The following is a 203,609-nucleotide window of genomic DNA, read 5'->3' as shown; positions in this document are numbered from 1 at the left end:
ACACGGTAGAAATTTATGATATTACCAATCCTACAGCACCTGTACGTGTAGGAGAGTTTAATGGAAACTTACTTGTGCCTGTCGGATTGGCTATTTTTACGTACGAAGGCGGAAATGATAGACAACCACACAAAGGACAGTTTAATGGAGTTTTTGCATTAATCGTTGTGTTGTTTATTCTGTTAATTATTGTTGGCACAATTTTTAGAGTTGATGATAAAAAATCTTATTAAGACAAAGAATGCGTTAATTGAATAAGCATAGAAGGATCTTCAATAAGAAGATCCTTCTTCATTATTGATCAACCAACCGCAACACCAACAGTGCAACAACAATCCAAAAATGACACCAATCCTATGCTTTACAACTTCAAAACGCACTGAAACAAATGAATGCAATCATGCAAGTGATTGCAGATCAAAAAGAAGAGATTGCAGAACTGCGGTAATATATTGCGGATGTAGAATGGGTACCTACTATGAATATATATATACATTTTAAAAACAATCTTATTATCGAAAAATAAGAAAAAACCTATGAATCTTCTCTTTAATTTGTCCAAACAAAGTCAAAAAGTAAAAATACTATTTAGAGCCAAAAGAGAAAGGGAATTGTTGTAAACTGTGCATACAGGGATTGATAACTATTTGGTTAACATTTGGTGAAATTCGGTGTCTAATATATACTAATCGGGCGCAATTGTTGAATAAGCATCTCTTTTCTTATGCATTTAATGATGCTTTACTACAATAAGTGACGAGAATCTTTCTAATTAAACAAACTAGAAGTACGATTCCTAAAATGAATCGATTTTTTCTTATGGGACAACAAAAGGCGGGGACTTATGGCATATCATTTTGGATTGAAGGTACTTGAGGGCAAACGAGGATTGAGGTTAACACGAGAAAAGTATGCAATTGTTAATAATAAAAGTTCAATCAGAGTTCGTTCTTCTAGGGATATCTATGCTGATGAAGAAGGTAAGATATACACCGAACAATGGTGTGAAAAACAACTTAAGGACAGTTTAGAGAATTTTGATTTAAATATAGAATATTTCTCTTTATTAAATCACAGCGAATTTAGTACAGAAATAGGGGCGTTTCTTGAACGTAATAGTCAATTCACTGAGGTGTATGACCTTAATTTATATGATGGAAAAGCTGGTTATTACGTAATGGTACTTGATGAATATTCACAAGTGTACATTGGTACAACGAAGGATATTAAAAAACGTATTAAACAGCGTTGGTCGAATAGCAAACCTTTTGATCGCCTTCTATTTCCAATGGCTAATGTTGATTCCTCGATACTTTCAATTGATAGTTTTCGTGCTCTTGATACTACCAGGATTTATGCTTATGAAACAAACAAAACGTTTAGTAGTGAGGATAACTTCATAAATCAATTTTCAGCTAAATTCATATGTAATAGGATAGCCGGCGGGAAAATTACTGGTGGTTTACTACAGGCAATAACAATGATGAAAAAGCGAAATTTAAAAAGATAAATATTTGTTCGTAACAATAGAACTGTTTCAAAGATTTCAATTTTAACAATCGGGCGTGATTGTTGAATGAGCGTTTCTTTTCTTATTCTATTAATTGGTGCTTTAACGAAAGAATGACTATTGCTGTTTGCTATAATCAAGCAGCAATAAAGTTTATTATTACACGGAGGCGAGAAAGATAAATAGGAATCAAAAATTAGCAATTGTATTTATATTGCTAGGTACTTCTTTTATAGCAGGTGGTCTCGCATTAAATGAAATTATTGAACATTCGCTTGTTTATGGGGGATTATCTGGATTAGTCTGCCAAATGATTGCTTTAGTATTTACTATTAAATGGTACAAAGATTATAAAGTTAATTAAACTAACCAGCTAATAGAAGCTTTCCTTTTTCACTATATAGTGCGATAGTCCAAGAAGGATTATCGCTTTTTAGGTAGAAGTTATTGTATTAACGGGCAGGTTAGCTCAATAGCAGTGAGTTGATAGGGCGGAAGTTAAGTGGCCGTTGAGGACTTTGATAACGTATGGAGGATGTGCAATTAAAGCAGCAAAATTATTTGTCATTCTAGTTCTGACCGAAAATCGATGTTTAGCGAACCAGAGAAGGTAATTTAATATATCACATAGAATACAATACTTAAGGATGGTGATTGAAGATGAATTTAGAGGAGCATTTTATGCCTTTCATTAAAGCTTTAGAATCTGGAATAAAAGAGAAAAACTGGATTCTGTCGGTGATGTGTGCTTGTACGTTACCTGATATTTGTACATCCTTAGAAGGTAAAAGAGGTAATGCAAATTATATAAAATGGTTTAATAATTATGTTAAAGAGTATCAACCTAGGCTAAGTCGTCGAAAGGGATTTATTGCTAAAACCTTAGAAGAATGGATAAATAGACCACCTTTAAAACCAGAAGATATTGAGCTGCATACACACGTCTTTTTTTCAGGAGTAAACGCATACGCTTTACGATGTGCTTTTCTGCACAATGGTAATGGAAATTTATCATCACAAGTTGTTCAAAGTGGTACAGATAAGTACGAAAAATATAAAGATCAAATTTTAAATATAGAAAATGTCGAGTTTAAAAATGACCCTAATCTCATTTTTAATCAAGTAGGTAAAACTGCATATATAAATCCCGAAAAATATTGCCTAGCTGTCATAACAGGTGTTATCAATTGGATTGAAACATAAAAAAATTTAAAGATAGTGACAGACCTAACGACCAACGATTATATTCAATCGTTCAAGAGAATGCTTCTAAAATGCTTATGTTTGAATAATTATGTGTTTTCGTCCATTTTTCAGTGAGATTTTTGCTAAAGACACAGAGAAGAATTTTCCGAAGAAGATATTGTGTTCGATCTTTTTTTAAAAATGTACTTAAACAAACGGGTGCTTTAATGGAATAAGCCAATCTAAAAAAGTCGAATTCTTTAGCAATACGGGCATTCGACTATTTTAGATTGAAATTCCTTAGTGTACAAACAAAATTTCAATAAATGTTGGTGGTAATACCAAAATGCAAAATATCGATTAAAATAGGTGCAAGATAGCGTCTAAAGTAACACCCTGTGTTCCTGTGTAGCTTTAATCATCTTTTTGTACGGATTAGCTCTACGAATTGGACAGGAAATATCATATTTTTTCATTATTCTTTTAATCCTTTTCAAGTTGTAGATGATATTATATTGACCTTCTAATGTCATTTTAATTTGTCTAGCACCCTTTTTACGCCCTTTGAAATGGAAGGCTTTTAAGATGATTTCTTTTACAATCTCATCTTCTGCATCTCGTTTCTCTCATTGTTTCTTTGATTGTAATGAGAAGTAATTATAATATCCAGAGCGCGAAACTCCAGCTATTTTACATAAATAGCTGACTATATTTTTAAGTTGATATTTTTCGATTACAGAGTGAATAAGTAGGAACTTTTGTTCAGCTGATACTGTTACTTCTTCATCCTCCTTTCGGCAAAGTCTATCTTTTTTAACAATTCGTTCTCTGCTTTCAATAAGTTATTTACAGCTTCCAGCCGTGCATATTTGTTTTCTAATGAAAGTTCCTTATCGCTTGGTCTACCAGAGTTTCCTTTTCTAGTATCTCTTAGCCCAACTACTCCGTTGTCTCTATATGCAGCACGCCATCTCTTCCCTGATGACTTAACACGAACCATCCCAATAATTTCAATTTCAAAACCATTCTCTTCAAATATTTCTCTTGGTGATTTCCCCTTTTCGTTTTCAACGATAAAAATACGCTTGAAATCCCCAGTGTAGGTGATCCCCTTAGGACTGACAGACTTCACGTGTAGGTTTTTTGATAGTATTTTAATTTCTCTCTCTGTAAATATCTTTTTACTCATTTGAACTTTCCTCATTCCCCATATTTTCTTTATTATATAGAAAAAGTACCCTATAGGTAGACTTTTTTTAAATGTCTACTCTATAGGGTACAGTTTAATAAAAGGGAGCTTTCTTTTTTATGTAATGATAACTGCATCTCTATTGATGTGGTTTCTTTAATCTTGTTTTGAACGGAAATAATAGAAGATGTACAGAGATCAAGACAACAGAGATAGCGATCAGCCATTCAATAGATATGTCTATAAAAACACCTATTAAAATAACAATAGGTAGAATCATTAATGCCTTATTACCACTTTTTTCCTTGGGCATAAAATAATTTTCCTTCCCACAGTGGGGACAAATCATCGATAATCGAAAGTTATTTTTTAACGTTTCCGTATAGCTCCATTTTTCTTTGCAATATGCACATGCTGGTGTTTCCATCTAATTATCTCCCTTAGTTGCTGTTACCTAATTCAATGGAGCGACATCGAGCATCATTGATACAGGATATAATGGTTTCCTGAAATTCATGCCTTTTTAAAACTTCGATCCCCGCCTCCGTTGTTCCTCCTGGACTAGTAATATTTTCCCGCAGTACTTCTGGTGTTTTTCCAGATTTTTGCAACATAATTCCTGCTCCAATGACCATTTGCGCTAGTAGTTCTGAAGCAGTCTCTGCATCCAAACCAGCTTCTAAGGCTGCTCTTTCCATCGATTCAACTAAATAATAGATAAAGGCAGGTCCGCTACCCGATATTGCTGTAACGGTATGCATATCTTTTTCCTCGATCATTTTTGTTAACCCTACGGTTCGAAACAATTGATCTGTTACTTGAATATGCTCATTGGTCACATACTTTCCTGGAGAAATTGCTGTTGCAGAATGGCCTATTAAGGCTGAAGTGTTAGGCATAACACGCATAACTGGAATATCAATCCCTATCGCACGTTCAATTTTCTCTGTAGACAAACCTGCAATAACAGATATCACTAATTGGTTATTATTTAAATACGTTTTAATGGACTGTATCGAATCTATAGCATCGTTCGGTTTCATAGCTAATACAATAATATCCGCCTCTTTAGCAAGCTCATTCTTATCCGTACTGCATTGTACTTGATAACCTTTCTGCATATACTCCAGACGCGCCGTATTACTTTTGTTGGTTACATAAATATTTTCTTTTGCAATTAGTTCAGATTTGATAATACCCGAAATAATCGCCTCCGCAAGGGATCCCGCTCCTAGAAATGTTATTCTTTTATTCATATACTTCCTCCTCGAAAATAGAAAAAAACTAATGTCACATCCTTGTAAAAGGACGGAATCAGTTTCCGCGGTACCACCTAAATTGGCTATTTGCCCATCTCTAATTATTAACACACTTTCCTGTGGTTAGTTTATTGCTAACGACCCTATGGTATGTTCCTATATGCTGTTTCAGGGGGATTTTTCAGCCGGCGGATCCCTTGACAAACCTTGTATTATTGGCCCAATTACGGTCATATATATTCATTTAATTGATTGTACTATAAGCGTTCAGTTATCTTTTGTCAAGAAATTATATAAATGTAAAATCATTTGTTATACTGAAAGATATGCTGCATGATGGAAAGGAAATAGAATAATGAAACCAGAGGAAATTCAGGCATTGAAGCTAGTCCGCAATGAACTAACCCGTTTTATGGTCACCTATAAATTTGGATTGGATGAGATGAATACGAAGTTAAATATATTAAAAGAGGAATTTCAGTATATTCATAAATATAATCCAATTGAGCATTTGAAATCACGTATTAAATCTCCTGAAAGCATTCTAAAAAAAATGGCTAGAAAGAATTTGGAAGTTTCCATGGATTCCATTAAGCATAATATTAAAGATATAGTTGGAATACGCGTTGTTTGTTCATTCATTTCCGATATCTACACAATAAGCGATATGATACAAAAGCAAAAGGACATAAAAGTAATCGAATTAAAGGATTATATAGAAAATCCAAAACCAAATGGTTATAAAAGTTTGCATCTTATTTTGTCGATTCCGGTATTCTTGTCTGACCGGGAGGAGGAAGTATTTGTAGAAATTCAAATACGAACCATAGCAATGGATTTTTGGGCAAGCCTCGAGCATAAAATTTATTATAAATACAATGGGGAAGTACCTGATAATTTAACAATGGAAATAACGGAAGCAGCAACAGTAGCCAATGAACTGGATCTCAAAATGGAAAAACTGAATAAAGAGGTAAATAATATTAAAACAGATAATGGCATAGATGATGAAGACATTTTTTACCTGCAAGTTAACGAGGAAAAGGTTCATCTACCTACCAACTTCTTAAAGTCATTTTTAAATGAAGGAAATAAATAATTATCGATGTGTCTCCATGTACGGTCTCGATTGGGAATATCGTGAAAAGTGAAAGTCATTTGAACAAAATACTATCGTCCGGAGTGGCTGACTATGTTCATAATTTATCGCCACCAAATCTTTCTACTTTCATACCTAACAAAAAAACCGCTGCAGAACAGCGGTTTTTATATATCTATTTAAGTTTACGATTTAAAAATGGAGGAGGTAGAGGGATTCGAACCCCCGCGCGGTTTGACCCGCCTGTTGGTTTTCAAGACCAATCCCTTCAGCCGGACTTGGGTATACCTCCGTATGACGACAAAAATTAATATAACATGTTGCATCGTCGGTTGTCAATTATTTTTCGACTTTTTTACTGTTTTATAATCTGCAAAAAAAATAAGATGGAGGAGACAAGAGTGCCTCCGCCATCTTATTTTTTACTTAATAACTTCTTTTCCGCCCATATAGCCATGAAGCACTTCCGGGACAATAACCGTGCCATCTTCCTGCTGATAGTTCTCCAAAATTGCTGCAACTGTACGTCCAATTGCAAGACCTGAACCATTTAATGTATGCACATACTCCGGTTTTCCATTTGCATCTCTGCGGAAGCGGATTCCCGCTCTACGCGCCTGGAAATCCTCAAAATTGGAGCAAGAAGAGATTTCCCGATAAGTTTGCTGACTTGGAATCCAGACTTCGATATCGTATTTTTTCGCCGCGGTAAAACCTAAATCGCCGGTACACATGCTCATAACACGATATGGAAGATTTAACAGCTGTAATACTTTTTCTGCATTTCCTGTTAAAGTTTCCAAAGCCTCATAGGATTCTTCAGGTTTTACAAATTTTACAAGTTCCACTTTATTAAATTGATGCTGTCGAATTAATCCTCTTGTGTCTCGCCCAGCAGAACCAGCTTCAGAACGGAAACTTGCACTATATGCCACATATTTCTTCGGTAATTCTCCCGTGTTTAAAATTTCATCTCGATGGTAGTTTGTTACTGGGACCTCCGCTGTTGGAACCATAAAGTAATCCCAATCTTCTAGTTTAAATGCATCTGCTTCGAATTTAGGGAGCTGGCCCGTTCCCGTCATGCTTGTTCGATTAACAATGCTTGGTGGCAGCATCTCCACATACCCATGTTCTTCTGCATGCAAATCCATCATAAAGTTTAATAATGCACGTTCAAGTCTTGCTCCCAATCCTTTATAAAATACAAAGCGGCTTCCGGTTACTTTTCCAGCACGCTCAAAATCCAATATATCCAGGTTTGTTGCAATATCCCAATGCGGTTGGGTTTCAAAATTAAATTCCGGTAGGTTCCCCCATTTGCGTGCTTCAATATTGTCATCTTCGTCTTCACCAATTGGCACACTTTCATGAGGAATATTAGGTATGGACAGCATAATACGCTGCAGTTCTTCTTCAATTTCTCTCAATTCTTTATCAAGTATGGCTATTTTATCCCCAACTAATCGCATTTCCTTGATTGCAGGTTCTGCATCCTTTTTCTCTTTCTTTAGAACAGAAATTTGCTTGGTTGCCTCGTTACGTTGGGCTTTCAACGTTTCCGTTTCCGCAATCAATTCACGGCGTCTTTCATCCAACTCACCGAATTTAGCTAAATCGGTTAGATCCTCACCACGATGTGCAAGCTTCTTTTGTACTTCTTTAAAATTATTTCTTAAATACTTCATATCCAACATAAAAATTCCTCCTTTATAGCTATAAAAAATCAAAAAACTCCCGTCCCTAAAAATAGGGACGAGAGTATAATTCCCGCGTTGCCACCCTTGTTGAAGATGTAATATCTTCCGGCTCAAAGTTGTTAACGGTACTCTACCGAGTCTACTTACTTGGATAAAATCTTTTCCGTAAACCAGTTCAAGGATGGATTCACAGGACTCTGACACCGATTTCCACCTACCATCGGCTCTCTAGGGAAAGAAGTTCTGTTACTGCTTCCTATCAATACATTTAATTTTAATTATTGTTATCATAATCAATTTTTCAAGAAGATGCAAGTTTTCTAAGAGAAACTTAACTATCTATGCATCAATTAGCTAAAAAGCCCTTTAATCCAATCCACAGCTGATGTGAACAGATTTGCAAAGAAATCACCAATGGCACCTAATGTAAGCATAAACCAGTTTGACTTTTCGACTGCTTCATTCGTTACTAACTCTATCTGATTTGAAGAGTCAGAGAAAATATATCCATAGTCTTTATCGCCATTATATACGAGCTCGGCAGTACCAATAACATCCCCTTTTTCAACCGGGGCAATCAATTCACCAGCTTCATTTAGTTTATCTTCATCTAAATGGTATTGTAAGCTGTATAATTCTGCTTCATCTGCTTTAACCGGAACATTAATAGCTTTACTTAAGGAAACATTCACTGCATCTTCTTTTCCTTTTGCTACAGGAATTGTTTCATCTCCCTCAAGCTGATAACCTGCTGGGAAAAGTTCTTGTTCACTAAATTGGCTAAAACCATAATCAAGTAGCTTGGCTGTTTCTACAAAACGTTCTGCTTCACTTTCGGTTTTCATTACAACCGTAATGAAGCGTCGATTATCTACCATGGCAGTACTAGTAAAGCTATAGCCTGCAAGTGTTGTAAAACCTGTTTTTAGGCCATCTACTCCCTCATAAAAGAATTGCTGCAGGTTAACTCCTTCATGTGGAAGCATGTAATTCCAGTTATCAATTACTTCTCCATCAAATTCGATTTGTGGAATTTTAGAAATTTCCAAAGCCTCTGGATAATCATTAACAAGATAATATGCAAGTAAAGCTGATGATCTTGCTGAAAGTAAATTGGTAGCATTTGGATCCGTACCCTCAGGATAATTTTCACCTAAATCTGCATTATCCAGTCCAGTGGAATTAACAAACTCATATTCCTCAAGACCCATTTCCTCGCCTTTTTCATTCATTAGTTTAACAAATTCACCTTCTGAACCTGCGATTAGTTCAGCTAATGCAATTGTTGTAGCATTATCAGAATTAATCGCCATTGCTTCATATAATTCTTGTACCGTATAATCCTGTTGTTGTTTTAAACCAACACCAGAGAAGGAATTATTTGCAGATATACTATATGCATAATCACTAATCTGCGTTGTCGTATCCCAACTGATTTGCCCATTTTCGACAGCTTCCCACACAAGATATTCTGTCATCATCTTTGTCATACTAGCCGGTGGAAGTAAGATATCAGGGTTTTTAGCATAGAGAACTTTTCCTGTTTTCGCATCGACAAGTATTGCTGATTCAGCATTTAATTCAACTTCTTCTGCTGCTGTAGTTATTGGATATGTAATATATGACGCCATTATTACGAATGCTGTAAGTACCAATGATAAAACTTTTTTTATGTTGTAGTTCAACTTTCCGTACCTCCAAGAAGCTGTATCGCTTTATAGTTTATTTTTGTATTCTGTTTGGCTCATTAATATGCACCTTTTTTATTTTACCACAGAAAAAATTAAAAAAATAGATGAGGAAAGTCCCTCATCTATTTTTTTATTGAATAATTCGATGTATGTTCACTATTGAATGGAGTAATTCGGTGCTTCTTTCGTTATTTGGACATCATGTGGGTGACTTTCACGAAGTCCAGCTCCTGTAATTCGTATGAATCGTGACTCATTACGTAAAGCGTCAATTGTTTTTGATCCACAATAACCCATACCCGAACGTAATCCTCCCACGAGCTGGTGGAAGGTATCAGAAAGCGCGCCTTTATATGCAACACGTCCTTCAATTCCCTCTGGAACAAGTTTTTTATTATCGGAATCGCTTTGGAAATAACGATCTTTAGAACCAGATTTCATTGCACCAACAGATCCCATTCCACGATACACTTTATATTTTCTTCCCTGATAGATTTCCGTTTCTCCAGGACTTTCCGTTGTACCGGCAAACATACTCCCAATCATGACAGCATGAGCTCCTGCAGCTAATGCTTTTACAATATCACCAGAGTATTTAATACCTCCATCAGCAATGACTGGAACGCCATATTCTGATGCTGCTAATGCACAGTCATAAACTGCTGTAATTTGCGGTACCCCAACCCCAGATACAACACGGGTTGTACAAATAGATCCAGGGCCAATTCCGACTTTCACAACGGATGCTCCAGCTTCAATTAACGCCTTTGTACCCTCCGCCGTAGCGACATTACCTGCAATTATATCCAAATCAGGATATGCTTCACGAAAGGCCTTCAGTTGAGTGAGTACACCCTTTGAATGTCCGTGAGCCGTATCAATAACAATAGCATCGACACCTGCTGCAACTAATTTCTCAATTCGATGCATTGCATCACCGGTAATACCAACGGCTGCTGCTACAAGTAGTCGTCCTTGATCATCTTTCGCAGAATTTGGAAACTCAATTACCTTCTCAATATCTTTAATCGTAATGAGTCCTTTTAAGATATTATTTTCATCAACGAGTGGCAATTTTTCTATCTTGTATTGCTGCAAAAGTTTTTCAGCTTCTTCCAATGTGGTGCCAACTGGGGATGTTACGAGATTATCACTTGTCATTACTTCTGAAATAGAGATGGAATAATCCTGAATGAAACGAAGGTCACGATTCGTTAGAATACCTACAAGTTTTTGTTCTTCAATATTGTTAACAATTGGTACTCCTGAAATTCGGAATTTACCCATGAGATGCTCAGCATCATATACTTGATGCTCTGGGGTAAGGAAGAATGGATTCGTTATAACGCCACTTTCTGAGCGTTTTACACGATCCACCTGCTCAGCCTGTTCTTCAATCGTCATGTTTTTATGAATAACTCCAAAACCGCCTTGACGTGCCATTGCAATAGCCATTTTAGCTTCTGTAACAGTATCCATACCCGCACTGATAAAAGGTGATTTCAACTTTAATGTTGATGATAATTGGGTACTAAGATTTACCGAATTAGGTAACACCTCTGATTCGGCTGGCATTAGTAGAACATCATCAAAAGTTAACCCTTCCTTTGCAAACTTATCTTCTCTCATTTTAATTCCTCCTTTTAAGGTTATGTATTTACCATGCAGTCACGGATAGTATGACCGCAAACAGTTAATTTCATTGATTGGAAGTCACTACCGTTTCATGCCTATTCTGTGAAATAATATGGAAATTCCACTTATGCATGAAGTTAGACGTTATCGTTCACACTATATACGTATATCTATTTTTATTTACATTACTCTAAACCTACTGCTTTTTCAACCCAGTTTTAGTGGAATTCAAAAAGAAACTTGATTCAAAATATTAAAACAGTTATGAGGTTAGGGAACAAATGAATACATCTGATTTCTATACATACCTAAATGCACAGCAAACAGCTCAGCAATATTTGTATTCTTGTTATAAGGGAATGGAAGATGCAGAGTCCAAAAGCTATCAGAATTGCAATACATTTATGTATTATTTAGACCATGGACTCCGTTTCTATGAAAATGGAAAGAATGCTGATCAAGTGGTGCAGCCCGTTCTTTATTTTTACGGAATGGTTCACCTGTTGAAGGCATGCCTCTTGACGGAACGTCCGGATTACCCTGAGTCTACATCATTACTTGCACACGGCGTCACAACAAGAAAGCGCAAGAAAAAACAGTATACCTTTATGGATGATGAAGTCAAAATTCAGCAACAAGGTTTATTTCCTTATTTTTCCGAGCATCTTTTTTCCATGAAGAAATTTCCCTTTGAGAAAATCAATATGGAAATGCTTTTCAGTACATTACCGGAAATGAATGATTTTTTCTTGCTTCAAAATAAGAATAAAATGACTGAAATTGGTTTTTCAGAATCACGATTATTGCAGTTTCCAATCCAATTATTGGATAACTATCATTTAACAGATAAGGCATTTATTCGACGTTTAGAAGGTTTTCTGCCAACGATCAAGGAGATAAAGATAGATAATTCGAGCATCTCCATTCATTTAGGAGAATCATTTTCTTCGTTCCATGGTCCTTTTTATGTTCATATGCATAATAAAAAAATTTATTTTCCCTCAGATAGGAATCATTTTCTTCCCATTTCTGAAGTCATTACCCATTATTTGATTTTATTCAATCTTAGTATGTTGTGCCGTTATGAAGCCGAATGGTGGGGGGATCTATTATTATCAAGACCTGATATTGATTATCCATTTATACAACATTTTTTAAAGACCCATTCGGAAAAGGTTCCCGATTTGATTGGAAAGAAACTATTCGAAAAATACAACGGTCAAAAATTGCATTAATATAAAAAAAGGGAGCTATAAATTTTAGCCCCCTGTGATTTCCTCGATATAAAGTTCAGGTGTCTGTTCCAGTGCGATAATTTCCTCATTATCGTCCATTCGAATCATTGGCCGGGTAGGTTTATCTGGATGGATATATACAATTTCTCCGCTTTGTTGATTGGATAAGGTAACTTTTGAACCTAATGATAAATGATAGAAACTCCCTAGGAAGAATTTTACTACCTCTGCATCAAATTTTAAATACTGATCTTTCTGAATTTCTTCGATTACTTTAAATGGGGACTGTTTTTTTTGATAAAGTCTCTCACTCGTCATCGCATGGTACATATCAGCAACAGCTATAATTTTAGCGTATTGATGGATTTTTTCTTTTGTTATTCCAAGCGGGTAGCCATTACCATCAACGCGTTCATGGTGCTGCAAAACTGCCAATTTCACGCCTATCGTAATGGTCGGAAGGTTCTCCACCATTCGATAGGAGTATGTCGGGTGATTTTTAATGTCATTAATCTCCATGGATGTTAAAGGATCCGCATTTAAAATAAGATCCGAATCAATCCGCACCATTCCGCAATCGCATAATAATCCTGCCAATCCTATCTGCAGCCATTCTCCTTTGGAATAACCCATCTCTTTACCTAAAAATGCAGAAATAAGTGAAATTGCTACGCTATGATGATAAATATAATCATGCTTTTCCACATATTTATGTAGGGAATATATTTGTTCTGATTTAATATCTTCCAACCGTTCCAATAGCGGAATGATAATCTTTCGAACAGATGGAATATCGATTGGCATACTGTTTTTCCAATTTTTATATTGATTCTTATAAGATGCTGTAGCTGTTAGATAATGATCCACAAATGGGATTTCATCCATACCCACTTGATCCGGTTTTCGAACATCTTTTTCTTTTTCTTTGTTATGTATTTGTTTCGGTTCAAATTTATTCCCATCAGAAAGTTTTGTTGATACTTCAACGGATTCAACGAGAAACTTATTAAGAATGGTTATATGTTTTTCTGTCAAAACAGTGTTTTTTAAAACGATTGGCCGATTGGATTTCCCTTTTACCTCATCAAGCAGTATACAGCCTGGGACCAATTGTGATGGCTCCACTCGCATATGATTTCCCCCGTTGTAAATAAGATGAAGAAGATGACTTCGGAAAAGGTTACTGATTATCCGAAGCCATCTTCTAAGCTTTATCCCATCATGCGGGCATTATTGCCCCGTAAAAGTATTTTTTATTAATCTTCATCTGTTGTGTTATCTTCCGTATTCTCCGTCTTCTACTGTGTCTTCAGAGTCTTGAATAACTTCTTCATCTACTTTCTCTTCTACCGGTTGATCCTCAATTTCTTCTTCAACCTCTACTTTTTCTACTTTAGCGACGGTAGCAACTTCTTCACCATCCTGAAGTCGAATCAGATGGACACCTTTTGTATTACGACCAGTAGTGGAAATCTCTGATACCTGAATACGAATCAGTACTCCAGCTATAGTAATCATCATAAGATCTTCATCACCGGTAACGGCTTTTACAGCAACAACATCGCCAGTTTTTTCATCGAGTTTACAAGTGAAAACACCTTTTCCTCCACGATTTATACGGCGGTACTCAGATTCATTCGTTTGTTTTCCAAATCCCTTATTGGTAACATGAAGGATTTTCGAATCAGGTTCTATAATCTCCATGGAAACTACGATATCGTCACCTCTTAGTGAAATACCTTTAACACCAGCGGCAGTTCTTCCCATTGCACGCATCTGCGTTTCTTCAAATCGGATCAAATAGCCATTTTTCGTTGCAAGCATCATATCTTTTGTTCCATCGGTTAATCGAACAGAAATCAGCTCATCATCTTCCCGAAGGCCAACAGCAATTAATCCACCTTTACGAATATTAGCGAATTTGTCTAACGATGTCCGTTTTGCAATCCCATGTCTTGTTGTAAAGAATAAGAAGGATTCTGCATCATAATTACTTACAGAGATAACAGCATTGACCCATTCGCCTTTTTCTATTTGAAGCAAATTAATAATCGGAATTCCTTTTGCAGTACGACTATACTCTGGAACTTCATATCCTTTTGCCTTGTATACTTTACCTTTATTCGTAAAGAATAGCACCGTATCATGCGTAGATGTGGAAACGAGATGTTCTACGAAGTCATCTTCGTTTGTTCCCATACCTTGAATTCCACGACCGCCACGTTTTTGTGTGCGGTAGGTCGAAGCAGGCAGTCGCTTGATATAACCCTGATGTGTTAGCGTTATAACGATGTTCTCTACAGGGATTAAATCTTCATCCTCAAAGAATCCTGCGCCCCCAGCAACTATCTCAGTCCGACGTTTGTCATTAAAACGTTCTTTGATCTCACTGAGTTCTTCTCGAATAATTTCAAGAACTTTCTCTTCATTTGCCAAAATAGCCTTTAATTCAGCAATAAGCGTCATTAATTCACTGTATTCATTTTCTATTTTTTCGCGTTCTAAGCCTGTCAAACGTTGCAAACGCATATCTAAGATAGCTTGTGCTTGTTTTTCAGAAAGTTCAAAGCGCTCAATCAATCCTTCTCTTGCAATATCGGCTGTTTTTGAATTACGGATCAGCGAAATTACCTCATCCAAATGATCTAAGGCTATACGTAGGCCTTCTAAAATATGCGCACGTGCTTCTGCCTTTTTTAATTCAAAGGCTGTTCGTCGTCTGATCACTACTTTTTGATGATCTAAATAATGCACTAAACATTGTTTAATGGTTAGAACCTTTGGCTCACCATTGACAAGTGCTAGAGTATTAACACCAAATGTAGTCTGTAACGAGGTGAATTTATATAGATTATTCAGAATGACATTGGCATTTGCATCGCGGCGAATTTCCATGACAACACGCATTCCATCACGGGAAGATTCATCCCGTAAATCTGTGATTCCCTCAATTCTTTTGTCACGAACAAGCTCCGCTATTTTCTCAACCAGTCTAGCTTTGTTTACTTGGTAAGGCAATTCGGTAACAAGAATGGTCGACTTTCCATTTGCATGTTCCTCAATATCTACTTTCGCACGCATCGTAATGGAACCTTTTCCTGTTTCATATGCTTTACGGATACCACTTCTGCCGATGATGATTCCTGCTGTTGGAAAATCTGGTCCGGGAATATAATCTTCCATCAGTTCTTCAATTGTTATTTCTGGGTCTTTACTTATAGCTAAAACAGCATCAATTGTTTCACCTAAGTTATGAGGAGGGATATTGGTAGCCATCCCAACTGCAATCCCTGACGTTCCATTTACAAGTAAGTTAGGGAATCTAGCAGGGAATACAACTGGCTCGCGTTCAGAACCATCATAGTTATCCCTAAAATCAACGGTGTCTTTATTCAGATCACGTACTACTTCCATCGCAATTTTTGACATTCTAGCTTCTGTATAACGCATAGCTGCCGCTTGATCCCCATCAACAGATCCAAAGTTTCCGTGACCGTCTACAAGCATTTTCCGATAGCTAAAGTCTTGCGCCATACGAACCATTGTTTCATAAACAGCTGTATCACCATGTGGATGGTACTTACCAATAACTTCTCCAACGATACGGGCTGATTTTTTATGTGCCTTATCTGAGTGCATACCCAAATCATTCATAGCATACAAAATTCGACGATGTACTGGTTTCATTCCGTCGCGTACATCAGGCAAAGCCCTTGAGACAATAACACTCATTGAATAATCTAGAAAAGATGTACGCATTTCATTACTTATATTAACTTCCTGAACGTTTCGACGTTTTTCCTCCGCCATTTTAACTACCTCCCATTAGAAAAACACTTCCTATGCTTTCCTAGTAAGTAGTAAGAGATTTTAGAAAGGATTGTAACCTAGTAGCAAACGAGCTATTGTTATTTTTGATCCAAACATAGATTTCTTACCACTGACACTTTTTTCTTGCCTTCGCTATTCATTAGCACTAATAGATAGATGTGGATGCAACTAGGCATCCTTTTCTTACTATACAATCGTTTTGTTTTTCTTTAAATATCTAAATTTTTCACGTACTTTGCGTTTGCTTCAATATAGTTTCTCCTAGGTTCAACCTTATCGCCCATTAACATATCAAAGACCTGATCTGCTTCAATCGCATCCGCCAAGTCTACTTGCAGCAATGTACGCATTTCAGGGTCCATTGTAGTTTCCCATAGTTGATCCGCATCCATTTCACCAAGACCTTTATATCGTTGGATAGCTGGTTTAGGAGTTGCTGGGATCTCTTGTAAAATTTTGGTTAATTGATTGTCATTGTAGACATACTGTACTGATTTACCCTGCTTCACTTGATATAATGGTGGTTGAGCAATGTAAATATAGCCATATTCAATTAAAGGACGCATGTAACGGAAGAAAAATGTCAAAAGTAACGTACGAATATGTGCACCATCAACATCCGCATCTGTCATAATAACTACTTTATGATAACGGGCTTTTGCTATATCAAAATCTTCTCCAATGCCTGTACCAAGTGCTGTAATCATGGAACGAATTTCTGTATTAGATAATATTCGATCAAGGCGAGCTTTCTCTACATTTAAAATTTTCCCACGTAAAGGAAGAATTGCTTGAAAATGACGGTCTCTTCCCGATTTTGCAGAACCACCTGCAGAATTACCCTCAACAATATATAATTCACTAATGGAAGCATCTTTTGATGAGCAATCAGCTAATTTTCCGGGCAAGCTCGAAATTTCCAATGCACTTTTTCTTCGTGTTAATTCACGCGCTTTTTTTGCTGCAGACCGTGCACGTGAAGCCATCAGTCCCTTTTCAACAATTATTTTTGCAGTAGATGGGTTTTCATATAAAAATTTGGAAAATCGCTCACTGAAAACGGAATCTGTAATCGCCCGAACTTCACTATTTCCCAATTTTGTCTTTGTCTGGCCTTCAAATTGAGGATTTGGATGTTTAACAGATACAATCGCGACCAAACCTTCGCGTACATCTTCACCTGAAAGATTCGGATCATTATCCTTAAACAGACTCTTTTTCCGTGCATAATCATTAATCACACGTGTCAAACCACTTCGGAATCCAACTTCATGTGCTCCACCTTCATAGGTGTGAATATTATTCGCAAAGGAATAAAGACTGCTTGCAAATCCATCGTTATATTGAATAGCGACTTCAATAGCTATTCCTTGTTCTTCTCCCTCTGCATAAAAAGGCTCATGTAATACTTCTTTATTTTTGTTTATATACTCTACATAAGAGCTTACGCCACCTTCATAAAAATAAGTGATTGGCTCTTTATCAGAACGTTTATCTTCAATCGTTAATGTTAAACCTTTGTTCAAAAACGCTAATTCACGAATACGTTGCTCTAATGTATCAAAATTGTATTCAATTGTTTCTGTGAAAATTTCCTGGTCTGGTGTAAAGTGCGTAACCGTACCAGTAATATCTGTTTCACCTACAACTTCTATTTCTCCAAGCGGGGCACCTTTAGCGAAGCCTAGAAAGTAAACTTTGTTATCACGGTGGACATAAACCTCTAAATTGCTTGATAGTGCATTTACAACGGAGGCACCTACACCATGCAATCCACCGGAAACTTTATAGCCACCGCCACCAAACTTAGCACCAGCATGCAGAACCGTCATAATGACTTCAAGTGCTGGGCGACCGGTTTTTTTCTGAGTATCAACTGGAATTCCACGACCATTATCTTTAACAGTTATACTATTATCTTTTTCGATAATGATTTGAATATGATCACAATATCCTGCCAGTGCTTCATCAATACTATTATCGACAATTTCCCATACGAGATGGTGTAGTCCTTTTTCACTTGTTGAGCCAATATACATTCCTGGTCTTTTACGAACGGCTTCCAAGCCTTCCAATACCTGAATCTGATCGGCATCATATGCTTGATTTTCTGTTACCTTATCTTCCATCGACATATTCTCACACTCATTTCTATTGAAGTACGCTTGTCTTAATTGCTGCTGATTTCTTCAGAGTAGTCATCCAGTTTATTAATTGTTGAAATAATACTCGATCTCTTCTTTAGTGTGGAGACGGATAATGTGCTGTAGTAAATATAATCTTTTGTTATCATAACCGCTTTCGCATCTTTCTTCGGACCGATAACTTTCTTCTCCCGTTTGGATGCAGTCATCATTTCATCGATTATGACGGAGGAAGATATTAAGTTACAATCAATGATTGCAATAATCTCTTCCGACTGAATCACATTTCCATTTCCAATATGAATAAACATCATGTCAACTCCTATGTCAGGGTTTACCTGTCGACTTTTCCATCTGAAATCCGGAACAGTTCTGCTTGTTTTAATGTCTCATGATTAATTCCATCAACACTTGTGGTCGAAACAAATGTCTGAACACGGCCTTGAATCGTATTCAGTAAATGCGATTGTCTGAAGTCATCCAACTCACTTAGAACATCATCCAAAAGCAGAATTGGATATTCACCTACTTCTTGGTAAATGAGTTCAATTTCAGCCAATTTTACCGATAATGCTGTTGTCCGCTGCTGGCCCTGAGAACCATAAGTCTGAACATCTTTGCCATTTACATAGAAAAGAAGATCGTCTCTGTGGGGACCAATTAAGGTAGTTCCACGTTCAATTTCTTTTTGTTTAAGTTCATGAAACTTTTCAATATATATATTTCCTATTTTTTCCTTATTTGCTTCTTCTGATACTTCGATTGTGGCACTATAGCGAATTTCGAGACTTTCAAGTTCTCTGCTGATGCCATGATGAATAGGCCGAGCCCATTTTCGTAACAACTCCAAGAAAACAAACCGTCTTTCCAATAAAGTTGCGGCATGTTCAATTAACTGTTCAGTCAGCACGTCTAGCATAGTAAGATCGGGATTATCTTTTCGCTGCATTTGCTTTAATAAATGGTTTCGCTGTTTCAGTATTTTTTGATATTGTCCCAAGTGATAGATGTATCGCGGCTGAATTTGACCGAGCTCCATATCAATAAAACGTCTTCTGATCTGAGGTGGCCCTTTTACGAGAGTTAAATCTTCGGGCGCGAACATGACGACATTGATAGCGCCTATATAATCACTCAGACGCCTTTGTTCAAGTCGGTTTAGTTTGGCTTTTTTACCTTTTGAAGAAACAATGATTTCAAGTGGAATGGACTGCGTTCGTTTTGTTATTCTACCTTCTATTTTAGCATAATCTTTTTCCCATTGGATAAGCTCTTTTTCACGAGGGGTACGATGGGACTTCGTAAAGGCCAATACATAAATAGCTTCCATCAGGTTCGTTTTCCCTTGGGCGTTAGCACCTATGATTACATTCACTTTATCATCAAAAGAGATATCCAAAGTTTCATAATTACGGTAATTTTTTAATTGAAGTTGTTCTATGTGCATGCAAACTAATCCTCTTTAATTACGATATACGAACCTGTGCCTTCAACTTCAACCACATCTTTTGGGTATAGTTTACGGCCTCGTCGGTGTTCCAATTCACCATTAACCAATACTCCTACATCCGTGAGGAAGGATTTTACCATTCCACCGGATTCCAGTATATTAAGTAATTTAATAAATTGGCCTAACGTAATATACTCAGTATTTATTTCGATTTGTTCATGCAATATTATCACCAAATTCTGTATTATTTTATAGCAACGTATCTTTAAATGTCCTATAACCTATTTTACTAAAGTTTTAAGTGAAAGGGAAGGTAAGACCCTCAATTCAGATAAAAACGCGTAAATTAGCCTTATTTTTGATTTACAAGAAAAAAAGCTCTGTAAAAGAGCTTTTTTTCTAAGTGCCATATTATCTTATAACTTAATATGTTCTTACCGGAAGAATCAATTGTAATATCGAATCATCGTTTAATGGGCGAATTACGAAAGGTCGCATTGCTCCTGTAAATTCAATTGTCACATCATCGTATTCAATTGCTTTTAGAGCATCAATCATGTATTTGGAGCTGAAAGATATTTTCAGTTCTTCTCCTTCAATGAGTTCAACAGATATTTCTTCTACTACAGTTCCAACTTCAGGAGAATTACTAGAGATTTCAATAACAGAATCACCTTGTGTAAAGAGCCTTACCACATTATTGCGTTCTTCTTTGGCAAGAAGGGAGGCACGATCAATTGTGCTGAGCAGTTCTTTTGTCTTCACCTGGAGTTTTGTTTTACTTTGCTCAGGGATAAGACGTGACGTTTCCGGATAGTTCCCATCAAGCAGACGAGAAAGGAAATTTAAATGTTTTGTGCGGAATAAAATTTGGTTGTTTGTAACACTAATTTCCACTGTTTCTTCTGAATCATCAAGAATCTTATATAGTTCATTTAAACTTTTTCCTGGAACAACGACTTGTTGAAATTCAATATTCGCATCTGTTACAGGGATTTCCCTTTTAGCTAAACGATGACTGTCTGTTGCAGTAAACGATAATACGTTATTTGCTAATTTCAAATTAACTCCCGTTAGAATGGGCCTTGTTTCCATCGTTGAAACAGCAAATACCGTTTGTTTAATCATACTTTTTAATAATTCAATTGACATTTCAAAGCTGTTTTCAGTTTCTAGTTTTGGTAAATGTGGATATTCTTCTGCATCTTGACCATTTAAGTTAAATTCAGCTTTTCCGGATCTAATGGTTACTTTCAGATTGGCATCTACTTCAATTTCCACTGTTTTTTCTGGTAATTTACGTACAATATCAGGAAAATACTTTGCCTGTAAGATAATTGTTCCCTCTTCAATTTGCTCTACATGAACGACACCGTCTTCTTCGGCTGGTATGTATGACTCGATAGAAATATCGGAATCACTTCCTGTTAATGTTATGCCATGTTGTTTTGCCTCAATTTTCATTCCTGTCAGAATTGGAATTACGGTTCTGGATGAGATTGCTTTCATAACATCCTGTACACCTGCAATTAGTTGATCACGCTGAATTATAAATTTCATCAAAATATCCTCCTAATGGAAGTTCTTTTATTTATTATTGTATATAAAAAAATAGTAGTAATAGTACTAGAGCCTGTGAATATGTGGATAAGTGAATAATTACCATAATGGTTATAGTTTTCCACATGTGCATAACTTGTTTGTATGTTTGAACAGTTATTAACAGTATTCACATGTGGACAGTTCTTATAAAAAATCGGATTGCTAGCAAATGGGATAACCGTTTCTTGAACTTAATAAATCGATTTTAATTTTTCCTTAATATCCTCAATATCGCGATTAAAATCGGAATCCTGCTCCAATAACCTGGATATTTTCTCATGTGCATGGATAACCGTTGTATGATCTCTACCACCAAACTCTTCACCAATTTTAGGTAAAGAAAAGTCAGTTAGCTCTCTGGATAAATACATGGCTATTTGTCTCGGGTATGCAATTGATTTTGTCCGTTTCTTTGCTGAAAAGTCTTCCAGACGTATGTTATATCTTTCTCCTATAATTTCCTTAATACCCTGAATGGTAATGATCTTAGGTTTGCTGCTTGGGATTATATCCTTTAGAGCGTCAGCCGCCAGTGATGCATCAATATCCTGATTAACAAGTGAAGAATAAGCAACTACCCGAATTAGAGCACCTTCTAGTTCTCGAATATTCGTGTTAATTTGGTTGGCAATATAAAGCATGACTTCATTTGGAATATCAAGACCTTCAGCTTTTGCCTTTTTATTTAAAATAGCAATTCTTGTTTCCAAATCAGGTGGTGTGATATCGGTAATCAGTCCCCATTCAAATCGTGAACGCAGACGATCCTCCAATGTAGGGATTTCCTTTGGTGGACGATCACTGGAGATGATAATTTGTTTGCTTTCTTCGTGCAGCGCATTAAATGTATGGAAAAATTCCTCCTGGGTTGATTCTTTTCCAGCAATAAATTGAATATCATCGATTAGTAGGACATCAATCGTTCGATATTTGTTCCTAAAGTTATTTGATTTATTTTCCATAATGGCGTTGATAAATTCATTCGTGAACTTTTCAGAAGTAATATAAACGACTTTTGCATTTGGATTATGATCACGTACATAGTGTCCGATAGCATGCATTAAATGGGTTTTCCCAAGTCCAACGCCACCGTAAATAAAAAGCGGATTATAAGCCTTGGCAGGTGCTTCAGCTACAGCCAATGATGCAGCATGAGCGAATCGATTTCCTGCTCCAATTACAAAAGTATCAAATGTGTATTTGGAATTTAGCATTGATTTTGGTGTATCCGTGCTATTCATACTTGGTTTCGGTTTAGGCACTGGTTTTAGATCTTCTACTTCTATCGTTGAATCTGGAATAATAAATTTTGTATCCAATTTAGTACCAGTTACTTCATCAAGAATTTCAGAAATGAGTTCAGTATATTGATTTTCCAGCCAGTCTCTAGCAAATTCGTTTGGAGCGGAAATGATCAATGTATCTTTTTCAAGGGATTCTGCCTTCGTATTTTTTAACCAAGTATCAAAGCTGGGTTTGCTGATTCTCTCTTCTATTTTTTCTAATGTAGCAACCCAAAGTTCTTCGATGTTTTCCAAAATCGATGTCACTCCTTTCAAAATAATCTACAAAATAATAAAGCATAAAAAATAAAAAATAAAAACATTTAATACATAAGTCTGCCACGTCCTCCGGCGTTCAAGCGTAGTTGACTTCTTATAAACTCTAGATGATAAGTCAACATCGGTAAATGAAAAGGGATGACAGAAAAAGCCTCTCTCAATCTAAAGTAGATGGAAAGGCATATCATAATAGATCCTTCTATTTGATAGGGAATATAAAATTAAAGTTTTTTTTGCAGAAAATACTTGTGGATAGATAAAGGTGATAGATATAGGACTTGCAATTGTTACAAACGTTATCCACAACCCTGTTGAAAAAGTTATTAGGATGTGTGTGAACAAGTATCCACATCTTATCCACAGATTGTGCATAACTTTAAAAGTCGAATCTAGTTTCCACAGGTGAAAACATAAATATAATATCAAATTAAAGGTAATAAAGCAATGGTTTTAAGATAGTTATCCACATATTCTACTGCTTGTGTATTTAATCTATCCACACTACTATATTTTGTGATTAACTTGCAACCATCTATTGTGGATAGAAATATAAAGCATTTTTTTAATTAACTAGGTCTGTGGATAATTTATATTGAATAGGATGTTGACAAATGGTAGTAATATTTCGTATAATATCAAGGACTGTCTACTGGATTAGTTATTATTTAAATTTAGATACCGAAAAAGGGTTCCCTTGGGGAGGTGCAAGATACATGAAAAGAACATTTCAACCAAATAATCGTAAACGCAAAAAAGTACATGGCTTTCGCGCGCGCATGAGTACTAAAAACGGACGTAATCTTTTAGCTCGCCGTCGTCGTAAAGGAAGAAAAGTATTATCTGCATAGGCCACTGAAATATCAGTGGTTTTTTTCTGCTTTTTTAGTGGAATTGGAAAGAATAAAAGCAGCGATTCATGCTGCTTTTTACATAAAAACTTACAGGCTTGCAGGTGTAAGGCTGTAAGTAAAGGTGATAGAGATGAAAAAACAATTTCGTATTAAAAAGAATGAAGAGTTTCAATCCACATTTAAATATGGAAAGACCTTTGCCAACCGACAGCTTGTTATCTATTATTTGAAGAAAGAAGATCAGGAGCATTTTCGTGTAGGCCTTTCTGTCGGCAAAAAAATTGGGAACGCTGTAACTAGAAACAGAATTAAACGCTATCTGCGTCAGGCTTTTCAGGAACTGGGAGTTTCTATTCGCTATCCTCTAGACATTGTTATCATTGCAAGGAATCCTACGAAGGATATGGGCTATGAAGACATTAAAAAAAGTTTGACGCATCTGTTGTATAAAGAAAAATTATTAAAGAAATGAAAGAAAAATAAGTTTAGGATAGAATCTTGTACTTGTTTAGGATAAAATAACATATAGAATTGATGTTGGTTTTGTTAAGGAGGAAATAAATTGCGTAAAAAGTATTTATTGCTTATAACCATGATTGGTTTAGTAGCAATTCTTTCCGGTTGTATGGAAGTAGATCAGCCAATCACACCGGAAAGTGAAGGAATCTGGAATACAATCTTTGTTTATCCGCTATCATGGTTAATTATAAAAATAGCTGAATACTTTAATAATAGTTACGGGCTATCCATTATTATTGTGACGATTCTTGCTCGATTAATATTAATGCCATTGAATATTAAACAAATAAAAAGTTCAAAATCAATGCAGGATATTCAACCGAAACTTAAGGAAATTCAGAATAAACACAGTTCAAAAGATGCGAATACACAGCAGAAGCTGCAACAGGAAACAATGGAATTATTCAAAAAAAATGGTGTAAATCCGCTTGCAGGCTGTTTGCCAATATTTGTTCAGATGCCGATATTGATAGCGATGTACCATGCGATTATGCGTACAAATGAAATTAATTCCTACAGTTTCCTTTGGTTTGAACTAGGCTCACCGGACCCATACTTTATTTTACCGATATTGACTGCTACATTTACATTCCTGCAGCAGAAATTGATGATGTCAACGAATACTTCAATGAAAAATAATCCACAAATGGCAATTCAGATGCAGGTTATGTTATATGTAATGCCGATTATGATTGGTGTATTTGCCTTATTCTTCCCGGCTGCATTGGCATTATATTGGGTAACTGGGAACATCTTTATGGTTGTTCAGACACTTCTCATTAATAAACCAATGATGACGAACAAGTAATGGAGGAGACAAATAGTGAAAGAAATAACTGCTAGCGGACAAACAGTTGAAGAAGCGGTTCAATCAGCATTAGAGCAGTTAAACACCACGAAGGACCAAGTAGAGATCGATGTGATAGATGAAGGGAAAAAGGGTTTCTTTGGTATATTTGGTTCAAAACGCGCCATTGTCAAAGTCACACTTGCCAAAAACCCTGTTAAAGAAGCAGAAAAATTTATCAAAGAAGTAACAAGCAATATGAATCTAACTGTAGAACTCACGACTACTGTAAAGGGAAATCATGTTACTTATGAATTAGACGGCGAAAATATTGCAATCATCATAGGTAAACGTGGACAAACCCTTAATGCGCTGCAATATTTAGTTCATTTGGCTATTAATAAAGACAGTAAGGATTACTATACGGTCACTTTGGATGCTGAAGGCTACCGAAACCGTAGAAAAGAAACCCTTGAATCACTGGCTCTCAAAATGGCTGAGAAGGCAAAACGGATGAATAATAAAGTAGCTCTTGAGCCAATGCCGGCTTTTGAGCGTAAAATTATTCATAACGCACTTCAGAAAAAAGGGGATATTTCCACTTATTCTGATGGTGTAGAGCCTCATAGGCATATTGTAATAAAGCCATAAATCATAAAATAAAGAGACCCTGGATTTTTTTCAGGGTCTTTTTTTGATTAAATAACGCCAATTTGCACATAATATTAATATTAAATCCTTTTATGAATCATTTCTTGAATTTACAGCATACTAATTATATTCAATTAGAATTTCAAAAAGGAGTAAAAAACGTGCGAAATTTTTCTGGAAAGATATTTAGTGGAGAATTGGATCAATTACAAGATTCATTTTATCTAACCCAGGTTAAGAACCTCCAAACAGCATCAAATTTATCAGAGAGTAAATTAATGCAGCTTAATCAATATTTAAGCAATCAAGGTGAATCCTGTATGATTACAATTAATGATCAAATGCCAATTCTTTTGCAGGAAAAAGAAGTAGAAGAATTACTTGTTGATCTTGCAAGTATAATGGATGCTTTGAAGACCTCGTAAGGGAAGGAGAATGTGCTAAATGGATAAGAAAATAAATGAAAAAGCTAAGACTGTTGCTGACAAAACATATCAGTACTCCGACTACTATAGTAATGACCAGCTCTCCAAAGGTGTGGCTGTATCCCACGAACAGGTTTCTGATACGTATATGGAAGGAACCATTGACCGATTAGAAGGAAAAAATGGTCGTGATGATCATGCAGAAAGCGAAGAAATTCCAAGAAAGTAGTAAGAGACAATAAAAAATTATTGAAAAAAAGCGTAGTTATCTACGCTTTTTGTGTCTTTAAATATAAAAAAATAATTATTAACATGTGGATAATTATTTTTGTGTAAGAAAACACATTTTTTGTGTGGATAACTTTATTTTTATTGTAAATTATGTTATTCTATATTGTTAGTGACATTAAAAATATAAAACATATTTATTTATATAGATAGAGTAAGAAGAATGTTGGAGGTGACGGAGATGGAGACAGATACAATTACTGCAATATCAACCCCGATTGGTGAGGGTGCAATAGCCATTGTGAGGTTGAGTGGCCCGAAGGCAATTTCAATAACAACAGAGATCTTTAAAGGCAAAAACTTAACGGAAGTTGATTCGCATACGATTCATTACGGAAAGATTATAGAGCCACAGACAAATGAAATTGCTGAGGAAGTAATGGTTTCTGTAATGCGTGCACCAAAAACATTTACCCGTGAAGATGTTGTTGAAATAAATTGTCATGGTGGAATGGTTGCTGTTAATAGAGTACTGGAAATTATTTTAGCAAAAGGAGCACGACTGGCTGAACCAGGAGAATTTACAAAACGCGCATTTCTCCATGGTCGTATTGACTTATCCCAGGCGGAAGCTGTAATGGATTTAATTCGGGCTAAAACAGATAAAGCGATGTCTGTTGCACTTAAACAGATGGATGGGCGTTTATCGGGTTTAATCCGGCTACTGAGACAAGAATTATTGGAAACAGTTGCACATGTGGAAGTTAATATCGATTACCCTGAATATGATGATGTAGAAGAAATGACCCATGATATGATGCGTGTGAAAACGAAAGAAGTTCATGCTGAAATCGAACAGCTGCTAGGTGTTGCTAAACAAGGGAAAATTTTACGTGAAGGTCTTGCTACGGCAATTATAGGCAGACCAAATGTAGGAAAATCTTCATTAATGAATACACTTGTACAAGAAAATAAAGCAATTGTTACTGAAATTCCTGGTACGACCCGTGATATTATAGAAGAATATGTTAATGTCAGAGGGGTACCTTTACGATTAGTTGATACAGCTGGAATTCGTGAGACAGAAGATATAGTTGAACGAATTGGTGTGGAGCGCTCCAGAAAAGTATTGAAGGAGTCAGATCTAATTCTATTTGTTTTAAATTATAATGATGAAATTATTGATGAAGACTTGAAGTTATTCGAGGCGGTCAGTGGACTGGAATACATTCTTATTATAAATAAGACAGATCTGGATCAAAAGCTTGATATGGATAAAGTAAAAGAACTAGCAGGAAATAGACCAATTATTACCACTTCTTTAATAGAAGAAGAAGGGGTAGATGAACTGGAAAAGGCAATTGCTGAAACATTTTTTGCTGGAGATATTGATACAGGTGATATGACATATGTTTCCAATATAAGGCATATCCAACTGCTTAAGCAGGCGAAACAAGCGCTTGTGGAAGCTATGGAAGGTATTGAAATTGGCATGCCTATGGATATCGTTCAAATAGATGTTACTCGATCATGGGAATTTTTAGGGGAAATTATTGGAGATACTGCGAGTGACAGTTTAATTGATCAGTTATTTTCGCAGTTCTGTTTAGGTAAATAAATTAACAAAATTTGAAAGGATGAAATAAGATGACATACGATGCAGGTAAGTATGATGTAATCGTTATTGGTGCCGGTCATGCCGGAGTAGAAGCTAGTTATGCAGCTGCACGCATGGGCGCAAAAACATTAATGCTGACGTTGAATTTAGATATGATAGCCTTTATGCCGTGTAACCCATCAATTGGTGGGCCTGCAAAAGGAATTGTTGTACGTGAAATCGATGCCCTTGGTGGAATAATGGGCAAAGTGATAGATAAAAGCTATATTCAAATGAGAATGTTAAATACAGGGAAAGGCCCAGCTGTACAAGCATTACGTGCACAGGCTGACAAACCTATTTATATGAAAGAAATGAAAAGGTTAGTAGAAAATGAAGAGAATTTGACAGTTCGTCAAGGGATGGTTGATGAATTAATCGTTGAAGATGGCGTTTGTAAAGGGGTTATTACGGAATCAAAAACGGCTTACTATGCGGATGCGGTTATCGTAACAACTGGTACATTTATGCGTGGAAAAGTATTGATGGGTCATTTGGAATATGAAAGTGGACCAAATAACCAACGCGTTTCTGTTAATCTCTCTAAAAACCTGGAAGACTTAGGTTTTGATATAACGCGATTTAAAACAGGGACACCCCCACGTGTAAATAGTCATACCGTTGACTATTCAAAAACAGAGATTCAGCCTGGAGATGAAAATCCAAAGTATTTTTCCCATGATACAACTGATCAAATGGTAGAACAGCTTCCGTGTTGGCTAACCTATACAAATGAATTTACCCACGAGGTTATTAATAATAATCTAGGGCTTTCTGCGATGTATTCTGGTGCAAAACGTGGAGCGGGTGCACGTTATTGTCCATCCATTGAGGATAAAATTGTTCGTTTTAATGATAAGCCGCGCCATCAAATATTCCTTGAACCAGAGGGTAGGGATACGGAAGAAGTGTATGTACAAGGTTTGTCAACATCACTTCCTGAACATGTTCAGCATGAATTGCTTAAAACAATTCCAGGTCTTGAAAATGCTCAAATCATGCGCCCGGGTTACGCAATTGAATATGATGTTATCGTGCCGACCCAACTTTGGCCAACGTTAGAAACGAAAATAGTCCCTGGTTTGTATACAGCCGGGCAAATCAACGGAACTTCAGGATATGAGGAAGCTGCAGGCCAAGGCTTGATGGCAGGGATTAATGCTGCTGCTAAAATTCTTGGAAAAGATCCGGTCGTTTTAGACCGAGCGCAAGCATATATCGGTGTTATGATTGATGACCTTGTAACAAAAGGTACAAATGACCCGTATCGTTTGTTGACCTCACGTGCAGAATATAGATTGCTATTGCGTCATGACAATGCCGATATGCGACTTACTGAATTAGGGCATGCTCTTGGAATTGTTTCAGATGACCGTTATAATAAATTTGTTGAGAAAAAGCGTTTTGTTGAAGAAGAGAAAAAACGTCTGAGCAAAATTACAATTAAGCCAACAGATGAAGTTAATGAAATCATGGTAGAAGCCGGTGCTTCACCCTTAACAGAAGCGGTTAAAGCATATGATTTATTGAAACGCCCTGAGCTTAGTTATGAAATGATCGATCGGATGATTGAAAGTAATTCTGAAATTAATAATGAGGTAAAAGAACAAGTAGGAATTCAAATTAAGTACGAAGGTTATATTAAAAAGGCAAGAGAACAAGTAGAACGTATGCTAAAAATGGAAGATAAAAAGGTACCAATAGATATCGATTACGATGATATTCATGGGCTAGCAACGGAAGCGGTGGAAAAACTCAAAAAAGTTCGCCCACTGTCAGTAGGGCAAGCTTCCAGAATTTCAGGAGTCAACCCAGCAGACGTATCTATATTACTTGTTTATATTCAACAAGGAAGTATTGCTCGTATCGCAAACTAATTAAATGGATAAGACTTGAAAATAGCGGCGTATTAACATAATACGCTGCTATCTTTCAATTACTAAGAAGGAGATATCCTAATGAATCCAGAACAATTTGTAACCGCATTAAAAGAACAAGGAATTGAATTAAATAATTTCCAACAACAGCAATTCTCTATATATTTTAGAACATTGGTTGAAGGGAACGAAAAAATTAATTTAACTGCAATTACTGCTGAAGAAGAAGTTTATTTAAAGCACTTTTTTGACTGTATCACAGCATCCTTTTATTATGATATGAATAAGGAACTTCAAATTTGTGATGTCGGAGCAGGTGCAGGATTTCCAAGTATTCCATTAAAAATATGTTTTCCTCAATTGAAGGTAACGATTGTTGATTCACTTCAAAAAAGAATTGGTTTCCTTAATCATTTAGCAGCCGAGCTTAAATTGTCAGATGTGGCTTTCTATCATGATCGGGCAGAAAATTTTGGAAAAAACAGTCAATTCCGGGAGACGTATGATGTTGTAACAGCAAGGGCAGTAGCTCGAATGTCTGTACTTAGTGAATTATGCTTGCCACTAGTAAAGAAAGATGGCGTTTTTATAGCAATGAAAGGTTCCCAGGCTAAGAATGAACTTCAAGATGGAAAAAATGCAATTGAATTGATGGGTGGAGAAACAGCTGCGTTCCACACCTTTAAACTTCCTCAAGAAGAAAGTGAGCGTTCTATTGTTATTATAAATAAAAAGAGAAAAACTCCAAAGAAATATCCAAGAAAAGCAGGTCTGCCAAATAAAGAACCCATAGAATGATTCCTTATTTTTATGCTTGAACTAAATAAATAGTAAAAGCATTAAACTATTCTTTACTTTTTCATGGTCAGATATGGTAAAATAGGTTTATTAATAATGCATTCTACCGCACAGCAGCAATGCTGTGGCGTTTTTTCTTAATTACAGATTATTATGCTATACTATTTTTATATTAATTTATTAAATTATTCAAATTGTTTCACGTGAAACAATTTTATACATAGATAGAAAACTAGTTTATACTGTTAAATTATGAAGGTGGTGTCAGGTAGTGGTACATCCTTTTAATCGGATATTTGGTATGGGGGATAAGGGGAGTCCTGAACCGGACGAAGTAGGTTATACTCCGGATGAAGTGATTCAACTTGAAATAGAGAACATTCAACCAAACCGTTTTCAGCCAAGGACTATTTTTAAAGAAGAAAAAATTAAGGAATTGGCTCAAACTATTAAAACACATGGTATGATTCAACCCATCGTCGTTAGGAAAATAGACGAGGGAAAATTTGAAATTATCGCTGGTGAGCGTAGATGGCGGGCTGTTCAATTTTTGGGTTGGGATAAGATATCATCAATAATACGAGACATGACAGATTCAGAAACTGCTTCTATTGCATTAATTGAAAACCTTCAACGTGAAGAGCTTACGGTTATTGAAGAAGCACATGCCTATGCGAAGCTCCTTGAATTGCATTCACTGACACAGGAAGCTTTAGCTCAACGACTGGGGAAAAACCAGTCAACAATTGCTAATAAGCTCAGGTTGTTAAAGCTTCCGGATGAAGTACAGTCAGCTTTATTGAATAAAATAATAACAGAACGGCATGCACGAGCTTTAATTAAATTAAAGGACAAGGAAAAACAATTAATGGTCCTACAAGCGATTATAGATAACGATCTTAATGTAAAACAAACAGAAGAACGTATAGCTAAAATTAATGATCCGAAAGAACCGAAGAGAAAACGCCCCCAATTAAAAGGTGTTAATAAAGATATTCGCATAGCAATGAATACGATTCGTCAGTCGTTAAGTATGGTATCGGATACAGGAGTAGATGTAGAATCCGATGAAAAAGAGCATGATGATTATTATCAAATCACAATAAAAATACCAAAAAAGAAATAATCTTATTATACTTTATTTATTCTATACCCATCTTATATCTTTCAAGATGGGTATTTCTGTGTAGTGGTTAATCATTATAAGATTAATTTACTATTTCTTTAAAATTGTAAAATTAATAGTCCTTTTGGTGAAAATAATGATAATATAGTATTTATATAGTTAGGTAGGTGTCAACATGGGGAAAATAATGTCCATCGCAAATCAAAAAGGTGGTGTAGGAAAGACAACTTCATCAGTAAACCTTAGTGCATGCCTTTCATCATTAGGAAATAAAGTATTGCTTGTTGATACGGATCCACAAGGAAATGCAACGAGTGGGGTAGGGATCAACAAAGCTGATGTCAGTAATTGTATCTATAATGTGCTCGTTGAAGATTTACCTGCTGAAGAGGTTGTAATTCCAACAAATGTAAGCAACTTAGATATAATACCTGCAACCATTCAGCTTGCTGGTGCTGAAATTGAGTTGGTTCCAATTATTTCAAGAGAGATACGATTGAAAAAGGCTCTAGAAAGCTTAAAAGAAGAGTATGATTATATAATTATAGATTGTCCTCCATCACTAGGGTTATTAACGATTAACGCACTTACTGCCTCAGATACGGTAATGATTCCTGTTCAGTGTGAATACTATGCATTGGAAGGACTTAGCCAATTATTAAATACCATACGTCTCGTTCAAAAGCATTTAAATAAACATCTTATGATAGAGGGTGTGCTGCTAACAATGCTCGATGCGAGAACGAATTTGGGAATTCAAGTCATTGAAGAAGTAAAGAAATATTTTCAGGATAAAGTCTATAAAACAATCATACCGAGAAATGTAAGGTTGGGAGAGGCACCAAGTCACGGTTTGCCGATCATTATTTATGATCCAAAGTCCAAAGGTGCCGAAGTTTATCTTGAATTAGCGAAGGAAGTGATGGTTAATGGCGAAAGGGTTAGGTAAAGGGTTAAACGCCTTTTTTCCTGAAATTGAAAAACAAGAAGATGCTTCCATTCAAGAAATTGCTATCACAGAATGTAGACCAAATCCATATCAACCTAGAAAAACATTTCATGCGGATGCAATTGAGGAATTAAAAGAATCAATTTTAGAATATGGTATCATTCAACCATTGATTGCACGGAAAAGTATCAAAGGGTATGAGATTGTTGTTGGTGAAAGACGATTTCGTGCTGCAAAAGAAGCGGGGCTGAAAACCATTCCTGTCATCGTAAAGGACTTATCCGATGAAAAAATGATGGAAATTGCACTGTTGGAAAACCTGCAGCGTGAAGATTTAACACCGATAGAAGAAGCACATGCCTATGCGAATTTAATGAGTGAGCTGAAGGTTACCCAAGAAGAATTATCAAAACGTTTGGGTAAAAGCAGATCTCATATTGCGAATATTGTTCGCTTACTTTCTCTCCCAAATCAGGTAGTTGCCTATATAAATAACGGAGAATTATCAATGGGGCACGGTCGTGCTTTACTTGGATTGAAAGATAAGGACAAAATAATGCCATTTGTTAATAAAATTCGGCAGGAAAAGCTAAATGTACGACAAGTTGAAAAGTTAATTATAGAATTAAATGAAAGACCTTCCAGAAAAACAGAAAAGCCTAAAAAAGATGTTTTTATTGAGGAAAGAGAAACTGCCTTGAGAGAACGATTAGGTACAGCCGTAAATATTCATAAAGGTAAACGCAAGGGAAAAATAGAAATTGAATTTTATAATGATGAAGATTTAAACCGGATCATTGAATTTTTGGATAAATAGACATCTATCACAAGGCTGACAAAGCAATCGTCAGTCTTTTAATTTATTTTATTAAAGGTTTATCTAGAAGATTGAGACAGCACTTACTTATCCCACCGAAGGGGAATTGTTGTTATTTCATAAAAGATATAAATTGCGAAGTAACTGCTGGTTTTCTATCAGTATGCAGAAACTTTGGCGAACGCTCTGGGAAATATACTTGCGGTTCGCGGGCGGCTGGTGAGCCTCTTCATGCTAACGCATTTCAGAGTCTCACCTATGCCTTTCCTCCCGCTGGAGTCTTCGTATATTTCCCAGAGCGATTCCGGACGGCAGCAATAGCACATGTCCATGGATATCAGCCACCAGTTACTTCGCAGTTTATCTCAACTACGAGGATTATAATGTAACAAAATACTATAAAAAATCTATAGAAAGAACCTTTTGTGAAAGTAATTTTCTAAATAAAGTAGGTAATTCGAGAAGCAGAATCTGAAGTCGGATGAAATGCTAAATTAATTGGTTCTGAATTTTTATCTCTTTCTAACGAATGTTCCACGTGGAACATTCGTTAGAAAGAGCATTACGAAAACATATGTTGGAGAGATAGCGATGATTTTATTTGGAACATTAATAAATGGACTATTAATAATAATAGGAAGTATTCTTGGGTTATTTTTCACCAAAATCCCTGAAAGATATAAAGAAACAGTGATGCAAGGTATAGGTCTGGCGGTAGTGCTAATAGGTCTGCAAATGGCATTTGTGACTGAACAGATTATTATTCTTCTCCTAAGCTTGTTATCGGGTGCAATTATTGGTGAACTCATTCGTTTGGAAGAGGGGTTAAATAGACTTGGTCAATGGATAGGTAGTAAATTTACATCATCAGGAAGTGAATTTAGTGTTGCGCAAGGGTTTATTACAGCAACATTAATATTTTGTATTGGTGCAATGGCCATTATCGGAGCTTTGGATAGCGGTATTAGAGGCGACCATGAAGTGTTGATAACCAAAGGTGTGATTGATGGTTTTGCTGCGCTTGTGTTAACAACTACTTTGGGTTTTGGAGTAATTCTATCGGTCATACCGGTCGTTCTTTATCAGGGTGCTATTGCCTTGTTGGCAACGCAAATCGAAAAATGGATACCAGAGTCATTTTTGAACGGAATGATTGTCGAATTGACTGCAGTAGGCGGATTACTTATTGTAGCAATTGGTTTAAATCTCCTAAAGATAACTCAAATAAGAATAGGTAATCTATTGCCTGCTATAGCAACTGTAGGATGTATTTATTATATTTATCAACTTATAATTCACTAAAAATAGATTGAAATAAAAGGAGACAGGTAAAAACACACACGTTTATTGTAATTAATAACGTGTGTGTTTTTTGTATGTAATCGTTCATACATTGCTGTTTTTAATTGGTTGCATACAAAGTCAGACGGTCCATTTATTGGGTTTCTGGTTCTTTGAAATAATAACAGTAGGGGATAAATGGTAGGTTAAACTCCGATCAACGCTATCCAAAACTTTAGATATTTCTCTAGCCATATCAATAACAATTGACAGTCTAGTATTTTGTAAAATAGAATGCTCCATAAATCCACTAATATTGACAACTCCAGTGATGCTTATATCTCCGATGGCAGGCAGGGATTTATTTAAAGCAGACCCTGGCTGTAATGAACCCTTTTCTGTAATAATATGCCCGATTGAAGCATTCCGTCCGAGACAAGCATCAATTGCGATAATAAAAGGGTTCCTATGGTTTTCTTTTATTCTATCAATTGCTTCATGTAAATTTATGGCATGTACCGGTTTACGTAGTGTTCCATAAATCTGCATATGTTTTGGCTTTGTTTCTTGAAAAAACGTACCGGCTAATGGACCTAATGCATCTCCTGTAGAACGGTCGGTTCCTATACAGAGAATTACATATTCACGAGGGATTTCCGGAAACCAGGATATAATCCTTTCGCTCATTAAAATGGAAAGCTCAGCGTCTGTATGTGGCATACGGAAATAATCAGCAGATTTGTCAAATCGATTGTTTAGATTCATAGCTTATCCTCCCGAAACATATTGGTATAGTATACGGATTTTTTTAACGAACTATACATACGAATATTAAAAATATTGGAGGAAGCAAAATGTGGGGAGCTGGCTTTAAATGGATGTTTTTAATAATTGGTACAACGATTGGTGCTGGGTATGCTTCGGGCAGGGAATTATGGCAATTTTTTGGACATGAAAGTGGACTTGCTATATTATTATTTACGGTATTATTTTCAATTTGTTGTTCGGTGATTATGAATATAAGCTATAGATTGAAATCACCCCATTACTTACCGGTGCTTCAGGAGATTGTAGGAAAAAGATTAACTGGTGCATTTGATGTTATGATTTTATTATATTTATTTACAACGACAGTAATCATGATTGCTGGTAGTGGTGCAACCGGTCAGGCGTTTAATTTCCCCTACTGGATGGGAATAGGTATTATTGTTGTAGCCTTGGTTTTATTGTTTAGTAAAGGAGTTAATGGGCTTTTAAGCATAAACCAATTCATCCTGCCGATTCTACTTGGAGGAATGCTGTATATTCTAATTATGTTCACCATCGATCAGGAATTGGCGTTGTTCTCACATTGGCATGAACAACGAAATTGGATGGCTGCCTTTCCATTTACAGCTTTAAATATTTTGCCGCTTGTAGCAGTTCTTGGAGCGATTGGGAATAAGGTTCAATCGAAAAAGGAAATAATGATTGCCTGCTTGGGAAGCGGCATTTGTCTCGGTAGCATCTCCTATATTTATAATAATAGTCTGATTCAAATTGCAGATGAAATCCTTTTGTATGAAATCCCTTTGTTTGCCATATTAAAGCATTACCCATTTGAGATACTGATTCTTATGTCGATTCTTTTGTGGTTTGCTATTTTTACAACAGCAGCTTCTGGGATGCTGGGAATTGTTACTAGATTACAGGAGTATTTTCAGAAACCATTACAGTCAATAGCTATTGGTACGTTAGTTTTAATGCTTCCACTAACAACATTTGGATTTTCAACATTAATTAGCATTATATACCCCATATATGGGATACTTAATTTGTATATATTAGCTAGATTATTATTGTATCCACTATGGAGTAAGTTGGACAAATGGAAGTAATTGAATTTTGGAGGATAGAAATGGAAATAATTAATGAACAATTATCAGTATTATGGACATATATAACAGGTCCGGAATTATGGACTATATTGATCTCAGCTTTCGTAAGAATTACCGTTATTATTATCATCGCGACAACTATCGTGAAGGTTACGAGGTCACTGGTCGATAAGACTTTTACAAACAGGACAAGGGGTCCCATTCGAATTTCACAACGTCGTGAAAAAACACTTAAAAAACTGATTAAAAATGTAGTTGCATATGTTGTCTACTTCATGGCAATCGTAATGATTTTAGGTGTATTTAACTTTGATGTAGGGCCGTTACTTGCAGGTGCCGGGGTGATAGGTTTGGCAATTGGTTTCGGTGCACAGAACCTGGTCAGGGATATCATATCTGGATTCTTTATCATTTTTGAAGATCAATTCTCAGTTGGAGATTATGTAGCTGTTTCCGGTGTGGAGGGAACAGTAGAGGAGATTGGACTTCGAACAACACAGGTCTTGAGCTGGACAGGTGAAATGCATATTTTACCTAATGGAAATGTTACACAAGTAACGAATTACTCCCTTCATAATGGGCTTGCAGTAGTTGATATTAATATCCCTTATGAGAGCAATGTTGCAGATGCAGAGAAAATTATTGACGAGGTAGCGATTACGCTGCCGGAAAAGTATGAATATATTGTTGGTGCGCCGGAGACAATCGGAGTGCAGAATTTGGATGTATCGCACTTTGCAATTCGTATCATTGCAGATACATTGCCTGGGTTCCAATGGGCAGGAGAAAGAGTTATTCGAAAAGAAATGCAGGACAAACTTTATAAATCTGGCATTGAAATACCAGCGCCACGGCTTGTTATGTATTCCAATGAAGATAAAGAAAAATTAATGAGGGAAAATAGAGAGCGCGGGCTTTAAATTTTAGTTATAATTATAGATAAAAAAGGAGAGCCCGAAATGGAAAAAGAATTTGGATTAAATGACGTTGTACAAATGAAAAAACCGCATCCATGTGGGGAAAATCGATGGAAAGTGATTCGTTTAGGCATGGATATCCGGATTAAGTGCCTTGGTTGTGGACATAGTGTAATGATTCCACGAAAAGAATTTGCAAAAAAGATGAAAAAGGTCATCGAAAAAGCAGAGGAATTAAATTAGAGTTTGTTGCAATTATAAAATACTTTTCAAGAATATACGTCTTTGATAAATAATTTAAAAATAGTTAAAATTGACTATATTGCTCTTGAAATAGTATTATAGAAGCATAAAGAGATATAAAAAATTAAAAGTAATAGGGTTCAACGCAAAAATAGGCATCCATCATATGCCTATTTTTGCTTTTTACTCGCTTGTCTTTTTACTTACTACTATCTATAATTGGAATAACGAACGCGTTCATTTGAATGGAATCCTTAAGGAGTGAAAGTTTAATGGCATTAACAGCAGGAATCGTCGGACTTCCGAATGTGGGGAAATCTACACTATTTAACGCAATTACACAAGCTGGAGCAGAAGCGGCAAACTACCCATTTGCAACGATCGATCCAAATGTGGGAATTGTAGAAGTACCTGACGAACGCTTAAATAAATTAACTGAATTAGTAAAACCAAAAAAAACGGTACCAACAGCTTTTGAATTCACTGATATCGCCGGTATCGTAAAAGGTGCGAGCAAAGGGGAGGGGTTAGGAAACCAATTTCTTTCACATATTCGCCAGGTGGATGCGATTTGTCAGGTAGTCCGATGTTTTGTGGATGAGAACATTACCCATGTATCGGGTAAGGTTGACCCAATTGATGATATTGAAATTATTAACTTGGAGTTGATCTTGGCAGATTTGGAAACCGTCAATAAACGTTTTCACCGTGTTGAAAAACTTGCAAGACAAAAAGATAAAGATGCAGTAGCTGAACACGATGTACTTGTGAAAATAAAAGACGGTTTAGAAGATGAAAAACCGGTACGGGCTATGGAATTTACCGAAGATCAGCAGAAGGTTGTAAGAGGTCTCCATTTGTTAACAAGCAAGCCGACGTTATATGTAGCAAATGTAAGTGAAGAAGAAATTACTGATCCTGATTCAAATGAAAATGTGCAAAAGGTTAAAGCATTTGCTGCAAAGGAAAATGCAGAAGTTATTGTTATTTGTGCAAAGATTGAAGAGGAAATATCTGAATTGGATCCAGAGGAGAAAGAAATGTTCCTGGAAGATTTAGGTATCACAGAATCAGGGCTCGATAAGTTGATTAAAGCTTCATATAGTCTATTGGGTCTGGCAACCTACTTTACTGCAGGTGTTCAGGAAGTGCGTGCGTGGACATTCCGCAAAGGGATTAAGGCTCCACAAGCAGCAGGAATTATCCATACCGATTTTGAAAAAGGCTTTATCCGGGCAGAAACAGTTTCCTATAATGATCTTGTTGAAGCAGAATCTATGGGACATGCACGCGAAAAAGGGAAAGTTCGCTTGGAAGGTAAAGAATATATTGTTAAGGATGGAGACGTCATTCATTTCCGATTTAATGTATAGAAAGTTATTTAAACACGGTAGCTAGGTGTGGGTTAAACAGTAAAAATTACCATAACGTATAATTAGGATCTCTCGAGTACTTGTCAAACGAAGTAAAATTTGGTATAATTCATCATTGTGAGTAATTAGATTATGATTATTCCTTGCTCTTACCTGAGATGAACAGATAATGTTTGTGACAGATAGGGGCCGCTAAGACCAAAAGGAGGTGTAACGGATGAGAAAATACGAAATTATGTATATCGTCCGCCCAGACATTGAAGAGGAAGCTCAAACAGCTTTAGTTGAGCGTTTTAACAAGATCCTAACAGATAATGGGGCGGAGATTGCAAAAGTAGATGAAAAAGGCAAGAAACGTCTTGCTTATGAAATCAATGACTATCGTGATGGATATTATATTATTATAAGCTTCAGCAGTGGTGATGAAGCAATAAACGAATTTGATCGCCTAGCTAAGTTCTCTGATGATATTATTCGTCATATTGTAATTCGAGATGAACAATAATAAGGAGTGGTTCTGATGTTAAATCGTGTCGTATTGGTAGGCAGGTTGACGAAGGATCCTGATTTACGTTATACACCTAATGGCGTTGCCGTGGCTAACTTTACTGTTGCAGTAAATAGACCTTTTTCAAATCAACAAGGAAACCGTGAAGCCGACTTCATTAACTGTGTTGTTTGGCGTAGACCGGCTGAAAACCTTGCAAATTATATGAAAAAAGGTAGTTTGATCGGTGTGGATGGACGTGTTCAGACACGTACATTTGAAGGACAGGATGGTAAAACTGTATTTGTAACTGAAATAGTTGCAGACAGTGTACAATTTTTAGAGTCAAAAGGTTCCTCTCCTCAGGGAGGACAGGACTCATCAGGATCCCAGCAAAACAGAAGTCAGAACCAATTTCAAAATAAAAACCAGAACCAGAACCAGAACCAGAACCAAAATCAAAATCAGAGTCAGAATCAAAATCAAGACGATCCATTTAAAAATAATGGAGAGCCTATCGATATATCAGACGATGATTTACCATTTTAGAATCTAAAAGGAGGGGTATCAATGGCAGCTCGTCGCGGACGCGCAAAGCGTCGTAAGGTGTGTTATTTCACTGCAAACGGAATCACACATATCGATTATAAAGATGTAGATTTGCTAAGACGTTTCATTTCTGAACGTGGAAAAATTCTTCCACGTCGTGTAACTGGAACATCTGCAAAATACCAACGTAAACTTACAATATCTATTAAACGTGCTCGTACTATGGCATTACTACCATATGTTTCTGAGTAATATAATTAAACCTCAAAATCTTGATTAGATTTTGAGGTTTTTCATTTAGGCTATTTGATTAATGTTAGTTGCTTTTTAATTCGCAGTGTTGAGATAAAATGCGAACTAGGATAGGTTACTTCGGCGACCGCTCTGGGGAAATATACTGCGCGCATCCTAAGGAGGCTGGCGAGCCCCTTCATATAAAAATAATAATATAGTATGGATTTACCTTCCCACCTAAACAACCAACGTAAGTCTTACATTCTTCTTTTCGGATAGATTGAAATCATTTTTATTAATAATCCAATCGTATATATAAAAGCAAATAAGAGATATGTATCGTTCACATCAATAATGAATGTGATAATAGTAAAGAGTAAGAACGGAATCGTGGTTGTGAATGCACTCATTTTCCAAAGGATGGGAAACCGTAATTTGCGTTGCATTAAATAAGCGATCCCTCTTCCGATATAAGCAACAAGAGAGAGGCTAACAATAGCAATAATGGTCAACGGAAGATAATAAAACATAAAAAAATAGATGAATTTAAAGATAAAGTTAAGTTCTGATCCAAATCCGGTAGTAGCATTTAACCTTTCAATAAATTCAGGAATACAGACGATAGCCAAAAGAATGAACATATAAATGATTGCAACATCCATTCCAACTCGATTCAATCGGAACATAGCTTCTTTCTTTGGTAATTTAATACTGTTAAGAAAAACTTGTAGGTAATTCATAATTTTCATCCTTATATATGTGTAATTATTAACATTATAATGCAAAATAAAGAGGAATGCGTCTCTCATTGTGGAAAATAGATCACATTTTTCAAATTGTGACAAATATTGACAGATAAGAAACCAACCATTCCATTTAGGGTGCGCCAGGCTTGAATTCTTATTGCCCGGGAAATAAGAATTCCTACATTATCCGACAAGCCTTTCTATAAAAATCATGTTATCATATTAGAATACGTATCAATCAATATATTTTTACTAGCATAGAGGTGCAATGAATGAATCAATCTAGAAAAATGACAGACGGAGCATTAATGTTGGCAATATTTATGGTGCTATTGTTAATTACCATTTTTGTTCCTGTATTATCGATAATTAGCATGTTCTTTCTACCAATTCCATTTGTATTTTTTGCTTCCAGATATGGCTTTAAGCCATCCTTGTTAATGTTTGCTGTAGCCATGTTGTTAACTACACTTTTTACAACATTCTTTTCTTTACCGTTAGCAGTATTAATGGGATTGGGAGGCCTGACAATAGGTAGTGCTATTTATAAAGGATTATCTCCATATGAAACATGGGCCAGAGGAACATTGGGTTTTGTTATTGGTCTATTATTCGTTTTTGTTTTCAGCCAAGTCCTATTTTCGGTTAACTGGGTCGAGGAATTTGAGATAATTGTAACTGACTCCTTTGAAATGAGTGCGTCGTTAATGGAACAATTCGGTGCCGCAGAACAAACAGAAGCAATGGGGGAACTGTTGGAGTTGCAAGTACAAGTTCTAATTGACCTGCTGCCTGTAGGTGTAGCTTTATCTGCTATATTGCTTGCATTTCTCTCTCAATGGATTAGTTATAAGTTTATTAACAGGATTGAAAGGAAACAGCACCGTTTTCCGCCATTTCGAAATTTAAGATTCCCAACATCAATAATATGGGTTTATTTCTTTGCTTTACTTCTTTCATTCTTTAATCTTGATCCTTCAGGTATATATTTTATGGCGGTACAGAATGTTATCGTACTTACTGGTCTATTAATGACATTGCAAGGATTTTCATTTATATTCTTTTATGCCCATCATAAGAAGATGTCAAAATTTATACCAATTTTTAGTATTGTTCTTACAATACTTTTCCCGACATTTTTGCTTTATTTCGTTCGAATCTTAGGTATAATTGATATAGGCTTTAGGCTAAGGGATCGCCTGAAAAACGGAAATAAATAGATAGGTGATTTGAGATATAGGAGCTGAACGCGATGCCGGACTTACAAAAGAAACCTACACTGAGTAGTCATTTGTGGGTAATTTATTTATTATCCCTTATTTTACTCGGTGTCACATGGTACTTTCAATGGATATTGGGTCTCATTATGACTGTCGTTTTGGCTGCTTCCTTTTATTATAGTATTAGGACAGAAAAAGCACTTCTTCATGAAGCAGAGCAATATATATCCATGATTTCCCACCGGATTAAAAAGGTTGGGGAAGAAGCATTATTGGAGATGCCATTTGGAATTATTCTTTATAATGAAGATTTTAATATTGAATGGGCTAATCCATATATGAATAAATTTAGCGATAATAATCATAACTCGCTTGTTGGTGATTCCCTTAACAAACTATCTGAAAATCTGATCCCAATGATTAAAGAGAATAAGGATAGCATTTGGTTTGAACTGAATGATTACAAGTTTCACACAGTTATCAGGAGAGACGAACGATTGCTTTATTTAATGGACCGAACGGATCAGCAAGAATTGCAGCAGCTTTATCATGATGAACAAACGATATTGGCAATTATTTTCTTGGATAATTATGAAGAGATCACCCAAAACATGGACGATACTGTGAAAAGTCAATTGAACTCTCAAGTAACCACGGTATTGAATAATTGGTCCAGCCATTATGGGTTGTTTTTAAAACGTACATCACAAGAAAGATTTTTAGCGGTTGGAACGAAGGAAATTCTCCAACAGCTGGAAAAGGTTAAATTCGATATTTTAGATGAAGTGCGAGAGATGATTGGAGCAGAGAATAATCCAGTGACCTTAAGTATTGGTGTTGGGGTGGGCAATATCAGTTTGCCTGAGCTAGGAGAACTCGCACAATCCAGTCTTGATTTGGCGTTAGGGCGCGGTGGTGACCAGGTTGCAATTAAAGAGGATCAGGGCAAAGTGCGTTTTTACGGAGGAAAAACAAATCCGATGGAAAAACGAACACGTGTCAGAGCACGTGTGATATCCCACGCATTAAAAGAATTGATAAAAGCGAGTGATAATGTCATTGTCATGGGACACAAGTCACCAGATATGGATTCTCTTGGTGCAGCCATAGGTGTGCTAAATATTGCAAAAATCAATAATATTAATGGGCATATTATTTTTGACCCAGATGATTTGGATACAGGTGTATACCGTTTAGTTGATGCAATCAAAGCGGATGAAGAATTATGGAGCTATTTTGTTGAACCTGACGAAGCAGAGGAAATGATAACAAGTAAAAGTTTACTAGTCATTGTAGATACGCATAAACCTTCTATGGTAGCTGTTGAAAGCCTGCTTAATAAGTCGGATTATAAGGTTGTTATTGACCATCACCGCAGAGGCGAGGAATTTATCGATAACCCTACATTGGTTTATATGGAGCCATATGCTTCTTCCACTGCGGAACTGGTAACAGAGCTACTGGAATATCAGCCAAAAGGAACCAAGTTGAAAATGCTTGAAGCGACTGCTTTACTGGCTGGTATAATTGTAGATACAAAAGGTTTTACATTACGAACAGGTTCCAGAACTTTTGATGCTGCTTCTTATTTACGTTCCAAGGGTGCTGATACAGTCTTGGTGCAGCAATTTATGAAGGAAGACTTGGAACTTTATATCAAACGCAGCAAAATAATTGAACGTGCCAACATTTACCGAGATCATATTGCAATAGCAAAAGCTGAATCAGGTACAGCATATAGCCCTGTATTGATTGCACAAACTGCAGATACGTTGCTTACGATGACGGGAATAATAGCATCATTTGTCATTTCTGAAAGAAGTGATGGAAGAATTGGTATTAGTGCCAGATCGCTTGGTGATATAAACGTACAGGTGATCATGGAGAAAATGAATGGTGGTGGCCATTTAACAAATGCTGCTACTCAAATAGAGGATACAACGATTAATGATTCAGAAGCATTTCTAATAGATATTTTGAATGAGTATTATGAAGGGAGAGAATCGGAATGAAAGTAATTTTTCTTAAAGATGTAAAAGGCAAAGCAAAAAAAGGTGAGGTAAAAAACGTACCCGACGGATATGCACGTAATTATTTGTTAAAAAATAAACTTGCAGAGGAAGCAACTGCAGGAAGTTTGAAAGCATTGGAAGCTCAAAAGCGCAAAAGTAGTCAAATGGAGCAACAGGAAAAAGAAGAAGCTATGAATCTTAAAGATACGTTAACAGAATTAACGATAGAACTGAAAGCAAAATCAGGAGAAAGTGGTCGCTTGTTCGGTTCCATTACAAGTAAACAAATTGGTGATGCGCTAAATAAACAACACGGATATAAGATTGATAAACGTAAAATTGAACTGGATCAGCCAATTCGGGCATTAGGCTATACAACTGTACCAGTGAAACTTCACCCTGAGGTTTCTGGTTCTGTAAAAGTACATGTAAGTGAACAGTAAACGTAAAGGATTAAAAAATAGTACCTTACTGAAATCGGCTTAATCGCCGATTTCTTCTGTCTGGACAGCTGGCTTGTGTAATTTGGTAAAAATAAAGAGGAAATAATTTTACCTCTTTTGAAAAAGGGGGAGAGAACGATGAGTCAAACGTGGAATGATCGTACACCGCCACATAATATAGAAGCGGAACAATCGGTAATTGGAGCAATATTTCTAGAGCCGCAAGCATTCTCGACAGCATCAGAATTACTCGTACCTGAAGATTTTTATCGTGCAAGTCATCAGAGGATCTTTGCTGCAATGATGAGTTTATCAGACAAAGGTGAGCCAATTGATGTTGTCACAGTTACTACCTTTTTAAATAATAAGAAACAGTTAGAAGAAGCGGGCGGTGTAACCTATCTATCACAGGTAGCCGAGAGTGTCCCAACCGCTGCAAACATTGAGTACTATAGCAAAATAGTTGAGGAAAAGGCGATACTCAGACGATTGATCCGGACTGCAACAGATATTGTTACTTCCACCTTTGAAAAGGAAGATGAAGTTGAAGATGTACTGAATGATGCAGAAAAGAATATTCTCGAAGTATCAGGCAGGAAAAATACGGGCTCTTTTAAAAATATTAAAGATATATTAATTGATGTTTATGACAATATTGAGCAGCTTCATCAACAAAGTGGTGATGTTACTGGGGTTCCAACCGGTTTCCATGATTTAGATCGGATTACGTCAGGTTTCCAGCCAAATGATTTAATCATTATTGCTGCACGTCCATCAGTGGGTAAAACAGCATTTGCCTTAAATGTTGCCCAAAACGTAGCAGTGAAGACGGAACAAAATGTAGCCATTTTCAGTCTTGAAATGGGTGCAGAGCAGCTTGTTCAGCGTATGCTTTGTGCTGAAGGGAATATAGATTCACAACGGCTTCGTAATGGACAATTAGAGGCAGACGACTGGGGAAAACTGACAATGGCAATGGGGTCATTATCCAATGCAGGAATCTATATTGATGATTCTCCCGGAATTCGTGTTAGTGAAATTCGGTCCAAATGCCGTCGTCTAAAACAGGAGCATGGGCTAGGTATGATTTTAATAGATTACTTGCAGCTTATACAAGGTAGTGGGAGTTCACGTGAAAACCGTCAGCAGGAAGTTTCAGAAATTTCACGATCTTTAAAAGCACTGGCAAGAGAGTTAAAAGTTCCGGTGATTGCATTATCTCAGCTTTCCCGTGGTGTGGAATCACGTCAGGATAAGCGACCGATGATGTCAGATATTCGTGAATCTGGAAGTATTGAGCAAGATGCAGATATTGTGGGATTTCTATATCGTGATGATTACTATGATAAGGAAACAGAGAAACAGAATATTATCGAGATTATTATCGCCAAGCAACGTAATGGGCCAACTGGAACGGTTGAGCTTGCATTTGTGAAAGAATATAATAAATTCGTTGATTTGGATCATCGTTATCAAGAGGGAGATGTTCCTCCTGCGATGATGCAGGCATAGCAATAAAATAAAAAGCAGCCATTGGCTGTTTTTTATTTTTGTCCTTTCACTAATGTTTAAAGATTATAGCTTCAATAATTACAATTCTTTACGAAGGAATGGGTAACCGCGGCCCCAATCTTCTAGAAAGCAGACCTATTTCCCAATTATTCATTCGTATTTTAAAGGAATGATGAGCAAATGTATGTTATTTCGATTTACGAAGGATACAAGCAAATTTGCCAGTAATTACCTACGAAAACAGCTATTTTTAAGGTTTGTAATAAGTATTTATTACGTTTAAACTTAATAAGTTGATGAAAAGCAGTGCGGAATTAAGAATTTATCCTAAATGAATCAAAATTAGATTCATTTTTTTCCCGTGTTTACAAGATGATATAATGGTAGTGCGACTATACGACCATACGATCGTTTTACATATTTCGTCAAAAAGAGGCAAAAATGAACTATAAGAGGTGAAAGATGTGCCAATAATTGAAACAAAGAATTTATCAAAAATTTTTGGTAAAAATTCAAAACAAACATTAAAACTGATGGATAAAGGATTATCTAAAGAAGACATTTTGAAGGAAACTGGTAATACAGTAGGTGTGAACCGTGCCAGTTTTACAGTGGAAGAAGGAGAAATCTTTGTCATCATGGGGCTGTCCGGTAGTGGGAAATCCACTTTAGTACGTTTGCTGAATCGCCTTATTGAACCAACAGAAGGAAGTATTTTAATTGATGGGGTAGATTTGGCGAAGATGGATAAAAAATCGTTGCGAAAAGCGCGTAGAGAAAAGATGAGTATGGTTTTTCAGCAATTTGCTCTATTTCCACATCGAACGATTATAGAAAATGCAGAGTATGGTTTGGAAATTCAAAACGTACCAAAAGAAGAACGCAAGAAAAAGGCTGAAGAGGCTTTGAATTTAGTTGGACTAGGTGACTATAAGCACCAGAAGCCAGGACAATTATCTGGTGGGATGCAACAGCGCGTTGGTTTAGCCCGTGCATTAGCCAACGACCCGAAAGTATTATTGATGGATGAAGCATTCTCTGCATTGGATCCACTGATTCGTAAAGAAATGCAGGACGAGCTGATTGATTTACAATCTTCTATGAAGAAGACCATTATCTTTATCACTCATGACTTAGATGAAGCGCTGCGTTTAGGCGATCATATTGCCTTGATGAAAGATGGGGTTGTTGTTCAGATTGGGACACCTGAAGAAATTTTAGTGCATCCAGCAGATGATTATGTGGAAAAATTTGTGGAGGATGTAGATAGATCCAAGATACTAACGGCACATCATATTATGAAACGACCAGAGACAGTAAATATAGAAAAACATGGCCCACGTGTTGCTCTCGAACGTATGCGCGAAGAGGGAATCTCAAGTATTTTGGTAATTGATGGTAAACGTGATTTAAAAGGCTATGTTACAGCAGAAGATGCTTCCGATGCACGTAAGAAAGAAAGTAGTAATTTACAGGATATTTTACGAACGGATATTCCTAAAGTTAATCCAGATACAACGATGCATGATATATTTGCCATTATTCATGACTCACAAACACCTGTTGCGGTCGTTGAAGATAACAAACTAAAAGGAATTATCGTTCGTGGAGCTGTAATTGCCGCTTTAGCTGGGGATGGCGAGGTGAATTTAGAAAATGCTTAATAACATGTTGGATTTTGTTCCCGTAATACCTATATCAGAAGCAACAGAGGCTGTGACAGATTGGTTAAAAGAAACGTTTGCATTTCTATTTGATCCAATTAAGGAACACTTTGGGAATCTTATGGAATTCGTTGCTGAGGGTGTATTAATGAACATCCCACCTATTATTTTTATTATCCTAGTTGCCCTTATTGCATTTTTTGTCACTGGTAAGAGATTTGGACTCGCTGCATTTTCTATTGTGGGGCTGTGGCTAATTTATAATCAAGGCCATTGGGAAGACTTGATGAATACAGTCACCCTCGTATTGCTTGCTAGTATGTTATCCGTCGTTATCGGGGTGCCAATTGGGATATTAATGTCGAAGAGCAAGGTAGCTAATACAATTTTCACACCAATATTAGATTTTATGCAAACCATGCCGGCATTTGTTTATTTAATCCCTGCCGTTGCATTTTTTGGAATTGGGATGGTACCAGGTGTTTTTGCATCACTTATTTTTGCAACACCCCCAACGGTACGTTTTACTAATTTAGGAATTAGACAAGTATCGAATGACTTGGTTGAGGCTGCTGATGCATTTGGTAGTACAGGTGCACAGAAACTATTTAAGGTAGAGCTGCCAATGGCGAAAGCTACCATTATGGCTGGGATTAACCAGACGGTAATGCTTGCATTATCCATGGTTGTTATCGCATCGATGATTGGCGCGCCAGGTCTAGGTAAAGAGGTTCTCTCTTCCTTACAACGTGCAAGCGTAGGACCAGGCTTTGTCGCAGGGATCGGAATTGTTATTCTAGCGATTATTATCGATCGAATTACACAAAATATCAATCGCAAGGAAGCTTAATTATTCGTTGGCTATCTTTTCATTAGAAAAGTTTCCATATAAAAATTTTAAGAAAAGGGAGTCGGTATTTTATGTTGAAATTTAACTGGAAACGTCTAGGATTAGTATCTGGACTTTCATTAGCATTGTTTGCAGCAGGTTGTGGCGCTGCAGAGGAAGAAGAAACAGATACTGGATCAACAGATACAAACGAAGATACAGAACAATCTTCATCCGTGGAAGGTCAGGAAATTGAATTGGCTTATGTGGAGTGGGATACAGAGGTTGCATCCACACATGTCATTGGTAAGGTTTTAGGAGACTTAGGTTTTGATGTTAAATTAACGGCACTTGATAATGCTGTTATGTGGGAAGCAGTTGCAGGTAGTGAGGCAGATGGTATGGTTGCGGCTTGGTTACCAGGAACGCATGCTGCACAGTTTGAAGAATACGGAGATCAAGTCGTTGATTTAGGTCCAAACTTAGAAGGCGCAGCTATTGGCTTAGTTGTTCCAAGCTATATGGATGTTGACTCCATTGCTGATTTAGAAGGACAAGCTGATCAAACCGTTACTGGTATTGAGCCAGGAGCAGGTGTGGTTGCGGCATCCGAACAAGCATTAGAAGATTATGAAAACCTTGAAGGCTGGGAAGTACAAACTTCTTCAAGTGGTGCCATGGCAACAGCATTAGGTGAAGCATATGAAAACGAAGAAGAAATCATTGTTACTGGTTGGTCTCCACACTGGAAATTCCAAGCATATGACTTGAAATACTTAGAGGATCCAGAGGGTACATTTGGTGAAGCAGAAACGATTAATACAATGGTTCGTGAAGGATTGGAAGAAGATATGCCAGAAGCATACCAAGTTCTGGATAACTTTAACTGGACTCCTGCAGACCTTGAATCTATCATGTTTAATATCAATGAAGGAACAGATATAGAGGAAGCTGCAGCAACATGGGTGGAAGAAAATTCCGATAAAGTAGCTGAATGGACAGAAGGAATTGAATAAATAAGTGATAAAAACAGACTGTGCATGCTTGCAGTCTGTTTTTTTATGGGCTGTTTTTAAAAAGTGGTACTGTGGTTGCTTACCGTTGTTATTGCCATTTTACCGTACAATACTATTTAAAATCTATTTAATGTTCGTATTTTAAATTGACTCCCCCTTTTATTATTGATAAACTTACAATTGGTTATAATAAAAGCATATGATTCACATAAATTTATTGGAGGTGTACTATGTCCTCAGTAGTAGTTGTAGGAACGCAATGGGGCGATGAAGGAAAAGGGAAGATTACTGACTTTCTATCGCAAAACGCAGAAGTAGTTGCAAGATATCAAGGTGGAAACAATGCAGGTCATACAATTAAATTTGATAATGTGACTTATAAATTGCATTTGATCCCATCCGGTATTTTCTTTAAAGAGAAGATATGTGTTTTAGGAAATGGCATGGTAATTGATCCGAAAGCTTTTGTTGAAGAAGTTGCCTATCTACATGAGCGTAACGTCTCGACAGATAACCTTCGCATCAGTAATCGCGCACATGTTATTTTGCCATATCATATACAGCTGGATATTCTTCAAGAAGAGGAAAAAGGCATTAATAAAATTGGTACAACGAAAAAAGGTATTGGTCCTGCTTATATGGATAAAGCAGCGCGTATGGGTATCCGTATTGCCGATCTAATGGATAAAGAAGCTTTCCGTGAAAAGCTTGAACAGAATTTGAATGAGAAAAATCGTTTGTTTGAAAAAGTATATGAAATTGATCCATTGAAAGTAGAAGATATCTTGGAAGAGTATTATGAATATGGCCAGCAAATGGCGCAATATGTGACAGATACTTCGGTTGTATTGAATGATGCACTTGACGCGGGTCGACGTGTTCTTTTTGAAGGCGCTCAAGGTGTTATGCTTGATATTGACCAAGGAACCTATCCGTTTGTTACTTCTTCCAACCCGATTGCCGGTGGTGTAACGATTGGATCTGGTGTAGGCCCGACAAAAATCAATCATGTTGTTGGAGTATCGAAAGCTTATACAACACGTGTAGGTGACGGCCCTTTCCCAACAGAACTACATGGTGAAATCGGTAATCAAATTCGTGAAGTAGGTCGTGAATATGGAACAACAACCGGAAGAGCTCGTCGTGTCGGTTGGTTTGATAGTGTCGTTGTACGTCATGCGCGTCGCGTGAGTGGAATTACAGATTTATCATTGAATTCCATTGATGTTTTAACAGGTATCGAAAACCTGAAAATTTGTATCGCATATCGTTACAAAGGAGAAATCATGAAGGAGTTTCCTGCCAGCTTGAAGGTATTAGCTGAGTGTGAGCCTGTTTATGAAGAAATGCCCGGTTGGACAGACGATATTACAGGTGTTAAAAGCCTTGATGAATTACCGTCCAATGCCCGGCATTATTTGGAGAGAGTGTCACAATTAACGGGGATTCCTTTATCGATTTTCTCTGTGGGTCCAGACCGTTCGCAAACAAATAATGTACGCAGTGTGTACAGTCAATAATCAGTTCGTGTATGAGGTTGTCTACGAAGACAGCCTCTATTTTTTTGTTTCCAGGCAAAATATGTAAAATAATGGGAGTAATGATACAGTTTCTTTACATTATTCGACATTCTCTTTTTAATCCTTTTTACCTATGGTAGATTAATAGAGTACTTAAAATCTATAAAAAAGAGAAAATTCATATTGATATTGATATACATCGTATCAAAGAATGTCGGAGGAAATACAGGAATGTTTAAGAGGAAAACAGAGAGTCTTACAAAAAAGAAAAGTAATCTATTAGGGAAACTGGCATTAACTGCATGTTTAGGACTTGGGTTTACCATGACAACCGCTTATGCCGATGACGCACTTGGAACGGTTTATCATGTGTATGTGGACGGGGAACATGTTGGGAAAATAGACAAAAAAGAAGTGGTTCAGCGTGTTATTGATATGAAGATTACCGAAGGCGAACAAAAATATGAAAATCTATCCTTAGCAGTAGGAGAAGATGTCTCTTATATTTCAGAGAAGGTGTTTAACCCCTCTTTTGATAACAATAAGGTACTAAATAGACTAAATGAAGAGCTAACTTTAAAAGCGAATGCTGTAGAGCTTAAAATTGCTGATCAGACAGTTGGATATTTCAGCAACAAAGATGCAGCCTATCCTATTTTAGAGGACTATATGAATGAATATGTGGATGTAGAGCTTCTTACAGATATAAAGCTCGAAAATGATACAGAAGAAGTAACAATTGAAGGTTTATTGAAAAGTGAAAACATGGAGCTCTCTGTTGGAGAAAGCGTGGTAACAGATGTTACTTTATCAGAAGTAGTTTCATTATCCACTCAAAAAGTATTGCCTGATGAGATTTTAAGTGGTGAGCAAGGTATTACCATGTTGGAAAAAGGAACACTTGAAGAACAAGTCCATACGATACAAGAAGGTGAAGTACTAGGTAAAATTGCCAGTGAATATGATTTAACCATAAATAAATTACTGGAAATAAACCCTTCCTTAGCTGAAGATTCCATCTTAAAGCCAGATCAAAAAATACATGTAATGGAATATGAACCGTTTGTCGATGTTATCATAACGGAAGAAAAGTTAGTTAAAGATACAATTGGTTATGAAACGGAAGTAATCGAATCTGATGAGATGTACAAAGGTGAAGAGAAAGTGAAGCAGGAAGGAAAAGATGGTATAAAAGAAGTTCTTTATTCCATCGAAAAAACAAATGGAAAACAGACTGATAAAAAGGCTTTGGATGAAACAGTAACCAAGGATCCAGTCAAAGAAGTAATTATCAAAGGGACAAAGATATTATCACCTACAGGTACAGGCGATATGGTTTGGCCAGCTGTTGGCGGATATATTTCCAGTCATCCAGGCGAACGCTGGGGGAAAACACATAAGGGAATTGATATTGCCCGTCCATCAAACCGCAATATTCTTGCAGCTGATAATGGAGTAGTTGAATCTGCTGGATTCAACAGTGGTGGATATGGTAATAAAGTTGTTATTAATCATAATAATGGAATGAAATCTATTTATGCTCATCTTTCTTCGATTGATGTTAAAGTTGGTCAGGTTTTAGAAAAGGGTAGCAAGATCGGTGTAATGGGCTCAACGGGAAATTCAACAGGAATCCACCTTCACTTTGAAGTCTATAAAAATGGAGCACTACAAAACCCAACGGAATATGTAAGCAAATAAGAAAAAGGCTGACTCTTTGAAGTCGGCCTTTTTTCATTCCTTGGTGTTCGACAAAGTTCGGGGAGTGACAGGCACTACAAGACAGATGAGCTGATTTGCGGTAGAATAGAGGGTAGTAATGGATGAAAAGGATGTGGCTAAAATGAGTCAAAAAATATTAGTAGTAGATGATGAACAGCCAATTGCAGATATATTAAAATTTAATTTAGAAAAAGAAGGATATCAGGTAATTATTGCAAATGATGGCGACACAGCGATTGAACTTGCAGAGAGTGAAAGACCTGATTTAATCCTATTAGATATCATGCTGCTAGGTAAGGATGGAAATGAAGTCCTTCGGGAAGTAAGAAAGACACAAACGATGCCTGTCATTATGCTTACAGCAAAAGATTCAGAGATTGACAAAGTGCTTGGTCTGGAGTTAGGTTCAGATGACTATGTGACAAAACCTTTCAGCAATCGTGAATTACTTGCCCGGGTGAAAGCTAATTTACGTAGACAACAGGTTCCAGAGGATACAGTTAAAACAACAAAGGATATTGTTATTGGCGATTTAACGGTTCATCCGGATGCATACGTCGTTTCAAGAAAAGGTGAGCAGATCGAATTGACACACCGCGAATTTGAACTACTGCACTATTTAGCACGTCATATTGGCCAGGTTATGACGAGGGAGCATTTACTCGAAACCGTCTGGGGCTACGATTACTTTGGAGATGTACGTACCGTTGATGTGACGGTTCGCAGACTTCGTGAAAAAATCGAGGAGAGCCCAAGTAACCCGGTGTGGATTGTCACAAGACGGGGTGTTGGATATTATTTACGTAATTCTGAGCAGGAGTAGTTGTTATGAATAAAGTTGGTTTTTTCCGTTCCATTCAATTAAAGTTTATTATCATCTATATCCTTTTATTACTTCTTGCCGTTCAAGTTATCGGATCTTTCTTTACACAAAAATTGGAGGAGAATCTCCTTAACAATTTTAAAGGTTCGATTAATGAGCGTGTGGAGCTGTTAAGCTATAACTTGGAGCAGGCTTTTGACAGGGAACGCAGTGAAGAGGGTGACGGGCCAACTTTAGAGGGCGAAATTCAACAAATTGTGCAAGATATCAATACAGATAATATAGCAACGACCGTGAATGTTATTAGTAATCAAAGTCGTATTATCGGAACAAATAAACTTAACCAACAGGAACAACTTGGAAGAAAAGTAACACAACCATTGGTGCAACAAGCGTTGTTTTTTGATTCGCCACAAAAAAAGGAGCTTTGGGACCCTGAAGCAGAAAGTCAGGTCTATGTACATGTAGAACCTTTAATTGACGCAGATGGTATTGCAGTTGGAGTTATCTATTTCCAATCCTCGTTGGAAGAGGTATATGATCAGGTAGAAGACATTAACCGTATATTTTTGCAAGGGTCAATTCTGGCAATTAGTATATCGGCAATTATTGGAATACTTGTAGCACGAACCATTACAAAGCCAATCATGGAGATGAGAGAACAAGCCCGGATAATGGCAAATGGAGATTTTACTCAAAAAGTTAATGTGTTTGGGAAAGATGAGATAGGCCAATTAGCGGAGACATTTAATGATCTGAACAGCCGGCTTAAGCATTCCTATGCTACCATCGAGGAGGAACGGAGAAAGCTCAGTTCGGTGTTATCAAATATGTCTGACGGGGTTATTGCAACTGATAATTCTGGCTCAATAACATTAATGAATGAAGCAGCAGGAAGGCTAATCGGGGAAAACCCAGAAGAAGTAATTGGGGACTACTTACTTGATGTACTTCAGTTGGAAGGGAAAATAATTGATTTAACGGAACTCCAGGATAGTGGTTCCATGATTATTGATTTCAGTGATGATTCCCCTTTCTTAGTGCGAGCTAATTTTTCTACGGTTTCAGATGATGAAGATGAAATAACCGGATTTATAACCGTTATTAGTGATGTTACAGAACAGGAAAAAGTAGAACAAGAACGTCGTGATTTCGTATCCAATGTTTCGCATGAATTGCGTACACCATTAACGACGATGAAAAGCTATATTGAAGCATTGACGGATGGGGCTTGGGAAGACAAGGAAATTGCGCCACGATTCCTTCATGTTGCACAGAATGAAACGGACAGAATGATTCGCATGGTTAATGATTTGCTCCAACTTTCCAAAATGGATTCCGATGAATTACCATTGCACAAGGAACGTGCAGATTTTGTAGGTTATTTCCATCAGGTGATTGATCGATTTGAAATGAATAGACCTGAACAAATAACCTTAATCAGAGAAATTCCAAAAGGACAATCCCTTGTCTGGATGGATAAAGATAAGATGACACAGGTTTTGGATAATATCATTTCTAATGCCATCAAGTACTCCCCAGAGGGCGGAGATATTCGCATGAAGCTAGATATAAAACGACATTACTTACTCGTAAGCGTCGAGGATCAAGGGATGGGGATTGCTTATGATAAACTTGAAAAAATCTTTGAACGATTTTACAGAGCTGATAGAGCAAGAACAAGAAAACTTGGCGGTACAGGATTAGGCCTTGCAATTACGAAAGAATTAGTGGAAGCACATCATGGGAAAATATGGGCTAAAAGTAAAGAAGGTAAAGGAACAACGATTCTCTTTACTCTACCGCTGATGAGTGAGAAGCGGAGGGATATCAGATGAAATTGGAAACAGCAAAATCCTTTATATTAATTATCCTTATAGGTACCAGTTTAATTCTTACATTTGGGATGTGGAATTATCAGCCTGATGTAGGAACGTTACGTGAAGAGTCGTTTGAAGAAGTTGAATTGGGTGGTACAAAAGAAGAGACGCGAAGAAGTCTGATTCAACCAAGTGAGATTATATTTAAATCAAATGAAAGTTTTTATGGTTTTTCAAGCTCACAAAATCGAGAGGGAATGTATGTGGATATGCAATCCTGGACCTTTGCTGATTTTACAACTCGGGTTGCGGATGAGAGAAATCCAGATAACGATGAAGTAGAAGTGATATTTCCAGATGCTATTCCAATGGAGTTATTCGGCAGTATGATGTCTTTTAAAGATGACGATATTTTATTCCCGGAATGGTCATTTGAAAGGTTATACATCACCTTTACAGATACGGCATCAATGGGTATTGAATTTGTTTCAATGAATGGTAATGAAAAAGCGACTGCAACGGTAAATAATCCAAATGATTATGAACAGATGTGGTCTCTCATGACCAATTTGGAAGCAGATATATTTCGTGAATATACTGTGATGGATACAGGGGAAAAGGATATTTACATTCCATCAGGTGAAATTGAATTAAATAAAGAAACAATGCGGTTTACGGGGATCAGTCCTTCTGATATGCGGGATATCCTATTTCCAAACCCATCTGTGGTTATGCAATCAACCACACCACAAAGTGGATTGACTTACTTTACTGACAGCCGGCAAATGCGAATTACTGACAATAATTTGGGAATGGAATATGTTAACCCTTTTACTGAGAATACAGACCCACCCCTTACTGTAGATAGTCTCTTGGAAAGAAGCATTGCAAACATTAATGATCATGGAGGTTGGACAGGTGATTTTCAATTAACCGAGTTGAATATCTATCAAAACCTAGTGAAGTACCGGTTGCATTATAATGGATACCCAACATTTAATAATGGATATCCGGACTTGTCTGTAATTGAACAAAAATGGAACAGTCAGCAATTGGAGGAATATCGTCGCCCACTCTTTCTGATAGATAGATCTTTTCAGCAATCCACTTTCGATTTGATACCAGCAGAAAATTTTATTGCTAATTTATTGAAACATCCAGATTATGATAGAGAAATGATTGAGGATATAAAGCTTGGTTATCGGTTAAGACTTAGTATTGAAAAAAATGCGATAGAATTGGAACCTGCTTGGTATATAAAATATAAAGGAACTTGGCAGGCGCCTGTATTTAACGAAACGATTCAAAAAGGAGGAGATTGAGGATGCAATGGGGTCATATAAAAACATTATTCATTCTCAGTTTTCTTGTGTTAAATATTTATTTACTCGTACAATTCATTGACAAACAAAGAGACTCTGCAGATATAGGTTTCTTGGATGGTGAAGAATTTGGTAGTTATGAAGAACAATTTGAATCAGAGAATATTAAAATTCCTGAATTAAACCAAGACGTGACCGAGGCCAATTATATAAATGTAAGTGAAAAAACATTTACCGATGAAGAAATGGATGAATTAAATAGTATAGTTGGTTTGGAAGCAACGTTGGTGGAGGATAATTTTGTACTCTCCCAATTTCAAGAACCAATAGCGTTACCAGCAAATCCAACCAATAGTAATATAACAAATTTTGTTGCACCTTATTTGTTATATCCAGAACAATTTACGTATTGGGTCTGGGATGAAGAATCAAATATTATTGTATTTTTCCAGCAAAAAGATGAAAAACCCATTTATTTTAATCAGAATGCGTTACTGATGTTTTATTTAAATGACAATGATGAGATTACGCATTACACCCAAACGATGCTTGGGGATGCAGAACAACAAGGGAACAAAGAAGAAAGTATCGCGCAATTACAGGCAATCGGGTCACTTTATGACCGTGGATCGCTTACACAAGATGAAGAAGTAACGGATATATCGTTGGGATTCCTCTCTCGTATTGAATCACAAGTATTTGCACCGACTTGGAAGATTACCATCAATAAAGAAAAGAATTACTTCGTGAACGCTATCGAAGGTCTTGTTTATTCAGAGGATGATTCGATCTTCATACAAAGAACAATGGAAGATTATATTGAAAAAATTAAATTTTTACCAGAAGAAAATGACATGAAAGCACCTACTTTAGCAGTTTTTAATCAAAAGCTTGATAGAGAAAATCGGAGTGAACCAGAATGACATTACGTTTTAGTGTTTTGGCATCAGGAAGTACAGGAAATGCCTTTTATATTGAATCAAATGAACAGAAAATCCTGGTGGATGCCGGGCTAAGTGGAAAACAAATGGATTATTTATTCAGTGAGGTTAATGTAGATCCGTCCACATTATCAGGGATTTTAGTAACCCATGAGCATAGTGACCATATTAAAGGATTAGGCATTATTGCAAGGAAGTATAATCTCCCAATCTATGCCAATGAAAAGACATGGAAAGCGATGGAGAAGTCATTAGGAAAACTCTCAGTAGATCAGAAATTCCATTTTGGAATGGAAGAAGTGAAGACATTTAAGGACATGGAAATAGAATCCTTCGGTGTTTCCCATGATGCTGCCGAGCCAATGTTCTATACATTTCGACATGAGGGGAAGAAAATAGCCCTCGTAACCGATCTTGGTTATGTCTCAGAGCGAATAAAAAAAACGGTAGAGGATGCAGATGCTTATATCTTCGAAGCGAATCACGATGTGGGAATGCTCCGTGTGGGGCGTTACCCATGGAGTGTAAAGCGCAGAATACTGGGTGATTCAGGTCATGTATCTAATGAGGATTGTGGTCTTGCATTGACAGATATTATAAGTAATCGTACGAAACGAATTTACCTTGCGCATTTGAGCCTCGATAATAATATGAAGGATCTTGCGCGGATGTCTGTTAAGAATGTTTTACAAGAAAGAGGCATCGATATTGAGTTGCATGATACCGATCCAAAAAGCCCTACTGCTTTATATGAAGTCGGATAATGTATTGCTGTTTAATATTTTTCAGTTTAAGGTAATACTATGATATATCATATAGCAAGGAGATCTTAAACATGGGATACTATGATCAGAATTACAGGCGACCACATAAACAAAGAGGAAGATGGTTGATACCTTTAATCATGGGAATTGTAATAGGTGGTTTATTGGTTTTCATTGTTATGCCGGAACTGTTTCGTACGGACCGGGATACAGCTTCTTTAGAAGATAACGGTACGGAGGAAGAGGCCAATACGAATGATGATGGGTCTATGAATCAAGTGGTAGAAGTTGATGTTACAACACAGCTAACGGAAATCATTGAAGAAGTAACGCCATCAGTTGTCGGGATTACAAATATTCAGCAGCGAAACGACTTTTGGGAACAACAGGATGGTTTTGAAGCGGGTACAGGTTCAGGTGTTATTTATAAAAATGAAAATGGAACTGCATTTGTTGTAACCAACCACCATGTAATAGAAGGAGCAGACACAGTAGAGGTGGTCTTATCCAATGATACCCATATCGAAGCAGAAATTGTGGGAAGTGATTTATTTTCAGATTTGGCAGTATTACGGATGGATGGATCTCAAGTAGACAAGATTATCGAAGTGGGCTCCTCAGCTAATATAAAAGTAGGTGAACCTGCAATTGCGATTGGTAATCCACTTGGACTTTATCTTTCCAGTACAGTAACCCAGGGAGTTATCAGTGGTACAGAAAGGACGATCCCACAGGATTTTAATCAGGATGGACGTTCTGATTGGCAGGCAGAAGTTATACAGACGGATGCAGCAATTAACCCGGGTAATAGTGGTGGTGCACTCATTAATATATACGGCCAGCTAGTTGGTATCAATTCCATGAAAATCAATCAGGAAGCAGTAGAAGGAATAGGGTTTGCCATCCCAATTGATTCCGCTATCCCAATCATTGAAGAACTGGAGGCAACAGGAGAGGTCATACGACCGTATTTAGGGGTCGAGATTTATTCACTTGATGAAGTTCCACACACGGAGTGGAGAAGCACATTAAATCTACCTTCAGAAGTAGAAGGTGGCGTCTATGTCTGGAATATTGAACCTTTGTCTCCAGCTGATACAGCTGGTATAGAGCGATTGGATGTTATTACCGAACTGGACGGAGAACAAGTAATGAATATGATTGATCTTAGAAAAATATTGTACCAGGAAAAGAATATCGGTGATGATGTAGAAATTACGTATTACCGGAATGGTGAAAAAAGTACTACAACGATAACGCTTGGAACACAATAAAGACAAGCTCCTATTATAGCGGGAGCTTGTTTAATGTTAAATTTCATATAATTATCCACAGATTTTAAAAGTTATGCACAAACGGTGGATAATTATTTATAGGAAATCAATATATGGTAAAGAAAAAATTGTCCATAACAAAATAGCTACGAACACTTGTGCATATGTGCATAACTTTGTGGATAACTATCATTATTCAAGGTTATTTAGGTGTTATGCACCCATTATCCACAGGAAAACAGCATATTTTGTGAATTAGTAAATTATAAAAAATACTGCCCGTGGATAATAAAACATAATCGTTATTAACTTAATTTATTTTATAGCCTTTAACTTGTTGCCAAATGAGTAGCAGTAGAATAAGCATGACAATATCCAAACGAGCATTCATTGCAAAGGTGAGTAAGCCATCTGTCCACAATACAGGTATTTTTGTGAAATAGAGGGCACCCAGCATAATAAAAATAAGTGGTGGAACAGCTAATTTCATATACATTCTCCCTACAATCAACATTCCGCAGGCAAGCTCCGTAATTGCCACTAAAAATAAAGTCAACTCTGGAAAGGGTAGACCAATACTCATGAAAGAACCTTTAAAATCTCCATTAATCAATTTCATAATACTAGAAACAATAAATACATAGCCAATGCAATAGCAAATCCATTTTGTTATGTGCATTCCCTTCAAATGATTACCTCCCTGATTTATCCTTCATATAACCTATGCCTACATGTGGACAATCTTTCTCATTCAGAAAAATTTATCTTAAAAAATTTGGTGGTTCATCTAATTGCCAACGTGCCTAATTATCTCTATAATTTTCTTTAGACTAAAATAAAGGAAGTGCGATATTGATTCGGAGATTTTTTTCTTATTATAAGCCGCATAAGCGGTTATTTATGATTGATTTTACTGCAGCATTGATTGTTGCATTGCTTGAACTTGCATTCCCACTCGCTGTTCAATGGTTTATAGATGGACTTCTCCCAGGAAAAGACTGGAATCTCATCGTAACGGTTGCAATATTGTTGTTATTTGTTTATGTACTGAGCACTTATCTACAGTATGTGGTTACCTATATTGGACATAAGCTTGGAGTCAACATAGAGACAGATATGCGTAAGGACCTATTTAACCATGTTCAAAAGCAATCGTTTCGGTTTTTTGATAATACAAAAACTGGTCATATTATGAGCCGCATTACAAATGACCTGTTCGATCTGGGAGAACTTGCACATCATGGTCCGGAGGATTTCTTTATTTCCATCATGACATTTATTGGAGCATTTTTAATTATGTTCACAATAAATCCGACATTAGCATTAATCATTTTAATTGCCGTCCCTATTCTTATTTTGCTAATCACGTTTGGCAATATCAGAATGAATAAATCGTGGAAGCATATGTATGAAAATATTGCCGGGGTAAATGCCCGTGTGGAAGATGCAGTATCAGGTGTAAGAGTTGTACAATCATTTACAAATGAATCATTTGAGATGGAACGATTCTCCACGGATAACAAGCGTTTTCGAAAGGCGAAGATAGGTGCGTATAAAGTGATGGCAGTAGTCCATTCTAATATTTATCTACTCATGCGCTTAATTACTTTACTCGTACTTGTAATCCGATCATGGCTTACTATTAATGGGCGAATGTCCCATGGTGAACTTGTAAGTTTTATATTATTTGTAAATGTATTGACGAATCCAATAAACAAGATTACTGCTCTCCTGGAAATGTATCCAAAGGGAATGGCAGGATTTAAGCGATTTACAGAATTAATGGATGTTAGTCCAGATATTCAAGACCGAAAAGATGCAGAGGACATGAAGAATGTATTGGGCGATATTACTTTTAACAATGTTACATTCGGTTATGAGACATCACACACCCCTGTTCTAAATGCGATTGATTTTGGTATTCATGCAGGTGAAACAGTGGCTTTTGTCGGACCATCGGGTGCTGGGAAAACGACGATATCTTCGTTGATTCCACGCTTTTATGATGTGGATGCTGGAAGTATCAAAATTGACGGAATTGATATTCGTGATATTAAGAAGGAGTCTCTTCGCCGTCATATCGGCGTCGTACAACAGGATGTATTCTTATTCACTGGAACGTTACGTGAAAATATTGCCTATGGTAAACGTAACGCTACAAATGAAGCGATTGAATTGGCAGCGCGCCAGGCCCACATGGAAGCGTTTATTAAAGAATTACCTGAAGGATATGACACCCAAGTAGGTGAACGTGGACTGAAATTATCAGGAGGGCAGAAGCAGCGTATTGCGATTGCACGTATGTTTTTAAAAAACCCTCCAATCCTTATTTTGGATGAAGCAACTTCTGCTCTCGATACGGAAACAGAGATGATTATTCAAGAAGCATTGAATGAACTTGCGAAAAATCGTACGACACTTGTTATTGCCCATCGTCTTGCAACCATTAAAAATGCAGATCGAATCATGGTTGTCACAAAGAATGGAATTGAAGAAGAAGGTAGTCATAAAGAATTACTTGAACGTGACGGTATCTTTGCTCAATTGCATAATGTGCAGATGAGTTAGTTAACTTGGAACATCTTTTAACGAGTGAATAAGAAAGCACCCATACCCAGTAAGGAGTCGAAAAGATGATTAATACAGTAAAGGTTAAAGATGTCGTAATTGGTGAGGGCATGCCAAAAATTTGTGTTCCTATCGTTGGTACAACCATTGAGGAATTAAAAGAGGAAGCAATCTTTCTCAAATCTGTGGAATTTGATATTTTAGAATGGCGTGTAGATTTTTTTGAAGCGGTAGAAGATATTGAAAAAGTAAAAGAAGCGCTTCACGAAGTTCGCCTTGTATTACCCGATACGCCACTTATATTCACATTCCGCAGTGCTAAAGAAGGTGGAGAAAGAGAAGTAAGCACCGCCTATTATGTGGAATTAAATCGTATCATTGCTGAAACAAGAGAAGTCGATATTATTGATGTCGAATTATTTAAAGATAAGAAAGATGTACAAAATTTAATTGAAACAGCACATCATCATCATATTTTTGTTATCATTTCCAATCATGATTTTCATAAAACGCCGGCAAAAAATGAAATTATCTCCAGATTGCAAAGGGCACAGGAACTGGGTGGAGACTTACCAAAGATTGCTGTTATGCCTACAAGCACAGTGGATGTTCTAACATTACTGGATGCAACAAGAATTATGATGGAGGAATATGCAGATCGTCCAATTATAACGATGTCCATGTCTGGTAAAGGTGTGATTAGTCGTATAGCCGGTGAAATATTTGGTTCAGCTTTAACTTTCGGTGCTGCTAAAAAGGCTTCTGCTCCTGGTCAAGTAGATGTTGTCGAATTACGCAACACTATGGAACTCTTACACCGCAATTTATAGGAAATATAAGGTAATTACTCTTTGTATTTATGATTTTTATATAAAAAAGCAAAGTTATCCCCAATTTCTGTTAGTAAACCTGTTGATATGTTAGAAAATTCAACAAAAACGGAATATTAATCCCTGAAAAATAGAAGATAGGCGTATTCGACAAGTTTCATGTAATTTGTCGATATTTCCCGGGAAATGATAAACCTTTCGAATTAGTTGAGGAGGTTTATCTTTTTTCGGTTGGCAGTAAAGAAAGTATATCCATATTTCTTTCTGCATAAGTGCAACTATGGCATCGCCAAAGGATTGGCGAATGCCAAGTTTTCTAAAATCCTAAGTAGTAATAGTTAATAATATCACCCTAATTTACACATCCTATAATAAAGGAGGACGTAGATATGAGGGGTACTTATTTATTTATCGGTATTGTGTTGATCCTTGCTACAATTTCCAGCATCTTTATACCAATTGGAGGAAGTGTAAATGTGCAAGCAGAAGAAGTTCCTTCCTATGCAAAATGGGGACGACTTGCTGTACAGGAAACGAAATCAAAATATCCGGATGCAAAAATTGTTGATTATTTGCACATTGGCAGAGAAGCAAATGGTAATACCACGGTAGAGAAATTCAAGTTGTGGTTGAATGAAGAAAGTAGAGAATTTGGAGTCTTTATTCATATCGAATTCGATACGGAAACAGATGAAGTTATAAATATTACTTTTGAAGAAACGAATCAGTAATTAATAATAGTTATTATTAAATAGTACTAAAACCTATACCACTCACCTGCCAACATGCCATATATGACATGGTCCACATAATGATCATACAACCACTCGGCATGTCTGATTTTCCCTTCTTCGGTAAAACCCAGACGTTCGGGTATGGACCTGCTTTTTTTGTTTTCATAGGCGGCCCGAATGTCCACACGGTTTAACTCTAACTTTGCAAAGGCATAGTCTGTTAATGCTCTGACAGCATTTGTCATAATACCGTGACCTTGATAATCTGGGGAGAGCCAGTATCCAATGTAACCAATTTTGTTTATCCAGTCTAAATGATTAAAACTAATAAGCCCAACTAATTTATTTTTAAAAAAAATTCCTGTAGTGAAACCAGTCCTTAATTCAGCAGATCTTAATGTATGATCAATAAAGGCAAGTGTATCTTCAGGATTGACGGTTGTATCTACCCATGGCAGCCATTCGCGAAGGTAATCACGCGCAGAATCTGTTAACTCAAATAGTTCATTGGCATCTTGCAGTTTTAACTGCTTCAGTACGATATTCTCATCCATCTCGTATATAAACATGAAGTATCCCACCCATTCCTGTTCTTTTTTTCATCTCGTGAAATAATCATACCATATAAATAGTCAGAAAAAATAATGCGATTTTGTCTTTTTATGACCTCTTTTGGAGGTGCACGAGCGATAATTACTTTACATTTTTAAATAGTTAAATTTCTATTTTGTCTCAATCTAGTTTATTATGAAGATAGGTTTGTATTACAATAAGAATACTAACGTGATGGCAGTGATTCAATACATAAAAGGAAGGGTCCTATATATGACCGAAGAGAATATTACCCGATTACAAATTAACAATAAGGAATACATTCTTATTGGAACAGCGCATGTTTCCAAATTTAGTGCAGAACAAGTAAAAAAAGTAATAGAGGCAGAGGAGCCTGATTCTGTCTGTATCGAACTTGATGAACAAAGGTACCAATCCATATCTGAAGGGAATAAATGGAAGGAAACCGATATCTTTGAAGTTATTAAGAATAAAAAAGCGACATTACTGCTAATGAATTTGGCAATCTCCTCTTTTCAAAAGAGAATGGCAAAGCAGTTTGGAATAAATGCAGGCCAGGAAATGATTCAGGGGATTGAGTCGGCCAAAGCAACGGGTGCTGAGTTGGTTTTGGCGGATAGAGATATTCAAATTACCTTTTCCCGGATATGGGGGAACATTGGTTTAAAAGGAAAGGCAATGCTGCTGATGCAAGTAATAGGCAGTATCTTCAGCAATGAGAAAATTTCCGAAGAAGAAATGGAAAAAATGAAAGAGCAGGATACCATTAATGCCATGCTTCAAGAGTTTACGGACAGTTTCCCTAAATTGAAAACGCCGCTTATTGATGAGCGGGATCAGTTTCTATCTCAGAAAATAAAGGACGCTCCTGGCGAAAAAGTTGTAGCAATTCTCGGAGCAGCACACGTCCCTGGGATAACAAAAGAAATTCATAAGGAACATGATTTAAAACGGCTTTCTGAACGCCCAGTCAAATCAAAAGCGCCAAAAATAATTGGATGGGCGATTCCAATTGCTATTCTCGCGATTATTGCATATACATTCTATATGAATCCTTCTGCAGGTCTTCAGCAGACTATCAGCTGGGCACTTTGGAACGGTTCGTTGTCGGCAATCGGAGCAATCATCGCATTGGCTCATCCACTGGCTATTCTAACTGCGTTTGTTGCAGCACCAATTACATCGTTAAATCCATTACTTGCTGCTGGTTGGTTTGCCGGATTTGTGCAAGCTTACGTCAAGAAACCGAATGTCGGGGACTTTGAAAGTTTATCGGATGATGTGCATACCGTTAAAGGGTTTTGGAGCAATAAGGTTACGCAAATCCTCCTTGTTGTGGTATTTGCAAACTTAGGAAGTTCGTTGGGGACATTAATCGGTGGTTTTGATGTTGTTCGTTTATTCATAGAGAATCTATCATAAATAAGAAAAACACTTTCAAATGGTGAAAGTGTTTTTCTATATTTTTTCTTATTCGGTTTCTCTCAGTTTGTTTAAATAAAGATCCAATTCTTGAGATATTTTTACAACCTTATCATGATTTAATTTGCTTTCAAAAGCATCATACATTTTGGACCTTAGTTGTTCAATATGTATTTCTAGTTCTTCCTTCGTATTCAAGTATGAGCACCACCTGCTTTCATTGATATTTATATATAGCCGAATAGGAAAATGTTAAAACATATAATTATAATAATCTGCAAGAAAAGGTAATAATAGAATGGGGTTAGCTAATGATAATCCCAATAGTTGCATAATACTTTTTTATTTGGAATAAATACGCTATGATTAACCTAACTACCCATTTTTGTGTACATATTAGAGGAGGAATTGACTCGTGATCATTGCGATCATTGTTTTATTATTTGTTTCATTTTTCTTTTCTGGAAGTGAAACAGCACTAACGGCAACAAATAAAATGAGGCTGCAATCAAAGGCCAACAACAACGACATAAAGGCTGGAAAGATTTTAGATTTAGTTTCGAAACCAGGTGAGTTTATTACTGCAATATTAATTGGTAATAACATTTCCAATATATTGCTGCCAACGCTCGTAACCATGTTGGCAATTGATTACGGTTGGAATGTAGCTGCTGCTTCTGCCGTCTTAACAGTGGCGATTATTATTTTCTCTGAAGTAATTCCAAAATCAGTTGCAGCAACATTTCCGGATCGAATTTCATTTCTGGTTTACCCGGTTATAAAGTTTGTCGTAGTTATTTTAAAACCTGTTACGATATTACTGAATGGACTGACAGGAATAATTACCAAAGCACTTTCCAAAGGGCAGCCTAATAATGCATCCATCTCTAAGGAAGATTTAAGAGCAATTGTTGATATTGCTGATTCAGAAGGGACATTTAGGGAGGAAGAATCCAACCGTATCAAAGGTGTTCTTGATTTTTATAATATGAATGTAAAGGACGTACTTAAAACACCACGTGTTGAAATCGTATCACTCCCAAGTACGGCAACTTATGAAGAGGTGAGAGACACTGTACTTCAAAACCCATTTACAAGGTATCCAATCTATGAAGACGATATTGACAATATTGTCGGCGTTTTTCATTCCAAATACCTGATTGCATGGACAGTTGAAGTTGGGAAATCGTTGAAGTATTACAGTGACACAGATCCATTGACAGTATATGAATTTCATTCCATTGAATATGTCTTTCGCAAAATGACGAAAGAGAAAAAGCATATGGCAATTGTTTTGGATGAATATGGCGGAACCGAGGGTATATTGTCACATGAAGATATTATTGAGGCAATGATTGGTTTGGAAATTGAAGACGAAATGGATGTCGACAGTGACGCTCTCGTCGAAAAACTGACGGATACCGAAATTATCTGTGATGGAAAAATTACACTTCACCGATTAAATTCTATATTCCAGACGGAAATTCCTGAAGAAGAGGACGTTCTTGCTGGTTATCTACTAAAAGAATTTAATGAGTTTCCGGAAGAGGAAGATGTTATTGAGAGGGAAAACCTTACATTTAAAATACTCGAAGTCGATGGAAGATCAATTAAGCAAGTACAAATAATCAAATAGAGCTTGTTAACTCCCCTCTGTTCTAGGATAGATGGGAGTTTTTACTATACTACATAAAGGGAGTGCAGGATGAAGATAACCATTGTTTCGGTAGGGAAACTAAAGGAAAACTATTTAAAACAGGGTATTCAGGAATATATGAAGCGATTGAATGCATATGCAAAGGTTGAAATCATTGAAGTAGCCGATGAGAAGGCTCCGGAAAATATGAGTGAAGCGGACATGCAGGAAGTTAAACGGAAAGAAGGAGAACGAATATTATCGCATATTAGCCAGGATACATATGTGCTTACATTGGAAATAAACGGGAAAATGTTAAGTTCAGAGCAGCTAGCTACTAAGATGGATGAACTGGCTACGTATGGTAAAAGTAAGCTTGCCTTTGTGATCGGTGGCTCTTTGGGGATCAGCGATGAGGTACAGAAACGTAGTGACTTAGCACTTTCATTTTCTAAAATGACATTCCCCCATCAAGTCATGCGATTAATTTTATTGGAACAGGTTTATCGGGCGTACCGGATTAACCGAAATGAGCCTTATCATAAATAAATAAGGTTTATGAAAGGAAAAAGGATGCCTTAACTTAGAAGGCATCCTTTTTGCACGAATCTTATTTTGTATAGTTATCGAAGTAACCTTGAATATAGATCATTGGTGTTCCTTTGTCTCCACTACCAGAAGTTAAATCAGATAATGATCCAATTAGGTCTGTTAATCTACGAGGTGTCGTACCTTGTGCTTCCATCGCACCAACTAAATCCTCGTTTTTATTTTTGATATATCCGGAAACAGCTTGTTTTAACTCTTCCCCACGAAGATGAGAGAAATTGTTATCTGCCAGGTATTTTAATTTTACTTCATTAGGTGTACCATCAAGTCCTGCTGTGTAAGCGGGTGATACAACTGGATCTGCAAGTTCCCAAATCTTTCCGACTGGATCTTTGAATGCACCATCACCATAAACCATGACTTCAACTGTTTTACCTGTTACTTCTTTGATTTTTGCTTGAATTGCATCAACGATTGGTTGACAGTTATTTGGAAATAATTTTACGCTGTCTTCAGTTGCTTTATTTGATCCAAGTAGACCATATTCTTCGTTAAAGCCACTGCCATTGATCGATTCTTTAAGGATATCATCAAGGCCATATACTTTATCAGCACCATTGTTTGTTAAAATACGTTTTGTTCTGAAACGTGAGTGGATATCACACGCTAACACATTCTTTGTGTAGTCTAAAATCGTTTTAGGATTGTTTGAGAAGATAACCTCACAGGTTGCACCTTCTGCTTCGACTAAACTTTTATAATACTCGATATAGTCAACACCTGTGAATGGGTGTGTGTTATAACCGAAATGATTACGGAACTCAGCTTCTGATAATACATCTGTCCATGGATTGATCCCTTTCACATCTAGTTCATCGATGTCTACAAGGTGATTCCCCACTTCATCAGCTGGATAGCTCAACATTAAGACGATCTTCTTTGCTCCTTTTGCTACGCCTCGTAAGCAGTTAGCAAAACGATTACGGCTAAGAATTGGGAAAATAACACCAATTGTCTCCTCACCAAACTTTGCTTTAACATCAGTCGCAATATCATCAATTGTCGCATAGTTCCCTTGTGCACGAGCGACAACGGATTCGGTGATTGTAACAATGTCCTGATCCTCGATCGAAAAACCTTCAATCTTTGCAGCTTGTAATACCGTATCTACTGCGATTTGTTCCATGTTATCTCCGTTATTAATGATTGGTCCGCGAAGTCCGCGTACTACTGTTCCAACTATTCTTTCCAATATGATCTCTCCTCTAATAAGAGTTGCTTTATATTATGTAAGCACTAATTTTGAACCCTATGTTACTATAACCTTTATAGAGATATAATTAAAATTAATAATAATAATATCGAATATAAGGAGAGCTTATATGATTGGGAAATTGGATGCATATCGTATTTTTAACGTCGTTAGCCAGAATAAAAGTTTTTCTAAAGCCGCACAAGAACTATTTATGACACAATCAGCTGTTAGTCAAGCTATTTCGAAGTTGGAGAAAGAATTAGAAATACCACTTTTCTATCGAACATCGAAGGGAGTAGTATTGACGAACGAAGGGAAATTATTAAATGAGCATATTAACTCTGCTTTGGGAATCATTAACGTAGCGGAAGATAAAATGTTAGAATTTAAAACATTAAAGACGGGACAATTACGTATAGGGGTTGGGGATACGATTTCTCGTTACTTCTTATTACCGTATTTGGAGAAATTTCATAAAGGATACCCTGGAATCAAATTGAATATATTAAATGGAACCACAACAGAAATCTGTGATTTTATTAAATCAGGAAAAGTCGATGTTGGGGTATGTAATTTACCAATCGAGGACGAACATCTTCAAGTTATTCCATGTAAGGAAATTCAAGATATTTTTGTCTGTGGAGAAAAATATAAAAATCTCACTACACAACCGGTTAGTTTAGAGTATTTAATGGGGATGCCACTCATATTTTTAGAAAGAAAATCAAATTCACGAATGTTTGTGGAGCATTTCTTTAAAAAGAGAGGTTTCCATGTTTCTCCGGTATTTGAACTAGGATCATTTGATTTAGTATTAGAATTTGCAAAAATAAATTTAGGCATTTCCTGTGTCATAAAAGAGTTTTCAAGGGATTATTTAGAAAGAGGAGATTTATACGAAATAAAGCTGGAAGAGGAAATCCCAAAAAGGAATATTGGTATATGCTATTTAAAAAGTGTTCCGTTATCACGTGCTGCCAAGAAGTTTGTAGCAAATATCCATACATCTGAAGTAGGACAACCTCCTTTAGATGTATGATCCGTGCGCTAGGGGTTTCATCTATTCATCCTCTAGTTGCATATAATAGGAATAAAAATGGCTAATGGATTAAACTGTCTTTGAAAGACTTCATGTTTATAAATATTGTGAAATAGTTTATAATTATTAAATAAGGATAGATTTATAGATTTATTCATATTTAAAATTTACTACACCGCTATAATTCATACAGAAAAGGTGTGTTGCTAATTGCGCTGGCTGTTGTTAATTCATGCTAGAGCGCTTACATCTTTTTTGCAAATAATGAGATGAGGAAGGGTATAATGAGTAGCAGACCGACAACAACAGACGTTATCTTAATTGGTGCCGGAGTTATGAGCGCAACTTTGGGATCATTATTGAAAGAGTTAGCACCAGAATGGGAAATCAAAGCATTTGAGAAACTCGCAAGTGCAGGAGAAGAAAGCTCAAACGAATGGAATAATGCGGGTACGGGCCATTCTGCACTGTGCGAGCTTAACTATACATCCGAAAAATCAGATGGCTCTATAGACATTAGCAAAGCTATAAAGATTAATGAACAGTTTCAGCTTTCCAGACAGTTTTGGTCTTATCTTGTAAATAGCAATCTGATTCGGAATCCGCAAGACTTTATCATGCCATTACCTCACATGAGTATGGTTCAAGGGGAAAAAAATATAGCGTTTTTAAAAAATCGTTTTAAAGCGTTATCAAACAATCCACTATTTCAAGGGATGGAATTTTCCGATGAACCTGAAAAGCTAAAAGATTGGTTTCCACTAATCATGGAGGGGCGTACATCGAATGAACCGATAGCTGCAACAAAAATCGATTCTGGAACAGACGTCAATTTTGGTGCTTTAACACGTATATTGTTTGACCACTTACAGAGTAAAGATGTCGAGGTAAACTACAAGCATAGTGTCGAGGATATTAAACGTATGGACGACGGTTTGTGGGAAGTAAAAGTACATGATATCGACAACGGTAAAATCGAATACCATACTGCAAAATTCGTCTTTATCGGCGGTGGGGGCGGAAGTCTGCATTTATTACAAAAAACCGGAATTCCGGAATCAAAACATATTGGAGGATTCCCGGTAAGCGGACAATTTATGGTATGTAGCAATCCGGAAGTTGTAGCACAGCATCATGCAAAAGTATACGGTAAAGCTAAGGTTGGTGCTCCACCAATGTCCGTTCCGCATCTTGATACACGATTTATCGATAATAAAAAATCGTTGCTATTTGGACCGTTTGCTGGGTTCTCACCAAAGTTTCTAAAAACCGGTTCATTGCTTGATTTGGTGACCTCTGTAAAATCAGATAACCTCTTGACCTTGTTGTCAGCAGGTGCAAAAGAGCTGCCGTTAACAAAATATTTAATCCAGCAAGTCATTTTATCAAATGAAAAGCGCATGGAAGAAATACGAGAGTTTATCCCAAATGCCAAAAGCGAAGATTGGGAGATCGTGACAGCGGGACAACGTGTGCAGGTGATCAAAGATACAGAGGCTGGCGGCAAGGGAACACTTCAATTTGGCACGGAAGTTGTTACTGGAGCTGAGGGCTCGATCGCTGCATTGCTAGGTGCTTCACCAGGTGCTTCTACTGCCGTTCACGTCATGCTTGAGATAATGGAAAGATGCTTTCCAGAACACCTGAATGAGTGGGAACCAAAAATAAAAGAAATGGTTCCTTCTTACGGTGTGTCCCTTTCAGAAAACCCAGAGATGTACCAAGAAATTCAGACTTTTATAGAGCAGACGCTTGGTCTAATCGAAAAAAAAGAACTGGCATTTAGTTAAAATCTGAATAGACAAGGCTGAAGGACCAGTTCCTCACTACTTTAAAGTAGTAAGGAACTGGTCCTGTTTATGTTAATTTTGGAAAGAGATTCATGGGAGAGTGGTTTTTCGATGACAATAACTTGTATAATGTAATAATATCCATGGCAACAATAAGAGAAAATACTTTGAAAAAGAGGCTAAATAATGAGCGCGAAACGTTTTGAGGATTATAAATTAAGTGATGAAATAATAAAAGCACTTACAGAATTGGAATATAAAAACCCTACAGAGGTTCAAAGTAAAGTCATTCCACTTGCGTTAGAAAAAAAAGACCTTGTTGTAAAATCACAAACAGGGAGTGGTAAGACGGCATCATTCGGGGTACCTATATGTGAATTGGTCGATTGGATGGAGAATAAACCACAGGCATTAATTCTCACACCAACGAGAGAACTGGCTATTCAAGTAAAAGAGGATTTCACAAACATAGGCAGATTTAAGCGTATAAAGGCAACAGCAGTCTATGGAAAACAACCCATTGCCATTCAAAAGACAGAATTAAAGCAGAAAACACATGTTGTTGTTGGAACCCCTGGTCGGGTCTCGGATCATATTGAAAGAGGTACGCTAGTATTAGATAAAATCAGCTATCTTATTATTGATGAAGCGGATGAAATGTTGAACATGGGTTTCATCGAACAAGTGGAATCTATTATAAAAGAGCTGCCTCAAAATCGAGTGACGATGCTATTCTCGGCTACACTTCCTGAAGCTGTGAAAAACTTAAGCCTTAAGTATATGAAAACACCTACAGATATTGAAATTAAAGCAACTGGGCTAACGACGGAAAAAATCGACCATTTTCTCTACGAAGTTCCTGAAAATGATAAATTAATGAGACTTACGGATATTACGGTTGTTGAAAGTCCGGATAGTTGTATCATCTTTTGTAGAACGAAGGAACGTGTCGATACTGTTTCAGAACAATTGAAGAAAAAAGGATATAGTTGCGATAAAATCCATGGTGGAATGGAACAGGATGATCGACTTGTTGTCATGAATGGCTTTAGAAAAGGCGAATTTCGTTACCTAGTCGCGACAGACGTAGCTGCCAGAGGAATCGATATTGATAATATCACGCATGTCATCAATTACGATATACCGTTAGAGAAAGATAGTTATGTACATCGTACGGGAAGAACAGGACGTGCAGGGCAAAAGGGAAAGGCGCTCACCTTTGTTACACCGTATGAAGATCGCTTTTTAAGAGAAATTGAAGACTATATCGGTTTTACAATTCGAAAAATCTCCCCGCCATCAAAAGAGGAAGTGAATAAAAACAGATCCGCCTTCCAGGAAAAGATGAAGATGCATCGGGAAGTTAAAAAGTCTAAAAGTGAGCAATTAAACAAACAAATTATGAAGTTATACTTTAATGGTGGGAAGAAAAAGAAACTCAGAGCGGTCGATTTCGTTGGAACCATTGCTAAAATTGAGGGTGTAGAAGCAGAGGACATTGGTATTATAACGATTAAGGATACGTCTACGTATGTTGAAATACTGAATGGCAAAGGGCCACTGGTTCTGAAAACAATGAAGGACACAAAAGTGAAAGGTAAGTTATTAAAAGTATTTGAGGCTAATAAGTAGATGGTTATCCCTTTTATTTTTGGTCATTGATAGGAATAAGTTGAAGTTGAAGTTGATCTGATCGTGAGTCTGATTATCTTGGCATTAACCTTTATGCTGATAAAAAACGAAACCCACCCCAATTAGCGTGCGCATAAAATCAAAGTAAAAAAGGGCCCGAAATGTAAAGGAGGCAGGATCAACCTGCCTCCTTTTCGATTTTCCAGTCTTAATTTCTAGCAAATTCACCGTCAACCTCGACTGTTTCAAAAATATTAATAAATGCCTTTCTATCATGTGAACGAACAACATTTTTAATATGCAATGTTTCATATCGTGTAACAACCATCATGATTATTTGTTTAGGCTCTTTCGTATAACCACCATAGCCTTCTGTAATCGTAATGCCACGGTAAATGGATTGAAGCAATTCTTCCCGAATCGCTTCCCCTTTTGTCGTTACAATCTGCATCGTTAATTTAATATGGTTCGTGTGGACTTTGTCGATCATTTTACCTGTCAAAAAGATCGATAATAGTGTATATAATGCGATGTCCCAGCTGAAAGTAGCACCAGAAATAAGGACAATAATTCCGTTCATTCCAGTGAGAAGCAGACCAACACTAATATTACTTTTACGGGAAATGAAAATCGCGATAATATCCAAACCACCTGAAGTACCGGAAAACTTCATAATGGTCCCTATTCCAATTCCACTTATTACCCCTCCGAAAATTGCCGATAACAGAATATTATCTGTTACATTCACTACTGGCAAGAGGTATAAGAAGATAGAGAGCGTGACAACACATACGAGTGTATTGATTGTAATTTCCTTTCCAAGCTTAAAGTAGCCAAAAACAAGGATAGGTAAATTAAAAATAAAGTTCAATAATCCAGTATCAAATGGAGTAAGTAATCCAACTAAAATGGCAATCCCACTAATTCCGCTGCTTAGAATTTCAAAAGGTACGAGAAAAAAGTTAAAAGAAAATGCAATGATTAGAGAGCCGATGATGACCATGCTGTTTTTCATTTATAGATAACCTCCTGAATAAATTATGTATACATCTTGGTGTAAGAGGAATTTTAAGGATATTATTTAAACATCTTATCCGAAAAAAACAATTATGTCAGCAATTATATTATTAAAAGAAAGTTCATAATCATCCCTAATACCTGTCATTAGTATTGACATTTTCATAGCAGCTGATGAATCAAACGCCAAATTAATCCACGTATGATATATTTTAACTAAACTAGTTAACATAAAAAGGGCGGATATTATGGATAAAACAGTTCAAACTCATTTTGATAATCTCAATTTAAAAGATAAAAACGAACAATATGAGGCCTTTAATCATATCATTAAGGCAATTGAGCATGAAGTAGACTGGGCATATGTGGTATGGGATGAATTAGTGGCAGGGCTGTCCTCAGCTGATAACCATAAGCGTTCACGATATGCACAGTTTCTAGCAGGACTTTCAAAAAGCGATCATGATAAGCGGATTATGGATGATTTTCCAGCCCTTTGGCAAGTGACCAAAGATGAGAAATTTGTTACGGCAAGACATGCCTTGCAATCGATTTGGAAAGTAGGTTTAGCTGGACCAGAACAAAAGGAGATGGTTATCCATCATTTGGCTGATCGATTTAAAAATTGTAAGGACGAAAAAAATTATACATTAATCAAATTTGATATTATTCAGGATTTGCGAAACTTATATGATGAAGTAAAAGATGAGCATATAAAAAAGCTGGCAGAGGAATTAATTGAGATGGAAGAGGATGCTAAGTATCAAAAGAAATATGCGAAAGTATGGAAGGATTATTAATTAGACGCTAAAATAAAGCCAACATTTTGCTATGAAAAGCAAATGCTGGCTTTCTTTATTATTTTATTCACTTAAATCTACATTATGGTATACCTGTTGAACATCTTCTAAATCCTCTAATGCATCGATCAGGTTTTCAAATTTTTCCTGATCATCTGCTGCAAGAGCGAGATCATTCTGTTCGAGCATCGTAAGTTCAGCCACTGTAAATTCTGTAATGCCAATCGACTTAAATGCTTCCTGTGTGGCATGGAATTGATCGGGTTCGGTATAAACAATAATGGTTCCGTCTTCTTCCATAATATCCCGTACTTCAACGTTTGCCTCCATGAGTAGTTCGAGCACTTCATCCTCTGTTTTGCCTTCAATCCCGAAGACAGCTGTATAGTCAAACATATAGGCAACAGATCCACTCACACCCATATTGCCGTCATTTTTACCAAATGCAGCGCGCACTTCAGATGCGGTGCGGTTAACATTATTTGTTAGTGTATCGACAATTACCATAGATCCACTTGGTCCGAATCCCTCATAACGATTCTCGTCATAACTTTCCTCCGAATTGCCTTTCGCTTTTTCAATGGCTCGATCAATAATATGTTTCGGAACACTGTAAGTCTTCGCTCGTTCAAGTACAACCCTTAAAGCTTCATTTGATTCTGGATTGGGTTCACCCTGTTTTGCCGCAACATAGATTTCACGCCCGAATTTAGCGTATATCCTGCTCGTATTTGCATCTTTGGAAGCTTTCTTTTCCTTAATATTATTCCATTTACGCCCCATTATGTTCACTCTCTTTCCATTGACTCTATGTAAAACTATAAAACTTTAGAAGTGGCATTGCTAGTTTTTTTTCTAAAAAAGACAATTAATTAGGGAATCAACTTTCGCATCAATAAAATAAGCTCAACCATTTAACTTGGTTAAACTTAGAGTGTCTCTTTTAATATCCCTGATAACCTAGATAAAAATAAGGCTGTTTTCTAAAGGCTATTTTCGTAATGTTTGGGACTACGGTTACTCGTCTCATTGAGAAGAATTGTTGCTATTTAATCACCAGATAAAATGTGAACTAGGATAAGTAACTTCGGCGACCGCTCTGGGGAAATATATTTATGGTCCAACAAGTGTGAAAGAAATGGAGGTTTCTTACTAAAGTCAATCCAGAATTCATGACACAGGATTGTTCTACTTGTGAGCTATTTTAAAGAATTAACAGAAGCCTTCACTAAGTGAAGGCTTCAAGAAAAGCGTATTTTTATTCTCCCTCTTCTTCCTCTACATCAGATTCCGCCGGATCTTCTTGTTCGGCAGGATCTTCAGTTACTGGTTCCTCAGGATTCTCTTCATCTTCAGCTCCACATCCGACTAATAGCCCTGTAGAAAGAATCGCAATCATCATTGCAAATGTTAACTTCTTCAGTTTCAATACAATCACCTCTCCTAACAAATTTGATTCTATTACAGTATAAAATACTTCTTTTAAATTACTATTAAGTTAATGTAATAATATTTAAACAAATCAGACTATTATTAATACCTTTATCCTAGTTATAAAACAGGATAAAAATTTTCTGTTTATTTCGAACTACTCATAAAGGTAAAAGTAATCATGATAAATGTCCCGATTCAATTTTTTTTACTATCTGAAAAAATTTTAACTTTCAAATAGATTTGAATTTAAATTAGGGTCATTAGCTTAAGCAGTGAAATGGTATAATGTAAATGGTGATAGAGATGGGGCTGTGTTCTAAGAAGTAAGGTAAAACGAAGTGAGGGAGAAGATACTTATTACAGCAGATAAAGAAACCCGAATCGTTGATGATATTATAAGCTATATTGTTAAAGGAAAGTTAAAACCTGGTGCTAAACTTCCTTCTGAAAACGAATTTGCTGAACAGTACCGCGTGCCGAGAATGACAGTAAGGAATGCACTAACGAAATTGGATGAACGAGGATATATCTATTCTAAACAAGGAAAAGGACGTTATTTAAAAGAAGAATCGACGCAAATTCAATTGCACTTAACCGGAAAAGTCAGCTTTACAGATAAAATGAAAAAGCAAGGTTACGATTTAATAACAAGGAATATCTACTGCGAAAAGCTTAGTTATGACGCTAACATCTATCAGATTTTAAATGCTGGTGAAGCAGATGCCGTCTTTAAAATTGGGAGATTGCGATATATTAATGGAGAGCCTATCGCAATCCATAATTCTTTTGTAAAAGAAGCCAATTTTCCAGCGATTAATGAAGACGGACCCCATATTGAATCGATGTTTGCCTATTATCGTAAGCTCGGCTACCATAATTTTTCGAGCAATAAGACGTTGTTAAGCATTACTTTCCCATCGTCCTATGAGCAACAACTGCTTTCATGTAAAAGTATGGTGCCTCTCATTGTTGTTGAGAGTGATTGTATGGATACGCAATCAAAAAAAGTGCTGGATCATACAAGAATATTATATAGAAGTGATAAGTTTAAATATGATATTACGATGGACTAGCTAATAAAAGGGTAAGGAACTCAACAGGTTCCTTACCCTTTTTTCGATTACCTATTATTAACTCAGTTTACAAATAATTTACCATATCTTAAAACACATATACTTGGCGACAAGTTACGATTGTATCGTGAAGGAGGGTGCATTGGATAATGAAAAGACGTAAAAGAACAGAGATTCTCATTCAAGGAGATTCAAAACTAGCTGAAAAATTTGCCGAATCGATTATACATAACTATGAATGTCAAGAAATTATTTCACCGCAATATGGTTTAACAATGGTCAAGATGCGTGAATCCGCAAAAAAATCGCTATTCTATATTGGGGAAGTCCTGGTAACAGAAGCTAAAGTGGAAATCAACCATTGTATTGGAATAGGGGTTGTGACAGGTATGCAGGATGAACTTGCCAAAAACTTAGCAATTATAGATGCAGCATATAAAGCTGATTTGCTGGAAATAGAAGAATGGGAACCGCAGCTAATGGAAGCGGAGCAGCAGATTATGAAAGCTAGAGCGAAGGACCAAGCGGAGATATTTGAAACGAAGGTCAATTTTGAAACGATGGATGTTTAAGCAAGTTGGAAAGGAGAGTTCATATGGCTATTGATCAAGTACACGATATGCAACAGGTTTTTCGCCAATTACTGCACAGTATGTCACGTCCAGGTACCATTTCATCCATTAAAGAAACGATGGAACGAGTGGACTACAATCTTACCTGTTATGATGCCACATTACTATGTACATTAACATTGCTTGATGCAGAAGTTACATTTCATATTCTTTCAAAAAATCATCACAATTTAATTGGGAAAATTTCAGAATATACGTTAGCAAGATATGCTCCAATAAATGAAGCTGACTTCGTTATTATTTTACAGGATGATACCAATGAGGAAATTATTAATGCGATGGAGCAATGTAAAACTGGAAACCTAATTAACCCACAACAATCCTCCACATGGATTATCGAAAGTTCCCGTTTATCAAATGACGGAGAACTTAAATTATCCGGTCCAGGGATTAAAAGCCATGCACAACTTGAGACTGATTTCTCAGCGGCTTTGTGGGGCGTGAGAAATAAGTGTACGAAGGAATATCCATTAGGGATAGATTTAATTTTTACCGATAACCGTGGACAAATTGTCTGTGTCCCCCGTACAACTACAGTAGAAATGACGGAGGTGGAATAATGGGTTACGTTGCTGTTAAAGGTGGAACAAAAGCAATTGACGCTTCTATTGAACGATTGAAGTACGAGCGTTTAAAGGGTCAGGAGCTGATGGAAGTCAATTCGATTCTGTCTAACATGAGGGGAATGGTTGATCAAGTGATGTCAGAGAGCAGTTTATATTCACCGTTCTTGGCAGCACTGGCAATTAAGCAAGCTGAGGGAAGTATGGAAGAGGCTGTATTTTTAATGCGTGCACACCGCTCCACATTACCGAGGCTCTATTATAGTCAAACCGTAGAATCGGAATCCATGTTAGTGGATCGCCGCATTTCTGCAAGTTTTAAAGATATTCCTGGTGGGCAACTGTTAGGCGCAACACGTGATTATACACATCGATTACTTGATTTTGATTTACTGGAGGAAAATGTGGTGGATTCCGAACAGTGGATACAGAATTATGAAAAACAATTGGAAAACATCGAAGCTGCCGATGACGTAACATACTTTCCTAAAGTGGTCGATTATTTGCGCGAAGAAGGGTTATTCGAAAAATATGAGCCGGATAATACACCACCGACCGATATTACAAAACAGAGTTTGCAGTTTCCGGCATCGCGCAGTACTAGATTACAAGTGATGACGCGTGGGCAAACGGGGACTGTTACTTCACTAGGATATGCTTCGCTTAGGGGATATGGGCAAGTACATCCAACTGTCGGGGAAGTGCGTGTCGGTTCTGTACCAGTTTACGTGGAGCACCCAAACGAACCGGAACAGGATGCTGATGATAGTTATTTTATTGGAGAGATTAAAGTGACCGAAGTGGAATCTTTCGTTCCGGTTACAGTGAAGAATGAAAACAATGAAGACGAACTGGAATTTGAGATTGGCTATGGCATTTGCTATGGACAAAATGAAACGAAGGCTATTGCCATGAGTATTTTGGATCAATGTCTGGAACATCAAGAATCGGATTTTCCAACACATGACGAGGAGTTTGTTTTATTACACATGGACTCTGTTGAATCAACTGGATTTATTTCACATTTGAAGTTACCTCATTATGTGACCTTCCAATCGAAATTGGACAGCATTCGTCAAGTAAAGAAGGAGGGGAAAAAAGATGGAAACTAAATCCCATTTTGCATTTTTTGATGAAGGTTCCAAAAAGGAAATACGTCGTGCAATCTTAAAAGCTGTTGCTATTCCGGGTTATCAAGTTCCATTCGCCTCTCGGGAAATGCCCATTGCCAGGGGGTGGGGAACAGGTGGATTACAACTTACACTTTCTATTATTGGAAAGAGTGATGTATTAAAGGTGATTGATCAAGGTGCAGACGAGTCGGTTAACGCAGTGAGCATTAAGAAGTTAGTCCATTCAACGACAGGTGTGGAGCTTGTAGATCGTACACAGGATGCATCAATTATTCAATCCAGACACCGTATCCCGGAAGTACCGTTAACAGAGAATCAAATTCTTGTTTTGCAAGTTCCGGAGCCAGAACCGCTTCGCAAGGTGGAAGCCAGGGAATATAGGACGAAAATCCTTCATTCAGAAGATGATTATAGTGGTGCGTGGCTAATGCTCTTTGAACAAATTATGAAGTACGGGAAAACAGCTACTGGAGCGGACCATCCTGCATATGTAAATAATCGTTATGTGATGGCACCAAGTCCAATTCCAAGATTTGATAATGAAAAAATGCATCAATCAGATGCGTTAATTTTACTGGGTGCTGGCAGGGAAAAGAAAATATATGCTGTACCACCTTATACAGATGTTAAGTCACTAGCTTTTGATGATTATCCATTTACAGTTGAGTCGTTTGCAGGGAAGCATTGTCAAATATGTGGTACGACAGATGTTTTTATGGATGAGTTAATCGATACGGATACAGGTGAAACGATATACCAATGTAATGATACAAGTTACTGCATGGAACGGTTAAATGAGAATGAGAAAGCCGGGGTGGAAAACAACTATGCATGAGGAACCAATATTACAAGTGAGAAATCTACATAAGCAATTTGGACCGGGATGCGGTCAATGCAGGAATAGGTTTGATAGGTATTTAGAGAAAAACTACTGTCCAAATTGTGGCACTGTCTATGCCTGCCAAGATCTTTCATTCGATTTATTTTCCGGAGAGATTCTTGGGATTGTTGGCGAAAGTGGCAGTGGAAAATCAACCATGATGCAATGCCTGTACTTTGACGAAGATGTAACATCTGGAGAAGCGTATATCCATGATGATGATGCTACGGTAGACCAGAATGTTTTTGAATTATCGTCTCAACAAAAACGTTTTATTCGAAATCATAATTATGGCATGGTATATCAAAATCCTGTCCAGGGGCTCAAGATGAATTTTTCCTCTGTTGGTAATATTGCCGAGAAGTTGATTGCGGCCGGAAGCCGTAATGTAGCTGACATGGAATCAACAAGTAAAATGTTGCTGGAAAGCGTGCATATCCCATTATTTCGTATGAAGGAAGCACCAAAGCATTTTTCTGGAGGGATGCAGCAGCGCGTTCAAATTGCAAAAGCATTATCGAATAACCCGCCAATACTTTTTCTGGATGAAGTGACTACAGGCCTGGATTTATCGATACAAGCGAATGTACTGGATTTAATTAAAAAGATTCAAAGAGAACTCGGAATTAGTATGATTGTTGTTTCCCATGATCTAGCCGTTATACGAATGCTTGCAGATCGTACTATCGTCATGTTAAACGGTCGGATTATTGAAGAAGGTTTAACAGACCAAATTTTAGAAGATCCACAACACGCCTACACGCAACAATTGGTTTATTCACTATTATAGGGGGATCACGCGGTGTATATCATTCATAATGGGAAAATTATAACGGAAGAAAAGATTCTTGAAGGAAGCGCAGTGGTAGTTGAGGGTGAAGTTATCCAGGCGATTATACCTGAGGAGACTATTTCCAGCTACCCGGGTGCTCAGAAGATTAATGCAAGGGGTGGGTATATTTCGCCAGGATTTATAGATATACACTCCGATTATATAGAAGGAATCGTGTCACCTAGACCGACAAGCATGATGGACGTTCATATAAGTTTAAGAGAAGCTGAAAAAATATTAATCAGTCATGGAATTACAACGATGTTCCACTCACTATCGTTTTACCGTGAAGATGTTTTTACACATAAACCCATGCGTTATCCTGAAAATGTTCAGCGATTGGTGGATGCGATTGATGAGACACATCATGAGCTGCATCTTATTCGTCATCGTTTACACGCTCGATTTGAGATTGACAACATAGATGAAATCGACCGTCTCGTTGATAATATCCAAAGCAACAAAGTGCATTTATTATCCTTTATGGATCACACGCCTGGCCAAGGACAGTATCGTGATCTTGAGGTATATCGTCAAACATTACAGGGGTATCGGGATTTGAATGATTCGGATGTTCAAACGATTATAGCAGAGCGCCAAAGCAGCACATTCATGACAATAGAAAAAATTAAAGAAGTAGCAGACATCGCCTTATCAAAAGGGATCTCCATCGCGTCACATGATGACGATGATATTAAGAAAATAGATTTGGTGAAATCCTTTGGGACAACGATTAGCGAGTTTCCAATTACATTAGAAGTTGCCAAGAAGGCGAAAGATATGGGATTACTTACGATTGCTGGAGCTCCTAATGTCCTTCTGGGAGGATCTCACTCAGGAAATTTGTCTGCAGCTGAAGCAATTGAACATGATTGTGTTGACATCCTTTGTAGTGATTATTATCCAGCAGCATTGTTACATGCAATATTTGAATTAACTGAAAAGCACGGGAATGATTTACATCGCATGTTTATGATGGTTACACTCAATCCAGCAAAGGCAGTGCGTATGGATGATGAGATAGGTTCCATTAAGCCAGGCAAAAAGGCGGACCTCCTTGTAATTGAAAGAATGGATGATGGGTATCCAATGCTCACAACAACTATGGTAAATGGGAATGTCATTACGACAACAAATTATCGCATTAAATAGATGGAGGTAAACCGAAATGATGCTGGAAGTAATTGATTTTGGCAAACGCTTTACAATTCACCACTTAGGTAAAACAATGCATGCCGTTGAACATATCGATTTTTCACTGGAAAAAGGAGAATTCATAGGTATTGTAGGGAAAAGTGGTAGCGGAAAATCGACCATATTGAAAAGCATATATCGAACGTATTTACCTGATACGGGTCGAATCTTCTATGATTCGGAACGCTTTGGGAAAATCGACTTGTCTGAAGTAACGGAGAGACAAATACTTTATTTACGTAAGTACGAAATTGGGTATGTATCACAGTTTCTGAATGTGATGCCAAGAACGACTTCTAGACAACTCGTTGAACAGGCATTGCTGGAAATGGGTGAATCCGAAGAGGTTGCAAGAATCGAAGCAGAGAAAGCATTAATGCACTTTGAACTTGACCCTGAATTATGGGATGCCTATCCGAATACATTTTCCGGTGGAGAAAAATTACGTTTGAATATTGCGATGGCAACGGTGAAAAAACCGAGGTTGTTATTGCTGGACGAACCAACAGCAAGTCTTGATCAGCAGTCAAAAGTGAAAGTACGTGAAATTATTGAGAAGTTAAAAGTGAACGGGACCACATTAGTTGGTATTTTCCATGATATTGAATTTATGGAAGGACTTTGTGACAAGGTTTATGATATGAAATCCAGACAGTTGGTTATGCAAGCGGGTGTTGCCTTTGAAAGCTGATTTACACGTTCATAGTAATTATTCGGATGGTTCAGATTCGGTTCAAGAGGTTATGCAGTTAGCATATGATAACGGTGTTACACATCTTAGCTTCGTCGATCATGATACGGTTGAAGGGTTACCGAAAAAGCTCTTGTTAGGAGAAAAATATGGAATAAAGGTTATTCCTGGAATAGAAATCTCCGCATACGATTTTAAAAGGAAGCGCAAGGTCCACGTCCTCGGATATAACTATGATCTGGACGCAGCGCATATTAAATCGGTTTGTCAACCATTACTTAAACGACGTCATATGCATTCACTTTGGCAAATCGAACAGATTAAAGTAGCTGGATATGAGCTGGATATAAAAAGTATTATAGAAACCGCAAACCTTAGTCAAACAGTATATAAGCAACATATTATGACTCATTTAACTAATTCACCTTATACATCAATAGAATACAAGCAACTTTATACGAAACTATTTAAAGGAGAAGGTATTGCTTCTGGTGATATTGAATACGTGGATGTTTTTGAAGCAGTACATGCCATTGTGAATGACGGTGGAATTGCTGTGGTGGCACATCCTGGCCAATTGGATTCCTATGACCTAATTCCAGAGCTTGTTGAAGCGGGTTTAGGAGGGATTGAACGAAATCATATGGATCATACAACGGAAGATCATCAGCGGGTCGAAGCTTTAGCACAGCATTATCATTTAGTAATGACTGGTGGAACAGATTATCATGGGTTGCTTGGAGCATCGATTGATATTGGGGAAATTATAAGTCCCTTCCACTTTTTATGTGAATAATGTAAATAATCTTAAATAACCGTTAAGACTCTGTAAATATACGTTTTTGGATAATACTTTATGTTTCAATAAGACTAGCTTGAGTGAATGAGGTGGATCGTTTTAACAGATTTCATCGTAGCTCATGTTAGGAATTAGACTTGATTTTAATACCAATTACGAGGGAAAAGGGGTAGGCGATTTTGAAAAAAAGATGGTTTTTATTTGCAATATTACTGGTATTTGTAATGGTGTTGGCAGCTTGTTCAAGTGGTAGTGCTGGAGCGGGAGAAGTAGAAGTTGACGATGTTATAGATGTTGTTTGGTACCCGAATGAATCTGGATCAGATATGAAATCGTCCCGCGATGCAATTGGAACGGTTATTGAAGAAGCTACAGGTAAGGAAGTAGAACATCATTTAACAACGGACTATGCAATTGCAATTGAAACGTTAATCAACAATAATGCTGACTTGGCATTCATGGGTGCACAGGGCTATATCGAAGCTAAAAACGGCAATGATGCAATCGTGCCATTAGCTGTACCATCTGGTGCATCGGGTACATTAGATGATGCAGTGTACCATAGCTGGTTAGGTGTAAACATAGACGAACAGGAAGATTATAAAGTGGATGGTGAATTTGCTCTTGATACGATTGCAGAAAAGCGTTTCTCATTTGTATCAAACAGTTCAACATCAGGATTTAAGGTTCCATCATCCAGTATTCTTGCACATTTCACAGAACAAGATGATTATGCTGAATTAGTGGAAGAAGATTTAATGGAAGGTGGAGCATTATTCTCTCAAGTGTTATTTGGTGGATCACACCAAGGTTCAGCGGTTAATTTATTAAATGGTAGTGCGGATGTTGCAGCATTTTGTGATGGGTGTGTCGAAAACTATGTAGAGGTTTCAGAAGGTGAAGAAAACACAGTCGGTGCTGTCTATAAAGTGAAAGACGATGCTGCAGAACCTTTTAATGCGGTAACAGGTAGTGAATTTACATTGATGAGTGTTACACCTGTATTAAATGCACCATTTGTGGCAAATATGGATGTTTTAGGACAAGAGGATTTTGATTCGTTAAAAGAAGTATTTACTTCAGACGAAGTTACAAATAATGAACAAATTTTTGTTCCGGAAGATTCTGGTAATCCAGGTTTATTCTTTAAATCAGATAAAGAAAAGTTTTTAGAAGTGGAGGATTCATGGTTTGATCCGATCCGTGAACTTTCAAATTAATAGATTCTCATTTTAATAACTGTAAAGTTCCAATGTAAGAGAGTATGCATGTACGGTTAGTGCATACTCTAATTTAATAATAAAAGGGAGCCAATTAACATGTCATTGTTACAAGTTGAAGGTCTCGGCAAATCTTATAACTCAGATACCAAGGTATTAAAAGATGTAAATTTTGAAGTGGAAGCTGGAGAGTTTGTATCCATCATAGGACCATCAGGGGCTGGAAAATCCACATTATTACGTTGTATTAATAGAATGGTTGAAATTAACGAAGGAAAGGTTCTTTTTGGTAATTTGGATGTAGGATCATTAAAGAAAAAAGAATTACGTAAATTACGTACTGACATCGGGATGATTTTTCAACATTACAATCTTGTACCACGTTTGACGGTTATTGAAAATGTGTTACATGGACGATTCGGATATAAAACGACAATGCAAGGAGTTTTAGGGAGATTTACAGAGGAAGAGAAGGAACATGCATTTTTCCTTCTTAGAAAACTGGGTATTGAAGATCATGCTTATAAACGTTGCGATCAGTTGAGTGGCGGGCAGCAACAACGTGTTGGAATATGCCGGGCTCTTATCCAGGATCCTAAACTAGTTCTTTGTGACGAGCCAATTGCTTCACTCGATCCTAATTCATCGAAAATCATCATGGATCATTTAAAATCTATTACTACTGAATTGGGAATTACCTGTTTGGTAAATCTGCATCAAGTTGAAGTAGCGCAGGATTATTCAGATCGAGTTATTGGTTTGAAAAAAGGTGAGATTGTCTTTGATGGACCAAGCAGGTTGCTTCATGGAGATCAAATCAACAACATTTATGGATCTGAAGTGAGAGAATTAATAACGGTATAAGGAGTAATCACAGTGAATGAAAAAAAGCTACGAAAAAGCAGAGGAATGACGACTGTCTTTCTAATTATTATTATTCTATTCATGTACTTTTCGGCAATGATAACAGACTTTAATTTCATTGAAGGACTTGCAACGATACCAACAGCATTCAGCTGGATATTTGCTAATTTATTTATTACGCAGGAGACATTGGAACGACTACCGACAATTCTTGAAAAACTGATCGAAACCATCTTCATGTCCATTGCAGCTACAACCCTGGCTGCAGTTGTTGCCCTTTTCTTAAGCTTAATGGGTTCAAAAACAACCAAAATAAGTAATGTATTAAGTGCAATTTCCCGATTTATAGCATCATTTTCGAGAAATATACCGGTTGTAGCATGGTCCTTGATTTTGCTCATATCTTTCGGACAAAATTCAGTCACAGGATTTTTAGCGTTATTTGTTGGAACGCTAGGATTTTTAACAAGGGCTTTTATCGAGTCAATTGATGAAGCGAGTCAAAGCGCTGTAGAAGCATTGAGAGCAACAGGCGCAACATATTTTCATATCGTAAATAAGGCGGTTGTTCCTCAAAGTTTACCACAAATGCTCAGTTGGATACTTTTTATGATTGAAACAAACATTAGAAGCGCAACATTAGTAGGTATTCTAACTGGTACTGGGATTGGATATACATTTGATCTATATTATAAGACCTTAAATTATAACGCTGTAGCACTTGTTACGTTTACGATTATTATCGCCGTAATCATCATCGACATGATATCAAACCGTATACGGAAGGTGATACTATAATGGAATTAACGAAGGCAAGCGAATCACTGTACATAAAAAGAACCAGAAATGGTCGGATTAATATTAAATCGGGAAATAAAATTGATCTTGTTACCAAGTGGACAATCCTTATTCTTTCAATATTAACGGTTATGGCATTTTTCGTTTTTGACTATACGGGACTGCAAGTGGGCCGTGCAATTACAGAAACAGCATATAACCTGAGAGTAATGTTTTTGGAACCGGCTTTAAGTCATTTTGGTTGGGGGGAAGCATTTTATCAAATTGGAATTACAATCGGCTTGGGATTTTTAGCAACAATTATTGGTGCGGTTATTGCATTGTTCTTATCATTTATGGCTGCAGAAAATCTATCCAAACCATGGTTATCAAAAACAATCCGAATGGTTGTTGCTTTAATCCGTGCTGTTCCTACCGTATTATGGGTCCTCATTTTTGCCATTGCATCAGGGCTGGGAAGTGAAGCAGCAATTCTAGGTATGCTATTTCACTCAGTCGCTTATTTAGTTAAAGCTTTTTCAGAGGCCTTTGAGGAAGTTGATCCTGGTATATTAGAAGCTTTACGTGCCACTGGCTCAAACTGGTGGCATACTGTAACCCATGGAGTGTTACCATCAACATTCACATATTTATTATCTTGGACGTTCTTACGCTTTGAAATTAACTTTGGTGTAGCCGTCGCAATGGGTGCAGCAGCTGGGGCTGGAGGAATCGGTTTTGAATTGTTCATGGCATCTGGGTTCTATTTCGATTTACGTGAAGTTGGATTTATTACCTATGCAATACTGATTATTGCGATTCTTTTAGAGATTATTTCCACACGACTGAAAAATCGGTACTTCCCAGCAGCAAGTAATTAGATAGAGTATAGGTTTTGAAGAAATAAGCTCATAAAACAGGTTGCGTAATGTCTGTTTAATGGGCTTTATCTTTAAAAGATTAATCTTACTAATCAATCAACAACCAAATCTTCTATTATATGCCTATATTCACTTTAATATATATTTATATTAGTAATATACTCACTCTATTTATGTTAATACTTAGCAATCTCAATTATTTAAAGGATTTTTAAAAGAGAAGAAGTGTAAAATTTAAGTAAATATTAAGAGAATAATAGACATATGTTTTTATCATGGTAAAATTTAAGTAAGCAAGCATACAAGAAGGTGAGAATTCAGTGAAACTTTGGATGAGAAAAATAGCAGTTGCCCTTGTTACAATTGTTACATTGGGTATTTATACGCCAACAGATCTTTTAAATATAGAAGCCGAAGATAATAAGGACAATGTTGCGTCAAAAGCAGATGTTAATGAAGCTGTTTCCGATTCAAAAGAAGCAGAGAAGATTGACTTTCATGTAGGCACGGAAGATAATGTAATTAACCAACTAACTGAAAAAGCCAAAGAGCAAACAATCGTAAAATTCGGACCTAAAATTGCTGGTCAGGTGGAAGAAGAATTTAATACAGTAATCTTGCCGAATATAGAAGCAGTAATTCAAACCATCGTAGCGGATCATGTAGTGAATGATTATTCTTATTTCGGAATTACGGAACAACCAGCCAAAGGTTATGGGGAAAGAATCTTTAACGTATATGACCATCATCTGGAACAAGACATTGCAACGTTTCATGTACGACGTGATAACCGGCCTCTAGAAGGACACTACTTTAACTTCCACTATCATTTAAGTAGTGACGGTTTCAAAGAACATCATGATATCGGTGAAATCTATTGGGATAAAAATACCCCACCAAAATGGATGGCATAAAGCAAAAAAATCTCTTACTTAGAAAAGAGATTTTTTTTCTTGTTCTAGCTATCCAATTTCTGTATTGGTGTTTCTCTTAACTTGTCTAGTATAAACTATTATAATTGACATGAAAAAGTGAATATGGTATTAAAAGTATAGGGGTTAGCACTCTGGTATTGAGAGTGCTAACATCAAAAAGTTGAAGGAGTGGAATAGTAATGGGCAAAAGAAAATTTAAAGCAGAATCCAAAAAACTATTGGATATGGTAATAAACTCCATTTATTCGCAACGTGAAGTATTTTTGAGAGAGCTTATTTCCAATGCGAGTGATGCAATTGATAAGATTTATTACAAAGCGTTAACTGATGATGCGCTAACGTTCAATAAAGAGAGCTACTACATAAAGATTGATGCAAACAAAGATAATCGAACGTTAAAGATTACAGATACCGGTATTGGAATGACAAAGGAAGATATGGAAAGTAACCTTGGTGTCATTGCTAAGAGTGGTTCTCATACGTTTAAATCGGAAAATGAGATAAAAGATGGCCATGATATTATTGGACAGTTTGGTGTAGGCTTCTACGCTGCATTTATGGTAGCTGATAAAGTAACCGTAATCAGTAAATCGATTGATAGTGATGAGGCATTTAAATGGGTATCCAAAGGCTCTGATGGATATTCGATTACTTCTGCAGAAAAGGATGAAGTAGGTACAGAGATTATTTTGGAAATTAAACAGAATGAAGAAGATGAGAACTACGACGAGTTCCTGGATCAATATCAACTGAAACAAATTATTAAAAAATACTCCGACTTCATCCGCTATCCAATTAAAATGGACATTACGGAAAGTAAGCTTAAAGAAGGCAGTGAAGATGAATACGAGGATATCATCGAAGAACAAACACTTAACACAATGGTTCCAATTTGGAAAAAGAATAAAAGTGAACTGACAGACGAGGACTATGAAAACTTCTATAATGAAAAACATTATGGCTTTGATAAACCGTTAAAACATATTCATATTAATGTTGATGGTACAGTACGTTATAACGCTATTCTCTATATTCCAGAAAACGCACCCCATAACTATTACACTAGAGAATTTGAAAAAGGGCTTGAGCTTTATTCCAATGGTGTATTAATCATGGAGAAAAGTGCTGATTTGCTTCCGGACTATTTTAGTTTTGTTAAAGGTATGGTAGATTCCGAGGACCTTTCTCTAAATATTTCAAGAGAAATGCTGCAACATGATCGACAATTGAAGTTGATTGCCAAGAATATCAATAAGAAAATTAAAACACAGTTGCTCAGTATTTTGCGTGATGAAAGAGAAAAATATGAGAAGTTTTATACATCTTTCGGTCAACAGCTGAAATTCGGTGTTTACAGTGATTATGGACAAAATAAAGAATTACTGCAGGACTTATTAATGTTCTATTCTTCAAAAGAGAAGAAGCTCGTTACGCTGGAAGAGTACGTATCAAGAATGCCCGAAGATCAAAAATATATTTACTATGCATCGGGTGAGTCCAATGAGCGGATTGAAAAACTCCCACAAACCGAAATGGTTGCAGACAAGGGTTATGAAATTCTCTACTTCACCGATGAGATTGATGAATTTGCTATAAAGATGCTGATGAACTATAAAGAAAAAGAATTCAAATCGGTATCAAGCGGAGACCTAGGGATCGAGGATGATCAACAGGATTCTACAGAAGAAGAGACAAATGAAAACAAAGATCTCTTTGAAGCAATGAAGGGAATCCTGTCCGATAAAGTTAAAGATGTACGAGCATCCAAGCGATTAAAGTCTCATCCAGTTGTATTGACGGCAGACGGAGAAATATCCCTTGAAATGGAGAAAATTATTAATGCGATGCCTGATGATCAAATGATTCAGGCTGATAAGGTACTGGAAATTAACGTTAATCATGAAGTATTCCAGACATTAAAGAACGCTCAGGAGCAGGATGAAGATAAACTGAAATTGTATACAAATTTACTGTACAACCAGTCGCTTCTTATCGAAGGACTGCCAATTAATGATCCGGTAGAGTTCACAAATGATATTTGCAAGGTAATGGTTTAAACATTTCTTTGGCCCCCGTCTAATAGGCAGGGGCTTTTTTGGCAGTAAAGAAAGTATATCCATATTTCTTTCTGCATAAGTGCAACTAAGGCATCGCCCAAAGGATTGGCGAATGCCAAGTTTTCTAAAATGGATGATTAAAGTTTAAAAAAATAGGGAATAAATGTATAAGGAGATAATTTTAATGAATGGGCAACTTAATTCATAAAATGGTCAAATTTAACGATAAAAGTGACACAATGTCATATAATATATTGACATATGCCACTGTGCCATTTATGATAGGTAATAGAGAAGGTGACAACGTGTCACATTTTGATGTGTTGAGATTAGTGTGCAAGGATATATTCACAAAATTTTTTGATGAGCTAGAATCAGTTAAAGTATGAAGGAAAGAACAAATATGAAAATAAATTCTGAAAATGGGGTATGATAAATGTCAGTAACAATTTATGGATCTGCCTGTTCGTCCACAAGAAAAGCAAAACAGTGGTTTTCAAGAAATGACATTAATTATGTCGAAAGAAATGTTATGAAAGATGAATTGACTGTTCAAGAACTTCAAAGTATTTTACGTATGACCGTAGAGGGGACAGATGAAATTATCTCTACAAGATCAAAAGTATATAAAGATTTAAATCTGGATATTGAATCATTGCCTTTACAGGAACTTCTTGAATTAATTAAGGAACATCCAAGATTACTTAGAAGTCCAATTATTGTCGATGCCAAAAGACTTCAGGTCGGCTATCATGAAGAGGACATACGACAGTTCCTTCCTAGAAAAACCCGCGAGTATCAATGGTTGCAATGGAGAACCAATCACCTGAGTTTGGCGGATGGCTAAGATTGCTGGAGACAAAAGGAAACACGCTGTCATGTAATGGAGGGTTATTATGAATCTGATAGCCGAACAGTCCTACATAAAGATTGTACGGGAAGTAAGCAGCATTGATCAGATAGATATCGAACAAAAACGGAAGATGTATTTATATAAAGAAAAGATTGTTACCCAACATAGAGAGTTTTCTATAGAAGATATAATGGATATTTCTTATCGCTTTATAGGTGAGGATGGTGGGTTACTATACTTACATACTAAATATGGGGTGTATTCTTATATCGTAAAGTCTTCCCCTGCGGCGTTTGTTGAGGCATTTAAAGAATATCGTGAAACAATTCGTCAAGACGAAGGAAATTTTAAGTAAAATACTAAAATACTTACAGCTGCTTCATTAAGGGTAGCTGTTTTTGTTATGCTCACCGTTCCTTAGTCCCATGTTTTAAGATAATGCATAAGATAATGCAGTAATGGATAAGGAGTGCAAATCAATGGGATTATACATTAATGATACGAACAATAAAAATATGTATAAAAATGATGGAAGTATACAAGCGCCTAATCAAGGTGTGTTTATAAAAAACCATGTCGCAGAGATGATTCAGGAACAGCAACGAATAAACAAGTCACTACTGCGTTCGTTTCATGAGATATCAAACAGGAAAGAACAACAAGAATATAAGAATTCCTTGAGGTGGGAAGAGTTGGGTATTCAATTGAAACAATTAGAAAAGTTGAATGCCCAACACGCAGAAATGGAAAACGAGATGATGCAGCAATTAAAAAAAATCGATGCAGACCACCGAAAACTTCAGCTGCTTATTGAAGAAGATCGATTATCCGAACAACAAGTAAGGGAACAGCTGACACAGCTGAACTCCTCACAAGAGATAATCAGTCAAATGTTAGAAGGAGTATCACAAGCAAACGAACAGCTTGTTCTAAAGATGGATCAACAGACAAGTGTGCAGGAAAGAATGTCACAGCACATTAGCGCACAAGATAATTCCAATGAAGAGGTTACCAAACGGTTGGAAAATCAGGATGCAATGATGGAAAAAATAACCAGACAAGTGGACTATTTCCGAAGTCTGTTATTTGAACGTACAAATTATTTATCGGAAAAAATGGAACAGACCTCATCGTATATCCTCAGCATGATATCAGGATCGGATCGGCTGCAAAAGAATTATCTACTATCCCAGAAACAAAGGGAAAAGGAAAAAAGTAATAAATAAAGAAAACGATGCAGTTTTTATAACTGTATCGTTTTCTTTATGGAATCTTTTTTTGTGAAGTATTGTAAAATCTCCTATATCATAAAATCTGTGAATTCCCTTTTCTAAAATGGTAAAATGATTGTATGGATCATTATATATATTTAAGGAGGCCAACTTCATGAATCATGGAAGTTATCGCGACACATGGGTGGAAGTATCCATGGATGCCATTGAAAGCAATGTAAAAACGTTTAAAAAACACATCCAGAGAAACAGTAAATTAATGGCAGTAGTAAAAGCGGATGGCTATGGTCATGGAGCAGTAGAAGTAGCAAATGCAGCCATTCATGCCGGCGCAAATTATTTGGGTGTTGCCTTTTTGGATGAGGCCTTGAAACTTCGTGAAGCGGGGATTCGTACTCCTATCCTCATTTTAGGATATTCGTCACCTGCTGCCGCCCGAGAAGCAGTCAAGAATGATATCTCAATCACCGTTTACTCGGATGAGTCGATAACAGAAATTATAAATGCAACAAAAGCATACAATAAAAAGGCGAAAATACATCTTAAAATAGATAGCGGAATGAATCGTTTAGGAATACGTGATAAAGAAGAAGCTCTACGAATATCACAATCCATGGTGGCCTTTCCCAACATCGAACTAGAAGGGATATTCACCCATTTTGCGGATGCAGATCATCCGGAATCGACGTATACATATAAACAATTTCATCATTTCACTGCTGTCATTGACTATTTGGAAGCACATAAGATAGATATACCCATTAAGCATTGCTGTAACAGTGCAGGAACCATTGCTTACCCAGATTTACATATGGACATGGTTCGTGTTGGAATAAGCTTATATGGACTCTATCCCAGTAAACATCTACAAGGAAAAATACAATTGAAACAGGCAATGAGTTTTAAAACAAAACCAGTCATGATAAAAAGTCTCGAAGAAGATGAACCGATTAGCTATGGACGCACCTACACACCTAAGCATAAATCAACGATTGCTACCTTGCCCGTGGGCTATGCAGATGGATTTTCAAGACTCCTATCTAATAAAGGGAACGTTACTGTAAAAGGCACGCATGTCCCAATTGTAGGCAGAATCTGTATGGATCAGACAATGGTAGATGTGACAGCTGTCAATACCTTGAATACGAATGATGTAGTTACATTATTTGGCGACCCCGAAGATGGCTTTATTTCGCTAGGACAAGTGGCCGAACAAATGGATACGATACACTATGAGGTAGCGTGCTTAATTGGGAAAAGGGTGCCACGTGTTTATCTTTAGGATGGAGAATGCTCTCTGTGGGGAGCATTCTCCATCCAAAAAAGTTTTATTTACCTATTTTTACCTCGTCCAATCCAGTTAATTCAACGGATTGCTCGTGATTCATATTATCAAGTGGAAATACGGTGGCTGTATTATTTTGTTTGTCCAATGATTGAATATATACTGGAATACCATGGTAGTTTACATTGACCATCGCAATCGATTCCAAAATTTCCTGTGCACGTTGTTCATCCATGGGAATCCTCCTTTGTATGGCTGCATGTTATTTTTTGCCTTGTCACAGAAGAATATACAAAGCAACATTAATTGGAGGATGATTACAAATAGAAAAAATGAATGCCTATAAAAATAGATTGGAAAAGAAATCGATGAGACCATTTACTGAATTAGTTATTCGTATTATGAAGCAAATCCCAAAAGGACAAGTCATGACTTATGGTCAGATTGCAAAGGTAGCGGGGAGCCCTCGAGCGTCTAGACAGGTGGTGCGGATTCTCCATTCCATGAGCAATAAGCATAAGTTGCCATGGCATCGGGTGATTAATGCGAAAGGACAGATTGCCATAAAGGATAAAGAAGTTTGGATGGAACAAAAATTACTTCTTGAGAATGAAGGAATCAAAGTAAGTGATACTGGTTATATTGACTTAAAAGCATATCAAATCGATGAAATATTCTATAATGAAGAAGTATAAACCGCTATTTAAAGCATTTGTTTATTTATTTTTAATACGTTTCGCTATAATAAAGACAAATAATAAAAAGGGTTAGGTGATTTTAAATGGAGTTTAAAATGCATGAAAATGGTTTTGAGTCAGAGTTTGATTTTGGGAAATTAACGATTTCCAGTAACGATGAATTTGGCTTCAGACCATTTGCGTTACTCGTATCTTCCATTGCGGGCTGTAGTGGAGGCGTTTTAAAAAAGGTCCTTACAAAAATGCGCATTGACTATGATGATATTACTATAGCTGCCGATGTTAAAAGAAATCCTGATGAGGCTAATCGTGTGGAAGAAGTTACATTGCATTTCATTATATTTGGCAATGATATTTCTGAAACTAAAGTAGCAAAAGCACTGGAAACGTCGTCAAAAAATTGTTCCATGGTGCAATCAGTTAAAGGAAGTATAAACGTTATAGAAACATTTGAAATCAAAAAATCCAAAGCCTAGGCTTTGGATTTTTTAGTTGTTTATGAACAACTAAAAATTATTTACAGTATAATAGTATGAAACAATATTTTTTTCAGGCAACATATTATCTTTCAATAAATCTACTCGGTATAATAAGGTTTATAAACCAAAGAGAACAAAAATTAAAATTATATAGATATATCTAGAAAAAAGGGAGGGTTATAAAATGAAAATAATCGGCATTTCCGGCTCCATTGTTGGTTCGAAAACCCGAATAGCTGTGGAACGGGTTTTAAATAGAATGAAAAAGCAGCATACAGATGTTGAAGTGGAACTAATTGATATGAAAGAATACCAGCTTGTATTCAGTGATGGCAGGGATTATCGCGATTATACAGGTGATACGAAAACGGTATTGGAAAAAATCATGGCAGCCGATGGTTATATCATCGGCACACCTACATTTCAGGCCTCCATACCGGGAACGTTGAAAAACCTATTTGATTTGCTCCCTATGGATGCTTTCCGTGATAAAGTTATCGGTATCGTTTCAACTGCTGGATCAGCGAAGCATTATTTAGTTGTAGAACAGCAATTAAAACCGATATTAACCTATATGCTGGCATCGGTTGTTTCAAAATATGTATTTATAGAGGAAAAGAATTATTATCAAAAAGAAATCATTGATGACGAAATAATCTTCAGACTCGACAGACTCGCAGATGATACCATCTATTCTATTCAAGCAACAGAACAAATAAAAAAAGCAAATGAATCGGTATATCCCTTTTAATTAAAGGCTATTTTTGTAATATCCATTGCTTTTTAATCATCGCAGTGTGAGATAAACTACGAACTAGTATAGGGAACTTCGGCGACCGCTCTGGGAAATACACTGCGCTTTTCGCGGGCGGCTGGTGAGCCTCTTCATGCTGACGCATTTCAGAGTCTCACCTATGCCTTTCCTCCCGCAGAAGTCTCCGTGTATTTCCCAGAGCTGGTTAGAAGGTTGCTAATAATTACTATACTAGCGTAGCCAAAATAGCATTATAAAACTTCACCAGTCCGGGTGAGCGGCGGGCGGTGACTCCTGCGGGAATAGCACGTGTCCGAAGACCAGAAGAGTGGTTTTCTCTTCGGGGCTGAGGCCGTGCCCGCGGAAAGCATCCGCCCGCAGCGATTCCGGACGGCAGGAAAAGCAGTTACGTCGTAGTTTATAGAATTGTGGCAATAAAGACAATTCTTTTCGTTGGACGAGTAATTGTAGTCCAATCTCTTAGAAACCAGCCGAATGAAAAAAGAGGATCTCCTACCTTCTAAAAAGCAGAAGCCCCGTTTTTTCATTTTTCAGGAACATTAAACTTGTTAGTTACTATTTATAACTATATAATAAAAAGGAATTAATTATATTGCAATAATCCAAAAAGGGTGTTATAGTATTATTAATTAAGGTATGTTTAATTAAAAATAAAGTTAAATGATTGGGAGGAAATATAATATGTTAAAAATTGGTATTGTTTTAGGTAGTGTTCGTCAAGGACGTAATGGGGAAGCGGTAGCTAAATGGACGTATGATTTTGCTACAAAACGTAATGATGATGTGGAATATGAAATCGTGGACTTGGTTGATTACAAATTGCCATTCCTTGGTGCTGCAATTTCTGAAGACAAGCAAGCAGAAGCAGAAACAGCAATTAAAGCATGGTCTGATAAGATAGCATCATTCGATGGTTATATCTTTATAGCTCCAGAATACAATCATGCAGTAGGTGGAGCATTCAAAAATGCACTTGACTTCTTGAACCCAGAATTAAATAATAAAGCAGCTGGATTCGTTGGATATGGCAGCTTAGGTGGAACTCGTGCACATGAAAACCTTCGCCTAATCTTAGGAGAACTACAAGTTGCAGACGTACGTACTGCAGTAACATTCTCGTTAATGACTGACTTCGAAAACATGAGTGAATTCAAACCTGCTGACTACCATGCAGATAATGCTAACCAAATGCTTGATCAAGTAATCGCGTGGAGCGGTGCTTTAAAAACAGTTCGATAAGATTTTCCTGCAGACCAGGAAAATAAAAATAACCCTATAATTAATGGGGGTATGGAAGGGCAGTTTTCCCTGCGTAACGATTGCGCTTAAGCACTCTAAAGTGTGGGGTGACTGTCCTTAAATCATTAAACAAGAAGAAGAATAGGTGGTGCTCAAATGGGTTTCTTAGATAAATTATTTGGTAAATCAACGAAAAAAGCCGACGAACCAGTAGTAAAAAAAGATAAATTAAAAATAGCTATCGTTCAAGGTAGTGTTCGTCAAGGTCGTAACGGGGAAGCTGTTGCAAATTGGGTATATGATTTCGCAACAAAACGTAATGATGATGTGGACTATGAAGTGGTTGATCTTGCAAAATTCGACCTGCCAATGCTAGGTGAAGAATTAACGGAAGCGAACCAAGTTGGTTCCGAAACTGCAATTAAAGCATGGTCTGAAAAAATCGCTTCCTTCGATGGCTATATTTTTGTAGCTCCGGAATACAACCATGCAATAGGTGGAGCATTGAAAAATGCGCTTGACTTCCTAAATCCGGAAGTTAATAATAAAGCCGCAGCATTTGTCGGTTACGGTAGCTTAGGTGGAACTCGTGCACATGAAAACCTCCGTCTAATTCTAGGAGAACTTCAAGTTGCAGATATACGTACTGCAGTAACATTTTCTCTAATTTCAGACTTTGAAAACATGAGCGAATTCAAACCTGCTGACTACCATGCAGATAATGCCAATGTAATGTTGGATCAGCTTATTTCCTGGACGGGTGCATTTAAATTATTAAGATAAATAAAGAAAAGGAAGGATGTCCCGTCGACATCCTTTTTTTGATGGGAAGATTGGTATGTAAGAAACCCCTAATTAAAGAGGCTTTCGTTTGCTATTCTTCCGTGAGTTTTTCTAGTTGTACATCGAACTCCTTTTGAGGGTTATCCAGTGGATAGACACGTGCAAGTTGATTTTGATCATCGACATGCTGGATATAAATTTTTTTCCCGTTATACGTTACATTTACTAAATCGGGTGATTGAACAATTTCTTCAGCTCTTTGGATATTCATATGTGAACCTCCTTGGTTTTATTTAGCTTAAGGGATGTATCCCAGTAAATGCTGTTAATGTCGCTTGTTAGGTAATTTCTTCGCTGGGTCATTATGTCCCTGGCGCTTTTTATTCGATATGTCCTTTTCCTTTGTATCATTGAACTTTTTTACAAACTCATTTGTACGTTCCATCCTAGCACCACCTCCTCAAATAATCGAATACGCTTATTCTTTACCATTGAAAGTTGAAAAATGCATACCATTGTTTCGTAAAAAGGACGCCTAGTAAATGGTATAAAAAAATCCATGTTTACTTTTTAGGCATATTGAGGTAATATTAATCCCTATTAACTTTATTGGTTAAGGAGGGCATTTTTATGGAACAATCTGTTGTTACAGACGAGAAAAGATTTAATTTTAAACCGACAACCGTTATTACTAATCTCAGTCCAGTGCAAAAACCAATCATGTCATTGGGAATTATAGCTGCTATTGCATTGTTGATAGCTACTGTTGTTACAGCAGGCTGGGTACAGGGTATTTTATATATTATAGGACTTGCATTAGGTGCAACGTTGCTTCATGCCAGATTTGGATTTACTTCGGCTTTTCGCAGGCTCGCTTCAGTGGGGAATGTACAGGGAATTCAGGCACATATGGTCATGCTTGCAGTAGCTACAACATTATTTGCAATTATTTTAGGTACAGGTTTTAATTTTACAGGGCTTACACCTGCTGGGTATGTATCTCCTGTTGGGGTCAGTGTTATTTTCGGATCATTTATTTTTGGTATAGGTATGCAGCTTGGTAATGGATGTGCATCTGGTACCTTGTATAATCTTGGTGGAGGTGCCTCCTCGATGGTTTTAACACTGATTGCCTTTATTATCGGATCAACCGTTGGAGCATACCATCTTCCGTTTTGGATGGGCACGCCATCTTTGCCTCCGATATCTTTGGCAGAATCTACTGGACTTGGGTTTTTTGGTGCATGGATTGTTCAGCTGGCGTTATTTGCTCTAATCTATGGGGTTACTGTTAAAGTTGCCAAACGGAAAAATCCTCCATCCATGAAACCTCTTCCTACAACAAACGGATGGAAAAAAATATTCAGAGGTTCATGGCCACTATTTGCTGCGGCAATCATTCTTGCAATCCTCAATGCTTTGACATTGACAGTCAGAGGTCAACCATGGGGGATTACATCTGCATTTGCTTTGTGGGGCGGTAAGACACTTCAGGCCATTGGTATCGATGTGACTAGTTGGGGTTATTTTACAGGAGCTACCGCTGAGGCTTTATCACAAACGGTATTGGCTGATTCCACGAGTGTCATGAATTTCGGTATTATACTTGGAGCATTTATTGCAGCCGCTGCCCAGGGATCTTTCAAACCGAAGAAGTTTAAACCGGGTGTTGCAGGTGCTGCTATTGTTGGTGGTCTTTTGATGGGATATGGCTCCCGTCTTGCATTCGGCTGCAATATTGGCGCTTACTTTGGCGGGATTGCCTCCTTCAGCCTTCATGGATGGGTATGGGGAGTAATGGCCTTGCTTGGAACTGGACTTGCTTTGTTTATCAGACCATTATTCGGCATGAAGAACCCAAAGAAATCGGATCAATTTTGTTAATAAAAAACGAGTAATCTATTTCTTCACTTTGCTGAAGTATTAAAAACAAAAAAGCCCAGTTCCTTTATCAAAAAGGAACTGGGCTTTTTGTATCTAGAGTCAATTAGCGAATTCTGCTTTAATAGTTTTCGAGTTTTGAAGAACAAGTACACCAGCAAATTGCATTGTAACTTTGATAACGATTTGTCCTAAAATTGCCATCCATACTGCTTCCCATGGTACAAAACCGGCTCCTAGAGGTGATAAACCAATAATTACGAAAATAGTGGAATCCAGTACACCACCAACTGTTCCGCTATAAAGTACACGAATATGCATCGGTTTTTTTATCCTGGAATAAATTTCGGTATCCACGGTTTCTGAAACGAGGAAACTAATCGCACTGGCAAAAACAATCCATAATGTATCCCCTAACAGATAACTTGAAATTGCAGATAAAAGCAGTGCCATACCAATCAACAAGTACGTTTTTTTCTTGCCATATTTGTTTTGTACCATATCCCGTAAGATAAATGTTAATCCAATCAAAAAGGACCCCCAAGGGATAATAAATACGCCTAATTCTAATGGGGCAAACTTTGCGGTAACAATATTTGCAATAATAATAACGATAAGGTAAAAAAATATTCGCATGGATAGCGCTCCTTTGTATAGTATTGATCAGGAACACCTACTGTCAAACGAGAGAATCATAGTAAAAATTCAATAAAAGACAAAAATAAAAACCATATCCTAAAGAAAGATACAGTTACTTCTTTAGTTTTTTATAGAGGGTTTGTTCTAGAACCTCTCCCACAAAGTAGGTATTAAATTGATATTTTTATTATAGCATATGATCGAATACCATGCTCATTTTTCCTTTCACAACTGTTCCGGTTCATAATGGCAGACCAGTTCATCATGATCTAAGGTGCATCTTAATTAATCCCTTGTTTAATTATGAATAGAAAAGGAATAATAAAAAATATAGAAATATAAAGGAGTGTGTTATTTTGAGTCAGGAAGAAATTAAATCAACCGTTGAGAAAATTTTTAAAGAAAGTCCGGTTGGAACCATGGCGACCGTGAAAGGAAATAAGCCTCATTCGCGATATATGATGTTTTTCCATCGGGATTTAAAACTGTACACAGCTACGAATAAAGATACGGATAAAACAGATGAAATTGAAGAAAACCCATTTACACATATCCTCATCGGATACGAAGGTGGAGGATTTGGCGATCAATACGTGGAATATCAAGGCAAGGTATCCTTTAATGACTCCGAAGAACTGAAGAAGGAACTATGGAATGATGATATGAAACTTTACTTTAAAGGTCCGGATGATCCCGAGTATTTGATTATGGAAATAGAGCCGCTTCAAGTCCGTCTAATGAATAAAAAAGGTGAGCCGCCAGAAGAATTGGATATTTAACAGCTCACTTAACGTAAGAAACGATTAATATGACAGGAATTTCAGGGGGCAGCCCTTGATGTTCCTGTTTTTTTATGGATCGATTTAGTATGCCGATTATAGTCTTTTATACCGATGGAATATGAAGACAATGTGAATGTTATTAATCTTCATTAAATAATACGTAAGGTTTAAGTAAATTACCTAATTTCAATAAAAAAGTATGCTTAAATGAAAATGCGAATGTTAAGGAGGCAACAAAATGAGTCAAGTTGAATTAATCGATATTTCCAAGTCATACGACAAACAAAAAAGTGTATTAGATGAAATCAATTTATCTATTGAAGAGGGTGAATTTTTTGTTCTTGTTGGCCCCTCAGGTTCTGGAAAAAGTACGTTACTTCGTATGATTGCAGGGCTGGAAGAAATTACAGGAGGCACATTAAAAGTAGATAAAAAAACCGTCAACCACCTCCCTCCAAAAGATAGAAACTTATCTATGGTCTTTCAAAATTATGCATTATATCCGCATTTATCCGTCGAGCAAAATATCCTTTTTGGATTAAATGCAAAAAAAGTAGATAAGAAAGAACAGCAAAGAAGATTAACGGAAACTGCTCAAATGATGGGATTGGATGAACTGTTAAAACGAAAACCAAAAGAACTATCAGGTGGGCAAAGACAGCGTGTAGCACTCGCTAGATCTGTTGTTAGTGAAGCACCACTGTGTTTGATGGATGAGCCACTTTCTAATCTGGATGCTAAATTACGTGCACATATGCGAGTGGAAATTCGCAGGCTGCAGAAGAGATTGGGTCTGACCATGGTCTATGTGACGCATGATCAAGTGGAAGCGATGACGATGGGTGATCGAATAATGGTATTGAATGACGGTAAGATTCAGCAGGTCGGTAAACCGATTTCGCTCTATAATGAGCCAGCAAATTTGTTTGTTGCATCATTCATTGGTTCGCCGAAGATGAATTTAGGCAAAGTTGTTTATTCATCAGATACAAGACAGTTAATTATTGAGGATACGCTTCCGTTAGATGTCGATTCAAGTTTCTTAAATCTGATTTCATTAAATAAAAACTTGACGATTGGTATTCGTGCAGAGCATATTCTTCCGGCAACAGATAAGGATCCGACACATCATCTCGAAGTTGTGAACGTGGAGCATTTAGGAAATGAAACGTCTATGGCATTCGATATTGGTTCAGATATGTGGACAGCAAAATGGCCCGGTCAATGGGCAATTAACGTAGGTGATTCGGTGCCCATACATATTACGATAGACAATTTAAGTTTCTTTAATACAGATACAGGAGAACTGATCAGATCTGCAAATATAAGTAAGAAACAAGAGGTCGTTGCAATATGACGATGAGCGATGCATTGGTTCAGTCACCGGAATTAAGCCAGCTCGATTTTGAGCAAGTAAAAAAGAAACAGCGAACAAAAAGTTTTTTAAAAGGAATGCTGTTTTTGCTTCCATCAATTGTTCTATTCGGTGTATTCCTGTTTTATCCACTATTACGTACGATTTATTTAAGTTTCTTTCTTACCAATGCAAGTGGAGAGACAACGGTGTTCGTTGGCTGGGATAATTTTATTAATATGTTTCAATCGCCCATTTTCTTGCAAAGTATCAAATCAACTTTTTTATTTGTGCTTTATACGGTTCCTGTAACGATAATAATTAGTTTATTTCTAGCTGTTATTGCAAATGAAAAACTAAAAGGAATCGGTTTTTTTCGAACCATCTATTCATCAACGATGGGAATTTCAGTAGCAGCCGCATCGGTATTTTGGCTATATCTATTTCATCCTACGATAGGGATGCTTAATGTGGTTCTAAGCTCACTTGGATTTGAAAGTATAGGTTGGTTGACAGACCCAACATGGGCACTGATAGCAGTTTCCATAACGTCCATCTGGATGAATCTTGGCTTCACCTTTTTAATTTTGCTTGGGGGGCTACAATCGATTGATTCCTATCTTTATGAAAGTGCAAATATTGATGGTGCAGGTTATTTTTATAAACTGAGGCGAATTACGATACCAATGCTCTCACCGACGTTATTTTTCGTCATCACCGTAACGATCATCAATGCCTTTCAGACGTTTGGTCAAATAGATATTCTGACGCAGGGAGGGCCACAAAATACAACAAACTTGATTGTTTATTCCATATATCGGGAAGCTTTTGTCAATTATCAGTTTGGTTCGGCAAGTGCCCAAGCGGTAGTATTGTTTATCATTATCCTCCTAATGACTTTCTTGCAGTTTAAATTTGGTGAAAGGAAGGTTCATTACCAATGACCATGCCAACCAGCAAAAAAATTATTCTTTATGTATTACTGATAATTTCCGGGATCGTTGTATTTGCTCCAACCATGATGGCGTTTATGATGAGTTTTATGTCGAATAAGGACATTATGACTGGAAGCTTGCCAAATTCTCTATCATTTGAAAATTATGTAAAAGCTTTTGGACAGTTTCCTTTACTGAAATATTTATTTAACAGCTTTTTTATCTCTATCTTAATTATGCTAGGGCAATTAATTTTATCCAGCTTAGCTGCATATGCCTTTGTGTTTCTAAATTTTAAAGGGAGAGACTTTATCTTTTATCTTTTCATAGCTACGATGATGGTTCCATTTGAGGCCTCCATTATCCCGAACTTTCATACTATTCGTGACCTAGGGTGGATTGATAGTTATCAAGGACTAGCCATTCCCTTTTTTGCAATGGCTTTCGGTACATTTTTGCTGAGGCAGAATTTCAAACAAATTCCGAGAGAGTTGAAAGAAGCGAGTCAGATTGCTGGTATGGGAGATTTTAGGTTTTATTTGACTGTTGTACTACCGGTTGCAAAGACCAGCCTGGTAACGCTCGGCGTCTATGGATTTTTAACTTCCTGGAATATGTATCTATGGCCACTGCTTTCAACAACAAATGATAGTGTACGTACAGTACAAATTGGATTAAAGCAATTACAAACACAGGAGCAATTGAATGATTGGGGAGTGATTATGGCAGGGGCCGTTATTGTTGTGATCCCAACCCTTATTTTATTATTCCTTGGTCAAAAGAAGCTTCAAAAAGGATTAACGGAAGGTGCTTTGAAATAAGTAGCATTTTCCCCATTTGTGTTATTTCCCGTTCCGTCGGGATAAAATAGCAAGTTCCATCATATAAAAGGAGTGTTAAAACGAATGAAAAAGTTAGTTGCATTACTCATGTTAGGACTTGTACTCTTCATCGCAGCATGTAGTTCGGAAGGGGAAGCGTCGGAAGATTCCGCTACTTCTATTGATGAACCAGCGGAAGAAGCATCTGAAACCACATCGGAGGAATCGAGTGAAGCAAACACAGAAAAGCAAATTGTTACTTTCTGGCATGCTATGGGAGGAGCTGGACAGGAAGCATTAAATGCAATTGTTGATGCATATAATGGCTCCCAAGACAAGGTACAGGTTAATGCGGAATATCAGGGTACATATGATGAAGCATTAACAAAGTTTCATAGTGTTGCTGGAACAGAAAGTGCACCAACAATGATTCAAGTTTTTGAAATTGGTACGATGTCGATGATTAACAGTGGGAATATTGAGCCGATTCAAAAGTTTATTGATGCTGAAGGCTATGATATGAACCACTTGGAAGAAAATATTGTTAATTACTATAAAATTGATGATCAATTTTATTCGATGCCATTTAATTCATCTACACCTGTAATGTACTACAATAAAGAAGCTTTTGAGGCAGCAGGTTTAGACCCCGAAGCGCCGCCGGAAACATATGAAGCAGTGGAAGAAGCGGGGAAAGCAATTGTTGAAAGTAATCCGGAAATGAAAGGTTTTGCATTGCAGGCTTATGGCTGGTTATTTGAACAATTACTGGCAAATCAAGGGGCATTACTATTAAATAATGATAATGGGCGTGGAGATACACCGACAGAAATTGGTTTTACTGAAGAACAGGGGAAATCAATTTTTGAATGGGTTGAACGCATGAACAATGATGGAACTTTTGCAAACTATGGAACAAATGGAGATAATATGATGGCTGGATTCTTAGCCGGTGATGTATCGATGTTCCTACAATCTTCAGCAAGTTCAAGAGATGTTATTGACAATGCACCTTTTGAAGTGGGAATTGCATTTTTGCCTCATCCAGAAGACGTAGAACGTGAAGGTGTTGTTATTGGTGGTGCAAGCCTTTGGATGTCAGAAGGTAAGGATGATGCTGAACAACAGGCAGCATGGGATTTCATGAAGTTTGTCCAGTCTCCTGAAATTCAAGCTGAATGGCATGTTGGAACGGGTTACTTTGCAATTAACCCAGAAGCATACGATGAACAAGTTGTACAGGATGCTCATGCTGAAATGCCGCAATTGAAAGTAACTGTGGATCAGCTTCAGGCGACAAACCCTTCTTATGCTACTCAAGGTGCTGTGATGGATATGATTCCAGAAGAACGCAGAATTATAGAGACAGCACTTGAAACTGTATATAACGGCGGAGATGTGGATGAAGCATACAGTACAGCGGTAGAGCAGCTTAATACCGCGATTGAACAAGCGAATAAAGCCAGAGGCGAATAAGTACAAAAAGGCAAGGGAGGAAGATAAAATGGCGATTGCTGTTTTATTCTCTTTCCTAATAATAAGGGGAGTGTTTATTATATGAGCGAGACAAAAGTATATGGGCATCGTGGCAGCATGGCGACTTTTCCTGAAAATACGTTACTTGGATTTCATGAAGCGGTGAAGCAAGGTGTGGATGGGGTGGAGCTGGATGTACAGATGACAAAGGATGGAGAAATTGTCGTCATTCATGATGAAACCCTTGATCGAACAACAAATGGAACAGGTTATATTAAAGATTGCACATTAGCAGAAATTAAAAAATACAGTGCAGGAATTAAATATTCAAACTTTCAGCTATTCGATGAGAAATCTTGGATATCTGAACAAGTGCCGACACTGCAAGAAGTCCTGGAACTACTAATTCCATACGATATTGAGCTCAATATTGAGTTGAAGAAAAATATGTTTCATTACGAAGGTATGGAAGAAAAGTTGCTTTCACTTGTGGAGCAATATGGGAATGGACGGAAGGTCATTTACTCTTCGTTCCATCTACCTAGCATATTGCGCATAAAAGAACTGGATCAGAATGCTGGTATCGCATGGTTGCTGGATCACCATATTTCACTACCAGAGGACTATATACGAACCCTTCATTTAGAAGCATTGCATGTATCTAAGGATGTTTTATTAACAAATTCATACCCTTGGAGAGATATGTATTCGAGTATCCGAGTCTGGACGGCCAACGATCGTGATCAAATTAAGCAACTGCTCGATTTAAAGGTGAATGCAATTATTACAGACTTCCCGGAAAAAGCGCTGTTCTTTAGAAGTGAGCGAAAAGCATTTGTATAAAAAAATAACTATTCTGTCTCTACTTATACTTATTGTGAGCCTGGTCAGCTGGTTTGCTCTGGGAGAGATGGAATCAGCGCCATCGAGCATTGTTGATTCGCCGAAAATTATTGCTCATCGTGGAGCGAATGATCAGTTTAATGAAAGCACCATTCCAGCTTATCAAATTGCTGCAGAACAAGGGGTAGATGCCCTGGAAATTGATTTGAGAATGACAGCAGATGGCAAGCTTATAGCTATGCATGATGAATCGCTTGATCGTACAACAACTGGAACAGGGAATGTTTCTGATTATACACGGAGTGAAATAAAGTCTTTTACAACCGTAGAGGTTTTTAATAATCAAACGATAAAAGAAGAAATTCCAACCGTAGAGGAAATTATTAACGTTTTTTCAGATACGGAACATTATTACATTGAAACAAGATTGGTTGATGGCGAGGCTGTGATGGAGGAGCCTTTCATTGAATTACTGAATAAGCATGAAATAATTACGAAGGGCTTGATCACCATCCAGTCATTCTCTCAAACCAGCCTGGAAAGAATACGTGAACTTGCTCCTGAAATACCATTAACATTGCTTTTTGGTAAAGGAAAATTCAATCTTAGAGAGGCATTGTCAGTCGATTATCCGTATATCGGCATGGAATCAACAGATGTAAATGTAGAAAGTGTGAATCAATTACACAGCCAAGGAAAAGAAGTACATGTGTTTTTCACCGACATGCATACACAGAAAAAAGAACAAGAACGAGTGAACGATTTGGGTGTTGATGGATATTTTACAGACGATATTGCATTTACGAAGCAGTTATTGGGAAGAGATTAAATGAAGGCACTTTCCCCCATTTAATCTTGAACAATAATTGCATATACTCCTGTGTTTTCTACTGTTCGCAAATGATTTTCTGCATGCTTTCTGCTAGAAAATGCTCCCGCCTGTACACGATACCACCTTACTCCTGAAATAGTCACATTAACCAAGAAAGCGTCAATCCCCTTTGAACGCAGAAGTGATAAACGATCATCAGCATGATTCTTTGATTTAAAGGAACCTGCAATAATCTTGTACAGGTTTCCTGAATCTGTAACATTTTCTCTACGTTTTAACTGGAAGGCTCTGGCCAATCCATCTACATGCCCTTGTGCGACATTTTGTTTCCATGCATTCTTTTTCATTAATGCGGAGTCACCGGGGTGATCAATAAAACCATTCTCCGATAGAAAGGCTGGCATGGATGATTCACGAAGAACATGCAAGTTTGCTTTCTTTTGACCGCGGTTTCGCAACTGATTTACTTTTGTGATTTCCTCATGCAGGATATTCTGGAACTTTGCAGTTTGTGAGTTAGCTTGTAGACTATTGTGAATAAAGTCTTCATATCCTTCAGCAGCCCCGTTAAAAGCATTACAATGGATGGATAAGTAATAATCAGCGCCCCATGCATTCGCTTCATCTGTTCGTTGACGCAAACTTTTGGTACTGTCATTTGTTCGACTCATCCGTATACTTACATTTTTGTAGTCACCGGTTAATATATCACGTATTCGAAAAGCGATATCCAATACAATATCTTTTTCTTTTAAGCCATATCCCGAGGCACCTGGATCCGTTCCACCATGGCCAGGATCTAAATACAGTTTCATTACTATCTCCTCCTAATAATTAGTGTATGGATGAGTCCTATTTTCGAGTTGGACAATTAGCCATTTAAGTAAGTTCCACGGTTGTCACCTCCTATTCATAACTACAATCGAAGGAATTTTAAAAGAGGGGGTGACCAATCGGGAAATTAATGTAAAGTTTATTAATTGATCATTTCCTATTGAATATATAAGCGAATCATTATATACTAATACTGCGATACAAAAGGCGGTGAACGAACGTGCTACAAACAGCTATAGAAATGGAAAAGGCAGCACTATTATTAAAATTATTAGGTGATAAAACAAGATTAACGATGCTGAAAATTCTTCAAAATCAAGCTTGTTGTGTATGTGAATTTGTTGAGATATTTAAGACGAGTCAATCATCGATTAGTCAACATTTAAGGAAATTGAAAGATTTAGGGCTTGTTTTGGAAGAGCGTAAAGGACAATGGATCTTTTATTCCATTAATAAAAGTAATGAATACTATCCATTTATTGAACAAATTCTAAACCAGCTTCCTAATCAGGAGGATAAAATAAAAGAATTGGAAGAACAGGGGAATCGTATAACCTGTTGTTAATTGGGGGTATTGTTTTGTCAGTATTAGCAGTATTAATATTTATAGCAACTTTAATTTTAGTAATTTGGCAACCAAAAGGATTGTCCATCGGCTGGTCTGCGGTTGGAGGAGCAGTACTTGCTCTGATTGTAGGCGTAGTGGACTTTGGTGATGTAGCAGAAGTGACGGGTATTGTATGGAATGCTACGTTGGCATTTGTTGCCATCATTCTGATTTCATTAATCTTAGATGAAATTGGACTTTTTGAGTGGGCTTCTCTACATATGGCGCGCATTGCGCAAGGAAATGGAATCAAGATGTTTGTTTACATTAGCTTATTAGGTGCTGTTGTTGCTGCATTATTTGCAAATGACGGAGCGGCGTTAATACTAACACCTATTGTTCTAGCTATGGTTCGTAATTTAAACTTCAGTGAAAAAATGATTTTTCCATTTATTATGGCAAGTGGATTTATTGCAGATACGACGTCACTTCCTTTTGTAGTAAGTAACCTTGTAAATATCGTATCTGCTGATTTCTTTGATATCGGGTTTGTGGAGTATGCATCACGTATGATCATACCTAACCTGTTTTCATTAGCTGCAACGATTCTAGTGTTATTGCTTTACTTTAGAAAAAGTATTCCTAAAAATTATGACGTATCCAAATTAAAAGATCCGGAAGAAGCAATTAAGGATCATAAAATGTTCCGATTATCATGGTATGTACTTGGGCTATTGGTGATTGGTTACTTTGCCAGTGAGTTTATCCAGGTACCTGTATCGATTGTAGCGGGAGTCATAGCAATATTTTTCATTCTGATGGCAAGGAAAAGCAAGGCAGTGGATACGAAGGCTGTTATTAAAGGTGCACCGTGGAACATTGTATTTTTCTCCATCGGAATGTATGTCGTTGTTTTCGGACTGCGTAATGCCGGATTGACGGATGTACTGGCGGGCATTATTCAGACTGCAGCGGAACAAGGTTTATTCGTTGCTACTGTGTCGATGGGATTCATTGCAGCTATCCTTTCATCGGTAATGAATAATATGCCTACTGTGATGATTGATGCGATCGCAATAGCTGAAACAGATACAACCGGAGTTATTCGGGAAGCATTAATATATGCTAATGTTATCGGCTCTGATTTAGGACCAAAAATAACACCGATTGGTTCACTTGCAACGTTATTATGGCTCCATGTTCTATCGAAAAAGGGAGTTAAAATATCATGGGGGACCTATTTTAAAACAGGAATTATTTTAACGGTACCCATTTTATTTATTACATTAATTGGGCTGTACTTAACATTACTAATTTTTTAATGGAGGTTACAGAATGAATAAAAAAACAATCTATTTTCTATGTACTGGCAATTCATGCAGAAGCCAAATGGCAGAAGGTTGGGCAAAAAAGTACCTTGGTGATGAATGGTCCGTTAGAAGTGCTGGAATTGAAGCACACGGTTTGAACCCTAATGCGGTTAAAGCGATGAATGAAGCCGGGGTGGATATATCGAATCAAAAATCAGAGAAAATCGACACGGAATTTTTAGATCATGCTACCTTGGCTGTGACTCTCTGTGGGGATGCAGCAGACCGCTGTCCAATGACGCCTCCTCAAGTAAAACGGGAACATTGGGGTTTTGATGATCCGGCAAAAGCAGAGGGAACTGAAGAAGAAGTTTGGAAAGTTTTCCAACGCGTACGCGATGAAATAGGAGATCGAATTAAACGTTTTGCAGAGACAGGTGAGTAAATCTTTAATGCTCAACATGAATAAAACACCTCACTTCGACAAAACTAGGGATAGTAAGGTAGGAGGAGGCATTCGTAAATGAGCAATAAAGAGAAGAAGCACAACAATCAGTTTAAAGAAAATGAAAACACCGGTGAGCAACGTAATGGCCGAAAAAGTCAGTATAAGAACCATAACTCTGAGAATGGCGAAGCACCGAATGAGTATATTACAGATAAAAAATAAAAAAAGTGTGGATCATAATAGATCCGCACTTTTTACATTTTAATGATTCAATTGGGCATTTATGCTTTTATTCTTACCATCCAGGTACGACGGAACCCTCGAAGTTTTCGTCAATAAACTGCTTCACTTCATCACTTTGGTAGAGATCGATAAATTGCTGAACAACTTCATCATCTTTCGTTTCTTCTCGTACAGCAATCAGGTTCACAAATTGAGAATCCTGTTCGATGAAGATAGAGTCTTCTCCTGGAAGAAGCCCAGCTTCAAGTGCAAAGTTAGAATTAATTGCAGCTGCATCAACTTCCCCAAGTTGTCTAGGTATTTGAGCAGGATCAAGTTCAATAAATTCAAAGTTATTTGGATTCTCTACAATGTCATTGATACTAGCATTAACACCTAAGCCTTCTTCAATTGTAATTAAACCAGCTTGTTCGAAAAGTAAGAGTGCACGTCCGCCATTAGTTGGGTCATTCGGAAGTCCAATACGTGCACCATCTTCCAATTCTTTAAGGTCTGTTACTTCTTCTGAATACATTCCCATTGGAAAAGTTACTGTATCGGCTACTTTAATTAGTTCTAGACCACGTTCTTCGTTCATATGATCAAAAAATGGCTCTGTCTGGAAGCTATTTATATCAATTTCACCTTCAGATAATGCTACATTCGGCATAACATAGTCACTGAATACTACAGGTTCAATGGTTATTCCTTCTTCAGAAGCTAGTTCTGCAACCTTTTCCAGTATCTCTTCATGTGGTCCTGCGGTTACACCAACAGTTAGTTTATCATCCTCTAGCAGACCCTCTACTTCATCCGATCCACCACATGCTGCCAATAATCCTATAAGTAAAACAACAAATCCTAAAAATAGTCCTTTTTTCATCATCATCCCTCTTTCTGTTAGTATGCTTTTTGATAGGTTAGCTTTTCTACGGTATGAAATGCTGCTAAGACAGTATCTTCTGTAATTTCAATGTCCATAAAATGAATGGATTCCTCTGGTAGTAATACTTTTTTGGTGATTCTTCCTAAAAGTTCTTCGTCTTCAGCATCGATGGTTAAACTCTTCAAATTTACTGGGAATCCCCATTCATCATAATAATTTAGCAGTTTTTTTAAATCACTCTCTTTTCCTTCTAAAGCCAGTTGAATGAGAATTCCATAAGAAACGATTTCACCATGAAGGAAACGTTTCACTTCATCTGCCTCCGTTAATCCATTATGAATGGAATGAGCACCAGCAATTCTTCCTGCTTTGCCGCCAAATCCTCCAACCATACCTCCTGTCAGTATGATGGTTTCGATAACACGGATCAATTCGTCGTTTACTTGTTCCTCTTTGACGGAATCTAATGCTGCTTTTCCATCCTTTAAAAGAATATCACGACAAATTTTAGCAGTAAATTGGGAGACTTGCAGCCAAATCGGCAGTTCCACACCTTTATAAAAGGAATTTACAAGAGCATCCGCTTCGTAATACTTAGCTAGTGTGTCGCCGATACCTGCTTTTAAATATTTCAGCGGCGCTTTGGCAATAATCGCTGGTTCAACGAGTACGAGTGTATTTGCTACAGGAAATTCTGTATAATGTGAATGCTTCCCATCTTCATGGTAAAATACACTCAATGGTGTCCATGCGGCACAGGTCGCTGCAATCGTTGGAATTAATATGGATTTTATACCAGCTCGGGCAGCAGACGCCTTTGAAATATCAAGTACAGTGCCACCACCGATTCCAATAACTGCTTCTACATGTTCATTATCATACTTTCCTGCCAGGTCTATTGTTTTTTGTATGGTGCAATGCCCCTTGATGAAAGTGATATGATTCGGATCGATCGTATGAAATTCGTCTGGCAGATAAGGCTTTGCTGCCCGCCATGATTTTTCGCCTGTAACAATATGCACTTTTCTAACATTCAGTTCAGAAAGAAGACTGTTCAGTTCGTTTAGAACCTGTTCCCCAATTCGATAATGACCCGGTGATCCTTTCACCGTAGCAATTGACATGTGTATCACTCCTTTGATGTTAGGGAAACTAAAAAATGCCACTCGGGTAAGAGAGGCATTTGCGTTTTATAATAGCAGTCCCCTCTTATTTACCAAAATACAGACGTATTTTGCAGGAATTAGCACCTTTATCGGAAAAAGAATTCCCAGAAAGGTTGCCGGGTTTCATCGGGCCAGTCCCTCCACCACTCTCAATAAGAGTTATGTTATAAAGTTGTTTCTACATCGTAATATTAATCTTTTTAAAAGTCAATCATTTTTTATGAACAAACGGAATTTCCAATAAATTAAATTACGGGAATTGCATTTCTGGCTGTATTATAGTGGAATAAGCAAGACTATGATAAAATAAGCAAAAAATTACAAATTAAAAAGAATTAGGTGTAATCATAAATGATACGGAAATCTAACAAGAAAGAGAATACATTCCAAGTCTTGCAGTTCAGTGCAATAGGAGGGATGAATGCCCTTATTGATATCGGTACGTTGAACTTGCTGCTGTTTTTTTGGTATGCAGATAATAATGAAATCCTTCTATTATTTAATACAATTGCTTATACGTTAGCGGTCACGAATAGTTATCTGTTCAATGCCAATCTGACATTCAGGAAGAAAGCGAGTAAAAACAAGAAAGAATTAATCTTTTTTTGCATACAGGCATTCGTCAGTCTCGGAATCAGCAATCTCGTGTTTATCGGTGGTATCGCTTTACTAGGGCTTTTCTCAATACCGGTATTTGTGCAAAATAACATTGCCAAAGGTGCTGCAATGTTTCTTTCTTCAACGGCGAGCTTTTTCTTTATGCGCTATTTTGTTTTCCGTCGTAACGTATCGAAGCGGATTAAATAATTTTACCCATTCTTGATTTTAATGAATAATTGATGTATATTTTTTGTATAGTTATTATATAGTTATTATAAATGGGGTATTAAAATGTATAACATCAAAGCAGTTTCAAAAATATTGGACATGCCTACAGTTACAATTCGTTCCTGGGAGACACGCTATCATGCAATTACACCAGAACGAACAGCCTCCGGACATCGTGAGTACACAGAAGAAAATATAACCGATTTAAAATGGGTAAAAAAGCAGGTTCAGGATAATGGAATGAAGGTAAGTCAGGCTGTTAAACAGCTGCATTCCTTAAAAGAGGAACAAATTTCTGTTTCTTCTCCAATGTCTGTGTCGGAAGAAGGAAATTATCAAGCGCAGATAGAGGAATTGTATTATGCGGTTCTCCATCTCGATACAGCAAAATGCCATGTTTTACTTGATCTATGTTTTTCTCAATTCCACTACCGGACAGTTTTTCATTCCATTATTGTACCGTTAATGTATAAGGTAGGGAAAGCGTGGGAAGAGGGGAAGATTCACGTTGCACAAGAACATATGATAACCAATCTTGTGCTACAGCGATTTATGAATTTCTTTCGTATATTCGAGACTGCATCAACCCTTCCAAAAGTGATGGCAATCTGCCCGCAAGGTGAGCAGCACCAAATTGGCCTTCTACTGTTTACTTTATTCTTAAATGAAAAAGGGTATCCAGTGACATATATTGGTGCTGATACACCATTGGAGGGACTTGAAGGGCTAATAAAGGAAAAAGATATTGATATTATAGCGATCTCAACATCCCGTAAGAAAGATGAAACGATCATTCAGAAATATATAGATGTCCTTTCTGTGAACATTCCTGAATTAAAGTTTATTGTAGGAGGGTTAGGGGTAGAGGGAGTTAAAATTGGAGATCGCCAATGGAATATAGATAGTTCCTACGACAGTTGGTCGCAGATTATGACAGAAGTAAATAAAAAATAGAGAATCTGTAAAGGGTTTTCAACACCTTGCAGATTCTTTTTTATTTAGAAACTCAACGATCACATCGTGAAAGTAATAAAAAACTGTTTATACTTATTTTTATTGCAATTGTTAGGAATACAAAAGCAAATGTATCTACACTACATTTGGAATCAATGATGATGAATTCATTATGCCAAATATAATAGAAGGAGGAAGCTTTTCAAAATGAAGGAGAGGTTATTGCAGATGACTCACTGATAGAAGAAGGATTTGAAATTGGAAGCAGATGAAGCTGTTGGATAAAGTAAAACAGGATAATTTAAATGAGAATGAACTTCATAACCTCTACCACTCATTGGGAATCAATGAACTATTAAACAATTTCCCGAGTGATTTATCTGGTGGGGAGCGTCAACGTGTAGCCATCGCTAAAGCGTTGTACAGCAATCCAAGTATTATACTTGCCGATGAACCAACAGCATCCTTGGATTCTGATCGCGCCTTTGAAGTAATGGAAATGTTGAAGGAAGTAACCGTTCAAAATAATAAAACAACAATTATCGTTACACATGATACCCGTCTAATAGATTATTGTGATAAAGTTTATAAAATTACGGACGGTGAATTGGAGTTACAAACAATTAAAAGAGAATCATCAACGAATTAACATGAATGGAAAAAACCGGTCAAACGCCCGTTTTTTGCGTTATATGGCCACAAAAACGCGACTATATCCCTATAACTTTACAAAACATTTACATAAGGAACATACTTCCTTAATATTTCTCTACTATACTATCAATTGAGGGCAAAACAACAAGCCCAAAAATAGAACATAATCAGGGGAGGACAATTTAACATGAAATTCAAAAAGTACCTAATGTTTCTACTCGTTGCAGCTTTAGCAGTAGTGCTTGTAGCTTGTGGTGGGTCAGAAGAAGAAAATACGGAGGATACAGGATCTGAAGAAGCAGCTTCAGAAGACACAGCTTCAGAAGATACAGCATCAGAAGATACAGAAGAAACGGATAGTGAATCAACTGAGTTAGACGGTAGCGTAGTAATTGACGGTTCTGGTACAGTTTATCCTTTAATGGCTAGACTTGCTGAAGAATATATGATCAACGAACAACCAGGTGTTTCTGTAGAAGTAAGCCGCGCTGGAACAAGTGCTGGTTTTGAAAAATTCCTTATGGAAGATGGAACAGATTTTAACGATGCCTCTCGTCAAATTAAAGAAGAAGAACAAGCTAAAGCAGATGAACTTGGTATAGAAGTAATGGAACTTAAAGTTGCATTGGATGGTTTAACAATCGTTACAAGCCCTGAAAATGACTGGGCAACTGAATTGACTGAGCAACAGGTTAAAGACATTTTCCTTGGTGAATATACAAACTGGTCTGATATTAATCCAGAGTGGCCGGAAGAACAAATCCAAACTTACGGTCCAAATGAAAACCATGGTACGTATGAATTCTTCTATGAAAATATTCTTGAAGAACAAGATCTAGTTGAAGGAATTGATTTACAACAAGAATATTCTACACTTGTAACACTTGTATCTGAAGATACAAACGCAATCGGATTCTTTGGATTTGGATACTATGATAGCAACCAGGACAAAATTAATGCAGTAAGTGTTGACTTTGGTGACGGTCCAGTTGCACCATCACTAGATACAATTGCTGAAGATGGTGACTATGCTGGTTTCACTCGTCCAGTATTCACTTACTTGAACACGAACAACGCTACAGAAAAAGCCCAAGTACTTGATTATGCTTTATATGTAATGAATAGTACAAACGAATTTGCTGGTGAAACTGGATTTGCTCCAATCCCAGATGAAGAAGCACAAGCACTTGTTGAAGAGTTGGAAGGTCTTAAATAATAACTTGTATAAAAATTGAAAATGAAGTCCAATAAGATGAGAGCCGGTAGTTTTGCTCTCATCTTATTGTGACTTTTAAGCTCTGGAAGGGGTGCTCCGTAAAATGGCAACAAACAGCGATTTGAACAAAAAAAACGCTGTTAATGTCAGAGAAATGATTGCAGAGAAGAAAAAAAAGAGGAATTTTTCCAATGTGACGGAAAAATTAATTCCTACCATATTAATTATCATTGCATCTATTTCTGTTCTGACAACAGTAGGAATTATTTATACTTTATTAGCTGAGTCAATTGAATTCTTTAAAATTGTCCCGATTTGGGAATTCTTTACGGGAACTGTACTCAAACCATTGAGTCAAAATCCTGAATTTGGTGTTTTGCCTTTGATAACAGGAACCGTTATTTCATCAATTATAGCGATGCTTGTGGCAGGACCTATTGGATTAATGTCTGCAATTTATTTAAGTGAATATGCTTCAGAAAAAGTAAGAAGAACGCTTAAACCATTATTGGAAATACTTGCTGGAATACCTACAATTGTTTACGGATTTTTTGCGTTTACGTTTGTGACACCAGTCATTAGATCAATTTTCCCGGCTGTTGAAGCAACTAATATATTAAGCCCTGGTCTTGTTATGGGGGTTATGATTATTCCAATGATTGCATCCCTTTCCGAAGATGCTATGACTGCTGTACCAAATACCATGCGTGAGGGCGCACTGGCACTGGGAGCAACAAAATTGGAAACAACACTCAAGGTTGTAATTCCTGCAGCATTATCCGGAATTATTTCCTCATTTGTGCTTGGAATTTCACGAGCAATCGGTGAAACAATGATTGTTACTATTGCAAGTGGAAGCTCCAAAAACTTTACTTTCGACATAACTCAATCTATGCAGACTATGACTGCATATATTGTTGAAGTCTCTGGTGGGGAAGCGCCTGCTGGATCGACGATATATTACAGCTTGTATGCTGTAGCAATGACACTTTTTGTCTTTACATTAATAATGAATTTACTTGCAAGATATGTCTCTCGTAAATTTAGGGAGGAATATTAAAATGAAATATGTAGATGATGCACAAGTACAAAAGCGTATGTCTTCCCGAGTAACTATAAATAATGTATTAAAGCAATTATTTTTAGCAGCAACGCTTTTCGGTTTGGTAGTATTAGCCATTCTTTTGATTCGTGTTATTTCACAGGGTGCTGCATGGATTGATTGGAACTTTTTGACCGGAAGACTATCAACAAATGCAGATCGCGCTGGAATTATGGGGGCCATTTTAGGTACATCCTGGCTTATGCTTATTGTTATTCCGGTAACTATTTTTATTGGGGTTGGTACTGCGATTTATTTGGAATTATATGCAAAACAAGGGAAATTTCAGTCCTTAGTGGCAACTAATATATCCAATCTAGCAGGTGTGCCTTCAATTGTATATGGTTTGCTAGGGCTAACAATTTTTGTGAGAGCCATGGATTTTGGAAATGCTATTATTGCAGGTGGATTAACGCTCTCGCTTCTTGTATTACCTATTGTAATTGTAGCTGCTCAGGAAGCCATTCGTGCAGTGCCACAGCATTTAAGTGAAGCTTCTTATGGGATGGGTGCGACCAAATGGCAAACAGTAAAAAACATTGTACTACCTGCTGCATTACCAGGGATTTTGACAGGATCTATCTTAGCTCTTTCCCGTGCTATTGGGGAAACTGCACCATTGACAGTATTGGGTATACCCGCATTACTAATACCATTCCCCGGAAGCATATTTGATACATTTACTGCACTACCAATGCAAATTTACTACTGGACACTTGACTCCTCCCTTGTTCAAGAATATGCGTATTTAGCAGCCGCAACAATTATTGTCCTACTAGTACTGTTATTTTTGTTAAACTCGATCGCCATCATTATTCGAAATAAATTTCAACAAAGATATTAAGAATTGCCACTAACAAAGTGCAACCGTAATAAACATGAAGGAGTGTAAATGAATGAGTCCTTTGGATGATGGAAAAAAAGTTAAGGTTGATATAAAAGGAAATAATGACTCACCAAAAGGAAATGAAATTGTTTATGATACAAAGGATTTAAACCTTTGGTATGGGGAAACACATGCATTAAAAGACATTAACCTTTCCATAAATGAAAAAGAGGTAACAGCAATTATTGGGCCTTCTGGCTGTGGTAAGTCAACGTATATTAAAACATTAAATCGTATGGTGGAATTGGTTCCATCTGTTCGTACAAATGGAACGATTACGTACAAAGGTAAAAACATTTTGGACAGGTCCTTTAAAGTGGAAGACCTTAGAACCCATGTCGGCATGGTCTTTCAAAAGCCTAACCCTTTTCCAAAGTCAATTTACGACAACATTACGTATGGGCCGAAAATTCATGGGATCCGTAATAAGAAGATATTGGATGAAATTGTAGAAAAAAGCCTTCGTGGTGCGTTCATCTGGAATGAAGTAAAAGACCGTCTGACTGAAAATGCCTATGGTCTATCTGGGGGACAGCAGCAACGTATATGCATCGCACGTTGCTTAGCAATTGAACCAAACGTAATTTTAATGGATGAACCAACATCTGCACTAGATCCAAAATCAACATTGCGTATCGAAGAATTGGTACAAGAATTAAAGAAAGAATACTCCATTATTATCGTGACACACAACATGCAACAAGCTGCTCGAATTTCAGATAAAACAGCTTTCTTCCTAAATGGTGAAGTTGTAGAATTTGATGATACAAATAACATCTTTACTAATCCTGCAGACAGAAGAACCGAAGATTATATTTCTGGTAGGTTTGGATAAAATAAAAAAAATGAATGCTCCTTGTCAGAGATGGCAGGGAGCTTTTTTTTGGTTGATGGGTTAGATTTTCTTCTGTTTTTGCTATAATGAATGAATCATATACATATAGGAGTGTTCCGAAGTGCTCAGATTCGATAAGATAGTCATTCATATAGCTATATTATATATTATTTTTTTGCTGGGTAATTGGATACAGCAAACATTCCATCTGTTCGTACCGGGTAGTGTGATCGGGATGATTATTCTTTTACTATTGCTTTTAACAAACATGATTAAAATAGCTTGGATTGAGGAAGGGACAAAACTGTTTGTTAATCATTTAACATTATTTTTTATTCCTGTGACGGTTGGTGTTGTTAATTATTTTGACCTTTTTTCTGGAAAAGGTCTATTGGTAGTTTTGATTGTTCTAATCAGCACTGTTCTGGTAATGGGGATATCTGCGAAGGTCACACAGTGGTTGATCGGAAAGAAGGAACTGCCACATGAATAGTTTATTGATTGGATTTTTATCGATTATTGTTACGTTAATTGTTTATATCCTTATATGGAAGTTACATCAGAAAATTACTTCGCCGATTACGCTGCCAATTTTCTTGGGTTCCATTATAATCATCGCCGGACTTGTTGTTTTTGATATCCCGTATGTTACCTATATGATTGGAGGGGAATGGATCAATCAGCTGCTTGGTCCAGCTGTGGTAGCTTTGGCCTACCCACTTTACAAGCAGCGACACTTGATCAGCAAATTGATAGTCCCAGTTCTATGCGGAACAACTGTAGGTGCTATTGTTGGCGTGTCTTCAGGAATTTTGCTTGCTGGCTGGAGTGGGGTGGATGATTTTATCATCTATTCGCTGATTCCGAAATCGGTAACCACACCAGTTTCCATGGCTGTCGCCGATTCAATGGGAGGGGTCATGTCACTTGCTGCGGTATTCGTTATCATTGCCGGAATAGGTGGTGTCGTTATGAGTCCATGGGTATTTAAATTGTTTAACATTGAGCATGCAATTAGTCGCGGTGTTGGAATGGGAAGTGCATCCCATGCCATAGGTACGGCACATTCAATGGAGTCCAGTCAATTGGAAGGGTCCGTAAGTACGATAGCAATGGTGTTGAGTGCTGTTATCGTATCTTTAATAGCACCAATCATGGTATTCCTAATCATGTAACATTTAAAACACATTCTTTGCTAATCATGTCAGCATTTGAAATAATGGCAATAAGTTCGGAAGTCTAAAGTAAAAGAGGAGATGTGGGAATGAAAGTTCTTGTAATCGGAGCGAATGGCCAGATTGGTAAACATCTTGTACGTTTACTTCAAGATAGTGATGAACATACAGTAAAAGCAATGGTTAGGAAAAAAGAACAGATAGATACAATGAAAAATATTGGTGTCGATGCAGTACTGGGAAATCTTGAAGGAAGTGTCGCGGAAATTGCTGAGGCTGCAAAGGGCTCAGATGCGGTTATTTTCACAGCTGGTTCAGGCGCAAGTACCGGACCGGACAAGACATTGCTAATCGATTTGGATGGTGCAGTCAAATCAATGGAAGCAGCTGAAAAGGCTGGAGCAGATCGCTTTGTCATTGTCAGTGCGGTTCAAGCACATAACAGGGAAAGCTGGGAAGGCAGTCCAATGAGTCCATATATGGTTGCTAAGCATTATGCAGATAAAATACTGGAAGCAAGCAGTCTGAATTATACGATTGTGAGACCTGGTGGGTTATTAAACGATCCAGGTACAGGTAAGGTGAGTGTAGCCGAAAATCTTGAGGCAGGTTCCATTCCACGTGAGGATGTAGCCAAGGTTATTATTGCTTCCCTAAATGAAGAAAGCACCTATCGCAAAGGATTTGACCTGATGTCAGGCGAAACCTCGGTCGCGGATGCCGTAAAAAAAATATAACTAAAAAAGCGCCAAGCCTTCGTAAGAGAGGGCTTGGCGCTTTTTAAAACAAGGCTATTTTCTAGCTTTACCGAAGAAATACGGAGAGTGATCGTACGCTTACGTTCTTTTATAGCGCCACATCATGTAGCGGTATCGTATGGTACAGCCGATACAATAGCCCATTAGCGCGATGCCTGAAGCGGCTAAAACCATCAAACTAAATATAATTCCTACTGTTGTGAAATTAAGATAAAAGAAAGTCAAGGAAAGTCCAATACAGATCGTTGCAATCCATTGGTTAAAAATCTGTTGGTCTCTGTCTTCTTGGAGATACTGATTCAGTGGCTTTGTTAGAAAACGCTTGCTGAACATAATAATTGGATTCTTTTTTGTTATTAATGTATACAAGCCATTTAGGAAAGGCAAAAGTAAAATAATCGGGTGAATTACGAAAGCTAAAAGTACGGTTATAACAATAAATGATTGATTTACCTGAACTAACGGTTTTGGAATACTCATGTACATTCTCCTTCCTAATATATAGCTTATTATACACAGTAGTTTACTGTGTATAAAGAGATTAGAATAAATAAATATTTTTATTTACTTTTATTTCTTTAATACAAGTGTGTTCCAAATTATGGAGGGCATATCTTTATAATTTACAGAATCTTATAAATAATTATATTTTAACAAATGTACAAATACCTATTGAATTATTATACAAAATGATGCATAATAATTCATTAATAGCTCAATTAGAGAGGGGAAATTTAAATGTCGAAGGAAAAAATTGTATTAGCATATTCCGGGGGTCTTGATACTTCCGTTGCAGTTAAATGGTTACAGGATAAATATCATTATGATGTAATTGCGGTGGCACTTGATGTAGGGGAAGGAAAAGACCTAGATTTTGTTAAAAAGAAAGCATTGGATGTTGGGGCAATCAAATCGTATGTGATTGATGCAAAGGAACTTTATGCAGAGGAATATGTACTTCCTGCATTACAGGCCAATTTATTATACGAAGGGAAATACCCGTTAATTTCCGCACTTTCCCGTCCATTAATTGCAAAAATCCTTGTTGATATCGCAGAAGAGGAAGGCGCAACCGCTGTTGCACATGGTTGTACTGGAAAAGGAAATGACCAAGTACGTTTCGATGTGGCATTTACAGCATTAAATCCTAATCTTAAAATTGTTGCACCTGTACGTGAATGGGCAATGTCAAGAGAAGAAGAGATTGAATATGCCAAAGAAAATAATATTCCAATTCCAATCAATTTGGATAGTCCTTACAGCATTGATCAGAATTTATGGGGAAGAAGTAATGAGTGCGGCATTTTGGAAGACCCTTGGGCAGAGGCGCCAAAGGATGCGTATGACTTAACGGCTGATCCATTGGATGCACCGGACGCACCGGAAGTTATTCAAATTACATTTGATCAAGGGAAACCGGTTTCTTTGGATGGCAAAGAAATGCAATTGGATGAATTGATTTTGAAACTGAATGAAATTGCAGGAATGCATGGTGTCGGAAGAATTGACCATGTGGAAAATCGTCTAGTTGGGATTAAATCTAGAGAAATTTATGAAGCACCTGCAGCCATGACGCTAATTGCTGCTCATCAGGAGCTCGAAGCATTAACATTACCGAGAGAAGTTGCTGAATTCAAGCCTGTCGTTGAACAAAAGCTAGCACAAACGGTTTATTATGGCTTATGGTATTCACCACTCACAGAAGCACTACAGGCGTTTATTACTAAAACACAAGAGCATGTGTCAGGCACAGTGAAAGTGAAATTGTATAAAGGTCAAGCACAGGTAATCGGCCGTGAATCTGCAAATTCCCTATATGATTTTGACTTGGCAACTTACAATAAAGCGGATGCGTTTGATCATGATGCTGCACTTGGTTTCATTAAGCTTTGGGGCTTACCAACAAAAGTTCATGCTTCCGTAAATGGCACACATTCCAAAATTAAATCGATCGAAAAAGTAAAATTGGAAGTAAAGGAAGCTGTTCAAAAGTGAAACTGTGGGGCGGACGATTTACAAAACCAACCAATCAATTAGTGGATGAATATACGGCATCGATTAACTTCGATAAAAAATTAGCAAAATATGATATTCAGGGTAGTCTCGCCCATGTGGAAATGCTGAAATTCTGTGGGATTATCCCTGTAGCAGATGCGGATCAAATTGCTGAAGGACTTCATACCGTTCTTTTAAAAATAGAGTCCGGGGAGGCTGAACTTAGTGAGGAGCATGAAGATATCCATATGAACGTGGAAAAGCTTCTCATGGAGGAAGTTGGTGCTGTCGGTGGGAAACTTCATACAGGACGGAGCAGAAATGATCAAGTTGCACTAGATATGCGACTCTATTTAAGAGAGCAATTAATTGAGATTATTCAATTAGTAGTGTCCGTTCAACAATCACTTCATACCCAGGCAAAATTAAATTTGGATACTGTGATGCCTGGATATACACATTTACAGCGAGCGCAACCAGTATTGTTTGGCCATCATATGATGGCATACGTGTTCATGTTTCAGAGGGATGTGGAAAGGCTGACGGACAGCTGGAAGCGTGTCAACAAATCACCACTTGGTGCAGGAGCCCTTGCTGGAACAACTTTTCCCATTGATCGTCAGTTTGTAGCGGAAAAATTGGGATTCGATGGTATATGTGAAAACAGCCTGGATGCGGTGAGTGATCGCGATTTTGTTGTCGAGTTTTTATCAAATGCATCATTAATTTCAACCCATCTTTCCCGGCTGTGTGAAGAACTTGTTCAATGGTCCAGCGCTGAATTTAGCTTTATCGAGCTCGATGATGCTTTCTCGACGGGAAGCAGCATGATGCCGCAAAAGAAAAATCCAGATGTAGCAGAACTGGTTCGTGGAAAAACTGGAAGGGTTGTTGGCCACTTAGTTGGTATGCTTACAACGTTGAAAGGTTTGCCATTGGCTTACAATAAAGATATGCAGGAAGACAAAGAAGGAATGTTTGATACAGTCGATACTCTAAAAGGTGCATTAGGGCTTTTCGCACCAATGATTGAGACGATGCAAGTGAAAAAGGAAAACATGTATGAAGCTGTTCGAAAGGATTTTTCCAATGCAACCGACCTTGCCGATTACCTTGTTGAAAAAGGAATGCCGTTTCGAGAGTCACATGCTGTCGTCGGGCAAGTTGTATTACAGTGCATAAACGATAATAAATATTTATTGGATCTAACGTTGGAAGAATTTAAATCCTTCTCCGAAACAATTGAAGCAGATATATTTGAAAAATTAAAGCCAGAAACCGTGGTCAATGCACGTGATGTAGCTGGTGGTACAGCAAAGAACAGGGTGGAAGAACAGATTGAAAAAGCGGTTGAATTGTTTCAATCCAGTAGTGAATGGGTTCGTAAGCATGGAGAAAATATCTAAATTCCTAAAAAGCTAAGTCTAGTTTCCTATAAGCTGACTTAGCTTTTTATTTTGATTAGTAGCGTTGATAATAAGAAAATGACGTATTTTTTTCAGATACTTAATTTTAAATCTCTTTACAATTTTCGGAATACTATATATAATTGTCTTTATAGATTACTAGACTAAATTTATTTAGTACATAGAAAAATAGTAGGGGGTAAAGAGAAATGAAGTTAAAAAATTGGTCATTATTATTAGCATTTGGACTACTATTGGTTGTACTAGTAGCTTGCTCTGACGGAGATTCCTCTGATACATCAGATTCATCGGAATCAACCGATGAAACAGAAAACGAATCTTCTGAAGCAGAAGAAAAGGTTCTTAACTTTACTAATTTGGAGGCAATTCCAACCATGGATCCGTCTTTGGCTACAGATGAGTCGTCCTTTATATATTTGGCAGCTACAATGGAAGGTCTGTACCGTTTAGATAAGGACACACAAACATCTGAGGGGATTGCAATTGATCACTCAGTAAGTGACGATGGTTTAATCTGGACATTTAATTTACGTGAAGATGCTGTCTGGGAAAATGGAGACCCTGTGACAGCACACGATTTTATTTATGCTTGGCAACGTGCCGTTAATCCAGAAACAGGGTCTGAATATGGTCCTTATATGATGAATGGTGTAATTAAAAATGCTACAGCTGTAAGTTCAGGAGAAGCTCCTGTTGAAGACTTGGGTGTTACTGCCGATGGTGACTACACACTAGTAGTTGAATTGGAAAATCCAACTCCATACTTTGAAACACTTACAACTTTTGGCACATTTTTCCCACTAAATCAGGCATTTGTTGAAGAACAGGGAGATAGTTTCGCAACTAGTGCTGATACATTATTAGCAAATGGTCCTTACACAATGAGCAGCTGGGAAAGTACGAGTAACTCATGGGAGCTTGTTAAAAACGAAGATTACTGGGATACTGAAACTGTAAATATGGACAAATTGACATTTGAAGTCGTTAAAGACCCACAGACTGCTGTTGATTTATATCAATCAGGTGAAGTTGACCGTGTGGATTTAAATTCAGACCTTGTTGATCAGTATTCCACAGCTGATGATTATGTTGTTTCGGCTGACACTTTTGTTTATTTCCTAAAATTTAATCAAACAACAACCGATGCTTTGGCGAATGAAAATATTCGTGCTGCAATAAGCAAAGCTTTTGATAAACAGGCCATGGTTGATACCATCCTAAATAATGGTTCCATTGTTGCAAACGGCCTTATTCCAGCTGACTTTACGCCAATGCCTGAATCTGGTGAAGATTTCCGTGAAGTAAGTGGAGATCTTGTTTCATATGATGTAGACGAAGCAAAAGCTTTATGGGAAAAAGGTTTAGAAGAAATTGGAACAGATTCAGTTGAATTAGAAATGTTAGTAGATGATGATGAAACAACGAAGATCATGGTTGAATATATTTCCAACCAGTTGACAACAAATCTACCAGGTTTGGAAGTTTCATTAAAACAAGTACCGAAAGAGCAACGCCTTGATTTAGATACAAACATGGATTATGAACTTCAAGTTTCTAGATGGGGCCCTGACTTCCTTGATCCATTTACCTTTATGAACCTTTGGACAACTGACAGTGGAAATAATAAGATGGGTTACTCAAGCGAGGAATATGATACTTTAGTCCAGGATGCAGCTGCAACATTGGCAACAGATAATGCTGCACGCTACGAAAACTTCCTGGAGGCTGAAAAAGTTCTCTTTGAAGATGCAGCAATTGCACCAATTTATCAAGCATCAAGAGCACAGCTTGTATCTCCAAAAGTGGAAAATGTATTTGTAAATCCATTCGGAGCAACTTATGAGTATAAATGGGCTGACGTTGGTTCAGCTGAATAAAAATAAAAATCGAAATTAAATATAAACATAGGACAGTAATCACTACTGTCCTATGTTTATTGCATTAGGAAACCAAGGTGCTTAAATAGGAAAGTCCAGGGGGTTAAAAGGGCTTTCCTTCTTCAATGTTCTACTATAAATAAATGTTCCAATATAAATGAACCGTTTAGAAAAATTAAAACAAATAAAGCATGACAGCTACTAGACTGATACTTATCTTTGCAAGGAATCGCATGCGACACCTCCAGGAAGGAATAGTAAATCTTACTTTCAGTATACTGTCAGAAAGTTAAGATACTGCAAATTCAAGGTTAATTTTATGTAAATAAAAAAGGGGAATCAGCAAAATATACTGGTTCCCCTATTTCTATGTATTAATGTCTTTTACTCAACCAGAGAACACCGGTTTTTGCTAATCGCGGCAGCAGCCCTGTCAATGGTGTTTTGACCATGTTTCCGAATCCATCTGACTTGCCAAGAGATCCGAGGGTGCCTTTTAGTTTTAATGGCTTCGGTTTCTTAGGTTCTTTATCTTTCAAAACTGCCAGTAAAATTTCAGCAATTTGTTCGCCCTGAAGCCCTGCAAGTTGCGCACTTGGTGAATACTCACTAGATGCACAATCGCCTACTACATAAATATTTTGCTTCTCTGGTACTTGATAGAACGCATTAATGACTACCTTGTCCTGATTATCTTTTTCAAAAGGTAATTCCCTTATGAGACGATTTGGTTGTACACCTGCAGTCCAGATGGTTACGTCATTTATATAGCATACGCCATTGTTACATACCCCGTCTTTTTCAACATATTCAATCGTTGAATTATGAATGACATCTACATTATTTTTAATAAACCATTCTTCTACATAATTTTGGATTTTTGAATCAAACGCTTTTAAAACGGTTGCGCCGCGATCAAGCAAGCGAATATTAAGATCAGGGCGGCTTTCTCTTATTTCCGAAGCAACTTCAATACCACTCAGTCCTGCTCCGATAATGGATACTTTCCCGTAGGCTTTTAGATTTCCAATTGCCATTCCTGTATGACGGGCCTTCGTAAAGGTTTGTACACTCTCCGTAAATTCTTCTGCACCTGGAATATCATGGTAATTATCCTCACAGCCAACACCAATGACTAAGTAGTCAAAGGGAATCGTAGCCGCTGGATCATCAAATATTATCTGTTCTTTTTCTGTATCAATTTTTATAATTTCGTTAAAAACGTAATTCACACGTGAATCTTCCGGGAATTCCACACGTACATCCTGATCTGCAACCGTACCCGCTGCTATCGTATAGAATTCAGTCTTTAATGAACGAAATGGGTTCCGATCTACTACTGTAATATGTATATCTTCTGGTAATGGCTGATCAAGGATCCCAGACAGGATTTTGATTCCTCCATAACCGCCCCCAATGATAACAAGCCTTTTCATGGCTAAACCCCCTATGTAATGAAACGCTAACGTAGTTCTACCCCTACTAGATTACCAAAGTTGAGTCTCCGTGTCACCCGAATCATGTCGAATGTCTCCTCGGTTATTTCTTTCGTGAAATAGTTGGAATATATCCATTTTAGTGCGAAAGGAATCAAAATAAGATGGTACAATGAATACATCAATAATATAGCAAATTATAATAATTAAGTATAAATCAGGATTCGACAAATTTCGGGGAGTGACAGGCACTATGGAACGGCTGACTTTGGATTCGCTTTTGGAAGTGATTGGGGAGCTTTTTTCGGATGAAATTTCAATTGCTATTTCAAATACAAATGAATATCTTTATTATCGCAGAAGTAAGCGGATTGATTTGAAAATACAAAAAGGGGACCGCATCAAACAGGGAACGCTTGCACATAAAGCAATTGTTACGGAACAAAAAGTATCTGAGTTTGTTGATCGTGATGTTTTGGGGGTTCCTTATCATGGGATGGCAGTACCGTTCCATTTTGAAGGTGTTCTTGAAGGATGTGTTTTGGCTATTTACCCGGCATACACGGAGGGAAAAACGGTAGTCACTGTCAGAAGTGAGGATGGTTGGAAGCCGATTCCTTTCATGGATGTTAATTACCTGGAGGCAAAAGATCGCAAAACCCATGTATTCTCTGAAGGGTATTCGGGTACCCATACCAGTACATTACAGGATTTTGAATTCATGCTGCCGAGGGAAAATTTTATCCGATGCCATCGGTCTTTTATTGTAAATGTACATCATATTAAAGAAATCTATCCAGACACCCATTCCACATTTTTATTGGCAATGGACAATGATGTCAGGATTCCGGTTAGCCAATCTTATTCCAGCTATTTTCGAAAGTTACTAGGCTTTTGAAAAATACTTCTGCTTTATCCTGAATTTCTATTGGTTTATTCAAAAATATCCTCTCTTCATCCGATTTTTCCTATAAATTCGAAAAATTAGTTATTATTAATAGTAATTAGTTATTATTTAAGGGGGATCTTGGATGGGAGAAAAAATAAAGCGCATACATGACTCACAACTGCAAAACCTAGTCGTTTCCGCTGAGGAAGCCGCATCTTGGATTCAAGATGGTATGACATTGGGATTAAGCGGTTTTACCCGTGCAGGAGATGCAAAGGCTGTGCCGACTGCACTCGTTAAACGGGCAGAAAATGGGGAAGATTTTAAAGTTAACGTATATACGGGAGCATCATTAGGATCTAATATTGATAAAATGTTTGCTGAAGCAGGAATTGTTAACAAGCGTTTACCTTTTCAGGCAGAACCTTCCATGAGGAAAGCAATTAATACAGGGGAGCATCTATTTGTTGATCAGCATTTATCACATACGTCTGAGCTATTGCGTGCAGATGTTATAGACCGAGTTGATTATGCAATATTGGAAGCGATTTCTATTACGGAAGATGGATTAATGATTCCTAGCACATCTGTTGGTAATTCACTATCTTTTGCTGAAACAGCAGAGAACATTATTATCGAATTGAATACAGCACAACCCGAATCTTTAGAGGGATTACATGACATTTACAGTCCGAGTAAGCAGGGAGAGCGTGAACCGATTCCGCTGACAAGCGTAGACCAACGAATTGGGACTATTGGGATCCCACTTGATCGGAAAAAAGTTAAAGGAATTGTTTTTACACATCAGATGGATTCCCCTTCTACGATTGTTCCACCGGATGAGGAAACAAAAATGATGGCAGACCATCTTCTTGATTTTTTACGTACTGAAATCAAAGCTGGAAGGCTGAATGAATCATTGATGCCTCTACAATCAGGTATTGGTTCTGTTGCCAATGCCGTACTCCATGGCATGGTTGATTCTGAGTTTAAAGACTTGGTCGTTTATTCTGAAGTGCTTCAGGATGCAGTATTTGATCTCATTGATGCGGGTAAAGTTAACTTTGCATCTGCCTGCTCATTAACACTATCAGATAAAAAAATGGAGCAAGTATTCCATGATTTTGATAAATACCGTGATAAATTGATTTTGAGACCGCAAGAAATTTCCAACCAGCCGGAAATTATTCGTAGACTTGGGATTATCTCCATTAATACAGCATTAGAGTTTGATATATACGGTAATGTAAATTCTACACATGTTAGTGGAACCAAGATGATGAATGGAATTGGTGGTTCCGGTGATTTTGCTCGTAATGCCCGCTTGGGAATTTTCGTAACGAAGTCCATCGCGAAGGACGGTGACATCTCCAGTATTGTTCCATTTGTTTCACATGTCGATCATACTGAACATGATGTGGATGTAGTTGTCACAGAGCAAGGTTATGCAGACCTTCGAGGTTTGGCACCAAGAGAACGTGTGCCATTAATTATTGAAAACTGTGCACATCCATTATACCGGGAGCAATTATGGGATTACTATAATGAAGCACTTGAGCGTGGAGGGCAGACCCCTCATGTGCTGGAAAAAGCATTCTCATGGCATACAAATTTTAAAGAACAAGGTACCATGCGACGCGTATTAGTAGAACAGAATTAAAGGCAGTGCCTGTCACTTCCCGAATTTTGTCGACAAACATTAGGGGTTTTAGAATATATAAAAGAAAAAACAGATGAGTGGAGGGCAGACTTCTCATCTGTTTTTTTCTATTGTGTTTTCTATAAGAATGTCAACGTTGATGCTATTTCCCTGATGTGCAGTTTATCTGCCCACAAAATCAGGAAATTATATGTTGTACCTTGAATTTCAATGGGATCAGGGTAAATGACGATAAGTGCAGACTGTTGATTCATTTCAGCAGGTTGATCTGCTGATGGGAAAATAAAACATGCTTCTTCATTTTCAATCGTAGATGATGTAATTCTCGGAGTAGATCCATATGGCATTAATGGGTGGTACGCCTCCCCCTGACACACTTCTTCCAAACTGTCTCCAGCTATAGCAGAAACTTGGAAAAATCCATCAGGACCTTCGTATCTCTCGTTATCTATCCTTTCCCAGTGAGAGGGATACCGGAAACTAATTCGATATGTCTGATTCAAGTATGTCTCCTCAAATAAATTTCCGACTGGTGAAGGTGACCATTGGAGTGAGGTGATTAAAGCATCTTCTAAAACTTGAATCGGAACTGGGTGGTTCGGGTTTACCACCCAAATCTCCCGAGCAAATTCCTGTTCACTGCATCCGGAAAGGTAGGCAATTTTATTTCCGTCCGTTGACCAGGTTACTGGTGTTGCAAAACAGTTCGATAACGCATGAACCGTTTCATTATCGCCACTTCTTGTAACAGTTCTAATTTGGTTAAAATAACCTCTGTCTTCATAGGCTGTGGCACTATATGCAATGATTCTGGAATCAGGATGCCATCTCGGATAATAGTTTTTAGCGAGGGGACCACCCTCTAACCCAAACATATTCCCTGTTGCCAGTTCGATTGTAATAATGAGTGAAATACTGACTCCCGGAGTTGTATACAAAACAAAGGATCCATCAGGAGATAACTGAATATCATGAAGTGGACCATCTGTATTATTTGTAATTCTACTCTTACCGGTTCCGTCTGAAGAAATCCGATAGAGTTGGCTAATCCCAAATGCATCCGTTGCTTGAAATAAAAGCTCGGTACCATTTGGGAACCATTGAATATCCGTTGCTTCCATCTGCTGTATGGATTGTGCCTGATGTGAAGCTATCGTATAAATGATAATCTGATTCCTCGTCGTATAAGCTAATTCTGTGCTTTCCGGCGACCAATCCAATTGTAGGTTATCATTTTCGCTTAGCTGATCGATGGATGCAATGGAACCTGTCTCAAGGTCGACCACATAGAGGATTCTATCTATGCCTGCAAAAGCGATTCTACTACTGTCTGGGGACCATTCAGGACTTGAGAAGGAATCTCCTAAACCAGATGTCAGCTGTACATTGGAACCATTCCGAGGGTTATACAGCCAAAGGTCGAATCCTCCGCCTCGATTCGACGTATAAGCAATCAGGCCTTCACTACCTGGTGGAGCGTATGGGATACGCAGCATCATCCCGGGAATGATGGTTGATGTGGATAGCTGATTGACGCTCTGAATTAGCTCTGTGTTTCTAACGCCATCTGTGATGACATTAAATCTTCCGGTTAGCGTATATAGCGTATCTCCGGGTTGAACAATATAATAAGGAACTCCAGGTGGTACTTGTAGTAATTGATTAACATAAATCATGTATGGGGCTTGTAGTTGATTAGCTTCAATAATTACAGAAAAGGGCACTTTAAAAAACTGGGCAATTTGATAAACGGAATCCCCTAGTTTCACACGATAAACATTTACTCCTGGAGGCATGGAAAGCTGTTGGCCAACGAATATCGTGTACGGGGCAGTTAGGTTATTTGCAGCGATCAGTGATGCTAATGGAAGTTCCCATCTCCTGGCGATGTCATATACTGTATCTGTTGGTTGGACAGTGTAAAAATATTGCATATCATCCCTTCTTTCTGTTCAAGGCACAGGTGTGTACTTATATGTATATTCTCTAATTTTATAATAAGAACAAAGCCATCTCTAACTTCTAAACGAAAGTAGATATGTTAAAAATCCTAAAAATGGTAAGAATGAAATAATAATCATCTATTTGGTTAATGAGATTTGACTGTTCGAATTATAATTAATTTTTTAAAATAATGTTTAAGACAAAAAATACTGTCATTTATTTGCAGTAGTTTAATATATTATGCTAGTATGAAAGCTTATTGAATAGAAGCTAAAGAGGAGTTTACTATGCCAAGAAATACTTCATTACCATTTACTGTTTCTAAGACTGAGAATTTCTTTGACCGACTGGGTGATTATGTCGGTGATGTTTTTTATGATATTTTACCTGAAAAGGGTTATGAATTACGCGATGAACAAATCTATATGGCCTTTCAATTGGAGCAGGCCTTTAAAAATAAAGGAACAATCTTTGCTGAAGCGGGTGTTGGTACAGGGAAAACACTTGTTTATTTGTTATATGCAATTTGTTATGCGCGGTATAAAGGAAAGCCTGCCATTATTTCCTGCGCAGATGAGACGTTAATCGAACAGCTTGTAAAAAAAGGCGGGGATATTGAAAAACTCGAGGATGCACTTGGCCTCCATGTGGATGTCCGCTTGGCAAAAGCAAGGGAAAATTACGTTTGTATTAAGAAGCTTGATCCACTGGCGAACAAAACGAGTGATATGGATATTTTAAGAGTACATGATGAGATACCAGATTTTGTTTTTGATACGAGTGCCGTTATGAAATCATTTGAACGTTATGGAGATCGAAAGGAATATCCATGGGTACCGGATGAAAAATGGGAAAAAATCGCCTGGGACCCGCTCCAGCAGTGTTCGACCTGTGATTGGCGTCACCGTAGTGGACAAACCCTAAATCGAGATTATTACAGACATGCACAGGATATCATTATTTGTTCGCATGACTTTTATATGGAACATGTATGGACAAAGGAATCCCGCAAGCGTGAAGGCCAAATGCCACTCCTTCCAGAAGCGAGCTCAGTTGTATTTGACGAAGGTCATTTATTGGAATTTGCTGCACAAAAAGGTTTAACCTATCGCTTCAACTTTGAAAATCTAACGAATGTCCTTACCGGCTATATGGGGCAGGATGTGCGTGAAGAATCACTCCTTCTTGTTGAGGATATTTTGGCACTGAATGATGAATGGTTTGAACTGCTTGCAGACTCAGCGAATATGGTGGAAGGTTCCAATCGTCAACAGATTCCCCGTTCGGAAGCGATGCTGCAGATGGCAAGCCGCCTAAATGATATGGTTCAGCAACTTTTGGAACATTTAGTATTTGATACCGAATTGTTTACCATGGATGAGTATCATACAAAGATCATTGAAGAGTATTTGGAGTTTTTCTCCTATGGACTTTCGATTTTATTAAAAGATGATGAAGGAATTTACTGGCTGGAAGAAAATGAAGCGACAACGAGCCTGGTAGTTATGCCTCGTCTCGTAGAAGATGTATTAAAGAAAGAAGTATTTAGTCAACGCATTCCTATTGTTTTCTCATCGGCTACCTTATCACAGAGTAGCAATTTTTCTTACTTGGCCGGTAATTTAGGTATTGATAAGTTTGATTCCTTTTCTGTAGAATCCCCTTTTGATTATGAAAATCAAATGAGGATAAATGGCCATGTGGAACAGGAGAAGGATTCAAAATGGGAAGAAATTAAAAATGGGTTACTAAATAATGATGGACACTCACTGATTCTCTTTTCTACTACAGAGGAGATGAATCATTTCCGTGAATGGTCTGCAGATCAGGAATGGCCATTTGACATGCTTTATGAAGGTGATCTGGAAATAAGTGAAACCGTACGAAAATTCCAGAACGATGAAAGTTCTGTACTGTGTGCACATCATTTATGGGAAGGACTCGACGTCCCTGGAGAAGCACTAACACAGGTAATTATTTCTTCCTTGCCATTTCCGCCGAAAGATCCGGTGTTTCAGGCAAAACGGAATCATGCTGCAGATGCAGAAAAAGAAGTGGATGCTCCGTATATGCTGCTTCGCCTGCGTCAGGGCATTGGCCGTTTAATTAGAACAAATGAGGATCATGGTATCATACACATTTGGATGAATAAAGAAGAACAAAAGAAGTATGAGAAGGATATAGCAGGTGTATTGCCTGTACCAATGAATTGGTGATTTTAAAAGGAAAAGAAGCACATGAGAAGAAGAACTTCTTATGTGCTTCTTTTCTTTTAGGTAAGTTATTCATTATCCAATAAACCAATTAAATGGGTCAGTATTTTCGCGGTTAATCCCCAGATTACCTTTTCTTCATACTTATAAAAGATCTCGTTTATATGTCGTACCTGCCAATTATAGTCCTCTCCACCAACGATTAAGTGAAAAGGGAAGTCATCTTCAGGAGTAATATGGAAATTAACTTTGTATTGTTCTGGTTCGGTATTCAATAAATAAGAAAGTGGGACAGTAAAAACTTCTTCCACTTCGGATTTATTCGGGATGATCTCGTTTATATTGGCGATCCTTCCGACGAATGGATAAATAATTCTTCCTAGATCATTAACAACATAATCAAGTGGAATGACATCTTTGATATTTTCTGAGTGGATGCCCAATTCTTCCGTCGTCTCCCTAATTGCACAATACTTGGGGTCCGGGTCACCCCTATCAATTCGACCGCCTGGAAAACAAATATCGCCAGGTTGACTACGCATATTCAAAGACCGGACTTCAAATAATAGATGTGTTTCATTATCAATTTCCACCAAGGGAACAAGCACTGCAGACTTTCTGAAATTTTCATGGCCCATGATAGATGGTATCCGATTCTGTAACTTCCCAATAATAGTTGATGAATCCATATTTCCACCTCCAAAAAAACTTATCCTAACCCTATTCTATTACTCTTTTTGGTGCCTGTCACTTCCCGAATTTTGTCATAATTTGTCGATGCTGCAATGAATGAAATGGTTTACCCTTTATATCTTATAGATACTCATGTATAAGGTAAACATTCTAAGGAAATATAAGTGTATGTGCAGGTTAAAGAAAGTTGGCACATAGTATAAATCTCTTGAGGAGGTATTGGATGGGTATTCTTAGTGGAAATCCGACAGATGAACCAATGCATTATGGTGAGGTATTTGGTACATGGACAGCTGTGATGACAATGAAAGGGAAAATTGCGGGATATCAAACTGCGCGAAATCATGCAGGCGATCAGGATCTTTTGAAACTGATTGATGAAGCTATCCAGCAAGGGCAGCAGGAAGTTACTGAAATGGAAAAGCTCTTAAAAGATAACGGTGTAGGAATGCCGCCAACACCACCGGACCGACCAAAAGCCGACTTGGAAGATATTCCAACGGGAGCTCGTTATATGGATTCGGAAATAGCGGCTGCCCTATCGGTAGATATCGCCGCTGGGTTGGTTGCATGCAGTGGTATGATAGGTCAATCCATACGCGAGGATATCGCAATGATGTTTGGTCAATTCCATACACAGAAAGCAACTTTCGGAGCCAAAGTCCTTCGTCTTAATAAAGAGAAGGGCTGGCTCGTTCCGCCACCACTCCATCAGTATAACGCAGAAAAACAGTAATTAAACGAAGTAGAGTGGACATACTGTCTGCTCTATTTTTTTAGTTATATTCATCTCTATCATATGACATTTGTCATATGTATTCATGACGTTTATGACTTATAAAAAACAGCAACATATCTTATAATAAAATATAGTTACATGCTATATATAGGAGGATAAAATATATGAGCAAACAAAAACAAGCACAATTGAGAAAAAGCGTAGCACCATTTGCAAGTTCAGATACGAAAAAGAGTATTATTCAAATAATTAATTCAATCGTTCCGTTTATCCTGCTTTGGTTTCTTTCCTATCAAAGCTTGTCCATCTCCATTTGGCTATCACTAGTAATTTCTGTGATTGCTGCAGGGTTTGTCATTCGAACCTTTATTATATTCCACGATTGTACACATATGTCGTTTTTCAAGAATGCAAAAGCTAACCGCATTGTAGGGACGATAACTGGCATCATTACGCACTTTGCCTTTGAAAAGTGGAAAAGGGAACATTCGATTCACCACGCTACAAGCAGTAACCTCGACAAACGTGGGACAGGTGATGTTTGGGTAATGACAGTGGAAGAATACAAAGAAGCATCTTATTTTGGGAAACTAGGCTACAGGCTCTACCGAACTCCGATTGTGATGTTTGGTCTAGGACCAGTATTTCTTTTCTTAATAAGCAATCGATTTAACCGTAAAGGTGCCAAGCGTAAAGAACGTTTGAATACCTATTTAATAAATGTTTCCATTGCAGTCATCTATGCATCGCTAATCTGGGCGATTGGGTGGCAGGCGTTTCTGATGGTGCAATTGCCAATTCTCTTTATTGCTGGAGCATCTGGTATTTGGTTGTTTTATGTACAACATCAATTTGAAGATTCCTACTTCGAGAATGAAGATGAATGGGATTATGTAAAAGCAGCAGTGGATGGAAGTTCCTATTACAAGCTTCCAAAAGTTATGGAGTGGCTAACAGGTAGTATCGGATACCATCACGTGCATCATTTAAGTCCAAGAGTACCAAACTATAACTTAGAAAAGGCACATGAATCTACACCACCACTACACCAAGCAACAACGATAACATTAAAAACAAGCCTGAAATCGATTCGTTTCCGATTGTATGACCAGGCGAGCAGAACGTTTATAAGTTTCAAGGAATATAAAGCACTTCAGCGTAAATCGCAAAAATCCGGTTTAGGGCTAAAAACAAGCGAATCATCTGTGACACAAAAATAAAGACCTTATATAACCCTTCCATGTCTTATCGGAAGGGTTTTTGTTATACTTAGAAATACAAAATAGAAATGAGAAATTGAATTATTATGGGGAGAGATTAATTTGCAGCATTGGTACCATATTTTTCCGAAAAATACAGGACTAAGTCTTTATGCATGGATTGCATTTTGTCTTCTTCCATTTTATTTTATATTTCGTTCATCAACGGTTGCTGAGATTATTATTGGAATTTTAATGATTGTATTGTTTTTTGTCACTTATCGCTTGGCATTCATTAAAAAAGGATGGACTGTCTATGTATCGGTAGGAATAGAAATAGCTATAAGTATTGGGATGACCTTGTACTTCGGTTATGTTTACTTTTCACTATTTCTCGCATTCTTTATTGGTAACATTCATAATAGAGCAGGTTTCATCACGTTATATGTCGTACATCTCGTTTCAACAATTGCAGCTATCACTCTTGGGTTTTTTATGCAAGGGCAAATCCTTTTCACCCAGATTCCTTTTGTTATTTTATGTTTAATTGGTGTGATCCTTCTTCCATTTAATATGTATAACCGAAATAAGCAAGAAAATCTGGAGGTTCAATTGGAAGATGCGCAAGATAAAATTGCTAAGTTACTAATCGTCGAAGAACGGGAAAGAATTGCTCGTGATTTACATGATACGTTGGGACAAAAGCTCTCCTTGATTGGTTTAAAAAGTGAACTGGCAGGAAAATTAATACATGCTAAACCCGAATCGGCAGCACTGGAACTGAGGGATATTCATCAAACTGCGAGAATGGCTCTGAAGGAAGTCCGCGAACTGGTTGCTGATATGAAGGGTACTAAATTAAAAGAAGAAATGATCGGTGTAAAGCAGCTTTTGGATGCAGCACAAATTGAGTTCCATCTGGATGGGGACCCAGTGCTCAAAGATACCCCGTTACTGGTTGAGAACGTATTGGGCATGTGTGTAAAAGAATCCATTACGAATGTTGTTAAACATAGTGGTGCAACACAGTGTCATATATCTATTGGACAGTCACATGAGGAATGGGCTGTTACCATTCAGGATAATGGAAAAGGTCTTCAGGTTTCAAACAATCTTGTGGGAAATGGCATTATCGGGATGAAGGAACGGCTTGAATTTGTTAATGGCAGTTTGAAAATAACTTCAAAAAATGGAACAAAACTTATGATCCGGGTGCCGCGTGTTATTCAACAAATGGAAAAGGGGGAAACAACTTGATACGAATTGTAATAGCCGAGGACCAGCGTTTACTGCTTGGTGCATTAGGTGCTTTGCTCGACATGGAGGAAGATATGGAAGTAGTCGGGCAGGCTAGAAATGGCCAGGAGGTATTGCGATTAGTTGAGCAATATACACCGGATATATGTATTATGGACATTGAAATGCCTGTCATGACAGGGTTGGATGCAGCTGAGGCATTAAAGGATAGCACATGTAAAGTAATCGTCTTAACGACATTTGCGCGGTCAGGATATTTTGAAAGAGCACGTAAAGCGAATGTAAATGGCTATTTACTAAAAGACAGTCCAAGCGAGGAATTAGCAGACTCGATTCGTGTCATACTGGATGGACGTAAAGTCTATGCTCCAGAGTTAATTGATATGGCATATTCAGAAGAAAATCCACTAACCGAACGTGAGGAAGAAGTTATCAAACTGATTGCTGACGGAAAGAACACGAAAGAAATCGCAAGTCAGCTCTATTTGACGAACGGTACAGTTCGGAATTACGTATCAACGATTATGGATAAATTACATGTTGGCAATCGCATTGAGGCTATTTCCAAACTGAAAGAAAAGGGATGGTTTAAATAGCCATAACTGACTAAAACATCTAATTGACAAAATTCGACAAAATTCGGGGAGTGACAGGCACAATGAAGCATGTGATTTATCAGATGGATATTATTCCGGGGGATCCGGAAGCAAATCGATTGAAAGTTGGAAAATGGGTAAAAGAGATTGCACAGGAAAGACCGGATATAGTTGTTCTGCCGGAGATGTGGACAACGGCTTATACGTTGGAAGAGCTGGAAAACTATGCCGATACGGATGGTGAGCCTACAACTTCTTTTCTACAGCATCTTGCAAAAATGTACCACATTAATATTATTGGTGGGTCGATTGCCAATATAAAAAATGGCAACATCTATAATACGAGTATTGTAGTGAATCGAGAAGGAGAGCTTGTGTATACGTATGATAAAATCCATCTCGTACCAATGTTGGATGAACCGGTTTATTTGACTGGGGGAACGGAGAAGGTACAAGTATTTGAACTGGATGGTGTGAAAATGGGGATTATCATTTGCTATGATTTGCGGTTCCCGGAGCTTGCTAGGAAATTAGCCCTAGAAGGCGCGGAAATATTGTATGTCGTCGCTGAGTGGCCGACAGTTAGAAAAGATCATTGGAAAGCATTGCAAATCGCCCGTGCAATTGAAAATCAGTTTTTTGTCGTTTCCTGCAATCGAATAGGTGAATACAATAATGAAGACTTTGCGGGAACTTCTATGATGATAGACCCCCGAGGGCACATTCTTAAAGTTGGAAGTGAAACAGAAGAAGAGACGTTAATCGAGTCCATTACATTGGATCTAGTAAAAGAGATACGCAAGGATGTACCCATTTTTAAAAGCCGTGTACCACATATGTATTAGGAATAAGGATCACTTCATTTGTTGCTTTAGAATCCTATACAGTTGAGATAAAATGCGAACTAACTGCTTTTCCCGCCGTCCGGGATCGCTATGGGCGGATGCTTTCCGCGGGCACGGCCTCAGCCTCCTCGAGAAACCCACTCTGCCGGGTCTTCGGACACGTGCGGTTCCCGCAGGAGTCACCGCCCGCCGCTCACCCGGACTGGTGAAGCTGCGTGATATGGTTTTTATAAATAACTAAAGTTTGTAAACTTAAAACCAGCTCTGGGAAATACACGGAGACTCCTGTGGGAGGAAAGGCATCGGTGAGACCCCGCAGTGCGAAGCACGAGGAGGCTCACCAGCCGCCCACGGAAAGCGCAGTGTATTTCCCAGAGCGGTCGCCGAAGTCACTTTTCTTGTTTCGGCCGAGCAACCGCAGTCCCAATCTTCTGGAAAACAGCCTGAAATAAAAATAAATAGAGCAGGCATCCCTTGGTTGCTTGCTCTACTCGTATAGCCATCTCTATTTTGAAGTACATCAACGATTATTTTTTAACGTTTGGCGGGTCTGTAAGTTGACCTGTTATAATATCTTCTGTTACATGGACCTGGCATGTTTTACCTTTACTATTAATAAATTTAAATACACCATTGTTAAAGTCTGTTCCAATTTCTTTATAGAAGATGCCCTCATATAAATTGTCCTTGGATCTCGCAAAACTTAAGCTGTAGTTACCATTTTCATCTTGTTGCAGGAATCCACGTACACCCTTTTCGAATGTCATCTCTTCTGTGCTCCTAAGTCTTCGATCAATGGATACAATATGGATGTCGATAAAGGACATGGCACGTAACAGTACGTTAACAAAGGATCCTTTTGTAATTTCTTCCCAGCGATTTTGTGGGCTTTGTCCAATAATGATTTGCGTAATGTTGTGATTATGCGCAACTTCTGCGATAGCTTTAACGGAAGCGCGTTTTTCATTATCACGGATAATAAATTCCTCAACCTCCAGTTCATCGCATAGTTCCTTCCAGCGATCAACATAACCAGATTTCTCTGCATCAAACTCGTCATACGGTAATGCATCTACGGTTAAGACATATAGCGGGCAATCCATGATTTGTGATAACTTGTGACCACGTTTAATCAAGCGCTCTCCATTCGGACCATAATAAACACAAACTAAGATACTTTCATCCATACGACCTCTAATTTTTTTCATTGGTATGTTCACCTCTTAAAATATTCATTTGCGATTTAGCCGGTCCTAATTGATTATCATCCTGGAAGGGCCTTGTTTAATAGCTGGTTTATATAGTTGGAAAAAGTGTAAATAAACACGGATTTTAATTTATTTATCATTGAAACTGTATTATTCTAACACGTTAAATCTGGCTCGTGAACCCTAATATAGAAATAGTATTATTTATTTTTTGAGTCTCTTAATAATATCCTTTAGCATACGTGATTTGTACTATTAATGCCAGTTAATATCATTCTTGGTGGCTAATCTTTAATAAATGCGTACGACCTGAATTTCCTGTATAATTAAAATCGATATTATCGATACCTTCAAAATCAAAATCCCAAGAAGGTTTACGTTCTTCTTCGACTGAAAATAACTGTAATCATTATAGAATTTTGTTACTACACTCTATTTATTCCACAAAGACTCATGAAGTGCATGCGCTGCAACTATTCTCTTAATTGCCCGAATAATGCTTGGGCCCCTTATTGTAAATTCTGCCTTTTTGTGTTTATTCCATGTATATAAAAAAGGTGTAAATCGAATCGTATGTATTTGTTGGTCGGATTTTACTTTTTCTGTGCGCAAATTTTCAGGGGGTGAACGGACTGTATCTTGATTGGAGGTTAAAACTTGTCAACATTGATTATTGCAATAATACTTCCTTTTATTGCAGCTGCATGTCTTCCTTATTTATATAAAAAAATACGTAAGGTACATATTGGCTGGTTTGCAATTCTGATTTCTACCATATTATTTATTTATCTTGCTCGATATATTCCTGGGATCGCAAGGGGAGAGACATATATCCATTCCGTTAATTGGATTCCTTCTTACGGTATCAATTTTACTGCTTACCTAGATGGTTTAAGTTTAATTCTTGCGCTTTTAATAACGGGTATAGGATCACTTGTTATATTGTATTCCATCTTTTATTTATCTTCCAAAGAATCTTTAGGACACTTCTATACCTATTTAATGCTGTTTATGGGCGCAATGCTTGGTGTTGTGATGTCAGATAATATGATGGTGCTCTATGTTTTCTGGGAGTTGACTAGTATATCATCATTTCTACTAATTGCGTTCTGGTATCAGCGTAAACGGTCTAGAGATGGTGCCAAAAAGTCGTTATTGATTACAGTAACCGGTGGTATCGCAATGCTAATCGGCTTTATTATGATCTATGTAATGACAGGTACATGGAGTATTAGAGAAGTTATTTCCAGTGCCGGTAGCTTTACAGATCATCTTCTATTTATTCCTGCCATGCTGCTAATCTTGCTCGGTGCCTTTACCAAATCGGCACAATTTCCATTCCACATTTGGCTTCCGGATGCGATGGAAGCTCCAACACCTGTTAGCGCATATTTACACTCTGCAACAATGGTCAAGGCAGGAATATACCTGGTTGCCAGATTTACCCCTGTTTTTGGTGGGGAGGCAACCTGGTTCTGGCTAGTAACTGGTGTCGGCTTAATAACCTTATTCTGGGGCGCGTTTAATGCCGTTCGACAAACCGATTTGAAAGCACTACTCGCTTATTCAACCGTAAGTCAGCTTGGTATGATTATGAGTATGTTTGGCTTAGGTTCTGCTGCCCTTCATTTTGGTTATTCTACAGAATCTGTCGTATATACCCAAGCTACCTTTGCTGCATTATTTCATTTGGTAAATCATTCAACATTTAAGGGTGCTTTATTCATGGTCGTTGGAATTGTCGATCATGGGGTTGGAACACGTGATATCCGAAGACTTGGCGGACTGATGACCCTTATGCCTGTTACATTTACGATAGCTATGATTGGCAGCTTCTCCATGGCTGGATTGCCGCCTTTTAATGGTTTCTTGAGTAAGGAGATGTTTTTTACAGCTGTTCTAACGATCGGCGAGGCAGGTATATTCTCCTTGGATACGTGGGGCACATTGATACCAATCATCGCTTGGGTGGCGAGTATCTTTACTTTTGTCTACTCCATGATTATTGTCTTTAAAACATTTTTTGGTCCTTACCAGGAGGAAAAATTAGAGCACTCGGCCAAGGAGCCCCCTATCGGTATGCTGATTGCACCAGGAATCCTAGGATTGTTTATCGTGGGCATCTTCTTCTTCCCGAACTTATTGGGTGACTATTTACTAGCACCAGCAATGACAAGTATTTTCCCTACATTTGCAGAGGGGGATCTTGGAGTTCATATATCTGCATGGCACGGATTCGGTATGGAATTATGGATGACGATGGGAGTCGTTATCTTTGGAATCCTTTTATACAAGTCCAGAAAAAAATGGATGGTTGTTTATCGCATGCTTCCCGAAAAATGGTCGTTTAATAGCCTTTACAGCTATTTACTTGTGCAGTTGGAAGAAGGCTCCACAGCGATTACAAATACATATATGACCGGATATCTCCGGGATTATATGGTTTATATTTACCTTTTCTTTGTTATTGCAATTGGAGGGACACTTTATTATACCGGTGCATATCAATTTGATATTTCCGGAAATGCACCGATATCTGAGTTTGAATGGATACTTGTGCTTGTGATGATTATTGCTGGTATTTCGATTCTTTTTGCAAAGTCAAGACTAACAGCAATTTTACTAAATAGTATCCTAGGGTATGGGGTAGCAGCATTCTTTGTACTTTTTCGGGCGCCTGACCTGGCTTTAACACAAACGGTTGTGGAGACAGTTACGACGGTCTTGTTCTTAGTTGCTTATTATTTCCTTCCAGATTGGAAAAAAGAGGACGCCCCTCGTAGGTCGAGAAATGTAAATTTAATAATCTCTATTTCTGTCGGTGCTGTATTTACCGTTGTTGCTCTTGCAGTTCAAAATGGCAAACTGTTTGAATCCATTTCCAGTTACTTTGAGGATTCTTATGAACTTGCAGGTGGGAACAATATCGTTAATGCAATTCTCGGGGATTTCCGTGCATTGGATACAATGCTAGAAGTAGTGGTACTCCTCATTGCCGGGATTGGTGTATTTACTTTCATCAAACTAAGGGCTAAGAAGGAGGATGAAAGCATTGAAGATTAATCATGTCATTTTGAGAACGATGTCCAAAGTTGTTGTTTTCATTATTCTTACATTGGCAATTTATTTGTTTTTATCCGGTCATCATAGTCCGGGCGGAGGGTTTATTGGTGGGCTTGTGCTTGCTTCTGCCCTTGTTCTGCTTTTTATTGTTTATGATATCGAAACTGTTCAGCAGGCAATACCCGTCGATTTTAAATTAGTTGCTGCTTTCGGTGCCTTTATAGCTGTAGGTACTGGTTTTGGCTCGATATTGTTTGGTGTTCCGTTTTTGAGTCAGTCCTTTGCGTATTTTGACCTTCCTTTTTTCGGGAAAACGGAGTTGACTACTGTTACGATCTTTGAAGCAGGGGTAGCACTTGTTGTCGTAGGGGTAGTAGTTACGATAATTCTAAATATTAGTGAGGATGTGTAAATTATGGAAACGTTAATAACCATCCTGGCAGGTGTATTAGTAACGGTTGCTACCTATTTAATTCTTTCGAAAAGTTTAATCCGAGTGATTTTAGGAACGGCGATCCTTTCACATGCAGCACATTTGCTGATATTGACCATGGGCAGTGGACTGAAGAGTGGAAGTGTACCCATATTGGGTGAGGGAGATGGGGTCTTTGTTGATGCGCTCCCACAGGCGCTCATTTTAACTTCTATCGTTATCAGTTTTGCTGTAACTGCAATGTCGCTTGTTTTAACTTATCGTACGTATCAGGAAACAGAGACAGATAAACTGGATGAGTTACGGGGGACTAAACATGAATAATATTCTCGTGTTGCCAATGGTGATCCCTGTCATGGTCGGCATTATTTTAATCTTCTTGCGCCCTTATATCAAGGCGCAACGATGGATCAGTTTTTCTGTAATGATTGTAAATTCAGGTATAGCAGTTTATTTATTAGATCGTATTGTGACAGAAGGCATAATCAGACTTGATTTTGGAGGATGGAAACCACCGTTTGGTATTCTGTTTGTAGCAGATTCCTTTTCTGTTATTTTAGTTTTAACCACTAGTATCGTTACGGCAATTTGCTTGCTTTACGCATTTTCATCTGTTGGAAAAGAACATGAGAAAATGTATTTCTATTCATTTGTTAACTTTCTAATTGCGGGTGTGAATGGGTCCTTTCTTACAGGTGATCTATTTAACCTCTATGTTTGTTTTGAAATTATGCTTCTGGCCTCTTATGTTCTTGTGGCCTTTGGCGGTAAAAAAGGACAATTGAGAGAGTCAATCAAATATGTTGTGATCAATGTAATTTCATCCTGGATTTTTCTTATTGCGATCGCTTATTTATATGGGACAGTTGGTACATTGAATATGGCCCATATATCGGAACGAATTGCTGAATCGGGTCAGACACCACTGCTGACTGTTATAAGTATCGTATTTTTAACGGTATTTGCACTGAAATCAGGCTTATTGCTATACTACTGGCTGCCTGGTGCGTACAGTGTTCCATCCACTGCAGTAGCTGCATTGTTTGGGGCATTGCTGACGAAGGTCGGAATATACGCGATGATTCGTATCTTTACATTGTTGTTTTATCATGAGCAGGGCATCACACATACACTTATTGGAGTTCTGGCAGGACTAACCCTAATTGGTGGTAGTATTGGTGCGATAGCATATAAGGATATACGCCAGATTATTGCGTATAATGTTGTTATTGCTGTTGGCTTTATATTAGTCGGACTTGCAGTGGGGACGACAACAGCCATAGAGGGGTCCATATACTACTTGATTCATGACATGATTGTAAAAGCGCTCCTATTCTTGCTTGCAGGTACAATGATTGCCGTAACCGGGGAAACGAGAATTGACAATATGAGTGGCCTGATTCGAAATTACCCTTTGTTTGGATGGATTTTCTTTATCGTAATGCTTTCTCTAGCAGGAATTCCCCCGCTAAGTGGTTTTATAGGAAAAGTTTTAGTAGGCCAAGGAGCGGTTGAAGCAGGTTCGTACATTCTCTTTGCACTTGCCTTTATTTCCAGTATTTTCGTTCTGTATTCGTTGCTTCGAATTTTTCTGAACAGTTTTTGGGGAGAGACAATTATTAGTAAGGAAGATAAAATCCCGATGAAAAGGGGCTGGATCGTACCATGTATTTTACTTACTATTGGAACGATCGGATTAGGTTTTGGTGCTGAGTTACTTGCTGTTTATGTAAAAGATGCAGCAAATACGTTAATGAATCCGCAAATTTACATTGATGCAGTTTTCAATGAGTAACCAAATCGTATTCAATCAAGAGGAGGTGGAACTGGAATGCCTGCCCAATTTTTATTAAATGTATTTGTCGCAGTACTTTGGACCTTGATCAGTGATGAGGATGAATTGAAATTTACGACCTTGGTAATGGGGTATTTAGTTGGGATTGTTATTGTATTTTTAATGCATCGATTCTTTGGTGATCGATTTTATTTGAACCGCTTCTTTGCATTAATAAAGCTCGTTTTTATTTTTAATGTAGAGCTGTTTCAGTCCACTGTACTCGTATTAAGACACATACTAAGTCCCAAAATTCGTATCAAACCAGGTATTTTTAAATATGAAACTGTTTTAAGGGGTGAATGGGAAATTACTACCCTTGCCCTGCTTCTAACATTAACCCCAGGATCTGTCGTCATTCAAGTGACACCTGAAGGAGATGCCTTTTACATTCATGCAATGGATGTGGAAGAATCGAAGGATATGCTTTTACGCTCATTAGGTAAATTTGAAAGAGCGATTATGGGGGTGATGAGGTAATGATTAGTGCCATGCTATATACTGCCCTTGCTTTGTATGGAGTAGCAATTGCGATAAGTGCTTATCGTATCATCGCCGGACCAAGTTTACCTGATCGAGTGGTTGCTCTTGATATGATCGGTGTCATGCTTGTTTCATCCATTGCAATTATATCTGTTTTACAAGGTACAAAAGCGTATCTGGAAGTGATTCTTATATTGGCTATTTTAGCCTTTATTAGTACCATTGCCTTCTCCAAATACATAGAGAGGGGTGTCATCATTGAACGTAAAAGAGATGATTGAATTTATTGCAGCCCTTTTCATGCTTATTGGAGCCATCATGGCTGTGATTAGTGCGATCGGTATTATTCGTTTTCCTGATGTGTATACACGTTCCCATGCAGGTACGAAAAGTTCAACTTTAGCAGTGTTATTGACACTTTCAGGAGCGTTTTTATACTTTGCGGTGGAACAAGGTTTTTACAGTGTACGATTACTCCTTGGAATTGTGTTTGTCTTTCTGACTGCTCCAGTGGCAGGTCATCTAATTACAAGAGCAGCATATACAGCAGGTGTAGGGATGGCCGACTCAACAGTGGAAGATGAGCTAAAGGATGTTATGGAAGTAAATAGACATAAAGAAGAAGGCAAGTAATCTTTTTGTAAGGATTGCTTGCCTTCTTCTATCCATTTTCTATTGTTTCATATTACGTGATCTTGGGAAAACTTATTATAATCATGCTTTTTAAAGGAGACAAGGAATAAATGGTTTCAACAAATACTGTTTCAAAAGAAGAAGGTTTAGATCACACACTCTCCTTACTGAAAGAAGGATATGATTTTATTCCAAATCGGGTACGTAAATTTGATTCAGAAATCGTGGAGACACGCATATTTGGGAAAAAGGCAATCTGTATAAGCGGCAAAGAGGCCACCGAAATTTTCTATGATAATAATCGTTTTAAAAGAAAAGGTGTTGCGCCAGGAAGAATTCAAAAGAGTTTATTTGGTGAAGGTGGCGTGCAAGGATTGGATGGCGAGGAACATCGCCATCGTAAAGCGATGTTTATGTCCCTCATGTCTTCAGAGCGTCTGAAAGTATTGGATGAAATTACGGAAAAACAATGGCAAATTGCAATTGATAAGTGGAAGTCCATGGATGCGGTTGTTTTATTTGAGGAAGCGGAGGAAATTATGTGCCGCATTGCCTGCAGTTGGGCAGGTGTCCCATTATGGGCGAAGGATTTAGAACTTCGAACGATGGACCTTAGTGCCATGATTGATGCTTTCGGGGCTATTGGTCCAAGACATTGGGAAGGCAGAAGAGCACGTACACGAACAGAACGTTGGATTTCCTATATGATCAGACAAGTTCGCACAGGAAAGATAGGCGCAGATGAAGATACGGCTTTATATCAAATAGCTTGGCATGAAGACCTTAATGGAAACTTGCTTGATATAAAAACGGCAGCCGTGGAATTGATAAATATTCTGCGCCCCATTGTTGCTATCGGAAGATTTATTACATTTGGTGCTGTCGCATTACATGAAAATCCTGAAAAACGGAATAAAGTATTCACTGATGAGGTAGGTTATCGTCAAATGTTTGTTCAGGAAGTTCGCCGCTACTATCCATTTGGCCCCTTTCTTGGTGCGCTTGTTCGTGAAGAATTTACATGGAAAGGCTACGAATTTAAAAAGGGGACATTAGTATTACTCGATATATATGGAACAAATCATAGTCCAACACTATGGGAATATCCGGATGTTTTCTGGCCGGAAAGATTTTCTGAGTGGGATGGCAGCCCGTTCAATTTTATCCCTCAGGGTGGTGGAGAATACGATATTGGTCACCGTTGTGCCGGCGAAGGGATTACCGTTCAAATCATGAATACAAGTTTGAAATATTTATCGGGTAAAATTGATTATGATGTACCATTGCAGGACTTAAACTATAGTAAGCTAAGAATACCATCGATTCCGAAGAGCAGATTTATTATGAAAAATGTCAGGCATGCGTAATAGGTACAATTTAAATTTAAATGGGGTCCGCATATATACGGGCCCCATTTTTCATCCCTTCTTCTCACATGCTTCCCGGAAACGCATTAACAGGTTTAGCATCTTTGTATCGACAGCAAACAATTCTTCCGGATGGAATTGCAGTCCAAGAATGAATTGATATTTCTTTTTAGCCTCTACAACTTCAATGACATTATCTTCTGAAGTAGCAGCCACTTAAAGTGAATCAGCTAACCTTTAGACCGTTTGATGATGCTTACTGTTGACCATGGCTTTCTTTTCCCCACTCCTTATCCCTATTCCATGTTTGCCTAATAACTAATCCGGTGTATAAGAGAAACGGATAATTTGTTAAAATGAAAGGCTAAAAAGGACATATTAATTAAGAAAAAATGACAATTCACCAGAAAAAGTGACAGATTCCTAACAAGAAAGTAAAATACTCGTGTAAGGGGGAAAAATTTTATTATGAACGATTTTAGAAAAAAGTGCGCGGAAATCTCCGAGCATCCTATATTTATGAATATAATTATTGGCTTAATACTTATCAATGCAATCTTAGTAGGACTAGAGACATACGCATACTTCGCTACTAATTTTTCAGATTGGATTTATATCGCTGATCAAATTTTGCTATGGATTTTTACGATAGAAATTCTAATCCGGCTAATCGGAAGCAAATCAATCGGATCTTTCTTCAAAGACCCGTGGAATGTATTTGATTTTCTTATTGTGGCAAGTGGCCATATATTAATCGGAGCGCATTATGTGACGGTCTTAAGGATATTACGAGTTCTCCGTGTATTGAGAGCCGTATCCATTATTCCATCCCTTCGCCGTATGGTAAATGCCCTTCTCCTTACGATCCCATCAATGGGAACAATTATGTTATTGCTTGGGATATTCTTTTACATTTATGGAGTAATCGGGACGATGATGTTTCAATCGATTGCACCCGAGTATTTTGGAACGCTGCATGATTCTTTGCTATCGCTATTTCAGGTAATTACGCTTGAATCATGGGCAAGTGGTGTGATGAGACCAATTCTGGAACAAGACCCCTCAGCCTGGTGGTATTTCGTTACATTTATTTTAATCGGCTCCTTTGTCATTGTTAATTTATTTGTTGGTGTTGTCGTTAACAATGTGGAAGAGGCAAGCAGAGAAGAAAAGCCCACTCCAACGGATATTAAGCTTGCTGAAGTTCAGAAAGAACTACAAGATATTAAGAGGCTGCTAGAAAAGAAAGCGGAATAGAAATTTCCCGGAAAGGAGCTCATGCTGTATGGCAGGAATTAAAATTCAAAAGCCAAAAATGGCTCAGGGTCTGCCGGTGGAAACCTTTGAAGTGAAAGAAGAACTCTATTATGATCGAATGGCCATCAAAGACTGTTCGATATTCGGGGAAAATATACATCGCATCACATTTGATGAAGTTTTGTTTCAAAATGTCGTTTTTGAAGAAGTTTCATTTAAAAATATTGAACTAACCGACTGTATTTTTGATCACTGTGACTTATCGAATGCTGATTTCAGCGAGGGAAGTATCCACCGGGTGGAGTTCAAAAACTCTAAGATGCTTGGTACCAATTTTTCTGATTCCTCACTTGGCAATGTCAGATTTGAAACATGTCAAGGTAATTTAAGTTCTTTTGGGTTTGCAAAATTAAAGCAGGTTCTATTTGAAGATTGTTCCCTTCAGAACGGGGATTTTTTTGAATGTAATTTTCAAAAGGTCGCATTTGAAAGATGCAGTTTAAACGAAGTAAACTTTGCAAATTCGTCATTAGACGGAGTCGATTTAAGCAGTTGTTCATTCGACCAGCTGCAAGTATCATTGGAAAGCCTGCGAGGTTGCATGGTTAATACAGAACAGGCAATTGGATTTGCGAGAATTCTTGGATTAGAAATAAAGGAATAAGAATAGAGCCACCAACAGCACCCTTGGCAATCTGTTGGAGGCTCTATTTCTTTGTTTTGGCCTCGGCCTTTATCTTTTTTAGTCCATCAACTCAGAAACAATTTCATAGGAACGTAAACGATCTTCCAGATGATAAATCTGGGAGCTGATGATCATTTCGTCGGCTTGTGTGGATTCCTGGAAAGCAGCAAGACCTTTTCTAACCGTTTCCGGACTACCTACAATCGTAGTACGTGGATCAAGTGATTCTTCCACAGCTGCTTTTTCCATCGGCGACCAAACTTCATCGATATTATCGATTGGTGCTAACAGCTTTGTTGGTTCACCTCTACGTAGATTTAAAAACTGTAAACGATGTGAGCTTGCTAAGTACTGTGCCTTTTCATCTGTCTCAGCAGCAATTACATTCACACCGACCATTGCATATGGCTTTTTAAGCGTATCTGAAGGCTGGAAGCTGTCTCGATACAGTTTTAGTGCAGGAATTGTATATGCCGGTGCAAAATGACTGGCAAAGGAGAAATGCAATCCTTTTTGTGCTGCAAGTCGTGCACTGAAATCACTGGAACCGAGTAACCAAAGAGGAATATCAAGACCTTGTCCAGGAACAGATTTTACACGAGATACAGGTTCATCGGAGAAATAATCCTGTAGTTCATTTACTTGCATAGGGAAATCATTCGGTCCCATATTCAATGTGCGTCTTAAAGCCTGGGCTGCAGCCTGGTCACTTCCTGGAGCACGACCTAAACCAAGATCAATCCGACCTGGGAAAAGGGACTCAAGCGTACCAAATTGTTCAGCGATAACGAGTGTAGCGTGATTCGGAAGCATCACCCCACCGGAGCCAACGCGCATATGATTTGTTTTTGCAGCAATATGTCCGATAAGTACTGAAGTAGCTGAACTTGCGATTCCAGGCATATTATGATGTTCTGCCAGCCAATAACGGTTAAATCCCCACTTTTCAACATGCTGGGCTAATTCAACGCTTTCTTTAAAAGACTGTGTTGCATTACTGCCTTCTATGATAGGTGCTAAATCCAGTACAGATAATGGGATGTTATTGAACTTATTTATATGATTAGATGTCATTTTACCACTCCTTATATTAGTAAGAAATGATACTGGTTTTCGGGTGATACGTCCAATTATTAGCTTTTGTTGGTTTGATTATTATATTGTTGTAAATTTTTAAAAAATGCTTGACTTGAGATAATATCATGTAGTACTATTTAGTCATGTTCTTTATTAGGAACAAACACACGCAAATAAAGAACAACATCAGATTATAAATTGTTATTTCTGTAAATTACTTATTGACATGTTCTTTATAATGAACTAATATGTAATTTATAGGAAACAAAAAAAGTATGAAAATCAAGTATATATTTTTTATCATATTGTTCGTTATAAAGAATATATTGGATGTATATCCGATAAACCCTAAAGGTGGTATGAATGAATAAATCGAGTGAAATTAACTTAAAAGATTATTTTGATTTAATTAAACAGCGCTTCTGGATGATCATCGTTATAACACTACTGACAACTTTGGCTGGTTATTTTTATAGTGATCAAAATTATACACCACTCTATCAATCATCTACAAGAATCATCTTAGGATCTGGAACGGAAGATATGAATACGTTAATGGTTATGATTAAAGATCCAATTATTATGGAAAAGGTTAAAGACGATGTAAATTTATCAAAGTCTTCCGAAGCAATTGCAGGGCAGATCACTGTTGAAAGGATAGATGATTCACAAGTTATTCGAATTTCTGTCACCGACCAAGATGCCGACCTTACAGCTGAAATAGCAAATTCTACTGCAACGTCATTTAAGAGTGAAATCGTCGGCATATTAGGTTATTCAGATGTTCAATTATTATCTCCGGCAAAGGTGAATCCGAATCCTATCAATGAAACGCAAAATCGTACCGTTATTATCGCCTTTGTATTTGGGTTAATTATCGGCATCGGATTGATATTTTTAATAGACTCCTTGGATAGTAAAGTAAGAAAAGAGCGTGAGGTAGAAGAAATATTGGGAGTCCCTGTTTTAGGTGTTGTATCAAATATGAATAAGAAAAAATTCGCGCTTAACAAAAATAATAAAAGAAATACGAGTGAAAGGAGTGAGGAGATTGCTATTAAACAAGAGGCATAACACAATTCCTAAGAAGATACATCTTGCCACCTACTCGAATGCAGATTCCGTAATTTCTGATCAATTCAGAACAATACGCACAAATCTTAAATTCCTAATGGAAGAAAAGAAAAACCGAGTATTTTTAATTACCTCCCCAGGAGTAAGCGAGGGGAAATCAACAACAGTAGCAAATTTAGCAGTTTCCATAGCCCAACAAAAAGAAAAGGTCCTTTTAATTGACGCCAATTTAAGAGACCCGATTATTGATCGCATTTTTAAAATCCAAAATATAATTGGATTAACCGATGTCCTTAATGGAGTTACGACGCTTAAGCAAGCGATTAGCAGAACAGATATTGGGAAGTTGGACATTTTGACCAGTGGTTCTGAAGTTTCCAATCCTACTGAAATATTGGGAAGTCGTGATATGGAAACGATTTTAAATGATGTATCTACCATGTATGATATCGTTCTAATTGATTCTCCAACTATATTAAAATCCACGGAGACAAGGGTGCTCGCTAATCAATGTGATGGAGCTGTGTTAGTCCTGAATCGTGGGAAAACAGAAATGGAGAAAGCTGTTGAAACAAAAAGGGTGCTGGATCTTGCCCATGCAAATTTGTTAGGCGTTATTTTAAATGAAAAATAGGGACATTTTTTTAATCGTTTCGTTCGTTATTAAGAATATAAAGTGATAATACATACGTTAAATAGTTTTAGGTGATGTCTACTCATCATTATCAATGTAGGCACTCGGTCATGCTGTGGGTTGAAATAAACCTTAGACGCATTCGTTGTCGAAAGTGTGATGTGAGGAAGGGTTGGATGCCCTATACATACATAGAAAAAAACTTAAAAGACGAATGAGAGAAGGAAGGATATGACATATAAACAACGGATTTCTTTATTTTTCATTGTGGACTCTTTAATTGTACTGACGGCCTTTTTTATCAGCATTCTTTTAGTAAGTGAAAATCCCTCCATAAACGTACCGCTGATACTTAGCGCCATAACGATTTTACTATGTCATCATTTATTCTCAGCAAGATACAAATTATACAAGAAGGTTTGGGCATATGCGAGTATTCAGGAATTAGTAAGTATTATCAAAGTCGTGACTTTCTCAAGTATAACAGCAATCATAATGCAATTCATTATCATGCAAGATGTGCAATTTAAATTATTAGCTGTTACATGGTTGCTTCATATGTTTTTAATAGGTGGTTCACGATTTGTCTGGAGATTGTACCGTGATTCGATTATGAACAAATCAGATAATAAAGTACGAACATTAATCATTGGCGCAGGATCGGCAGGAACCATGGTTGCTAGGCAGTTATTGAGAAAGAATGAAGGGAATTTGTTGCCGGTAGCTTTTATTGATGATGATGCCAAAAAACGTCATCTTGATATTATGGGGCTACCTGTGATTGGCGGAGTGAAGGAAATTGCAAGAGCAGTACAAGAACATGAAATTGATAATATCATTATCTCTATTCCTTCACTCCGTAGAAATGAATTAAACATTATCTTTCAGGAATGTGCCAAAACAGAAGCACAAACAAAAATCCTGCCATTTTTGGAGGATTTAATAACGGGTAAAGTCAGTGTTAGCCAATTTCGTGATGTTCAGGTAGAAGATTTATTAGGTAGAGATCCAGTGGATATGGATATCGTCAGTATCTCTGAATATGTTTCCAATAAAGTTGTTTTGGTCACCGGGGCAGGTGGATCCATTGGGTCGGAAATAGCACGGCAAATTTCAGCATTTCATCCGAGCAAGTTAATTTTACTAGGTCACGGAGAAAACAGTATTTATGCAATTGAAATGGAACTCAAAGAAATGTTTAAAGACAGTGAAATTGAATTGATAACGGAGATCGCAGACATCCAGGATGCAAGAAAAATGAGGACTGTGATGCGCAAGTATAAGCCAGATGTGGTTTACCATGCAGCAGCACATAAACATGTTCCATTAATGGAGCGTAACCCGGAAGAAGCTGTAAAAAACAATATTATCGGTACAATGAATGTCGCAAAAGCGGCCAGTTGGAGCAAGGTAGGAATATTTGTGATGGTCTCGACAGATAAGGCCGTCAATCCAACTAGCGTAATGGGTGCATCAAAACGCCTTACGGAAATGATCGTTCAGGATATGGATCGACATAGTGATACAAAATTTGTGGCAGTCCGATTCGGCAATGTCCTTGGAAGCAGAGGAAGTGTTATCCCACTTTTTGAAAAACAAATTAAAAAAGGGGGTCCGGTAACGGTTACGGATCCGAATATGGTTCGCTATTTCATGACGATTCCAGAAGCTTCCAGGTTAGTAATCCAAGCAGGTGCACTTGCAGGTGGAGGGGAAATATTTGTATTGGATATGGGTGACCCAGTAAAAATAGTCGATCTTGCCAAAAATTTAATTAAACTATCAGGAAATTCCATTGAGGAGATTGGAATCGAATTTACAGGAATTAGACCTGGAGAAAAACTTTTTGAAGAGTTATTAAAAGAAAATGAAGTGGAAAACGTGCAAGTGTATCCGAAAATCTATGTAGGTAAAACAACGGATCTATACATAGATGAAATAAATCAAATTATAGCAAATTATAATGATTTGGATGCAGATGCATTAAGGAATCAGTTACTAAACTTAGCAAATAACGTCGTCAGGCAGGAGCCAAGAAAAGTCATGACGATTTAGGGGAGGATGAACAGAATGAAAGTAAAAAAAGCGATTATTCCAGCAGCTGGTTTAGGAACAAGATTTCTCCCGGCCACAAAGGCAATGCCAAAGGAAATGCTGCCAATTGTAGATAAACCAACCATTCAATACATTATCGAGGAAGCCATTGAGTCAGGAATAGAAGATATTATTATCGTTACCGGTAAAGGGAAAAGGGCAATCGAGGATCACTTCGACAATTCCTATGAGCTCGAGCAAAACTTAATCGATAAAGGAAAATTCGATTTGCTTAATGAAGTACAGAAACCTTCAAAACTAGTAGACATCCATTATATCCGGCAGAAAGAACCAAAAGGATTAGGGCATGCTATTTGGTGTGCAAGGAAATTTATCGGTAATGAACCTTTTGCTGTACTGCTAGGTGATGACATCGTAAAAGCAGAAACGCCGTGTCTAAAGCAATTGATCGACCAACATACTCACTATAATACTTCTATACTTGGTGTACAGACTGTAAAACAAGAAGAAGTGTCCAGATACGGTATCGTTGATGGAACCATGATTGAAAAGGATCTGTACAATATTCATCATTTAGTTGAAAAACCAAAACAAGATGAAGCTCCTTCTAATCTGGCAATCTTAGGCAGATATATATTAACTCCTAAAATATTTGATATATTAAGCAACCAAAAACCTGGAGCAGGAGATGAAATTCAGCTCACCGACGCAATTGCTGAACTGAATAAACGTGAAGCGGTATATGCATACGAGTTTGAAGGAAAACGTTATGATGTCGGTGAAAAAATGGGCTTTATCAAAACAACGATCGACTTTGCTCTGCGGCGAGAGGATTTAAAACATGATTTACTCGATTATCTTCAATCGATAGTAGAAAAGGAACTAACCAAGTAGCTTAATTGAAAGGGGGGTTAAAGATGGCCAAAAAAATACTATATTGCGCGACGGTTGATTACCATTTCAAGGCTTTCCACTTGCCATATATGAAGTGGTTTAAGGAACAGGGGTGGGAAGTGGATGTGGCTGCAGCTGGAACGATTGATTTACCATACACGGATAGCAAATATAATATTGCCATGGAGCGATCCCCTTTTCATCGATCAAATATAAAAGCATATAAACAATTAAAGGGTGTTATTGATCAAAATAATTATTCCATTATTCATTGCCATACCCCTTTAGGTGGTGTTTTGGCCCGGCTTGCAGCAAGACAGGCAAGAAAAAAGGGAGCAAAGGTTATCTATACAGCCCATGGATTTCACTTTTGTAAAGGTGTACCAATATTAAACTGGATTGTCTACTATCCAATTGAAAAATTTTTATCAAAGCATACCGATAGTTTAATAACTATTAATGATGAAGATTATCAGCTAGCAACGAAGCACCGGTTTAAAGCTGGAACGATTGAACATGTACATGGCGTTGGTATTGATACTGAAAAATATAAACCAGTAGACGAAATTAAAAAAACAGAACTTAAAAAGTCATTTGGCTATCGGGCCAATGACTTTTTGCTGTTTTATGCTGCTGAATTTAATAAAAATAAGAATCAGCAGTTTTTGATCCATGCGTTAGCTTTGGTGAAGGAGCAAATACCAAATGCAAGGTTGTTACTTGCTGGTGAGGGTCCCTTGTTAGAAAACTGCCGTGATCTTGCTAGTAGTCTTGGGATTAGCAATATGGTTGAATTTCTAGGTTTCAGAAAGGATCTTGACCACGTATTACCGATGTGTGATATAGCGGTGGCATCCAGTTTCCGCGAGGGACTGCCAGTTAATGTGATGGAGGCAATGTCTTGTGGATTGCCTGTTGTGGCGGTGGATAACCGGGGGCATCGGGAGCTTGTACAAAATAACCATAACGGATACGTGATTACAAGTTATGTTCCAGATGAATTTGCGAATAAAGTGATTCATCTATCAAAACAGAAGAAACTAAGAGAAGAATATGGGGTAAACGGAAGAGATGCGATAATCGCAAACTATAGTGTACGAAAGGTACTGGCAGAGAAAAAACAAATTTATCAATCCTTCATAGGGGAACAGGGGAAACTAAAATGGGCAATCCATTAAGGATACTGCATGTAGTAGTAAATATGAATCGTGGTGGAGCAGAAACTCTGATTATGAACTTGTATCGAAATATGGATCGTACAAAAGTTCAATTTGATTTCCTGACATGTAAAGAAGGCGTTTTTGATGAAGAAATTATTGCAATGGGTGGGAAAGTGCAACGTATCCGGTATGTGACGAGGGTAGGGCACATGGGTTACATTAGAGAACTTGATTATTTTTTCAAGAACAATCCAGAATACCAAATTGTACATTCACACATGGATAAAATGAGTGGTTTTGTTCTTAGATCTGCTAGGAGAGCAAATATACCAGTTAGAATAGCGCACAGTCATAATACTGATAGTGAAGGAGGCTTCTTATCGAAGACATATAAATCGTATGCAGGAAGTTATGTGAAGGCAAACGCAACGCATTTATACGCTTGTTCACTTGAAGCTGCCAACTGGCTATACGGCGAAGAATCGGAAAAAGCTTATGTCTTAAACAATGGAATAGAAACGAAAAAGTTTCTATTTTCATACGAAACTAGAATTGATGTTAGGAGTAATTTGAATCTAAATCAGGATACTTTAGTTATAGGGCATGTAGGTAGATTTGCACACCAAAAAAATCATAAATTTCTATTAGAGGTCTTTGCAGATGTTCATAAAAAAGTACCGAATTCATGCTTGTTGTTAATAGGTGAAGGTTCATTAAAAGAAAATATGATTGATAAGGTAAAAGGATTAAAATTGGAAAAAAGTGTAATTTTTTTAGGGGTGAGAGAAGATATACATACTTTGCTCCAAGCTTTTGACGTGTTTGCGTTTCCTTCTTTACATGAGGGGTTAGGAATATCTGTAATTGAGGCTCAGTGTTCAGGTTTACCTTGTATTATTTCAACTACAATAACAAAAGAGGTTGATATGGATCTAGGTTTGGTAAATTATATACCTTTATCAGATAGAGAAACCTGGAGGGAAAAAATTATTAATTTGGCAAAAGATTTTCCATCTAGGGATATAAATCACGAGGACTTATTGCAAAAGGGATATGATATTAAAAATATTGCTAAAAATACACAAAAATCATACTTGACTTTAGGAGAAGAAGTTATATGAAGCAGTTAACAGTATTCACTCCTACTTATAACCGTGACTATTGCCTTCATCAGTGCTATGAAAGTTTAAAAAGACAAACCAGCCAAGACTTTATCTGGTTGATTATTGATGACGGTTCAACAGATAATACAAAAGAGTTGGTTAATGGTTGGATAGATGAGGGCAACATCCAAATAAATTATCATTGGCAGGAAAATCAAGGGATGCATGGTGCACATAACGCAGCATATGGAATCATTGATACAGAATTGAATGTTTGTATAGATTCAGATGATTATATGCCAGGAGATGCCGTAGCTAAGATTTTATCATTTTGGGAAAAGCATGGCAGCAATCAGGTCAGTGGCATGATTGGCCTCGATGCAGATAATAATGAATGTATTATTGGCACAAGATTACCCGAACAAATCGAACGCTCCACGTTATTCAATCTCTATCATAAGTATGGAGTTAAGGGTGATAAAAAACTAGTGTACCGTTCAGAACTAACAAAGAAATATCCTTACCCAATCTTCAAGGATGAGAAATATGTAGGTCTTGCTTATAAGTATCATATGTTGGATAAAGATTATGAAATGTTATTAATGAATGAAATTTTATGCTGTGTTGAATATCTACCTGATGGTTCTTCCAGAAATATGCTTAACCAGTATCGAAAGAATCCAAAGGGTTTTTCATTTTATCGTAAAGAGCTAATGAAATTACCATTTACAAGTAGTTCATTTAAGTTTAGGCAGGCAGTACATTATGTATCAAGTAACCTAATGATTAGGAATTGGAGATTTATAGAAGAAACACCTAATAAAATAATGACAGTTTTGGCACTGCCATTTGGCTTATCTTTATATCTATTTATACTATCTAAAACAAGGAAATTACGTGTTTCGTAATTTCCTGAAAGGGATATAGCAAATGACTTTACTTTGGATCAATCTTTCGTTGGTATTTACGTATTCCCTTTTTTCAAGATACTTTGCAACACCAGCATTAGATTCGGGATTATCTGCTTCTATAAAGCCTAATAAGGTGTTAATACTCGGTTCCATCGTAACATTGGTACTCATTTCAGGTCTAAGGTCAAATATTGGAGACACTTTTAATTATATAAATATCTATAATGATAATGAATTTACGTGGGAATATATCCTATCAGAAAAAGATATTGGGTTTGGGATTCTTCAAATGCTTCTAAAAAATTTCGTATCCCAAGATCCCCAAGTAATGATTTTTACAACAGCTCTGATTACAAACGTACTTATTATCATCGTTTTATACAATTACTCTAGAATGGTTGAACTCAGTCTGTATGTATATATTACGGGCGGGTTATTTTTAGTTTCCATGAATGGAATTAGACAGGTTTTGGCTGCAGCGATTACGTTCACCGCTATTAAATATCTAATCAATGGAAATTGGTGGAAATATGCTTTTGTTGTTGTAATAGCATCCTTTTTCCATCAAAGTGCACTCATACTACTACCTATTTATTTTTTAGTCCGTTTTAAAGCATGGTCTAAAGCAACCATTGCATTAGTAATTTCATCCGTTTTTATCGTAATTGGATATGACCAATTTTCAAAACTATTATTTACAGCAATAGAGGATACGCAATATGGTGGCTATGCAAGTTTTGCTGAAGGTGGGGCGAACAATCTTCGTGTGGCAGTTGAATCTGTCCCAATTATTCTTGCTTTTATAGGGAGAGAAAAGCTGAAACAAATTTTTCCAAATAGTGATTATATCGTAAACATGGCTTTGATCGGATTAATCTTTATGATGATATCTACACAAAACTGGATATTTGCCAGAGTTTCCATCTATTTTCAGTTATATTCATTAATTCTGATTTCCTGGATTCCAAAACTGTTTCGGGAAAAAGACCAGAAGATAATCTACTTTGGGATTATCGTTTGTTACCTAGTTTACTATTATTATGAAAATGTTATTAATCTTAACATCTTATATAAAAGTGATTACTTAATCTGGTAAAGAGGAGTGAAAATTAAAATGGCAGTACTTGTAACAGGTGGAGCTGGATATATCGGAAGCCATACTTGTATCGAGCTTCTTAATGAAGGCTATGAAATTATTGTGCTGGATAATTTCACAAACAGTAATCCTGAGTCTTTAAAGCGGGTTGAAGAGATTACAGGCAAAATATTTAAAACATACGAAGTTGATTTACTGGATAAGGAAAGTGTTAAAGAAGTATTTGAAACGAATAATATTGAGTCGGTTCTCCATTTCGCAGGTCTGAAGGCTGTGGGTGAATCCGTATCGCTTCCGCTCTCTTATTACCAAAATAATATAACGGGAACGGTTATCCTATGCGAAATAATGCAGGAATATGGTGTTAAGAATCTTGTGTTTAGTTCCTCAGCAACTGTTTATGGTACGCCGGATAAGGTGCCCATTAAAGAAGACAGCAAACTGGGTGCGACCAATCCATATGGGCGAACAAAGCATATGATTGAGGAAATCTTAAGAGATGTCGCTTTTTCAGATCCGTCTTGGAGTATAGCGCTATTAAGATACTTTAATCCGATTGGTGCCCATGTAAGTGGTCGTATCGGTGAAGATCCGAATGGAATACCAAATAATCTCATGCCATATATTTCACAGGTTGCTGCTGGGAAAAGGCAGCAGCTTCAAATATTCGGCAATGATTACCCAACAAAAGATGGTACAGGAGTGAGAGACTATATTCATGTCGTTGACTTAGCTGTTGGTCACTTAAAAGCTTTAGAGAAAGTCCAGTATACAAAAGGTATTGATACATTTAACTTGGGTACCGGAATAGGCTATAGCGTACTTGAAATGGTTGAAACGTTTGAGCAAGTTTCAGGTAGAACCGTTCCCTATTCGATTACAGAACGACGGTCAGGCGATATTAGCATATGTTATGCAGATCCCAATAAGGCAAGGGAACAGCTCAACTGGCAGGCAACTAGAGGAATTGAAAAGATGTGTGAGGATACGTGGCGTTGGCAGTATCATCATCCAAATGGATATGATAATAAATTAAATATTAATAATGAAAGAACTCCGGTGCAACATGCAGCGGGGTTTTTTAATGTATAAAAAAGAGGTTATTAACCAATGCAAATAACGCAGAAACAATTGCAGGAAATTTTAATGAATGTTTACAGAAAAGGATATCAATCCAAAGATATAAACGTTATGGAGATTGTTGATGATATCAAACAAAGCTTATTTACAACTTATTCTGAAGACGTTCATAAACAAGACTTAGAAATTATGAAAGGAGTGAAATTAAAGTGAAGCGATTCATAGATGTTTTCTTTTCCTTTTTTATAATTTTGATATTAGCACCACTCATTGTCTTAGCGGGATTTGTTGTCAGAACAAAAATAGGTGCACCAGTATTATTTAAACAACAACGTCCAGGACAATATGGGGAAGCTTTTTATCTTTATAAGTTCAGGACAATGACAAATGAAAAAGATAAGAATGGGAAACTGCTTCCAGATGAACAACGCTTAACGAATTTAGGAACACTTTTTCGAAAATATAGTCTCGATGAGCTCCCCCAGTTATTCAATGTCTTAAAAGGTGATATGAGCTTGGTAGGACCAAGACCATTATTAATGGAATATTTAGCCCTATACACTGAAGAGCAACGTTTACGTCACAAAGTAAGGCCTGGGATTACTGGATGGGCACAGGTTAATGGGAGAAATGCAATTACATGGGAAGAAAAGTTTAAACTGGATTTTTGGTATGTAAAAAATCAAAGTATCCTGCTCGACTGTAAAATTCTTTTGATAACGATAGTTAAAGTTATAAAGAGAGAAGGAATTAACTCTCGTGATTCGGTATCGATGATGAAATTCACCGGATCGAAAGAAGTGTTATAACATGCGAGTCATTATTTTGGGAGATGGTGGCCATAGCAGAGTCATACAGGAAATGATTTTCACAAATGAAAAATATGAGGTCATCGCAATTCTGGATGATAAATATGAACAGGGGTTTCAAACAAAGGGAATCATCCATGCTCCAATAGCTTACTTAGCGAGACTAAACAACTACCAGACAAACATAGTCGTTGCTATTGGAAATAATCGAATAAGAAAAAATCTTGTTGAAGGCTTAAATTTGTTACCGGAAAACTATTTATCACTTGTCCATCCTACTGCGGTTATAAGCGGGTCAGCCAATATAGGAACTGGGACAGTAGTGATGCCCAATGCAGTTATCAACGCAAAGGCTGAAATTGGCATGCACTGTATTATCAATACAGGAGCAATTATTGAGCATGATAATACGATTGGTGAATACACCCATGTCTCTCCAAATGCTACGTTAACAGGAAATGTGACATCTGGAGAAGGCGTACATGTTGGATCATCTGCCACAATAATACCTGGCATGCATCTTGGGAATTGGTCCGTAATTGGGGCAGGTTCGACAGTAATTGAGCATATACCAGCATACAGTAAGGCGGTAGGCAGTCCAACACGGATTATCGAAAGGATATTAAGCAAATAGGAGACTAAAAAATTAGGTGGTGGTTTGATGACGAATTCCAGGATTTATCTTTCTCCTCCTCATTTGAGTGGGAAAGAGGAGTATTACATTACCGAAGCGTTTGAAACAAATTGGATCGCACCACTTGGACCAAACGTTGACGCTTTTGAAAAAGAAATAACTGAAATGGTTGGAGCAGAAGATGCAGTAGCAGTTAGTTCAGGAACTGCTGCGATTCATTTGGCGCTTTCTTTATTAGGTGTATCAAGAGGAGATAAGGTTTTTTGTTCGACCCTTACATTTGTGGCAAGTGCGAATCCAATTTTGTACCAAGGAGCAGAGCCGGTTTTTATTGACTCAGAACCAGAAACTTGGAATATGTCACCAAAAGCACTGAAAAAGGCATTTCAAGAAGCCGTACAGGAAGACCAGCTACCGAAAGCCGTGATTGTTGTTCATTTGTATGGTCAGAGTGCAAAGATGGATGAACTGCTCATGTTATGTAACCAATATGGTGTACCCATTATTGAGGATGCCGCGGAATCGTTAGGAACAACGTATAAAGGAAAGGCTTCAGGAACCTTTGGCAAATTTGGCGTATTCTCCTTTAATGGCAATAAGATTATTACTACATCCGGTGGCGGAATGCTTGTATCCAATGATACAGAAGCACTAAAGCAAGCGCGCTTTCTAGCAAGTCAAGCACGAGACCCAGCTCCGCACTATCAGCATAGTATGGTTGGATTTAATTATCGAATGAGTAATCTATTAGCCGGCGTTGGAAGAACACAATTACAAGTATTAATAAATAGAGTAATAGCAAGAAGAAGTATTTTTGATATCTATTATCATGCATTAAAGGAACTCCCTGGATTTAATTTTATGCAGGAACTGGAAGAGACAGAAATGAATCGCTGGCTAACTACATTAACCATTGATGAAACGGTTGCGGGAGTAACTCCGAAAGAACTGCTGGAGGCACTAAATAGAGAGAATATAGAAGCACGACCTGTATGGAAACCACTACATTTGCAACCTTTATTTAAAGGGGCACGATACTATGCCCATGGAAAAAACAATCACGTAGCTGAAACGCTATTTAAAACAGGGATATGTCTTCCATCCGGATCGAATTTGTCTGGAAAACAACAAATGCGGGTAATCAAATGTATAAGAGAAACAGTTAATAATTCCATCAGTAATAGGAGCTATTTGATTTCAGGAAAACACGAGGTATAGAAAATGATTGGGGAAAACATACAAAAAATACGAAAAGAGAAAGGTCTCAGTTTATCAAAGTGTGCCGAACAAGCGAATATCTCCAAGTCTTATTTAAGCAATATCGAACGCAACTTAAATCAAAACCCATCCATTTTAATAATCAAGAAGATTGCTGGGGTTTTAGGGGTTGATATTCATAAATTGATAGGAAACAGGGATAATGAAAATATGCATATATTAGCTGATGAATGGTTGGATTTTGTAAATGAGTTACGGGAATCGGGAGTTGAAAAAGAGCAATTAAAGGAATTTAAAACGGTTATTGAATTTGCTAGGTGGAAGAATGGAAAGTTGAATGAATAATATAGGCTTTGGGTTGAGTTAGGGGAGAAAAGATGAATAAAAATAAAATTCCCAAACGTATTCACTACTGCTGGTTTGGAGGCAAGGAAAAATCAGACCTAATTAAACGGTTTATTGAAAGTTGGGAAGTTAAATTACCAGATTACGAGATAATTGAATGGAATGAAAGAAATTTTAATTTAGACGATAACAAATATGCTAAAGAAGCTTATACGGCTAAAAAATATGCCTTTGTTAGTGATTATGTCAGAGTGCATGCTCTATATCACCACGGAGGTATTTATCTTGATACGGATGTAGAAGTATTCAAATCATTTGATGACCTGCTTCATCTGGATTCCTTCTGGGGTTTTGAGCAAGAGGATTATATTGCCACCAGCACGATTGGTGCAGCAAAAGGAAACAAAATAGTAAAAACTTTCCTAGATTCCTATAGAGATGCAAGATTTATAAATGATGATGGCAGTTTCAATGAGCTGACGAATGTAGCTAAAATCACTCAGATACTGGAGGAATTAGGAATAGAAATGACCGGAGATTATCAGGAACTTCCAGGTGTGGGTTCCTTTTTTCCGCAAGAATACTTTTCCCCCTATGATTATATCAACTGTAGAAACTTCATGACGGATCATACGTATACCATGCATCATTTTTATCAGAGTTGGTTATCGCCAAAAGCCAGGGCAAAGGGTTATATCAAGTTAGTCACTTCAAAACTAATTGGTGGAGAAAATATAGCACGAGTGCGAAAAATAATTTCGAAGTCATAGGAGGTCTTTTATGAAAAATATCTTAATTACCTCCTTTGATTTGGAAGTTGGTGGAGTAGAGCGTAGTTTAATTAGCATGTTACGTAACTTTGATTATAAAAGTTATCGAATCGATCTGATGCTATATAGCCATACCGGGGACTTCATGAGCTTGCTTCCACCTGGTCCCAATTTAATCGAGGAGTCTAATAAATACAAAACCTTTCGCATGTCGATAAGTGAAGTAATTAAAACGGGTCAGCTATCAATCGGAATGACAAGACTATTAGCAAAGTATCAAGCAAGCATAAATAAATCGGCGGAAACAGGCTATAAACAGATGCAGTTTATGTGGAAATATGCATTGCCATTTTTGCCAAATGTTAAGAATGAATATGATGTTGCGATTAGTTATCTATGGCCGCATTACGTTGTCGCTGAAAAGGTAAAAGCAAAGACAAAGATAGCGTGGATACATACCGATTTTTCAGCTGTAGATACAGATATAAAAATGGATGTGAAAATGTGGGAAAAGTTTCATCATATCGTCGCTGTATCGGAGGATTGTAAAAGGGCATTTATTAAGAAGTATCCCAGCCTGGAAAACAAGGTAATGGTAATGGAGAACATTACTTCTCCAGACCTTGTCCGGTCACTTGCTAATGAAAAAGTTGCAAATCCAATGGATAGTGATCCACGATTCAACATAGTAACGGTTGCTAGGCTATCGCATGCCAAGGGAATTGATCAGGCGGTTAAAGCACTAAAGTTATTACAAGATAGAGGTTATGATAATATCGCTTGGTATGTCGTTGGCTATGGTGGGGATGAGGCGATGCTTCGGGAGTTAGTTGCAGAGAATGATCTTAGTGAAAGCTTTATATTATTGGGGAAAAAGACGAATCCATATCCATATATGAAGGCAGCAGATATCTATGTGCAGCCGTCACGTTATGAAGGAAAGGCTGTTACAGTAGGGGAAGCTCAGATTCTTGGGAAGCCGGTGTTGATAACAGACTATCCCACCTCGGGGAGTCAAGTGCGAGATGGGATTGATGGGGTAATATGTGAGTTGTCGGTTGAGGGGATAGCGGATGGGATTGAGAATCTATATATGGATCTAAAATTAAGGAAATTATTATCAAAGAACTGTTTGTCTATAGATTATGCGAATTTTAAAGAACTAGATAGGTTGTACTCAGTAATAACTTAAATGTAACTAATATTAAACCGATTAGGAAGGGTACTATGAAATCGTTAGTAAGTATAATAGTTCCAGTTTATAACTGTGAAGCATATATTTCAGAGTGCTTAGACAGCATTTTGATTCAAACCTATTCAAATATTGAAATTTTAATAATAAACGATGGTTCTATTGATGAAACAGAAAAAATTATAAATAAGTATAAAGTAACAGATCCAAGAATTAGATACTTTTTTCAATCTAATAGTGGTCCTTCAGAAGCGAGAAATGTAGGTATTAGTAATTCAACCGGAGAGTATGTTGTCTTTGTGGATGCTGATGATACAATTGATCGCTATTACGTGGAATATTTATTACGTGAAATAATTCATTCGAATACTGATCTTGCCTGTTGTGGTTATACAGACATCTCCAAATATGGGTTAAGAAAATGGACAGATTTTGATTTTAATAATACTACTTCTTTACATTACATAATGGAAAAAGTCTGTAAGGGAACAGGTGGAGTGTTATGGGGAAAGATATATAAAAGGGAAATCATCACAAGACATAATCTAAGATTAAATAAAAAACTGTTTATGAGCGAAGATCTTGTATTTGTTCTTCAATATGTTTCTTATTGTAAATCATTTTCAGCAATTAATAATTATTTATATTATTACAATAGATTAAACGATTACAGTATAAGCGCGAATGCAGATATAACTTATATAAATAATCTTGTATTAGTGTGTATGTACATGGAAATAATTTTTGAAGAAGTTTCTTTTAATAAACAAGAAACAAATAAGATTATAAACAATAAATTACAAGATAATTTATTAAACATTGTTGAACAACAATGTAAAGGAATCAGAAAAAATGGATTAAAGGCCGCTAAAGAAAATGTTAAGAAAGTGCTCAATATAAATTATATAAACATTAGAATTGGTGATTTTTCATCGAAAGCCATAGTAAATATTCCATCTATTTTTTTATTAAAGAGAAATTATATTATAGCAACTTTAGTTTATGGATCACTCATTATCCAATTAAAGAGAATTAAAAAGCTCAAGAGAAGGCAGGTGGTTCTATGAAAGATAAACTTCTATTTGTTATTGATTCATTAACAATAGGTGGGGCGGAAAAAAGTTTAATCTCACTGTTGAGTATGATAGATTCATCTCTTTATAATATTGATTTACTTGTATTTAAAGAAGGTGGAGAGCTTGAAACTTATATACCAGATTATGTAGAAGTATTGCCAGTACCAGAATATTTTAAATTCGTTGTTGATAAGAGGAAATCAATTCGAAATGGAAGTCTATCTTTGATGTTACATAAAATCCAAACTTCCTTATCTCTAAGGTTAAATAACTTGAAAGTTAGTCCTATCCATAGTGAACAAGTTGTCTATAAGTGTATACAGAGTGTAATTTCACCACTTTCCAAAACATACGATGTAGCTATAGCGTATAGTCAAGGGATGCCAACATATTTTGTTGCAAATAAAGTCTATGCTGCTAAGAAATTAGCTTGGATTAATACTGATTATGTAAATACATTGTATGATAAAGAAATTGATTACGATTCATATAAAAGGTTTGATAAAATAATTGCGGTTTCTCAACATACAAGAGACTCGGTAGCCAAAATCAGGTATGAATACAAACTTAAAGTTGATCTGTTATTAGATATAGTCAATCCAGAATTAATTAATGGGATGTCTGAGGAAAATATGTGGAATGTTTTTGATAGCTCTGTAACAAATATTTTGACTGTAGGACGGTTAGAACCAGTTAAGGCATATGATAAAGCTATTGAAGTTGCAAAGCGTTTAAAAGAATCTAGTTATAAATTTAAATGGTACGTCATTGGGGATGGGGCGGAAAAATCAAGACTGCAAAATTTAATAAAAGAATATGGATTAATGGATAACTTTGTATTACTTGGTAAGAAACTAAACCCTTATGTATTTATGAAAGAAAGTGATATTTATGTCCAGACTTCCCTAAAAGAAGGATTTGGTTTAACTGTAATTGAAGCAAAAATATTAAAAATACCGATTGTATGTACTAATTTTCCTACTGCAAGAGAAATAATAAATAACAATGTAGATGGTCTGATTGTCGAACATGATATAGACAGCATATATAACGGGATAAAAAAATACCTGGATGATAAGAACTTTAGAAAAGAAGTATCTATCAAGTTGAATAAGATGACCCCTTATAGTTCAATTGATCAAATAGAGAAATTTTATAAATTAATCCATAGCTAAGAGGTGATTGACTATTGAAAAGAATATTCGTTGATATATATTTAGCATTTAACCTTGGTGATGATTTATTTCTGGATATCCTGGCAAGAAAATATCCCGACTGTGAAATTGTAGTCAATCATGTTGGAAGTAACTATGATCAATTTCTTGCTAAATATAAGAATGTAAAAAGAAGAAAATATACGATATATAACAAAATTGCTCAACGATTAGGGATATCCGATACAATTACGAATTATGATGACATTGCTGAAACGCATGATGCACTCGTTTTTGTAGGAGGTTCGATTTTTAGAGAGGAACCTTTTCATCCAGTCTTATATAAAGAAAGAATGAAAATAGTAACAGCTTTTAAAAAGAGAAATAAATCTGTATTTATATTAGGGGCTAACTTTGGCCCATACACTTCACAAAAATTTATTAAAGAACACGTGGAGTTATTCAAGCTTTGTGATGATGTTTGTTTTAGAGATATGAACTCATACAATATATTTAAGTACCTTCCACAAGTTAGATACGCTCCAGATATCGTTTTTCAAATGGATGTTATTGAATATAAGAATGTTTTTAAGAAGAATGTAGTTGGTTTTTCGATAATTGATGTAAGACACAAGCAAGGTTTAATGACCTATTTTGATAAATATATTGAGAGTACAGTAAAATCAATAAATATATTGGTGGATAAAGGATATGAATGTTGTTTAACTTCTTTTTGCGATAAGGAAGGAGATCTTGAGATAATTAATCTTATAAGATCTAAATTATCTCCAAAAACACTTGAAAAAGTAACCACCTATAATTATCAAGGAGATTTATCAGAAGCTTTGCATTTAATTGCTACCTTTAATTTATTTATAGCTGCTAGATTTCATGCAAATATATTAGCCTTATTATTAGGTATTGGACTTGTTCCTATAATATATAGTGATAAGACCAGCAACATGCTTAATGACATAGGATTTAATGAAATTTTAGTCACCATGGATAAATTAAAACTGCAGTATGATGAACGTATATTAGATGGGGCATTAGATAATAGAGCAAACTTAGAGTTTATTTCGGAAAGTGCGAGAGATCAATTTAAAGGTTTACATGATATATTAAAAAGCTCTAAAGAAAGTTTGGAGACAGTATGAAAACAAAAATAATTTTTATGGTTATCAATATGAATATTGGTGGTACTGAAAAAGCGTTACTTAATATGATTGCTGAGATGCCAGAAGGTAAATATGACATAACGATCCTTATGCTTGAGAAGTACGGGGGTTTTTTAGATTCCATCCCTGCGAAAACAAAGGTGAAATATATAAAAGAATATCCTGAAATTAAGGATATGGTAAACAATCCACCGAGAAGTACTGCAATAAAAATATTAAAAAATCGAAAATTAATTAATGGTATTAATTTCTCAATAATAACTTTATTATCGAGAGTCTTTAAAAGCAAAAGTTTATTTTTCAAATATGTTCTAAAAAATGTCCCAGCAATTGAAAATGAATATGATATTGCCGTAGCTTATGCTGGTCCAATGGACTTCATAAGCTATTTTGTTATCCATAAGATAAAAGCTAAAAAGAAGATTCAATGGATTCATTTTGATGTTACGAAAATAGGATTCGAAAGGCAATTTGCAGAAAAACTATATCCAAATTTCGATAATATATTTGCTGTTTCAAAAGAAGGAAAAGATAAGCTAATCAAAAAATTACCAGGTTTGGAAAATAAAATAGATTCATTTCCTAATAGGATTTCAAAGGAACTTGTATTAAAAATGGCAGATGAAGGACAGGGATTTGAAGATCAATTTAATGGAATTAGAATTCTGACTGTTGGTCGACTTAGTAAAGAAAAGGGCCAGGATTTAGTCATTTCAGTATTAACAAAATTGAAAGAGAATGGTTTAAATGTTAAATGGTATTGTATTGGGGAAGGGAATGCTAGGGGAGAATACGAGCAACTTATTAAAGAATATGATCTAGAAAATGATTTTATCTTATTAGGTGCAAATCCCAACCCCTATCCTTTTATGAAACAGTGTGATATCTATGTTCAACCATCACGACATGAAGGGTACTGTATTACACTTGCGGAGGCCAGATGTTTTAACAACCCAATTATTTCAACTAATTTTACTGGTGCAAAAGAGCAAATAAAACAAGGGAAAACAGGATTAATTGTAAATATTGATGTAAATGAAATATATAATTCAATAATAGAATTGATAAACGGTAAATATTTAGAAATAGGGTTGTTCGACAATTCATCAAAAACAAGCATAGATAAAAACTAGAGTTAATGAAAATAAAGAATTTATAGATAGAATCTATTTCATTTTAATTCAAGAGAATAAGAGCTTAGAAATAACCAAGAGGGGGTAAGTTAGTTGAACCCAACTATAAGTATAATTGTACCAATCTACAATGTAGAGCTATATCTAGCTAATTGTATAGATTCAATACTGGCGCAAACTTTTAAGGACTTTGAACTAATACTAATAAATGATGGATCCATAGATAAAAGTGGAGAGATATGTGATTTTTATATGAAAAGGGATTCCAGGATAAATGTTATACATAAAAGTAATGGAGGAGTTTCCTCAGCGCGTAACAATGGTATTGACATTGCAAGAGGGAATTATATAGCATTTGTAGATCCAGATGATACTCTTGAAACAACGATGTACTATGAACTAATAAGAGCTGCGTTTAAACACAAAGCAGACATGATTGTCTGTCCTATTAAAATAATAAATACAAGAAGTAATACCATATCAAATTCTTCAATTTGGAAGGATGTTGACTGTGTATTAAATAAACAAATAATAGAAAGTGAAATCATTCCGTCCATAGTTGCTAATCGGACATATAGCATAGTTTCTAGTGTGAATAAACTATATAAAAGTTCATTATTTGCTTCAAAAAAAATAAGGTTTGATCAGAACTTACATTATAGTGAAGATGCAAGATTAAACTTCTCCTTACTCACAATGATAAACAGTTTAGTATATGTGGGAGAACCTTTATATAATTACTATATACGAGATAAAGAATCATTAACACAAAGATTTAATGCAAATCTTTATGATTATGTGCTAGACAACAAAATTTTTTTAATAGAATTATGTAAAAAATATAATTTGGTTGGAAAGATAAATTCTGTAAGAAATCATTTTTCTGATGTCACATTAACCTACATACAAGATGTAATAGCAAATGAAGATATCATTAATAAAGAAAAATATAAAATTTTAACAAGAATAATGAAAGATGAAGAATTCTATGAGGATTTATTATTGTATAAATGCCCATCACACTATTATAGAGTTTTAAGATATTTATGTATAAAAAGGAAATTAGGTTTATTAATTTACTTAGTAAGTTATAAAATGAAACTTCAAAATTTTTACACACGAATAAATCGTCGTCATAGTTAATTTAAAAAATTAGAGACTTTAAGAGGTGGGGAAAATGCCAAAAGTTAGTGTTATTATACCTTTATATAAAGTTGAAAGATATATTCATAAGTGTATAGAATCAGTTCTTAATCAAACTCTATATGATATAGAATTAATTCTAGTAAATGACGGATCTCCAGATAAGTGTGGAGATATTGCAGATGAATATAAAGAAAAGGATACTAGAGTTAAAGTTATACATAAAAAAAATGGAGGACTATCATCTGCGAGGAATGCTGGTCTTGCCATAGCAAGTGGAGAGTTTGTAAGTTTTATTGACTCTGATGACTGGATAGAAGTTCAAATGATAGAGATTATGTATAAAAATGCAATAAGGAGTAATTCTGATGTTAGTATTTGTAATTATAATAGAGTATTTGAAAATCATATAAAAACAAGTTGTCTAAGTATTAAGGATGAAGTCGTTGATATAAATGAAATAGGGTTATCAGAATATTATTACCAATATTTTTTTCTATATATACATGGACATGAAGTAACCAATAAACTTTATAAAAGATCTATTATTGACGATTACTTAATAACCTTTGAAAACAATAAAGAAGTATTTTCTGAAGACGTTCTTTTTAATACTTATTTCTTATGTAATGCGGAAAGAATATGCTCGACACGCTATTCATTTTATAATTATCTACAACGTTCTAATTCTATAATGAACTCCCCTCGAATAAATTTGACGATGCAGTATTATAGTCTGGTAGAAAAATTAATTATTTATGCTAAAAAGAATGACAAACAAGAGGATATAAGGAATATAGCTCCAGTCTTATTATACTACTTGATTAGAACTAGTTTAAATAATCTAATGAAAAGGGAAAATAATATCGATATTCTCAGAATAACTATTAAAGAGGTAATTCACTTACCTTATTTTAAATCCTTAATGATTCGATTAGCTTTTGGAAATGCAACAAATATTTATTGTAGAAAAACCCATCAAGGAAAGAAGACAAATATATACATTAGAGTATATGCTCTATTTTGCTTGACCTTTTCAAGGGGGCTAGCAAAGTTGATAATGTATGATCAATCTCGTAAAAGTCCTAGGAAGTTATAGGTAGAGCATTGATTATTTACCCTTTAAATATTTGAACATTTATGATGTATATTGTTTATGAAAATCTTTTAAGAGAGAAGTATATGTGAGCAATCAGATTCCAAATAAACATTACTGCTGGTTCGAACCAAATAAGATACCTAAAAAGATTTTAAATAAATGCATTAGAAGTTGGCAAAAGTTTTAACTGATTATGAAGTAAAATTATGGAATGAGGAAGATTTTGATATTAAACAAACTCTATTTATAAAACAAGCAAACGATGCAACAGCCTATCTTCCCAACAGGTTAGCATAGTCTATTCACCTTATTAAGATCGTGTAACGAATTATACTCAGTTCATAAGTTTGGAATTCGGAAATCGCAATCTGAAATATTCGAAGGAGTGATAATATGAAATCTTCAACTAAAAAGTTATTTATGCTCTTCAATAAGAGAGAAAAGAAAAAGCTACTAGTTCTTTTTCTTATGATGATCATAGCAGCTATTTTCGAAACGATTGGAATTGGGTTAATTGCTCCCTTTATTGGTATTGTAATAGACCCTAAAATAATCCAGGATCAGGCGATGTTAGCTTACGTGTATGAACACTTTAATTTTCAATCAACAAATGCTTTTATTATTTTTTTGGTAGCTTTATTACTTTCTGTATTTGTTTTCAAAAATTTATATTTGCTTCTTTTCAACTATTTACAAGTAAGAGTTACAACAAATCAACAGGTTAAGTTATCTCGAAATTTATTTAGAGAGTATTTAACTAAACCGTATATTTTTCACTTACAACGAAACACAGCGGACCTGCTTAGAAACGTAAATGGAGAAGTTTCAAGGGTGTTTCAAGGAATAGTCATATCTGTATTTCAGTTGTTAACTGAAATACTTGTAATCATGTGTATTTCAGTATTGCTATTTGTAACAGCGCCAGCCGCAATGATAACTGCTTCTATCTTATTAGGTGGAAGTGTTTTTTTGTTTTTTAAACTTCAAAGAAATAAAATAGATCAATTAGGAAAAGAGCAACAGAAGGTAAGTGGTGCGATGATTAAATGGGTAAATCAGGGACTTGGGGCAAGTAAAGAGGTTAAAGTATCAGGAAAAGAATCGTTTTTTATCAAATCTTATACAGACCAAAGCCAAATTAATGCTAATAACAACCGATATATGAAGATGTTGGAAATAATACCAAGGATTTTTATTGAAACATTAATAGTGGCTATCGTTCTTATTGTGATGTTAATCATTATTTTGCAAGGAACAAATGCGACACAACTCATTTCGACGATGGCGCTATTCGCGATGGCTGCTATTCGACTTATGCCATCGATAAATCGTGTTGTCGCACTGATAACTACAATAAAGTATAGTCTACCAGCACTCAATGTAGTTTATGAAGATTTGTTTATGAATAATGACGAAGCGCCAATAATAAACAGAGTTCCAATGGAAATCAATAAAGGGCCAAAGGCATTTCATGAATCAATACATTTAAAGGAAGTGTCTTTTCGTTATCCAAATCAAAAGGAATTTGCAGTAAAAGATGTTTCATTAACGATTCCTATTGGTCAATCTGTTGCATTTATTGGAGAATCTGGTGCTGGAAAAACGACACTCGTTGATATTATTTTGGGATTGTTTCGTCCAGATAGGGGAAGCGTTTCAATAGATGGGAACAACCTACTTGAACAAAAGCCATTATGGCAGCAAAAAATAGGCTATATTCCTCAATCTATATTTCTATCGGATGATACGATCAGGGGGAATGTTGCCTTTGGAATTAAAAGAGAAATGATTGATGACCGGGAAGTTTGGAGAGCGCTGGAACAGGCGCAATTGAGGGAGTTTGTAGAAGCACTACCTGATCAATTAGAAACATCTGTCGGTGAGCGGGGAGTCCGACTTTCTGGGGGACAACGGCAACGGATTGGTATTGCAAGAGCCTTATATCATAATCCAGAAATATTATTTATGGATGAAGCTACATCCGCATTAGATAATGAAACTGAGAAAGAAATAATGAAGGCAATTGATGGGTTAAGAGGTGAGAAGACCCTAATTATTATTGCACATCGATTAAGCACAATAGAGAATTGCGATATTATTTTTAAGATCAATAAAGGTAAGTTAGTATCTGTTAATAATAAATTTGAGCGTTCTATCATGTAGGGATTTTTAATTAAAGAAATTCTACAAATGTATAGTCTGTTAATTGTTATCATTCTTGAATATTCAGATCTATGGTTGCTTTATAGTGTGAATAGAATAGTGTCACGAAATGAGAAACCTTCCCAGAGGTGCAAAAGCGTTGATAGGGGTTAGCTGGAGTTGGAAGGTCATCCTAGTCTCTGTTATTTGAAGCAGATAAAAAGCGGATAGTGATTCTAAGCATTCCAAGGGATCCGTATCATTTTATTCGTGTTTAAACGAATTATTTACTATTCCACTTTTGAACTTAATGGATAAAGAGGAGGATTAAAATGTTAAAGTTAATAAAAAAAATATTAAAATCTAATAAGTATACTTATCATCTTCTACGAAAGAGGTATTATCAATACTTAAGATATAAGAACCTTAATAAAGTAAAAAAAATAATAAAAAATGCCCAAGTAAAGAAAAAAAATAAAAATGTCTTTTTCCTTTTAGAGCAGGGACATGGAAATCTTGGAGACATTGCAATTGGATATACACAAAAGAAGTTTATTAACAACTCATTTCCAGACTATAATTTAATTGGAATCAGAGAGATAGAATATATGGAGCATATTAATTATTTTAAAAAGATAATTAAAGCAACAGATATTATTTGTTTAATTGGAGGAGGTAGTATAGGAGACGAGTATTTAACTCATGAGAATAATAGAAGAAGTATTATATCAAACTTTAAAGAAAATAAGATTATTTCATTTCCTCAAAGTATGTATTTTAATAAAACTCATGAATTGAATAATAGTAAGAAGATGTATTCTATGAATAAAAATCTAGTTTTAATTGCTAGGGACAAAATATCTTACGAAACTATGAAAGAAGCATTTGATTCAAATAAAGTATTATTGACACCTGACATAGTACTATACCTTAATGAAACTCATCCTAAAAGAGATAGAAATGGGGCAGTAACATTTTTAAGAAGTGACTTGGAAGGTGTTCTCAGTGAAATGGATAAGGAAAAAGTATTCTCCATACTTGAACGCAATTATAAAAATGTGTCAGTATCAGATACCTTAATAAATAGAGAAGTACCAAGGGAAAAGGTTGCCGAGGAGTTGAATGAAATATTTGAATCATTTAAAAAGAGTGAGTTAGTTATTACCGATAGATTACATGGTATGGTTTTTGCAGCTATAACTAGTACACCCTGTGTAGTGTTAAGTAATTATAACCATAAAATAAAAGCACAATATGAATGGATTAAGCATCTAGATTATATAAAGTATTGTAAGAGTATCGCTGAAATCGAGAAATTTATAGAGAATTTAAAAAATGTAAATGATGTAGAATACGATAATAGTTACGCAATGGAGCAATATGAACAGATAAGAGAGGTAATGAGTAATTAATTTATAGTTAAAGATATTTGTATTATTTTGTATTCATTCCTCACTCTAGGAAGTCTAATATTGATTCTATTATAAAGAAATAATATCTATCAACTAAATAAATAATTTAAATAGTAAATCTAATTGCAATGGTGACAGAAAAAGTATCAAAACTTGTATGTTCTTAATAAAGGAATTGGGGAGAATGTAATGAGCGCAATCGCCGGAATCTACCACTTTAACAAAGAGCCAATACCAAGTAACTATGGTTTTCAAATGATGAAAGCATTACAGAAATTCCCTGCTGATGATAGTCAGATTTGGCAACAAGGAAATATATTCCTAGGTTGTCATTCACAATGGATTACACCAGAGTCAATTGGAGAACAATTACCTTATTATGATCATGAAAGACAATTGGCGATTACTGTTGATGCAATCATTGATAATCGCGAAGATCTTTTTGAACAATTACAAATACCCAAACCTAAACAAATTAATTTCCCTGATAGTCAGCTAATTTTACTTGCATATCAGAAATGGGGGGAAGATTGCACAAAGTATTTAATTGGTGATTTTTCCTTTCTTATTTGGAATAACAAAACTAAATCTCTTTTTGCAGCTAGGGACTTTTCTGGCAGTCGAACACTTTACTATTACCATTCTAATAATCGAATTGTGTTCAGTACAACAATAGAGCAGTTATTTAGCTTACCTAATATTCAAAGGGAGTTAGAAGAACAATGGTTAGCGGAATATTTAGCAATATCTGGCGTGGTTTCTACGGTAGATGTATCCCTTACCCCCTACAAAAACATTTATCAGATCCCACCAGCACATCAGATGTTGGTTGCTGCTGATGGAAAGATCAAAATAAGTAGATATTGTTCATTTGAAAATCAAGAAACATTACATCTTTCTTCATCAGAAGAATATGTAGCGGCTTTTCAGGAAGTATTTGATAAAGCGATTAAATCACGTTTACGGACACATCACCAAGTAGGAGCCCATTTAAGTGGCGGACTTGATTCTGGGTCGGTAGTTAGTTTTGCTGCGAAACATCTGAAAAAAGAGAATAAGTTGTTACATACGTTCAGTTATATACCTGCAGAGGGGTTTCAAGATTATACACCAAAACAATTAATACCTGATGAAAGGCCATACATCAAGGAAACTGTCAATTATGTAGGTGGCATTAAGGATTTTTATATGGACAGCAAAGGGGAAAGCCCGTATACGGTTACAGATACCTATCTTGATATGCTGGAGATGCCTTACAAGTTTTTTGAGAATTCCTATTGGCAGCAATCTATTTACGAAGAGGCAAATAAAAAGGAAATAGGAGTTTTACTAACTGGTGGGAGAGGCAACATGAGCATATCGTGGGGGAATGCGCTGGATTATTATTCTACTTTACTAAGGCAACAGAAATGGATTAAGCTCATTTGGGAATTAAACTACTATAGTTATAAGGTAGGCGGAGCAAGGCTTAGAAGGTTGCCATTACTTATAAAACTAGCGTATCCAAAGCTCTTTCCAGGTAATGCGTATGAGATGCCCAAAATTATTGATCAAGATTTTGAAAAAAGAACAAATGTTTATAAAAAGCTTAAGCAGTACGGCATTTTAAATACAGGGAATTATGCTTCTACCAATGCGTTGGAACAAAGATTACAACACTTTGAGTTTCTCTATCCGTGGAATCCGACCAATACGAAAGCAACTAAAATGTCGTTAAGGTACAGAATGTGGGAACGTGACCCTACTAATGATTTACGTGTAATCCGATTCTGTTTATCTGTGCCACAAGATCAGTATGTCCAACATGGAATGGACCGTGCTCTCATTCGTTCCTCTACAAAGGGATTTTTACCGGATACGATAAGATTAAACCAAAAAAATAAAGGTATACAATCAGCTGACTGGGTATACCGAATGACACCCCATTGGGATGAGTTTTTAGCTGAGATGGAAGAACTAATTAGAGAGGGGAGAGTCTTTGAATACATTGATAAATCTATCATTGTAACAGCATTGTCGAAAGCACAGGAAGGTCCATTGAATGCAAAGGCAATAGACCCATATTATCGAATTTTAATGCGTATCATGATTTTAGCCCGTTTTCTAAGAACATTCACTTGAAGGGAGGTGATATTTATGAAAAGAGAATGGTCTAAACCAGTCTTACAAGAACTTAGTGTGAATAAAACTTTTTTAAATCCAAATAGTGGTGACCACCTGGATTACGACTATGAAGAAGGTACTCCACGTGAAGCCTTAACCTGGAGCTAGAATGCGATTCCATATCCAAGAACCTTTATATGATGATCATATAAAGGTTCTATTTATTATGTTGACAATTCAACTAATGAGTGGTATAAATAGATAAATAAACGTTCTTTATAGAGAATATCTGGTGATTATTATACTTTATACTGTATTTATAAGGCCAAAAATTATTAAGAACTTATTTTTTGACATTGTTGTTCTTTATTAAGAATATAAGAGCTATATCCTACTATTACAAACCAGGAGGCTATTATGAGCGCAATCACAGGTATTTATCATACCCATCAGGAAACCATACCATCCGAACTAATTAAATCCATGATGGACTCCTTTCAACATTTCCCTTCCGACGCTATCCACACCTGGACTAACCAAAACATCTTCCTCGGCTGCCATGCCCAATGGATCACACCGGAATCTGTTGCGGAGCAAATGCCATCCTACGATTACGACAGGCAGCTCGCCATCACAGCTGATGCGATCATCGACAATCGGGATGAGTTGTTCCAACTGTTGCAAATAAACAGGGAGCAGCAAAAAACAATACCTGACAGTAGGCTGATTTTACTATCTTATTCCAAATGGGGGGAGGAAACGCCAAAATTTTTGCAGGGTGACTTCGCATTCATGATCTGGGATGAAAAGAATCAAAAACTATTCGGAGCAAGAGATTTTTCCGGAGCACGAACTCTTTATTTTTACCGTAATGATACTAGTTTCGCATTTTCAACAACAATCAAACCATTGTTCACTTTACCTTATGTTAAGAAAGAACTAAATGAAGAGTGGCTAGCTGAATTTCTGGCAATCCCAACGATGGTGGAAGCAGTTGATATGTTTTCGAGTGCTTACAAATCAATTCACCAAGTACCTCCTTCGCACAACATTACAGTTAGTAAGGGTAAGGTATCATTCTCGAGATATTGCACAATTGAATTTGAAGAGAAGTTAAAACTTCATTCAAATGAAGAATATGAAGAAGCATTTCGGGACGTTTTTCAGAAGGCGGTCAATGTAAGACTTCGTACACATGGGGAAGTTGGTTCTCAATTAAGTGGAGGACTGGATTCTGGCTCAGTTGTCAGTTTTGCAGCAAGAGGCCTAAAAGTGCAGAATAAGCAATTACATACTTTTAGTTACACTCCTATAAAGGATTATGAGGATTGGACTCCTAAACATTATATATCTGATGAAAGTACATTTATAAAAGATACTGTAAATTACGTTGGAAATATATCCGATAATTATTTAAGTTTTAAAGGTAAAAGTCCTTTAACTGAATTGGAAGAACTATTAGACATAATGGAAATGCCATATAAATTCTTTGAAAATTCATTCTGGCAAAAAGGTATAAACGAAGCGGCCCGGCTAAAAGGCGTAAAAATACTCCTTAATGGTGCCAGAGGGAATCATTCTATTTCGTGGGGTTCTATGACTATGACATATAATTATTATGCAGAGTTATTTAAGAAGTTAAAGTGGATTAGACTATTTAATGAACTTAATTCATACTGCTACAATTTCAATACTGGAAAATCAATAATGGTTCCATTTGTAGCGAAAAGGGCTTTTCCGTTTTTAACGAATGTTGATAAAAATACATCTGAATATCAGTTTCCTGCAATTATAAATGAATCATTTGCAAAAAAGACGAATGTATTTGAAAAGCTTCTATCGTATGGGATAGATGCTACAGGTGGGATGAATAATGATCCTTTTAAGGTAAGAAGAGATCATTTCAGCAAGTTGTACACATGGAATAAAACAGGAACAATCGAAACAAAATTATCTTTAAAATATTCGTTATGGAATCGTGATCCTACCAACGATATAAATGTTATTCGATTTTGCTTATCGCTGCCGAAGGAACAATACGTTAATAGTGGTTTTGAGCGTTCATTAATTAGAAGAGTAACAAAAGGTAAGCTCCCAGATAAGGTGAGGCTCAATCAAACTAGTCGTGGAGTTCAAGGAGCAGATGTCATACAGCGCATGGCTCCAAGCTGGGAATCTTTTATAGAGGAATTATACCAACTCTGTGAAGACGATAGAATGTCAGCGTTTCTTAATATTCCCTTATTAAAAAAAATTATCTTAGGATTAGTCAGTAAACCTAATCCTAATATTTTGTTTCAAGATGAATTTAAAATTGCTTCACGCAGTTTGATAGTTTATAGATTTGTAAAAAGATTTACTTGAATACGAAGGGGGTGACAGCAGTGAAAAAAGAATGGAACCAACCATTATTGGAAATTCTCGATGTTAGCATGACTTTGGGAGGCCCAGGTAGAGCAATTAATGATAGTTATTGTACAAATAACCAAGATTTTGAGACACACGAGGATATGTCCAACGAAAGTAATATGTGTAGCTAGGGTTATATATTTTTCAAAAGCCCTTAAACATTCAATTAAGGGCTACATAAAAAAGTAGGTGATATTTATGGGAATAAAATCTATGAACACTGGGTACAAAGCATTTGGTGTTACAATATCCAGTGAATTTCAACTGCCGGAATTACAACAAATTGAATTAAAGAACACACCGGAGATTACTATCCAAAAAAACGTCTTAACATTTCTTTGGTCCCAACTATCCGAACCAGACAAACACTTCTACGTCCAACAAAACCTATGCATGTTTCAAGTACCCGAAGTAGCCATCTTTAAAATAGAAAACGGCAATACAATAACTGTTTCACCTTACAATGATTCCCAGGAAGACCAAATCCGATTATACATCCTAGGCACTTGCATGGGAGCACTACTAATGCAACGAAGAATCCTCCCTCTACACGGAAGCGCAATTGCAATAGACGGCAAAGCATACGCAATTGTAGGTGATTCAGGAGCTGGAAAATCAACACTAGCATCCGCATTTCTAAATAGAGGCTACCAGCTCCTAAGTGATGATGTCATTCCTATTTCTCTTTCCAATCAAGGGACACCTATAGTGACACCTGCCTATCCGCAGCAAAAGCTATGGCAGGAAAGTTTAACAGCGTTTGGGATGGAATCGCAAGGACTCCGACCAATCATTGATAGGGAATCAAAATTTGCTATCCCGGTTGCGGATCAATTTGTATCTGAGCCATTGCCTCTTGCTGGTGTAATTGAGTTAACGAAAAATAATTATGATGAAATTGAAATGATACCAATCCAGAACCTGGAACGACTACACACTTTATTTACGCATACATACCGGAACTTTCTTATCTCCCGTTCAGGTTTAATGGAATGGCATTTTGCAACAACAGCGAACATCGTTAATAAGATCGTTTTTTACCAGTTACGTAGACCTACAGATCGATTTACTGCCCATGAATTGGTGGACATAATTTTATCTAAATTCAAAAGTGAGGAGAGGGTTATAGGATGAAGACTGTTTCATTAAAAGATGTTGTGAGTCAGATGGAAGGCAATATTGTAAGTGATATGGACGGGGAAAAAGTCATGCTGAGCATTCAAAATGGAAAGTACTACAACCTAGGTGATATTGGTGGGGAGATTTGGGATGGAATGAAAGAACCAATTGCCATTCAACAACTTATTTCCACGCTAGTTTCCCAGTATGATGTGGATGAAAGCGTATGTGAGGAGCAGGTCATATATTTTATCAATCTCCTATATGCAGAGGGATTGATCAATCTTATCGATGAGCTCGCATCTTAAGGGAGGAATAGACCCCTATGAAAAAGATTAAGTTATTTCTATCCTTTAGCAAGCAAACGAAAAAGCTATTAGTTGAATCCTATTTTTATCTAGCGTGGGCTCGCATTTTAAAACTGGTTCCTTTCTCAAAAATAGTCCCTTCATTAGGTCAGCAAATGGCGGAAACAACATTGGACGTCAACCCTGAAAATAGGGGAACGTTAGCTGATATATCTCAATCCATTTATTTAACGAGTCGCTATACATTCTGGGAAAGTGAATGTCTTGTGAAGGCAATGGCTGCCATGAAAATGCTGGAGAAGCGGCAGATTGAAAGTACACTTTATTTAGGGACGGCAAAAGATGAATCTGGGAAGTTAATTGCACATGCATGGTTGCGCAGTGGTCCTTTTTATATAACGGGCAAAGAGGGAATGGAGCGTTTTACTGTCGTTCGTAAATTTGCTAAAACGTCTGAAACATAAGGGGGAAAACAATGAACAATCGCGATAATCTCGATATAACAAACATACCTAAAGAAGGACTCCTTATTCTGGATTTACTAAAAAGTGATGGACGACGAGAAATGGACCCTGCCATTTATAAAACGATTGATTGGGATATATTCATTGATCTTACCCTGCATCATCGCGTGTATCCGGTCCTTTATCCCAAATTAAAGAATCTTGGGGAAGATGTCATACCTTCATACGTCATTGAAAATCTAAACCAACTATTTAAGCGAAACACGTTTCAGATGCTTCAATTAAGTGCAGTTATGGAGCAGATTAGCAGATTGTGTTCGGACGTGGATATCCCGGTGATTTTCTTGAAAGGCCCAGTACTTGCTCATGATCTTTATGGTGAAATTTCCCTGAGAACATCCAGTGACCTGGATATCTTAATTCCGATAAAACATCTTGATAAAGCCGAAGCACTTTTTTCTGAGCAAGGATATGAAAAAGACGACTATATCGAAACGGTATTAAACGATTGGAAATGGCGACATCACCATGTGACCTATTTCCACCCGCAGCAGAACATAAAGATTGAAATTCATTGGCGTTTAAATCCTGGCCCTGCACCAGAACCCAATTTTACTCAATTATGGGGACGTAAGCGCATCAGCAAGCTTACGAGTTTTCCAGTTTACTTACTTGGGAGAGAAGATCTGTTTTTGTTCCTTGTTTCTCATGGTGCACGTCATGGTTGGTCCCGTCTTCGTTGGTTGGTTGATATTCAACAGTTGATGAAACAGGATATAGATTGGAAATGGACCTATCAATTATTAAAGAGATATCGCTATCTACGGGTAGGGGGACAAGGAATCATTTTGGCCACTCAGTTATTGAATACAACGTTCAAACGAGAAATGAGGCCTATAACCTCCACAAAATGTACGAATAAATTGGCTCAACAAGCAGTGTTTTATCTTGAAAGAAAGGTGAATTTACATACAGATCCCATCCCGGAAGATATTTCTCGGTATCATAAACGGCATCTCTTTTCCTTAATGAGCTCACAACAAAAGTTGGTTTTTATTTTAAGCTTCCTATATCCATACCCGGAAGATCAACAAACATTACCATTACCGAAAGCTTTCCATCTGCTTTATTTTCCTTTACGACCATTTCTATGGGCTTGGAGAAAGACGAGAAAACATGCATTGCTTTAGGGGGACAGACCGATGAAGTCGATTATCTATTTTTTAAAACAAATCCATACCTATTCCGGAAAGATTGTTTATATTAATTTATTTGCCATGGCTGGTATTGGTTTATTAGAGGGTGTAGCCATTTTATTATTAGTACCACTCATCAGCATGAGCGGAATAGTTGATATGGGAGTTGGGGAAATCCCAATTTTAAGTGTATTTCGTTTTATGGAAAATATTCCAGCATCCATTGGTCTGCCTAGTATTCTAGGAATCTTCGTATTAATTGTTATTGGCCAAAATATTGCAAAACGGCAGCTGACCGTAAAAAATACACAGATACAACAAGGATTCTTACGGTATATGCGTATGGAAACTTATAAATCCCTACTCCATGCCAATTGGAGTTTTTTCATTAAAAATAGAAAGTCAGATCTTATTAATATTTTAACTGGAGAAATTGCTCGTTCTGCTGCTGGAGCATATTCGGTTCTGCAATTTATATCTTCTATTGCTTTCTCATTTATACAAATAGTGTTGGCATTTGTACTTTCTCCGACTATTACTACTTTTGTGCTTCTTTGTGGGTTGATTCTCATTATTTTTAATCGAAAATTTTTAAAGAGATCTTTAGCTCTAGGAAATAGAAATTATGAATTGGGCAGGGAATATCTCGGTGGAATTACCGATCAGGTCAATGGAATTAAAGATATTAAGAGTAATACATTGGAAGGTTCGAGATTAGACTGGTTTGGATCTGTCACGAAAAAGATGGAAACAGAGCAAGTTGAGTACACGAGGTTAAAATCGACATCGCAATTATATTATAAAGTTGCTTCTGCTGTATTAATTGCTGGCTTCATTTATTTTGCAGTAATGATGTTTAATGCCCAGGCTGCCCAGCTGATGCTGATTATTGTGGTTTTCTCAAGATTATGGCCAACAGTAGCTGGGATTCAATCATCGATGGAGCAAATTGCTACAACAATTCCTTCTTTCAAAGCAGTTAAAGCATTGCAGCATGAGTGTAGGCTTGCAAGGGAGTTCGAGACAGAAGGAAATCAAGATATCCTACCGCTAGCAATCAACCAGAGTATTCAATGTGACCATGTTTCCTTTCGCTATCATCAACATAACAACTCTGGCTATGCATTGAAAGATATCCATATCGATATCCCTGCTAACCAAATGACAGCTTTTGTTGGGCGTTCCGGAGCGGGTAAAAGCACATTAATCGATATACTAATGGGGCTTAACCAACCGGAGACGGGGCAAGTACTCATTGATCGCGTGCCCTTAAGGAAAGACAAACTGATAGCTTTAAGACGGGCAATTAGTTACGTCCCACAGGATCCTTTTCTATTTAATACGACGATAAGAGAAAATCTAGTATTAGTAAAGCCGGATGCAAGTGAAGAACAAATTTGGGAAGCGCTGGAGTTTTCTTCTGCTGCCGAGTTTGTAGGGAAGCTTCCTAATGGGCTCGATTCCCTTATCGGTGATCGAGGGATTAAGCTATCTGGTGGAGAACGGCAACGGCTCGTTTTAGCACGTGCTATTTTAAGAAAACCATCCATTCTTGTATTAGATGAAGCAACGAGTTCTCTAGATACCGAGAATGAGGCAAAAATCCAGCAGGCACTGGAAAGATTAAAAGGGAAGATGACAATTATCGTCATCGCGCACCGGTTATCGACGATTCGAAATGCAGATCAGGTCGTTGTGTTAGAAGAGGGACAAATCATTCAGCAAGGTGGCTTTGCGCAACTTTCCAAGGAGAAGAAGAGTATGTTTAGCAATCTTTTAAGTAATCAAATCAAAGCAACACGTTAAAATTAACTAATATTGGAGAGCGAATTGCCGTGAGAAAAGTTGGTGGGAGAATTTTGCTTGGAGTTTTATTCATTTTTATTGTTCTCGTTGTGTACACTTTTTGGGACAATAATAGATTTAAAATTGTTGAACAGACCATAGATATCGATCATTTGCCAGAACAACTAGAAGACTTTCACATTCTCCAAATTACGGATTTACATGAAAAACAGTTCGGTAAAAACCAATCAAAACTAATACATGCAATTAACTCGATCGATTATGATGCCATTGTTTTCACTGGAGATATGTTAGACAACAAGGATAGTACCAGCTATGATAGCTTTTATTCATTAATCGAAGGCATTCATAAAAAAGAGAATGCCTGGTTTGTCCCTGGAAATACGGATCCAACTAGTTATCACATCGATACAGCCATCGAAAAGAGTAACTTTATTATCGGTATGGAAGAAAGAGGAGTACATTTATTAGAGTCTATTCAAACCGTTTCAATAGAAGGAGAAAATATTCACTTTGTTAATTTTGAATTATCGATTATAAAAGATCCACAGTACATCGGGAGAGTACAGGGCATTGTAAAAGCGGACTACTCCAGAGATGAAAAATACCATGCTTACCAAGAAAAGTTATGGGAAGACCTAACCGTACTTGACAATCTGCAAGCATCCGATGTAGTGATTGCTCTTAATCATTTTCCAATACCTGATATTCGAATCGATCATATTCAAAATAACTCTGCTTTAATTTGGCGTGATTTTGATCTAATTATGGCGGGACATTATCATGGTGGACAAATTCGATTGCCGTTTATCGGTGCGCTATTCGTTCCTGAAGCTTGGTATGAACCGAATGGCTTTCTCCCTCCAAAGGATCGTGTAAATGGAATATGGGAATATGGTGGAGTGAAACAATATGTTAGTACAGGATTGGGGAGTAGTGATGCGCTATCTTTTATAAAGTTTCGATTGTTTAACACGCCTGAAATAAATTTGCTACGATTTAGAAGAGATTAAAAAGGCTAGTTGAAGCAGCCAATGCCCAAAACTAGCCTTTCAATCCTATAATTCTTTTAACAATTTATGCTTTCCACTCCATAGATGTATATGTTCCTGAGCATAAACGATTGCTTCTGTTTCATCACCAAATCCAGTATGGGTATAACCGCGATTTGGAATAGGTTTTTTCCCCAATAAATAATCTCTTACAAATGGATTTTGCTTATTGGCAACTTTCAACAATGATTTTGTTTTGGAAGTCATTCCTTTAATGTAATAATGCACTAAAACGTTATTAAAACAGAAGTTCGCAGTACCATCATCTTCAAAAAATTTAATCAAACTTTGTGCTACTGTATACATTTCTTGTTCAATGTATATGGGCAATAGACGATAGCGGATTCCTTGATTATCATTCGTGTTCAGCTCTAGTAATTCTTCGTAATGCAGCATTGCTTCTTGAACATCGGATAAATTGTACATGAGAGTAGCATAGGTTTCTTTTGCCCGCATATAGGGACGTGTTTCAATTAATGACCAGAAATGGCCTATATTCTCTGTGAAGTAATTCTTCCCTAAGTCTTTCTTTCCAACAATCATCGCTTGGTGGACAAGTTGGCGTTGTTCATTGATTGTTTTTGCATCATCTGCCAGGAGTATATAAGCGTCAGGACTATTTGGATAAATGCTTAATGCTTCATTAATTAATTGTGTTCGTCTATAACCATGTGCTTGCGCTGCTTGAAATAACTTGTCCAGTGCAAGGTCACGAGAAGAAGTGGAAGGCGTAGAGGGTATTCCACCATTTGCCAGCAAATCATTGAGATAAGTCTGTAATTCATCTTCTGAGGAAAAATCCATTCCTTCCAAGTGTTTATGAATATCCCGCATTTCATGTTCCATGTTTGAACTTACTGGTGTATGGACGGTGTCCCCATCAATATCTTCTTCCATCATGTTTGCCATCTCTTCATCTAAGACTTTTTCTAACCTTCGATAATTGGTTGAGACAGTTGTTGCAGTTGTTCCGTATTCTATCGCTATCTGACTTTGTGTCATAGGGTCATCCGTCAAGTTAACTTGTAGGAAGTAATCTACGGCTGCAGCATAGGAGCCTAATTTTTTAAATACGGGGTGTTCCTTTTTGCAATAGATGTTCCAAAGTAAAACAGCTGCAGAAATAATCTCATCATCTGCGCCCTTTGTCTTCATATTTCTTGTGAATAGTTCGGCGACCATTTCTTGTGCTTGATTATCCCATTCTAAAACGTCTGATCCAAGCATAAGTACATCAGCTAAAAATGGTGGGAAATTCTTTTTTAAACCGCCGTCTTTATTTGTATATACACCGGTAAGGTTTACAATCTCTTCCCTCATATCTCCAAATACTTCAAGCATCGTAAATAAAAATTTATGGTGTTGTACATATGGAACAACGATCCCGATAGCGATGTTATTTTCTTCAAAATCATCATCTTCCAAATAGGGAATCTCATAGATATCATCTGTAATAATGTTACAAACAGTTGCTTTTTGTGCTTCTTCGTCAATCGATCTAATGTCAAATACACCTGGCTTCGCTTTAGACCACTCAGCAAATGTATTTTTTGTACGTGTATGCTTTATTTTGGATAGATGCCTATTATAAAATAGATCAAAGGTAGTTTGGTTATTATCAAATAAAGGGACATTCATGATTGCCCATAGTTTAACATATGTCATGTAGGTTTCTAATTGTTCCTCATCCTCTACTAAAAAAGCTGGAGGATATTTAGTTACTACTTCTTCCATTTTATCTCCGTGTTCATGCAACGCGAACGAAATGATCTCGGCATGTAATTGTTCTAATTCCATGTTATAGATTTCAGGGCTTATCGCAATGACATTGGACGCACCACAGCATTTTTTATATTTCTTTCCACTTCCACATGAACAAGGATCATTTCTTTTTAGTCTGCTCAAGATCAACAACCCCTTAGTTATGCATTCACTTTTATTATGAGGGAAAGAGTCAATTCATTCAAGTTCCAAAGAATAAACTTCTATATATAATAGTCGATATTTTACAAATTTCCGTTTATCTAGATCATTTCATAATAAAAAATAAAAAATTGTCAAAAAAACTTCAAATTCTCGATTGTACTTTTTAAAAATCCTTTTATACCGCGTATTAAAGCTATATAAAAAAATTAACTACATGTAATATGACAACGTTTTCATTTACTGAATTTACTAAAAATTTGACAGATTTAACTAATCTGAATTTTATGCTAACGGAATTTCGTGATATAATATTCTAACATAAAGAGAGTATTCCTACAGTTGGTAGTATTCACTCTTTTTAGAATACGAGAGAGGAGCTGTTGTGATGACAAGAAACGGATATCCTATACAACAGGGACTATATCGTCCCGATTTTGAGCATGAAGCTTGTGGAATCGGAATGATAGCAAATATTAACGGGAAGAAAACACATAATATTGTACAAAATGCGATAAATATATTATGTAATTTAGAACATCGTGGCGGCCAGTCAGCAGATACCAGTACTGGTGATGGGGCAGGGATTTTGACTCAGGTGCCGGATCGCTTTTTTCAAAAACAATGTGGGAAGGAAAATATTTCTCTTCCACGTGAAGGTGACTATGGGGTTGGCATGATATTTTTACCCCGTGATAGACAGCTTCGTATGACTTGCAGAAAAATTATTGAAACATTAATTGAACAAGAAGGACAAACCTTCCTCGGTTGGCGTCCTGTTCCTACAAATGAATCCTTCATTGGTAAGGTTGCCGCTAAGAGTGCACCTGCAATCCGCCAATTTTTCATCCAAAAATCGGATGAAATAAAAGACCAAGATGCCTTCGAAAGAAAACTATTTGTGATTCGTAAATGCATTGAAAAAGTGGTAGCTGAACATGCCGAATACGAAGATGTCTATATTTGCAGTTTGTCCACTCGTACGATTGTTTATAAAGGGATGTTAGTTCCTGAACAATTGGATGCGTTTTATATTGATTTAAACCACCCGGATTTTAAATCTGCACTGGCACTTGTGCATTCACGTTTCTCTACAAATACATTCCCAAGCTGGAAAAGATCTCACCCGAATCGGTATACCATACACAATGGTGAATTTAATACATTACGAGGAAATGTCAATTGGATGCAAGCTCGTGAAAACCTTTGTGTTTCTGAAAATTTCAATGATAGTGAATTGAACAAAATTCTCCCCGTAATGGATACAGATGGTAGTGATTCATCTATATTCGATAATACATTTGAATTCTTGCATCTTTCAGGGAGATCACTGGCACATACAGCAATGATGATGGTACCTGAGCCGTGGTCAAATGATGATAAGATCAAAGATGAAAAACGTGATTTTTATGAATATCATAGTACATTGATGGAACCTTGGGACGGTCCTGCTGCACTTGTTTTCACAGATGGGAAACAGATTGGAGCAACCCTCGACAGAAATGGTCTCCGTCCAGCCAGATATTATGTTACAAAAGACGGCATGGTAGTGATGGGTTCGGAAGTAGGAGCATTAGATATTTTTGCGGATGACATTCTGTATAAAGACCGATTGACTCCTGGTAAAATGCTGCTTATTGATTTGGAAAAGGGAGTTATCATTCCCGATGAAACCATCAAAATGCAGATTGCCTCTCAAAAACCATACAAACAGTGGCTTGAAAACAAAATTGAATTGGAAGATCTTCCAGAGGCTACTAGCAGCCAGCCTGTTTATCGTGAAGAGTCCCTCCTACAGCAACAACTAGCGTTCGGTTATACGCGGGAAGAACTTAATAAAATTATGAAACCACTCGTATCAGATGGGAAAGATCCAATTGGTTCCATGGGTTATGATTCACCGATTGCGGTGCTGTCAAAACAGCCACAGCTCTTGTATAACTACTTTAAGCAGCTATTTGCTCAGGTAACAAATCCACCACTCGATGCCATTCGGGAAAAAATTATTACGATGGTGGAAACAACGATTGGTGCAGAGGGAAACCTTGTCCAGCCTAATGCAGAAAACTGTAGACATATACGTTTGGAAACACCAATTCTATTAAACGATCAACTGGAGAAAATTCGTGCGCAGCAATTGGATGATTTTCGCGCAACAACTTTGTCGACTTTATTCAATGCTGAAGAAGGCACAGGAAAAATGGAAGCCGCACTGGAAGCATTGTTTGAAAAAGCAGATGCCGCCATTGATGCAGGCGTTACATTATTGATTCTTTCCGATCGAGGTGTATCCAAAGATAAGGCTGCTATTCCAGCGCTATTGGCCGTATCCGGTTTGCATCATCATTTAATACGTAAAGGTATCCGTACAAAGGTCAGCATCTTACTAGAGTCGGGGGAACCAAGAGAAGTACACCATTTTGCTGCATTGATTGGTTATGGTGCTGAAGGGATAAATCCATACTTGGCCTTTGATACATTTACTGATTTATTGGAAAAAGGTGAGTTGAATGTCGTTACCAATAGCCATGCACAGGAAAGATACGTAAACGCGGTTACAGAAGGCATCATTAAAATACTCTCGAAAATGGGAATATCCACAATCCAAAGTTACCGTGGTGCACAAATTTTTGAAGCACTGGGAATTAATGATAAAGTCATCGAAAAATACTTCACTGGAACTGCTTCACGGATCGGTGGAATTGGACTTGATATGATAGAAAAAGAAACATTAATGCGTCATGAAAATGCCTTTGTCGAAAATCGTGGTGGCAATTACGATCTTTCTCCAGGGGATGAATTCCAGTACCGTGAAGATGGAGAAGATCATCAGTATAATCCAAGAACCATTCAAACATTGCAGCATTCCGTGCGTACAAATAATTATGATCTTTTCAAAAAGTATTCGAAAATGCTGACGGATGATACAGATAACCTGCAGTCACTCCGTGGATTGATTCAATTTAAGAAACGCCATGCGGTGCCAATGGAAGAAGTTGAATCTGTTGAGGCGATTGTAAGCAGGTTTAAAACAGGTGCCATGTCCTTTGGATCGATCAGTAAAGAGGCACACGAAGCTTTGGCAATTGCAATGAACCGTCTTGGCGGTCGCAGCAATACCGGAGAAGGTGGAGAGTCTTCAGACCGGTTTACACGTGATGAAAATGGCGATTTAAGAAGAAGTGCTGTAAAACAGGTTGCTTCCGGGCGTTTTGGTGTTACGAGTAATTACCTCGTGAACGCAGATGAAATTCAAATCAAAGTTGCTCAAGGGGCAAAACCGGGTGAGGGTGGACAGCTTCCTGGTAAGAAAGTTTACCCATGGATTGCGGATGTTCGCGGCTCAACTCCAGGTGTAGAATTAATTTCCCCACCTCCTCATCATGATATTTATTCAATTGAGGATTTGGCAGAACTTATTTATAACTTAAAAAATGCAAATCCAAATGCTCGTATTAGTGTGAAATTGGTGTCCGCAGTTGGGGTTGGAACCATCGCAGCAGGTGTTGCAAAAGGTCGAGCCGATCATGTCGTTATCAGTGGTTATGATGGCGGTACAGGTGCAGCTCCGAGAACAAGCTTGAAGCATACCGGTCTTCCATGGGAAATCGGTCTTGCTGAGACACATCAAACCCTTCTATTAAATGGGTTACGTGATCGTATTACGGTTGAAACAGATGGGAAAATGATGACTGGTAGAGATGTAGTCGTATCTGCATTGCTTGGAGCAGAAGAATATGGCTTTTCGACTGCACCACTTGTGGCCTTAGGCTGTGTGATGATGCGTGTCTGCCATTTGGACACATGTCCAGTTGGTATAGCTACACAAAATCCGGAATTAAGAAAGAAATTCACAGGTGACCCTGAGCATGTTGTTAATTTTATGCGTTTTATCGCTGAGGAAACAAGAGAGCTTATGGCTGAACTTGGATTCAGAACGATTAATGAAATGATTGGACGCTCAGATGTATTGGAATCAAAGAAAATCAATCACTGGAAGGCTAACGGTCTTGATTTATCAGCATTGTTATATCGTCCTGAATTGGACTTCAAAATCGATCAATATGCTACGAAAAAACAAGATCATGAGATTGAAAAAACATTGGATTACCAAGAGCTTATTCCAATTTGTGAAAGTGCAATTGAGGATGGAACACCGGTTGAATTTACGGTAGCAATCCGTAATATAAATCGTGTGACTGGAACACTTCTCGGTAGCGAAATCACTAAAAAATATGGGGAAGAAGGTTTACCGGAAGATACAATTAAATTGAATTTTAATGGGTCTGCAGGTCAAAGCTTTGGTGCATTTATTCCTAAGGGGATGACATTGAAACTTACTGGTGATGCCAATGATTTTGTTGGAAAAGGATTATCCGGTGGGAAGATTATAGTTAAAACAGCAACAGCAGTTACTTTCCTGCCTGAGAAAAATACGATTATCGGAAATGTCGCCTTTTATGGTGCGTCCGGTGGGGAAGCATATATTCGTGGCATTGCTGGAGAACGTTTTGCTGTTAGAAACAGTGGTGCAACAATCGTTACAGAAGGTATTGGTGACCATGGTTGTGAATATATGACAGGCGGAACCGTTGTTGTCCTCGGATCTACGGGCAGAAACTTTGCTGCGGGTATGTCCGGCGGTGTGGCGTATGTATTTGATGAGGACAATAGCTTCTCTGGAATGGTAAATCCTGCAATGGTACATGTTGGACCGGTTGAGGATCCATTAGAATTAGAAACCGTTTATAACTTAATTCAAGACCATATTAAATATACAGACAGCGGACACGCAGAACGAATCCTTTCTTATTGGGGAAAATACTCGAAACAATTTATACGGGTAATACCGAAAGCATATGTGAAAATGAGGGACCGGATTAATTTCCTTCGGGATAGTGGACGAAATAAATTTGATGCAGAAATGCAAGCTTTTGATGAAAGCAACAATGGCTTTACAGAGGGAAAAAGCAAAGTTGAATTAATTTAACATTAAAAAAGGGGACACGGTACAGATATGGTTTCCTCCTTGGAAAAATAATAAGAAGGTACTTTTACAGAAGTGGGGGCTTTTGATGGGTAAAGAAACTGGATTTATGGAATATAATCGACAAACCCGTCCGGGAAGAATTCCGCAAGAGCGAATACAAGACTGGAACGATTACACGGCTCCTTTAGCAGAGGAAGATGTTAAAGAGCAGGGCGCGCGTTGTATGGATTGTGGCGTACCTACATGTCATACCGGCATCGAAATAGAGGGTGTCACATCAGGGTGCCCGGTTAATCACCTAATACCCGAATGGAATGATCTTGTATATGAGGGCAAGTGGAAAGAAGCATTAGCTCGTGAACATCTAATGAATAATTTCCCGGAATTTACCGGAATCGCGTGTCCTGCACCATGTGAAAGTGCATGTGTGCTAGGAATAAATGAACCGGCTGTTGCGATTAGAACAGTAGAACGTTCTATTATCGAAAGAGGTTTTGAGGAAGGTTGGGTAGTACCGAATCCTCCCAAAATGCGTACAGGTAAAAGCGTTGCAGTTGTGGGTTCTGGGCCCGCCGGACTAGCGACAGCAGACCAGCTGAATAAAGCCGGTCACTCTGTTACTGTATTTGAACGTGATAAGCGTGTTGGCGGACTTTTAACATATGGTATACCGGAGATGAAGCTTTCTTATGACATCGTTATGAGACGGGTATCTATATTGGAGCAGGAAGGCATTGGATTTGTTACGAATACCGAAGTTGGAAAAGATATTACAATTGAAGAACTTAAACTGGAGTTTGATGCAACAATCCTTTGTGGTGGAGCAACACTTCATCGTGAAATGGAAGTAGAGGGTAGTGATCTGAAAGGCATACACCCTGCAATGGATTTCCTTCATGCAAATGTGGAAAGCCTACTTGATTCCAATTTAGAAGATGGTAACTATATTTCTGCAGCAGATAAAGACGTGATTGTCATAGGTGGTGGAGATACGGGGACAGATTGCCTTGCTACTTCTGTTAGACACAATTGCAAGAGTTTAACACAATTTGATATTTATGAGAAAAAGAATCTGCTTCGTGATGAGGAAAGCAATCCTTGGCCACAATATCCGAAGATTCACCGTGTGGAATATGGTCATGCTGAAGCGGAGGCTCATCAGGGAGAAGACCCGCGTGCATATGCCGTTCAAACAACTAAATTTGTAGGCGATGAAAATGGACATGTTAAAGAAGTGCATACCATTAAAGTTAAAACACGCTATGAGCATGGTAAAAAAATTCGTGAAGAGATCCCGGGTTCTGAAGAAATATGGCCTGCTGATCTTGTTTTGATAGCGATTGGTTTTAAGGGACCAGACCAAGAACTAATAAATGAGCTGAGTGTTGAAACGACTAGAAGTTCGACTGTTAAAGCAACATACGGTAAATTCAATACGAATGTTGAAGGGGTATTTGCCGCTGGAGACATGCGCCGTGGTCAAAGTCTGATTGTCTGGGCTATTAATGAAGGAAGAGCAGCAGCGAGAGAATGTGACCTATACTTAATGGGTGAAACAATGCTTCCTTAATATGCGTTATAAATGTGCTGTGGATCATTTTCCACAGCATATTTTTTTGATTTAAAGGTGTGCAGTTAGCGAGTATCCCCAGCAAAAACCATTTGCTACTGTGTGTAAGATGGAGTAATATGAAGTATAGAAATAGCAATGAATCGAAATGAGGGTATACAATGAGTAAAACATCCATTTATGGACTAACATATGAACAACTTACTGAATGGCTTATCGAGCATGGTGAAATGCGTTTTCGTGCCGATCAAGTATGGAACTGGTTATATAAAAAGCGTGTTTCCAATTTTACCGAGATGAGAAATGTGAATACAGAAACAATCGAACTTCTAGAGGAAAATTTTGTCCTGCATACGTTGGGGGAAGAAATCAGACAGGAATCGAAAGATGGTACCATTAAGTTCCTTTTCAAATTAGAGGACGGAAATTTAATTGAAACGGTTCTTATGCGTTTTTCATACGGGTTATCCGTTTGTGTAACAACACAGGTAGGCTGTAATATCGGTTGTACGTTCTGTGCCAGTGGTCTATTAAGAAAAAGTCGTGACTTATCCAGTGGTGAAATTGTGGAGCAGATTATGAATGTACAAAAACACCTTGATACAAGAGGCGATGACGAACGTGTCAGCCATATCGTTGTTATGGGAATAGGCGAACCATTTGATAATTTCACTAACCTGATGGACTTCCTGTATGTAGTAAATGACGATCGTGGTCTTAATATTGGTGCAAGACATATTACTGTTTCAACTAGTGGACTCGCCCATAAAATTTATGAATTTGCAGACAAGGATATCCAAGTAAACTTGGCCATTTCCCTTCATGCACCGAATAATGAACTTCGCACGAAGATTATGAAGATAAACAAAGCATTCCCGATTGAAAAGCTTATGAAATCTGTGGAATACTATCTGGAGAAGAAAAACAGGCGTATTACCTATGAGTATATTATGCTGAGAGATGTTAACGATCATAGAGAAGAAGCAATTCAATTGGCAAGTTTAATTAAAGATCATCGTCATTTAGCGTATGTGAATTTGATTCCTTATAATACGGTTGATGAGCATATTGATTATCAACGAAGTCAATCGGAGTCCATCCAGACTTTCTATGAAACGCTTAAAGAAAGAGGTATTAACTGTGGTGTCCGTTGGGAAAATGGAGCAGATATCGATGCTGCCTGCGGTCAGTTAAGAAGCAAGCAAATCAAGAAATCAAAAGCTGTATAGATGCACTAAAATCCCCTTCTGAATGTCAGGAGGGGATTTTTAGCTTTATATTTCCATTTTTTCTATAGATGTAGCAGCATATCTGGCGGACAAGGGTAGATCGATGATGCCATTTTTAGACGAAACTTGGTTCTTCCCTTGATTCTTCGCTCGATAAAGAAGGTCGTCTGCATGGATATATGCATGTTTAATAGTTGTTTCTAAATTGGATTGGTAAAAATACAGACCAAATGAAGCAGTGTAGGAAATGGTTATCTGTCTTGTTTTAAATTCTGAAACTGCAGGCGTATCTTGAATGCTTTTCTGCAGTTGCTCGACCAATTGTCTGCATTCCTGATAGCCTCTATTCCTTAAGATTATGGTGAATTCCTCTCCACCACTTCGAAAAAGATAGTCTTCATCTTTTAGAAAACTCTTTAATGTTGTTGCAAAGTGTTGGATGACACTATCCCCAACCGTATGATTATAAGTATCATTAATCCGTTTAAACGTGTCTATATCTGCTACAATGATCCCAATGTGTTCTTCGGTATCGTTTAATTCATTCATAATTTTATTCATGTACGTCCGGTTATGAACCTTTGTCAGGAAATCGGTATAAGCCATCTGTTCAAAACGATCACGCTCTATTTTATGCTGGATGCTTCTGGATTGAAGTACAGCAGATCGACTGACAAGGTAATTCAATATAAATAAAGCAATAAGGATTTCCCATTGCTGCTCCAAAATAAAAATGAATAACAAGCCATTGGAGACTGCTTTTTTGATCGTATCGAAAATGCTCCTACCTTTAATAAAATCCCACGCATCCTGTCCAGTATGAATACTACCGGAAATATGGAATATCGCCAGAAGCAGTATGGATGACAAGAAGTCTGTAAGGGCAACGATTGCAATTAGCAGGCCCCAATAGCCAAAAGGTATTTCTTCAATATAAGGATATAGCCCATAGAAAATAAAATATCCTAATGAATGGAGTAATCCAGGCCCACCAATATTATAAAATGTATGTATAAATTCATCTTCATCAGCTGTTCCTGTTTTTTTGCGATAAAAATATACATAAAAACGATTAACAATCTCGAATAAAAACAACCCTAATGGACCAGTGAACAATACAAAAGATAGTCCATAAGAAATGCTGTAATCAATATTTACGTTTCCTGTTTTTACAACTGTTTTTAAATGCGAATAAAGTGTAGTAAAAAAGAGATACACAAAGAAGACCTTAAAATAAAGGGCTATGTCTATTTCTATCGGCCCAGATGCAATGGCAACAATTAATCCAGTTATGAAAATACCTATTATAAATAACTTTAATTTGTACATGATAAGGTTGTCCTTTCATAGATAATTAAAAAGTATTTATTACTAATGGGTATAATTTCCTATTATTTATTCAATAGTAGCACAATTTTTAGATTAATAGTTAGAAAATAAATTTATTTTATGATTATTTCTGAATCTTTCATTATATGTTGTTTAATTAAGCTATTTTCGTAATGTCTATTGCTTTTTAACTCTTGCAGTTGAGATAAACTACGACATAATTGTTGTTTGATTAGCGCTTCGGACAGTTGACACCTTAGGAAAAGGCTTCTTTATAATAAGTCTTGGTAAGTGTAAAGAAAAGGGTATTCAATAACAAGTAGAGTTGACATGTTTGTAAATGTTAATTTAGAGATGTCTCAGCAAGTTGCGGTTAATTTAGGTATAAACCCTCATGAACATGGCGGCTCGTCCGTTACAAAGGCTTCTACGGCTCTAAGTTAAGAGGAAACACGAGGAAAAAACGGATACAAGGAAGGTAGCAGTGTTATTAGGTGAGGAATATATTCAGAAGTTCTTCGAGAAAGTTCCTACTTTGTACAAGCGTTTGCTAACTTTAAACCGATATGTGCGACACATGACGGTGTCAGAATACTTCAGGAAAACAAGTTGTTGAATCGTTTAGGGGACGTGTCACGGAGATACACCAGACACCTTCTTAAATGAATTTTAGAAGCTTTTTCCGGCCACAGACATTGGGACAGAAATATAAATTCATAGAAATGGGATGTAAAGGGTGATTGTACATCATCCTTTTTTTCTGCTCTTACAAATAGGGAAGGAATATAAATCCAATTTAAAAGGAAGATATTAGTTGATTACAAAAAAGTATACATGTATACTTTAAAAGTAAAGTTATTTTCAATAATGTAAACATGTACACAAAATAGTGTACATGTTGGTATAACAACGAATACAAAATGTATACATGTACACGGAAAAGAATACATACAAAGTCCTGTTGTATATTTTATGAAAAACAATTATTCTAGTAGTATATGGAAAATATGAGAGGAGTATCACTAAATGATAAAATCGAGAATCGCGGCAGTAGATGTCGGAAATGATGCTTTAAAAGGAAACTTTGGAAAGCTTGAAAATGAATTGTATATCCCTAACGTGATTGCACCTGATTTAGAGGATCGCCCTGTAATCGGGATTGAGGAATTGGATCAAAAAGACGTATTGGATAATATTCATATTAGAGTACACTCCCCTGCCTTAAATGAAAACAATATTATTTATCGTGTTGGTAATCTAGCAACCAAAACTGGTAATGCACAGGAACTTGATCCTGGCAGCAGTAAATCAGAAGAAGATCAAACCCTAATTATGCTATTCACTGCACTGGCATTGGATGCAGTGGACACGGATAATTTTAATGAAAAAAATGGTATTACCGATGCAACCTATACATTGGGTACTGGACTTCCATTAAGAGAAGTAAAAGAAGGTAAAGATGTTGGGTATCGTTCTCAACTTCTTGGTTCAGTGCATCAAGTCGAATTTCTTGTGACACCAAAACACCAAGGTAAAAAAGTAAATATTAAATTTGAAGAAGTAAAAGTATATCCAGAAGGTTTTGCAGCGTATGTGAACCTGATAATGGATAATGATTTGAAAGTAACGAATAAGGAACTAATTGATAAACAGATCTTAATCCAAGATATTGGTGGATTATCAACAGATATCGCGGTAATCAGAAATCGCAATGTGGATGATGATAAAGCGCAAGGATTTAACTTGGGAGTTTCTGAATCATTAGAAGCTATACGGGAAGAAATTCGGTCCAAGCACGGTGTTGAACTGGATAGCCGCAGCGATGTCGTGGACATCATCACAAGGAAAAAGGATCGTAACCATATAATGGTAAAAGGTAGCAGAACGAACGTACACGATATTACCGACCATATTCTATTGGAACTGGCGAAGAAAGAATACCGCTTCCTAAGGAATGTATGGGCGAAGAACTCCCAATCAGAAATTTGCTATTTTGTCGGTGGTGGATCTGCAGTACTTAAAGACTATATTAAAGCGTTAAATAATAAATTGGATGGTTATAATATTGAATTCTTTGAGGATGAAAATGAAAGCATTTGGATGATGGCAAATGCCTATTATAAATTGATTAGTGATTTTATTCAAAAAGCTGATAAAGGTAAGAAAGAAGAAGAAAAAGTTACTTCTAAGGCAAAATAAATAGGGTGAGATCATGACGAAAAATAGTATAGAGCGTGGACAATCGATTACCTTTCGTGTTCCCTCTGATACACCTGATTATCTATTAAAACAATTGCAGAATATGAAGGAAACCGAACGCAGGAATTTTTCCAGTAAAGTTGCCGGATTTGTACTTAAGGGGGTCAATGAAACCTTTGTAAAAGAAAAGGAAACGGTGACTATCCCGTTACCAAAGCAGCTTACAAAGGAACAAAGGAGCTGGCTAAAGCATGAGCATTCAGAAGCGCTTATCGGCAGTATCCTTTATCATTTATTAAGTGATCCAATGCGGGCAACCACCCTGCTGGCAGCAATGAACAGTAACTCCAGTAATATTGATGAAGCATTATATCTTCAAGAAGAACCTGAGGAAAAATTGGAAAAACAACCGACACAGGAAATGGATCTGGATGATTTCAGTCTTGATGGCCTGGATCTAAATGAAGATGAAATCGTGGAAGAGGAAGAGGATGAAGATCCTTTAGGCGACTTTTTCTCCAGTATGAATAAATAACATAGTAAATACCGGATAAGATGAAAATCTTACCCGGTATTTTTTTTGTTGTACAGGCCATTTTCGTTATGTTCGTTGCTTCTTAATTAACGCAGAGTTGAGATAAACTACGACGTAACTGCTGGCTGATATCGAAAGACATGTGCTCGTGCTACCGTCCGGGATCGCTCTGGGCGGATGCTTTCCGCGGGCACGGCCTCAGCCTCCTCGAGAAAACCACTCTGCGGGGTCTTCGGACACGTGCTGTTCCCGCAGGAGTCACCGCCCGCCGCTCACCCGGACTGATGAAGTAGTATAATGTTATTTTAGCTATTAGCAAGTGTAGTTAATTTGTCAGCAACCTTGTAACCA

Annotated in this window: 194 protein-coding genes, 1 tRNA gene, 1 pseudogene, 2 riboswitches and 1 other annotated feature; of the genes and pseudogenes, 156 read left to right on the top strand and 40 right to left on the bottom strand. The window is 37.1% G+C overall.

Translation table 11 applies throughout. The features are described from left to right. The 3 genes from ACHABU_RS12790 to ACHABU_RS12780 all read left to right on the top strand — a co-directional run. Positions 1-233: YjcZ family sporulation protein (locus tag ACHABU_RS12790; protein ID WP_435765286.1), on the top strand; the 233-nt coding region annotated here is incomplete at its 5' end. A gap of 611 nt (positions 234-844) precedes the next feature. Next, the gene (locus tag ACHABU_RS12785; protein WP_435765285.1) at positions 845-1,510 is read left to right on the top strand and encodes a hypothetical protein; all 666 of its coding nucleotides are present in this window, start codon (positions 845-847) and stop codon (positions 1,508-1,510) included. A 660-nt stretch (positions 1,511-2,170) separates the two neighbouring features. After that, the gene (locus ACHABU_RS12780) at positions 2,171-2,713 is read left to right on the top strand and encodes a hypothetical protein (RefSeq protein WP_435765284.1); all 543 of its coding nucleotides are present in this window, start codon (positions 2,171-2,173) and stop codon (positions 2,711-2,713) included. Between the two features lie 371 nt (positions 2,714-3,084). Here the strand turns inward: ACHABU_RS12780 and ACHABU_RS12775 are convergent. The 3 genes and pseudogenes from ACHABU_RS12775 to proC form a co-directional block, all read right to left on the bottom strand. After that, positions 3,085-3,884 (bottom strand): annotated as a pseudogene (locus ACHABU_RS12775) (IS3 family transposase); the annotation flags it as partial. A gap of 139 nt (positions 3,885-4,023) precedes the next feature. After that, complete coding sequence (locus ACHABU_RS12770) at positions 4,024-4,311, bottom strand: TIGR04104 family putative zinc finger protein (RefSeq protein WP_435765283.1); 288 nt, start codon at positions 4,309-4,311, stop codon at positions 4,024-4,026. A gap of 13 nt (positions 4,312-4,324) precedes the next feature. Further along, the gene (proC, locus tag ACHABU_RS12765; RefSeq protein ID WP_435765282.1) at positions 4,325-5,140 is read right to left on the bottom strand and encodes a pyrroline-5-carboxylate reductase; all 816 of its coding nucleotides are present in this window, start codon (positions 5,138-5,140) and stop codon (positions 4,325-4,327) included. 358 nt (positions 5,141-5,498) lie between these two features. On the opposite strand from proC, the gene ACHABU_RS12760 reads away from it, so the two are divergent. Continuing rightward, positions 5,499-6,242, top strand: a complete 744-nt coding sequence (locus ACHABU_RS12760; protein WP_435765281.1) for a GTP pyrophosphokinase — start codon at positions 5,499-5,501, stop codon at positions 6,240-6,242. A gap of 199 nt (positions 6,243-6,441) precedes the next feature. On the opposite strand, the gene ACHABU_RS12755 is transcribed toward ACHABU_RS12760, so the two are convergent. The 4 genes from ACHABU_RS12755 to guaB all read right to left on the bottom strand — a co-directional run bounded on the left by ACHABU_RS12755 (position 6,442) and on the right by guaB (position 11,262). After that, positions 6,442-6,534: transfer RNA gene (locus ACHABU_RS12755), tRNA-Ser, on the bottom strand. A gap of 130 nt (positions 6,535-6,664) precedes the next feature. Continuing rightward, complete coding sequence (gene serS / locus ACHABU_RS12750; RefSeq protein ID WP_435765280.1) at positions 6,665-7,939, bottom strand: serine--tRNA ligase; 1,275 nt, start codon at positions 7,937-7,939, stop codon at positions 6,665-6,667. Positions 7,940-7,990: 51 nt separating this feature from the next. Further along, positions 7,991-8,214 (bottom strand) — a binding site (T-box leader). Between the two features lie 78 nt (positions 8,215-8,292). Then, entirely contained in the window at positions 8,293-9,627 is a 1,335-nt protein-coding gene (locus ACHABU_RS12745; protein ID WP_435765279.1) for a serine hydrolase, read from the bottom strand. 162 nt (positions 9,628-9,789) lie between these two features. Then, entirely contained in the window at positions 9,790-11,262 is a 1,473-nt protein-coding gene (gene guaB, locus ACHABU_RS12740) for an IMP dehydrogenase (protein WP_435765278.1), read from the bottom strand. A gap of 287 nt (positions 11,263-11,549) precedes the next feature. Between guaB and ACHABU_RS12735 the strand changes: the two genes are divergently transcribed. After that, positions 11,550-12,503: a YaaC family protein gene (locus ACHABU_RS12735; protein ID WP_435765277.1), complete on the top strand. Its 954-nt coding sequence runs from the start codon at positions 11,550-11,552 to the stop codon at positions 12,501-12,503. Positions 12,504-12,527: 24 nt separating this feature from the next. Here the strand turns inward: ACHABU_RS12735 and ACHABU_RS12730 are convergent, their stop codons facing one another. The 8 genes from ACHABU_RS12730 to dnaA all read right to left on the bottom strand — a co-directional run bounded on the left by ACHABU_RS12730 (position 12,528) and on the right by dnaA (position 23,068). Continuing rightward, positions 12,528-13,634: an HD-GYP domain-containing protein gene (locus ACHABU_RS12730; protein WP_435765276.1), complete on the bottom strand. Its 1,107-nt coding sequence runs from the start codon at positions 13,632-13,634 to the stop codon at positions 12,528-12,530. 144 nt (positions 13,635-13,778) lie between these two features. Further along, complete coding sequence (gene gyrA / locus ACHABU_RS12725; protein ID WP_435765275.1) at positions 13,779-16,313, bottom strand: DNA gyrase subunit A; 2,535 nt, start codon at positions 16,311-16,313, stop codon at positions 13,779-13,781. Between the two features lie 230 nt (positions 16,314-16,543). Further along, positions 16,544-18,469, bottom strand: coding sequence for a DNA topoisomerase (ATP-hydrolyzing) subunit B (gyrB, locus tag ACHABU_RS12720; protein ID WP_435765274.1), 1,926 nt, complete (start codon positions 18,467-18,469; stop codon positions 16,544-16,546). A 35-nt stretch (positions 18,470-18,504) separates the two neighbouring features. Further along, positions 18,505-18,789, bottom strand: coding sequence for an extracellular matrix regulator RemB (gene remB, locus ACHABU_RS12715; protein WP_379496676.1), 285 nt, complete (start codon positions 18,787-18,789; stop codon positions 18,505-18,507). A 23-nt stretch (positions 18,790-18,812) separates the two neighbouring features. Beyond that, positions 18,813-19,925, bottom strand: a complete 1,113-nt coding sequence (gene recF / locus ACHABU_RS12710; RefSeq protein ID WP_435765273.1) for a DNA replication/repair protein RecF — start codon at positions 19,923-19,925, stop codon at positions 18,813-18,815. A 5-nt stretch (positions 19,926-19,930) separates the two neighbouring features. Further along, positions 19,931-20,152 (bottom strand): S4 domain-containing protein YaaA, encoded by a 222-nt coding sequence (gene yaaA, locus ACHABU_RS12705; protein ID WP_435765272.1) that lies wholly within the window; start codon positions 20,150-20,152, stop codon positions 19,931-19,933. Between the two features lie 199 nt (positions 20,153-20,351). After that, positions 20,352-21,488 (bottom strand): DNA polymerase III subunit beta, encoded by a 1,137-nt coding sequence (gene dnaN / locus ACHABU_RS12700; RefSeq protein WP_435765271.1) that lies wholly within the window; start codon positions 21,486-21,488, stop codon positions 20,352-20,354. A gap of 233 nt (positions 21,489-21,721) precedes the next feature. After that, positions 21,722-23,068, bottom strand: a complete 1,347-nt coding sequence (gene dnaA / locus ACHABU_RS12695) for a chromosomal replication initiator protein DnaA (RefSeq protein WP_435765270.1) — start codon at positions 23,066-23,068, stop codon at positions 21,722-21,724. Between the two features lie 737 nt (positions 23,069-23,805). On the opposite strand from dnaA, the gene rpmH reads away from it, so the two are divergent. From rpmH to ACHABU_RS12630, 13 genes are all read left to right on the top strand, one after another. After that, positions 23,806-23,940: a 50S ribosomal protein L34 gene (gene rpmH, locus ACHABU_RS12690; RefSeq protein ID WP_435765269.1), complete on the top strand. Its 135-nt coding sequence runs from the start codon at positions 23,806-23,808 to the stop codon at positions 23,938-23,940. Positions 23,941-24,073: 133 nt separating this feature from the next. Then, positions 24,074-24,415, top strand: coding sequence for a ribonuclease P protein component (rnpA, locus tag ACHABU_RS12685; protein WP_435765268.1), 342 nt, complete (start codon positions 24,074-24,076; stop codon positions 24,413-24,415). 120 nt (positions 24,416-24,535) lie between these two features. Continuing rightward, positions 24,536-25,270: a membrane protein insertase YidC gene (gene yidC / locus ACHABU_RS12680; RefSeq protein WP_435765291.1), complete on the top strand. Its 735-nt coding sequence runs from the start codon at positions 24,536-24,538 to the stop codon at positions 25,268-25,270. A gap of 15 nt (positions 25,271-25,285) precedes the next feature. Beyond that, the gene (gene jag, locus ACHABU_RS12675) at positions 25,286-25,900 is read left to right on the top strand and encodes an RNA-binding cell elongation regulator Jag/EloR (protein WP_435765267.1); all 615 of its coding nucleotides are present in this window, start codon (positions 25,286-25,288) and stop codon (positions 25,898-25,900) included. A gap of 161 nt (positions 25,901-26,061) precedes the next feature. Continuing rightward, positions 26,062-26,325 carry a hypothetical protein gene (locus tag ACHABU_RS12670; RefSeq protein ID WP_435765266.1) on the top strand — a complete coding sequence of 88 codons (264 nt, stop codon included), beginning with the start codon at positions 26,062-26,064 and terminating at the stop codon, positions 26,323-26,325. A gap of 19 nt (positions 26,326-26,344) precedes the next feature. Further along, positions 26,345-26,554, top strand: coding sequence for a YozQ family protein (locus tag ACHABU_RS12665; RefSeq protein ID WP_435765265.1), 210 nt, complete (start codon positions 26,345-26,347; stop codon positions 26,552-26,554). A 240-nt stretch (positions 26,555-26,794) separates the two neighbouring features. Continuing rightward, on the top strand, positions 26,795-28,171 hold the full coding sequence (gene mnmE / locus ACHABU_RS12660; protein WP_435765264.1) for a tRNA uridine-5-carboxymethylaminomethyl(34) synthesis GTPase MnmE: 1,377 nt from the start codon (positions 26,795-26,797) through the stop codon (positions 28,169-28,171). Between the two features lie 29 nt (positions 28,172-28,200). Continuing rightward, entirely contained in the window at positions 28,201-30,087 is a 1,887-nt protein-coding gene (gene mnmG / locus ACHABU_RS12655; protein ID WP_435765263.1) for a tRNA uridine-5-carboxymethylaminomethyl(34) synthesis enzyme MnmG, read from the top strand. A gap of 81 nt (positions 30,088-30,168) precedes the next feature. Then, the gene (gene rsmG, locus ACHABU_RS12650) at positions 30,169-30,885 is read left to right on the top strand and encodes a 16S rRNA (guanine(527)-N(7))-methyltransferase RsmG (RefSeq protein WP_435765262.1); all 717 of its coding nucleotides are present in this window, start codon (positions 30,169-30,171) and stop codon (positions 30,883-30,885) included. A gap of 271 nt (positions 30,886-31,156) precedes the next feature. Then, entirely contained in the window at positions 31,157-32,011 is an 855-nt protein-coding gene (noc, locus tag ACHABU_RS12645) for a nucleoid occlusion protein (RefSeq protein ID WP_435765261.1), read from the top strand. Between the two features lie 175 nt (positions 32,012-32,186). Beyond that, positions 32,187-32,960 carry a ParA family protein gene (locus tag ACHABU_RS12640; RefSeq protein ID WP_435765260.1) on the top strand — a complete coding sequence of 258 codons (774 nt, stop codon included), beginning with the start codon at positions 32,187-32,189 and terminating at the stop codon, positions 32,958-32,960. Beyond that, positions 32,941-33,777 (top strand): ParB/RepB/Spo0J family partition protein, encoded by an 837-nt coding sequence (locus ACHABU_RS12635; RefSeq protein ID WP_435765259.1) that lies wholly within the window; start codon positions 32,941-32,943, stop codon positions 33,775-33,777. The genes ACHABU_RS12640 and ACHABU_RS12635 overlap by 20 nt, the downstream gene beginning before the upstream one ends. A gap of 591 nt (positions 33,778-34,368) precedes the next feature. After that, complete coding sequence (locus ACHABU_RS12630) at positions 34,369-35,079, top strand: DUF554 domain-containing protein (protein WP_435765258.1); 711 nt, start codon at positions 34,369-34,371, stop codon at positions 35,077-35,079. A gap of 120 nt (positions 35,080-35,199) precedes the next feature. Here ACHABU_RS12630 and yyaC read toward each other — a convergent pair whose 3' ends face one another. After that, on the bottom strand, positions 35,200-35,823 hold the full coding sequence (gene yyaC, locus ACHABU_RS12625) for a spore protease YyaC (protein WP_435765257.1): 624 nt from the start codon (positions 35,821-35,823) through the stop codon (positions 35,200-35,202). An 89-nt stretch (positions 35,824-35,912) separates the two neighbouring features. Between yyaC and ACHABU_RS12620 the strand changes: the two genes are divergently transcribed. The 7 genes from ACHABU_RS12620 to rpsR all read left to right on the top strand — a co-directional run bounded on the left by ACHABU_RS12620 (position 35,913) and on the right by rpsR (position 40,756). Then, positions 35,913-36,935, top strand: coding sequence for a YkvI family membrane protein (locus ACHABU_RS12620; protein ID WP_435765256.1), 1,023 nt, complete (start codon positions 35,913-35,915; stop codon positions 36,933-36,935). A gap of 20 nt (positions 36,936-36,955) precedes the next feature. After that, positions 36,956-37,855, top strand: a complete 900-nt coding sequence (locus ACHABU_RS12615; RefSeq protein ID WP_435765255.1) for a mechanosensitive ion channel family protein — start codon at positions 36,956-36,958, stop codon at positions 37,853-37,855. Positions 37,856-37,894: 39 nt separating this feature from the next. Next, a complete protein-coding gene (locus ACHABU_RS12610; protein WP_379496695.1) occupies positions 37,895-38,095 on the top strand; it encodes a DUF951 domain-containing protein in 201 nt (66 codons plus the stop codon). Positions 38,096-38,367: 272 nt separating this feature from the next. Further along, positions 38,368-39,468 (top strand): redox-regulated ATPase YchF, encoded by a 1,101-nt coding sequence (gene ychF, locus ACHABU_RS12605; protein WP_435765254.1) that lies wholly within the window; start codon positions 38,368-38,370, stop codon positions 39,466-39,468. A gap of 217 nt (positions 39,469-39,685) precedes the next feature. Beyond that, entirely contained in the window at positions 39,686-39,973 is a 288-nt protein-coding gene (gene rpsF / locus ACHABU_RS12600; protein WP_435765253.1) for a 30S ribosomal protein S6, read from the top strand. A 15-nt stretch (positions 39,974-39,988) separates the two neighbouring features. Then, on the top strand, positions 39,989-40,504 hold the full coding sequence (ssb, locus tag ACHABU_RS12595) for a single-stranded DNA-binding protein (protein ID WP_435765252.1): 516 nt from the start codon (positions 39,989-39,991) through the stop codon (positions 40,502-40,504). Between the two features lie 21 nt (positions 40,505-40,525). Further along, a complete protein-coding gene (gene rpsR, locus ACHABU_RS12590) occupies positions 40,526-40,756 on the top strand; it encodes a 30S ribosomal protein S18 (RefSeq protein ID WP_435765251.1) in 231 nt (76 codons plus the stop codon). A 239-nt stretch (positions 40,757-40,995) separates the two neighbouring features. Here the strand turns inward: rpsR and ACHABU_RS12585 are convergent, their stop codons facing one another. Beyond that, positions 40,996-41,478: a DUF1189 family protein gene (locus ACHABU_RS12585; RefSeq protein ID WP_435765250.1), complete on the bottom strand. Its 483-nt coding sequence runs from the start codon at positions 41,476-41,478 to the stop codon at positions 40,996-40,998. 278 nt (positions 41,479-41,756) lie between these two features. Between ACHABU_RS12585 and ACHABU_RS12580 the strand changes: the two genes are divergently transcribed. The 15 genes from ACHABU_RS12580 to ACHABU_RS12510 all read left to right on the top strand — a co-directional run bounded on the left by ACHABU_RS12580 (position 41,757) and on the right by ACHABU_RS12510 (position 60,366). Next, positions 41,757-42,704 (top strand): YybS family protein, encoded by a 948-nt coding sequence (locus tag ACHABU_RS12580; protein WP_435765249.1) that lies wholly within the window; start codon positions 41,757-41,759, stop codon positions 42,702-42,704. A gap of 32 nt (positions 42,705-42,736) precedes the next feature. Further along, a complete protein-coding gene (locus tag ACHABU_RS12575) occupies positions 42,737-44,716 on the top strand; it encodes a DHH family phosphoesterase (protein ID WP_435765248.1) in 1,980 nt (659 codons plus the stop codon). Further along, positions 44,713-45,159 carry a 50S ribosomal protein L9 gene (gene rplI, locus ACHABU_RS12570; RefSeq protein ID WP_435765247.1) on the top strand — a complete coding sequence of 149 codons (447 nt, stop codon included), beginning with the start codon at positions 44,713-44,715 and terminating at the stop codon, positions 45,157-45,159. Before ACHABU_RS12575 ends, rplI begins: the two co-directional genes overlap by 4 nt. A 138-nt stretch (positions 45,160-45,297) precedes the next feature. After that, positions 45,298-46,671 carry a replicative DNA helicase gene (gene dnaB / locus ACHABU_RS12565; RefSeq protein ID WP_435765246.1) on the top strand — a complete coding sequence of 458 codons (1,374 nt, stop codon included), beginning with the start codon at positions 45,298-45,300 and terminating at the stop codon, positions 46,669-46,671. Between the two features lie 464 nt (positions 46,672-47,135). Then, entirely contained in the window at positions 47,136-48,335 is a 1,200-nt protein-coding gene (locus tag ACHABU_RS12560; RefSeq protein ID WP_435765245.1) for a quaternary amine ABC transporter ATP-binding protein, read from the top strand. Further along, on the top strand, positions 48,328-49,185 hold the full coding sequence (locus ACHABU_RS12555; RefSeq protein WP_435765244.1) for an ABC transporter permease: 858 nt from the start codon (positions 48,328-48,330) through the stop codon (positions 49,183-49,185). The genes ACHABU_RS12560 and ACHABU_RS12555 overlap by 8 nt, the downstream gene beginning before the upstream one ends. Positions 49,186-49,256: 71 nt before the next feature. Then, positions 49,257-50,180, top strand: coding sequence for a glycine betaine ABC transporter substrate-binding protein (locus ACHABU_RS12550; protein ID WP_435765243.1), 924 nt, complete (start codon positions 49,257-49,259; stop codon positions 50,178-50,180). A gap of 230 nt (positions 50,181-50,410) precedes the next feature. Continuing rightward, on the top strand, positions 50,411-51,700 hold the full coding sequence (locus tag ACHABU_RS12545) for an adenylosuccinate synthase (protein WP_435765242.1): 1,290 nt from the start codon (positions 50,411-50,413) through the stop codon (positions 51,698-51,700). Between the two features lie 231 nt (positions 51,701-51,931). Beyond that, positions 51,932-53,401: a peptidoglycan DD-metalloendopeptidase family protein gene (locus ACHABU_RS12540; RefSeq protein ID WP_435765241.1), complete on the top strand. Its 1,470-nt coding sequence runs from the start codon at positions 51,932-51,934 to the stop codon at positions 53,399-53,401. 142 nt (positions 53,402-53,543) lie between these two features. Beyond that, positions 53,544-54,245 carry a response regulator YycF gene (yycF, locus tag ACHABU_RS12535; protein WP_435765240.1) on the top strand — a complete coding sequence of 234 codons (702 nt, stop codon included), beginning with the start codon at positions 53,544-53,546 and terminating at the stop codon, positions 54,243-54,245. Positions 54,246-54,250: 5 nt separating this feature from the next. Next, entirely contained in the window at positions 54,251-56,083 is a 1,833-nt protein-coding gene (gene walK, locus ACHABU_RS12530) for a cell wall metabolism sensor histidine kinase WalK (protein WP_435765239.1), read from the top strand. Next, positions 56,080-57,387: a YycH family regulatory protein gene (locus ACHABU_RS12525; protein ID WP_435765238.1), complete on the top strand. Its 1,308-nt coding sequence runs from the start codon at positions 56,080-56,082 to the stop codon at positions 57,385-57,387. The genes walK and ACHABU_RS12525 overlap by 4 nt, the downstream gene beginning before the upstream one ends. Before the next feature lie 2 nt (positions 57,388-57,389). Then, a complete protein-coding gene (locus tag ACHABU_RS12520; protein WP_435765237.1) occupies positions 57,390-58,310 on the top strand; it encodes a two-component system regulatory protein YycI in 921 nt (306 codons plus the stop codon). Then, positions 58,307-59,092, top strand: coding sequence for an MBL fold metallo-hydrolase (locus ACHABU_RS12515; RefSeq protein WP_435765236.1), 786 nt, complete (start codon positions 58,307-58,309; stop codon positions 59,090-59,092). Before ACHABU_RS12520 ends, ACHABU_RS12515 begins: the two co-directional genes overlap by 4 nt. Before the next feature lie 71 nt (positions 59,093-59,163). Continuing rightward, entirely contained in the window at positions 59,164-60,366 is a 1,203-nt protein-coding gene (locus ACHABU_RS12510; RefSeq protein WP_435765235.1) for a S1C family serine protease, read from the top strand. Positions 60,367-60,676: 310 nt separating this feature from the next. On the opposite strand, the gene ACHABU_RS12505 is transcribed toward ACHABU_RS12510, so the two are convergent. Beyond that, on the bottom strand, positions 60,677-61,045 hold the full coding sequence (locus ACHABU_RS12505) for a DoxX family protein (RefSeq protein ID WP_435765290.1): 369 nt from the start codon (positions 61,043-61,045) through the stop codon (positions 60,677-60,679). A 173-nt stretch (positions 61,046-61,218) separates the two neighbouring features. On the opposite strand from ACHABU_RS12505, the gene ACHABU_RS12500 reads away from it, so the two are divergent. The 3 genes from ACHABU_RS12500 (at position 61,219) to ACHABU_RS12490 (ending at position 64,495) form a co-directional block, all read left to right on the top strand. After that, complete coding sequence (locus ACHABU_RS12500) at positions 61,219-62,934, top strand: ABC transporter ATP-binding protein (protein WP_435765234.1); 1,716 nt, start codon at positions 61,219-61,221, stop codon at positions 62,932-62,934. 68 nt (positions 62,935-63,002) lie between these two features. Continuing rightward, complete coding sequence (gene aroD / locus ACHABU_RS12495; RefSeq protein WP_435765289.1) at positions 63,003-63,764, top strand: type I 3-dehydroquinate dehydratase; 762 nt, start codon at positions 63,003-63,005, stop codon at positions 63,762-63,764. 389 nt (positions 63,765-64,153) lie between these two features. After that, positions 64,154-64,495: a YqzG/YhdC family protein gene (locus ACHABU_RS12490; RefSeq protein WP_435765233.1), complete on the top strand. Its 342-nt coding sequence runs from the start codon at positions 64,154-64,156 to the stop codon at positions 64,493-64,495. Between the two features lie 26 nt (positions 64,496-64,521). Here the strand turns inward: ACHABU_RS12490 and ACHABU_RS12485 are convergent, their stop codons facing one another. Beyond that, positions 64,522-65,067, bottom strand: coding sequence for a GNAT family N-acetyltransferase (locus tag ACHABU_RS12485; protein WP_435765232.1), 546 nt, complete (start codon positions 65,065-65,067; stop codon positions 64,522-64,524). A gap of 256 nt (positions 65,068-65,323) precedes the next feature. Here ACHABU_RS12485 and ACHABU_RS12480 point away from each other — a divergent pair, with 256 nt between their 5' ends. After that, positions 65,324-66,493, top strand: a complete 1,170-nt coding sequence (locus tag ACHABU_RS12480) for a TraB/GumN family protein (protein WP_435765231.1) — start codon at positions 65,324-65,326, stop codon at positions 66,491-66,493. 48 nt (positions 66,494-66,541) lie between these two features. Here ACHABU_RS12480 and ACHABU_RS12475 read toward each other — a convergent pair whose 3' ends face one another. Then, positions 66,542-66,691: an aspartyl-phosphate phosphatase Spo0E family protein gene (locus tag ACHABU_RS12475; protein ID WP_435765230.1), complete on the bottom strand. Its 150-nt coding sequence runs from the start codon at positions 66,689-66,691 to the stop codon at positions 66,542-66,544. A gap of 217 nt (positions 66,692-66,908) precedes the next feature. On the opposite strand from ACHABU_RS12475, the gene ACHABU_RS12470 reads away from it, so the two are divergent. Further along, a complete protein-coding gene (locus ACHABU_RS12470) occupies positions 66,909-68,129 on the top strand; it encodes a hemolysin family protein (RefSeq protein WP_435765229.1) in 1,221 nt (406 codons plus the stop codon). A 69-nt stretch (positions 68,130-68,198) separates the two neighbouring features. Beyond that, positions 68,199-68,678 (top strand): 23S rRNA (pseudouridine(1915)-N(3))-methyltransferase RlmH, encoded by a 480-nt coding sequence (rlmH, locus tag ACHABU_RS12465; protein WP_435765228.1) that lies wholly within the window; start codon positions 68,199-68,201, stop codon positions 68,676-68,678. A 61-nt stretch (positions 68,679-68,739) separates the two neighbouring features. Here rlmH and ACHABU_RS12460 read toward each other — a convergent pair whose 3' ends face one another. Next, positions 68,740-69,930, bottom strand: coding sequence for a coenzyme F420-0:L-glutamate ligase (locus ACHABU_RS12460; RefSeq protein ID WP_435765227.1), 1,191 nt, complete (start codon positions 69,928-69,930; stop codon positions 68,740-68,742). Between the two features lie 130 nt (positions 69,931-70,060). On the opposite strand from ACHABU_RS12460, the gene ACHABU_RS12455 reads away from it, so the two are divergent. From ACHABU_RS12455 to ACHABU_RS12445, 3 genes are all read left to right on the top strand, one after another. After that, positions 70,061-70,972, top strand: a complete 912-nt coding sequence (locus ACHABU_RS12455; protein ID WP_435765226.1) for a LysR family transcriptional regulator — start codon at positions 70,061-70,063, stop codon at positions 70,970-70,972. Between the two features lie 284 nt (positions 70,973-71,256). After that, on the top strand, positions 71,257-72,762 hold the full coding sequence (gene mqo, locus ACHABU_RS12450; RefSeq protein ID WP_435765225.1) for a malate dehydrogenase (quinone): 1,506 nt from the start codon (positions 71,257-71,259) through the stop codon (positions 72,760-72,762). A 186-nt stretch (positions 72,763-72,948) separates the two neighbouring features. After that, entirely contained in the window at positions 72,949-74,394 is a 1,446-nt protein-coding gene (locus tag ACHABU_RS12445) for a DEAD/DEAH box helicase (RefSeq protein WP_435765224.1), read from the top strand. Positions 74,395-74,602: 208 nt separating this feature from the next. On the opposite strand, the gene ACHABU_RS12440 is transcribed toward ACHABU_RS12445, so the two are convergent. Next, positions 74,603-75,409: a YitT family protein gene (locus ACHABU_RS12440; protein WP_435765223.1), complete on the bottom strand. Its 807-nt coding sequence runs from the start codon at positions 75,407-75,409 to the stop codon at positions 74,603-74,605. A gap of 250 nt (positions 75,410-75,659) precedes the next feature. On the opposite strand from ACHABU_RS12440, the gene ACHABU_RS12435 reads away from it, so the two are divergent. After that, a complete protein-coding gene (locus ACHABU_RS12435; protein WP_435765222.1) occupies positions 75,660-76,211 on the top strand; it encodes a hypothetical protein in 552 nt (183 codons plus the stop codon). Between the two features lie 63 nt (positions 76,212-76,274). On the opposite strand, the gene ACHABU_RS12430 is transcribed toward ACHABU_RS12435, so the two are convergent. Next, on the bottom strand, positions 76,275-76,994 hold the full coding sequence (locus ACHABU_RS12430) for a YebC/PmpR family DNA-binding transcriptional regulator (RefSeq protein ID WP_435765221.1): 720 nt from the start codon (positions 76,992-76,994) through the stop codon (positions 76,275-76,277). A gap of 475 nt (positions 76,995-77,469) precedes the next feature. Then, positions 77,470-77,640, bottom strand: coding sequence for a hypothetical protein (locus ACHABU_RS12425; protein WP_435765220.1), 171 nt, complete (start codon positions 77,638-77,640; stop codon positions 77,470-77,472). 343 nt (positions 77,641-77,983) lie between these two features. On the opposite strand from ACHABU_RS12425, the gene ACHABU_RS12420 reads away from it, so the two are divergent. The 19 genes from ACHABU_RS12420 (at position 77,984) to alr (ending at position 95,543) form a co-directional block, all read left to right on the top strand. Beyond that, on the top strand, positions 77,984-78,718 hold the full coding sequence (locus ACHABU_RS12420; RefSeq protein WP_435765219.1) for a GntR family transcriptional regulator: 735 nt from the start codon (positions 77,984-77,986) through the stop codon (positions 78,716-78,718). 149 nt (positions 78,719-78,867) lie between these two features. Beyond that, a complete protein-coding gene (gene phnG, locus ACHABU_RS12415) occupies positions 78,868-79,290 on the top strand; it encodes a phosphonate C-P lyase system protein PhnG (protein WP_435765218.1) in 423 nt (140 codons plus the stop codon). A 23-nt stretch (positions 79,291-79,313) separates the two neighbouring features. Next, positions 79,314-79,910 (top strand): phosphonate C-P lyase system protein PhnH, encoded by a 597-nt coding sequence (gene phnH, locus ACHABU_RS12410; RefSeq protein WP_435765217.1) that lies wholly within the window; start codon positions 79,314-79,316, stop codon positions 79,908-79,910. Further along, entirely contained in the window at positions 79,910-81,025 is a 1,116-nt protein-coding gene (locus ACHABU_RS12405; RefSeq protein WP_435765216.1) for a carbon-phosphorus lyase complex subunit PhnI, read from the top strand. Before phnH ends, ACHABU_RS12405 begins: the two co-directional genes overlap by 1 nt. Next, on the top strand, positions 81,015-81,881 hold the full coding sequence (locus tag ACHABU_RS12400) for an alpha-D-ribose 1-methylphosphonate 5-phosphate C-P-lyase PhnJ (RefSeq protein ID WP_435765215.1): 867 nt from the start codon (positions 81,015-81,017) through the stop codon (positions 81,879-81,881). The genes ACHABU_RS12405 and ACHABU_RS12400 overlap by 11 nt, the downstream gene beginning before the upstream one ends. After that, positions 81,874-82,716 (top strand): ATP-binding cassette domain-containing protein, encoded by an 843-nt coding sequence (locus ACHABU_RS12395; RefSeq protein ID WP_435765214.1) that lies wholly within the window; start codon positions 81,874-81,876, stop codon positions 82,714-82,716. Before ACHABU_RS12400 ends, ACHABU_RS12395 begins: the two co-directional genes overlap by 8 nt. A 12-nt stretch (positions 82,717-82,728) precedes the next feature. After that, the gene (gene phnM, locus ACHABU_RS12390) at positions 82,729-83,910 is read left to right on the top strand and encodes a phosphonate metabolism protein PhnM (RefSeq protein ID WP_435765213.1); all 1,182 of its coding nucleotides are present in this window, start codon (positions 82,729-82,731) and stop codon (positions 83,908-83,910) included. Between the two features lie 16 nt (positions 83,911-83,926). Further along, positions 83,927-84,643 carry a phosphonate C-P lyase system protein PhnL gene (locus tag ACHABU_RS12385; protein WP_435765212.1) on the top strand — a complete coding sequence of 239 codons (717 nt, stop codon included), beginning with the start codon at positions 83,927-83,929 and terminating at the stop codon, positions 84,641-84,643. Continuing rightward, positions 84,633-85,439, top strand: coding sequence for a PHP domain-containing protein (locus ACHABU_RS12380; RefSeq protein WP_435765211.1), 807 nt, complete (start codon positions 84,633-84,635; stop codon positions 85,437-85,439). The genes ACHABU_RS12385 and ACHABU_RS12380 overlap by 11 nt, the downstream gene beginning before the upstream one ends. 182 nt (positions 85,440-85,621) lie before the next feature. Further along, positions 85,622-86,662 (top strand): PhnD/SsuA/transferrin family substrate-binding protein, encoded by a 1,041-nt coding sequence (locus ACHABU_RS12375; protein ID WP_435765210.1) that lies wholly within the window; start codon positions 85,622-85,624, stop codon positions 86,660-86,662. A gap of 99 nt (positions 86,663-86,761) precedes the next feature. After that, entirely contained in the window at positions 86,762-87,526 is a 765-nt protein-coding gene (gene phnC / locus ACHABU_RS12370; RefSeq protein WP_435765209.1) for a phosphonate ABC transporter ATP-binding protein, read from the top strand. 12 nt (positions 87,527-87,538) lie between these two features. Continuing rightward, the gene (gene phnE / locus ACHABU_RS12365) at positions 87,539-88,324 is read left to right on the top strand and encodes a phosphonate ABC transporter, permease protein PhnE (RefSeq protein ID WP_435765208.1); all 786 of its coding nucleotides are present in this window, start codon (positions 87,539-87,541) and stop codon (positions 88,322-88,324) included. Continuing rightward, on the top strand, positions 88,324-89,184 hold the full coding sequence (locus ACHABU_RS12360; RefSeq protein ID WP_435765206.1) for an ABC transporter permease subunit: 861 nt from the start codon (positions 88,324-88,326) through the stop codon (positions 89,182-89,184). Before phnE ends, ACHABU_RS12360 begins: the two co-directional genes overlap by 1 nt. A gap of 320 nt (positions 89,185-89,504) precedes the next feature. After that, the gene (locus tag ACHABU_RS12355) at positions 89,505-90,098 is read left to right on the top strand and encodes a YpjP family protein (protein ID WP_435765204.1); all 594 of its coding nucleotides are present in this window, start codon (positions 89,505-89,507) and stop codon (positions 90,096-90,098) included. A 200-nt stretch (positions 90,099-90,298) separates the two neighbouring features. Next, positions 90,299-92,176: a molecular chaperone HtpG gene (htpG, locus tag ACHABU_RS12350; protein WP_435765202.1), complete on the top strand. Its 1,878-nt coding sequence runs from the start codon at positions 90,299-90,301 to the stop codon at positions 92,174-92,176. A gap of 436 nt (positions 92,177-92,612) precedes the next feature. After that, positions 92,613-93,023: a transcriptional regulator Spx gene (spx, locus tag ACHABU_RS12345; RefSeq protein ID WP_435765200.1), complete on the top strand. Its 411-nt coding sequence runs from the start codon at positions 92,613-92,615 to the stop codon at positions 93,021-93,023. Positions 93,024-93,072: 49 nt separating this feature from the next. Continuing rightward, the gene (locus ACHABU_RS12340) at positions 93,073-93,384 is read left to right on the top strand and encodes a hypothetical protein (RefSeq protein ID WP_435765198.1); all 312 of its coding nucleotides are present in this window, start codon (positions 93,073-93,075) and stop codon (positions 93,382-93,384) included. Between the two features lie 124 nt (positions 93,385-93,508). Further along, positions 93,509-94,255 (top strand): hypothetical protein, encoded by a 747-nt coding sequence (locus ACHABU_RS12335; RefSeq protein WP_435765197.1) that lies wholly within the window; start codon positions 93,509-93,511, stop codon positions 94,253-94,255. A gap of 160 nt (positions 94,256-94,415) precedes the next feature. Next, positions 94,416-95,543 (top strand): alanine racemase, encoded by a 1,128-nt coding sequence (alr, locus tag ACHABU_RS12330; RefSeq protein WP_435765195.1) that lies wholly within the window; start codon positions 94,416-94,418, stop codon positions 95,541-95,543. A 46-nt stretch (positions 95,544-95,589) separates the two neighbouring features. Here the strand turns inward: alr and ACHABU_RS12325 are convergent, their stop codons facing one another. After that, positions 95,590-95,781 (bottom strand): H-type small acid-soluble spore protein, encoded by a 192-nt coding sequence (locus ACHABU_RS12325; RefSeq protein WP_435765194.1) that lies wholly within the window; start codon positions 95,779-95,781, stop codon positions 95,590-95,592. 133 nt (positions 95,782-95,914) lie between these two features. Here ACHABU_RS12325 and ACHABU_RS12320 point away from each other — a divergent pair, with 133 nt between their 5' ends. From ACHABU_RS12320 to ACHABU_RS12300, 5 genes are all read left to right on the top strand, one after another. Next, entirely contained in the window at positions 95,915-96,241 is a 327-nt protein-coding gene (locus ACHABU_RS12320) for an MGMT family protein (RefSeq protein WP_435765192.1), read from the top strand. An 86-nt stretch (positions 96,242-96,327) separates the two neighbouring features. Continuing rightward, entirely contained in the window at positions 96,328-96,720 is a 393-nt protein-coding gene (locus tag ACHABU_RS12315; RefSeq protein ID WP_435765191.1) for an OsmC family protein, read from the top strand. Between the two features lie 187 nt (positions 96,721-96,907). Next, positions 96,908-97,474: an NADPH-dependent FMN reductase gene (locus ACHABU_RS12310; RefSeq protein WP_435765190.1), complete on the top strand. Its 567-nt coding sequence runs from the start codon at positions 96,908-96,910 to the stop codon at positions 97,472-97,474. Between the two features lie 705 nt (positions 97,475-98,179). Then, positions 98,180-98,737, top strand: coding sequence for an NADPH-dependent FMN reductase (locus ACHABU_RS12305; RefSeq protein WP_435765188.1), 558 nt, complete (start codon positions 98,180-98,182; stop codon positions 98,735-98,737). A 156-nt stretch (positions 98,738-98,893) separates the two neighbouring features. Then, a complete protein-coding gene (locus ACHABU_RS12300) occupies positions 98,894-99,520 on the top strand; it encodes an NADPH-dependent FMN reductase (RefSeq protein WP_435765187.1) in 627 nt (208 codons plus the stop codon). A gap of 91 nt (positions 99,521-99,611) precedes the next feature. Here ACHABU_RS12300 and ACHABU_RS12295 read toward each other — a convergent pair whose 3' ends face one another. Next, a complete protein-coding gene (locus ACHABU_RS12295) occupies positions 99,612-99,791 on the bottom strand; it encodes a small acid-soluble spore protein H (protein WP_435765185.1) in 180 nt (59 codons plus the stop codon). Positions 99,792-99,845: 54 nt separating this feature from the next. Beyond that, on the bottom strand, positions 99,846-99,965 hold the full coding sequence (locus ACHABU_RS12290; protein WP_435765184.1) for a DUF4023 family protein: 120 nt from the start codon (positions 99,963-99,965) through the stop codon (positions 99,846-99,848). A 185-nt stretch (positions 99,966-100,150) separates the two neighbouring features. Here ACHABU_RS12290 and ACHABU_RS12285 point away from each other — a divergent pair, with 185 nt between their 5' ends. Next, positions 100,151-101,404 (top strand): YeeE/YedE family protein, encoded by a 1,254-nt coding sequence (locus ACHABU_RS12285; protein ID WP_435765183.1) that lies wholly within the window; start codon positions 100,151-100,153, stop codon positions 101,402-101,404. A gap of 99 nt (positions 101,405-101,503) precedes the next feature. On the opposite strand, the gene ACHABU_RS12280 is transcribed toward ACHABU_RS12285, so the two are convergent. Further along, the gene (locus tag ACHABU_RS12280; RefSeq protein WP_435765182.1) at positions 101,504-102,037 is read right to left on the bottom strand and encodes a VUT family protein; all 534 of its coding nucleotides are present in this window, start codon (positions 102,035-102,037) and stop codon (positions 101,504-101,506) included. A 117-nt stretch (positions 102,038-102,154) separates the two neighbouring features. Continuing rightward, positions 102,155-102,200, bottom strand: a riboswitch (PreQ1 riboswitch). 196 nt (positions 102,201-102,396) lie between these two features. On the opposite strand from ACHABU_RS12280, the gene ACHABU_RS12275 reads away from it, so the two are divergent. From ACHABU_RS12275 to ACHABU_RS12245, 7 genes are all read left to right on the top strand, one after another. After that, a complete protein-coding gene (locus ACHABU_RS12275; protein ID WP_435765181.1) occupies positions 102,397-102,819 on the top strand; it encodes a pyridoxamine 5'-phosphate oxidase family protein in 423 nt (140 codons plus the stop codon). A 241-nt stretch (positions 102,820-103,060) separates the two neighbouring features. Next, on the top strand, positions 103,061-104,179 hold the full coding sequence (locus tag ACHABU_RS12270; RefSeq protein ID WP_435765180.1) for an ABC transporter ATP-binding protein: 1,119 nt from the start codon (positions 103,061-103,063) through the stop codon (positions 104,177-104,179). Positions 104,180-104,181: 2 nt separating this feature from the next. Beyond that, complete coding sequence (locus ACHABU_RS12265; protein ID WP_435765288.1) at positions 104,182-105,120, top strand: carbohydrate ABC transporter permease; 939 nt, start codon at positions 104,182-104,184, stop codon at positions 105,118-105,120. Between the two features lie 2 nt (positions 105,121-105,122). Further along, positions 105,123-105,932 carry a carbohydrate ABC transporter permease gene (locus ACHABU_RS12260; RefSeq protein WP_435765287.1) on the top strand — a complete coding sequence of 270 codons (810 nt, stop codon included), beginning with the start codon at positions 105,123-105,125 and terminating at the stop codon, positions 105,930-105,932. An 84-nt stretch (positions 105,933-106,016) separates the two neighbouring features. After that, positions 106,017-107,408, top strand: a complete 1,392-nt coding sequence (locus ACHABU_RS12255; protein WP_435765178.1) for an ABC transporter substrate-binding protein — start codon at positions 106,017-106,019, stop codon at positions 107,406-107,408. Positions 107,409-107,489: 81 nt separating this feature from the next. Continuing rightward, positions 107,490-108,251, top strand: a complete 762-nt coding sequence (locus tag ACHABU_RS12250; protein WP_435765177.1) for a glycerophosphodiester phosphodiesterase — start codon at positions 107,490-107,492, stop codon at positions 108,249-108,251. 67 nt (positions 108,252-108,318) lie between these two features. Further along, positions 108,319-109,080 carry a glycerophosphodiester phosphodiesterase gene (locus tag ACHABU_RS12245; RefSeq protein ID WP_435765176.1) on the top strand — a complete coding sequence of 254 codons (762 nt, stop codon included), beginning with the start codon at positions 108,319-108,321 and terminating at the stop codon, positions 109,078-109,080. A 20-nt stretch (positions 109,081-109,100) separates the two neighbouring features. Here ACHABU_RS12245 and ACHABU_RS12240 read toward each other — a convergent pair whose 3' ends face one another. Then, entirely contained in the window at positions 109,101-109,898 is a 798-nt protein-coding gene (locus ACHABU_RS12240; protein ID WP_435765175.1) for an N-acetylmuramoyl-L-alanine amidase, read from the bottom strand. Positions 109,899-110,137: 239 nt separating this feature from the next. On the opposite strand from ACHABU_RS12240, the gene ACHABU_RS12235 reads away from it, so the two are divergent. The 4 genes from ACHABU_RS12235 to ACHABU_RS12220 all read left to right on the top strand — a co-directional run bounded on the left by ACHABU_RS12235 (position 110,138) and on the right by ACHABU_RS12220 (position 112,444). Beyond that, entirely contained in the window at positions 110,138-110,482 is a 345-nt protein-coding gene (locus tag ACHABU_RS12235) for an ArsR/SmtB family transcription factor (protein WP_435765174.1), read from the top strand. Between the two features lie 14 nt (positions 110,483-110,496). After that, positions 110,497-111,786, top strand: coding sequence for an arsenic transporter (locus ACHABU_RS12230; protein ID WP_435765173.1), 1,290 nt, complete (start codon positions 110,497-110,499; stop codon positions 111,784-111,786). 13 nt (positions 111,787-111,799) lie between these two features. After that, positions 111,800-112,219, top strand: a complete 420-nt coding sequence (arsC, locus tag ACHABU_RS12225) for an arsenate reductase (thioredoxin) (RefSeq protein WP_435765172.1) — start codon at positions 111,800-111,802, stop codon at positions 112,217-112,219. Between the two features lie 78 nt (positions 112,220-112,297). Next, positions 112,298-112,444 carry a hypothetical protein gene (locus ACHABU_RS12220; RefSeq protein ID WP_435765171.1) on the top strand — a complete coding sequence of 49 codons (147 nt, stop codon included), beginning with the start codon at positions 112,298-112,300 and terminating at the stop codon, positions 112,442-112,444. A 73-nt stretch (positions 112,445-112,517) separates the two neighbouring features. Here the strand turns inward: ACHABU_RS12220 and ACHABU_RS12215 are convergent, their stop codons facing one another. Together ACHABU_RS12215 and ACHABU_RS12210 are read right to left on the bottom strand one after the other, a co-directional pair. Then, positions 112,518-113,327: a MetQ/NlpA family ABC transporter substrate-binding protein gene (locus ACHABU_RS12215; protein ID WP_435765170.1), complete on the bottom strand. Its 810-nt coding sequence runs from the start codon at positions 113,325-113,327 to the stop codon at positions 112,518-112,520. Between the two features lie 17 nt (positions 113,328-113,344). Beyond that, positions 113,345-114,454 carry an iron-containing alcohol dehydrogenase family protein gene (locus tag ACHABU_RS12210; protein ID WP_435765169.1) on the bottom strand — a complete coding sequence of 370 codons (1,110 nt, stop codon included), beginning with the start codon at positions 114,452-114,454 and terminating at the stop codon, positions 113,345-113,347. 82 nt (positions 114,455-114,536) lie between these two features. Continuing rightward, positions 114,537-114,655: riboswitch (SAM riboswitch) on the bottom strand. 192 nt (positions 114,656-114,847) lie between these two features. Between ACHABU_RS12210 and ACHABU_RS12205 the strand changes: the two genes are divergently transcribed. The 10 genes from ACHABU_RS12205 to ACHABU_RS12160 all read left to right on the top strand — a co-directional run bounded on the left by ACHABU_RS12205 (position 114,848) and on the right by ACHABU_RS12160 (position 122,883). Further along, positions 114,848-115,303 carry a GtrA family protein gene (locus ACHABU_RS12205; RefSeq protein WP_435765168.1) on the top strand — a complete coding sequence of 152 codons (456 nt, stop codon included), beginning with the start codon at positions 114,848-114,850 and terminating at the stop codon, positions 115,301-115,303. An 84-nt stretch (positions 115,304-115,387) separates the two neighbouring features. Beyond that, positions 115,388-116,278 carry a MerR family transcriptional regulator gene (locus ACHABU_RS12200; RefSeq protein WP_435765166.1) on the top strand — a complete coding sequence of 297 codons (891 nt, stop codon included), beginning with the start codon at positions 115,388-115,390 and terminating at the stop codon, positions 116,276-116,278. A 277-nt stretch (positions 116,279-116,555) separates the two neighbouring features. Beyond that, positions 116,556-116,927, top strand: a complete 372-nt coding sequence (locus ACHABU_RS12195) for an ATP-binding cassette domain-containing protein (RefSeq protein WP_435765165.1) — start codon at positions 116,556-116,558, stop codon at positions 116,925-116,927. Positions 116,928-117,119: 192 nt separating this feature from the next. Beyond that, positions 117,120-118,148 (top strand): PstS family phosphate ABC transporter substrate-binding protein, encoded by a 1,029-nt coding sequence (locus tag ACHABU_RS12190; RefSeq protein ID WP_435765164.1) that lies wholly within the window; start codon positions 117,120-117,122, stop codon positions 118,146-118,148. 103 nt (positions 118,149-118,251) lie between these two features. Continuing rightward, complete coding sequence (gene pstC, locus ACHABU_RS12185) at positions 118,252-119,208, top strand: phosphate ABC transporter permease subunit PstC (protein WP_435765163.1); 957 nt, start codon at positions 118,252-118,254, stop codon at positions 119,206-119,208. 1 nt (position 119,209) lies between these two features. After that, positions 119,210-120,094 (top strand): phosphate ABC transporter permease PstA, encoded by an 885-nt coding sequence (pstA, locus tag ACHABU_RS12180; protein WP_435765162.1) that lies wholly within the window; start codon positions 119,210-119,212, stop codon positions 120,092-120,094. A 52-nt stretch (positions 120,095-120,146) separates the two neighbouring features. Beyond that, a complete protein-coding gene (gene pstB / locus ACHABU_RS12175; RefSeq protein ID WP_435765161.1) occupies positions 120,147-120,971 on the top strand; it encodes a phosphate ABC transporter ATP-binding protein PstB in 825 nt (274 codons plus the stop codon). Between the two features lie 121 nt (positions 120,972-121,092). After that, the gene (locus ACHABU_RS12170) at positions 121,093-121,464 is read left to right on the top strand and encodes a CidA/LrgA family protein (RefSeq protein WP_435765159.1); all 372 of its coding nucleotides are present in this window, start codon (positions 121,093-121,095) and stop codon (positions 121,462-121,464) included. Next, on the top strand, positions 121,457-122,146 hold the full coding sequence (locus ACHABU_RS12165) for an LrgB family protein (protein WP_435765157.1): 690 nt from the start codon (positions 121,457-121,459) through the stop codon (positions 122,144-122,146). The genes ACHABU_RS12170 and ACHABU_RS12165 overlap by 8 nt, the downstream gene beginning before the upstream one ends. An 89-nt stretch (positions 122,147-122,235) precedes the next feature. Then, positions 122,236-122,883, top strand: a complete 648-nt coding sequence (locus ACHABU_RS12160) for an SDR family oxidoreductase (RefSeq protein WP_435765156.1) — start codon at positions 122,236-122,238, stop codon at positions 122,881-122,883. A gap of 99 nt (positions 122,884-122,982) precedes the next feature. On the opposite strand, the gene ACHABU_RS12155 is transcribed toward ACHABU_RS12160, so the two are convergent. Further along, positions 122,983-123,384, bottom strand: coding sequence for a DUF4395 domain-containing protein (locus ACHABU_RS12155; protein WP_435765155.1), 402 nt, complete (start codon positions 123,382-123,384; stop codon positions 122,983-122,985). A 258-nt stretch (positions 123,385-123,642) separates the two neighbouring features. Between ACHABU_RS12155 and ACHABU_RS12150 the strand changes: the two genes are divergently transcribed. The 3 genes from ACHABU_RS12150 (at position 123,643) to ACHABU_RS12140 (ending at position 128,203) form a co-directional block, all read left to right on the top strand. Next, positions 123,643-124,899, top strand: a complete 1,257-nt coding sequence (locus ACHABU_RS12150) for an argininosuccinate synthase (RefSeq protein ID WP_435765154.1) — start codon at positions 123,643-123,645, stop codon at positions 124,897-124,899. Continuing rightward, positions 124,896-126,305: an argininosuccinate lyase gene (argH, locus tag ACHABU_RS12145; protein ID WP_435765153.1), complete on the top strand. Its 1,410-nt coding sequence runs from the start codon at positions 124,896-124,898 to the stop codon at positions 126,303-126,305. The genes ACHABU_RS12150 and argH overlap by 4 nt, the downstream gene beginning before the upstream one ends. A 209-nt stretch (positions 126,306-126,514) precedes the next feature. Beyond that, positions 126,515-128,203: a peptide ABC transporter substrate-binding protein gene (locus ACHABU_RS12140; RefSeq protein ID WP_435765152.1), complete on the top strand. Its 1,689-nt coding sequence runs from the start codon at positions 126,515-126,517 to the stop codon at positions 128,201-128,203. A gap of 374 nt (positions 128,204-128,577) precedes the next feature. On the opposite strand, the gene ACHABU_RS12135 is transcribed toward ACHABU_RS12140, so the two are convergent. Then, the gene (locus ACHABU_RS12135; RefSeq protein ID WP_435765151.1) at positions 128,578-129,639 is read right to left on the bottom strand and encodes an NAD(P)/FAD-dependent oxidoreductase; all 1,062 of its coding nucleotides are present in this window, start codon (positions 129,637-129,639) and stop codon (positions 128,578-128,580) included. Positions 129,640-129,892: 253 nt separating this feature from the next. Between ACHABU_RS12135 and ACHABU_RS12130 the strand changes: the two genes are divergently transcribed. After that, positions 129,893-130,537 (top strand): LytTR family DNA-binding domain-containing protein, encoded by a 645-nt coding sequence (locus ACHABU_RS12130; protein ID WP_435765150.1) that lies wholly within the window; start codon positions 129,893-129,895, stop codon positions 130,535-130,537. A gap of 133 nt (positions 130,538-130,670) precedes the next feature. Next, a complete protein-coding gene (locus tag ACHABU_RS12125) occupies positions 130,671-132,188 on the top strand; it encodes an acetyl-CoA hydrolase/transferase family protein (RefSeq protein WP_435765149.1) in 1,518 nt (505 codons plus the stop codon). Between the two features lie 119 nt (positions 132,189-132,307). Here ACHABU_RS12125 and ACHABU_RS12120 read toward each other — a convergent pair whose 3' ends face one another. Continuing rightward, positions 132,308-134,122: a LysM peptidoglycan-binding domain-containing protein gene (locus tag ACHABU_RS12120; protein WP_435765148.1), complete on the bottom strand. Its 1,815-nt coding sequence runs from the start codon at positions 134,120-134,122 to the stop codon at positions 132,308-132,310. A 297-nt stretch (positions 134,123-134,419) separates the two neighbouring features. Here ACHABU_RS12120 and ACHABU_RS12115 point away from each other — a divergent pair, with 297 nt between their 5' ends. Beyond that, the gene (locus ACHABU_RS12115) at positions 134,420-136,348 is read left to right on the top strand and encodes an ATP-dependent DNA helicase (protein WP_435765147.1); all 1,929 of its coding nucleotides are present in this window, start codon (positions 134,420-134,422) and stop codon (positions 136,346-136,348) included. A gap of 65 nt (positions 136,349-136,413) precedes the next feature. On the opposite strand, the gene ACHABU_RS12110 is transcribed toward ACHABU_RS12115, so the two are convergent. After that, positions 136,414-137,034, bottom strand: a complete 621-nt coding sequence (locus ACHABU_RS12110) for an NUDIX hydrolase (protein WP_435765145.1) — start codon at positions 137,032-137,034, stop codon at positions 136,414-136,416. A 227-nt stretch (positions 137,035-137,261) separates the two neighbouring features. Here ACHABU_RS12110 and ACHABU_RS12105 point away from each other — a divergent pair, with 227 nt between their 5' ends. The 5 genes from ACHABU_RS12105 to ACHABU_RS12085 all read left to right on the top strand — a co-directional run bounded on the left by ACHABU_RS12105 (position 137,262) and on the right by ACHABU_RS12085 (position 141,674). Then, entirely contained in the window at positions 137,262-137,774 is a 513-nt protein-coding gene (locus tag ACHABU_RS12105) for a DUF3231 family protein (protein WP_435765143.1), read from the top strand. A gap of 167 nt (positions 137,775-137,941) precedes the next feature. Continuing rightward, entirely contained in the window at positions 137,942-138,997 is a 1,056-nt protein-coding gene (locus ACHABU_RS12100) for a fatty acid desaturase (protein WP_435765142.1), read from the top strand. A 102-nt stretch (positions 138,998-139,099) separates the two neighbouring features. Then, on the top strand, positions 139,100-140,233 hold the full coding sequence (locus ACHABU_RS12095) for a sensor histidine kinase (RefSeq protein WP_435765141.1): 1,134 nt from the start codon (positions 139,100-139,102) through the stop codon (positions 140,231-140,233). Next, on the top strand, positions 140,230-140,829 hold the full coding sequence (locus ACHABU_RS12090; protein WP_435765140.1) for a response regulator: 600 nt from the start codon (positions 140,230-140,232) through the stop codon (positions 140,827-140,829). The genes ACHABU_RS12095 and ACHABU_RS12090 overlap by 4 nt, the downstream gene beginning before the upstream one ends. A 62-nt stretch (positions 140,830-140,891) precedes the next feature. Next, entirely contained in the window at positions 140,892-141,674 is a 783-nt protein-coding gene (locus ACHABU_RS12085; protein WP_435765139.1) for a carbon-nitrogen family hydrolase, read from the top strand. A gap of 527 nt (positions 141,675-142,201) precedes the next feature. Here ACHABU_RS12085 and ACHABU_RS12080 read toward each other — a convergent pair. Continuing rightward, positions 142,202-142,882 (bottom strand): histidine kinase, encoded by a 681-nt coding sequence (locus ACHABU_RS12080; RefSeq protein ID WP_435765138.1) that lies wholly within the window; start codon positions 142,880-142,882, stop codon positions 142,202-142,204. Positions 142,883-143,539: 657 nt separating this feature from the next. Here ACHABU_RS12080 and ACHABU_RS12075 point away from each other — a divergent pair. The 8 genes from ACHABU_RS12075 to ACHABU_RS12040 all read left to right on the top strand — a co-directional run bounded on the left by ACHABU_RS12075 (position 143,540) and on the right by ACHABU_RS12040 (position 150,695). After that, positions 143,540-145,945, top strand: coding sequence for a Na+/H+ antiporter subunit A (locus ACHABU_RS12075; protein ID WP_435765136.1), 2,406 nt, complete (start codon positions 143,540-143,542; stop codon positions 145,943-145,945). Then, positions 145,935-146,357, top strand: coding sequence for a Na(+)/H(+) antiporter subunit B (locus ACHABU_RS12070; RefSeq protein ID WP_435765135.1), 423 nt, complete (start codon positions 145,935-145,937; stop codon positions 146,355-146,357). Before ACHABU_RS12075 ends, ACHABU_RS12070 begins: the two co-directional genes overlap by 11 nt. Before the next feature lie 3 nt (positions 146,358-146,360). Beyond that, positions 146,361-146,702 (top strand): Na(+)/H(+) antiporter subunit C, encoded by a 342-nt coding sequence (locus tag ACHABU_RS12065; RefSeq protein ID WP_435765134.1) that lies wholly within the window; start codon positions 146,361-146,363, stop codon positions 146,700-146,702. Then, a complete protein-coding gene (locus tag ACHABU_RS12060) occupies positions 146,695-148,173 on the top strand; it encodes a Na+/H+ antiporter subunit D (protein WP_435765133.1) in 1,479 nt (492 codons plus the stop codon). Before ACHABU_RS12065 ends, ACHABU_RS12060 begins: the two co-directional genes overlap by 8 nt. A 36-nt stretch (positions 148,174-148,209) precedes the next feature. Continuing rightward, positions 148,210-148,692 (top strand): Na+/H+ antiporter subunit E, encoded by a 483-nt coding sequence (locus ACHABU_RS12055; protein WP_435765131.1) that lies wholly within the window; start codon positions 148,210-148,212, stop codon positions 148,690-148,692. Further along, complete coding sequence (locus ACHABU_RS12050; protein WP_435765130.1) at positions 148,692-148,976, top strand: Na(+)/H(+) antiporter subunit F1; 285 nt, start codon at positions 148,692-148,694, stop codon at positions 148,974-148,976. Before ACHABU_RS12055 ends, ACHABU_RS12050 begins: the two co-directional genes overlap by 1 nt. Beyond that, the gene (locus tag ACHABU_RS12045; RefSeq protein ID WP_435765129.1) at positions 148,954-149,328 is read left to right on the top strand and encodes a Na+/H+ antiporter subunit G; all 375 of its coding nucleotides are present in this window, start codon (positions 148,954-148,956) and stop codon (positions 149,326-149,328) included. Before ACHABU_RS12050 ends, ACHABU_RS12045 begins: the two co-directional genes overlap by 23 nt. Positions 149,329-149,438: 110 nt before the next feature. Next, entirely contained in the window at positions 149,439-150,695 is a 1,257-nt protein-coding gene (locus tag ACHABU_RS12040) for a cytochrome P450 (RefSeq protein ID WP_435765128.1), read from the top strand. 51 nt (positions 150,696-150,746) lie between these two features. On the opposite strand, the gene ACHABU_RS12035 is transcribed toward ACHABU_RS12040, so the two are convergent. After that, complete coding sequence (locus ACHABU_RS12035) at positions 150,747-150,911, bottom strand: gamma-glutamyl-gamma-aminobutyrate hydrolase family protein (RefSeq protein WP_435765127.1); 165 nt, start codon at positions 150,909-150,911, stop codon at positions 150,747-150,749. Between the two features lie 252 nt (positions 150,912-151,163). Here ACHABU_RS12035 and ACHABU_RS12030 point away from each other — a divergent pair, with 252 nt between their 5' ends. Further along, positions 151,164-151,952: an ion transporter gene (locus tag ACHABU_RS12030; protein ID WP_435765126.1), complete on the top strand. Its 789-nt coding sequence runs from the start codon at positions 151,164-151,166 to the stop codon at positions 151,950-151,952. Between the two features lie 28 nt (positions 151,953-151,980). Continuing rightward, entirely contained in the window at positions 151,981-152,616 is a 636-nt protein-coding gene (locus tag ACHABU_RS12025; protein WP_435765125.1) for a pentapeptide repeat-containing protein, read from the top strand. Positions 152,617-152,694: 78 nt separating this feature from the next. Here ACHABU_RS12025 and ACHABU_RS12020 read toward each other — a convergent pair whose 3' ends face one another. After that, positions 152,695-153,711, bottom strand: coding sequence for an LLM class flavin-dependent oxidoreductase (locus ACHABU_RS12020; protein WP_435765124.1), 1,017 nt, complete (start codon positions 153,709-153,711; stop codon positions 152,695-152,697). A 366-nt stretch (positions 153,712-154,077) separates the two neighbouring features. On the opposite strand from ACHABU_RS12020, the gene ACHABU_RS12015 reads away from it, so the two are divergent. From ACHABU_RS12015 to ACHABU_RS11850, 34 genes are all read left to right on the top strand, one after another. Further along, positions 154,078-154,788: a YveK family protein gene (locus ACHABU_RS12015; RefSeq protein ID WP_435765123.1), complete on the top strand. Its 711-nt coding sequence runs from the start codon at positions 154,078-154,080 to the stop codon at positions 154,786-154,788. Further along, complete coding sequence (locus tag ACHABU_RS12010) at positions 154,757-155,422, top strand: CpsD/CapB family tyrosine-protein kinase (protein WP_435765121.1); 666 nt, start codon at positions 154,757-154,759, stop codon at positions 155,420-155,422. Before ACHABU_RS12015 ends, ACHABU_RS12010 begins: the two co-directional genes overlap by 32 nt. Positions 155,423-155,653: 231 nt before the next feature. Continuing rightward, positions 155,654-157,477: a polysaccharide biosynthesis protein gene (locus ACHABU_RS12005; protein WP_435765120.1), complete on the top strand. Its 1,824-nt coding sequence runs from the start codon at positions 155,654-155,656 to the stop codon at positions 157,475-157,477. Between the two features lie 15 nt (positions 157,478-157,492). Next, positions 157,493-158,371 (top strand): UTP--glucose-1-phosphate uridylyltransferase GalU, encoded by an 879-nt coding sequence (galU, locus tag ACHABU_RS12000; RefSeq protein ID WP_435765119.1) that lies wholly within the window; start codon positions 157,493-157,495, stop codon positions 158,369-158,371. A 23-nt stretch (positions 158,372-158,394) separates the two neighbouring features. Continuing rightward, positions 158,395-159,549: a glycosyltransferase family 4 protein gene (locus ACHABU_RS11995; protein WP_435765117.1), complete on the top strand. Its 1,155-nt coding sequence runs from the start codon at positions 158,395-158,397 to the stop codon at positions 159,547-159,549. After that, complete coding sequence (locus ACHABU_RS11990) at positions 159,534-160,652, top strand: glycosyltransferase family 1 protein (protein ID WP_435765116.1); 1,119 nt, start codon at positions 159,534-159,536, stop codon at positions 160,650-160,652. The genes ACHABU_RS11995 and ACHABU_RS11990 overlap by 16 nt, the downstream gene beginning before the upstream one ends. Then, positions 160,649-161,542 carry a glycosyltransferase family 2 protein gene (locus tag ACHABU_RS11985; RefSeq protein WP_435765115.1) on the top strand — a complete coding sequence of 298 codons (894 nt, stop codon included), beginning with the start codon at positions 160,649-160,651 and terminating at the stop codon, positions 161,540-161,542. The genes ACHABU_RS11990 and ACHABU_RS11985 overlap by 4 nt, the downstream gene beginning before the upstream one ends. 22 nt (positions 161,543-161,564) lie before the next feature. Then, complete coding sequence (locus ACHABU_RS11980) at positions 161,565-162,641, top strand: EpsG family protein (protein ID WP_435765114.1); 1,077 nt, start codon at positions 161,565-161,567, stop codon at positions 162,639-162,641. Between the two features lie 18 nt (positions 162,642-162,659). Next, positions 162,660-163,733, top strand: coding sequence for a UDP-glucose 4-epimerase GalE (gene galE / locus ACHABU_RS11975; protein WP_435765113.1), 1,074 nt, complete (start codon positions 162,660-162,662; stop codon positions 163,731-163,733). A gap of 18 nt (positions 163,734-163,751) precedes the next feature. Beyond that, on the top strand, positions 163,752-163,934 hold the full coding sequence (locus tag ACHABU_RS11970) for a hypothetical protein (protein ID WP_435765112.1): 183 nt from the start codon (positions 163,752-163,754) through the stop codon (positions 163,932-163,934). After that, positions 163,931-164,530 carry a sugar transferase gene (locus ACHABU_RS11965; protein ID WP_435765110.1) on the top strand — a complete coding sequence of 200 codons (600 nt, stop codon included), beginning with the start codon at positions 163,931-163,933 and terminating at the stop codon, positions 164,528-164,530. The genes ACHABU_RS11970 and ACHABU_RS11965 overlap by 4 nt, the downstream gene beginning before the upstream one ends. A 1-nt stretch (position 164,531) precedes the next feature. Then, positions 164,532-165,164: an acetyltransferase gene (locus ACHABU_RS11960; protein ID WP_435765109.1), complete on the top strand. Its 633-nt coding sequence runs from the start codon at positions 164,532-164,534 to the stop codon at positions 165,162-165,164. 27 nt (positions 165,165-165,191) lie between these two features. Beyond that, positions 165,192-166,382 carry a DegT/DnrJ/EryC1/StrS family aminotransferase gene (locus ACHABU_RS11955; protein ID WP_435765108.1) on the top strand — a complete coding sequence of 397 codons (1,191 nt, stop codon included), beginning with the start codon at positions 165,192-165,194 and terminating at the stop codon, positions 166,380-166,382. 3 nt (positions 166,383-166,385) lie between these two features. Next, positions 166,386-166,727, top strand: coding sequence for a helix-turn-helix domain-containing protein (locus ACHABU_RS11950; RefSeq protein WP_435765107.1), 342 nt, complete (start codon positions 166,386-166,388; stop codon positions 166,725-166,727). A 32-nt stretch (positions 166,728-166,759) separates the two neighbouring features. Next, positions 166,760-167,497 carry a glycosyltransferase family 32 protein gene (locus ACHABU_RS11945; protein WP_435765106.1) on the top strand — a complete coding sequence of 246 codons (738 nt, stop codon included), beginning with the start codon at positions 166,760-166,762 and terminating at the stop codon, positions 167,495-167,497. Between the two features lie 10 nt (positions 167,498-167,507). Continuing rightward, positions 167,508-168,689, top strand: coding sequence for a glycosyltransferase (locus tag ACHABU_RS11940; protein ID WP_435765105.1), 1,182 nt, complete (start codon positions 167,508-167,510; stop codon positions 168,687-168,689). Positions 168,690-168,724: 35 nt separating this feature from the next. Then, the gene (locus ACHABU_RS11935; RefSeq protein WP_435765104.1) at positions 168,725-169,756 is read left to right on the top strand and encodes a glycosyltransferase family 2 protein; all 1,032 of its coding nucleotides are present in this window, start codon (positions 168,725-168,727) and stop codon (positions 169,754-169,756) included. After that, the gene (locus tag ACHABU_RS11930) at positions 169,753-170,940 is read left to right on the top strand and encodes a glycosyltransferase (RefSeq protein WP_435765103.1); all 1,188 of its coding nucleotides are present in this window, start codon (positions 169,753-169,755) and stop codon (positions 170,938-170,940) included. Before ACHABU_RS11935 ends, ACHABU_RS11930 begins: the two co-directional genes overlap by 4 nt. A 14-nt stretch (positions 170,941-170,954) precedes the next feature. Continuing rightward, entirely contained in the window at positions 170,955-172,076 is a 1,122-nt protein-coding gene (locus tag ACHABU_RS11925; RefSeq protein ID WP_435765102.1) for a polysaccharide pyruvyl transferase family protein, read from the top strand. Then, entirely contained in the window at positions 172,073-173,230 is a 1,158-nt protein-coding gene (locus tag ACHABU_RS11920) for a glycosyltransferase (RefSeq protein ID WP_435765100.1), read from the top strand. The genes ACHABU_RS11925 and ACHABU_RS11920 overlap by 4 nt, the downstream gene beginning before the upstream one ends. Positions 173,231-173,323: 93 nt before the next feature. Then, the gene (locus ACHABU_RS11915; RefSeq protein ID WP_435765099.1) at positions 173,324-174,373 is read left to right on the top strand and encodes a glycosyltransferase; all 1,050 of its coding nucleotides are present in this window, start codon (positions 173,324-173,326) and stop codon (positions 174,371-174,373) included. 34 nt (positions 174,374-174,407) lie between these two features. Further along, a complete protein-coding gene (locus ACHABU_RS11910; protein WP_435765098.1) occupies positions 174,408-175,472 on the top strand; it encodes a glycosyltransferase in 1,065 nt (354 codons plus the stop codon). A 393-nt stretch (positions 175,473-175,865) separates the two neighbouring features. After that, positions 175,866-177,635, top strand: coding sequence for an ABC transporter ATP-binding protein (locus ACHABU_RS11905; RefSeq protein WP_435765097.1), 1,770 nt, complete (start codon positions 175,866-175,868; stop codon positions 177,633-177,635). A gap of 311 nt (positions 177,636-177,946) precedes the next feature. Further along, positions 177,947-179,026 carry a polysaccharide pyruvyl transferase family protein gene (locus ACHABU_RS11900; RefSeq protein ID WP_435765095.1) on the top strand — a complete coding sequence of 360 codons (1,080 nt, stop codon included), beginning with the start codon at positions 177,947-177,949 and terminating at the stop codon, positions 179,024-179,026. A 189-nt stretch (positions 179,027-179,215) separates the two neighbouring features. Further along, complete coding sequence (locus tag ACHABU_RS11895; RefSeq protein WP_435765094.1) at positions 179,216-181,147, top strand: asparagine synthase-related protein; 1,932 nt, start codon at positions 179,216-179,218, stop codon at positions 181,145-181,147. A 15-nt stretch (positions 181,148-181,162) separates the two neighbouring features. Beyond that, positions 181,163-181,297 (top strand): paeninodin family lasso peptide, encoded by a 135-nt coding sequence (locus tag ACHABU_RS11890; RefSeq protein ID WP_435765093.1) that lies wholly within the window; start codon positions 181,163-181,165, stop codon positions 181,295-181,297. 249 nt (positions 181,298-181,546) lie between these two features. Continuing rightward, on the top strand, positions 181,547-183,493 hold the full coding sequence (locus tag ACHABU_RS11885) for an asparagine synthase-related protein (protein ID WP_435765092.1): 1,947 nt from the start codon (positions 181,547-181,549) through the stop codon (positions 183,491-183,493). Between the two features lie 20 nt (positions 183,494-183,513). Next, on the top strand, positions 183,514-183,669 hold the full coding sequence (locus ACHABU_RS11880) for a paeninodin family lasso peptide (protein ID WP_435765091.1): 156 nt from the start codon (positions 183,514-183,516) through the stop codon (positions 183,667-183,669). 67 nt (positions 183,670-183,736) lie between these two features. Beyond that, entirely contained in the window at positions 183,737-184,672 is a 936-nt protein-coding gene (locus tag ACHABU_RS11875; protein WP_435765090.1) for an HPr kinase/phosphorylase, read from the top strand. Further along, positions 184,669-184,965 (top strand): lasso peptide biosynthesis PqqD family chaperone, encoded by a 297-nt coding sequence (locus ACHABU_RS11870; protein WP_435765089.1) that lies wholly within the window; start codon positions 184,669-184,671, stop codon positions 184,963-184,965. Before ACHABU_RS11875 ends, ACHABU_RS11870 begins: the two co-directional genes overlap by 4 nt. Before the next feature lie 17 nt (positions 184,966-184,982). Continuing rightward, a complete protein-coding gene (locus ACHABU_RS11865) occupies positions 184,983-185,429 on the top strand; it encodes a lasso peptide biosynthesis B2 protein (RefSeq protein WP_435765088.1) in 447 nt (148 codons plus the stop codon). 11 nt (positions 185,430-185,440) lie between these two features. Continuing rightward, positions 185,441-186,619, top strand: coding sequence for a nucleotidyltransferase domain-containing protein (locus tag ACHABU_RS11860; RefSeq protein WP_435765087.1), 1,179 nt, complete (start codon positions 185,441-185,443; stop codon positions 186,617-186,619). 12 nt (positions 186,620-186,631) lie between these two features. Then, positions 186,632-188,431 (top strand): ABC transporter ATP-binding protein, encoded by a 1,800-nt coding sequence (locus ACHABU_RS11855; RefSeq protein ID WP_435765086.1) that lies wholly within the window; start codon positions 186,632-186,634, stop codon positions 188,429-188,431. Between the two features lie 29 nt (positions 188,432-188,460). After that, a complete protein-coding gene (locus tag ACHABU_RS11850; RefSeq protein ID WP_435765085.1) occupies positions 188,461-189,444 on the top strand; it encodes a metallophosphoesterase in 984 nt (327 codons plus the stop codon). Positions 189,445-189,489: 45 nt separating this feature from the next. On the opposite strand, the gene ACHABU_RS11845 is transcribed toward ACHABU_RS11850, so the two are convergent. Then, the gene (locus tag ACHABU_RS11845) at positions 189,490-191,388 is read right to left on the bottom strand and encodes an SEC-C metal-binding domain-containing protein (protein ID WP_435765084.1); all 1,899 of its coding nucleotides are present in this window, start codon (positions 191,386-191,388) and stop codon (positions 189,490-189,492) included. Positions 191,389-191,794: 406 nt separating this feature from the next. On the opposite strand from ACHABU_RS11845, the gene gltB reads away from it, so the two are divergent. The 3 genes from gltB to rlmN all read left to right on the top strand — a co-directional run bounded on the left by gltB (position 191,795) and on the right by rlmN (position 199,195). Then, the gene (gltB, locus tag ACHABU_RS11840; protein WP_435765083.1) at positions 191,795-196,396 is read left to right on the top strand and encodes a glutamate synthase large subunit; all 4,602 of its coding nucleotides are present in this window, start codon (positions 191,795-191,797) and stop codon (positions 196,394-196,396) included. 85 nt (positions 196,397-196,481) lie between these two features. Then, entirely contained in the window at positions 196,482-197,966 is a 1,485-nt protein-coding gene (locus ACHABU_RS11835; protein WP_435765082.1) for a glutamate synthase subunit beta, read from the top strand. Between the two features lie 161 nt (positions 197,967-198,127). Further along, on the top strand, positions 198,128-199,195 hold the full coding sequence (gene rlmN, locus ACHABU_RS11830; protein WP_435765081.1) for a 23S rRNA (adenine(2503)-C(2))-methyltransferase RlmN: 1,068 nt from the start codon (positions 198,128-198,130) through the stop codon (positions 199,193-199,195). 45 nt (positions 199,196-199,240) lie between these two features. On the opposite strand, the gene ACHABU_RS11825 is transcribed toward rlmN, so the two are convergent. Next, entirely contained in the window at positions 199,241-200,524 is a 1,284-nt protein-coding gene (locus ACHABU_RS11825) for a GGDEF domain-containing protein (RefSeq protein ID WP_435765080.1), read from the bottom strand. 1,026 nt (positions 200,525-201,550) lie between these two features. Between ACHABU_RS11825 and ACHABU_RS11820 the strand changes: the two genes are divergently transcribed. Together ACHABU_RS11820 and ACHABU_RS11815 are read left to right on the top strand one after the other, a co-directional pair. Next, the gene (locus tag ACHABU_RS11820) at positions 201,551-202,723 is read left to right on the top strand and encodes an Alp7A family actin-like protein (RefSeq protein ID WP_435765079.1); all 1,173 of its coding nucleotides are present in this window, start codon (positions 201,551-201,553) and stop codon (positions 202,721-202,723) included. 13 nt (positions 202,724-202,736) lie between these two features. Further along, positions 202,737-203,258, top strand: coding sequence for a hypothetical protein (locus tag ACHABU_RS11815; RefSeq protein ID WP_435765078.1), 522 nt, complete (start codon positions 202,737-202,739; stop codon positions 203,256-203,258). Positions 203,259-203,609: the final 351 nt, after the last annotated feature.

Origin of the sequence: Oceanobacillus sp. CF4.6 (genome assembly GCF_051262635.1) — a bacterium.
Taxonomy (GTDB): Bacteria; Bacillota; Bacilli; order Bacillales; family Amphibacillaceae; genus Oceanobacillus.
This window is presented reverse-complemented; position numbering and strand designations above follow the sequence as displayed.

Coding starts and splice junctions, on each gene's coding strand:
- ACHABU_RS12785 (WP_435765285.1), top strand. CDS start 845: ATGGCATATCATTTTGGATTGAAGGTACTTGAGGGCAAACGAGGATTG.
- ACHABU_RS12780 (WP_435765284.1), top strand. CDS start 2,171: ATGAATTTAGAGGAGCATTTTATGCCTTTCATTAAAGCTTTAGAATCT.
- ACHABU_RS12770 (WP_435765283.1), bottom strand. CDS start 4,311: ATGGAAACACCAGCATGTGCATATTGCAAAGAAAAATGGAGCTATACG.
- proC (WP_435765282.1), bottom strand. CDS start 5,140: ATGAATAAAAGAATAACATTTCTAGGAGCGGGATCCCTTGCGGAGGCG.
- ACHABU_RS12760 (WP_435765281.1), top strand. CDS start 5,499: ATGAAACCAGAGGAAATTCAGGCATTGAAGCTAGTCCGCAATGAACTA.
- serS (WP_435765280.1), bottom strand. CDS start 7,939: ATGTTGGATATGAAGTATTTAAGAAATAATTTTAAAGAAGTACAAAAG.
- guaB (WP_435765278.1), bottom strand. CDS start 11,262: ATGAGAGAAGATAAGTTTGCAAAGGAAGGGTTAACTTTTGATGATGTT.
- ACHABU_RS12735 (WP_435765277.1), top strand. CDS start 11,550: ATGAATACATCTGATTTCTATACATACCTAAATGCACAGCAAACAGCT.
- ACHABU_RS12730 (WP_435765276.1), bottom strand. CDS start 13,634: ATGCGAGTGGAGCCATCACAATTGGTCCCAGGCTGTATACTGCTTGAT.
- gyrA (WP_435765275.1), bottom strand. CDS start 16,313: ATGGCGGAGGAAAAACGTCGAAACGTTCAGGAAGTTAATATAAGTAAT.
- gyrB (WP_435765274.1), bottom strand. CDS start 18,469: ATGTCGATGGAAGATAAGGTAACAGAAAATCAAGCATATGATGCCGAT.
- remB (WP_379496676.1), bottom strand. CDS start 18,789: ATGTTTATTCATATTGGAAATGGAAATGTGATTCAGTCGGAAGAGATT.
- recF (WP_435765273.1), bottom strand. CDS start 19,925: ATGCACATAGAACAACTTCAATTAAAAAATTACCGTAATTATGAAACT.
- dnaN (WP_435765271.1), bottom strand. CDS start 21,488: ATGAAATTTATAATTCAGCGTGATCAACTAATTGCAGGTGTACAGGAT.
- rpmH (WP_435765269.1), top strand. CDS start 23,806: ATGAAAAGAACATTTCAACCAAATAATCGTAAACGCAAAAAAGTACAT.
- rnpA (WP_435765268.1), top strand. CDS start 24,074: ATGAAAAAACAATTTCGTATTAAAAAGAATGAAGAGTTTCAATCCACA.
- yidC (WP_435765291.1), top strand. CDS start 24,536: ATGATTGGTTTAGTAGCAATTCTTTCCGGTTGTATGGAAGTAGATCAG.
- ACHABU_RS12665 (WP_435765265.1), top strand. CDS start 26,345: ATGGATAAGAAAATAAATGAAAAAGCTAAGACTGTTGCTGACAAAACA.
- mnmE (WP_435765264.1), top strand. CDS start 26,795: ATGGAGACAGATACAATTACTGCAATATCAACCCCGATTGGTGAGGGT.
- mnmG (WP_435765263.1), top strand. CDS start 28,201: ATGACATACGATGCAGGTAAGTATGATGTAATCGTTATTGGTGCCGGT.
- rsmG (WP_435765262.1), top strand. CDS start 30,169: ATGAATCCAGAACAATTTGTAACCGCATTAAAAGAACAAGGAATTGAA.
- ACHABU_RS12640 (WP_435765260.1), top strand. CDS start 32,187: ATGGGGAAAATAATGTCCATCGCAAATCAAAAAGGTGGTGTAGGAAAG.
- ACHABU_RS12635 (WP_435765259.1), top strand. CDS start 32,941: ATGGCGAAAGGGTTAGGTAAAGGGTTAAACGCCTTTTTTCCTGAAATT.
- ACHABU_RS12630 (WP_435765258.1), top strand. CDS start 34,369: ATGATTTTATTTGGAACATTAATAAATGGACTATTAATAATAATAGGA.
- yyaC (WP_435765257.1), bottom strand. CDS start 35,823: ATGAATCTAAACAATCGATTTGACAAATCTGCTGATTATTTCCGTATG.
- ACHABU_RS12620 (WP_435765256.1), top strand. CDS start 35,913: ATGTGGGGAGCTGGCTTTAAATGGATGTTTTTAATAATTGGTACAACG.
- ACHABU_RS12615 (WP_435765255.1), top strand. CDS start 36,956: ATGGAAATAATTAATGAACAATTATCAGTATTATGGACATATATAACA.
- ACHABU_RS12610 (WP_379496695.1), top strand. CDS start 37,895: ATGGAAAAAGAATTTGGATTAAATGACGTTGTACAAATGAAAAAACCG.
- ychF (WP_435765254.1), top strand. CDS start 38,368: ATGGCATTAACAGCAGGAATCGTCGGACTTCCGAATGTGGGGAAATCT.
- rpsF (WP_435765253.1), top strand. CDS start 39,686: ATGAGAAAATACGAAATTATGTATATCGTCCGCCCAGACATTGAAGAG.
- ssb (WP_435765252.1), top strand. CDS start 39,989: ATGTTAAATCGTGTCGTATTGGTAGGCAGGTTGACGAAGGATCCTGAT.
- rpsR (WP_435765251.1), top strand. CDS start 40,526: ATGGCAGCTCGTCGCGGACGCGCAAAGCGTCGTAAGGTGTGTTATTTC.
- ACHABU_RS12585 (WP_435765250.1), bottom strand. CDS start 41,478: ATGAATTACCTACAAGTTTTTCTTAACAGTATTAAATTACCAAAGAAA.
- ACHABU_RS12580 (WP_435765249.1), top strand. CDS start 41,757: ATGAATCAATCTAGAAAAATGACAGACGGAGCATTAATGTTGGCAATA.
- ACHABU_RS12575 (WP_435765248.1), top strand. CDS start 42,737: ATGCCGGACTTACAAAAGAAACCTACACTGAGTAGTCATTTGTGGGTA.
- rplI (WP_435765247.1), top strand. CDS start 44,713: ATGAAAGTAATTTTTCTTAAAGATGTAAAAGGCAAAGCAAAAAAAGGT.
- dnaB (WP_435765246.1), top strand. CDS start 45,298: ATGAGTCAAACGTGGAATGATCGTACACCGCCACATAATATAGAAGCG.
- ACHABU_RS12555 (WP_435765244.1), top strand. CDS start 48,328: ATGCTTAATAACATGTTGGATTTTGTTCCCGTAATACCTATATCAGAA.
- ACHABU_RS12550 (WP_435765243.1), top strand. CDS start 49,257: ATGTTGAAATTTAACTGGAAACGTCTAGGATTAGTATCTGGACTTTCA.
- ACHABU_RS12545 (WP_435765242.1), top strand. CDS start 50,411: ATGTCCTCAGTAGTAGTTGTAGGAACGCAATGGGGCGATGAAGGAAAA.
- ACHABU_RS12540 (WP_435765241.1), top strand. CDS start 51,932: ATGTTTAAGAGGAAAACAGAGAGTCTTACAAAAAAGAAAAGTAATCTA.
- yycF (WP_435765240.1), top strand. CDS start 53,544: ATGAGTCAAAAAATATTAGTAGTAGATGATGAACAGCCAATTGCAGAT.
- walK (WP_435765239.1), top strand. CDS start 54,251: ATGAATAAAGTTGGTTTTTTCCGTTCCATTCAATTAAAGTTTATTATC.
- ACHABU_RS12525 (WP_435765238.1), top strand. CDS start 56,080: ATGAAATTGGAAACAGCAAAATCCTTTATATTAATTATCCTTATAGGT.
- ACHABU_RS12520 (WP_435765237.1), top strand. CDS start 57,390: ATGCAATGGGGTCATATAAAAACATTATTCATTCTCAGTTTTCTTGTG.
- ACHABU_RS12515 (WP_435765236.1), top strand. CDS start 58,307: ATGACATTACGTTTTAGTGTTTTGGCATCAGGAAGTACAGGAAATGCC.
- ACHABU_RS12510 (WP_435765235.1), top strand. CDS start 59,164: ATGGGATACTATGATCAGAATTACAGGCGACCACATAAACAAAGAGGA.
- ACHABU_RS12505 (WP_435765290.1), bottom strand. CDS start 61,045: ATGCACATAACAAAATGGATTTGCTATTGCATTGGCTATGTATTTATT.
- ACHABU_RS12490 (WP_435765233.1), top strand. CDS start 64,154: ATGAGGGGTACTTATTTATTTATCGGTATTGTGTTGATCCTTGCTACA.
- ACHABU_RS12485 (WP_435765232.1), bottom strand. CDS start 65,067: ATGTTTATATACGAGATGGATGAGAATATCGTACTGAAGCAGTTAAAA.
- ACHABU_RS12480 (WP_435765231.1), top strand. CDS start 65,324: ATGACCGAAGAGAATATTACCCGATTACAAATTAACAATAAGGAATAC.
- rlmH (WP_435765228.1), top strand. CDS start 68,199: ATGAAGATAACCATTGTTTCGGTAGGGAAACTAAAGGAAAACTATTTA.
- ACHABU_RS12455 (WP_435765226.1), top strand. CDS start 70,061: ATGATTGGGAAATTGGATGCATATCGTATTTTTAACGTCGTTAGCCAG.
- mqo (WP_435765225.1), top strand. CDS start 71,257: ATGAGTAGCAGACCGACAACAACAGACGTTATCTTAATTGGTGCCGGA.
- ACHABU_RS12445 (WP_435765224.1), top strand. CDS start 72,949: ATGAGCGCGAAACGTTTTGAGGATTATAAATTAAGTGATGAAATAATA.
- ACHABU_RS12440 (WP_435765223.1), bottom strand. CDS start 75,409: ATGAAAAACAGCATGGTCATCATCGGCTCTCTAATCATTGCATTTTCT.
- ACHABU_RS12435 (WP_435765222.1), top strand. CDS start 75,660: ATGGATAAAACAGTTCAAACTCATTTTGATAATCTCAATTTAAAAGAT.
- ACHABU_RS12430 (WP_435765221.1), bottom strand. CDS start 76,994: ATGGGGCGTAAATGGAATAATATTAAGGAAAAGAAAGCTTCCAAAGAT.
- phnG (WP_435765218.1), top strand. CDS start 78,868: ATGAAAAGACGTAAAAGAACAGAGATTCTCATTCAAGGAGATTCAAAA.
- phnH (WP_435765217.1), top strand. CDS start 79,314: ATGGCTATTGATCAAGTACACGATATGCAACAGGTTTTTCGCCAATTA.
- ACHABU_RS12405 (WP_435765216.1), top strand. CDS start 79,910: ATGGGTTACGTTGCTGTTAAAGGTGGAACAAAAGCAATTGACGCTTCT.
- ACHABU_RS12400 (WP_435765215.1), top strand. CDS start 81,015: ATGGAAACTAAATCCCATTTTGCATTTTTTGATGAAGGTTCCAAAAAG.
- ACHABU_RS12395 (WP_435765214.1), top strand. CDS start 81,874: ATGCATGAGGAACCAATATTACAAGTGAGAAATCTACATAAGCAATTT.
- ACHABU_RS12385 (WP_435765212.1), top strand. CDS start 83,927: ATGATGCTGGAAGTAATTGATTTTGGCAAACGCTTTACAATTCACCAC.
- phnC (WP_435765209.1), top strand. CDS start 86,762: ATGTCATTGTTACAAGTTGAAGGTCTCGGCAAATCTTATAACTCAGAT.
- ACHABU_RS12360 (WP_435765206.1), top strand. CDS start 88,324: ATGGAATTAACGAAGGCAAGCGAATCACTGTACATAAAAAGAACCAGA.
- htpG (WP_435765202.1), top strand. CDS start 90,299: ATGGGCAAAAGAAAATTTAAAGCAGAATCCAAAAAACTATTGGATATG.
- spx (WP_435765200.1), top strand. CDS start 92,613: ATGTCAGTAACAATTTATGGATCTGCCTGTTCGTCCACAAGAAAAGCA.
- ACHABU_RS12340 (WP_435765198.1), top strand. CDS start 93,073: ATGAATCTGATAGCCGAACAGTCCTACATAAAGATTGTACGGGAAGTA.
- ACHABU_RS12335 (WP_435765197.1), top strand. CDS start 93,509: ATGGGATTATACATTAATGATACGAACAATAAAAATATGTATAAAAAT.
- alr (WP_435765195.1), top strand. CDS start 94,416: ATGAATCATGGAAGTTATCGCGACACATGGGTGGAAGTATCCATGGAT.
- ACHABU_RS12325 (WP_435765194.1), bottom strand. CDS start 95,781: ATGGATGAACAACGTGCACAGGAAATTTTGGAATCGATTGCGATGGTC.
- ACHABU_RS12320 (WP_435765192.1), top strand. CDS start 95,915: ATGAGACCATTTACTGAATTAGTTATTCGTATTATGAAGCAAATCCCA.
- ACHABU_RS12315 (WP_435765191.1), top strand. CDS start 96,328: ATGGAGTTTAAAATGCATGAAAATGGTTTTGAGTCAGAGTTTGATTTT.
- ACHABU_RS12310 (WP_435765190.1), top strand. CDS start 96,908: ATGAAAATAATCGGCATTTCCGGCTCCATTGTTGGTTCGAAAACCCGA.
- ACHABU_RS12305 (WP_435765188.1), top strand. CDS start 98,180: ATGTTAAAAATTGGTATTGTTTTAGGTAGTGTTCGTCAAGGACGTAAT.
- ACHABU_RS12300 (WP_435765187.1), top strand. CDS start 98,894: ATGGGTTTCTTAGATAAATTATTTGGTAAATCAACGAAAAAAGCCGAC.
- ACHABU_RS12295 (WP_435765185.1), bottom strand. CDS start 99,791: ATGAATATCCAAAGAGCTGAAGAAATTGTTCAATCACCCGATTTAGTA.
- ACHABU_RS12290 (WP_435765184.1), bottom strand. CDS start 99,965: ATGGAACGTACAAATGAGTTTGTAAAAAAGTTCAATGATACAAAGGAA.
- ACHABU_RS12285 (WP_435765183.1), top strand. CDS start 100,151: ATGGAACAATCTGTTGTTACAGACGAGAAAAGATTTAATTTTAAACCG.
- ACHABU_RS12280 (WP_435765182.1), bottom strand. CDS start 102,037: ATGCGAATATTTTTTTACCTTATCGTTATTATTATTGCAAATATTGTT.
- ACHABU_RS12270 (WP_435765180.1), top strand. CDS start 103,061: ATGAGTCAAGTTGAATTAATCGATATTTCCAAGTCATACGACAAACAA.
- ACHABU_RS12265 (WP_435765288.1), top strand. CDS start 104,182: ATGAGCGATGCATTGGTTCAGTCACCGGAATTAAGCCAGCTCGATTTT.
- ACHABU_RS12260 (WP_435765287.1), top strand. CDS start 105,123: ATGCCAACCAGCAAAAAAATTATTCTTTATGTATTACTGATAATTTCC.
- ACHABU_RS12255 (WP_435765178.1), top strand. CDS start 106,017: ATGAAAAAGTTAGTTGCATTACTCATGTTAGGACTTGTACTCTTCATC.
- ACHABU_RS12250 (WP_435765177.1), top strand. CDS start 107,490: ATGAGCGAGACAAAAGTATATGGGCATCGTGGCAGCATGGCGACTTTT.
- ACHABU_RS12245 (WP_435765176.1), top strand. CDS start 108,319: ATGGAATCAGCGCCATCGAGCATTGTTGATTCGCCGAAAATTATTGCT.
- ACHABU_RS12240 (WP_435765175.1), bottom strand. CDS start 109,898: ATGAAACTGTATTTAGATCCTGGCCATGGTGGAACGGATCCAGGTGCC.
- arsC (WP_435765172.1), top strand. CDS start 111,800: ATGAATAAAAAAACAATCTATTTTCTATGTACTGGCAATTCATGCAGA.
- ACHABU_RS12220 (WP_435765171.1), top strand. CDS start 112,298: ATGAGCAATAAAGAGAAGAAGCACAACAATCAGTTTAAAGAAAATGAA.
- ACHABU_RS12215 (WP_435765170.1), bottom strand. CDS start 113,327: ATGAAAAAAGGACTATTTTTAGGATTTGTTGTTTTACTTATAGGATTA.
- ACHABU_RS12210 (WP_435765169.1), bottom strand. CDS start 114,454: ATGTCAATTGCTACGGTGAAAGGATCACCGGGTCATTATCGAATTGGG.
- ACHABU_RS12205 (WP_435765168.1), top strand. CDS start 114,848: ATGATACGGAAATCTAACAAGAAAGAGAATACATTCCAAGTCTTGCAG.
- ACHABU_RS12200 (WP_435765166.1), top strand. CDS start 115,388: ATGTATAACATCAAAGCAGTTTCAAAAATATTGGACATGCCTACAGTT.
- ACHABU_RS12190 (WP_435765164.1), top strand. CDS start 117,120: ATGAAATTCAAAAAGTACCTAATGTTTCTACTCGTTGCAGCTTTAGCA.
- pstC (WP_435765163.1), top strand. CDS start 118,252: ATGGCAACAAACAGCGATTTGAACAAAAAAAACGCTGTTAATGTCAGA.
- pstA (WP_435765162.1), top strand. CDS start 119,210: ATGAAATATGTAGATGATGCACAAGTACAAAAGCGTATGTCTTCCCGA.
- pstB (WP_435765161.1), top strand. CDS start 120,147: ATGAGTCCTTTGGATGATGGAAAAAAAGTTAAGGTTGATATAAAAGGA.
- ACHABU_RS12165 (WP_435765157.1), top strand. CDS start 121,457: ATGAATAGTTTATTGATTGGATTTTTATCGATTATTGTTACGTTAATT.
- ACHABU_RS12160 (WP_435765156.1), top strand. CDS start 122,236: ATGAAAGTTCTTGTAATCGGAGCGAATGGCCAGATTGGTAAACATCTT.
- ACHABU_RS12155 (WP_435765155.1), bottom strand. CDS start 123,384: ATGAGTATTCCAAAACCGTTAGTTCAGGTAAATCAATCATTTATTGTT.
- ACHABU_RS12150 (WP_435765154.1), top strand. CDS start 123,643: ATGTCGAAGGAAAAAATTGTATTAGCATATTCCGGGGGTCTTGATACT.
- ACHABU_RS12140 (WP_435765152.1), top strand. CDS start 126,515: ATGAAGTTAAAAAATTGGTCATTATTATTAGCATTTGGACTACTATTG.
- ACHABU_RS12135 (WP_435765151.1), bottom strand. CDS start 129,639: ATGAAAAGGCTTGTTATCATTGGGGGCGGTTATGGAGGAATCAAAATC.
- ACHABU_RS12130 (WP_435765150.1), top strand. CDS start 129,893: ATGGAACGGCTGACTTTGGATTCGCTTTTGGAAGTGATTGGGGAGCTT.
- ACHABU_RS12125 (WP_435765149.1), top strand. CDS start 130,671: ATGGGAGAAAAAATAAAGCGCATACATGACTCACAACTGCAAAACCTA.
- ACHABU_RS12120 (WP_435765148.1), bottom strand. CDS start 134,122: ATGCAATATTTTTACACTGTCCAACCAACAGATACAGTATATGACATC.
- ACHABU_RS12115 (WP_435765147.1), top strand. CDS start 134,420: ATGCCAAGAAATACTTCATTACCATTTACTGTTTCTAAGACTGAGAAT.
- ACHABU_RS12110 (WP_435765145.1), bottom strand. CDS start 137,034: ATGGATTCATCAACTATTATTGGGAAGTTACAGAATCGGATACCATCT.
- ACHABU_RS12105 (WP_435765143.1), top strand. CDS start 137,262: ATGGGTATTCTTAGTGGAAATCCGACAGATGAACCAATGCATTATGGT.
- ACHABU_RS12100 (WP_435765142.1), top strand. CDS start 137,942: ATGAGCAAACAAAAACAAGCACAATTGAGAAAAAGCGTAGCACCATTT.
- ACHABU_RS12085 (WP_435765139.1), top strand. CDS start 140,892: ATGAAGCATGTGATTTATCAGATGGATATTATTCCGGGGGATCCGGAA.
- ACHABU_RS12080 (WP_435765138.1), bottom strand. CDS start 142,882: ATGAAAAAAATTAGAGGTCGTATGGATGAAAGTATCTTAGTTTGTGTT.
- ACHABU_RS12065 (WP_435765134.1), top strand. CDS start 146,361: ATGGAAACGTTAATAACCATCCTGGCAGGTGTATTAGTAACGGTTGCT.
- ACHABU_RS12060 (WP_435765133.1), top strand. CDS start 146,695: ATGAATAATATTCTCGTGTTGCCAATGGTGATCCCTGTCATGGTCGGC.
- ACHABU_RS12055 (WP_435765131.1), top strand. CDS start 148,210: ATGCCTGCCCAATTTTTATTAAATGTATTTGTCGCAGTACTTTGGACC.
- ACHABU_RS12050 (WP_435765130.1), top strand. CDS start 148,692: ATGATTAGTGCCATGCTATATACTGCCCTTGCTTTGTATGGAGTAGCA.
- ACHABU_RS12040 (WP_435765128.1), top strand. CDS start 149,439: ATGGTTTCAACAAATACTGTTTCAAAAGAAGAAGGTTTAGATCACACA.
- ACHABU_RS12030 (WP_435765126.1), top strand. CDS start 151,164: ATGAACGATTTTAGAAAAAAGTGCGCGGAAATCTCCGAGCATCCTATA.
- ACHABU_RS12025 (WP_435765125.1), top strand. CDS start 151,981: ATGGCAGGAATTAAAATTCAAAAGCCAAAAATGGCTCAGGGTCTGCCG.
- ACHABU_RS12020 (WP_435765124.1), bottom strand. CDS start 153,711: ATGACATCTAATCATATAAATAAGTTCAATAACATCCCATTATCTGTA.
- ACHABU_RS12015 (WP_435765123.1), top strand. CDS start 154,078: ATGAATAAATCGAGTGAAATTAACTTAAAAGATTATTTTGATTTAATT.
- ACHABU_RS12005 (WP_435765120.1), top strand. CDS start 155,654: ATGACATATAAACAACGGATTTCTTTATTTTTCATTGTGGACTCTTTA.
- galU (WP_435765119.1), top strand. CDS start 157,493: ATGAAAGTAAAAAAAGCGATTATTCCAGCAGCTGGTTTAGGAACAAGA.
- ACHABU_RS11995 (WP_435765117.1), top strand. CDS start 158,395: ATGGCCAAAAAAATACTATATTGCGCGACGGTTGATTACCATTTCAAG.
- ACHABU_RS11990 (WP_435765116.1), top strand. CDS start 159,534: ATGGGCAATCCATTAAGGATACTGCATGTAGTAGTAAATATGAATCGT.
- ACHABU_RS11985 (WP_435765115.1), top strand. CDS start 160,649: ATGAAGCAGTTAACAGTATTCACTCCTACTTATAACCGTGACTATTGC.
- ACHABU_RS11980 (WP_435765114.1), top strand. CDS start 161,565: ATGACTTTACTTTGGATCAATCTTTCGTTGGTATTTACGTATTCCCTT.
- galE (WP_435765113.1), top strand. CDS start 162,660: ATGGCAGTACTTGTAACAGGTGGAGCTGGATATATCGGAAGCCATACT.
- ACHABU_RS11970 (WP_435765112.1), top strand. CDS start 163,752: ATGCAAATAACGCAGAAACAATTGCAGGAAATTTTAATGAATGTTTAC.
- ACHABU_RS11960 (WP_435765109.1), top strand. CDS start 164,532: ATGCGAGTCATTATTTTGGGAGATGGTGGCCATAGCAGAGTCATACAG.
- ACHABU_RS11955 (WP_435765108.1), top strand. CDS start 165,192: ATGACGAATTCCAGGATTTATCTTTCTCCTCCTCATTTGAGTGGGAAA.
- ACHABU_RS11950 (WP_435765107.1), top strand. CDS start 166,386: ATGATTGGGGAAAACATACAAAAAATACGAAAAGAGAAAGGTCTCAGT.
- ACHABU_RS11945 (WP_435765106.1), top strand. CDS start 166,760: ATGAATAAAAATAAAATTCCCAAACGTATTCACTACTGCTGGTTTGGA.
- ACHABU_RS11940 (WP_435765105.1), top strand. CDS start 167,508: ATGAAAAATATCTTAATTACCTCCTTTGATTTGGAAGTTGGTGGAGTA.
- ACHABU_RS11935 (WP_435765104.1), top strand. CDS start 168,725: ATGAAATCGTTAGTAAGTATAATAGTTCCAGTTTATAACTGTGAAGCA.
- ACHABU_RS11930 (WP_435765103.1), top strand. CDS start 169,753: ATGAAAGATAAACTTCTATTTGTTATTGATTCATTAACAATAGGTGGG.
- ACHABU_RS11920 (WP_435765100.1), top strand. CDS start 172,073: ATGAAAACAAAAATAATTTTTATGGTTATCAATATGAATATTGGTGGT.
- ACHABU_RS11910 (WP_435765098.1), top strand. CDS start 174,408: ATGCCAAAAGTTAGTGTTATTATACCTTTATATAAAGTTGAAAGATAT.
- ACHABU_RS11905 (WP_435765097.1), top strand. CDS start 175,866: ATGAAATCTTCAACTAAAAAGTTATTTATGCTCTTCAATAAGAGAGAA.
- ACHABU_RS11900 (WP_435765095.1), top strand. CDS start 177,947: ATGTTAAAGTTAATAAAAAAAATATTAAAATCTAATAAGTATACTTAT.
- ACHABU_RS11895 (WP_435765094.1), top strand. CDS start 179,216: ATGAGCGCAATCGCCGGAATCTACCACTTTAACAAAGAGCCAATACCA.
- ACHABU_RS11890 (WP_435765093.1), top strand. CDS start 181,163: ATGAAAAGAGAATGGTCTAAACCAGTCTTACAAGAACTTAGTGTGAAT.
- ACHABU_RS11885 (WP_435765092.1), top strand. CDS start 181,547: ATGAGCGCAATCACAGGTATTTATCATACCCATCAGGAAACCATACCA.
- ACHABU_RS11875 (WP_435765090.1), top strand. CDS start 183,737: ATGGGAATAAAATCTATGAACACTGGGTACAAAGCATTTGGTGTTACA.
- ACHABU_RS11870 (WP_435765089.1), top strand. CDS start 184,669: ATGAAGACTGTTTCATTAAAAGATGTTGTGAGTCAGATGGAAGGCAAT.
- ACHABU_RS11865 (WP_435765088.1), top strand. CDS start 184,983: ATGAAAAAGATTAAGTTATTTCTATCCTTTAGCAAGCAAACGAAAAAG.
- ACHABU_RS11860 (WP_435765087.1), top strand. CDS start 185,441: ATGAACAATCGCGATAATCTCGATATAACAAACATACCTAAAGAAGGA.
- ACHABU_RS11855 (WP_435765086.1), top strand. CDS start 186,632: ATGAAGTCGATTATCTATTTTTTAAAACAAATCCATACCTATTCCGGA.
- gltB (WP_435765083.1), top strand. CDS start 191,795: ATGACAAGAAACGGATATCCTATACAACAGGGACTATATCGTCCCGAT.
- ACHABU_RS11835 (WP_435765082.1), top strand. CDS start 196,482: ATGGGTAAAGAAACTGGATTTATGGAATATAATCGACAAACCCGTCCG.
- rlmN (WP_435765081.1), top strand. CDS start 198,128: ATGAGTAAAACATCCATTTATGGACTAACATATGAACAACTTACTGAA.
- ACHABU_RS11825 (WP_435765080.1), bottom strand. CDS start 200,524: ATGTACAAATTAAAGTTATTTATAATAGGTATTTTCATAACTGGATTA.
- ACHABU_RS11820 (WP_435765079.1), top strand. CDS start 201,551: ATGATAAAATCGAGAATCGCGGCAGTAGATGTCGGAAATGATGCTTTA.
- ACHABU_RS11815 (WP_435765078.1), top strand. CDS start 202,737: ATGACGAAAAATAGTATAGAGCGTGGACAATCGATTACCTTTCGTGTT.